The 230686-nt window shown below is 55.9% G+C and carries 197 protein-coding genes, 1 tRNA gene, 1 pseudogene and 1 riboswitch (2 of these 200 running past the window's edge); of the genes and pseudogenes, 88 read left to right on the top strand and 111 right to left on the bottom strand.

What is annotated here, in order from left to right; genetic code table 11:
• The 3 genes from IEX74_RS02390 to IEX74_RS02380 form a co-directional block, all read left to right on the top strand.
• A protein-coding gene (locus IEX74_RS02390; RefSeq protein ID WP_229755085.1) for a MutS-related protein crosses the window boundary here: on the top strand, positions 1 to 1705 show its 3' portion. 149 nt of this gene lie to the left of the window's left edge; 1705 of the gene's 1854 nt are visible here — the last part of the coding sequence; the start codon falls outside the window, past its left edge; its stop codon occupies positions 1703 to 1705.
• Between the two features lie 125 nt (positions 1706 to 1830).
• Positions 1831 to 2799 carry a bestrophin family protein gene (locus IEX74_RS02385; RefSeq protein WP_188810573.1) on the top strand — a complete coding sequence of 323 codons (969 nt, stop codon included), beginning with the start codon at positions 1831 to 1833 and terminating at the stop codon, positions 2797 to 2799.
• A gap of 370 nt (positions 2800 to 3169) precedes the next feature.
• On the top strand, positions 3170 to 5362 hold the full coding sequence (locus IEX74_RS02380; protein WP_188810571.1) for an FUSC family membrane protein: 2193 nt from the start codon (positions 3170 to 3172) through the stop codon (positions 5360 to 5362).
• Between the two features lie 12 nt (positions 5363 to 5374).
• On the opposite strand, the gene IEX74_RS02375 is transcribed toward IEX74_RS02380, so the two are convergent.
• The 10 genes from IEX74_RS02375 to IEX74_RS02330 all read right to left on the bottom strand — a co-directional run bounded on the left by IEX74_RS02375 (position 5375) and on the right by IEX74_RS02330 (position 14971).
• Positions 5375 to 6916 (bottom strand): carboxypeptidase-like regulatory domain-containing protein, encoded by a 1542-nt coding sequence (locus IEX74_RS02375; protein ID WP_188810569.1) that lies wholly within the window; start codon positions 6914 to 6916, stop codon positions 5375 to 5377.
• A 61-nt stretch (positions 6917 to 6977) separates the two neighbouring features.
• Positions 6978 to 7352 carry a curli-like amyloid fiber formation chaperone CsgH gene (csgH, locus tag IEX74_RS02370; RefSeq protein WP_188810567.1) on the bottom strand — a complete coding sequence of 125 codons (375 nt, stop codon included), beginning with the start codon at positions 7350 to 7352 and terminating at the stop codon, positions 6978 to 6980.
• A gap of 143 nt (positions 7353 to 7495) precedes the next feature.
• Positions 7496 to 8092: a hypothetical protein gene (locus tag IEX74_RS02365; protein WP_188810565.1), complete on the bottom strand. Its 597-nt coding sequence runs from the start codon at positions 8090 to 8092 to the stop codon at positions 7496 to 7498.
• 129 nt (positions 8093 to 8221) lie between these two features.
• The gene (locus IEX74_RS02360; RefSeq protein WP_188810563.1) at positions 8222 to 8863 is read right to left on the bottom strand and encodes a hypothetical protein; all 642 of its coding nucleotides are present in this window, start codon (positions 8861 to 8863) and stop codon (positions 8222 to 8224) included.
• A 253-nt stretch (positions 8864 to 9116) separates the two neighbouring features.
• Positions 9117 to 10505 (bottom strand): CsgG/HfaB family protein, encoded by a 1389-nt coding sequence (locus IEX74_RS02355; RefSeq protein WP_188810561.1) that lies wholly within the window; start codon positions 10503 to 10505, stop codon positions 9117 to 9119.
• Between the two features lie 81 nt (positions 10506 to 10586).
• Positions 10587 to 11021, bottom strand: coding sequence for a curli production assembly/transport component CsgF (locus IEX74_RS02350; protein WP_188810559.1), 435 nt, complete (start codon positions 11019 to 11021; stop codon positions 10587 to 10589).
• Between the two features lie 51 nt (positions 11022 to 11072).
• Positions 11073 to 11471, bottom strand: coding sequence for a CsgE family curli-type amyloid fiber assembly protein (locus IEX74_RS02345; protein ID WP_188810557.1), 399 nt, complete (start codon positions 11469 to 11471; stop codon positions 11073 to 11075).
• 416 nt (positions 11472 to 11887) lie between these two features.
• Positions 11888 to 12529: a response regulator gene (locus tag IEX74_RS02340; RefSeq protein ID WP_188810555.1), complete on the bottom strand. Its 642-nt coding sequence runs from the start codon at positions 12527 to 12529 to the stop codon at positions 11888 to 11890.
• A gap of 122 nt (positions 12530 to 12651) precedes the next feature.
• Positions 12652 to 14580 carry a sensor histidine kinase gene (locus IEX74_RS02335; RefSeq protein ID WP_188810546.1) on the bottom strand — a complete coding sequence of 643 codons (1929 nt, stop codon included), beginning with the start codon at positions 14578 to 14580 and terminating at the stop codon, positions 12652 to 12654.
• Positions 14581 to 14782: 202 nt separating this feature from the next.
• Positions 14783 to 14971 (bottom strand): hypothetical protein, encoded by a 189-nt coding sequence (locus IEX74_RS02330; RefSeq protein WP_188810544.1) that lies wholly within the window; start codon positions 14969 to 14971, stop codon positions 14783 to 14785.
• 138 nt (positions 14972 to 15109) lie between these two features.
• Between IEX74_RS02330 and IEX74_RS02325 the strand changes: the two genes are divergently transcribed.
• The 4 genes from IEX74_RS02325 to IEX74_RS02310 all read left to right on the top strand — a co-directional run bounded on the left by IEX74_RS02325 (position 15110) and on the right by IEX74_RS02310 (position 18378).
• Positions 15110 to 15355 (top strand): hypothetical protein, encoded by a 246-nt coding sequence (locus IEX74_RS02325; RefSeq protein WP_188810542.1) that lies wholly within the window; start codon positions 15110 to 15112, stop codon positions 15353 to 15355.
• Positions 15356 to 15399: 44 nt separating this feature from the next.
• Positions 15400 to 16125: a hypothetical protein gene (locus IEX74_RS02320; RefSeq protein WP_188810540.1), complete on the top strand. Its 726-nt coding sequence runs from the start codon at positions 15400 to 15402 to the stop codon at positions 16123 to 16125.
• Between the two features lie 54 nt (positions 16126 to 16179).
• Complete coding sequence (locus IEX74_RS02315; protein WP_188810538.1) at positions 16180 to 17259, top strand: SHOCT domain-containing protein; 1080 nt, start codon at positions 16180 to 16182, stop codon at positions 17257 to 17259.
• 66 nt (positions 17260 to 17325) lie between these two features.
• A complete protein-coding gene (locus tag IEX74_RS02310; protein ID WP_188810536.1) occupies positions 17326 to 18378 on the top strand; it encodes a DUF3089 domain-containing protein in 1053 nt (350 codons plus the stop codon).
• A 106-nt stretch (positions 18379 to 18484) separates the two neighbouring features.
• Here IEX74_RS02310 and IEX74_RS02305 read toward each other — a convergent pair whose 3' ends face one another.
• The 13 genes from IEX74_RS02305 to IEX74_RS02245 all read right to left on the bottom strand — a co-directional run bounded on the left by IEX74_RS02305 (position 18485) and on the right by IEX74_RS02245 (position 29502).
• Positions 18485 to 18850, bottom strand: coding sequence for a hypothetical protein (locus IEX74_RS02305; protein ID WP_188810534.1), 366 nt, complete (start codon positions 18848 to 18850; stop codon positions 18485 to 18487).
• Positions 18851 to 18902: 52 nt separating this feature from the next.
• The gene (locus IEX74_RS02300) at positions 18903 to 19325 is read right to left on the bottom strand and encodes a hypothetical protein (protein ID WP_188810532.1); all 423 of its coding nucleotides are present in this window, start codon (positions 19323 to 19325) and stop codon (positions 18903 to 18905) included.
• Positions 19326 to 19646: 321 nt separating this feature from the next.
• Positions 19647 to 20330 (bottom strand): carboxypeptidase-like regulatory domain-containing protein, encoded by a 684-nt coding sequence (locus IEX74_RS02295; RefSeq protein ID WP_188810531.1) that lies wholly within the window; start codon positions 20328 to 20330, stop codon positions 19647 to 19649.
• Between the two features lie 500 nt (positions 20331 to 20830).
• A complete protein-coding gene (gene tsf / locus IEX74_RS02290) occupies positions 20831 to 21664 on the bottom strand; it encodes a translation elongation factor Ts (RefSeq protein ID WP_188810529.1) in 834 nt (277 codons plus the stop codon).
• A 191-nt stretch (positions 21665 to 21855) separates the two neighbouring features.
• Complete coding sequence (gene rpsB, locus IEX74_RS02285; RefSeq protein ID WP_188810527.1) at positions 21856 to 22623, bottom strand: 30S ribosomal protein S2; 768 nt, start codon at positions 22621 to 22623, stop codon at positions 21856 to 21858.
• Between the two features lie 21 nt (positions 22624 to 22644).
• Positions 22645 to 23031: a 30S ribosomal protein S9 gene (gene rpsI / locus IEX74_RS02280; protein WP_188810525.1), complete on the bottom strand. Its 387-nt coding sequence runs from the start codon at positions 23029 to 23031 to the stop codon at positions 22645 to 22647.
• Positions 23032 to 23068: 37 nt separating this feature from the next.
• Positions 23069 to 23521 (bottom strand): 50S ribosomal protein L13, encoded by a 453-nt coding sequence (rplM, locus tag IEX74_RS02275; protein ID WP_188810523.1) that lies wholly within the window; start codon positions 23519 to 23521, stop codon positions 23069 to 23071.
• 144 nt (positions 23522 to 23665) lie between these two features.
• Positions 23666 to 24379: an RluA family pseudouridine synthase gene (locus tag IEX74_RS02270; RefSeq protein WP_188810521.1), complete on the bottom strand. Its 714-nt coding sequence runs from the start codon at positions 24377 to 24379 to the stop codon at positions 23666 to 23668.
• A 58-nt stretch (positions 24380 to 24437) separates the two neighbouring features.
• The gene (locus tag IEX74_RS02265; protein ID WP_188810518.1) at positions 24438 to 25502 is read right to left on the bottom strand and encodes a sensor histidine kinase; all 1065 of its coding nucleotides are present in this window, start codon (positions 25500 to 25502) and stop codon (positions 24438 to 24440) included.
• A 144-nt stretch (positions 25503 to 25646) separates the two neighbouring features.
• Positions 25647 to 26423, bottom strand: a complete 777-nt coding sequence (locus IEX74_RS02260) for a response regulator transcription factor (RefSeq protein WP_188810516.1) — start codon at positions 26421 to 26423, stop codon at positions 25647 to 25649.
• Positions 26424 to 26487: 64 nt separating this feature from the next.
• Entirely contained in the window at positions 26488 to 27315 is an 828-nt protein-coding gene (locus IEX74_RS02255; protein WP_188810514.1) for a DUF3108 domain-containing protein, read from the bottom strand.
• A 222-nt stretch (positions 27316 to 27537) separates the two neighbouring features.
• A complete protein-coding gene (recA, locus tag IEX74_RS02250) occupies positions 27538 to 28620 on the bottom strand; it encodes a recombinase RecA (protein ID WP_188810512.1) in 1083 nt (360 codons plus the stop codon).
• Positions 28621 to 28881: 261 nt separating this feature from the next.
• Positions 28882 to 29502, bottom strand: a complete 621-nt coding sequence (locus IEX74_RS02245; RefSeq protein ID WP_188810510.1) for a GNAT family N-acetyltransferase — start codon at positions 29500 to 29502, stop codon at positions 28882 to 28884.
• 201 nt (positions 29503 to 29703) lie between these two features.
• Between IEX74_RS02245 and IEX74_RS02240 the strand changes: the two genes are divergently transcribed.
• Positions 29704 to 30597: an SDR family NAD(P)-dependent oxidoreductase gene (locus tag IEX74_RS02240; RefSeq protein WP_308421105.1), complete on the top strand. Its 894-nt coding sequence runs from the start codon at positions 29704 to 29706 to the stop codon at positions 30595 to 30597.
• 79 nt (positions 30598 to 30676) lie between these two features.
• Here IEX74_RS02240 and IEX74_RS02235 read toward each other — a convergent pair whose 3' ends face one another.
• The 8 genes from IEX74_RS02235 to guaB form a co-directional block, all read right to left on the bottom strand.
• Positions 30677 to 31126 carry a hypothetical protein gene (locus IEX74_RS02235; protein WP_188810508.1) on the bottom strand — a complete coding sequence of 150 codons (450 nt, stop codon included), beginning with the start codon at positions 31124 to 31126 and terminating at the stop codon, positions 30677 to 30679.
• A 110-nt stretch (positions 31127 to 31236) separates the two neighbouring features.
• Positions 31237 to 32202 (bottom strand): AAA family ATPase, encoded by a 966-nt coding sequence (locus tag IEX74_RS02230; protein ID WP_188810506.1) that lies wholly within the window; start codon positions 32200 to 32202, stop codon positions 31237 to 31239.
• Between the two features lie 110 nt (positions 32203 to 32312).
• Positions 32313 to 33704, bottom strand: coding sequence for a peptidylprolyl isomerase (locus IEX74_RS02225; RefSeq protein WP_188810503.1), 1392 nt, complete (start codon positions 33702 to 33704; stop codon positions 32313 to 32315).
• Positions 33705 to 33981: 277 nt separating this feature from the next.
• Entirely contained in the window at positions 33982 to 36261 is a 2280-nt protein-coding gene (locus IEX74_RS02220; RefSeq protein WP_188810502.1) for a peptidylprolyl isomerase, read from the bottom strand.
• A 240-nt stretch (positions 36262 to 36501) separates the two neighbouring features.
• A complete protein-coding gene (locus tag IEX74_RS02215; RefSeq protein WP_229755084.1) occupies positions 36502 to 36867 on the bottom strand; it encodes an ATP-binding protein in 366 nt (121 codons plus the stop codon).
• Positions 36868 to 36938: 71 nt separating this feature from the next.
• Positions 36939 to 37268 (bottom strand): STAS domain-containing protein, encoded by a 330-nt coding sequence (locus IEX74_RS02210; protein ID WP_188810498.1) that lies wholly within the window; start codon positions 37266 to 37268, stop codon positions 36939 to 36941.
• A 14-nt stretch (positions 37269 to 37282) separates the two neighbouring features.
• Positions 37283 to 39379, bottom strand: coding sequence for a PP2C family protein-serine/threonine phosphatase (locus tag IEX74_RS02205; protein ID WP_188810496.1), 2097 nt, complete (start codon positions 39377 to 39379; stop codon positions 37283 to 37285).
• Between the two features lie 376 nt (positions 39380 to 39755).
• Entirely contained in the window at positions 39756 to 41228 is a 1473-nt protein-coding gene (gene guaB / locus IEX74_RS02200; protein WP_188810494.1) for an IMP dehydrogenase, read from the bottom strand.
• Positions 41229 to 41606: 378 nt separating this feature from the next.
• Between guaB and IEX74_RS02195 the strand changes: the two genes are divergently transcribed.
• On the top strand, positions 41607 to 42455 hold the full coding sequence (locus IEX74_RS02195) for an oxidoreductase (RefSeq protein ID WP_188810493.1): 849 nt from the start codon (positions 41607 to 41609) through the stop codon (positions 42453 to 42455).
• A gap of 210 nt (positions 42456 to 42665) precedes the next feature.
• Positions 42666 to 43556: an FRG domain-containing protein gene (locus IEX74_RS02190; RefSeq protein ID WP_229755083.1), complete on the top strand. Its 891-nt coding sequence runs from the start codon at positions 42666 to 42668 to the stop codon at positions 43554 to 43556.
• 99 nt (positions 43557 to 43655) lie between these two features.
• On the opposite strand, the gene IEX74_RS02185 is transcribed toward IEX74_RS02190, so the two are convergent.
• Together IEX74_RS02185 and hrpB are read right to left on the bottom strand one after the other, a co-directional pair.
• The gene (locus IEX74_RS02185) at positions 43656 to 44405 is read right to left on the bottom strand and encodes a DUF2490 domain-containing protein (RefSeq protein WP_188810491.1); all 750 of its coding nucleotides are present in this window, start codon (positions 44403 to 44405) and stop codon (positions 43656 to 43658) included.
• Positions 44406 to 44498: 93 nt separating this feature from the next.
• Positions 44499 to 47033, bottom strand: coding sequence for an ATP-dependent helicase HrpB (gene hrpB, locus IEX74_RS02180; protein ID WP_188810489.1), 2535 nt, complete (start codon positions 47031 to 47033; stop codon positions 44499 to 44501).
• A gap of 230 nt (positions 47034 to 47263) precedes the next feature.
• On the opposite strand from hrpB, the gene IEX74_RS02175 reads away from it, so the two are divergent.
• On the top strand, positions 47264 to 47704 hold the full coding sequence (locus IEX74_RS02175; RefSeq protein ID WP_188810487.1) for a MarR family winged helix-turn-helix transcriptional regulator: 441 nt from the start codon (positions 47264 to 47266) through the stop codon (positions 47702 to 47704).
• 33 nt (positions 47705 to 47737) lie between these two features.
• Positions 47738 to 49015 (top strand): MFS transporter, encoded by a 1278-nt coding sequence (locus IEX74_RS02170; RefSeq protein ID WP_188810485.1) that lies wholly within the window; start codon positions 47738 to 47740, stop codon positions 49013 to 49015.
• Here IEX74_RS02170 and IEX74_RS02165 read toward each other — a convergent pair.
• Complete coding sequence (locus tag IEX74_RS02165; protein ID WP_188810483.1) at positions 49012 to 49335, bottom strand: rhodanese-like domain-containing protein; 324 nt, start codon at positions 49333 to 49335, stop codon at positions 49012 to 49014. The genes IEX74_RS02170 and IEX74_RS02165 overlap by 4 nt on opposite strands.
• A 100-nt stretch (positions 49336 to 49435) precedes the next feature.
• On the opposite strand from IEX74_RS02165, the gene pnuC reads away from it, so the two are divergent.
• The 4 genes from pnuC to IEX74_RS02145 all read left to right on the top strand — a co-directional run bounded on the left by pnuC (position 49436) and on the right by IEX74_RS02145 (position 51996).
• Positions 49436 to 50071, top strand: a complete 636-nt coding sequence (gene pnuC / locus IEX74_RS02160) for a nicotinamide riboside transporter PnuC (RefSeq protein ID WP_188810481.1) — start codon at positions 49436 to 49438, stop codon at positions 50069 to 50071.
• A gap of 1 nt (position 50072) precedes the next feature.
• Positions 50073 to 50591, top strand: a complete 519-nt coding sequence (locus IEX74_RS02155) for an AAA family ATPase (RefSeq protein WP_188810479.1) — start codon at positions 50073 to 50075, stop codon at positions 50589 to 50591.
• Positions 50592 to 50693: 102 nt separating this feature from the next.
• Positions 50694 to 51569: an aldose 1-epimerase family protein gene (locus tag IEX74_RS02150; RefSeq protein ID WP_188810477.1), complete on the top strand. Its 876-nt coding sequence runs from the start codon at positions 50694 to 50696 to the stop codon at positions 51567 to 51569.
• A 7-nt stretch (positions 51570 to 51576) separates the two neighbouring features.
• Positions 51577 to 51996, top strand: a complete 420-nt coding sequence (locus IEX74_RS02145) for a GNAT family N-acetyltransferase (RefSeq protein ID WP_188810475.1) — start codon at positions 51577 to 51579, stop codon at positions 51994 to 51996.
• A gap of 104 nt (positions 51997 to 52100) precedes the next feature.
• Here the strand turns inward: IEX74_RS02145 and IEX74_RS02140 are convergent, their stop codons facing one another.
• Complete coding sequence (locus IEX74_RS02140) at positions 52101 to 52343, bottom strand: hypothetical protein (RefSeq protein ID WP_188810473.1); 243 nt, start codon at positions 52341 to 52343, stop codon at positions 52101 to 52103.
• A 205-nt stretch (positions 52344 to 52548) separates the two neighbouring features.
• Positions 52549 to 52663: riboswitch (TPP riboswitch) on the top strand.
• A 57-nt stretch (positions 52664 to 52720) separates the two neighbouring features.
• Between IEX74_RS02140 and IEX74_RS02135 the strand changes: the two genes are divergently transcribed.
• From IEX74_RS02135 to IEX74_RS02110, 6 genes are all read left to right on the top strand, one after another.
• Positions 52721 to 55207 carry a TonB-dependent receptor gene (locus IEX74_RS02135; RefSeq protein ID WP_188810471.1) on the top strand — a complete coding sequence of 829 codons (2487 nt, stop codon included), beginning with the start codon at positions 52721 to 52723 and terminating at the stop codon, positions 55205 to 55207.
• A 197-nt stretch (positions 55208 to 55404) separates the two neighbouring features.
• The gene (locus IEX74_RS02130; RefSeq protein WP_229755082.1) at positions 55405 to 56640 is read left to right on the top strand and encodes an acyl-CoA dehydrogenase family protein; all 1236 of its coding nucleotides are present in this window, start codon (positions 55405 to 55407) and stop codon (positions 56638 to 56640) included.
• 65 nt (positions 56641 to 56705) lie between these two features.
• Positions 56706 to 57401 (top strand): hypothetical protein, encoded by a 696-nt coding sequence (locus tag IEX74_RS02125; RefSeq protein ID WP_188810469.1) that lies wholly within the window; start codon positions 56706 to 56708, stop codon positions 57399 to 57401.
• Between the two features lie 63 nt (positions 57402 to 57464).
• Positions 57465 to 57809: an HIRAN domain-containing protein gene (locus tag IEX74_RS02120; protein WP_188810467.1), complete on the top strand. Its 345-nt coding sequence runs from the start codon at positions 57465 to 57467 to the stop codon at positions 57807 to 57809.
• Between the two features lie 160 nt (positions 57810 to 57969).
• Positions 57970 to 58407, top strand: a complete 438-nt coding sequence (locus IEX74_RS02115; RefSeq protein WP_188810465.1) for a hypothetical protein — start codon at positions 57970 to 57972, stop codon at positions 58405 to 58407.
• 87 nt (positions 58408 to 58494) lie between these two features.
• Complete coding sequence (locus IEX74_RS02110; RefSeq protein WP_188810463.1) at positions 58495 to 58935, top strand: DUF2267 domain-containing protein; 441 nt, start codon at positions 58495 to 58497, stop codon at positions 58933 to 58935.
• Between the two features lie 127 nt (positions 58936 to 59062).
• Here IEX74_RS02110 and IEX74_RS02105 read toward each other — a convergent pair whose 3' ends face one another.
• Positions 59063 to 59524 carry a DUF4268 domain-containing protein gene (locus IEX74_RS02105; RefSeq protein WP_188810461.1) on the bottom strand — a complete coding sequence of 154 codons (462 nt, stop codon included), beginning with the start codon at positions 59522 to 59524 and terminating at the stop codon, positions 59063 to 59065.
• 5 nt (positions 59525 to 59529) lie between these two features.
• Positions 59530 to 60513: a hypothetical protein gene (locus IEX74_RS02100; RefSeq protein WP_188810459.1), complete on the bottom strand. Its 984-nt coding sequence runs from the start codon at positions 60511 to 60513 to the stop codon at positions 59530 to 59532.
• 272 nt (positions 60514 to 60785) lie between these two features.
• Here IEX74_RS02100 and ruvB point away from each other — a divergent pair, with 272 nt between their 5' ends.
• The 3 genes from ruvB to queG all read left to right on the top strand — a co-directional run bounded on the left by ruvB (position 60786) and on the right by queG (position 63849).
• On the top strand, positions 60786 to 61832 hold the full coding sequence (ruvB, locus tag IEX74_RS02095; RefSeq protein ID WP_188810457.1) for a Holliday junction branch migration DNA helicase RuvB: 1047 nt from the start codon (positions 60786 to 60788) through the stop codon (positions 61830 to 61832).
• A gap of 193 nt (positions 61833 to 62025) precedes the next feature.
• Positions 62026 to 62724, top strand: coding sequence for a M949_RS01915 family surface polysaccharide biosynthesis protein (locus tag IEX74_RS02090; protein WP_188810455.1), 699 nt, complete (start codon positions 62026 to 62028; stop codon positions 62722 to 62724).
• 189 nt (positions 62725 to 62913) lie between these two features.
• The gene (queG, locus tag IEX74_RS02085) at positions 62914 to 63849 is read left to right on the top strand and encodes a tRNA epoxyqueuosine(34) reductase QueG (RefSeq protein WP_188810454.1); all 936 of its coding nucleotides are present in this window, start codon (positions 62914 to 62916) and stop codon (positions 63847 to 63849) included.
• 159 nt (positions 63850 to 64008) lie between these two features.
• Here the strand turns inward: queG and IEX74_RS02080 are convergent, their stop codons facing one another.
• The 3 genes from IEX74_RS02080 to IEX74_RS02070 all read right to left on the bottom strand — a co-directional run bounded on the left by IEX74_RS02080 (position 64009) and on the right by IEX74_RS02070 (position 66123).
• Entirely contained in the window at positions 64009 to 64197 is a 189-nt protein-coding gene (locus tag IEX74_RS02080; protein WP_188810452.1) for a hypothetical protein, read from the bottom strand.
• Positions 64198 to 64412: 215 nt separating this feature from the next.
• Entirely contained in the window at positions 64413 to 65348 is a 936-nt protein-coding gene (locus tag IEX74_RS02075) for a ferritin-like domain-containing protein (protein WP_188810450.1), read from the bottom strand.
• Between the two features lie 37 nt (positions 65349 to 65385).
• Positions 65386 to 66123, bottom strand: a complete 738-nt coding sequence (locus tag IEX74_RS02070) for a ferritin-like domain-containing protein (RefSeq protein ID WP_188810448.1) — start codon at positions 66121 to 66123, stop codon at positions 65386 to 65388.
• Between the two features lie 507 nt (positions 66124 to 66630).
• Between IEX74_RS02070 and IEX74_RS02065 the strand changes: the two genes are divergently transcribed.
• Both IEX74_RS02065 and aroC read left to right on the top strand, forming a co-directional pair.
• A complete protein-coding gene (locus IEX74_RS02065) occupies positions 66631 to 68115 on the top strand; it encodes a BatD family protein (RefSeq protein ID WP_188810447.1) in 1485 nt (494 codons plus the stop codon).
• A 144-nt stretch (positions 68116 to 68259) separates the two neighbouring features.
• The gene (aroC, locus tag IEX74_RS02060; RefSeq protein ID WP_188810445.1) at positions 68260 to 69339 is read left to right on the top strand and encodes a chorismate synthase; all 1080 of its coding nucleotides are present in this window, start codon (positions 68260 to 68262) and stop codon (positions 69337 to 69339) included.
• Positions 69340 to 69492: 153 nt separating this feature from the next.
• Here the strand turns inward: aroC and IEX74_RS23470 are convergent.
• Both IEX74_RS23470 and IEX74_RS02050 read right to left on the bottom strand, forming a co-directional pair.
• Positions 69493 to 69828: pseudogene (locus tag IEX74_RS23470) on the bottom strand (HTTM domain-containing protein); the annotation flags it as partial.
• 12 nt (positions 69829 to 69840) lie between these two features.
• The gene (locus IEX74_RS02050; protein ID WP_188810442.1) at positions 69841 to 70842 is read right to left on the bottom strand and encodes an HTTM domain-containing protein; all 1002 of its coding nucleotides are present in this window, start codon (positions 70840 to 70842) and stop codon (positions 69841 to 69843) included.
• Between the two features lie 459 nt (positions 70843 to 71301).
• Here IEX74_RS02050 and IEX74_RS02045 point away from each other — a divergent pair, with 459 nt between their 5' ends.
• On the top strand, positions 71302 to 75645 hold the full coding sequence (locus IEX74_RS02045; RefSeq protein ID WP_188810440.1) for a PA14 domain-containing protein: 4344 nt from the start codon (positions 71302 to 71304) through the stop codon (positions 75643 to 75645).
• A 419-nt stretch (positions 75646 to 76064) separates the two neighbouring features.
• Entirely contained in the window at positions 76065 to 76691 is a 627-nt protein-coding gene (locus IEX74_RS02040; protein WP_188810438.1) for a NifU family protein, read from the top strand.
• Positions 76692 to 76836: 145 nt separating this feature from the next.
• Here IEX74_RS02040 and IEX74_RS02035 read toward each other — a convergent pair whose 3' ends face one another.
• The 10 genes from IEX74_RS02035 to IEX74_RS01990 form a co-directional block, all read right to left on the bottom strand.
• A complete protein-coding gene (locus IEX74_RS02035; protein WP_229755081.1) occupies positions 76837 to 77742 on the bottom strand; it encodes a DUF5777 family beta-barrel protein in 906 nt (301 codons plus the stop codon).
• Between the two features lie 12 nt (positions 77743 to 77754).
• Positions 77755 to 78318: a YceI family protein gene (locus IEX74_RS02030; protein ID WP_188810436.1), complete on the bottom strand. Its 564-nt coding sequence runs from the start codon at positions 78316 to 78318 to the stop codon at positions 77755 to 77757.
• Positions 78319 to 78335: 17 nt separating this feature from the next.
• Complete coding sequence (locus IEX74_RS02025) at positions 78336 to 78716, bottom strand: hypothetical protein (RefSeq protein ID WP_188810434.1); 381 nt, start codon at positions 78714 to 78716, stop codon at positions 78336 to 78338.
• A gap of 44 nt (positions 78717 to 78760) precedes the next feature.
• Entirely contained in the window at positions 78761 to 79621 is an 861-nt protein-coding gene (locus tag IEX74_RS02020) for a hypothetical protein (RefSeq protein ID WP_188810432.1), read from the bottom strand.
• 167 nt (positions 79622 to 79788) lie between these two features.
• Complete coding sequence (locus tag IEX74_RS02015) at positions 79789 to 81240, bottom strand: hypothetical protein (protein ID WP_188810430.1); 1452 nt, start codon at positions 81238 to 81240, stop codon at positions 79789 to 79791.
• Entirely contained in the window at positions 81215 to 81814 is a 600-nt protein-coding gene (locus tag IEX74_RS02010; protein WP_188810428.1) for an RNA polymerase sigma factor, read from the bottom strand. Before IEX74_RS02010 ends, IEX74_RS02015 begins: the two co-directional genes overlap by 26 nt.
• A 236-nt stretch (positions 81815 to 82050) precedes the next feature.
• Positions 82051 to 85047, bottom strand: a complete 2997-nt coding sequence (secDF, locus tag IEX74_RS02005; protein WP_188810427.1) for a protein translocase subunit SecDF — start codon at positions 85045 to 85047, stop codon at positions 82051 to 82053.
• A 174-nt stretch (positions 85048 to 85221) separates the two neighbouring features.
• A complete protein-coding gene (locus IEX74_RS02000; protein ID WP_188810424.1) occupies positions 85222 to 85563 on the bottom strand; it encodes a hypothetical protein in 342 nt (113 codons plus the stop codon).
• Between the two features lie 185 nt (positions 85564 to 85748).
• Entirely contained in the window at positions 85749 to 86387 is a 639-nt protein-coding gene (locus tag IEX74_RS01995; RefSeq protein WP_188810422.1) for a uridine kinase family protein, read from the bottom strand.
• Between the two features lie 139 nt (positions 86388 to 86526).
• Entirely contained in the window at positions 86527 to 87108 is a 582-nt protein-coding gene (locus IEX74_RS01990; RefSeq protein ID WP_188810420.1) for a non-canonical purine NTP diphosphatase, read from the bottom strand.
• 228 nt (positions 87109 to 87336) lie between these two features.
• Between IEX74_RS01990 and IEX74_RS01985 the strand changes: the two genes are divergently transcribed.
• The 6 genes from IEX74_RS01985 to IEX74_RS01960 all read left to right on the top strand — a co-directional run bounded on the left by IEX74_RS01985 (position 87337) and on the right by IEX74_RS01960 (position 93093).
• A complete protein-coding gene (locus tag IEX74_RS01985) occupies positions 87337 to 87582 on the top strand; it encodes a type B 50S ribosomal protein L31 (protein ID WP_188810418.1) in 246 nt (81 codons plus the stop codon).
• A gap of 170 nt (positions 87583 to 87752) precedes the next feature.
• On the top strand, positions 87753 to 88958 hold the full coding sequence (locus IEX74_RS01980) for a GlmU family protein (RefSeq protein WP_188810416.1): 1206 nt from the start codon (positions 87753 to 87755) through the stop codon (positions 88956 to 88958).
• A gap of 126 nt (positions 88959 to 89084) precedes the next feature.
• Positions 89085 to 90221, top strand: coding sequence for a DNA polymerase III subunit (locus IEX74_RS01975; protein WP_188810414.1), 1137 nt, complete (start codon positions 89085 to 89087; stop codon positions 90219 to 90221).
• Between the two features lie 222 nt (positions 90222 to 90443).
• Positions 90444 to 91382 (top strand): hydroxymethylbilane synthase, encoded by a 939-nt coding sequence (gene hemC / locus IEX74_RS01970; protein ID WP_188810412.1) that lies wholly within the window; start codon positions 90444 to 90446, stop codon positions 91380 to 91382.
• Between the two features lie 123 nt (positions 91383 to 91505).
• Complete coding sequence (locus IEX74_RS01965) at positions 91506 to 92156, top strand: peptidylprolyl isomerase (RefSeq protein WP_188810410.1); 651 nt, start codon at positions 91506 to 91508, stop codon at positions 92154 to 92156.
• A 31-nt stretch (positions 92157 to 92187) separates the two neighbouring features.
• Positions 92188 to 93093, top strand: a complete 906-nt coding sequence (locus IEX74_RS01960) for an SDR family oxidoreductase (RefSeq protein WP_188810407.1) — start codon at positions 92188 to 92190, stop codon at positions 93091 to 93093.
• Positions 93094 to 93250: 157 nt separating this feature from the next.
• Here IEX74_RS01960 and IEX74_RS01955 read toward each other — a convergent pair whose 3' ends face one another.
• The 5 genes from IEX74_RS01955 to IEX74_RS01935 form a co-directional block, all read right to left on the bottom strand.
• On the bottom strand, positions 93251 to 93481 hold the full coding sequence (locus IEX74_RS01955) for a hypothetical protein (RefSeq protein ID WP_188810405.1): 231 nt from the start codon (positions 93479 to 93481) through the stop codon (positions 93251 to 93253).
• A 326-nt stretch (positions 93482 to 93807) separates the two neighbouring features.
• On the bottom strand, positions 93808 to 94809 hold the full coding sequence (locus IEX74_RS01950) for an ABC transporter permease (RefSeq protein WP_188810403.1): 1002 nt from the start codon (positions 94807 to 94809) through the stop codon (positions 93808 to 93810).
• A complete protein-coding gene (locus tag IEX74_RS01945; RefSeq protein ID WP_188810401.1) occupies positions 94806 to 95870 on the bottom strand; it encodes an ABC transporter permease in 1065 nt (354 codons plus the stop codon). Before IEX74_RS01945 ends, IEX74_RS01950 begins: the two co-directional genes overlap by 4 nt.
• 14 nt (positions 95871 to 95884) lie before the next feature.
• On the bottom strand, positions 95885 to 97447 hold the full coding sequence (locus tag IEX74_RS01940; protein ID WP_188810399.1) for an ABC transporter substrate-binding protein: 1563 nt from the start codon (positions 97445 to 97447) through the stop codon (positions 95885 to 95887).
• Between the two features lie 243 nt (positions 97448 to 97690).
• Entirely contained in the window at positions 97691 to 97963 is a 273-nt protein-coding gene (locus IEX74_RS01935) for a hypothetical protein (RefSeq protein ID WP_188810397.1), read from the bottom strand.
• A 712-nt stretch (positions 97964 to 98675) separates the two neighbouring features.
• Between IEX74_RS01935 and IEX74_RS01930 the strand changes: the two genes are divergently transcribed.
• Positions 98676 to 99878: a hypothetical protein gene (locus tag IEX74_RS01930; RefSeq protein WP_188810395.1), complete on the top strand. Its 1203-nt coding sequence runs from the start codon at positions 98676 to 98678 to the stop codon at positions 99876 to 99878.
• Between the two features lie 87 nt (positions 99879 to 99965).
• Here IEX74_RS01930 and IEX74_RS01925 read toward each other — a convergent pair whose 3' ends face one another.
• The 6 genes from IEX74_RS01925 to IEX74_RS01900 all read right to left on the bottom strand — a co-directional run bounded on the left by IEX74_RS01925 (position 99966) and on the right by IEX74_RS01900 (position 110992).
• Positions 99966 to 100586 (bottom strand): PKD domain-containing protein, encoded by a 621-nt coding sequence (locus IEX74_RS01925; protein ID WP_188810393.1) that lies wholly within the window; start codon positions 100584 to 100586, stop codon positions 99966 to 99968.
• Positions 100587 to 100601: 15 nt separating this feature from the next.
• Complete coding sequence (locus tag IEX74_RS01920) at positions 100602 to 101327, bottom strand: LytR/AlgR family response regulator transcription factor (RefSeq protein WP_188810391.1); 726 nt, start codon at positions 101325 to 101327, stop codon at positions 100602 to 100604.
• A 35-nt stretch (positions 101328 to 101362) separates the two neighbouring features.
• Positions 101363 to 104944, bottom strand: a complete 3582-nt coding sequence (locus tag IEX74_RS01915; protein ID WP_229755113.1) for a hybrid sensor histidine kinase/response regulator — start codon at positions 104942 to 104944, stop codon at positions 101363 to 101365.
• A 21-nt stretch (positions 104945 to 104965) separates the two neighbouring features.
• The gene (locus tag IEX74_RS01910; RefSeq protein ID WP_188810388.1) at positions 104966 to 107008 is read right to left on the bottom strand and encodes an OmpA family protein; all 2043 of its coding nucleotides are present in this window, start codon (positions 107006 to 107008) and stop codon (positions 104966 to 104968) included.
• 103 nt (positions 107009 to 107111) lie between these two features.
• Positions 107112 to 108191: a tetratricopeptide repeat protein gene (locus tag IEX74_RS01905; RefSeq protein WP_188810386.1), complete on the bottom strand. Its 1080-nt coding sequence runs from the start codon at positions 108189 to 108191 to the stop codon at positions 107112 to 107114.
• 104 nt (positions 108192 to 108295) lie between these two features.
• Positions 108296 to 110992 carry a S8 family peptidase gene (locus IEX74_RS01900; RefSeq protein ID WP_188810384.1) on the bottom strand — a complete coding sequence of 899 codons (2697 nt, stop codon included), beginning with the start codon at positions 110990 to 110992 and terminating at the stop codon, positions 108296 to 108298.
• Positions 110993 to 111222: 230 nt separating this feature from the next.
• On the opposite strand from IEX74_RS01900, the gene IEX74_RS01895 reads away from it, so the two are divergent.
• The 3 genes from IEX74_RS01895 (at position 111223) to IEX74_RS01885 (ending at position 113467) form a co-directional block, all read left to right on the top strand.
• Entirely contained in the window at positions 111223 to 111645 is a 423-nt protein-coding gene (locus IEX74_RS01895) for a BrxA/BrxB family bacilliredoxin (protein ID WP_188810382.1), read from the top strand.
• Between the two features lie 308 nt (positions 111646 to 111953).
• Positions 111954 to 112463, top strand: coding sequence for a GNAT family N-acetyltransferase (locus IEX74_RS01890; RefSeq protein ID WP_188810380.1), 510 nt, complete (start codon positions 111954 to 111956; stop codon positions 112461 to 112463).
• 80 nt (positions 112464 to 112543) lie between these two features.
• A complete protein-coding gene (locus IEX74_RS01885) occupies positions 112544 to 113467 on the top strand; it encodes a glycosyltransferase family 2 protein (RefSeq protein WP_188810378.1) in 924 nt (307 codons plus the stop codon).
• Positions 113468 to 113535: 68 nt separating this feature from the next.
• Here IEX74_RS01885 and recQ read toward each other — a convergent pair whose 3' ends face one another.
• A complete protein-coding gene (gene recQ / locus IEX74_RS01880; RefSeq protein ID WP_188810376.1) occupies positions 113536 to 115734 on the bottom strand; it encodes a DNA helicase RecQ in 2199 nt (732 codons plus the stop codon).
• Positions 115735 to 115916: 182 nt separating this feature from the next.
• On the opposite strand from recQ, the gene IEX74_RS01875 reads away from it, so the two are divergent.
• From IEX74_RS01875 to IEX74_RS01860, 4 genes are all read left to right on the top strand, one after another.
• The gene (locus tag IEX74_RS01875; protein ID WP_188810374.1) at positions 115917 to 116894 is read left to right on the top strand and encodes a KpsF/GutQ family sugar-phosphate isomerase; all 978 of its coding nucleotides are present in this window, start codon (positions 115917 to 115919) and stop codon (positions 116892 to 116894) included.
• Between the two features lie 170 nt (positions 116895 to 117064).
• Complete coding sequence (locus tag IEX74_RS01870) at positions 117065 to 118159, top strand: mannose-1-phosphate guanylyltransferase (RefSeq protein WP_188810372.1); 1095 nt, start codon at positions 117065 to 117067, stop codon at positions 118157 to 118159.
• 665 nt (positions 118160 to 118824) lie between these two features.
• Positions 118825 to 119562 carry a class I SAM-dependent methyltransferase gene (locus IEX74_RS01865; RefSeq protein WP_188810370.1) on the top strand — a complete coding sequence of 246 codons (738 nt, stop codon included), beginning with the start codon at positions 118825 to 118827 and terminating at the stop codon, positions 119560 to 119562.
• A gap of 160 nt (positions 119563 to 119722) precedes the next feature.
• Positions 119723 to 121426, top strand: a complete 1704-nt coding sequence (locus IEX74_RS01860; protein WP_373285518.1) for a GH39 family glycosyl hydrolase — start codon at positions 119723 to 119725, stop codon at positions 121424 to 121426.
• A gap of 76 nt (positions 121427 to 121502) precedes the next feature.
• On the opposite strand, the gene kduI is transcribed toward IEX74_RS01860, so the two are convergent.
• Both kduI and kduD read right to left on the bottom strand, forming a co-directional pair.
• Entirely contained in the window at positions 121503 to 122333 is an 831-nt protein-coding gene (gene kduI / locus IEX74_RS01855; RefSeq protein ID WP_188810369.1) for a 5-dehydro-4-deoxy-D-glucuronate isomerase, read from the bottom strand.
• A gap of 112 nt (positions 122334 to 122445) precedes the next feature.
• Positions 122446 to 123216, bottom strand: a complete 771-nt coding sequence (gene kduD, locus IEX74_RS01850) for a 2-dehydro-3-deoxy-D-gluconate 5-dehydrogenase KduD (protein WP_188810367.1) — start codon at positions 123214 to 123216, stop codon at positions 122446 to 122448.
• A gap of 421 nt (positions 123217 to 123637) precedes the next feature.
• On the opposite strand from kduD, the gene IEX74_RS01845 reads away from it, so the two are divergent.
• Both IEX74_RS01845 and IEX74_RS01840 read left to right on the top strand, forming a co-directional pair.
• On the top strand, positions 123638 to 126760 hold the full coding sequence (locus IEX74_RS01845) for a SusC/RagA family TonB-linked outer membrane protein (RefSeq protein ID WP_188810365.1): 3123 nt from the start codon (positions 123638 to 123640) through the stop codon (positions 126758 to 126760).
• A 129-nt stretch (positions 126761 to 126889) separates the two neighbouring features.
• Positions 126890 to 128467: a RagB/SusD family nutrient uptake outer membrane protein gene (locus tag IEX74_RS01840; RefSeq protein ID WP_188810363.1), complete on the top strand. Its 1578-nt coding sequence runs from the start codon at positions 126890 to 126892 to the stop codon at positions 128465 to 128467.
• 74 nt (positions 128468 to 128541) lie between these two features.
• Here IEX74_RS01840 and IEX74_RS01835 read toward each other — a convergent pair whose 3' ends face one another.
• The 6 genes from IEX74_RS01835 to IEX74_RS01810 all read right to left on the bottom strand — a co-directional run bounded on the left by IEX74_RS01835 (position 128542) and on the right by IEX74_RS01810 (position 136067).
• Positions 128542 to 129075, bottom strand: a complete 534-nt coding sequence (locus tag IEX74_RS01835) for a GNAT family N-acetyltransferase (protein ID WP_188810361.1) — start codon at positions 129073 to 129075, stop codon at positions 128542 to 128544.
• Between the two features lie 80 nt (positions 129076 to 129155).
• The gene (rlmB, locus tag IEX74_RS01830) at positions 129156 to 130082 is read right to left on the bottom strand and encodes a 23S rRNA (guanosine(2251)-2'-O)-methyltransferase RlmB (protein ID WP_308421104.1); all 927 of its coding nucleotides are present in this window, start codon (positions 130080 to 130082) and stop codon (positions 129156 to 129158) included.
• Positions 130046 to 131236 carry a GWxTD domain-containing protein gene (locus IEX74_RS01825; RefSeq protein ID WP_188810359.1) on the bottom strand — a complete coding sequence of 397 codons (1191 nt, stop codon included), beginning with the start codon at positions 131234 to 131236 and terminating at the stop codon, positions 130046 to 130048. The genes rlmB and IEX74_RS01825 overlap by 37 nt, the downstream gene beginning before the upstream one ends.
• A 174-nt stretch (positions 131237 to 131410) precedes the next feature.
• On the bottom strand, positions 131411 to 134425 hold the full coding sequence (locus IEX74_RS01820) for a glycosyltransferase family 117 protein (RefSeq protein ID WP_188810357.1): 3015 nt from the start codon (positions 134423 to 134425) through the stop codon (positions 131411 to 131413).
• A gap of 156 nt (positions 134426 to 134581) precedes the next feature.
• Positions 134582 to 134977, bottom strand: a complete 396-nt coding sequence (locus tag IEX74_RS01815) for a T9SS type A sorting domain-containing protein (RefSeq protein ID WP_188810355.1) — start codon at positions 134975 to 134977, stop codon at positions 134582 to 134584.
• A 295-nt stretch (positions 134978 to 135272) separates the two neighbouring features.
• Positions 135273 to 136067: a biotin--[acetyl-CoA-carboxylase] ligase gene (locus IEX74_RS01810; protein WP_229755080.1), complete on the bottom strand. Its 795-nt coding sequence runs from the start codon at positions 136065 to 136067 to the stop codon at positions 135273 to 135275.
• A 15-nt stretch (positions 136068 to 136082) separates the two neighbouring features.
• On the opposite strand from IEX74_RS01810, the gene rsfS reads away from it, so the two are divergent.
• From rsfS to IEX74_RS01770, 8 genes are all read left to right on the top strand, one after another.
• Complete coding sequence (gene rsfS / locus IEX74_RS01805; RefSeq protein WP_188810353.1) at positions 136083 to 136469, top strand: ribosome silencing factor; 387 nt, start codon at positions 136083 to 136085, stop codon at positions 136467 to 136469.
• 74 nt (positions 136470 to 136543) lie between these two features.
• Positions 136544 to 138655 carry an ATP-dependent zinc metalloprotease FtsH gene (gene ftsH / locus IEX74_RS01800; RefSeq protein WP_188810351.1) on the top strand — a complete coding sequence of 704 codons (2112 nt, stop codon included), beginning with the start codon at positions 136544 to 136546 and terminating at the stop codon, positions 138653 to 138655.
• Between the two features lie 131 nt (positions 138656 to 138786).
• Complete coding sequence (locus IEX74_RS01795) at positions 138787 to 139440, top strand: LutC/YkgG family protein (protein WP_188810349.1); 654 nt, start codon at positions 138787 to 138789, stop codon at positions 139438 to 139440.
• Positions 139415 to 140200: a UDP-2,3-diacylglucosamine diphosphatase gene (locus tag IEX74_RS01790; protein WP_188810347.1), complete on the top strand. Its 786-nt coding sequence runs from the start codon at positions 139415 to 139417 to the stop codon at positions 140198 to 140200. Before IEX74_RS01795 ends, IEX74_RS01790 begins: the two co-directional genes overlap by 26 nt.
• Positions 140201 to 140347: 147 nt before the next feature.
• Positions 140348 to 141199, top strand: coding sequence for a hypothetical protein (locus IEX74_RS01785; protein WP_188810345.1), 852 nt, complete (start codon positions 140348 to 140350; stop codon positions 141197 to 141199).
• A gap of 170 nt (positions 141200 to 141369) precedes the next feature.
• Complete coding sequence (locus IEX74_RS01780) at positions 141370 to 142530, top strand: zinc-dependent alcohol dehydrogenase (protein ID WP_188810343.1); 1161 nt, start codon at positions 141370 to 141372, stop codon at positions 142528 to 142530.
• A 271-nt stretch (positions 142531 to 142801) separates the two neighbouring features.
• Positions 142802 to 144382: a PSP1 domain-containing protein gene (locus IEX74_RS01775; protein ID WP_188810341.1), complete on the top strand. Its 1581-nt coding sequence runs from the start codon at positions 142802 to 142804 to the stop codon at positions 144380 to 144382.
• An 8-nt stretch (positions 144383 to 144390) separates the two neighbouring features.
• A complete protein-coding gene (locus IEX74_RS01770) occupies positions 144391 to 144873 on the top strand; it encodes a gliding motility lipoprotein GldH (protein WP_188810339.1) in 483 nt (160 codons plus the stop codon).
• 115 nt (positions 144874 to 144988) lie between these two features.
• Here the strand turns inward: IEX74_RS01770 and IEX74_RS01765 are convergent, their stop codons facing one another.
• Together IEX74_RS01765 and IEX74_RS01760 are read right to left on the bottom strand one after the other, a co-directional pair.
• The gene (locus IEX74_RS01765) at positions 144989 to 145183 is read right to left on the bottom strand and encodes a cold-shock protein (protein ID WP_086592919.1); all 195 of its coding nucleotides are present in this window, start codon (positions 145181 to 145183) and stop codon (positions 144989 to 144991) included.
• Between the two features lie 288 nt (positions 145184 to 145471).
• Complete coding sequence (locus IEX74_RS01760) at positions 145472 to 145663, bottom strand: cold-shock protein (RefSeq protein WP_188810337.1); 192 nt, start codon at positions 145661 to 145663, stop codon at positions 145472 to 145474.
• A gap of 287 nt (positions 145664 to 145950) precedes the next feature.
• On the opposite strand from IEX74_RS01760, the gene IEX74_RS01755 reads away from it, so the two are divergent.
• Positions 145951 to 147240, top strand: a complete 1290-nt coding sequence (locus IEX74_RS01755) for a hypothetical protein (protein WP_188810335.1) — start codon at positions 145951 to 145953, stop codon at positions 147238 to 147240.
• 72 nt (positions 147241 to 147312) lie between these two features.
• On the opposite strand, the gene IEX74_RS01750 is transcribed toward IEX74_RS01755, so the two are convergent.
• From IEX74_RS01750 to IEX74_RS01735, 4 genes are all read right to left on the bottom strand, one after another.
• Positions 147313 to 148194, bottom strand: coding sequence for an SDR family oxidoreductase (locus tag IEX74_RS01750; protein ID WP_188810333.1), 882 nt, complete (start codon positions 148192 to 148194; stop codon positions 147313 to 147315).
• Positions 148195 to 148327: 133 nt separating this feature from the next.
• A complete protein-coding gene (locus tag IEX74_RS01745; RefSeq protein WP_188810331.1) occupies positions 148328 to 149224 on the bottom strand; it encodes a hypothetical protein in 897 nt (298 codons plus the stop codon).
• 267 nt (positions 149225 to 149491) lie between these two features.
• The gene (locus IEX74_RS01740) at positions 149492 to 150517 is read right to left on the bottom strand and encodes a ComEA family DNA-binding protein (protein WP_188810329.1); all 1026 of its coding nucleotides are present in this window, start codon (positions 150515 to 150517) and stop codon (positions 149492 to 149494) included.
• A 169-nt stretch (positions 150518 to 150686) separates the two neighbouring features.
• Positions 150687 to 151652 (bottom strand): hypothetical protein, encoded by a 966-nt coding sequence (locus tag IEX74_RS01735; protein ID WP_188810326.1) that lies wholly within the window; start codon positions 151650 to 151652, stop codon positions 150687 to 150689.
• Between the two features lie 125 nt (positions 151653 to 151777).
• Here IEX74_RS01735 and IEX74_RS01730 point away from each other — a divergent pair, with 125 nt between their 5' ends.
• Positions 151778 to 152371, top strand: coding sequence for a DinB family protein (locus tag IEX74_RS01730; protein WP_188810324.1), 594 nt, complete (start codon positions 151778 to 151780; stop codon positions 152369 to 152371).
• Positions 152372 to 152492: 121 nt separating this feature from the next.
• On the opposite strand, the gene IEX74_RS01725 is transcribed toward IEX74_RS01730, so the two are convergent.
• Positions 152493 to 153209 (bottom strand): porin family protein, encoded by a 717-nt coding sequence (locus IEX74_RS01725; RefSeq protein ID WP_188810322.1) that lies wholly within the window; start codon positions 153207 to 153209, stop codon positions 152493 to 152495.
• Between the two features lie 359 nt (positions 153210 to 153568).
• On the opposite strand from IEX74_RS01725, the gene IEX74_RS01720 reads away from it, so the two are divergent.
• Positions 153569 to 159811 (top strand): alpha-2-macroglobulin family protein, encoded by a 6243-nt coding sequence (locus tag IEX74_RS01720; protein WP_188810320.1) that lies wholly within the window; start codon positions 153569 to 153571, stop codon positions 159809 to 159811.
• 227 nt (positions 159812 to 160038) lie between these two features.
• Positions 160039 to 160497, top strand: a complete 459-nt coding sequence (locus IEX74_RS01715) for a hypothetical protein (RefSeq protein WP_188810318.1) — start codon at positions 160039 to 160041, stop codon at positions 160495 to 160497.
• A 96-nt stretch (positions 160498 to 160593) separates the two neighbouring features.
• On the opposite strand, the gene IEX74_RS01710 is transcribed toward IEX74_RS01715, so the two are convergent.
• The 5 genes from IEX74_RS01710 to IEX74_RS01690 form a co-directional block, all read right to left on the bottom strand.
• Positions 160594 to 160929: a 2Fe-2S iron-sulfur cluster-binding protein gene (locus IEX74_RS01710; protein ID WP_188810316.1), complete on the bottom strand. Its 336-nt coding sequence runs from the start codon at positions 160927 to 160929 to the stop codon at positions 160594 to 160596.
• 105 nt (positions 160930 to 161034) lie between these two features.
• Positions 161035 to 162051 (bottom strand): NAD(P)/FAD-dependent oxidoreductase, encoded by a 1017-nt coding sequence (locus IEX74_RS01705; RefSeq protein WP_188810314.1) that lies wholly within the window; start codon positions 162049 to 162051, stop codon positions 161035 to 161037.
• A gap of 218 nt (positions 162052 to 162269) precedes the next feature.
• Complete coding sequence (locus tag IEX74_RS01700; RefSeq protein ID WP_188810312.1) at positions 162270 to 163382, bottom strand: sensor histidine kinase; 1113 nt, start codon at positions 163380 to 163382, stop codon at positions 162270 to 162272.
• Between the two features lie 158 nt (positions 163383 to 163540).
• A tRNA-Arg gene (locus IEX74_RS01695) sits at positions 163541 to 163614 on the bottom strand.
• A gap of 108 nt (positions 163615 to 163722) precedes the next feature.
• The gene (locus IEX74_RS01690; RefSeq protein WP_188810310.1) at positions 163723 to 164448 is read right to left on the bottom strand and encodes a TVP38/TMEM64 family protein; all 726 of its coding nucleotides are present in this window, start codon (positions 164446 to 164448) and stop codon (positions 163723 to 163725) included.
• A 166-nt stretch (positions 164449 to 164614) separates the two neighbouring features.
• On the opposite strand from IEX74_RS01690, the gene IEX74_RS01685 reads away from it, so the two are divergent.
• From IEX74_RS01685 to IEX74_RS01675, 3 genes are all read left to right on the top strand, one after another.
• Positions 164615 to 165754 (top strand): cystathionine gamma-synthase, encoded by a 1140-nt coding sequence (locus tag IEX74_RS01685; RefSeq protein WP_188810308.1) that lies wholly within the window; start codon positions 164615 to 164617, stop codon positions 165752 to 165754.
• Between the two features lie 237 nt (positions 165755 to 165991).
• Positions 165992 to 167281: a putative hexosyltransferase gene (locus IEX74_RS01680; protein WP_188810306.1), complete on the top strand. Its 1290-nt coding sequence runs from the start codon at positions 165992 to 165994 to the stop codon at positions 167279 to 167281.
• 329 nt (positions 167282 to 167610) lie between these two features.
• On the top strand, positions 167611 to 168150 hold the full coding sequence (locus IEX74_RS01675) for a superoxide dismutase family protein (RefSeq protein WP_229755079.1): 540 nt from the start codon (positions 167611 to 167613) through the stop codon (positions 168148 to 168150).
• A gap of 131 nt (positions 168151 to 168281) precedes the next feature.
• On the opposite strand, the gene IEX74_RS01670 is transcribed toward IEX74_RS01675, so the two are convergent.
• Together IEX74_RS01670 and IEX74_RS01665 are read right to left on the bottom strand one after the other, a co-directional pair.
• On the bottom strand, positions 168282 to 169784 hold the full coding sequence (locus IEX74_RS01670; protein ID WP_229755078.1) for an Ig-like domain-containing protein: 1503 nt from the start codon (positions 169782 to 169784) through the stop codon (positions 168282 to 168284).
• Positions 169785 to 170029: 245 nt separating this feature from the next.
• Positions 170030 to 171055, bottom strand: a complete 1026-nt coding sequence (locus IEX74_RS01665) for an OmpA family protein (protein WP_229755077.1) — start codon at positions 171053 to 171055, stop codon at positions 170030 to 170032.
• 391 nt (positions 171056 to 171446) lie between these two features.
• Between IEX74_RS01665 and accD the strand changes: the two genes are divergently transcribed.
• From accD to IEX74_RS01625, 8 genes are all read left to right on the top strand, one after another.
• Positions 171447 to 172346, top strand: a complete 900-nt coding sequence (gene accD, locus IEX74_RS01660) for an acetyl-CoA carboxylase, carboxyltransferase subunit beta (RefSeq protein ID WP_188810300.1) — start codon at positions 171447 to 171449, stop codon at positions 172344 to 172346.
• 195 nt (positions 172347 to 172541) lie between these two features.
• Positions 172542 to 173294, top strand: coding sequence for a YiaD family glycine zipper/OmpA-like lipoprotein (locus IEX74_RS01655; RefSeq protein WP_229755076.1), 753 nt, complete (start codon positions 172542 to 172544; stop codon positions 173292 to 173294).
• A gap of 449 nt (positions 173295 to 173743) precedes the next feature.
• Positions 173744 to 174418, top strand: coding sequence for a YiaD family glycine zipper/OmpA-like lipoprotein (locus IEX74_RS01650; RefSeq protein ID WP_188811335.1), 675 nt, complete (start codon positions 173744 to 173746; stop codon positions 174416 to 174418).
• A 156-nt stretch (positions 174419 to 174574) separates the two neighbouring features.
• The gene (locus IEX74_RS01645) at positions 174575 to 175315 is read left to right on the top strand and encodes an endonuclease III domain-containing protein (protein ID WP_188810298.1); all 741 of its coding nucleotides are present in this window, start codon (positions 174575 to 174577) and stop codon (positions 175313 to 175315) included.
• Positions 175316 to 175426: 111 nt separating this feature from the next.
• Positions 175427 to 176410 carry a radical SAM protein gene (locus tag IEX74_RS01640; RefSeq protein WP_188810296.1) on the top strand — a complete coding sequence of 328 codons (984 nt, stop codon included), beginning with the start codon at positions 175427 to 175429 and terminating at the stop codon, positions 176408 to 176410.
• 108 nt (positions 176411 to 176518) lie between these two features.
• Positions 176519 to 177046 carry a gamma carbonic anhydrase family protein gene (locus IEX74_RS01635; RefSeq protein ID WP_188810294.1) on the top strand — a complete coding sequence of 176 codons (528 nt, stop codon included), beginning with the start codon at positions 176519 to 176521 and terminating at the stop codon, positions 177044 to 177046.
• 239 nt (positions 177047 to 177285) lie between these two features.
• Positions 177286 to 177903: a TM2 domain-containing protein gene (locus tag IEX74_RS23105; protein ID WP_229755074.1), complete on the top strand. Its 618-nt coding sequence runs from the start codon at positions 177286 to 177288 to the stop codon at positions 177901 to 177903.
• 13 nt (positions 177904 to 177916) lie between these two features.
• A complete protein-coding gene (locus IEX74_RS01625; RefSeq protein WP_188810292.1) occupies positions 177917 to 178210 on the top strand; it encodes a DUF2752 domain-containing protein in 294 nt (97 codons plus the stop codon).
• Between the two features lie 77 nt (positions 178211 to 178287).
• Here IEX74_RS01625 and IEX74_RS01620 read toward each other — a convergent pair whose 3' ends face one another.
• Positions 178288 to 179628 (bottom strand): hemolysin family protein, encoded by a 1341-nt coding sequence (locus IEX74_RS01620; RefSeq protein WP_188810291.1) that lies wholly within the window; start codon positions 179626 to 179628, stop codon positions 178288 to 178290.
• A gap of 259 nt (positions 179629 to 179887) precedes the next feature.
• On the opposite strand from IEX74_RS01620, the gene IEX74_RS01615 reads away from it, so the two are divergent.
• Positions 179888 to 182053 (top strand): protein-disulfide reductase DsbD family protein, encoded by a 2166-nt coding sequence (locus tag IEX74_RS01615; RefSeq protein WP_308421103.1) that lies wholly within the window; start codon positions 179888 to 179890, stop codon positions 182051 to 182053.
• Between the two features lie 517 nt (positions 182054 to 182570).
• The gene (locus IEX74_RS01610) at positions 182571 to 183035 is read left to right on the top strand and encodes an Lrp/AsnC ligand binding domain-containing protein (RefSeq protein ID WP_188810287.1); all 465 of its coding nucleotides are present in this window, start codon (positions 182571 to 182573) and stop codon (positions 183033 to 183035) included.
• Positions 183036 to 183120: 85 nt separating this feature from the next.
• Here IEX74_RS01610 and IEX74_RS01605 read toward each other — a convergent pair whose 3' ends face one another.
• From IEX74_RS01605 to dnaE, 6 genes are all read right to left on the bottom strand, one after another.
• A complete protein-coding gene (locus IEX74_RS01605; protein WP_188810285.1) occupies positions 183121 to 183423 on the bottom strand; it encodes a hypothetical protein in 303 nt (100 codons plus the stop codon).
• Between the two features lie 218 nt (positions 183424 to 183641).
• Positions 183642 to 183971 (bottom strand): thioredoxin, encoded by a 330-nt coding sequence (gene trxA, locus IEX74_RS01600; protein ID WP_188810283.1) that lies wholly within the window; start codon positions 183969 to 183971, stop codon positions 183642 to 183644.
• 195 nt (positions 183972 to 184166) lie between these two features.
• Complete coding sequence (locus tag IEX74_RS01595; protein WP_188810281.1) at positions 184167 to 184547, bottom strand: hypothetical protein; 381 nt, start codon at positions 184545 to 184547, stop codon at positions 184167 to 184169.
• Between the two features lie 59 nt (positions 184548 to 184606).
• On the bottom strand, positions 184607 to 185530 hold the full coding sequence (locus tag IEX74_RS01590; protein ID WP_188810272.1) for a TIGR01777 family oxidoreductase: 924 nt from the start codon (positions 185528 to 185530) through the stop codon (positions 184607 to 184609).
• A gap of 88 nt (positions 185531 to 185618) precedes the next feature.
• On the bottom strand, positions 185619 to 186137 hold the full coding sequence (locus tag IEX74_RS01585) for a GbsR/MarR family transcriptional regulator (RefSeq protein WP_188810270.1): 519 nt from the start codon (positions 186135 to 186137) through the stop codon (positions 185619 to 185621).
• 164 nt (positions 186138 to 186301) lie between these two features.
• Positions 186302 to 190018: a DNA polymerase III subunit alpha gene (gene dnaE, locus IEX74_RS01580; RefSeq protein WP_188810268.1), complete on the bottom strand. Its 3717-nt coding sequence runs from the start codon at positions 190016 to 190018 to the stop codon at positions 186302 to 186304.
• A 511-nt stretch (positions 190019 to 190529) separates the two neighbouring features.
• On the opposite strand from dnaE, the gene IEX74_RS01575 reads away from it, so the two are divergent.
• Positions 190530 to 191594 carry a fatty acid desaturase family protein gene (locus tag IEX74_RS01575; RefSeq protein ID WP_188810266.1) on the top strand — a complete coding sequence of 355 codons (1065 nt, stop codon included), beginning with the start codon at positions 190530 to 190532 and terminating at the stop codon, positions 191592 to 191594.
• An 83-nt stretch (positions 191595 to 191677) separates the two neighbouring features.
• Here the strand turns inward: IEX74_RS01575 and IEX74_RS01570 are convergent, their stop codons facing one another.
• From IEX74_RS01570 to IEX74_RS01540, 7 genes are all read right to left on the bottom strand, one after another.
• Positions 191678 to 194050 (bottom strand): LysM peptidoglycan-binding domain-containing protein, encoded by a 2373-nt coding sequence (locus tag IEX74_RS01570; protein ID WP_188810264.1) that lies wholly within the window; start codon positions 194048 to 194050, stop codon positions 191678 to 191680.
• A gap of 110 nt (positions 194051 to 194160) precedes the next feature.
• The gene (locus IEX74_RS01565; protein ID WP_188810262.1) at positions 194161 to 197118 is read right to left on the bottom strand and encodes a TonB-dependent receptor; all 2958 of its coding nucleotides are present in this window, start codon (positions 197116 to 197118) and stop codon (positions 194161 to 194163) included.
• A 281-nt stretch (positions 197119 to 197399) separates the two neighbouring features.
• Entirely contained in the window at positions 197400 to 198038 is a 639-nt protein-coding gene (locus IEX74_RS01560) for an O-methyltransferase (RefSeq protein ID WP_188810260.1), read from the bottom strand.
• A gap of 3 nt (positions 198039 to 198041) precedes the next feature.
• Complete coding sequence (locus IEX74_RS01555; RefSeq protein WP_188810258.1) at positions 198042 to 198815, bottom strand: DUF4184 family protein; 774 nt, start codon at positions 198813 to 198815, stop codon at positions 198042 to 198044.
• Between the two features lie 42 nt (positions 198816 to 198857).
• Positions 198858 to 199328 carry a YDG/SRA domain-containing protein gene (locus IEX74_RS01550; RefSeq protein ID WP_188810256.1) on the bottom strand — a complete coding sequence of 157 codons (471 nt, stop codon included), beginning with the start codon at positions 199326 to 199328 and terminating at the stop codon, positions 198858 to 198860.
• An 81-nt stretch (positions 199329 to 199409) separates the two neighbouring features.
• A complete protein-coding gene (locus IEX74_RS01545) occupies positions 199410 to 200648 on the bottom strand; it encodes a M16 family metallopeptidase (RefSeq protein WP_188810254.1) in 1239 nt (412 codons plus the stop codon).
• A 159-nt stretch (positions 200649 to 200807) separates the two neighbouring features.
• On the bottom strand, positions 200808 to 201923 hold the full coding sequence (locus IEX74_RS01540) for a glycosyltransferase family 9 protein (RefSeq protein ID WP_308421102.1): 1116 nt from the start codon (positions 201921 to 201923) through the stop codon (positions 200808 to 200810).
• A 126-nt stretch (positions 201924 to 202049) separates the two neighbouring features.
• Here IEX74_RS01540 and IEX74_RS01535 point away from each other — a divergent pair, with 126 nt between their 5' ends.
• Positions 202050 to 203342, top strand: coding sequence for an aminopeptidase P N-terminal domain-containing protein (locus IEX74_RS01535; RefSeq protein ID WP_188810252.1), 1293 nt, complete (start codon positions 202050 to 202052; stop codon positions 203340 to 203342).
• 347 nt (positions 203343 to 203689) lie between these two features.
• Complete coding sequence (locus IEX74_RS01530) at positions 203690 to 205153, top strand: OmpA family protein (protein WP_188810250.1); 1464 nt, start codon at positions 203690 to 203692, stop codon at positions 205151 to 205153.
• A gap of 456 nt (positions 205154 to 205609) precedes the next feature.
• Here the strand turns inward: IEX74_RS01530 and IEX74_RS01525 are convergent, their stop codons facing one another.
• The 5 genes from IEX74_RS01525 to IEX74_RS01505 all read right to left on the bottom strand — a co-directional run bounded on the left by IEX74_RS01525 (position 205610) and on the right by IEX74_RS01505 (position 209385).
• Positions 205610 to 206170 carry a DUF4252 domain-containing protein gene (locus tag IEX74_RS01525; RefSeq protein WP_188810248.1) on the bottom strand — a complete coding sequence of 187 codons (561 nt, stop codon included), beginning with the start codon at positions 206168 to 206170 and terminating at the stop codon, positions 205610 to 205612.
• 73 nt (positions 206171 to 206243) lie between these two features.
• The gene (locus tag IEX74_RS01520) at positions 206244 to 207821 is read right to left on the bottom strand and encodes a hypothetical protein (RefSeq protein ID WP_188810246.1); all 1578 of its coding nucleotides are present in this window, start codon (positions 207819 to 207821) and stop codon (positions 206244 to 206246) included.
• Positions 207822 to 208057: 236 nt separating this feature from the next.
• The gene (locus IEX74_RS01515; protein WP_188810244.1) at positions 208058 to 208465 is read right to left on the bottom strand and encodes an EVE domain-containing protein; all 408 of its coding nucleotides are present in this window, start codon (positions 208463 to 208465) and stop codon (positions 208058 to 208060) included.
• A gap of 49 nt (positions 208466 to 208514) precedes the next feature.
• Complete coding sequence (locus IEX74_RS01510; protein ID WP_188810242.1) at positions 208515 to 208886, bottom strand: hypothetical protein; 372 nt, start codon at positions 208884 to 208886, stop codon at positions 208515 to 208517.
• Between the two features lie 106 nt (positions 208887 to 208992).
• Positions 208993 to 209385, bottom strand: a complete 393-nt coding sequence (locus tag IEX74_RS01505) for a hypothetical protein (protein ID WP_188810240.1) — start codon at positions 209383 to 209385, stop codon at positions 208993 to 208995.
• Positions 209386 to 209589: 204 nt separating this feature from the next.
• Between IEX74_RS01505 and IEX74_RS01500 the strand changes: the two genes are divergently transcribed.
• From IEX74_RS01500 to IEX74_RS01480, 5 genes are all read left to right on the top strand, one after another.
• Positions 209590 to 211338 (top strand): DNA polymerase/3'-5' exonuclease PolX, encoded by a 1749-nt coding sequence (locus tag IEX74_RS01500; RefSeq protein WP_188810238.1) that lies wholly within the window; start codon positions 209590 to 209592, stop codon positions 211336 to 211338.
• A 132-nt stretch (positions 211339 to 211470) separates the two neighbouring features.
• Positions 211471 to 212541, top strand: a complete 1071-nt coding sequence (locus IEX74_RS01495) for a glycosyltransferase family 9 protein (RefSeq protein WP_188810236.1) — start codon at positions 211471 to 211473, stop codon at positions 212539 to 212541.
• 73 nt (positions 212542 to 212614) lie between these two features.
• Positions 212615 to 213064: an OsmC family protein gene (locus IEX74_RS01490; RefSeq protein WP_188810234.1), complete on the top strand. Its 450-nt coding sequence runs from the start codon at positions 212615 to 212617 to the stop codon at positions 213062 to 213064.
• Positions 213065 to 213145: 81 nt separating this feature from the next.
• A complete protein-coding gene (locus IEX74_RS01485) occupies positions 213146 to 213412 on the top strand; it encodes a UBP-type zinc finger domain-containing protein (RefSeq protein WP_188810232.1) in 267 nt (88 codons plus the stop codon).
• Positions 213413 to 213585: 173 nt separating this feature from the next.
• A complete protein-coding gene (locus IEX74_RS01480; RefSeq protein WP_188810230.1) occupies positions 213586 to 214239 on the top strand; it encodes a hypothetical protein in 654 nt (217 codons plus the stop codon).
• Between the two features lie 108 nt (positions 214240 to 214347).
• Here IEX74_RS01480 and serS read toward each other — a convergent pair whose 3' ends face one another.
• Positions 214348 to 215622 (bottom strand): serine--tRNA ligase, encoded by a 1275-nt coding sequence (serS, locus tag IEX74_RS01475; protein WP_188810227.1) that lies wholly within the window; start codon positions 215620 to 215622, stop codon positions 214348 to 214350.
• 392 nt (positions 215623 to 216014) lie between these two features.
• On the opposite strand from serS, the gene rho reads away from it, so the two are divergent.
• Together rho and IEX74_RS01465 are read left to right on the top strand one after the other, a co-directional pair.
• Positions 216015 to 218195 (top strand): transcription termination factor Rho, encoded by a 2181-nt coding sequence (gene rho, locus IEX74_RS01470; RefSeq protein WP_188810225.1) that lies wholly within the window; start codon positions 216015 to 216017, stop codon positions 218193 to 218195.
• A 233-nt stretch (positions 218196 to 218428) separates the two neighbouring features.
• Positions 218429 to 219094, top strand: a complete 666-nt coding sequence (locus IEX74_RS01465; protein WP_188810223.1) for a DsbA family protein — start codon at positions 218429 to 218431, stop codon at positions 219092 to 219094.
• Position 219095: 1 nt separating this feature from the next.
• On the opposite strand, the gene IEX74_RS01460 is transcribed toward IEX74_RS01465, so the two are convergent.
• The 4 genes from IEX74_RS01460 to IEX74_RS01445 all read right to left on the bottom strand — a co-directional run bounded on the left by IEX74_RS01460 (position 219096) and on the right by IEX74_RS01445 (position 222240).
• Positions 219096 to 219716: a hypothetical protein gene (locus IEX74_RS01460; RefSeq protein ID WP_188810221.1), complete on the bottom strand. Its 621-nt coding sequence runs from the start codon at positions 219714 to 219716 to the stop codon at positions 219096 to 219098.
• An 89-nt stretch (positions 219717 to 219805) separates the two neighbouring features.
• Positions 219806 to 220687 (bottom strand): UbiA family prenyltransferase, encoded by an 882-nt coding sequence (locus tag IEX74_RS01455; protein WP_188810220.1) that lies wholly within the window; start codon positions 220685 to 220687, stop codon positions 219806 to 219808.
• A 66-nt stretch (positions 220688 to 220753) separates the two neighbouring features.
• Positions 220754 to 221542, bottom strand: coding sequence for a class I SAM-dependent methyltransferase (locus IEX74_RS01450; RefSeq protein WP_188810218.1), 789 nt, complete (start codon positions 221540 to 221542; stop codon positions 220754 to 220756).
• 230 nt (positions 221543 to 221772) lie between these two features.
• On the bottom strand, positions 221773 to 222240 hold the full coding sequence (locus tag IEX74_RS01445; protein ID WP_188810216.1) for a hypothetical protein: 468 nt from the start codon (positions 222238 to 222240) through the stop codon (positions 221773 to 221775).
• A 312-nt stretch (positions 222241 to 222552) separates the two neighbouring features.
• Here IEX74_RS01445 and IEX74_RS01440 point away from each other — a divergent pair, with 312 nt between their 5' ends.
• The 8 genes from IEX74_RS01440 to IEX74_RS01405 all read left to right on the top strand — a co-directional run bounded on the left by IEX74_RS01440 (position 222553) and on the right by IEX74_RS01405 (position 230323).
• Entirely contained in the window at positions 222553 to 223200 is a 648-nt protein-coding gene (locus tag IEX74_RS01440; protein WP_188810214.1) for a hypothetical protein, read from the top strand.
• Positions 223197 to 223496: a winged helix-turn-helix domain-containing protein gene (locus IEX74_RS01435; RefSeq protein WP_188810212.1), complete on the top strand. Its 300-nt coding sequence runs from the start codon at positions 223197 to 223199 to the stop codon at positions 223494 to 223496. Before IEX74_RS01440 ends, IEX74_RS01435 begins: the two co-directional genes overlap by 4 nt.
• 182 nt (positions 223497 to 223678) lie before the next feature.
• The gene (locus IEX74_RS01430; protein ID WP_188810211.1) at positions 223679 to 225319 is read left to right on the top strand and encodes a DUF4153 domain-containing protein; all 1641 of its coding nucleotides are present in this window, start codon (positions 223679 to 223681) and stop codon (positions 225317 to 225319) included.
• Between the two features lie 8 nt (positions 225320 to 225327).
• Entirely contained in the window at positions 225328 to 226125 is a 798-nt protein-coding gene (locus IEX74_RS01425) for a ferritin-like domain-containing protein (protein ID WP_188810209.1), read from the top strand.
• A 30-nt stretch (positions 226126 to 226155) separates the two neighbouring features.
• Positions 226156 to 226569 carry a hypothetical protein gene (locus tag IEX74_RS01420; protein WP_188810207.1) on the top strand — a complete coding sequence of 138 codons (414 nt, stop codon included), beginning with the start codon at positions 226156 to 226158 and terminating at the stop codon, positions 226567 to 226569.
• Complete coding sequence (locus IEX74_RS01415; RefSeq protein ID WP_188810205.1) at positions 226569 to 226964, top strand: hypothetical protein; 396 nt, start codon at positions 226569 to 226571, stop codon at positions 226962 to 226964. The genes IEX74_RS01420 and IEX74_RS01415 overlap by 1 nt, the downstream gene beginning before the upstream one ends.
• A 476-nt stretch (positions 226965 to 227440) precedes the next feature.
• Positions 227441 to 227824: a ribosomal maturation YjgA family protein gene (locus IEX74_RS01410; RefSeq protein ID WP_188810203.1), complete on the top strand. Its 384-nt coding sequence runs from the start codon at positions 227441 to 227443 to the stop codon at positions 227822 to 227824.
• A gap of 129 nt (positions 227825 to 227953) precedes the next feature.
• Positions 227954 to 230323 (top strand): transglycosylase domain-containing protein, encoded by a 2370-nt coding sequence (locus tag IEX74_RS01405; protein ID WP_188810201.1) that lies wholly within the window; start codon positions 227954 to 227956, stop codon positions 230321 to 230323.
• 177 nt (positions 230324 to 230500) lie between these two features.
• Here the strand turns inward: IEX74_RS01405 and IEX74_RS01400 are convergent, their stop codons facing one another.
• Positions 230501 to 230686 carry the final stretch of a TIGR01777 family oxidoreductase gene (locus IEX74_RS01400; RefSeq protein ID WP_188810199.1) on the bottom strand. It continues 732 nt past the right edge of the window, so 186 of the gene's 918 nt are visible here — the last part of the coding sequence; its start codon lies beyond the right edge, outside the window; the stop codon is at positions 230501 to 230503.

Raw genomic sequence — 230686 nt, 5'->3', positions numbered from 1 at the left:
TTTTGGCGTGTATTACTTGTTTAGTCTGGGGCAAGTGCAGGGGGCGTTTGCGCTGCTGTTCGTGGCCTACCTGGTATTTCTGCTGCTGGTGCGCTGGCACGGCAGCGTGGGCTACCTGCGCGAGCACCACCGCCTGCTCGGCGAGTTGAACCACAACGAAACCGCCCGGCTGCAAGGCAAGCTAGGTTCCTTCGATGCGGGCCTGCGCTACCTCGATGCTGCGCATCCCTACGCCGCCGACCTAGATGTGTTCGGCGCGCACTCCTTGTTCCAATTGCTGAACCGCGCCACCTCCCGGCTGGGCCACGACTGGCTCGCGGGTTGGCTGCTGGCGCCTGCACCCGCTGCTACGGTGCGCGAGCGGCAAGCCGCCGTAGCCGAGCTAACTCCCGACCTAGGTTGGCAGCAGGAATGGCAAGCCCGCGCCCGCCACTTTCCGCGCCAGGATGCCGACCCACGCCAGTTCACGACGTGGCTGCGGCAGCCCGATTTCTTCGCCGATAAAGGCTGGCTGAAAGCCTTGCTGTTTGTGCTGCCGCCGCTGGCCGTCGCCACCGTGGTGCTGTGGCTGACCGGCAATGGCGCCGGCCCGCTGCTGATAGCCGTGGTGGTGCTTGGCAGCCTGAACGCACGTTTTCAAAAAGCCAGGGCCGACTACTTCCAGCACAGCATGGCTATGCGCGACGCTCTGCGCGCCTACCACGATCAGCTCGCTTTGTTTGAGGCGCGTACCTGGCAGTCGCCTATGCTGCTGCGCCTGCACCGCAGCTTGCACGCGGCCGAGAACGGTACGCCGGCTTCCCGGCTCATCGGGCAGCTGTCAAGCATTGTGGGGCTGTTTTCCATGCGCGAAAGTCCGGCCATTGCGGTGCTGGCCAACAACCTGCTGCTGTGGGACTTCTTCTGCATGTGGCGGCTCGAAGGCTGGAAGCGGCGCCTCGGCGGCCAACTCGATGCCATGCTGGAAACCGGGGCCGAGCTGGAAGCGCTGGTGAGCTTGGCAGGGTTTCAATTTGCGAATACTAGCTATGCCGTGCCCGAAATCAGCGCGGCCACGCTGGAGTTTACGGCTCAGGACCTAGGTCACCCGCTCATCTTTGCCGCCCAGCGCATCCGCAACGATTTTAGCACCGTGGGGGCGGGGCACACCGGCGTCGTGACGGGCTCCAACATGTCGGGTAAAAGCACGTTTCTGCGTTCGGTAGGCCTGAACATGGTGCTGGCGCTGGCGGGCGCCGCGGCCTGCGCCCGCCAGTTGCGCGTAAGTCCGGCACAAGTGTACACCGCCATGCGCACCCAGGATAACCTAGCCGAAAGCACGTCGTCGTTCTACGCCGAGCTGAAGCGCCTGCGCCTGCTGCTGGAGCTGTCGACCACGGGCGAGCCGGTGTTTTACCTGCTCGACGAAATCCTGAAAGGCACCAACTCCCGCGACCGGCACCGTGGCGCCCGCGCCTTAGTGCACCAGCTGCACCAACGCCCAGCCAGCGGCCTCGTCAGCACCCACGACCTGGAGCTAGCTAGCTTGGCCGACGAGCTGCCCGGCTCGGTGGTGAACTACAGCTTCAACAGTACCATCGAGGGCGACGAGATTCGGTTCGACTACCACCTCACGCCGGGCGTGTGCCGCAGCTTCAACGCTAGCAAGCTCATGCAGCTGATGGGCATTGCCATCGAGGACCACAGCGACGAGAATGAAGGCTGATCCGGAGAATAAGCGGCAAAAAGAGTAGTTTTAACATCTTAATGTCACGCTCTTACCTTGGTCCCGCTATTCACAACGGGCTGAGGCAGTAGCGCCGCCCTCAATAGTCGAGTTATCCCCTTGCTATGTACGTTCGTAATAATCTGCGCCTGCGCGTTATCTGGAAATTCGCATGGCGGAGTGTCATTCTATACACTGTTTACTCAACGGTAGTATGTTATTTGTACGGCCCTTTGCAGCTGCGTTCCCTGGATATTCCGTGGCAGCCCGTGGCTACCCTAGGTACGGCCGTTGCCTTTTACATTGGCTTCAAAAATAACGGGTCCTACGACCGTTTTTGGGAGGGCCGCAAGCTGTGGGGCGGTATCGTAAACTACAGCCGCTCGTGGGCCATTCAGGCCCTGGAATACGTGACCTCCGTGGTAGATGCGCCGGGCGTAAATGCCCCCGGTGCCTCCGCCGAGGAGCTGACGCACTGGCACCAGCGCCTCGTGTACCGGCAAGTGGCGTGGGTGAATGCCGTGTGCCTGCACCTGCGTCGGCAGCCGGAGCTGTGGGACACCGCCGTGGCGCCCTATCTCGACCATGACGAGTCGGAGCGGATGCGGCACTACCGCAATGCCCCGGCCCAGCTGTTGCGTCAGCAAGCCGCCGATATGCGGGTGCTGCGGGAAGAGCGCGGCCTGCTCAACGACTTCCAGCACGTCACGATGGTCGACACGCTACGTGAGCTGTATAACCTGCAAGGCGGCTGCGAGCGAATCAAGAACACGCCGTTCCCACGCCAGTACGCTTACTTCAGCTACCTGTTCGTCCAGATTTTCTCGTTTCTGTTGCCGTTGGGTCTGATCGGTGAGTTTGAGAAAATGGGCCCGAGTCACTTCTGGCTCACGGTACCGTTCTCGGTGCTGGTAGCCTGGGTGTTCAACACGATTGAAGCCGTCGGGCACTTCAGCGAAAATCCGTTTGAAAACGAGATGAACGACGTGCCCATGACCGCCATTTGCCGTTCCATTGAAATTGACTTGCGTGAAATGATGGGCGAAACGAAGCTGCCGCCACCGCTGAAGCCAGTGGATGATGTTCTTTATTAACACGTTATGGATTTCATGTAATCCATCATCCGGGCTCCGGATAACGTACCGATTATCCACTTCAAACCGCAAAACCTAGGTTATCTTGCCCATGGAAACGTAGCAAGCTTAGCTAGGTTGGTAGAAAAGCCGCTCCAGACAAGAGCGGCTTTTTTGTGAGCTACAGGCTGGGTTACTATTCCCACGACGAGCTATTAAGAACCAGTCGGCGCCCTCAGGTCAGGCCACGGCTGAACCAGAATAAGCAGATCAGCTTGTCAGCCTTCACGCTGTTTTCCGTATAGTACCCCATAAGCAAGCCCAGACATGAGGCTGGAACTGCGTCAGAACCTAGGTTTGGTGCGGCCCCACAACCCTGTCAACCGCTCCGATGAATTCGCAAACCCGTACGATTCAGTACTTTCTCTTCAGTCAGGATTTCTCTGATGGCGTGCGCATCACGCTGGCTGTGCTGCTGCCCGCGTTGTTGTTTGCGCAACTAGGCGAACTCGCTACCGGCGTCACGCTCTCGACCGGGGCGGTCTGCATTAGCATCATTGATACGCCGGGGCCCGTCGTGCACAAGCGCACGGGTATGCTGTACGGCAACCTGGTTGTTTTTCTAGTTGCTCTGCTCACGGGCTTTGCCCGCTTCAATGCCTGGACTCTAGGCCTAGAGGTGCTGGCACTCAGCTTCCTGATGACCATGCTCAACGTGTACGGCAACCGCGCAGCCTCGCTTGGGTCGGCGGCCTTGCTGGTCATGATTCTGACGATGGATCAGCCGCTCACGCCCGCCGAAGTGCTCGTGCACAGCGGCCTGGTTCTGGCGGGTGGCGTGTGGTATATGGCTCTGGGGCTGGTGCTGTTTCGGGTGTGGCCCTACCGACCGGCTCAACAGGCGCTGGGCGAGTGCATTCATGCCATTGCTAGGTACCTCAAGCTCAAAGCTGCCTTCTACCGCATCCGCACCGATCTGAATGAGGATTACCGTCAGCTTGTGGCGCAGCAAGTTACGGTAAGCGAAAAGCAGGACGCCGTGCGCGAGCTGCTGTTCAAAACGCGTCAGATCGTGAAGGAATCCAACGCGACGAGCCGGCGTTTGCTGCTCACCTTCGTGGATGTGATGGATTTGTATGAGCACATTACTGCCACCTACTACGACTACGCCGCCATCCGGACGCAGTTTGGCCACACCGGTATTCTGGAGGAAATAGCTAGCCTCATCGACCTGATAGCCGCCGAGCTGGACAACATCGGCTTTGCCATTCAGGCCAACCACTCGTTTCGGAGCCGCAGCAATTTCCCCGAACGTCTGGAACATCTGAAGGCCCGCATTGACGCGGTAGGGGAGCAGGAAAAAGGCACCAGCAACCTGGTGCTCAAGAAGCTCCTCATCAACCTGCGCAGCCTCACACAGCGTCTCGATGACGTGTTAAACTACTTCAATGCCAAGTCGGAGTCGGTGCCCACCCGCCACACCGAGCAGGAGTACATGCGTTTCGTGTCGCACCAGGACTACGACCTGAAAGTGTTGCGCGACAACCTAACCTTCAGCTCGTCGGTTTTCCGCCACTCCGTCCGGATGATGCTGGCCAGCGGGGTAGCATTTCTGGTAGCCAAGCTGCTGTTTGCCGGAAACCACAGCTACTGGATTGTGATGACGACGGTGTACATGCTCAAGCCGGCCTTTAGCTTTACAAAAGAACGTAATTATCAGCGCGTTATCGGTACACTGGGCGGTGGCTTTATTGCCGTTGTTTTGCTGCTGCTCACAGACAACAAAGATCTGCACTTCGCCTTTCTGCTGTTCTTTATGGTGCTGTCGTACAGCTTCCAGCGGCGCAATTACGTGGTGTACGTCACGTTTATGACGCCTTTCATTCTCATCCTGCTAAGCTTCCTGGGGCTGAGCTACCTGGATGTGGCCGAAGAGCGCATCAAAGACACGGTTATTGGTTGCGTCATTGCTTTCTTGGCGGGCTACCTGCTGTTCCCGAGCTGGGAGTTTGAGCAGCTCAACGATTACATGCGCGATGTGCTCAAGGCCAACCTGAGCTACTTGCAGAAGCTTGCCGAAGGTCTCGCTGGCAAGTCCATTAGCCTGACCGAGTACAAGCTCACGCGCAAAGACGTGATTGTGAGTTCGGCTAACCTAGCTTCCGCCTTCCAGCGGATGCTTTCGGAGCCAAAAAGTAAGCAGCGCAACAGCGAAGATGTGCACCAGTTTGTGGTGCTCAACCACATTTTGTCTTCCAATATTGCGACGCTCACCTCCACCTTGATGGCGAAAGAGCCCACCGAACAGCCCCACGAAGGCATCCGGGCCGTTCGCCGCTCGCTCTCGGTGCTGAATGCCAGCCTCAAAAAGTTGGACCCTGCAATGCCCGAACCTAGCCTCCTGGATGTTGCTGGCCCCGCCGAAGCTCCAGCCCGGCGCAAAGACCAGCTCACGGCCGACGATCGGCAACTAATCGAGCAACTGGACTTTATTCAGAAGGTAAGCAGTGATATTGGTCGGGTGACCGATGCAATGCTCCGGGTAGAGCCGGTGCCGCAGGAGCCGGTTGGTGCGCTGGCCTAGGTTCGGGCGGGCTTACTTCCAGTCGGGTAGCGTCGCGTTCTGAAACAGCCGGGTGCGGTTGCGACCATCCAGATCCATTACCCACACCTCGGGCGGGCTGAGGTTGTCGTTGGAGGTGTTCACGAAGATGATCTTGCTGCCATCGGGCGTGTAGTGCGGGTACAGATCATTGGTGCCTGCGGGCTTGGTGTTCGGCGTGCCCGGCACCGAATTGCCGGCCGAGACATCTATTGTCGAGCCATCGGCCCGCAGCATCAGCACGTGAGCGTTCAGTTGTCGGCCCGTGGCATCATTAAAACCAGCTAGGTCGCGGGTGTAGAGAATATCGCGCCCATCGATACTGAATGAAGGCGAATCGAGGCGGCCGGGCAGGTTGCCGAGTACAAGCGTTGGATTCGAGCCATCGGCGTTCATCAGGTAAACCTCGGAATCAAATGGGTCAGTGCCAATAGTTTGAACCAGAATCCGGTTGCCTTGCGCCGTCCAGTCGCACTCCCGGAAGTGGCGGCCGGTAGGGGCAGTGGCTAGCACCGCATGGCCCGTGCCGTCGCGGTTGACGCGGTACAACACGTTGTAGTGCGCATAGATCAGCTGCGAGCCGTCCGGCGACCAGCGGTAGCCCACGCCTGGGTTATTGTAGCCATCTACCGAGAACAAGGAGATGCGGCGCTTATCAGAACCATCCCGATTCATGGTGTAAAGCTGAAACTGACCTAGCTCGTTGGACGTGTACGCCACCCGGTCGCGGTTAGGACTGAGCTGGGGCGCCGTTTCTACAAAGGCAGAGTTGGTCAGGCGTACTATGTTATTGCCTTGATCATCAGAAGAATAAATGTCCGTGTTGCCGTTCACCGCTCGCACGTACAAAAAGCGATTATCGGGCAAAGCACGCGTCCGGAACGACCACAGGCTGCCGCGCACCGCCACGCCGGCCTTGTTGCGGACCGTGACTTGCCAGAAGTATGTGGTGTTGTAGAGCAGTCCCGAAGTCTGTACGGTCGTGTCGGCGGCATTGGTTAGCAGGGTTCGCCGCCCGGTCGATCCGCTTTCTACCAGTTCCACATCATAGCGCAGCGAATCGGAGCGGATTGAGTTGATCGGGTGCCACTTCAGCATCACGTTAATGGGCTGATCGGTAGCCTGGTCGGTGGGCTCAGGCTTAACGGGTGCTGAAGGCGCTACGGCCGAGGCGGCCATTTCGAGCAGCAACGACACCTGCACGGTTGTGTCTTCCACCACCGTTACATTAGTCTGAACTTGCTGGTAGTCCACTTTGCTGGCCGTAATGAGCAGCTTGCCAATGGGCGCGTCGGAGATGGTAAACTTGCCTTGCGCATCCGTGACGTATGAGCTGGTCGCCGGGTTGGTACTGATGGCAACATTAGACAGCGGCTTGTTCGTACGGGCGTCCAGCACGATGCCTGACAAGGAACCCACTTGGGCGGGCTCTACTGTCGTTTCTTCACAAGCAACGGCAAATAGCAGTGTGAACAATAGGCAGGTGGTCTTCAGCAGCGAAAAGCGCGCTAAGGTGCGGGGTAGAGCGAGAAGCATGGAAATCGGGTGGGTGAGGCTGAACGCGAGGAGCGGAATAAGAAAATAGAGTGTTAATAAGTTATCCTTCTGGTGATTGCAGTACTGAATCCTGGGCAAGCAGCCGGCCTTCCTGGCTGAGGATGCGCAGCCGGATGCGTAGGGCATCTTTCGGGGTCGCATTCAGCTGTTGGCGGGCCAATACAGCTTCCTGCCGGGGCGGCACATCGAACGCACCACCCTGCTGATTGTGAGAGCGGCCGCCCTGGCCCTGCCGATCCAGCAACAACTCGTAGCGGTAGTGGCCGGGCGTAGCGAGCAGGTTGCGGCAACGGCCCGTCACGGTCAGTATCGTGCCTTCGCGACCTAGGTCTAGGTGTGCCTCGCACGGCGCCGGTGCCTGCGCTAAAGTGGGCGCCAGAGAGAGCAAGCTAGCATAAAGAAGATTACAGTTCATAAAAGACAAACAGACGATCTAAATAATATAAGTGTTTTTAAATATAAAAGAATTTTTAAAATATTTCGCAGAATAATTTAAAAAAGAAACGGCCACTACTACAGTGGCCGTTTCTTTCATGGCTGGTATGGTCGAGGTGAAGGTTAGGGTGTTGTTACGCGGCCCTGCTCAACGCTCACCCGGATGCCTTGTCCGCGCATCTCAATGCTGTAACCTTGCGGCGATTGGCGCGTGGTTTCGAGCTGGGTAAGCACATTGTCGTTGCCGGTTTGCGTCACCTGGTACTGGCGGTCGTTGGCGCTGACGGTGCCCAGTACTTTGTTCCGCTCCCCATTCTGCATGACGTCGATGTCGTTGTTCGTGCCCGTAACGTTCAGCTCGGCTTGGTTGAAACTGCCATTCTGCGAAACAGAAGTGGTGTTGCCGGCTCCCGTCTGCGTAATGTCGGCTAAGTTGTACTGCCCCACCTGTAAGATAAACGCTTGGTTCTGGTTTCCGGCCGTGTAGTTCTGCGTTATGGTGGCGGCATTGCTTGTGCCCGATTGTGTCAGCTCGGCCAGGTTACGGGCATCGAGGCTGTTGAGCGGGGTGGCGGTAGATACCCGCTCAGGACCTAGGTCTTCAATCAGGCGCTGTTCGGCGGTGCTGGCCTCGCTGCGGCCGAGCACTTGTGCCTGCGCTACGCCCGCTTGCAGGCCAGCCCAGAGGAGTACACTGCCTGTCAGAAAAGCTAGGTTCATGGAGCCAGCGGAAAATGTTTGTGTCGAGCAAGTTACAACTTGGCGCTAGCTAAATCAAGCCGGACCCTGTGCTCCGGCGGGAAGCTAGGTCCGGCTTGATTTAGCTAGGCTAGGTGTAGCATTTACGACTTAGTTGTGGTCTTGGGTAACGAAAGCCGTGTTGCTGTTGCCCTGCTGGATGGTAGCGCTCCACTGGTTGCCAGTAGTACCCGAAGCCGACGACGTGCTGCCGCCCTGAAGGGTAACGGCCGTGTTGAGGTTGCCTTCCTGGAGTTGGATGGCGTAGTTAGAAGAGCTTCTTTGGTCGATGCCGGCGTGGTTGCCTTGGCCAGTGCCGAACTGACGTTGGATGGCGTAGTTGTTCGAGCCAACTTCCGTGATAGAGGCAATATTGTTGGAGCCTTCCTGAACCTGCGAAGTCACGTTGTCATTACCAGTCGTGCTGGTATAGGCAATGTTTCGTACGCCAACACCAGCGCCAACGCCTTTTTGCACCTGGAAGCCATCGTTGCCATTGCCATTCTGTAACAGGTCAGCGGTGTGAATGCTGCCAAGCTGGTTTACGTTGCCGTAGTTGTTGCTACCAACCTGCTGCACGTAGGAGTCGTTGTCAGAGCCGAGGCGGGTTGCCGGAATTGGTGCTAAAGAAGAACCGGGAACAGCAAAGCTAGGTGCACCGTTAGGGCCACCATTAGGAGTGAGGGCAGGAGCTTGGGCATGAGCAGCACCGGCTACAAATAGGAGGGCAGCAAGAATCTGAATGGTTTTCATACTGTAGGAGTGGGTTGTACAGCTATTCGCTTGTGTGGTGATTAATTGTTTTTAGCTATGATTTTTTTGTCTTTCCGGAAGAACGATTCAAATTTAAATAAAATAATTAATAAAAAAAGTTAGAATAGTTCATTATTTGAAAATTCATAGGGGCATCGTTATCTATTAAGGTCTTAATAAGTTTTTATAAAAAAAATACAAATAATTCTTGATTGCAAACGTTTAAGTAGCTGATCAAAGTAAGCTGGCATAACTATTTGGTACGCCGACCTAGGTACAGCACCACACCAAAGCGCCCGGCCCAATAGTAGTCGTTGTACTTGCCCTGGTTTATCTCATCCAGGCGGTCATTTAGGAAGGTATGATTGTCCGCACTTAGGTTAAGGCCCAGGGAAGAAGTCACGAGGTATTCGGCACCCACGCCGAACACTACGTGGGGTAGCAGGCCATTGCGGGAGGTGAACGTGGGGCGGTTGCGCGTGGTGATGCCCGCACCTGCCAACAGGTATGGTGTAAAACGCTCGTGCGGCAGCACCCGCATCTGTACGCCCGTTTCGAGATAGTTGAAATTCTGGTCGAAGTAACGCTCGGCGGCCAGGTTGCCACGACCTAGGTTCAGGAACGAGGTCCAGCGGCTCTGGCCCCACTGCCGTCGTAGCGTCAGCTCCACGTTTGGCCGCGTCAGGGTATGGGCTAGGTCGCCGGAGTAGCGCTGGGCAGCGCCCGTCAGGCCAATACCGATGAAGCCTGGTCGGTCCATCTTGCGGTTGCCAAGCACATCCAACTCAAGGTTTTCTTCCTTCTCCTTCTGGTAAGCCAGCATTGCCGGGCTGGTCAGCGCAGTGGGGTCGCGCGGAGCCCATAAGCCCGCCTGCATACCCTCGTAGATCAAGGCTTCCACAGATTTTTCGATGGCTTCTTTCACGGCCATCTCGCTGGGCTCGTTGTAGGTGAAGCCGGTTTCCGTTTCCAGCAGCCGCTTGAAGCTGACAAACCGGAATAAGCTGGCGTCTACCTGCTGCGAAAGAATGGTTTTAGACGTGTAAACCGTCTTCATAATGCGGCCCGTACTGGTGCTGATAGCCCGCAGATATACCGTAACGCGGTCTTGCCGGTACTGCCCCGAGGCCGAAGCTCCGAAGTAGCGGATGCCTGCTCCGCCGGTCAGCATATTGGCATCGTAGGAAATAATGCCGCCTTCCAGGATGATACCTGCAAACAGCAATGGGGGCAGCGCGGGCTGCTTCTGGCCGGTTTGCTCCGTGTATTCGGCGCGGGTTGAGCGGATAATTTTGCGCTCGTTGAGCAGATTACTCAGGTTTTCGCGCTCGATTGGCTCAAACCACTGCGATTCTTCCAGGGCCCGCAGCAAGATGCTGGTGGCGCCCTGCGTGACGGCGGTGGAAAAGCTGGAGCCGTTGAGCTGGGGCTTGTACTGGCCGGTCTGGTCGCGGAACTTGTACACGGCCACTACGGCTTTTTCTCTGGCGGGCGGCAAAGCGCGCAGCTCAGTGTTTCCTGCGACTTCGGCTCCTAAGCGGGCACGTTCGGTGTTAAGAGGTTGATGAAAATAAGGGGCACAGCTGCTCAAAAGCAGCAACAAAGCGGCGCCCAACAAGCGGCAGCCTGAACGGATAAACATGAGCCTGTAAGCAAAAGAATAATGATCCGCCCGGAATAATCGGGCTGTACGTACCTAGGTATAGTAGCGAGGGAAAGCAGCTTACGGCCCGTTGGGTACCGTAACGGTTGTCTGGTTGCCGGTAGAGACATCCGTGACCTGAATGGAGACCCCACTACTGCCCGGCGTCACCTGAATCCTGTAGTTGCCCACAGTGTAGTTGCCTTCCCGAATGGCGCCCGTGCCAAACTGCGCCGTGATGAAGCGGTTGGTAAGCTGCGCCAGAATCTGCTGATTCAAATTAGCAGCAAAGTTGCTCAGCGGATCCGCCGCGGCTGTGCTGGCCGAGCGCGTAGCGGGGTCCGGAATGGAGTTCTGGGCCTGGGCTGAACTCAATAGCCACGAATAATTGAAGGTGTTGCCGCCCCCAAATGAGGGATTCTTTGGCTCATAGATAAAGTCTTGGGCTTTTGCCTGCCGCAGACCTAGCGTCAGCAGCGTTAGCAGGAGTGCCCAGCGAAGTAAGGGTACTTTCATGCGGAAGGTGAAGAACGAATGGGTGGGAAAATAGAAAGGATAAGCGGAACGTCAGAATGTCTCTTTGCCGGGGTTATCCGGCCCTTGTTCGAGCTGCTGGCCTACATTTTTGGCATTGATCAGATACCCTAGGGCTACTTCGACCCCGTAAGCGGCAGCTTCTTCGATTATCTCGTAGCGTGGTTGCAGCGGTAACTCCAGCAGCTCGTTTTCATTAACCTCAAGCGAAACCAGCGAATTAATCCCGCGGCTTGGTTTCTCCCGAATCACAACGGTGAAGTCACCTAGGTCTTGGGGCGGCTCCCACTGAGCGTAGAAAACATCATAGAAATCATGGCCCATCTTCGTGATTGTCTGGTCGATAACCAGGCCTTCTATTTCGGTAGGACGAAAGCGACGTTGTTGGTTGGCTTGCACCGTGTCTTGGCCTTTCGCGGTACTCTGCAACAAAAGCTGTAGGGCTTCTTCTAGCTTTTTGGGTGGTAAAGGAGCCGGTTTTTCTGAGTTTTTTGTGGCTTCCTGAGCAGGCTTCTTAGGTTGCTGTTGCGCGTGTGCTTTCCCTATAGGCAGGCCTAAAACCAGTATGCCGCCTACGGCAAAACAGCACCAGCGTTTACCAAAAAGGTAAGTTGAATCACTAGACTGCTGCTTCTCTGAAGCAGGCGCAGCACTCCGTGCCGAGCGGTACAAACCGTTCGAAAATAGCCTAATGAAAGCTACCCACAAGTGCATGGATTAAAACATAGTAAGTCTTGCATAAATATAGTGGCTTAGCTAAATAATCCAAAACAATATAAATAAATTTCATAAACAATCCGGCAAGATCCTTTTTTGGCTTCCAGATGCCACAAAAGGAGCAACAGATGCTACAAGCCGTAGTCGATAGCAAACTGCACCAAAGCCGCTACGTTGCCTAGCTCTAGCTTGTGCATAATGTTGCGGCGGTGCGTGCTGATGGTAAATTCAGCCAGGCAAAGCCGCTCGGCAATTTCGCGGGTGGTAAGCCCCTGGCGGACAAGGCTGATTACCTGCCGCTCGCGGCCAGAGAGGCGGTGCAGCCGCAAAAGCGGATCGGTCTGAGCAGTTGAAGCTTGAGCCAGCACGGCGCGGGCGTGTTTTGGAAACACAGTTCCGCCGGCTCCTACCGCCCGAATAGCGGTCAGTAGCTGTTCCGCGTCGGCCGACTTAGGTACGAAGCCGCTGGCCCCGGCCGCTATCAGCCGATCTACCAGCTCCGGTGCCGCGGCATTGCTGAACACCAGCACGCGTAAAGCAGGCCACTGCTGGCGCAACTGAGGCAACAGCGTGAGTCCATCGACGCCGGGCAGGTGCAGGTCGAGCAGCAGCACATCTGCTGGCGGCAGTGCACCCGAGCCAAGCCAGGTGAGCAGCGCCTGACCATCGGCGAACTGCTCAACAACCGTCAGGTCAGGTTGTTCTGCCAGCAGCAGGGCTAGCCCCTGAGCCAGCATTCGGTGGTCATCCAGAATGAGTAAGCGAGAGGACATGCGGGTCAGGGAATGAAATAGTAAATTTGGCGAAGTAAAAGGTAGGGGCCGTGAAGCTGTAATAAGGTAGGCTATAATAAGTGCCTAAGCTCACTATTTCGTCTGCTTACTACGGGTTTCACTTAGCAAGGTAATCGCACGACGACGCTGGTGCCACTGTTGGAGCTGTCGATGTGCAGGTGGCCGCGCAGGTAGTCGGTACGCGCCCGCACGCCGCGCAGGCCAATACCGCTGCCCGACGGCGTAGAGGGCAGACCACGGCCATTATCTTCCACCATAATTTCCAACGCGTCAGAGTGGCGCAACAGCTGTACCAGCACCTCCGTGGCCCGTGCGTGGCGCAGTGCATTGTTGAGCAATTCGGCCGTGATGCGGTAAGCAGCCTGTTGCACAGGCGGCGGCAGCCGGTCGAGGCCTTCGTCGCAGTAGGTACGCACTATTGGGTTGCCATAGAGGTTGAACAGTTCGCTCAGCGTTGCTATCGACTCAGCGAGGCTATTATGACCCGGTTCAGTGGGTATGAGGGAGTGACTAAAAGTGCGCACCTCGTCGCGCAGATGGCGCAATAATAATTCTGCATGGTGCCCGGCCGCCGCCGCCGCTGGCGAACTGGCTAAGGCTTCGCGCATGGCCGGGCCTTGCCAAGCTAGGTGCAGGGCAGCGAGGTTAGGACCCAGGGCGTCGTGTAGCTCGCGGGCTAGCTGCTCGCGCTCTTCTTCCTGGGCCGCAATCAGGCGCGAACCCAGTGCGTTACGCTGATCGAGCTGACGGATACGCAGCTGGGCATTCTGACGCAAGGTGTGCCGGAAACGACCCGTGAGCAGAATATTCATGACTAGTAGCTCGAAGAACAAACCCCAGGCTAGCGCATTAGGCTGCAGCAGATGCAGGTTGGTAAGACCTAGGTGGTTGAGCCAGAACAGCAGAAAGCCAGTGAAAAAGAAAAAGTACGTCAGGCTGAAATAAGCGGCCAAGCGCCGCCGCCGGGTAAGCGCCACCGCCACCAAGGCCACCCAGCCATACACGAAAGTAGCCAGCAGCAGTACTTCGCGGGCCGCGTTGAGCGTCAGCAGGCCCGTGCCGCTCGTGCGGACTGCCGTAGGATAAAGCAACGAGTAAGCCCCAACAAACCCAATAGCCAATACCGCCAGCGCGGTGCCTAGTCGGTGCAGCCAAGGCCAACCTTTTCGCAGCCGCAGAAAAAGCTGCATAATGTGCAGACCACACGCCGAGGCCAGCAGCATAAAGTTGAACTGACCGATAGACCAGAGCAGCTTGTAAGGCCCTGCCGGCAGTAATAGGGCATCCAGGCCATCTTCCATCAGCAGGAAAATGGTGGTGCAAACTACGTACAGCACATACCAGATGTGAATTCGGTCGCGCAGGAAAGCAAACAGCACCAGGTTGAACAGGGCACTGCTCAGGTAAAAACCGATAAGCCAGATCCAGTGCTTATAGAAAACATAATTAACTTCCCAAGCCAGCAAATCCTCCGTGGTAGTCACGTCGGAAGGCATGTAGAGGGCGCCGGCATGGTGGTCAATCCGTAGGTAGAGCACAGCACGCTCACCGGCCGCCAATGTGAACGGCAGGCATAAGGCCCGCGCCGGGAAAACCCGTTCGGCAGCTGGCACGCGCGAGCTGGCGGCTGCTACCCGCGTAAAGGTTGTGTCGCGCCGCCGCTGCCAGTAGAGCGTGGCGCTATCGGTGTAGTTGTAAAGGCTCCAGAGAAAGCGCGCCGGGTGCGGAAGCGTATTGACTACTGCCAGCCGCAGCCACAGGCGCCGATGCACAAAACCTAGGTTGAGCGTCCGGTGCCAGGGCCCCGGCTGAAAGTGACCGACCTGCCACAGCGAATCGGCGTGGGCCGGAGTAGAAGGGGAGTCGAACGGCGCGGTACAATAGCGGTAGTTTTCGGACAGGTGCGCTCCGTTCGACTGCTGTAAGTACAGGGTATCAGCCAGAGCGGGCCTAAGCTGCTGAGCAGAACCATGTATGGAGCCGAGCAGACCGCCAATCAGAAGCCAGAAAGCGAATAAGCGAACAGGCACGGGTAGCGGATAGTAGAGATAAGATACATCTGACAGGTAGTATACAATATTATTGTCGTAATGTGGTATTCTCAGTGTTAGCACTGAGAATAATTTGCCATTGCCATTTGTTGACACAATACACAGGCAGCTGGTTGGGGTAACCAAAGCACAAGGCTACCTCAAAACGAAGTGGCCCTTTGCCATAATCGAAACCTAGGTTTTACTTGTCATCGGCTTTCTTCCGGCCCGCGCCGCTTTTCTTGCCGCCGCCATCCTGCTTGTTCACCGTGGCCCAGCCAATGCGCTCGGCTTCCTCCGGCGATTTACCGCGTTTTTCGTAGCCTTCTTCAATATGCTCGGCTTCGCGCTTTTGCTTGTCCGTGTAGGCTGATTTATCTCCTTGTGGCATGATACAAATAATTAAAGAGGTGAAACCTGGGAGAAACTGCTTGTGCCTTGCGTATACGCTGCTGCAAGCCGACCGTTAAGCCGAGCTTGCGGCTTGCTGCCTATCTTCGCCTTTTCATTGATAAAACCTTCTGCCGTTATGCGCCAGCTCGCCGATATTCCGCATCCTGAAGTCAAAATCACGCTTTTCTCCTGGAACGGAAAGTACCTCATCAAGCTCGAACGAGGCCCGTTTGAGCAAACCTACAAAGTGAGCGAGATGGACGTTACCAGCGAAGACGACGTGCGCGCCCTGCTCGACGAAGAGTTTGTGCAGGCCGTCGTGCAGCGCTTCAGCCAGATGCGCCACGATTTGCAGGCCGCCTTCGCCCGCCACGATTTGTAGACCTAGGTTGCGGCAACCCAGTCTTTTCTATCAAAATTCAACTCATGCGACTAGTACCTTTTATTCTGCTGCTGATTGCTTTCGTAGCCATAGCGCCTCGCGCCAACGCCCAGCTTTACGACGTGCGCGGCGGAACCGTCAATTTCGACCGCAAAGAGCGCGATGCCCTGAAGGTGCAGGTAGATGGCACCGCCGCCTGGACGCGTGACTTCTGGCAGAGCTGGTTGAAAGACACTTACAATATTAAGCTCAAGGGTGACGGAGTTTTTGGCGTCGGCAAAAAGGACGTGCTGGTAGCCAAGCAAACCCCGGCTTCCAGCGTATCCGGCAAGCTCATCGATCTGTATTCCATGGTAACGTCGCCGGCCGATACCATATCGGAGCTGTCTGTCTTTGCCGACCTAGGTTCCAATACCTGGATCAACCCCGACCGCACGCCTTCCGAGTACGCCGCCCTGCGTACTATCGTGCAGAGCTTCGGGGCAGCGGCGCGGCGCAAAGCCTACCAGGAGCAGCTTGCTGAGGCCGAAAAGCAGTTGCGTGAATCGGAAAAGGAGAAGGAAAAGCTGCAAAAGGAAATCACAACCTTGCAGGCCAACACTACCAGCAACCTAGCTAAGATTGAATCGTTGAAGCAGCAAAACGTGGCCAATACGCTCAAAGCCCGCGAAGATTCGGTGAAGGTGATTACCACTGGTCAGCAGATCGACTTGCGCAACAAGCAATTGCAGCGCCGCCGCGACCGACTAGAAGCCCTGAACCGTAAATAATTCACGCTCAACTACTGCTATCTCCGGCAACTGCTTTCCTGCGCCGTTACTTGTATGGAAAAAGACCCATCCCCTCTTGATACGCTGCGCCAACTAAAAGAGTGGCTGGACGCTGGCACCATCACGCCTGCCGAGTTTGATACTCTGAAGCGAAAGCTACTCTTTAATGACAGCCAAGCTGCGCCGGAACCTTCGGCTACGACGTCCTCTACCATTGCCGGTCCAGTTGAAGAACCACTGTTGCCGCCGGTAGTAGCTAGCCCTGTTTCTGCGTCTGAGCCTCCAACTTTTACTCACTCGACATCGCCCGTAGCGCCGCCCATTGAGCCGGAGCAGCCTAGGTTCTCTGGTTCGGGCGCGTATCCCAACTCCGCAGCTCTATCGCCGGATGAACCGATGGAGGAGCCCGCCCCGGCAACACCGCCCCGCAGCCCGTTAGCACTCATCCTGACGGTGGTTGGCGTGTTGGCGCTGCTTGGATTAGTGCTTTACCTAGCTTTCGGCGGTCGAGAGTCAGAGCGCCTGACCAGTACGTCGCGCACTGAAGCTGACAGTGTAGCCGTACAGCCCGAAGTAGGTCCGCAGGCCCAACAAATTGATTTGCCTCCTGCCGCCGCACCCGAAACGGTGCGGGTCGTACCTGCTGTGCCGCCGGTAGCCGCGCCTACTGTCGATTCAGCAGCTACTGTCACTACGCCCGCCGCAACACCCGCTGCCCCAACGGCGGCTGATGAGGCGGCCGCTCGGAGCCAAGTGCTGAATGCGCTGACTTCCTACTACGATGATTTAAAAGAAGCGCCCTTCGATGCGGCGCAACACTTTGCCCCAGCCGTCGAACGATTCTACACACTTCAAAATACGAACCCAGCCGCCATCAACGACGATCTGGCCAAAACGCACTTTCCGGAATTTTTGGAGGCGGAGACGCAAGTCGATCCGGCTAGCCTGCAAGTAGGGCCGGTAGCCAACGACGGTACGCGCGTTGTGACGTACCTGGAAAAAGGCAAGGCCTTCCGGCAGTCTCGGCAGCAGCACCAGCAAACTACCGCTCAGGTGCGCGTCCGTTTCGACAAGAATTACAAGATCGTGTACCTGCGCCAAGAGCGGCTGTTGGAAAACACCTTTACGGATTAGCCTTTTGAGCTAGCATCCGCTGTCTGCTAGCTCAATAATTTCACTGGTCATTCGCCGGCTTCTTTGATGTCGCTCTTTTTTGTGTTTCGCTCTAAGCTAGGTTTGTCACTCGTGCTGGCCGCTGGTGTTCTTTCTTCGTGTACGCAGGTTATTAAACCCAGCCGTGATTTTTCCAGTTACAAACCGTCGGATAGCCCCGACTACGCTGAACTAAACAACTGGGCTGCCTTGCCTACCCGCCGCGACTCCGCCGACGCCGTGCCGCACGGTACCGCTCTTCCAGACCAGCAGCGTACTGCCGCTGCCGATGTATTTTTTGTGCATCCTACTACTTTCTACGGGCGAGGCAATTGGAATGCTAGCTTGCGGGATGAGAACGTAAACCGGTTTACGGATCGTAGCACGTTGCGCAAGCAAGCCAGTGTGTTCAATGCCGCTGGTCGCATCTACGCTCCGCGCTACCGGCAGGCCACGTTGTTTTCGTTCTTCGATGTAAAAGGGGAGGATGGCAAGCAAGCTTTAAACCTAGCTTATAGCGACATCAAAGCCGCTTTTCAGTATTACCTAGATCATTACAACCAAGGTCGCCCCATCATTATCGCGAGCCACAGTCAAGGCACCGTACATGCTACGCGCTTGCTCCACGATTTCTTTGATAGCAATCCAGCGCTGCGCAAACAACTCGTTGCTGCCTATCTGATCGGCTTCAACGTTAAGGGTGATGAATATCAAACCATCAAGCCGTGCCTCGACTCAACTCAAACCGGCTGCTACGTAAGTTGGAATTCTGTAGAATGGGGCAAAGATTATCCGCCTTTCGAAGGCGGCATAGCCACTAATCCCCTTACCTGGCGAATTGATACAGTTGCTGCTCCCGCTAAGCTAAACCTAGGTGGTGTTCCACAATCATTCGACCGGATTGACTTGCATCTCGTCGATGCTAAAGTGCATAATGGCCTACTCTGGATTCATCCTCCAGCCTTAACCGGTTATCCTCGTTTCCTATTGCCTGGTCAGCCGCAGCTGCGTGCATCTTTCCACATCGCTGATTATGGATTGTTTTACCTGAATCTGCGCCGCAACGCCGTAATCCGGGTAGAAGCTTGGCAACAGCAATAACCCTAATCCAACACAATATAGCCTAGCTATCATTCCGACCAACGAAGAAAGCCCGGTAGCATAGTGCTACCGGGCTTTCTCGTAAATTACTTCAGAGCGAACCTGACTAGTTCAACACGTCAGCGTGGCCTTTCAGGATGTTACGAGCCATAGCCAAGTTGGTGTCTTTGGCGTTAACAGCCAGATAGATGAACTTGCCACCATCAGGAGAAAGCTTCAGCAGGTGCAGCTGATCAGTAAGCGTCAGCAGGATATCCTGAATCTTTTGGTTTAGCTTCAGAGCAGAAAGAGCTTTTAATTTAGCTTTTACTACCTCTGTGTTGTAAGCAGCAGCAGTTTCAACGTCGAAATCAGCCACGTTGGAGTGGAAAGCCAGCGGCATGCCGGTTTCAGTTTCAACTACTGCTACAGAAACTAGGGTGGGGAGTTCTTTCAGAATGCTCTGAATGGTTGAATTTGGAGTGGCACTCATTTGAATAAGTAAAAAATAAGATGTGAAAAATTAGAGAGGGAAATGTGTAAGTCTATGCTGTGAGGGTGCGCATAATTTCGCGCGCAATAGCCATATTCGTATCGCTGGTCTTAACCGCCAAGTAGCAGTAGCGACGCTTGTCGGCCATAAGGCGGATGATATGAAACTGGTCTTCGAGTACGATAGCTAAATCGTTGATTTCCTGATTGGTGAGCCAGGGAGTCGTAAGGGCTTTTTGGAACTCTTTTACAACTTTGGTACTGAGTGTGGTAAGCTTGTAAGGGTCAAAATTGACATGTGAAGTATAAGCAGCCAGCGTGCGTCCCGACTTTATTTCTACCACAGATAAAGCTATCAGTTCAGGTAATTCCTGCAGAAACTTATCCACGAGTGTAGCAAGTTGGGTTCGCTCAGTGCCAAATGCCTCTCCAGTGACCTTCTTAATGGTAGGTTTAGTTAGGAAAGGGATTTTCATCTAACAAAAAAAGAATAGAAGAGGATGTTTGTATATTATGATTTATCCAATACGGATTTGACCATATGCTTTAAAAACGCTTGGATAATTGGCTTATTCCAAAAACTAGACCAATATCATCTTAACACAAGCGTTGTGTTTGCCTTTTATAAAAAATAGATCTCTTAACGGCGGTAAGCACACAGAAGTAAGTGTGCTTTTTGGCCTTGGCTTACAGCTTTGTGCAAGTAAATGACAGGATTACGAGAGGATACAAAAAAATCTGGTCTGTCGAAGCCTTTGAAATAAAGAGCTTTTGACAGACCAGGATAAACCTAGCACTTAGAAGAAGAGCCAGTGTCTCTTCTTCGTATTCTTTTCTTTTTCGCGCGGTAAGAGAGTCATGTTCTCTACCCGGCTGCCTTGCACTTTCACTTCCTCATCTGCGTAGCCGCCATAACCATATTGGAGTGTAACGGGCTGGTTGGCTGGCAAGCGAAGGGTGTATTCTCCTTTAGCATTGGTGCTTACCCCATGGAAGCTTCCCTTCTGCATTACGGTTGCGCCAACCAACGGACGACCACTTTCGTCTAGGATGCGGCCACGAACGGTTGCAATTCGCAGCATACTATTGGCTGCTTCCGACTCCGCAACCGCAGAAGCAGAGAGCTCCGAGTTAGATGTAGACGCATTTGTCACGGAGCCATTGCTACCAGCAAACACAGCTCCACCAAGCATTGCAGCACTAACAATTAGGGTAGCGGCCCGCTGGCGGAAGCGCTGCGGCTCCGTATGAATCAAATCAAACTGACGTTGTACCCAGCCCACAGGTTTTACATCGTGACCTAGGTTCTTCATTTCATAAAAGCGACGCAGCGTTTCATCAGCACGCCGGCTGTTAGCCTTCATGTAAGCGTCTACCGCTTCTGTGTTTTTGCTAGACAGGTCACCGCGTAGGTAGGCGTCGCGGTAGGCTGGTAATAACTCCCCTGTTACGGAATGGAAGGGACTGGCATTCAGTTTCATAATGTATTGTGCAAATAATGGTGAGAAGAGGTTGGTTAAGTCCTGAAGACGCAAGCAATTTCTACATTATTTATATTAATATAAATATTTATATATTGATTATTAGAAAAATCAATATATCCTCTTATAGACCAATTCGCTTAAAATGTGGGTCAAACTAACTTTTCTCAAGATAAAAGGGGTTTATTAACAAAATCAGCGATGTGTTAAAAAGTGAATTTTCCTAAAAATGTACAATATTCCCAATAATAGAAAATTAGTAATGTTACGTATCTAAACAGATAAAGTTATATGGAACGGCAAGTATAAGCCATGTTAGCATACTTTAATATTATTTTAATCAGCTATCATGCTATTTGGTCCATGTAATGTATTAGGCTATTTCTCATATTGAGGATGTTAATTTATGTTAATAAATTATAAAAATAATTATAAAAAGTAAAGCCACTGGTCTTACCAGTGGCTTTACATAAGATCTAAGCTCAAGATTAGCGCAGAAGCTAAGCGCCAATAGCTACACGCTTGAAGTCTGTTACCGTCAAACCTTTTTGTTTGTTGTCGAGCAACTTAGCAATCGTTACAGAGTTGTCTTTCACAAACTCTTGGTTCAGCAGAGTATTGTCTTTGTAGAACTTGTTGAGCTTGCCTTGTGCGATTTTCTCCAGCATAGCTTCGGGCTTACCTTCAGCGCGGGCTTGCTCCTTACCAATTTCGATTTCGCGTTCTACGGTAGCAGAATCGACACCTTCCTTGTCAACGGCTACTGGCTTCATGGCTACGATTTGCATGGCTACATCGCGACCTACTTCAGTGATGTCGGCGCCACCTACGTTTTGCAGGCCTACCAACACACCTTTTTTGTTGTCGGAGTGGATATAGGAGGCTACTTTCTCAGCAGTGAGCGTAGCATAAGTTACGTCGATCTTCTCGCCAATTTTGCCCATCAAGTCGGTGATGTGCTCTTGTACAGTCAGGCCGTCAGCTTCTTTGGTTGCCAACAGATCTTCCTTAGTACTAGCGTTTGTACGTACGGCAGCATCGAGAACTTGCTGAGCAAGCTCACGGAAGTTCGCCACTTTAGCTACGGACTCTGTTTCGCAAGCCAAAGCTACCAGCTTACCAGCAGTACCGTCTTCGCTTACATTCACCAAAACCATACCTTCGGAGGTTTCGTTTTCGGCACGTTTGTCAGCAATTTTCTGACCTTGCTTGCGCAGAATATCGCGGGCGGCTTCGAAGTCACCGTTGGCTTCGGTCAGAGCTTTTTTGCAATCCATCATGCCCGCGCCAGTCATAGCGCGGAGCTTGTTCACGTCTTGGGCGGTAATAGCCATTCCTGTGAGTTTATGGGTGTAGGGGTGATAATTTCTTCTAGTACAGAAGGTGTAAAACCTTCCGTATTCTTCTCCATTGATTGTACCAGAGCCTAGGTGCCGGTCAATTTGACAGGGAAAGTGGGTAAAGAAAAAGGGAACATCGGAGCCGAGTGCTTCGCATGTTCCCCTCTTCTCAATTAAGAAGCAGCCTATTCGTCGGCGTTTTGCTTCTCTTGGATACCTTCGTCCTCCGACTGCTTACGGTCGGACTCTTCTTTGTCAACTTTGCGCTCTGAAAGGCCTTCTTCGATAGCCTTGCCAATTGCGTTCACAATCAGCGAGATTGACTTCGAGGCGTCATCGTTAGCGGGAATCGGGAAATCTACCAGCTCAGGGTTCGAGTTCGTATCGCAGATAGCAAATACCGGGATGTTCAGCTTTTGAGCTTCTTTCACGGCGATATGCTCGCGCTTAACGTCTACTACGAACAGGGCAGCGGGCAGGCGGCTTAGGTCGGCTACGCCACCTAGCACACGCTCCAGTTTCTCACGCTCACGCGACAGCATTAGGCGCTCACGCTTAGCCAAAGCTGCATAGGCCGTATTTTCCTTCACCATCTTGTCAATGGTGCTCATTTTCTTCAGCGACTTGCGAACTGTAGCAAAGTTGGTGAGCATACCACCCAACCAGCGGTCAGTTACGAACGGCATTTTAAGGCGCTTAGCCTCTTCCGTTACGATTTCCTGCGCCTGCTTCTTGGTAGCCACAAACATAACCTTGCGGCCGCTCTTAGCGATGTTGCGGATAGCGTTGGTAGCCTGATCCAGCGAAACAAGCGTTTTGTTCAGGTCAATGATATGGATGCCGTTCTTCTCCATGAAGATGTACGGCGCCATTTTCGGGTCCCACTTGCGCGTAAGGTGACCAAAGTGGGCACCAGCGTCGAGCAGGTCTTTATATGTGGTGGACTGAGCCATGATGTGATTTCCTCTGGAAGATTAGCGTTTCGAGAACTGGAACGAGCGGCGAGCTTTGCGACGGCCGAACTTCTTGCGTTCAACCATGCGGGGGTCGCGCGTCAGGAAGCCTTCTTTCTTCAGCGCCGGACGCGCATCGGCGTCTTCGCTGGTGAGGGCTTTAGAAATAGCCAGGCGGATTGCCTCAGCTTGAGCAGCAATACCACCGCCGCGCACGTTAACCTTCACGTCGTACTGCCCGAGTTTCTCAAGCGTTGCGAAAGGTTGGTTCACGATGTTTTCCAGGAGTTCATTGCCGAAATAGGCCTTCATTTCCCGGTTGTTGATAGTGATATTCCCTTGCCCGGCCTGCATGTAAATACGGGCCACCGAGGTTTTTCTTCTACCAGAGGTGTTGGAGATTTCCATTAGAATGAATTAGAGAAAAAGAGCAAGTCAGATTGACTTACAGGTTCTTGAATTCAACAGCTTTGGGCTGCTGGGCTTCGTGGGGGTGCTCGGCACCGGCGTACACGAACAAGTTACGGAACTGCTCACGGCCAAGGCGGTTGCCTTGCAGCATGCCTTTTACAGCGTGCTCAATTACGCTAGCCGAGTTCTTAGCCTTCTTGTCGCGTAGGTTTACGCGCTTCTGGCCGCCTGGGTAGCCCGAGTGCGTTACGTAAATCTTGTCGGTCAGTTTCTTGCCAGTCACGCGCAGTTTGTCGGCGTTAACTACAATAACTGAGTCGCCGCAATCAGAGTTAGGCGTGAATGAGGGCTTGTGTTTGCCGCGCAGGATATTGGCAATCTGGCTGGCCAAACGGCCGAGCGGTGCATCGCCAGCATCAATCACGACCCAGCCCTTATTGGCGTTGGCTTTGTTGACGGATTGCGTCTTGAAGCTCAGATGATCCATTGGGGAGTTGAGTAAGCGTTTGAAAATGAGGAAGGACCAAATATGGTCCGGGAAAAACGGACACAAAATTACTGACTTTCAGGGGAAAAGCAAGAGCGTGCTGATAATTGTGCCTGAAAGAGTTACTGAGTGCTTTGCTACAAACTATCGGTTTTGCTGAAGCACCTCTACCAAGACCCGGAAGTCTTTAGGGTAGGGCGCTTCTACAGTTACTTCTTCGCCATTGAGCCGGGCGAAAATCAACTTAGCTGCGTGCAAAGCAAAGCGCTTGATAAACGGCTGCTCGGCTTCACCTTCTTTTATATTAAAGCGCTTTTTTAACGACGACAGATAAAACTCTTCGCCACCATACAGGGTGTCATTCACGATGGGCGCTTGCAGGTACATCAGGTGCAGGCGAATTTGGTGCATACGGCCGGTGATGGGCACGCATTGTACCAGTGTATGCCGGGCAAACGTTTCCAGGGTCGTGAAATAGGTTTCGGCGGGCTTGCCTTTATAAGCTAACCTAGCTTTCCCTTTTGTGGTCGTTTCGATGCTACGATCAACGAGCTTATTATCAAATTGATGCACTCCCCAAGTTACGGCATGATAGAGCTTCTGCACCTGCCGGTTTTCGAACTGCATCGAAAGATGCCGGTAGGCTTCCGGATTTTTCGCCAACGCCAATGCACCTGAAGTCTCTTTATCCAAGCGGTGACAGGCTTGCATGTCCGGGTGGTACTCGCGGGCCAGGCGCAGGATGTTGGGCGCATTGCCGATACGCTCGTCGAGCGTGGCCAGGAACGGCGGCTTGTTGATGACGACGAAGTCGTCGTCTTCGAATAGAATAAGGTCTTGGAAATCGGGCTGCTTCATGATACCCAAAGGTACGGCAAGGAAGCGTAGACGATTGTACCTGCTGGCCCAAACGAACCTAGGTAGGCGCCATGGCCTCTGCTACGACGGCTTTCGGCTTGGGTAGCTTGAACTCCAGCGTTGTGCCTTCGCCTACTTCGCTGTGCACCCGGATTATGGATTTATGCGCCTCCACAATGTGCTTGCTAATGGCCAGACCTAGCCCTGAGCCGCCAGAGTCGCGCGAGCGACTTTTATCAATGCGGTAGAAACGCTCAAAAATGCGGTTTTGGTGCTGTTTAGGAATCCCTTCCCCGTCGTCGTGGACGCTAACGGATACTACTTTAGCCCGCTCGGTCAGCGTGACAATGACTTTCCCTTCTTCCCGGCCGTATTTGATGGCATTGTCAATCAGGTTAACCAGTACCTGCCGGATACGGTTGCGGTCGGCTAGCACCCACACCTCATTAAGCGGCTCCTCGCTACCAACCAGCTCCAGCGTAACACGGCGCTGAGCAGCTTTCAACTCAAGCTGTTCAAAGATTTCCTGAATAAGACCTGTCAAATCGAACGGTTGTTTGCGCAAGCGTACCACACCTTTTTCTAACTGCGCTATCGTAATTAAGTCCTGCACCAAGGTGTCGAGCGTATCAAGGCTGTTGGCGGCTTTTTGCAGAAACTTCTGGCGCAAAAACTCGTCGTCAACGTCGCCATCCAGCACTGTGTGTAGGAAGCCCTGGGCGGCAAAAATGGGCGTTTTGAGCTCGTGCGACACATCGGCCAGAAACTCGCGGCGGAGCACTTGCAGGCGCTTGAGCTCGTCAATCTCGCGCTGCTTGCGCTCCGCCATTTGCAGAATTTCGTCCCGCATCCGCTTCAATGGCTCGGGGCGGAACAGGAAGCGGTTGGAAAGCTTGCGAAATTCTTTGCGCTTGATGTGCTCCAATCCCGCGTAGATGTTGTTGATTTCCCGAAAGATGAGCGCTTCAAACGAGAGATAAATCAGCAGAAAGCACGCCGCTATCGTCACGCCGCCCGTCAGGAAGGCCTGTTGGAACGGCAGCGTCGGGCCGAGCCAGGCAAATGCAGTAAGCACCCCGGCCACGAGCAAGGAAAGCAAAATCGCAATGGCGCGGGACGACATTTGAAGTGTTGCGTGTTAAATGTTTAGTCTTGAATGATTTTGGAAGTTCTGAGCGGTAGCTTAGGTAGTGAAAACCTAGGTTGCTGGCCGGAACCCGACTGAAACCTGGCATTGCTGTTTTCCAATTCAGCCTTCAACCTTCCTCTAATCGGTGTTGAACTTGTAGCCGACGCCTTTGATGGTCTGGATGTGATGGTCGCCGACTTTCTCGCGCACTTTACGCACGTGCACGTCCACGGTGCGCGCGAGCACGAAGACATCATTGCCCCAGATATTTTGCAGAAGCTCCTCGCGGCCAAATACTTTGTGCGGCGAAGTAGCCAGAAAGGCGAGTAGCTCAAACTCTTTTTTGGGAAGCGTAATCTTGCGGCCATCCTGGAAGACGGCAAAGCCGGTGCGGTCAATCGTGAGGCCGTTGATTTCGATTGTATCCGAGAGAAGCTGCGGGTCTTTGTCGCGGCGCACGTGGGCGGCCAGGCGGCTCAGGAGCGCGCGTGGTTTGATGGGCTTGGCAATGAAGTCGTCGGCGCCAGCCTCAAAAGCGGCTACTTCCGAGAATTCTTCAGCGCGGGCAGTTAGAAAGATAATGTAGGTATCCTTGAACCTAGGTTGCTCCCGCAGCTGCTGGCAGGTAGCAATACCATCAAGGTGCGGCATCATCACATCAAGCAAGATAATGTCGGGGCTGAACTGCGGCGCTACATCCAAGGCTTTGCGACCATCGGGGGCACTGGCTACCTCGTAGCCTTCTTTGCGCAGGTTGTATTCCAGTAGCTCTACAATGTCCGGGTCGTCATCTACTACCAGAATTTTGTAGACGTTAGCGTTGGCGGCTGGTTGCACGGTACGGGGTTTTTGGTTGTAAAAGAAGATGCGCGAGGACAAAAATACCGCTTGCCGGGCGGTAGGGTGTGTTACCATATTGTGAAGCCGTCTGCGGTTGCGCCATAAAAAAAGCGACCCATCAGAGTCGCTTTTAGGAAAGTCAGTTTTGAGCCACCAGATTCAATCGGTTTTTCAAGCCTTGATATTTGTACATATCAACCTTTACAGACCCCACAAACATCTCGGCCTGAATGAGTACCGGAATCTTGTTGCGGTCGTCAGAGAGATAAAGGGAAATAGCGTTTTCGCCACGGAAGAGCTTGTTACTGGGCATTTTAGGGACCAGCCTAATGGTGCGGATGACGCCGGCTTTCGTTTCTACTGTTTCACGGCCGCGGTAAATAACGTCCATCGTAAAGACATCTTTATCGAAGAAGCCCTGCACCCGGATGACTTCGCCGGGGCGGCGCTGATCGTAGTTGAGCGTGCGCAGGTAGTACACGCCACTAACAAGATCCTGCACGTTGTTGGGCACTTTAAACGTCTCGTGTTTGGCCGGATCTACTTCCTTCTTTTTGGTTTCGACCATAGCTAGGTCACGGGCATGATCAAAATCCACCGTTTCCTTCTTGCGGTAATGGTTCTCTTCGATGTTGCGAAAGAACTTCTGCGGCAGGATGCTCGTGGTGTCGATGTAGGAGCGCCACGTATCGCGCACGCGCAGGAACAAGTCGAAAGAGCCGTTGGTGCGGCCCGTCACGGTAGCCCGGTAGCAGGGCCGGGCGTTTACGCGGTGAATGTCGTTGGAGACTTCAATGGTGGCCTCGGCCGCGTTGATGAGCCCATAGTGAACCTTGTAGCTGAGCACTTCGCCCCGCGTGAAGCTGGTATTCGGCACAACCCGAAGGCTATCTGCTAGCTGGAACGCCAGCAAGGCTGCCGAAACAAATAAGATAGCAGGGGAGACAAATAGCCAGCGACGCTTCATTAGGAGGCAAGATACGATGTGGCTGGTCTAGCTCAAAAGAGGTGCCAGCAAAGATACTAGTAACTCATTAAACCCCACTGTAGTAGCCCAAACCTAGGTGCTACCGAATAGAATGATGGCATACGTAAAACCTAGATTCGGGGACTTTACAACATCATGGTAATAAAACAAAAAAGCCTTCCCAGAGGTGGGAAGGCTTTTGTAAGCGGAAGATCGGCCGGATTATTCGTCGTCGTCCTCGTCGGTCGACTCGTCCGTTGGGATGGCAGCCAACGCAGCCGCAGGCTCGCCTTTTACCATCGCCCGGATCTTGGCTTCGATTTCGTCGGCTAGCTCATGGTTGTCGAGCAGGATCTGCTTAACACCTTCGCGGCCCTGGCCGAGCCGGTCGCCGTTGTAGCTAAACCACGAGCCTGACTTGGCAATGATGCCCATGTCAACACCTAGGTCCAGAATCTCACCGACTTTGGAAATGCCTTCGCCGTAGAGAATATCAAACTCGATAACCTTGAAGGGTGGCGCTACTTTGTTTTTCACCACCTTCACCTTGGTGCGGTTACCGGTCACGTTGTCTTTGTCTTCCTTGATCTGGCCAATGCGGCGAATGTCAAGGCGAACAGAAGCGTAGAATTTCAGAGCGTTACCACCGGTGGTAGTTTCCGGCGAGCCGAACATCACACCAATCTTCTCACGAAGCTGGTTGATGAAAATGCACAAGCAGTTAGTCTTGTTGATGGTACCGGTCAGCTTACGCAGGGCCTGGCTCATGAGGCGAGCGTGCAGACCCACTTTCGAGTCGCCCATGTCGCCTTCCAACTCGCCTTTCGGTACGAGCGCCGCTACCGAGTCAATAACGATGATATCGATAGCACCCGAAGAAATCAGCTGGTCGGCGATTTCGAGAGCTTGCTCACCGTTGTCGGGCTGGGCAATCAGTAGGTTTTCCGTGTCGATACCTAGCTTTTCAGCGTAGCTCTTATCAAATGCGTGCTCGGCGTCGATGAAAGCAGCCATGCCGCCTTTCTTCTGCGCTTCAGCAATGCAGTGCATGGTCAGCGTCGTCTTACCCGACGATTCCGGCCCGTAGATTTCAACGACACGGCCGCGTGGCAGACCGCCAATACCGAGGGCGATATCGAGGCCGAGCGAACCGGTGCTGATGGAGGGAATATCAGACACTTTGTTGTCGCTCAGTTTCATAACCGTGCCTTTGCCGTAGCTCTTATCCAGCTTGTCCAGGGTGAGCTGAAGCGCCTTCATTTTCTCGGCGTTGGGGTTGACGGCTTTGTCAGTGGTTGCAGCCATTAGAATGGAATTGAATATAAACTTAGAGATGGTGAAGGTAAGCTTTTGGAACCGTTTTTACAACCAGTTAGTCGTCCTTCTAACGACTGGTGGAAGCCCTTTCAGGGTTGGCTATTCGTAACACACCCGACCTATATTTTGTCCCCGTAATGCTAAAAATATTTGCTGATTCTTACTGCTGAAAACCTGATAGAAACGCGCTATAACCATTGGAATCAGCTATGTACTGTTGCTCAGAATCTTAGCTTTTTTCTTCTAACTTCAAGCAGACAGAAGATAATCTTTCTGGGCGAAATCGGGGGCGTCGGTGCGGGCATAGGCGAAGTGCCTAATCTCCGACTCGGGTTGGCGCAAAGGCCACAATCGGGGCCGGGTTGGCAGCGGCCGAAACCCAACGTGGTTGGCTACGGCATGGCTGCGGCGGTTGTCGGCGTGGCAGCGAATATCCAGACGACTGGCATTGATGGCAGCGCCAAACCCAAACTGAACCGCTGCGGCCAGGGCTTCCCGGGCGTAGCCGTGGCCTTGCGCCGTGGCGGCCAGGTAGTAGCCTAGCTCGGCCGTTGTGGGCTGGCTCCAGGTGGGCTTCAGGCTGATGTCACCTAGGTATTCGCCGGTAGCCGTGAGCCAGATGCCAAACACAAACAGGCGCCGCGCCTGCCAGTCCTGTTGAAAAAGCATGATGACCCGGCGCGCATCAGCGAGCGTGCGCACAGCAGCGACCCGCGCCGGAAAGGCTGGCTGCAAACGGGCGCGGTTCTCGTTGATTAGCTGAAAGAAAGCTCCGGCATCGGTCGCCTCGTAGGGGCGAATGGTAAGTCTGGTAGTCAGGACAGGAGCCCACGCGGGCGGCGCAATGTGCATTGGATCAACAACCTGCATAAATAGCGGAATAACACTATGAGCTACCCTGTACGCACAAACAGGACCAAATGGTTAAGAATCCTGGACCTAGCTTTTTGGCCACAATCTAGCAGTAACCCCCTGCGCCCATTGTCGTTAAGTTTTATGCTGCCAAGCCATAATGCTGATTAAGCAGAACCTAGGTAGCTGTAAATCAATACCCTAAAAAGCAGACTGAAGATGACGAATATAACAGGAAGACTCACGGGCAAAGTGGCCATCGTGACAGGTGGGGGTGCCGGTATCGGCGAAGCCATCAGTAAGAAATTTGCCAGAGAAGGTGCGGCCGTAGTAGTGGCCGGCTTTGTCGAAGACCCGGTGCGGCAGGTAGTCGAAGAAATTGTAGCTGCGGGTGGCCGCGCCGTGGCTTTCACCGGCGATATCTCAAACGAGCAGACGGCCCAAGCCTGCGTGCAAACGGCCGTGGATCAGTTTGGTAAGCTTGATGTGCTCGTTAATAATGCCGGCGTGTTCCCGGCCGTAGCTACGCTGGACAAGTACCCAACAGAAGCGTTTGAGTACATGATTAAGAACAACATCTACTCGAACTTCATGATGACGCGGGCGGCGCTGCCTTACTTGCAGAAGACCAAAGGCAACATCGTTTCGGCGGGGTCGGAAGCAGGGCACATGGGCGAACCGCAGAACACGCCCTACGGTGGCACGAAGGGCTTTGTCCATGCATTTCAGCGCGGCGTGGCCGTTGAGCAGGCCAAGTTCGGCGTCCGGTCGAATGTTGTCGGGCCGGGGCCGATCGATACGGCCTGGACGCACAAAGAGACGGGACCAATGGACTCGAAGATGGAGAAGCTGACGGTGCAGGGCGTACCCCTAGGTCGGCGCGGCACTACGGAAGAAGTCGCCAACGTATACGCCTTCCTCGCTTCCGACGAAGCCAGCTATGTAACCGGCGCTACTTATTACGTAGACGGCGGCGTGACCATCTCGAAAGGTCCGCACGGTGATGAGGTGCCCAGTGACCTAGCGAAAGAGCCGGAAGGTGTGCTGGCCGTGGAGCACGAAAAGGATGGGCATACTGAGATTCGCCCGCAGGATGCGGGCAAGATGGTGTAAGCTAGCTTTTAGCTCAGTTCGTAAAAAGAAAAAGCCTTCTCAACCGCGAGAGGGCTTTTTCTTTTTGTTGGAGGAGAAGCTAGATAGCCGACTTCCGCGACTGGCTTCTGGAATCTGGGAAAGAGTGCTGGGCCGGGCTGCCCAAGGCTTGTTGCGTGCGCATCACGTTCACCTGGCGAGCAGCTTCGTTAAAGAATTCCAGACGGCGGATGAGCATTTCCTTGGTGAGCACCCGCCCTTCCGGCGTACGCATGAACGACTTTTTGTCTTCTAGGATGCGGCGCATGATGGCTTCCGTTTCCGACTCGTGCTGCATGTACTGCTGATGAAACTCAGCCAGTCGATCCAAGCCTTGTGTGGCTAGGCGGAAATGGTCGCCGCCCTGATTCAGTACTTCACACAGCACGTAAACTTCCAGCGGCAACGAGGTTTGTAAAGCCGTCGTGCGCAGATCCAGCCCCGCCTGCAAAGCCTCTAGCAAGATTTCAACGTTGCGCTCGAACTGCTGATAGTAGCCAGGAACTTCCATTTTTTTAGTTAACAGTTACCAATTATCATTTACCAATTGTTCGGCAAGCTATCATTAAATATTCAACCAGAAGCGCCGAAACGCTCTGTTAAATGATCATTGATAGATGACTACAAAAGCTCTTTAATGATCTGCTCGACGCTGATACCTTCTGCTTCGGCTTTGAAGTTACGGACAAGACGGTGCCGTAGAATCGGCAGTGCTACGGCGCGCACATCTTCGATATCGGGCGAGTATTTGCCGTTGAGCAAGGCATTGCATTTCGCGCCCACGATGAGGTGCTGCGAAGCCCGCGGCCCGGCGCCCCATTCCAGAAGCTGGCTTACGCGAGCCGCGGCGCGCTCGGTATTCGGCCGGGTTTTGTGCACCAGGTTCACGGCGTACTCTACCACGTTGTCGGCTACCGGCACGCGGCGAACCAGACTTTGATAAGCCTGAATATCAGCCGCATGGAGTATTTTGCTCACGCTGGGCTTCTTGTCCGTCGTTGTGTTTTTCACAATTTGAAGCTCCGCCTCATAGCTAGGATAACCTAGCTCGATGTTGAACATGAAGCGGTCGAGCTGCGCTTCGGGCAGCGGGTAAGTGCCTTCCTGCTCAATCGGGTTCTGAGTGGCCAGCACGAAGAAGGGCCGATCCAGGGGGTAGCGCTTACCGGCCACCGTTACGGAGTATTCCTGCATGCTTTCTAGCAGCGCCGCCTGGGTTTTGGGTGGCGTGCGGTTGATTTCGTCGGCCAGTACGATGTTGGCAAACACGGGGCCGTGCACGAATTGGAAGCTACGGTCCTGGGTTAAGGTTTCCGAACCTACAATGTCGGACGGCATCAGGTCGGGGGTGAACTGAATGCGGTTGAACGACAGGTCGAGCGAGTCGGCGATGGTTTGAATCAGCAGCGTTTTGGCAAGGCCCGGTACACCTACCAGCAAGCAATGGCCTTGGGAGAAAACGGCCGTTAGCACCAGCCGCACGACTTCATCTTGTCCGATGATAACCTTACCGATTTCCTGACGCAGCGTCTGATAGGAGGCAGCCAGCGCGTCGGCGGCTTCTTTGTCGGAAGAGAATGTACGCATGTAGGAAAGGCTAGAAATAAAAAGCTAGGAGTTGGAAGCTAGAAGCTAGGAGAAAAGCAGCGTGAGCAACTCCTAGGTTTTAGCTTCTGACTCCTAGCTCGTAAAATTATTTAAAGAGTTGTGGGGGCTAGCAGCTTGCAATCGGCGTATTGCGGATCTGCTTCGAGGTAGACGCTGCCACGGTTTTTACTAAACCACTCATCCAGGGCCTTGTTTTTCTTTTCGTTCAGGGCTGCCTGCGAAATCTTCTGGTAGTCGTCCTTGAGGTTGGCCTGGTGCGGCGGCGTGTTCGACTTTAGCCAAAGTATGCGCATGGCATCCTTGCCATCGTCGGTACGGTAGGGCAGGGGAGGCGTGATGTGGCCTACCTTCATGGTATCGATGGTGAAGAAGATGGCCGGATCCAGCTTATCGAGCGGCAGGTAAGAGCTGCCGTCCTGGCGGTTAGCTAGCAGGCCACCACTAGCACTGGAAGTCTTATCGTCCGAGGCATCTTTGGCGGCTTTGGCAAATGTGATGCTGTCGGCCAAAATGCGGCGACGCAGCTTAGCCAGCTGATCGGCAGCGGCGTTGACGTCGTTGCCGCCGGTTTCCGGCTTCAGCAGAATATGACGCGTGCTGAACGAATCGCCCTTACGCTCGATTAGTTGAATCAGGTGAAAGCCAAACTGCGACTCAACGATAGGCGACATCTGGCCGGGTTCTAGGCGCAGAGCGGCTGCTTCGTATTCCGGCACCAATTCTTTGCGCTTGAAAAAACCTAGGTAGCCACCCTGCGCCCCTGAGCCGGGGTCCTGCGAGTATTGCTTGGCCAGCTCCTCAAAGCTCTCCCCAGCCTGAATGCGAGCCTTTATCTCGTTGAGCTTGGCAATGGTAGCTTGCTTAGCCGACTCGTTTACCTGAGCTAGCTTTACAATCTGACCTACTTCTACTTCGGTTGAGAAATAAGGCAGGCTGTCTTTCGGGATGCGGCTGAAGTACTGGCGCACCTCGCGCGGCGTAACAGTCACTTTGCCGGCAATGGTCTCCTGCATCTTCTGCTGCACGAGTTGCTCTTGCACCTGGGTGCGCAAGTCGTCTTTGAGTTGCTTGAGCGGCTTGTTGTAAAACTCTTCCAGCTTTTTCTCGGAGCCAATTTGCTGCACAAAATAAGCCATGCGGCGGTTCAGTTCGCTGTTTACCTGGTCGTCGGTCACCGTCACGGAGTCTGTTTCGGCCTTCGCCAGCATCAGCTTGCCCATCACAATGCTTTGCAGGAGGCGGCAGCGGATATCGGGGGGCAGCGGCTTGCCTTCAGCCCGAGCGACTTCCTGTGCATAACCGGCATCCAGATCCGATTGCAACACAATCTGGTTGTCGATTTTCACGATGATGGCATCCGCCAACTGACGGCCGACCGGGCGACCTACGCCTAGCTGTGCGAAGCTGGCAACAGCTGTGCCGGCCAGCAAAAAGACGCTCAGCAGCGCCCCGCGGACCGACGTACGAAAAAAATGAGTCATGGAATCAAACGTAATGTTCACCAAGGGCTAGCTTGCCTGTGAACCAGACCGCTTTAGAAACGCAAAAAGCGGCCGGTAAATTTCAACATAAATCCTTTCTCCGGCAAAAGCTGCACCTAGGTCACGCTTGCCGGCCGCAGCCAGAGGAGCCAAATGCGCCCTGATAGGTTGCACGCGGGCACTACCTAGGTTGCGTCGCTGGATGCCTTCAAGCGCCTCTGACAAGAAAACGCCCCGGCTAACTGGCCGGGGCGCTGTCAAATGAGTTGGGACGTACTTACTTCTTGGTTACCAGCTTATCTACTTCGGCTTGGTTTACCTGCACTGGGTATTTCTCGCGGAGCTGGGTTATCCATTGCTTTTCCAGGTAATTCTGGTAGTCGGATGTGGCTTGGCCGCGGGCTTCCGCAAGGGTTTTCGGGCCAGCGAGCAGTACTTTGTTGATTGTAACGAGGTAGTAGCGGCCGTCTTTCTGCACGTTGTAGGTGCCGGGGCCTTTGCCGGCCAGCTCGTCTACCACTTTGTTATCGCCCTTCTGGAAGTTGCGTTGCGTGATTTGCACCGCCAGCGAATTCTGCTCGTTCAGGCTAGCTTCCAGCATGGCCGAGTTGGTGCTGAACAGTGCCGTCTGTGCGCTGCCAGTGCCTTTGGGCGTGTAGAAGCTAGCTGTGGTAACACCTTTCTGCTTCAGGTAGTTAAGCACACTGGTGGCGCGGCGCTTGGCAAGTGCTGCCGTTTCGCCTTTACGCAGCTTCATAGCCGTCAGGCTGCTCGGGTTGAAGCGCATGGTGGTGTCGGTGGCAAGCTGCGTAGCGAGGCGCTCGAGCACGGCCTGGCTGGCAGGTTGCAGCTCCGTCGTGTTGCCTTTGAACTGCAAACCAGTCAACGGGTTGTCCTTCAGCGGATAGGCGCCTGCTTTTAGCTGTTGCTGTGCTTTGGTCAGCAGCTCGGGGCTAGCGGCGCTGATGACGCTACCCTGCACGCGGGGCTCCCACTGGTATTTGCTCTGGTTTTCAGTGAAGAACTTCTCCAGCCCGGTTGAATCCTCAATGGCTTTCGACCAAACTTTCTCGTCCATCAGCTGAAACAGCAGGATACCGTCGCGGTACTCCTTCACCAACATGCGGTAGTCCTCGTGCTTTGTTTCGAGGTTCTCCTTCTCGTAGTTGGTCAGGCTCTGATCCACGTACTGATCATAGAGGAGCTGCATGTCGTAGCGGGGCTCCGAGCCGGGGCGCGGCCGCTGATTCTGCTGCACATACGTCAGGAAATCCTTGGTCGTGTACGGCTTGCCTTTGATGGTAAACAGCGCCGCATTGGTCATTTTGTCCTTTTCGGCGGGCGTGTACTTGAAGTGCCCGCTCACCAGCGACGTGTCGGCTTTGCTGAACACGTAGTCTTTGCCGGCCTTATTTTCAGTGAACTGGTTCTCGGTGCGAATGCGCTTCAGGAAGGCCGTGCGGTTCAGCTCCGAGCGGGAGTCTTTCGCCACTTTGTTTTTCAGCGTCGGCTCCATAGCCTCGAAAGTCGGAATGGGCTGCTTCTCAATCAGCTTGATGATGTGCCAGCCGTAAGGCGTCTGCACGGGCGACGATAAGTCGCCGGGCTTCTGGAGCTTGAACGCGGCTTCCTCAAAGCTAGGTATCATGCGGCCCGTGCTGAAGGGTGGCAGCTCGCCACCATTCGCCGCGGAGCCAGCATCTTCCGAGAACTGCGTTACCAGCTTTTCCCAGTCTTCCTTGCGCTGGAGGCGGCTGTAAAGCTCGTCGATTTTCTTCTTGGCGGTCAGCGAATCAGCTTTGGGCTGACCCGGAGTGGCCCGAATCATCAGGTGGGCGACTTTAATTTCGCCCTGCGCCGGCCGCACGTCATTCACCTTGATCAGGTGGTAGCCGAAGCGCGTGCGCACCGGCTGCGATACCTGCCCTGCAGTTGTACGGTAAGCCGCCGACTCAAACGGGTACACCATCTGCATGGCCGTGAAGTAACCTAGCTTGCCGCCGTTTTCGCGGGCCGATGGGTCTTCCGAGGCTTCGCGCGCTACCTTGTTGAAGTCTTCGCCGCCGGTGATGCGCTGGCGCAGCGCCGTGGTTTTCTGGTAGGCAGCCAGCGTGTCTTTGGGGTCGGCATCGGGCGCCACACGAATGAGAATGTGCGACGCGCTGATTTCCTTGCTCATGCGGTCATACGCCTCGCGCACGAGCTGGTCGGTTACGCTTTTCTCGGTGAGGTAAGGCTGGGCCAGCTGTTGCTTGTAGCCGGCCAGTTCCTGCTTGAACGCCTGCGTGGTATCGAGGCCGCGCTGCTCGGCTTCGAGTACTTTCAGCTTAAAGTTGGTGTACAGATCCAGGTACTCGGCTACGCTCGGGCGCGTGCCAAATTCTGGCGACGTGCTGTTGTTCTTGCGGTATACGTACGCAAACTCCGACGCGGGAACCTCATGCGTACCTAGGGTTTCGAGTACAGGCTGTTTGGCGGTGGTAGTAGATTTCGTAGACTGGCAACCGGCCAGTAGCGCACCGGCAGCAAAGCCAGCGTACAGAATGCGTTTGTGCATACAGGGGATAAGAATCTGAAGAGCGACCGGTACTTAAAAAATAAGAAAAGGGCATGACCGGCTGACTGTTGCAATTTTACGGATTTTTTCCGGCTCTCCTAGGCCTTGCATGATTAGCGGAACAGATATAATCAAAGTAAGCCAAGCCAGCCAAAACAGCCCCAAATAGACAGGACCTGCCTCAAGAAGAAGCAGGTCCTGACAGTAAAGCTAGGTTTGTGGGTAAGGCGTGCCTAAGTGTTAGGTAAGTCGTTTGTAGAGCCGGCACACGTTGTGGTTGTTTGCCGTAGCAAACTCCACCCGATCCATAATGCGGTTGACGAGCGCCATGCCGACGCCCCCTTTTTTACCCAGCCGGATAAACTCGTGCAAGTCGGGCTCCCGGTAGGAGGATGGCTGGTAGGAGCTGCTGCTGCCGTCTTCTATCTCGATGGTAAATGTTTGGTCCTCAACGGATAGCTTGAGGTTGAGGAACTGGGAATCGTCTTCGCCGTTAGCGTGAATAATTAGGTTGGCTACTACTTCATCTACCGCTACCAACAGCTGGTTGAGCAGTACATCCGAAAGATGGTACGTTGCCAGAAATGCCGTAACGAAATCGCGCACTACCTTCAGGTTGTGGCGGTTACAGCTAATTCTGATAGCGTTTCTCATTCTCGTTCAGTACTCCTTCCTAATCAGATGGCAGTGGCTTCGGCGGCCGATGGCACAATGGTCATCAGCGCATCCAAACCTAGGATTTCGAACACGTTGTGCACCTTATCCTGCATGTTAAAAAATACCAGTTTCACGCCTGCATCCTGGAACCGTTGCAGGTGAGAAATAAAAACACCTAAACCAGCCGAAGAAATATAGTTCAGCCGCTGGCAGTCAATCAGAACTTTCTGATTGTTCAGGATTTCTGGCTTCGTCAGTTCCGTATCGAGCAACACGGAAGAGCTAGCATCCAGTTCACCGTCGAGAATGAGCGTAAGGATGCCGTCTGAGGCTTGTTGAGTCACTTTCATACCGGGGCTCTACGTTAGATGCTAGGTTCGGGTTGAGAGGTCCGGAACTTGATGACCAGTAGGGTTTGATCGTCGTGAATGGGCTGACCGCGGCTGAATTCGGCTAAGTCGGCGAGGATCTGAGCTTTAATCTCATTGGCGTTGAGATAATACGTGCGCTCCAGCATCTGTTTCAGCCGTTCCTCCCCGTATTCCGACTGGTCGGCGCCGCGCGCTTCCACGATGCCATCCGTGTAAATCACCATCACGTCGCCGGGGTTGTAGTCGTAAAACTGGTTCTTGATGTGCTTCTCGTAAGTGTCGTTGCGGATAATGCCCAGACCTAGGCCTGCCGTCCGAAAGTACGACACTTCCTCCTTGATCGAGTGATAATAAAGCGTATGACAGTGCCCGGCGCGGGCAAATACGAAGCCACCGTGTTCATAGTCAATGATGTACAGGGCGGCCGTAATGAACGACGACTTTTCCAGACAGTGAATCAGGGCCGTATTGGCCATTGCCATAAAGCGGCTGGGCACCGGAAACTTATCGCGCTCGGTGCGGGCCAGTGGATTTTCCTGCATTAGCGCGTGGAAAATGCCTTTCATCTGGGCCATGTGAAAAGCCGCCGTAACACCTTTCCCCGACACGTCGCCGATGAGAATGGCCAAGCGGCGGCCGGGCAGGTGCAGAAAGTCGTAGAAGTCGCCGCCTACCTCTTTGGCCGCCAGCGCGTGCGAACTGATTTCAAACCAGTTGTCAATCGGTAAGTTCTTCGGAATCAGGCTTTCCTGTACCGACGAGGCAATCTTTAGCTCTTCCTGCACGCGTTCATTCTGGATAGAGCGCGCCACCAGTTGCAGATTCTCAATGCTGAGTACCGTCTGGCTGGTGAAGGTTTGCAGGATGCTCATGTTCTCGCGGTCGAAGCCTTGGCGCTGCTTTTTGAGTAGGTAAAGCGTGCCGTAATTGCGCTTAGTTGCGCGCAATGGCATTACAATGAGCGCTTCGAATTCCAGGCCTAGGGCTCGGAAGCCGCTACTATTATTCAGGTCGTTGTTCAGGTATTCGATCTGACCTAGGTTGTAGTCGGCAAGCAGGTGTCGAATGGCCACAGAGCCTTGTTCGTCAATGTTATAGCGCTGCTGGCACCTAACTCCTTCTTCCTCTTCCACATCGAGCCAGGCTGCGTCGGCCTCCACGGTCTGCACGGCCGAGTCGAAGAGCATGGAATACACCTCTTCCTCCGTCTGGCCGCGTTGGATGAGTTGAGTAAGTCGCTGTAAGCTAAGAATTTCCTCGCGCTTTTGCTCGAAAACACCGGCCGTGGGCAGGTTAAACAGCGTGACCAGCAGTCCCATGATGGTGTAGAACGCGGCAAAGAAAACCGTAAGCAGTAGAAAAGCATGTTGCGGCTCCGGCGCTACCAACTTCGGATCTCGGTCGACGCGTAGGAAGTAGGCTACGAAGATGGTCATGCTCAGCAGGATAGCTCCTTGCAGCATTACCGCCTCCATCTTTTGCCGCCGGCTCAGGTAAGCCACCCATTTTTGGTTGCCACTCAAATACACGCCGAAAAACGCCAGCGCACCCAGCACCGGCAGTGCCACATATAAAGGCAACTGCCAGCTGATGAGCCGGAAAAGCAGCGTGGCACCTAGCAGAACCTCGAACCAGAGCCACTCGCGCCGCAGCCGTTCGGAGGCCCGGAACAAGACTAAAGACCGCCACGCATAGTTCGTGAACGCCAGAAAAACGACGAACAGACCTAGGTTAATCGTGTAAACGATGGCGAAAAACGTACGGTCGGCATTCGGGTGGTTGAACTGCACCAGCCGCTCCAGCAGGTGTAGGCCCACACAGATTGTAGCCAGCAAACCCGGCCCGAGCACCAGACGGCGCAGCAAACCAATAAAATCGGTGCCACGCAATAAGTCAGCCTGGGCACGCTGGAAGCCAAAGGTGGCAGCCACAAAAGCCGCTTGCGCCACTAGCGTTATCCAATCGGGTGGGGTACCAAACCGGCTAGCAGCAGCCGGATTAGCGTGCAGCAGCGTACTAGCGAGCAGCACGATCCAACTCAGCAGCATTAGCGGCAGAAGAGCCGTTTCTAGCTTCTGGCGAATTGTCATGAAGAAAGATAAAGTACAGTTTTTTGCTTGAAAATCCTAAGACAAAAAAGCACAATGGATCGGCAAGATAAGACTTCCTCGTTAAATCGGCTTTATGATGGCTATAACAAGGTTAGTAAACGACGGTTGCGAATAGCTATAGCTAAAAAGTACTTTAGAGAGAGTTATTTCTGCTAAATCAAGCCTTTACGCTGTTTCTGGATGGTATCGGAGTAGGGTATGAGGCTATTGCCAACACAACTAGTAGGTATTTATAACCTAGGATACGTGTTTATACGAGGCAGTCGAGCTAGGTTATGTAATATCAGAAAAATGCAGAATCCTGCCTGCGCAAGCGGCAGGCAGGATTCTGTTGGTAAACGCAACTGCTAGCTCCTTAGCGGCTGCTGTAGTTCGGGGCTTCGCGGGTAATCTGGACGTCGTGGGGGTGGCTTTCGCGCAGGCCGGCGTTGGTAATGCGTACCATGCGGGCTTGTTGGAGCACATCGATGGAAGCGGCGCCGCAGTAACCCATGCCGGCGCGTAGGCCGCCCGCCATTTGGTAGAGAATCTCGCTGACGGCGCCCTTAAACGGCACCCGCCCCACAATGCCTTCGGGCACGAGCTTCTTCACGTCTTCCTCCGCATCTTGGAAGTAACGGTCCTTCGAGCCGTCTTCCATGGCTTCTACCGAGCCCATGCCGCGGTAGGTCTTGTACTTACGGCCTTCGTAGATAATTACTTCGCCGGGCGCTTCTTCGGTACCGGCCAGCATCGAGCCGATCATGATGGAAGAAGCGCCACCTGCCAAGGCCTTCACGGCATCACCGGAGAATTTAATACCGCCGTCGGCAATGAATGGAACGCCGGTGCCTTCTAGGCCGCGAGCCGCTTCCAGCACAGCGGAAAGCTGCGGAACCCCAATGCCCGCGATGATGCGCGTGGTGCAGATGGAGCCAGGGCCCACGCCGACCTTCACGGCGTCGGCGCCGGCATCGGCCAGGGCGCGGGCACCTTCGGCGGTGGCTACGTTGCCGGCAATGACATCCAGGTTAGGAAAAGTTTGCTTGATGTTGCGCACAGCATCCAGCACGCCTTTCGAGTGGCCGTGCGCCGTATCAACGCTTACCACATCGACGCCGGCCTCGACCAGTGCCGCAATGCGGTCCAGTAGATCGTGGGTGACCCCGACAGCGGCGCCGACGCGTAGCCGGCCATACTGGTCTTTGCAGGCATTGGGCGAGCGGCGGCGCTTGCGGATGTCGCGGTAGGTAATCAGGCCGACGAGCCGGCCTTCGGTATCAACGACTGGCAGCTTCTCAACTTTGGAATCTTGCAGAATCTCCTCGGCAACAGCCAGTTCGGTGCCGGCTTCGGCCGTGACGAGCTTGTCTTTGGTCATCACCTCGGCTACCGGGCGCGTCATGTCTTTTTCGAAGCGCAGGTCGCGGTTGGTGAGAATGCCCTTCAGGCGCCGCTCAGTGTCAACAATCGGAATACCCCCGATCTTGTTGTCGCGCATGAGCTGCTTGGCATCACCTAGGGTGGCATGCTCTTCCAAGGTGAAGGGCTCCAGGATCATACCGCTTTCCGAGCGCTTCACGCGGCGGACCTGCTCGGCCTGCGCCCGGATGCTCATGTTCTTGTGAATAATGCCGATGCCACCTTCCTGGGCCATGGCAATTGCCAGCTCCCACTCCGTGACGGTGTCCATCGCTGCCGAGATAAAAGGCAGGTTCAGGCGGATGTTGCGGGTGAGCTGGGTGCTGGTGTCGGCGTCGCGGGGCAGTACCTCCGAATAAGCAGGTAGCAGCAGGACGTCGTCGTAGGTGAGAGCCTCAAAGGCAATTTTGGCGGGCTGGTCGGCCATAGCAACAAGAGTTTAGGTACTTCTTATTGCCGGACAAAGATACGGTGAAAAGTTGGGTTCTGTGTGATTAAGGTTTTGTAAAGGGAAAAGCTAGGTGTGCTAACCTAGGTTTGTCGGCTGACTAACAGGCCTACAGGGCCGAAAGAAAGCGAACGTCATTTCGACTAACGGGAGGAATCTCGCGTGCTGAGGTTGTGGTGCTAATTACCTGATGATTGGATTACCATTGCACGCGAGATTTCTCCCGCTGGTCGAAATGACCGCCTGGGTTCAGTGCTTCTAAAGCGCTCAACCGAAAACCTAGTTCGGGGCAAGGCAGTTGAAGCAGGGTAAGTGCGGCCCGTAGGCTGCCTTGCTTACCTAAATTTCATTTTCCTCATGGCAACAACTTCCAAAGTATGGTTTATAACCGGAGCCTCTACCGGCTTCGGAGAGGCGCTGGCGAGCTTCGTGCTCGATAAAGGCGACCAGGTCGTGGCTACGTTCCGCAAGCTGGAGCAGGCCGAAGTATTCTCCCAGAAAGCCGATGACCGGGCGCACGGCGTGGTGGCCGATGTGACCAACGAGCAGCAGGTAAAAGAAGCCATCCAGACGGCTATCAATGTGTTTGGCCGCATTGATGTGGTGGTGAATAACGCCGGCTACGGCTCGATGGGCAGCATCGAGGAAATCCCGGCCGAGGAAGTACAGCGGCAGTTTGACGTGAACGTATTTGGGCCGCTGCATGTGCTACGGGCCGTTTTGCCGCACCTGCGCCAGCAGAAAAGCGGCCATGTGCTGAACATTACTAGCATCGGCGGGCTGAAAACCTTCCCTGGCGTGGGCGTTTACAACGCCAGCAAGTTTGCCCTGGAAGCTATCGGAGAGAGCCTGGCGCAGCAGGTAGCGCCTCTGGGTATTAAGGTTACGAACATCGAGCCCAGCGGCTTCCGCACGGATTGGGCCGGCCGCTCGGCTACCTTCGCAGACACGGCTATTGAGGACTATCGCGCCACGGTGGGCGAAAACCTGAAAGGCATTCAGAGCTACAGCGGCAAGCAGCCCGGCGACCCAGTGCGTGCGGCGCAAGCCATGTACGATGTAGTAAACCAAGAAAATCCGCCGTTGCACCTGCCCTTGGGTAAAGCCGCCGTGAAAGGCGCCCGCGACAAATTTACGAACCTGCTGAAAGAGCTGGAAGGTGTGGCCGAAATCGGTAACGCGGCTGATTTTCCGGAGGGAGAATAGGCGCTTCGGCTGCTTACTTCAGTAGAAAAGAAGCTTAATTAAGAACGCCGCAGCTACCTAGCTGCGGCGTTCTTAGGTTTTGTAAACCCAAGTAGCAGCCTTGCTTGCTAACCTATAATTTTCTGAAGACCTAGCCTTTTCCTGACGGGAGGAAAGCTGCTTCAACTGTTCAAGAGGGCCGGAAAAGCACGCTGGTTACCTAGGTTCAGCTTGTCCGCGCAAACGCATTTGCCGTATTTGAGGGCGAGCCAACTTACCTTAGCCGTGTATTCGAGCATCAATGATCTTCACGTTCGTTCCTGGGAGGAGCTGCAACATGTGTTGTTTCGCGACACCTGGGACGGGCGCATCGGGCGCTACCGCTCGCCTTTCGTGTACCGGGGGCTGCGTTCGCACACCTACACGCTGAGTACAAGCCTGTCGCGGCTGGGGGGCGATTTCGACCGGCTGGAGCACCACTTGCTGCGTAACTTCCGCAAGTACGCCCGCGGCACCGCCGACTCCGAAACGTCGATCTGGAACTGGATGGCGCTGGCGCAGCACCACGGCCTGCCCACGCGCATGCTCGACTGGACGTATTCGCCCTACGTAGCGCTGCATTTTGCCACCGAAGACCTGAATGCCTACAACGAGGACGGCGTGATTTGGGCCATCAACTACGTGAAAGCGGCCGAAAGCCTACCGGCGCCCCTGCGTGAGGCCATTCGGCAGGAAGGCTCCAATGTGTTTACGCCGGAGCTGCTGGAGCCGGTTTGTCCCACCTTGCGCGACCTGGAGCAGATGCAGCAAGAGCCATTCGTGCTGTTTCTGGAACCACCTTCGCTGGATGAGCGCATCGTGCACCAATATGCGCTGTTTGCTCTCATGTCGACGGCACAGGCTAACCTGCACGACTGGCTGGAAGCCCATCCTACGCTGTACTTCCGCATCATCATTCCGGCTAGCCTGAAATGGGAAGTGCGCGATAAACTCGATCAGGCAAATATCACGGAGCGGGTACTGTTTCCGGGCCTAGGTGGGCTGAGCCGGTGGCTGCACCGCCACTACACTTCGGCGCGGGGCTACTCGGCTGCCACCGATTCGGAGCAAGGGCCAGGCTAGGTTGTAGCGCGAAGCTCCTGCTTCGCGCATCGTTGAACGACTCACACCTAGGTTCGTCACAACGCTTATCGTTCAGCGATACGCGAAGCGCAGGCTGCGCTACGGCTTGTTCTTGCGAAAATCCGGGTTCACCGTTAGGCTGGCTTGCAGGGTATGATTGTACTCAAATACCTGCCCATCGTCGTGCTGCACAATCTGGTAGAGGTAGCCTAGCTCCAGCGAAGTCGCTTTGGTGAACTGATAACCTAGAGCACCATAGAGGCGGTTTTGGTTGAAGATATTCTGCTTCACGTTGGGCCCGTAGCTGATAAACAGGTCGTTGTAGGCAGTGACATATAAGGTGTTAGGCTCATCGTTTTTGCCTTTGATGGGCAGCGTGAGCTGGATACGGTAGCGGCTGCGGTTGGAAATCTTGTACGTGTCGGAGCCGGCATCGCGCAGCCAGCGCTGCTCCTGCCGGAAGCGGTGCATGATACCTAGCTTGCCGTACGTTTCCTCGAGCTGAAGCTGCTGGTAAAAGCGTCGCTCCCACGAACGGCCGGGGTCGGGATAGTCGCCGTAGGGCAGCGAAAGCAAATACACGTAGCCGGCCGTCAGCATCAGCTTTTCGGACGCATGATAGTTAAGCCCAATGCGGTAGAAATACTGCTGCGGGTCGCGCAGACCGTTGGTACGGCGGTACTGAAACTCCGTGTGCAGGCTCCACCGCTCCGCGAAGCGCGCATCCCCGAAATACATCAGCCAGGCGTTGTTGTTTCGGTCACTAATGCGGCCGGTGGTGGCACTTTGCCCGCGCGCAGTCAGGCTTCCCCACGAGATTAGTGTCAGCAGGAGAAGGCGTTTAGCCAAAAAGGTAAAGAATGCACGCATGAGACAAGGCAGTGAACCTAGGTCTACGGCAAGCACGCTTAAATGGCAAAACCTAAGTTTGGTCAACCTAGGTTATTTCAGCCCGTTCTGCCGGCGGGTGCCGCGCATCGGCTCAGCTTCCAAGGGGTTGTCGGGCCAATAGTGTTTGGGGTAGCGGCCGCGCATATCCTTGCGGACCTCGAAGTAGCCGTTGGTCCAGAAGCTGCGCAAGTCCCGCGTCACCTGCACCGGCCGGTGGCCCGGCGAAAGCAGATGCAGCGTGAGCGGCACGCGCCCGCCTCCAACTACAGGCGTATCGAGCAGGCCAAAAACTTCCTGCAAGCGGACCGCTAGCACCGGCGCTGCCGGGTCGGAGTAGTCGAGGGTGATGCGCGAGCCGGTGGGCACCGCAAGCTGGGCAGGCGCCAAGCGGTCCAGCTCCTGCTGCTGGCCCCAGCCGCCCGGCAACCACGCAAGCAGCGCCTGGCGCAGATCAAGGCGGTTTACTTCCACTACTGATTTCAGCCCGCCCAGGTAAGGCCCGAGCCAATCTTCCAGTTGCGCCAGCAGTGCTTCATCCGACACATCCGGCCATTCCGCAGGAGCTAAGGCGTGCAGAAAAGCCAGTCGCTCCCGCACCTGCTGCGCCTCCGGGCTCCACGGCAACCGACCTAGGCCAGCGGCACGCAACCCATCCAAAAGCGCTGCTTCGATGGCCTCGGGCGCAGGATTCGCCAACGGCATTTCGGCAAGGTTGAGTGCACCCAAACGGCGGCGCTTTCGGGCTACCACGCGTCCGGCGGCAGCATCCCAGCTTACGTCCTCACTCACTTCGATGAGGTCGGCAAAGTGCTGGTCCAGCTCGGCGCGGTCGAGCGGGGCGGCCAGCACGGCGCGGGGCAACGCAGGTGGGCCATCGAGGTGAGCCACGGCAAAGAACACATCATCGCGCCCGAAATACTCGGCCGGCAAGCTGGCGCGCTGCCCCGTCACGAGGCGCACCCGTTCCGGCGACTCGCGTTGCGCGAGGCGGTCGGGATAGGCCAGCGCCGCCAGCAAGCCAGCGGCATCCGGTTCGAGCTGCGTTGTCCTGACATCGGCCCGGTGCCGGAGCACGGCCGCTGCCTCGCGCACCCGGTGCAAAGCACCCTGATCGGGCACCAGACCCGGTAGTGGCGAGCGGCCCGTCGCAACGGCTTCCAGGCGCAGGCGCAGATCGGGTGGCGTAGCGGCTCCGTCGGGCAGGCGCAGTAGGTCGCGCTCGGTGAGCAACGCCGCCAACGCGCAGGCCGTAGCGCCGTGGCCCGCCTCTTTCCCGCGAATGACCAAATGCCCCAGCCGCGGCACCAGACCCAGGCCCGCCAGTGTGCGGCCGTGTTCGGTGGGTTTGCCGGAAGGCAGCAAGGCACCTAGCCTCATCAATAAGTCGCGGGCCTGGGCCAAGGCAGCGGCCGGAGTCGCATCGAGCCAGCGCAAAGTACTGGCATCCTGCACACCCCAGAGGGCTAGCTCCAACGCCAGCCCGCTCAGGTCGGCGGTCAGGATTTCGGGGGGCAGGTGGGCCGGGCGGAGCGCGTGTTCGGCCTCGGTCCAGAGGCGGTAGCAGGTGCCGGGACCCAGGCGCCCGGCCCGGCCGCGGCGCTGGTCGGCGGCGGCCTGGCTCACGGGCACGGTTTCGAGCGAGGTGAGGCCGGTGTGCGGCTCGAAGTGAGGCACGCGGGCGTAGCCACCATCCACTACCACCTGCACGCCCTCAATGGTTAAGCTGGTTTCGGCAATGCTGGTGGCCAGCACCACTTTGCGCCGACCAGCTGGCGCGGGGCGCAGCGCGGCATCCTGCTGCTCGGCCGGCAGCTCGCCGTGCAGCACATGCACATCAACGTTATTGGGCAATGAACCTAGCTTTTCCGCCGTGCGGCGCTGGTCGGCCAGGCCAGGCAGAAACACGAGCACGTCGCCGGGGTGCTGGGCCAGGGCTTCGCGCACGATGGCCGGGGTAAGATGCGCGAGCCGCTCGTGAGGGCGGTTGCTGGTGGCGGCCAGTCGGGCTGGGGTCAGGTAGTGCGTTGCCACCGGATGTTGCAAGCCCGCACTGCGCACCACGGGCGCGCCGAGCCAGCTCCCCAGCCGCTCCGCTTCCAGCGTGGCACTCATAATAAGGAGGCGCAGATCGGGCCGCAGTACCGCCTGCGCATCCAGCGCCAAGGCCAAACCTAGGTCGGCTTGCAGACTGCGCTCGTGAAACTCATCGAAGAGCACGGCCGCTACGCCTTCCAGCGCCGGGTCGTCCTGCAACATGCGCGTCAGGATAACTTCCGTGGCGACTTCAATGCGGGTCTTGCTTGAAATCTTGCTTTCCAAGCGCACCCGGTAGCCTACCGTTTGGCCCACCGGCTCGCCCAGCAAACTCGCCATGCGCGCCGCTGCGGCCCGTGCCGCCAACCGCCGTGGCTCCAGCACGATGATGCGACCATTGGCGGGCATCCAGTCGGCTTCCAGCAGCGCCAAGGGCACTACGGTGGTTTTGCCCGCGCCAGGCGGCGCTTGTAGCACCGCGCAGTTGGTGGCACCTAGGGTCGTGAGTAACTCCGGGAGGGCAGCCCGGATGGGAAGGTCGGGGAGTAGCATTCGGTGGGGGAGACAGTCAGCAAAGAGCTGGTTCGCTTATTGTCGTAAGCTTAACAGTGCTCTGGAAATACATTATAGCAAAGTGAAGTTGATGTGCTTTGCCCTATGCTGCGCGAAGTTACAACCTAGGTCCGAAGCCTGCTTGCTTGAAAAACTGACGGTAGGAGTTGCAACCTAGCCCATTGTATAGGGTATATTTGTTAAGTGGCTTACGTAATTGAGCTTGTTAAATGGCTGAACAATCTGATGCGGCTCAGCTGGCAGTAGAGTTGCGCACCGTCGTATTTCGGTTGATTAAAAAGCTGCGCAGTCAATCCTCAGCCCACAGCAAGATTTCGCTTACTGAACGGTCGGTGCTCAAACTGCTCGATCAGCATCCGCAGCTATTGCCCACCGAGCTGGCCGCCCGAGAGAAGGTTACTACTCAGGCGATGTCGCAGATTCTCAGGCACCTGACCGAGTTAGGCTACATCACGCGGCAGGCGCTGGAGGCCGATAAGCGGAAAGTTGGCATTAGCTTATCGGCGGAAGGGCGGGCGTATCTTCAGGAGGTGCGGCATGAAGTGGATGAGTGGCTGGTGAAAGCGTTGCAGGAAACCTGCTCGACCGAGGAGCTGGCGAAGGTGCATCAGGTGCTACCGGCTCTGACGAAGCTGGTTGATGCCGAATAAGACGCGCTGGCCGTTCTTCTTTTAAAATCTCGTATGAATTCAGGTACTTTTCGCGCCTTCCACAGCCGCAATTACCGCTTATTTTTTGCCGGACAGTCGCTTTCCCTTCTGGGTACCTGGATGCAGAAAACGGCAGTCAGCTGGCTGGTGTATTCGCTGACGCATTCTAAGTTTATGCTGGGGGTGAGCGTGTTTGCTACACTGTTCCCGGCGGCCATTTTCTCCTTTTTGGGTGGCGGTGTGGCCGACCGCTACCACCGCTACCGCGTGCTGCTTCTGACGCAAGCTTTGTCGATGGGCCAAGCATTGTTGCTGACGCTGTTGGTTTTCTTTCGACCGGGTGCGGTGTGGGGCATCATTGGTCTGAGTGTGGTGCTGGGTATTATCAATGCCTTTGACGTGCCTGCGCGTCAGTCGCTTGTGCCCGCCTTGGTCGATGACAAGCAAGACCTGCCCAACGCAATAGCGCTGAATTCCTCGATGGTAACGCTGGCCCAGCTGCTAGGGCCGGCTCTGGCGGGCTTCGCCCTGGAAAAGCTAGGTGCCGTGGCTTGCTTTGGCCTGAATGCGCTGAGCTTCGTGGCCGTCATCGGCTCGCTGGTAGCGATGAAGCTGCCCGCTTACGAGGCCAGGCTGCGCACGAAAGGCATGCTGGAGGAATTGCAGGAAGGCCTGCGGTACGTGGCTGCGACACCTGCCGTGCGGCACATCATCGTCATGCTGATGCTCATCAGCTTGTTTGTGCTGCCTTTTACCACGCTGCTGCCGGTGTATGCCAAGGATGTTTTTCATGGCTCGGCCACCACGTTCGGCATGCTGGAAGGAGCCGTGGGGCTAGGTGCTTTCATCGGGGCGTTCTTCCTGGCTTCGCGTGGGCCAAGCGTAGATCTGAAGAAGCTGCTGATGATCAACACCTTTATTCTGGGGGTGGGGCTGATCTTGTTTTCGCACCTAGCTTGGTATGTGCTGGCGCTATTGGCGCTCGTCTTCGGGGCTTTCGGGATGGTAACGCAGCTTACCATCAGCAACACCCTGCTGCAAACTACGGTGCCGCTGGCGCTTCGCGGGCGGGTGCTCAGTCTCTACGTGCTGGCCTACGCGGGCCTGCTGCCGTTGGGTAGTTTGCTCATCAGCGCGGCCTCGCAGCATATCGGTGTGCAGAATACCGTGTTGGGTGCCGGCATTATGGCGATGCTGATTGGCCTGCTGCATATGCGGGCGCTGAATAAACAAAAGCTAGCTCAGTCAACGTCACCGGCGTCTACCAAAAAACTGCCCGAAGTAAGCTTGCCAGAGCAGGCGCCCGCCTAGTACACCGCTACCGTCGGGTCGACGCGTAAGCTCCAGGCGTGAATACCGCCGCGCAGGTTCAGCAAGTTGGTCAGGCCGTGACGATGTTGCAGATACGCCAGCGCCTGCATCGAGCGCACGCCGTGGTGGCAGATGAGCACGGCGGGTTGGTCGGGGTCGATTTCTTCGGCGCGCTGCGCTACCTCCCCGAGCGGTATGAGTTGGCTGCCTTCGATGCGGCAGTAGGCGTACTCCTCCGGCTCGCGCACGTCGATCAGCTGAATAGTTTCTCCCTGCTGGAGCCGGGCGTGAAGGGCTTCGGGCGTGAGTTCAGGAAGCATAAACTGGTGTTTGGAGAAAAAGGAAAAAGAAAGCTAGCTGCAAAAATAAACCATGCCGTCTTAGCTTTGATTTTCCCGGTACGCGCTTACGTCTTTTTCTGTGCTTCAGTCGCTTTATGATTTTTGGATTGCCGCAGCCGGCAGCACGCCGCTCGAGTGGGTGGCGGTGCTTACCGGCGTGGCGTGCGTGTGGCTGGCGGCCCGCGAATCGCTGTGGAATTTTCCGGTGGCCATTGTTAGCTGTGGACTCTACATCATTGTGTACCATGGCGCGCGGCTGTACTCCGACCGCAACTTGCAGGTAGTATTCATTCTGATGAGTTTGTACGGGTGGTACGAATGGCTGTACGGCGGTGCCCGCAACACGGAGCTAAAAGTATCGCGCACCCGTCCGGTGGAGTGGGTGCTGCTGCTGATAGGGGTGGTGCTGTTTACCCTAGGTTTTGGCTACTACCTCCAGCATTATACCGACGATTCGTTGCCGCACTGGGACAGCCTGACCACGGCCATTAGCCTGGCCGCGCAATACCTGATGATGCGCAAACGTCTGGAAAACTGGTGGCTCTGGATTCTGGTAGATGCGCTATACGTGCCTATTCTGTGGCACAAAGAGTTGTACCCGACTAGTGGCCTTTACGCCGTGTACTTGGTGCTGGCTACTTACGGCTACCTGGCCTGGCGCCGCGCCGAGGCGAAAGCCGCGTACGCAGCTAACGAATCGTTAACGACTTCCTAGCATGGTGCGCATCGCTATTACCGGCCCAGAATCTACGGGCAAATCAACGTTGAGCCGACAGCTGGCTGAGCACTACGGCACCACGTGGGCGCCCGAGTACGCCCGTGTGTACCTAGATGCGCACGGCCCAGATTATACCCTTACTGACTTAGAAGAAATTGCCCGTGGTCAGTTAGCGGCCGAAGAAGCCGCTGTAGCCACTGCTCAGCGCATCGTGTTCGTAGATACGGATTTACTGGTCATAAAAATATGGGCGGAACATGCCTTCGGCCACTGCCCCGCGTGGATTCTGCAAAAGCTAGCCCAGCAGCGCCACGACCTGACCTTGCTGCTCAACATCGACCTGCCCTGGGAGCCGGATCCTTTGCGCGAACACCCGCACATGCGCACGTATTTCTACCAGCTTTATCAGCAGGAGCTGCGAAACCTAGGTATTCCTTTTGCCGAAATCAGCGGGACAGGGGAGCAGCGGCTGGCGCGGGCGTGTGAACTGGTAGATAAGCTGCTCGAAAGTTTGTAGCGCGGACTCTATAGTCCGCGTATTGCGTAGTAGAACCTAGCTTTAAGCGTGCAACTGTAGCGCGGACTACAGAGTCCGCGTTACCTTCTTACTTTCACCTCTATGACCTACTCTCTCGAAAACGACCAGTGCCGCGTGAGCGTGCAGGCGCACGGCGCCGAGCTTAGCAGCTTTATCCGCAAAGACCTAGGTGACCTCGAATACATGTGGCAGGCCGACCCGGCCGTGTGGGCACGACACGCGCCGGTGTTGTTTCCTATCGTTGGGCGCTTGCCGCAGGATACGTACCAGCACAATGGCCAGACCTACAAACTATCACAGCACGGCTTCGCCCGCGATGGGGAGTTTACCCTCGCGCAGCAAACCGCCGATACGCTCACCTTCGAACTGCGCGCTGATGAGCAGAGCCGCACCGTATATCCATTCGATTTCGTGCTGCGCATCTCGTATCGGCTGCAAGACACGACACTCGCGGTACGTTGGGAGGTGCAGAACCCGGCCGGCGAAGAGCTGCTGTTCAGTATTGGGGCGCACCCTGCATTCCGGTGCCCGCTGCTGCCCGATGAGCAGTTTGAGGATTACTATTTTGCCTTCGATGCGCCGGAAACCCTGGAGCGGCACCTACTGGAAGGCGGTCTACTCAACGGCCAAACCGAGCCGCTGCTGACCGACACTGCCGAGCTGCCGCTCACGTATGAGCTGTTTGCCCAGGACGCGCTGGTGCTGAAGAAGTTTGATTTCTCGCAGGTCGCCCTGCGCAGCCACCGTTCGGAGCGCGCCGTAAACCTACGCTTTGATGGGTTCCCGTACCTAGGTCTCTGGACGAAAGGGCCGGGCGCGGCGTTCGTGTGCATCGAGCCGTGGCAGGGCATCGCTAGCTCCGTCGGCGACTCCGGCGAACTAGCCGACAAAGAAGGCATTCTGACTCTAGCTTCCGGCCAGACCTTCACGGCCGAGTACACGATAACGGTATCGTAAACAAATCATGCCCTTACCGATTATCATTCGCGTCATTCAGCCCGAAGACACGTACGCGCTGCGTCATTCGGTGCTGTGGCCGGACAAACCGCTGGAGTACGTCAAAATTGCAGAGGACAACGAAGGGCAGCACTTTGGGGCTTTTCACGAAGAACGCCTACTAGGTGTTATCTCGTTGTTTGTGCAAAAGGAAGCTGCCCGATTTCGCAAGTTCGCCGTCGACCCTAAGTATCAGCGGCAAGGCATCGGCTCGGAGCTGCTGACGCGGGTAATGCAGGAAGCCCGGCAGCGCGGGGCCACGACCATTGCCTGCGACGCGCGGCAGGAAGCCACGGGTTTGTACTACAAGTTCGGGATGAAGCCGGTAGGCTCAGTGTTTTACAAAGGCCCGATTGCCTACGTGCGGATGCAGAAAGCACTGCCATAAGCTAGGTACCCGAAAAGCCAAGGGCCCTTACCGCTACTGCTGCCGCCGGAAGGCGAGCAGCAGTAGCGGTAAGGGCCCTTTGATGTGGTTGCCTCGCGACTGTGCTACGACAGCAGCGGCGTGCTGGGGTGCGGTGTTTTGGGGCGTCGGTTGTAGTCGGGTTCCCAATCGTTAATGGGGCGACTGATGCCGGGCGGTAAGTCTAGGTCGGGCAGGCCGTCGTCGAGCGGTTCGCCGCCGTCATCGTCGTTGTCAGGCGAGGGCGGACGCTGGAAACGCCGGCGCGGTACCACCATAAAATAAGCCAGAATGGCAAGTACCACGAGCGTGTAGATTAAGCTGATCATGGCAGGTAAATAGTAGCAGGCGGAACGGTAGGAGTCTCGTGGGCGGCAAAAGGGTAACGGGAGAAGGATGGGAGTTGTTTTCTGTTTCAACCCAAAAAATCCGGCTCCAAATACCTATCCTAAGGTAGATGATTTTCAGACGAAAGTAAAGAGCAAGCCGCCTCAGTTTGGAACTAGCGCCGGTGGGGTCTAGCTTTGCAGGACAATACGAGTTTAGGGGTGCCTGCTGTTTTTGCGCGCAAAAACAACCAGGCTGAGATCATACCCATTGAACCTGATCCGGGTAATGCCGGCGAAGGGAACAAACGATCCGCGAACGTATCTGCCTGCTGCGCCGACCCCTGGCGCTGGGCTCGTTCCACTTTATCAAGTTCTTCTTGAAAAATTTATTGTTTTCGGGCGCGGCGCTGTTGGCGCTGCCGCTTTCGGCGTGGGCGCAAGGACTGGTGTCGGGCTCCGTCACGGATGCTCGCACGGGCGTTGCCCTGCCCGGCGCTACCATTCTGCTGGATGGCGCACCGGCCTCGGCCGCTGCTGATGTGAATGGCTCTTTTACAGTACCTAGCGTGCCCGCTGGCCCACACGAGTTGCGCATCACGTTTATCGGGTATCAAGGTTTAGTCCGGCGCATCGAAGGTCAACCTGCCGCTCAGCAGCTGACCCTAGGTTTGCAACCGAGTGGCGTGCTCACCGGCGAGGCGCTCGTAACAGCCTCCCGCGCCAACGAGCGCACGGCCACGGCCTACACCAACCTCAACCGTCAAGACCTAGCTCAGCGCAACTTCGGCCAGGATTTGCCTTATCTGCTCGACCAGACACCCTCTGTGGTGGTGAACTCCGACGCAGGTGCCGGCGTGGGCTACACCGATATTCGGATTCGGGGCACGAGCAACACAGGCATCAACATGACCATCAACGGGGTGCCGCTGAATGACCCCGAGTCGCACGGCTCCTTCCTGGTGAACCTGCCCGACCTAGCTTCGTCGGTGAACAGCCTGCAAGTGCAGCGCGGCGTGGGCACGAGCCAGAACGGGGGCGCGGCTTTCGGGGCCAGCATCAACATCTCAACCCTGGATGTGCGCCGCGAAGCCTACGCCGAAACCCAGAATACCTACGGCTCTTTCAACACCTGGCGCAACAACGTGTCGTTCGGCACGGGGCTGCTCGGTGGGCACTTCATGGTTGATGGGCGCTTGTCGCGAGTTGCTTCGGATGGCTACATGAACCGGGCTTCGTCGGATCTGAAATCGTATTATTTCTCGGCCGGTTATCAGGCCAAGAATACGCTGCTGAAGTTCATCACCTTCTCTGGCCGCGAAAAAACCTACCAGGCCTGGAACGGCGTGCCCGAACCTGCCATTACCGGTAATCGGGCGTTGTTGCAGAATTATATCGACAACGGCGAGCTGAGCGAGGCTGATGCGGCGCGGGTGCTGCAAGAAGGCCGCCGCTACAGCTACTACACCTACGATAACCAAACCGACAATTACCAGCAGAACCATTACCAGCTGCACCTTTCGCAAGGCCTAGGTCAGGACTGGAACCTAGGTGCCGCCTTGCACCTCACGCGCGGCTTCGGCTACTACGAAAACTACCGCGCTAACCGGCGCTTTTCGGACTACAACCTAGCTAATGTTATCATCGGCGGCGATACTATCACCCGCACCAATTTGGTTGACCGCAAGTGGCTTGATAACTACTTCTACGGCGGCACGTTCGCTCTGAACTACCAGCCCCGCGACAACGACAAGCTTCAGGCCACCATCGGCGGCGCCTGGAATCGGTTCGATAATGACCACTACGGCGAAGTGATCTGGGCGCAGTATGCTTCCAGTGGCGACATCCGCCACCGCTACTACTTCAACGATGCTACCAAAACCGACTACAACGCCTACACCCGCGCCACCTGGCAGGTGCTGCCTAAGCTAGGCGTGTACGGCGACGTGCAGGTGCGCCACATCACCTACAACATCGATGGTATTGAGGATGATCAGAACGACGTGACGACCCGCGCCCGCTACACGTTCTTCAACCCCAAAGCTGGCGCCACTTTCGCCCTGTCCGAAGGGCAGCAGCTCTACGCCAGCTTCGCCGTGGGCCAGCGCGAACCCATCCGCTCCGACTTCACCGACCGCCCCGCCGGCGACCAAACCGCCAAAGCCGAGCGCCTGAATGACTTCGAGGGCGGCTACCGCCTCAACATGCCCAATGCGAATTTGTTAGGTCAGCGTGCGGCGTTGCGCCTGGAAGCCAACTACTTCTACATGCACTACCGCAACCAGCTGGTAGCTACCGGCCAGCTGAACGACGTGGGCACCGCCTTGCGCACCAACGTGGCGCGTAGCTACCGCGCCGGCCTGGAACTAACCGGTTTTGCTTCCGCCAACGACAAAATCAGCCTGAGCAGCACCATCACAGTAAGCCGCAACCGCATCCTAGGTTATCGTGATGTAACGTATGACATCGACTATAATCCTGTGGTAGCTGAGGCGCGCACCTCTACCATTTCGTACTCGCCTTCGGTGATATCGGCGCATACGCTCGAAGGTCAGCCGCTGAAGGGTTTGCGGGTGGCACTGCTTTATAAAACGGTTAGTCGCCAGTACCTTGATAATTCCGCCAGCTACGAGCGCCGCATCAAGCCCTATCAGGTGATGGACTTTCGGGTGCGTTACTCGATTCATCCCACGTTCGTGAAGGAGATTGAGCTAGGTTTGCTGGTGAATAACGTGCTGAGCCGTAAATATGTAGCCAACGGCTACACCTACAGCTACCTAGGTGCCAGTGGCAGCCTCGACACGTTCAACTGGTATTTCCCCCAAGCCACCCGCAACGTGCTGGCTTCGGTAGGAGTGAAGTTCTAAGACGAGAAGCAACACAAACCAGTCTGTCATCCTGACGAAGGAAGGACCTACTGCCAGTTGAACGAGTTGTTATGATGGTCGTTCAACTGGCAGCAGGTCCTTCCTTCGTCAGGATGACAGACGTTTTTATTCCCGCCTGTTTCTACCTAGCTCTGGTAACTTCCTATCTTTGAAAACCACCCCTAATTGAATTCGCTATGTCTTCCCAAGCTGATATCCTTTCCACGAACGCCAAAGCGCACAGTGCGCAGCGCGGCTCGACCAACGCCGCCGGCTTCACCGATTATTTTGACCTCGATGGCCTGCTGACCGAGGAGCACAAGCTCATCCGCCAGAGCATGCGCGACTTCGTGAGAAAGGAGATTTCACCCAATATCGAGCAATGGGCACAAGAGGCGCATTTCCCCTCGGAAATCGTGCGGAAGTTTGGTGAAGTAGGCGCCTTCGGACCAACCATCCCGACGGAGTACGGCGGCGGTGGCCTCGACTATATTAGCTACGGCCTCATCATGCAGGAAATTGAGCGTGGCGACTCCGGCATGCGCTCTACGGCTTCGGTGCAAGGCTCCTTAGTGATGTTCCCAATCTACCAATACGGCTCGGAGGAACAACGCCGCAAGTTCCTGCCCAAGCTAGCTTCGGGCGAGTGGCTAGGTTGCTTCGGCCTCACCGAACCCGACCACGGCTCCAACCCCGGTGGCATGGTCACCAAACTAGAAGACAAAGGCGATTATTACTTGCTAAACGGCGCCAAGCTCTGGATTTCGAACTCACCCGAGTGCCAAGTGGCCGTGGTGTGGGCCAAGAATGAGGAAGGCCGGATCAAAGGGGTCATTGTGGAGCGCGGCATGGAGGGGTTCACCACGCCCGAAATCCATAACAAATGGAGCCTGCGCGCCAGCACTACCGGCGAGCTGGTCTTCGACAACGTGCGCATTCCCAAAGAGAACGTGCTGCCCAACGTGGAAGGGCTGCGCGGCCCGCTTTCCTGCTTGGATTCGGCCCGCTTCGGTATTGCCTGGGGTGCCATCGGGGCCGCCATCGACTGCTACGAATCGGCGCTGAAGTACTCGTTGCAGCGGGAGCAGTTCGGCAAGCCCATTGCCAGCTACCAGCTTCAGCAGCGTAAGCTAGCCGAAATGATTACCGAAATCACGAAGGCGCAACTCATGGCCTGGCGCCTAGGCACCTTGAAAAACGAAGGCAAAGCCACCACCGCCCAGATCAGCATGGCTAAGCGCAACTCGGTAGCTATGGCGCTAGAAGTAGCCCGCGAAGCCCGCCAGATTCACGGCGGCATGGGAATCACCGGCGAATACCCCATCATGCGCCACATGATGAACCTGGAATCGGTGATTACCTACGAGGGCACACACGATATTCACCTGCTGATTACGGGGGCGGATATTACGGGCATTCAGGCATTTAAGTAAGATTATCAAAGTAGTAAAAGAAGGCTGCTCCAAGTACATGGGGCAGCCTTTTTGATTTCTTGATTATGAGAGTTTATTCCCTCTGCTTGCTACTATTTCTGCTACATAATGCTAGCCGATGCCTAGGACAGCAAGTACCTGAGAAGCTGATTTATCAATTAGCAGAATCAGTTTTGGACGAAAACCGGCAAGAGGCAATAAGCTTCTTACAACAACAGACACAAGGGCGGATTTACCTGGGGAATAAAATTTACACACCTGAGGACACAGTAGCTGCAACTCAGCTCTTGTTGGATCACTGCTACCTAAGCAACAACATGTATCCAATGGTGGATTCTGTTAAGCGAGGCAGTAAATCAAACCATGCCTTATTGCTCAAGTACTTTTCGGCCACTGACCTAGCTTACATGCGCCGGCAACTGCCAAGCGTAGCAAAGTTTGAGTTTGAACAAACAAAACTTCACTTGCCAGAAGTAAAAGTACTGCCGTTTGATACACTTACTGCCTTCCGTGAGCGTGTGAGCAAGCAGTTAGGAATATTAGCAGATATCCTTACAGAATACCGAGTAGAAGATACATTGTTAAAGCGATATGGCAGCAGGAACCTATACGGTATGTTCTGTCCTCTGTTATCGAGAAATCACAAACGTGCTATCATCCGTGTCTTCTGGCCTGGAGGGCATGAAGAGTTGCGCGTTTACAGAAGAGAAGGCAACTCATGGCGCAAGGCGGCAGTGCTGTCACGTATCTACCACGACTAACCTGTTGATTGCTGTACCTATATTAGCCCATTCATTTCCTAACCACTCTTTCCACGCGTTGCTATGGCCGCTGCGTCTCCTGCTTCCTCTGCGCCCCTTGTTCTGCTCGAAAGCCTCATTGCGGGTACCTCGCACCGTGAGGGCCTGAAGCCCTACGAGCCAAATCTGCAAGTAGGCCAAGCTTTGACTTTAGTCCGTGAAGCCGATAGCACCTACGACGATTGGGCCGTGCGCGTGTACACCGCCGATGCCGACGCCATGTGGCTCGGCTACCTGCCCGAAGGCCGCAACGAAACCATTGCCCGCTTGCTCGATGCGGGGTATAAGCTAGGTGGCCGCCTCACCCACAAAGCTTGGGAAGATGAATGGCTGTATCTGGAGATGGAAGTGCTGTTGATGGCAGAGTAGGGGCGGGTAAAGCAGACGAACCTAGGTCTGTTAGGATAGTTGTTGGTAGCTGGCATATTGTTATTGCTCAGCTATATAACCCCAAAAAGCTGTACCTCTTCCGTTGCCCTGGCGTACGGGTTTGTCGTATACCCTAGCTCCACCAACCACCCTACGAGCTATGGCAACCAACGAGCAGCAACCCGACCACGAAAATGCCGAATCGCGCCGCCAGGAGCGCCGTGCGCAAGGCAATCAGGACTACCACGAAACACCCGAGTCGCGTATTCAGCCCGACCGCAACGACCCGCGCCCGCACCACGAGCGCACTCGCGAGGGCGACCCTACCCAGGACTTTAGCACCACCGGCGACGATGGTACTTCCGACGGCGTAGCTACCGTCGTGACGGGCTCCGGGGGCAATAACAACGGCCCTGGCGGCGCAGTAGGTGACAAAACCGACAGTCCCAGCGACGACGGTACCCTCGGTGGCGGCCAAAGCAAGCAGCCACACCTGCACACGCCAAGCGCCCAATCGTCGCACCAAGCCGAGAGTGGCCCACGTGGCGACCACGGCCAGAGCGGCCACAAAGGAAGCCGCAGCGGCAATCAGGAATAAAACCTAGGTTTTTAGTACCACCCGACTTGGTCGTTAGTCGATCAGGCCGGGTGTTTTCCTACTTGCTCCCCTTAAATCAGCTTCGCAATGTCACTCAACTTTGAAGACTATCAGCGCGATGCCAACAATTGGCTGAAAGTAGTAGCCCGGCACCTCGTGATGGAGCGGGAGCAGGCCGGCCGCATTTTTCGGGCGGTTTTGCACGCCCTGCGCGACCGGATTCCGGCAGAAGAAGCAGTGCACCTAGGTGCGCAGCTACCCATTATCTGGAAAGGAATCTACTTCGAAGGGTTCAAAATCCGGCCCGTTCCGATCAACATCCGGAACCGGCAGGAGTGGCTGGACTTTATCCGCACCTATGACAACCGCGCCAACGTGCTGGACTTTCCGTCGGATGAAGAAGCACAAAAGGCTTTTTCCAGCGTGATGCACGCCTTGCAGGAGTTGATGGATGAGGGGCAATACAATCACCTGCACCACATGCTCCACGACTCTATTAAAGAACTGATTGAGCCACAGAGAACGTAGTGGCCGCTTGGACCTCACCCCCGGCCCCTCTCCTCAGGAGAGGGGAGCCTGACATCAAGAGGCAATTCCAAAGTCGCTGTTCACAATGGCCCCCCTCTCCTGAGGAGAGGGGTCGGGGGTGAGGTTCTCACCGCAGCTCGTCAAACGCATACTGGGCATTGCTCCAGAATTCGTCTAGAGCCATAATCCGCGGCTTAAAAAAAGAAATCAGTTGCGGCCAGTCGTCGCGGCTGAAAAGGTTGACGGGTTTGAGGGCTTGGTAGATGCGCGCCAGCGGCTGGCCGTTGGCATCCAGCGCTTCCGGCTCCCATTGCCAGGTCTCGCCCAGGGTTTCGTGCAACAGGGTTCTCAACGCCAGAAACTGCTCAAAGAACAGCGCCCGAATGTCTGCATCCGGGTGCGTCAGCTCGATGCCGATGGTAGCGCGCCGCCCATCGGCCTGCATCCGAAAATAGACGTGCTTAAGCCCGGTTTTGTAGTTGATCCAGTTGGTCGGTATGCCTTCGGCGGAAGGCACCGGGGCCATATACTGGCCGAATGTCGTCCAGAAGGCTTGGCGGAGTTGCGAAACTTCGGCTTTGCTATACATATGATTCAGCTTAAAGTTCCGGCCAATTCCGCTACCTCCTGGCGGGCAATCTGCACCGACGGCTCCTGCCCGAATTCCTGCTCAACCCAGCGCGTGAAACCCACTACTAAGCCGGCTACTGCTTGTCGGCTGCTGCCGGTGGTCTGGTTCGGCGTCGTTGCGGTTGTCGGGAAGGCGGCTTCCATACCTAGGGTGCCCAGCACATCCGACACAAACGCCAGCGCGCAAACGTGCATGGCCTGGTAAAGCAATACCAGCTCCGGCAAGCTAAGCTCCAGACGATCAGTCTGATGAATAGCAGCAAGGCGCGCACTCATGGCTTCCGTGGCTGCCACAGACAACGCCGCAAGACGTGGCAGCGCTTGCAGAAAAGGATGACTGGATTTGGTGTGGCGAAGCTCCTGCACGAGGAGCAGAGCGAGCCGCAGCATCTGCAAGCGGCCTTCGTCAAAACCTAGGGTCACGACGGCGGGTAGCGCCGGCCGGAGCGTTTCGGCGTTTTGCTCAAACAGCGTCCGGAGCTGCTGCGCACGGCGGTGCAGGGGCGCCAGTGCGGCCGCGCCGCTAGGTCCGGCAAGGTGCTGCTCAAGCGCCTGTTGCAGTTGTGCGCTAAGCACCTCGCAATACTCCTGTAAGGTTCGGAGCTGCGCGGTATCTATCTGCATCTGCTGCTGTACGAACGCCAGCACGGGCGTTGCCAACGGACTTTCCAGACAAAGTCGCCCCACCACCACAAAATCGAAGAGGCGCAAGGGGCGCTCGGTGAGTACGTGCTGTAACCCAGGTGTCGAGTCGATGGCATTGAGGGTGGCTACCGCTGCTGCATCCAAGCCGGTAAGGGCTGTTACCTGCTGCGGCACCGGCCCCGCCGAATGGCTGAACAGATGCGTGCACGCCATACCAAGCAATGATAAGCACGGCGCCAGACGCGAATAAGCATCGGCGGGAAGCTGCTGGAGCGAAGCGCCCGGAGTATCTGCGAAAAACATGGGCGCAAAGGTCGGAAAACGAGCTGCAAAGAACGAAGCCGCCGGATAAATGTTGGGCGTATGTCATTCCGAGCAGCGCGAGGAATCTGAATTGATCAACCTAGGTCTTAACTCAGATTCCTTACTTGGCTCGGAATGATATACAAATTAGCTAAATAGATTAGTAAAATGCTTCTGCCTTGCACTCGCTCGTATATTTTTGCTAAAAAACAGGAGCTTTTTACTAGGCAAAAGCGTTACCTTTATCCAACGCCTTATTTGAATATAGACTCATGCGCGAACCTTTTCTGACTGGCGGCGACGACCATATGAATCCCTCCGACAAGGAGATTGACAAGGCGCTCCGCCCGCTAAGCTTTGATGATTTTGCGGGCCAGGCCAAGATCGTAGATAACCTGAAGGTGTTCGTAGCGGCGGCCAAGCAGCGCGGCGATGCCCTCGACCACGTCCTGCTGCACGGGCCTCCCGGTCTGGGCAAAACCACTCTGTCTCACATCATTGCCAACGAGCTAGGTGCCGGTATCAAGATGACCAGCGGTCCGGTGCTGGATAAGCCCTCGGACCTGGCCGGTCTGCTGACCAACCTCGATCCGCACGACGTGCTGTTCATCGACGAGATTCACCGCCTGAACCCGGTGGTGGAAGAGTACCTGTACTCGGCCATGGAGGACTACCGCATCGACATCATGCTCGATTCGGGCCCAAATGCGCGCTCGGTGCAGATCAACCTGAGCCCCTTCACGCTGATTGGCGCTACCACGCGCTCCGGCTTGCTGACTTCGCCGCTGCGGGCACGCTTCGGCATCAATGCCCGCCTGGAGTACTACGATTCCAAACTGCTCACCGACATCGTACTGCGCTCGTCCGAAATCCTAGGTACGCCCATTTATGAGGATGCTGCCTTCGAAATTGCGCGCCGCTCGCGCGGTACGCCGCGTATTGCCAACAACCTGCTGCGCCGTACCCGCGACTTCGCCCAGATTCGCGGCACCGGCACCATTACCGTCGAAATTGCGCAGTTTGCCCTCAATGCCCTCGACGTCGACCACCACGGCCTCGACGACATGGACAAGCGCATCCTGAGCACCATCATCGACAAGTTCAAAGGTGGTCCGGTGGGCATCAGCACCATTGCCACGGCCTGCGGCGAAGAAGCCGAAACCATCGAGGAAGTGTACGAGCCGTTCCTGATTCAGGAAGGCTACATCAAGCGCACTTCCCGCGGCCGCGAAGCTACGGAAGCCGCTTACCTGCACCTAGGTAAGCAGATGCCGCAACACCTGCGCGGCAATACAGCTACTGGGGAGTTGTTTAGTTAATAATTTATTTTTGGTCGTTTTTGCAAGCGGCGGAAAGCAGTATTTTGAGCTGCTTTCCGCCGCTTTTGTTTATTTGGTAGCATAACGCTACTCGGTTGTAAAGAGACAAAATTGGGTTAAGCGTGTCAAGCATATTACTTTGGGAAAGATGGTCCTACTCCGTGGCATTTCTTTATTTAACATTCTTTTTAAAGTGAAAAACATATTTACTTTATTTCTTGCTCTCTTTTATCTAACAACTACTGCTCAAAAGTTGGGAATTTCTCCCCAGGTTCTTACTTCCAGGCAAATAGCTAGCTTGTTGCCCGAAGTTGTTCGTAAGACACTGAATATAACCTTCCCAATTTTTAGAGTTTACAAGTACGTTGATAATGACGGACATCATTATTGCATATTGACCGAAAGCAAAGATGAAATAGCCACGGACAAAGACACGCTAAATCATAAGATTAGAGCTGTAAGCCTTAAGGCTGATAATAGCTCATTTGTTAAAAATTGGGAGATTAATGATAATATTATTAAAAATGAGAATGATGAAACGTCTATCTGGTTTTGGACAAAATACACCGATTTTAAGGACTACGACGGTGATGGTTTAGTTGACCCAATCATTGTTTATGGAACTTCTGCTTTGAACGGTTACGACGATGGACGAATAAAAATTTTGATTTATCACAAAGGGCGAAAGGTGGCCATCAGACACCAGAATGGAGTGCTGGACTTGGCAAGAGAAACACAGGTTGACAAAGCATTTTATGATTTGCCAATTTCTTTGCAAACGTCAGTCAAACAAAAAATGGAGTTGATGAGGAAAAATGGTCAGGCCATTTTTCCTGCGGGCTGGCAAGTGGCTATGAAGAACAAGAAGACCAGCTTCAACGAACGACAGTGAGAGCCCAAGCTGGAGATGCTCAGCACAAAACTAGTATCGGAAGAAGCTAACGGGCTCGCTAAGTCCCCGGCAATAGCACCTAGGTAGTAGCAACCGACAATTTCACGTCTGTTCTGGAACGCTCCGCCGCTTCCGGGGCGTTCCGGCTTTTTAGACGTACTTCGTATGCGTCTAGTGAATACAATTACAATGCTCCCCACCGCTCACTATACTGTCTTTATTAAGCGCCGCGCCGCGGAGCTAGGTTTTATGTACTGCGGCATCTCGAAGGCGGAGTTTTTGGAGGAGGAAGCGCCGCGGCTGGAAAGCTGGCTCAACCAGAACATGCACGGCAAGATGGCCTACATGGCCAACCACTTCGACAAGCGCCTCGACCCAAGACTACTTGTCGACGGCGCTAAATCCGTTATTTCGCTGCTGCTCAACTACTACCCGCCTGAGGAAGACCAGCAGCCAGACGACACGCTGAAAATCAGTAAGTACGCCTACGGCAAGGATTATCACTTTGTCATCAAAGACAAGCTGAAGACGCTGCTGGCCGATATGCAGGCCGAAATCGGCGAAGTCGGGGGGCGGGTATTCGTTGATTCGGCGCCGGTGATGGATAAGGTGTGGGCTAAGAAAAGCGGCCTAGGTTGGGTGGGCAAAAACTCCAACCTGATCCGGCCGGGCACGGGCAGCTTCTTCTTCATCGCCGAGCTGATCGTGGACGTGGAGCTGGACTACGACGGCCCCATCAAGGACTACTGCGGCACCTGCACCAAGTGCATGGACGCCTGCCCCACCGATGCCATTTCGGCGCCGTACGTGGTAGATGGCAGCAAGTGCATCAGCTACTTCACCATCGAACTGAAAGACCAGATTCCGACGGAGGTAGACGGCAAGCTAGGTAACTGGGTTTTCGGCTGCGACATCTGCCAGGATGTGTGCCCCTGGAACCGCTTCGCCAAGGCGCATAATGAGCCACAGTTTCAGCCGCACCCGGCGCTGAAAAACCTAGGTCGGAGGGACTGGCAGGAAATTACGCACGAGCTGTTTTCGGAGCTGTTTCGGCAGTCGGCGGTGAAGCGCACGGGCTATGCGGGCCTCACGCGCAACATTCGCTTTGTAGCAGGAACGGAGTAAGTTTGTCATGCCGAGCAGCACGGGAATCTGAGCTTATACCTAGGTTGTTACTCAGATTCCTCGCGCTGCTCGGAATGACAGGGATGTAAACAAGAAGCGGCTGCAACAGATGTTGCGGCCGCTTCTTGTTAAGTAAATAGTTAAGATAAAAGCTAGGTCTTAAGCCAGCTGGGCAAACACCCGGTTGAGGATGCGCCGGTAGCTTTTGGCAAACTGCTCATAGCACCAGGCTTTAAACTGGTGCAGCTCGTCGGGAACGAGCTGGCGCAAAGCTTTGCGTAACTCCTTCTCAAACAACATTTTATCAAAGCTCACTTTTACGAGGATGGTCTTCGCATATTCCAACATCTCAGCAATTTGTTTTCAGGTGGGTGGGTAGATTCGGGGTGGAACGACTAGTATACGTAAGTTCTGAAAAAAAGAAGATAAGTATCAATTGAGGAGCTTAAATATTTTAAGGTTCGACTGTTGCTAATTAATTGATAAGGAAACGGATACAAGTAACACAAATAAGAAAGGCGGCCCAATAGGCCGCCTTTCTTATTGCTAACAAAGATGTTTGCTTAAGCAAACAGGCTTTGTCCAAGCGTAGTGTTCGAGCGGAACATACGTCCAATGGCTTTTACCGTATCAGCATCCAGCGGCTCATCGAAGGCTTCGGTAGCGGCGGCAGTGGTAATCGTCTGGTTCATTGGCGGCGTGGTGTTCGTTTGCACGTTTACACCAGCTTGCATGATGTTGCTCTCAGCCGGGAAGTCGGTAGCTGGGTTGCCGGCATTGTATACCGGTGCTGTAACAGCTGGTACCGGACCACCATTTTCGTTGCCGGATATCCAGCTTTTGGGCTTGCTTTGATCCGTCGTGCTGCCAGCAGCAGTCAGGCCACCGCGCCGCACCATACGAACGTGCGACGAATGACGAGCTTCCACCGAGTGAATATTCAGGGCTGCCTGTAGGATGTCCTTGTTGCTCATCAGTTTCGGAGCGCCGCCTTTGTAGGCTCGCATGCCCGTGTCGACGAACGACTGCGCAGTAGCGTAGAAGTTAGCTGTACTAGCAAAAGGGTTCGGCAGCTTACCACCAGCGGTATAATCAAAAGCAGCAGCAGGAACGTCGTTGCCGCCGTTGAAGGCCTGAGTGCCTAGCACCTGCTTCAGCGCCGCAATGTGCCCGATTTCATCATCGCGAATGATAGCAATTGCTGCCGCGTCACTACCTAGGTTAAGGCTAGTTGTTGCTAAAGCTGTCTGATAGAAGTTGCGCTCCAGATACTCCAGCTGCAAAGCTAGGTTTAGGGTAGCAACGATATCAGCGTTCAAGCCGCTGGTTTGGCCGTAAGCCTTCTGGAACATTGCGCTGAGCAAGCCCGGCAGCGTAGCCGCTGTTACTTTCTTGCCTAGGCCTGACATATGCTTGAACACGCGGCGGCGGGTATCAAACCGCTCGTAAACCTCAGGGTCTACTTTTTCGATATCGGAGATTATTTTAAACAGATCCATGTGGAGAAGCGAAATAAGTTTTGAGGATTACGACCGACTACTTGAAGCTATTAGCACTCAGCTTCGAGCCAGGGGCTAGGTAAAGGTTAGCAGATTCGAGCACCTGCGCCGGCGTCTTCGATTTTTCCTGGCGAGCAGTCGCGCTGGTCAGGCTGAAGTCGACTACATCATCGCCCACGAAGGTGTTGAGCGAAATCAAGTCGCGGATGAGCGCCGCGTGGCGTGCTTCTACCGATACAATCTTGCCAGCCAATACCAGGTTCTTTGGATCTTCGATGTAGCGGCCGGCGCCATTATAGGCAGCCACACCTAGGTCCTCAAACGCCTTGGCGTAGTTGAGCACGCTGGCGCGGTCCCCAAAGTTGATAGCTGAGAAATCCGGGGTAAGCCCCTGAATAGCGTTGTTTCCCAAGGCTGTTTTGAAGAAATCAGCGTGGATTTTCTCGTGCAACGCTATATCCAAGAAAATTTGCTTTTCGGCAGCGTTGGTGTTGGCACTCGTGTAGTAGCCTCCTGTCAGTACCTGGGTGTAGAACGCCGCTTCGAGCTGCTCCAGGGCGTAGGCATAATTCAGGATACCGGTGTCGCCGGAGCCTACATCGATCAGGTTCGGGTCGTTGCTGTTGTTGTCGTCATCGTCGCAGCCGGCCAGCAGCAGGGCGGTGGCGCCGGCGGTAGCACCGGCGTACATGAAGAAAGAACGGCGCTTGATGGGTACAAAAAGTGGTTTCGCAACCTCCGCTTCCTCCCTAGTGGGTTGGGTGATTTTGGACATGAGTAACGTTTTTGAGTGGCTAATAATGAGGGACAAAGTAAATGGCTGGTTAACAGGCCTTCAGCTGCTGGTACACCCAAAGAAGGGTCAGGTTAGGATCGTGTGAGTTGCTTACGACAGCTCGTGTACAATGTTGGTATTGCCTGAGCTTCCAAAAAGAGTGCAACTGTTTAGGTTAAAATCATAAATGTAGCCCTGTCAGCTACATACGGGGCAAAAATGCCGAAAACCAACTTGAAAGCTGGACCTCAGCACAAGCACCTAGGCTAAAATCATGTACGTTAACCCATTTGCTCAGCCACCGGAAAGTGGTTGGCAGGTAGAAATGAACTGCCCACAATTAGGTTACGGAGTATAGAAAGCCACGGATTGCGATGGCTGTAAAAAACTTGTTTTATATAACTTTTATACTATTTCAATACTTGGTTTAGTTTCCGTCGGCTAAAAGCTGACCCGATGTTGTCAGAGGCCTTTTTTGCTAGCTTTGGCCTTGTCAATTTTTTCGTCATGCCGCAGCTGTCGCGCTTTCTTTTTCTGCTTGGGCTAATGTGGGCGCTGATGCAGGCTTCGCTGGCAGTAGCGCAACCGACAGCTGCTACTGCGGAGGCCGACATTGTGCTTGGCCCCACGGCGTTTGCCCTGAGTGAGTACTACACCATCAGCTTTCGGTTGCGCGGGGCACCGCTGGAACGCTACTCGGCTTTTCCGGACCTGGAGGGTTTTAAAAAAAGCGGTAAATCGAGCACCACTACCACGCGCATCGTCAACGGCCGCACCTCCGTCGAGCTGACTATCACGCAGCGCTACGCCGCCTACGCTGAGGGCGAATACGTGGTGAAACCGTTCAGCATGACCATCAACGGCCTGACAGTGCGCTCGGCGGGCGCTACCCTGAAAGTTGGTCCGCAGGTAGCGGCGCCGCAGCCAAGTGCCGGCGCGCTACAGGGCGTGGGCTCGCTGGATCAGCTCTTCGGCAAACCTAGGCCGCAGGACTACGTGGAGCCGAAAGACAACGCGTTTTTGCTGCTATTGCCCGACAAAACTTCCGTATTTGTGGGCGAAGGTGTGCACGTAGGCTTGTATTTCTACCTGACTGCCGCCGACCAAGGCCTGTTGAACTTCTACAACTTCGCTACGCAATTGCCGGTCATTCTGCGGCAGCTGCGCCAGCGCACGGCCTGGGAAGAACCATTTGATGAACAGGAGATTGTGCCGGAAAATGTGACGATGGGCGGCAAGGCTTACCTGCGCTACCGCCTATATGAAGCTGAATATTACCCGCTAAATACAGAGCCGCTGACGTTTCCGGAAGTGTCGTTGCAGATGGTGAAGTACCGGCTGGCCAAAAATCCGGCAGAAGGCTTGGACAACCGCATGGAGGGCTACAAAACCTACCACACCAACGTGCGCACCATTGCGGTGCGGCCGTTGCCGCCGCACCCGTTGCGCGACCAGGTACCCGTGGGTGACTACCGCTTGCGCGAGTCCATTGACCGCACGGCTTTCCGCACGGGGCAGGCATTTACCTACACTTTTTCGGTGGAAGGCGAAGGCAACCTGGCGGCTGTGAGCGGACCTGGCTTGGCTGCTCGACCTAGCCTTGAGCTTTATGGCCCCGATGTGCAGCAGGAGCTAACCCGCCAGGGCGGCCGCGTGGGCGGGCGCAAGAGCTTCCGCTACCAGCTGGTGGCCCAGCGCCCCGGCACGCTGCCGCTCGACAGCCTTTTTACCTTAGTCGTGTTTAACCCAACGACGGTCCGCTACGATACCCTGCGTGCCGAGATAGTGCCCGACGTGCGCGGGCCGGTCCGCACCGCGTCTACTTTCAGCCTGCGCCCCGATGACCCGTTCTATACCGAAGCTCTAGCCTCGGCCGATGCCACTTTGCAACCGATTGATGAGTACCACGATGTGCGCCGCTACGCCAACCTAGTTCTAATCGTATTGCTGGTCGTAGCGCTGGTTGGCTGGTGGTGGCAGCCGAAACAATGAGCAATTAGTAATGAGCAATGAACAGTGAGTGACGGACGCTTTAACCTAGGTCGAAGGAGGGCGGCGCTGTCGCGGATGCTTTTACCTTTGCTTACCAGTGCAATTGCTCACTGCTCATTGTTCATTGCTCATTTTCTATAAAGAATGTCTAGTTCTTTCGGTACACTGTTGCGCATCACCACCTTTGGCGAGTCTCACGGGGTAGGTATTGGGGTTATTGTGGATGGTTGCCCGGCCGGTTTGCCGCTGACGGTCAGCGAGATTCAGGCGGCGCTCGACCGGCGGCGGCCCGGCCAGTCGGATCTGACGACGCCCCGCAAGGAAGCCGATCAGGTGGAGGTGCTATCGGGGGTGTTCCGCGACGAAACTACGGGCACGCCGATCAGCCTGCTCATTCGCAATCAGGACCAGGCCAGCCACGATTACTCCCACATCGAGCACGCGTACCGGCCTTCGCACGCCGATTACACCTACGACGTGAAGTACGGTCGCCGCGACTACCGCGGTGGCGGGCGCAGCTCGGCCCGGGAAACAGCGGCGCGCGTGGCGGCAGGCGTCGTGGCGGGCAAGCTGCTGGCCCACTACGGCATCCGGACGCAGAGCTACGTTTCGCAGGTGGGCGCCATTGCCGTGCCGGTGGGCTACGAGCAGCTCGACCTAGGTTTGATCGACAGCAACCCCGTGCGCTGCCCGCACCCTGAAACTGCCGAGCGCATGGCTGAGCTCATTCGCCAGACCCGCGACCGGCACGATACCGTAGGCGGCCTCGTGACAGGTGTGGTGCAGGGCGTGCCGGCGGGCCTGGGCGAGCCGGTGTTCGACAAGCTCCACGCCGAGCTAGGGAAAGCCATGCTGAGCATCAATGCCGTGAAAGGCTTCGAGTACGGCTCAGGTTTTGCGGGCACGCTGCTGTTTGGCTCCGAGCACAACGACACGTTTTATACCGACGAAAACGGCGCCGTACGCACGCGCACCAACCATTCGGGCGGTATTCAGGGCGGCATCAGCAACGGCCAGGATATTTACTTCCGGGTGGCGTTCAAACCGGTAGCAACCATTCTACAGCCGCAAGCCACCATCAACGACCAAGGCGAGGAAATCAGCCTCGCGGGCCGCGGCCGCCACGACCCCTGCGTGCTGCCCCGCGCCGTGCCCATCGTGGATGCCATGACCAACCTGGTGGTAGCTGACATGCTGCTGCGGGCCCGTGCTAACAAAGTATAGCGTTTCGTCAGAACGTCATTCCGAGCCCAGCGAGGAATCTCGCGTGCTGTCATTGTAATGGCGAATCCTGATGATTGAAGTTGCCATGGCACGCGAGATGTCTCCTGCTGGTCGACATGACGTTCAAGCTCAGCACGCGAGATTCCTCTTTTGCTACTCCGCCGCTATCCAGCTATAATGGCCTAGGATCCGGGGCTGCGCGGCTAGGTTTACGTCTGGGCGAACTAAAGGCTTCGGCGGCCGATGATTCAACTGCACCCACGAATCGGCGTACACGGCCACGGGCGTGATGCCGCGCCGGGCGTATTCAGCGGCCAGAAAATGGGCAAACTGGAGAATGGCATCTGGTTGGGCGAGAAGCTTGCGGCATTGGCGCGGCGTGAGATAAGTGCTTGGGTGCACGATGCCTACGCGCCCATCCGGGCAGCGCACCCGGTAGCTCAAGCCTCCCGATTTGGTGCGCAACATCATGTGCCACGCGAAATGATGCCCTTCCTCCGTTCAATGCACGCTGCCAGGGTAAAGAAAGTGGCGCAGCGGCACCAGCAATTGAATTAACGCATAAGCGGCCAGTCCCGCGGCCAGCGCCCCGGTGCGCGCCAAGTTGCGAAGACCTAGGTTTAGTTGAGGGTTTTCTGCCGCGGGTACGTGCCGCGCAAACCATTGTCGTACGCGCCCAATGGCAACGTGCCGGGGCCAGGATGGCGGAAAGAAAACAGCGGCCGTCATCATCAGCGAAAACCACGGAAACGTACCTAGGCCAAAGATGATGACGTTGGAAAGGTGAAAAACCAAGGCTGCTCCGAATGCCCACGGCCGCGTGCGACGCCACAGCAGCGCCGGCACCACCAGCAAGTCGAAAGCCAGGCCGGCGTAGCTCATCAGAGGCGGGAGCCAAGGCTGTGCCAACAGCGGCCCCACGACGGGGCGGGTGCTTTTGGCTTGTAGCCACAGCACGAGCGGCGAATTCGTGAGCCAGTCGGTATTTAGCTTGGCCAGGCCGGCGTAAGCATACACCACGCCGAGCTGAAAGAGCAGAACCAGTCGCGTCCAGGCGGGCACGGTAGCCGCGTAGCCAACCCGGCCGGCTCGTACATCAGCGGAGGCCGCCCGATGCGCGGGCATAAAAAACAGCCACCCTGCCACCAGGCAATAAAGGTAGAAGTGGTTGATGTAGCGCGTTTGCTCGACCAGAAACAGCCACGTATACCCGAGCCACAACGCCGCGGCGCTCAGTCGGTAGCGCCAGCCCGCTGCTACACCTAGCCCCCCGAGTATCGCCAGGATATGCAGCGCGTACATGCCCGCGGGTGGTGGCACGGGTAGCCATTGCGTGAACAAATAGGAAAAGTGAAACTGCGGTTCCGTGTATTCGCGGCTGTAACCTAGGGCAAGGCTGCCCGCCTCTTCCAGCGCCAGCAGCCACCCGGCCCCAATCCGAAAGAAGACGAGCCAGGCAATATCAATCGGGCGAAACAGCGAAGTGGTGAGGCGGCGTAGCACGGAAGCAAAATACTTGTAGTGCTTTTAGCGCAAAATACAGGACCTAGGTTAGCGCCGGGCTTGGACGTTTTGCTCCTGCTTTTACGCAGTGCCAAATGCTGAATAAGGTGCAACAGCTACAGGATACTTCTTCGTGCCCACGGCGCTTTAAAGTACTTGGACATCAATTGGATACGATTAATCTTAAACTCGACATAAGATTAGTTATATTTTTTATGTATACCTTTATATTGAAGCAATTTGTGTGCAATGTGAATCCGACGCCATGTATCGTCTTTCTAGTCCCTGATGCTGTCGTGATTTTTTAGCTGCTTTTTATTCCCACACATTCTTGGACTCCTCTACATCCCGCTTAATGCAGGTCGGGTGGCGGGATGCACTTGCTTTTAGAAACGAGTAGAAGCTCATCTGAAAATTGATTTCGAATAGCACACCATTCCTCAACTCTCTCCTTAGTTCATGAAGCACAAACTTTTACTTATTCTGATTTTTCTGGCGTTAACGGGTGGGCAGCTGCTGCTGGCTCAAGCGCCGCCTAGTGGCTTTTCCTCCGTGACCATCTCAGAAGGCTGGAATGAAGCAGTTGGCCTTGCGTTCAATCAAAGCGGCAGCCACATGTTTGTTTGGGAAAGGCCCGGCAAAGTTTGGGTCGCAGGCAACGGACAGCGCCAACTGCTGCTCGACATCAGCGAGGAAGTAGGAGCTTGGCGGGATTTTGGGCTGCTCGGTTTTGCCTTGCACCCACAGTTCGAGACGAATGGCTATTTCTACGTGCTGTACACGGTCGACCGGCATCATCTGCTGAACTATGGCACCAGCAGCTATAATCCGCAGTACGACGAGTACTACAACGCGACCATCAACCGCGTAACGCGCTATACGGCAATAAGAAACGAAAGTAGCTACACGGTTAACCCAGCCAGCCGCAAAGTCTTGCTCGGTGCCACAAAGGAAACGGGTATTCCAGTGTTGCACATGAGCCACGGACCCGGTAGCCTGGTATTTGGTACCGACGGAAGTCTGTTTGTTTCTTGCGGCGATGGCGCCAGTTATGAAAGCGCCGATGTGGGTAGCGCTTCCGAATCGTACTTTACTCAGGCACTGGCCGATGGCATTATTCCGCCCGAGCAGAACGTAGGAGCGCTGCGTGCGCAGCAATTAGAAAGCTACAACGGGAAAGTTCTGCGCATCGATCCGGAAACCGGGAATGGTATTGTCAATAACCCCTTTTACCGACCTAGCTTTCCAGGTGCTGCGCAGTCTAAAGTATGGGCGTTGGGGTTGCGAAATCCCTTCCGAATAGCGCTCAAACCCGGCTCGGGAAGTGCCACCGACCCAGGTGTGCTCTACATCGGCGATGTGGGTTTTGATACGTGGGAAGAGGTTAACATCGCCGTGCGGCCAGGGATGAACTTTGGCTGGCCGCTGTTTGAGGGCCTGACCAAGCAGGAGCTTTACTGGCCGAAGAAAACAGGCAACCCGTATACGCCGACCGGAATAGCAGGCTGCGCTCAGTCGTACTTCTACTTTCAGGACTTGATTCAGCAGGAAACTCCTACGGGCTCGGCGACCTTCTCCAATCCGTGTGCAACGAATCAGGCTGTTCCGGCGGGCATCACCACCTTTGTGCACAGCCGCCCCAGCATCGATTGGCGGCACCTGCCTATGGGCCCTGCCCGAACCGGTACGTTCACCGGAGGGATAGCCAGTGAAATTAATATAGGCGCGCCAGGCTCGCCGGTTGCCGGAGCGCAGTTTGGCGGCAGCTCCGGAATGGTAGGAGGCTTTTACACTCATTCCAGCTTCCCGGCCGAGTACCGGAACACCTGCTTTTTTGGGGATTATGCCAGTGGCTGGATTCGCAGTCTGAGCACTGATGCCAGCAATAAGCCCGTAGCAGTGCGCAATTTCATCAATGATGGTGCGGTGGTAGTAGCTATGGCAACCCACCCAACCGACGGCGGACTTTACTACGTTAATTTCTGGCCGTCCGAGATCAGGAAGGTGGTGTACAATGCCCCCGTGAACACTGCGCCGGTGGCAATAGCCACCGCCGATAAAACCTATGGTAATGGTCCGCTGACGGTGCAGTTTACCGGTAATAGTTCGCGCGACCCGGATGGGGAGACGCTAATGTACCTGTGGAATTTTGGGGATGGTACTACCAGTTCATTAGCCAACCCGGCGCACACGTTTCCAGGCGGTTCTCCCACCAACTATACCGTTACGCTGATGGTGAAGGACAATGCCAGTAGCGCACAGACTTCGTTGGTTATTTCGGCTAACAACACGCCTCCGCGCGTTACAATTACCAGTCTAAGCGACGGTGCGAAATATCCGTTGACAAGCACAACTAATTATCCGTTGCGGGCTGCTGTAGCCGATCAAGAGCAAAGCAGTGGTCAGCTTTCCTACCAGTGGCAAACCAGCCTGCACCACGACGACCATGTGCATCCGGACCCGGTCATTACATCGCCGGAAGCCACGACGACCATTTCCCCATTAGGCTGTGGCACCGAAGTATACTACTACCAGGTTCGGCTCACCGTGACGGACGACCTAGGTCTGGCCACCACCCAGGACGTAAAGCTTTACCCCGATTGCAGTTCAACGAACCTGCGCACCCCGGAAAACCCGGTTAATACCGTAGCGGGTTTGGATTACAAGTACTACGAAGGCTTCTGGGAGGCTGTACCTGGCTTCGGTACGCTCACACCGCTGAAGACCGGCACCACCACGACTTTCGAGCTGACACCGCAGCAGCGGGACTACGGATTTTCTTTCCAGTTCACGGGCTACATCACGGTGCCTGCTGATGGGCAGTACACCTTCTCCACCAACTCCGACGACGGCTCCCTGCTCTACATTGGCTCGACGTTGGTGGTGAATAACGACGGCTCGCACGACAGCCAGGAACGCAACGGCACCATCGGCCTGAAAGCCGGCACGCACGCCTTCATGGTCGCATACCTGCAAGGCTACGGCAGCCAGAACCTACAAGTCAGCTACGCGGGACCTAGCTTTAGCAAGACCAGCATTCCCGCTACTGCCTTGCGGCGTGTGGCGAGTACTACGCCGCTCAGCAATCTGCGTACGCCGGAGAACCCTACTGGCACGGTAGCTGGGCTCGACTATAAGTACTATGAGGGTTCGTGGAACACCTTACCCAATTTCGCGGCACTCACACCTACGAAAAGTGGGACGGTAGCAACCCCAAGTCTGACCGTAGCGGAGCGGGAAAATGCCTACGCCCTACAGTACACGGGCTATATAACAGTGCCCGCTGACGGGCAATACACTTTCTATACGAACTCCGACGATGGCTCGCGCCTGTACATTGGCTCAACCTTAGTAGTTGATAATGACGGACTGCACGGCGACCAAGAGCTGAATGGCACTGTTGGCCTACAAGCCGGTACACACGCCTTTACGGTTACCTTCTTCGAAAATGACGGTGGACAAACCTTGCAGGTGAGCTACGCCGGACCAGGCGTCGGTAAGCAGATTGTGCCGGCTTCGGCTTATAAGCGTGCCGCAGGTGCTACACCGCCCAGCAATCTGCGTACGCCGGAAAACCCTACTGGCACGGTAGCCGGCCTCGACTATAAGTATTACGAAGGGTACTGGAATGCTTTGCCTAATTTCAGTGCGCTTACACCCGCGAAATCGGGCACGATTGCAATACCTGGCTTGGTAGCGGCGGAGCGGGAAAATGCCTACGCCTTGCAGTACACGGGCTACATTACGGTGCCCGCTGACGGGCAATACACCTTCTACACCAACTCCGATGATGGCTCGCGCCTGTACATCGGCTCCACGCTAGTAGTCGATAATGATGGACTGCACGGCAGCCGAGAATTAAACGGTACCATTGGCCTACAAGCTGGCACACATGCCTTTACGGTTGCCTTCTTCGAAAATGATGGCGGACAGATTTTGGAGGTGAGCTACGCCGGACCAAGCGTCGGTAAGCAGATTGTGCCGGCTTCGGCTTATAAGCGTGCCGCAGGTGCTACACCGCCCAGCAATCTGCGTACGCCTGAGAATCCGGCTAATACCGTAGCCGGCCTCGATTATAAGTACTATGAAGGTTTCTGGGATGTGCTGCCCAGCTTCACTAGTCTGGCTCCACTGAAAAGTAATTCTACTGCGCTCATGGACCTAGGTGCGCGCCAGCGGGATTATGGTTACGCTTTTCAATATACCGGCTACGTGAGCGTGCCGACAGATGGACAGTACACGTTCTTTACCAGCTCCGATGATGGCTCACAGCTCTACATCGGCTCGACGCTGGTGGTCGACAACAATGGCTCGCACGACACCCGAGAAGCCAGCGGCGCCATTGGTCTACAAGCGGGCACGCACGCCTTCACCGTTACGTATTTCCAGAATGGAGGTGGGCAAAATCTTGCTGTTCATTATCAGGGACCTAGCTTGGTCAAACAGGCTATTCCTGCTTCAGCGTTGCGCCGTGTAGTAAACGGAGCAGCCAGGGCCTCTGCTGCTGTTGCGCTGCCAGCTTCGATTTCCGAACGGAAAACGCACTCGATGTTAGAAGTTTATCCGAATCCGCTGACGGAACGCGGGACGATTCACTTCCGCGCGCAGAAGGATGGTCCGGCGCAGGTGTACTTGTACAATGAGTTAGGCGCGCTTATCTCAACTATCTACCAGGAAAACGTAGTGAGTGGGCAGGAATATTATTTGCCGCTCTCCACCGAACATCTTTCCACTGGCGTGTACCTCTGCCGCCTGATCAGCAATGGCAGAGCCGAAAACATGCGCATCACCATTGTCCGGTAAGTGCGTCGAGTAATGTGCCGGCACTAAAACGGTGGCTGAGCCGGGCTTAGTCATCGTTCTAGTGTTGTATGCGTAAGAATCCGAGTATTTGCTTTCAGTACGGATCTTATTGTCATCACTGAAATACACTCCTCTAAAAACGGCAAACCCCTCCTTAGCAACTGCCAAAGAGGGGAGAAATAGGTGTGTAGAGCGTTGCTACAATGTTACATAAAATCTCTGAAAAGCACTAAATAAAACATATAAAATTTTTAATATATGGCAAGCACAAGGCGCTGTAAAACCTAGGTCCTACACCAAAAAATCGTGGAGTTGCGTAGCTTTGCAACTTCTTGTCCGCTGCGATGTTTAGGTACTAACGCGGCGCTCCAGTAACGTTGATTCTCGCGTTTAACTTTGTCTTTTTACGTCTGCTGACTATGGCCGAACATACCATTTCTCCCGCCGCACCGGTGTCTATCTACGCCGAGGCTAGCCCGAACCCCGAATCCATGAAATTCGTGCTCAACACCACGCTGCTCAGCGACGGTGTGAGCGTAGATTATCCGAACGTGGAGGCTGCCGCCAACTCGCCTCTGGCTCAGGAGCTGTTCAACTTCGACTACGTGGGCCGCGTGTTTATCGCCGCCAACTTCGTCACCATCACCAAAACCACCGACTTGCAGTGGACGCACCTCATCCCGGAGCTGCGCACCTTCCTGAAGTCGTACGTGGAAGCCGGTGGGCCGATCTTTACCGTTGACCCAGCCGCCGAGCAGAAAGCCGCGCAGGAAGCTGCTGCCGGCAATAGCTCGGAGCAGGACCAGCAAACCAGCCAGAAAATCATCGACCTGCTCGATAACTACGTGCGCCCCGCCGTGGAGCAGGACGGTGGCAACATCACCTTCCGCAGCTACCAGGACGGCATCGTGACGGTGAACCTGCAAGGCTCGTGCTCGGGCTGCCCCTCGGCTACCGTGACCTTGAAATCGGGCATTGAAAACCTGCTCAAGCGCATGGTGCCGGAAGTGAAAGAAGTTATTGCCGAAGGCGTAACCGCTTATTAGCAGTTTGCCATTTCGAGTGAAGCCAGGGATGACATAAAACCTAGGTTTTCTCAAATCCAAAAAGGCCTGACTGAAACAGTCAGGCTTTTTTAATGGACAAACGGAGAAGACACATGTCCTGAAGCAAGCAAAAGCTAGGTACTACTCATTCCTTGCTCCTGAGGGTGAAGACGCGTGAGATGTTGAAGCCGAAGTAGATGTCGCCTTTGGTCCAGCGGCCAGTAGTTTGGGGGATGAAGAACTTCTCGATCATGCCCTGGCTGTTGGTGAAGTGCAGCTGAAAGACGTGGCCGCCTGTCTCGATGTCGAAGCCCAGAGCCAACGAGTTGCGGAACTCGTCGGCGGTGTTGCCAGGCAGCAGGTAGTAGTATTCGGCGGTGAGCGCCACGCGCTTGGTCAGCTTCTGGCGACCGGCAATACCGAGGGCATACACATCATTTTGCTGGGCCCGCGTATTCACGAAGTTACGGTGCACAAGCGTGGGCATGAGCTGCAACGACAGCGCCGGGCTGAACTTGCGGGCAATCAGGGCCTGGTAGGTGTAGGTCAGGCGCGAATGGTCCGGCCGGTCTTCACCCGTGAACTTCAAGCTGGTAAGCGCCGAGCTGGCAAATAGCGTAACGGAAACCGGTACGGCCCGCGGGCCGGTACTTTGGCGCAGAGCCCGGTATTTCAGGAAACCATCATAGGTTTTTTCCAGCGAGCTGCGGCCCACACCAACGGTCAGTCGGTCGTTGAGGCCGTATTCCAGACCTAGCCGGATGGTGGCCTGGTCGAGCCCGAAGAAGTTGTAGGCACCACTGTTGAGCGTACCGAAGCGGTGCGAAATCAGGAACACCATCGTGCCTGCGCCCGGCGTTTCCACCGATTGACCGTTGATCACGCGGGTGCCTTTGAAGGTGGCCTGCACGTATTCGGCGCGGGCGCTGTCGGTAGCCTGTTGTTCCAGGGTTTTCAGCAGGTCATCTTGGGCTCTGGCTTCCGTCTGTGCGAGGAGCAGGGCCATGGTCAGGAGTCCACTTCCTGCCAAACTGGTAAAGCGTCGTGTCATGGGCGTAAAAAGCTAGGGTTGAGCAACGGTAATGACCGGCTTGCATAGCAGCGACACGCTCACTTCCACTGTTTTGGCGATATTCTCACGCACCAGCGCCGGAATCTCAATGTTGTAGTCGGCGGGCGCTACCACAAACTTCGACTTCGCTATGAGCTGGTTATCTTTCAATTCTAAAGTGCCCGGCACCCGGATGTGGCGCTTCACTCCGTGGATGGTCAGGTCGCCTTCCACCTGCACCGGCTGCGGACCTGCCTTACGCACTACATCAGGTTGAAAGCTCACGACTTTGCCGGCAAACGTAGCCCGCGGAAACTTGTCGGATTCCACGTAGTTTTCGTTGAAGTGCTCCTGCATCAGGCTGCGCTTGAACTGAAAACTTTTCATCGGCACCGTGAAAGCCATCTGCCCGCTGGTCATGTCGAATACGGCACCTACCTGATTGCTATTGGCGGCAATGTCTTCCAGCGGTGTACTTGAAAAGAACGTAACTACGCCCGACGGGGTCGTGTATTTGCTCTGTGCGCTGGCTAGATTCCAGCTCAGCAACGACAAGGCGACGAGAAAATACTTCATGATCAGAGGAGACTAGATTAGTTGTTGGGAGCTCCGGCGTCAATCCACTTTTGAATGCGGGCGATTTCACAATCGCCTAGCTTTGCACCATTTAAGGGCATAGGCTTGTAGCCCGTGGCGTGCGTGATGGCGCCCATCAGGCGGCCACTGTCGGCGTGGCGCTTCACCTGGGTGTAATCGACCAGGTTCACGTTGGCGGCTGGCGCGCTGGCGTTATGGCAGCCGCGGCAGTTTGCCAGGATGGGGGAAATAGTCGCCGTGTAGGTCACGCTGCTCACGTCGCAGGTGGGCGTGGGTTCCGGGTCGGGGTCCGGGGCATGGTCTTCTGCGTTGTCGTAGGTGCAGTTGCTGAGCCAGCCCAGGCTCAGCAACAACACAAGAGAAAATCGGAGGCGCATAGAATTAAAGAGATTGGTGAATAGAAAAGCTAGGTTGCAAGCCGTTAAGGATTAGCCACATACCACGGATCTTGGCCGGTTTTCACGCCCTGTCCTTCCACCTTGCCGCGCGTCGTGCCGTCGGGCGTGTAGTAGTAGATGGGTAAGCCTTTGTAGGTGGTATGCTGGCGGCTCGTGCCACTGGGGCCATCGATGCGGGTAATAGCGCCGAAGTCGGAGGACTTGAGCGAGGAAGGTAGCACGAGCTTGTCGGTGTAGAACACCGGCCAAGCCGCGATACAGCCACCCGTACAGTTGGTGGGCAACGTGTTGGGCAAGCGAGTATCGCGGTCGAAGATGTAAAGCGTACGCGCCTGTGGGTCAACCAGAAAGTTCTGCGTAGTCGTTTGATTCGTGCTCTTGTCCAGCACCGAAGCCGTGGCAACCATCACGGTATAGTCGGGCTTCACTACAAACCACGTTTTGTTGGCAACCTGGTCACCCAGGGTTTCGCCGGGCTTTTCGCGCACGTTCTGGCCGGCGCTGTTGGCGGGCGCGTAGTAGTAGAGCGGCCAGCTGCGGTAAGTGGTTTGCAGGCTGCCATCGGTGCGGGTGATGGTGGCAAAATCCGCAGCATTCAGGCCATCACCCAGCGTCAGATCGGCCGAGTAAAAGACGGGCCACACGGCGGCGCAGCCGCCGGTGCAGGCGCTGGTGCCGGCCACATCGCGGGTAAAATAATAAAGCGTATTGCCTTGGCCGTCGGTGAGGATATTGCCGAAGGCGGCAGTGTTGGTCAGCTTAACGGAAAACAGTTCTTCGGGCTCCTGCGGATTGTCATCATCGCAGGCAACAGTGAGCAATAGCAGGGCGCTGAGCACAAAAGCTAGGTGCCGGGTAATAACGGCATAGAAAGGTTTGAGCATGGTTCGTGGAGGGGTAAGATGCTGGTAGTGAAATAGATCAGGCATTCGGAAGCCGTGCAGGGTAGCACACGCCGGGTCCGGCGGGCGCAAAAGGCGTCCGAAGAAAGGCAGCCTCGTCGCGAGCGAGACCAGCAACAGCAGGAGGGGAGAAGCCTAGGTGTGGCAGGCTAGGGCGCTACGGCCCGGTGGGTCGGCAGAAAGCCGTATTTGAGCGAGAATAGAAGGCCCGCGCTGCTCAGGCGCACTTTGCCAGCTCCGATGTTGCCCAAAGGCAGCTTCAAGAACGGCTCAGCCTGCAACGACCAACGGTTGCTCAGCTGGCGTTCGGCGCCGGCGGCTAGGTTTACCATGCCGAATGCGTAGTTGGAACCGTTTTCCACGCACGCGGCAGCGGTGTTGGTCTGCCCGTTGAGTTGGTAATCGTAATTGTAACGCTCATTGCGCATGAGCAGCGAGTTCATACCAGCACTGACAAAGAAGGTGTAAGTCGGGCGATTGATAAAGTCGTAACGCAGATCAATGGGTAATTCCGTAACACGGCAGTTGCCGTTTACTTCATAATTGCCTGGGTACCAGCCCCAATTAGGCTGCGGGGTGTAGTCGCTGCTGGCGGCGCCGTAGCGCTTCACGCTCCGGATCAGGCTGGCGCGCACCCGTAGCCGGTTCGTCAGCCGGTATTCCAGACTCAGACCTAGGTCGCCGCCAATGCGGGCCGTGTGAAAGTCACGAACGGCGCTAAGAGAAGGTGCGCCTATGGCGCTGATCAGCAACCGGTAAGCGGGTTGAGCATGCTCCTTCTTTCTAGTAGAGTCGGTGGCTGCTTCGGGCGTATTTGCTTTTTGCGTGGTCGTATCCTGCGCCAGCGTAGTAGGCTGAGCAGTAGGTACATCAGACGGAGTTACTGCTTTTGGTGTTGTGGGCTCCGCAACGGCTGCCGCGGTTTCCATCGTTGGCACCTCAGCCACCGAGCTAGGTTCTTCTCCGGCACCCAGGCTGGCTTTCTCTTTTTTCGCAGTTGGGGCTAGGTAGGCTTCATGTTTGGAAGTCCGGGGCGTTTTGGCTACTGCTGCGCGGTGTAGTTTGGGCGCGAGTAGCAAAGCGGATGTAGAATGGCTTGCCGGAAATGCAGGTTGATTCGTGGTTGAGCGCAGAGTTGAAGCTGCTGAAGAAGTCGTTGAAGTAGCTGTAGTCGGCTCAGTTGAGGATTGTTGAGGTTTAGAAAGCCTTGCCGTTGCGCTTGCAGTAGCAGCGGCTGAAGATGACTTGGCAGCAGACCTAGGTGCCGTGCCGACTGTTACGGTCGAATGCTTTTCTACTGACCCTGACTGCAGTTTTTCAGAGGTAACAACTATTGCCTGCTTCCGCTCATGCCCCGCTGCTTCAGCATCTGACCGATGACGCCAGCTAATCTGCCACACAATTAAAGCTAGGCCGACCAGCACAAGCTCAATGGCAAACAGCTTGGCTATTTTCCGGCGCAGCAACCGGTGTAGCGTGTCCTCGTTCAGCTTGTCTTCCATGCGCGCCCAGGCTCCCAGATGGACCTCATCCGGATATGTCTCGGCGCCGCGCCGAAACAGCGCATCTAGCTCCTCATCCGACATTTCCGGCGTACGCATGGTGTTTAGTTTTTTTTAACAGGTCTTTCAGGTAAACCCTGGCTTTGAATAAGTTGGATTTAGAAGTTCCCACCGAAATCCGGAGCTGCTCGGCAATTTCTTCGTGCGTGAAGCCATCCAGCGCGTAGAGGTTGAACACGGCCCGGTAGGCGGGCGGCAGCAGGTAAATCAGCCGCAGCAGCTCCTCAAATGACAGCTCGTCCAGCGGCGACGTGCCCGCATCGGGGTACGACACGGCCACGTCGTCGAGGCTTTGCTGAAACGCGTGTTTCTCCGCCGCCCGGAAGTGGTCGATGGCTGTGTGCACCATGATGCGCTTCAGCCACCCGCGAAACGAGCCTTCCACGTCCTGGTGCTGCGTGTCGTCGAAGCGGTTCAGGTCCCGGAAAATTTTCAGAAAGCCGTCGTTTACGGTTTCCATCACCTGCTCCCGGTCGCGTACGTAGCGCAGGCAAATACTCAACGCGTAGCCATAGTACAGCGCATATAGCTGCCGCTGACTTTCCCGTTGCGCACGACGGCACCCCGCTAGCAGGGCAAGGCATCTTTCGCGAGTGTGGTCGAGTTGAGACACGGGCTTCGGAGGTTACATCTGACAACTCGGAAGGCTTTGAAAAAGGGTTGCCTGTAGCGAAGAAAAAAGTAGCTAATTTTTCGGAAGAATGTAAGAACGCGCCACGGCGCGTTCGTCGCCTGCATACTTACTGGCTGCTACCTAGCCTACCTAGGTGGCGCGTTCCTACCGCAAACGGCACAAAAAAGCCCGCCTGGCTACTAGGCGGGCTTTTTTGGAATTGAAAAACCTAGGTCTTACTTCACTGCCGTCGACAGCTTGGGCGCTTCGGCGTCGGTGATAGTAGTGCTAGCTGTCGTGCCCCGCTCACGCGCTTCCTTGCGACCGTAGGTGTCGAGGATGATCGGCGTAGCGATGAACAGCGACGAATACGTGCCGAAGATGATACCGATGAGCATCGAGAACGAGAACGAACGCAACGTTTCACCACCGAAGATGTAGAGTACGAGCACGACCAGGAACACGGTCGTGAACGTAATCATGGTGCGGGAGAACGTGCTGTTCAGCGCCGGGTTCACCACCTGCGCAAACGTCAGGTTGGGGTTTTCGCGCAGATACTCACGAATACGGTCGTAGATAACCACCGTGTCGTTCATCGACAGACCGATAACCGTCAGCACAGCGGCCACGAATACCTGGTCCATTTCGTAGTTCAAACCAAACAGACGGGCAATCGGGAAGGCCGCAATTACCAGCAGCGCATCGTGGAACAGCGCAATAACCGCCGCCATCGAGTACTGCCACTTTTCGAAGCGGAACAATACGTACACGAAGATGCCAAGCAGTGTGAGAGCCAGGCTCAACACGGAAGTCTTCTTGATGTCGTCGGCGATGGTAGCGCCTACTTTCGAGGTGCTGCGGATCTGCGGGTTGTCGGCGCCGTACTGCTTCAGGCCGGTTAGCAGGGCTTGCTCAACTTGCTTGTCAGCCGTTACGCTTTCATCCTCAGCCAGGTAGCCGGTTGTGATGCGCAGGCGGTTCGGCGCACCGAAGGTTTTTACCTCTGTGCCAGCACCTTTGAAGTCATCAGCCAACGACTCGCGTACGTCAGACGCAACTTCAGCTTTGTTGAAATCGACTACGTAGCTGCGGCCGCCGCGGAAGTCGACACCTAGGTTCGGGCCACCTTGCACGGCCATCAGCACGAAGCCGAGCACGATAACGGCTGCCGAGAAGACGTAAGCAATCTTGCGCTTGCCTACGATATCGAAGTTCAGGTTCTGGAACAGACCGCGCGAAAGCGGCGTGCTGAACGAGATGCTCGTGGTTTCCTTGCCCTTCGTGAGCCACTCAATGATGAGGCGCGACACGTACACGGCCGACAGGAATGAGGTCAGAACGCCAATACCTAGGGTGATGGCGAAGCTCTGCACCGGACCCGTACCGAAGAAGCCCAGGATAATGGCGATAAGCATCGTCGTCACGTTTGAGTCGAAGATGGCGGTGAAGGCGCGGGCATAACCCTTGTTGATGGCGTCTTTCACACCTAGGCCGTGGTTCAACTCTTCCCGGATACGCTCGAAGATCAACACGTTAGCATCCACCGACATGCCGATGGTGAGCACCATACCGGCAATGCCCGGCAGCGTGAGAGCCGTGCCAAACTGCGCCAGCACACCCAGAATCAGGAACATGTTGAACAACAGCGCCACGTCGGCCACCAGACCAGCTTTGCCATAATACAAAGCCATGAAGATCATGATGATAACCAGACCAGCCAACGAAGAATACAACCCCTGGTTGATGGCTTCCTGGCCCAGCGACGGACCAACTACGGCTTCTTCCACAATGCGGGTAGGAGCGGGTAGCTTACCGGCTTTCAGTACGTTAGCCAGGTCTTGCGCTTCTTCAATAGAGAAGCTACCCGAGATGCTGGAGTTGCCGCCGGCAATTTCCGACTGCACGTTAGGAGCTGAATACACGTTGTCATCAAGCACAATGGCGATTTGACGGCCAATGTTGGCGCCGGTCAGCTTCTGCCACTTATGGGCACCGCTCGGGTTCATCTGCATCGAAACCTCCGGGCGACCACCTTGGTCGTAGTCCTGGCGGGCGTCACTCACTACTTCGCCACCCATGGGGGCAGCACCTTCGCGGCTCTTGCGAATCGCATAAAGCTCCAGATATTCCTGGCCTTCCATCACCTTAGGCTTCACGTCCCACAGGAACGTCAGGTTCGGAGGCAACACGGCGCGGGCTTCCTGGCTGGCCATCAGAGCATTCACGCGGGCGGTGTCGCGCACGTTGGCACCTAGGGTGCCGGGCATCGTGAACAGGCGAGCCAAAGGGCTGCCTTGCTTGTTAGCAGCGGCGGTTGCTTTGGCAGCCGAGTCTTTCGGTGCTTTCTTCGAAAGCTGGCTAGCCAGCGAAGTTGAGTCGCCCGTTGCAGCCGTAGCGTTGGTAGTGTCGGTTGCTGTCGTAGCAGCAGTAGTGCCGGTTGTCTTTTCAGAAGCTTCTTTGGCAGTCAGCGCTTGGTCGAGCTGGGCCAGGAAGGGGCCGAACTCGTCTTGGCGCCATACTTCCCAGAACTCCAGTTTAGCCTGGCCTTGGAGCAGCTTGCGCACGCGGTCAGGGTTGTCGACACCGGGCAGCTCGATCTGGATGCGGCCGGTGCCTTTCACGCGCTGAATGTTGGGCTGATTTACCCCGAACTTGTCGACGCGGGTGCGCAGAATGTTGAAGGAGCGGTCGATAGCTTCTTCCACTTCCTTATCGATAGCACCAATTACTTTCGCGTTCGTTGAGTTGATGTCGATGCCCCGGCTCTTGTTGGTTGTGTTAGCGAAGATGCGCGCTAGCTTGCCGTCAGGCGATACGCTGCTGTAAGCCTGGGCAAACAGCGCCGTGAAAGGCGTCGAAGGGTTCGACTTCTGAAGGTCTTGCGCTTTCGTCAGAGCCGTGTTAAATGCCGGGTCTTTCGAGTTGCCCGACATAGCGCGCACGATTTCCACCGGCGAAACTTCCAGCGTTACGTGCATACCGCCTTTCAGGTCAAGACCTAGGCCTAGCTCACTCTGCCGTACGTCGCGGTAGGTATAGGAGCCGAACACGGGCGCCCGCCATACCGAATCGAGGTAGTGCTGACGCAGGCGCTCGTCGAGCTTGCCGTTGCGCGTGCCATACACCACGGCCTTTTGCTGCACCCCGCGCGAGACGAAGGTGAAGGTGAGGAAGTAAATGCACAACACCGACACAATGAGGGTGAGGGCAATAATAAGTCCTTTATTACGCATTAGTTAGTAAGGTTTTTTGATGTGCTAAGGGGGTTAAGATGCTGATGTGCCGGGATAATGATTTATTGATGGGCTAGGTTCCTTAGGGTAGCCTAATTTGGCAGCGCCATAAAGGCGGGAGCAGCTGATTCACGAAAATCAGCGCCCGCGCACATCAAAAAATCAGCAAATCAACTAGGGCGCGTGCGGCGAAAGAGCCGCCAGCAGCAGGCGGGCACGGAATAAATCCGGAACGGCGCTGGGCCGGGGGCGCGGCGCCGTATACTGATTGGCCAGCCGACGCCACAGCAGCGGCTCGGCCTCCGGGAGCCACGCATCAACGGCGGGCACCAGCCACGGACCTAGGGTAGCCGTGGCTTCAAAACTTACTTTTTGCTTGACAACGGTGGCCCGCGGCGTTTCGCCAACGCGCGTCGTTTTGCCGGCTGGTGCCCGCAGCGTGGCAACAGCCTGATGGTTCAGCGACAGCACAAACAGCAACGTGGCTGTGAGCAGCGCAAAACGCAAGCGGGGCAAAACGGGAATACTAAATAGCCGCATCAGAGAAGCAATGGCTACAAATATAACCAGTTGCGTCGGGCGGGAAAACAAATTTCTTGTGCTTCGGTTAGTCGACGCTTCTCTTTAACCTAGGTATGGTCCAAAAAGAAGGGCCGCTCAACCAGGAGCGGCCCTTCTTTTTGGCGGTTGAACCTGGCTTTCTAGCCAGCGGCTTGCCTGCCGGCCGTCACTTTGCTTTGCAGGAAGGAAACCAATACTTCCAGCCCCCGCTCAAAGTGATGATTGTTGGGGATGATGATGTCGGCGTCGTGCTTGAAGGGCTTGATGTACTTCTCGTACGTCGGGGCTACGTGGTTGGTGTAGCGGTAAAGCACATCTTCCAGGTCGTAGCCGCGCTCATCCCGGTCGCGCACGATGCGGCGCTGGAGTTTCACATGCTCCCGCGCATCGATATACACCTTGAGGTCGAGCAGCTTAGCGACTTCCTCAAAATAGAAGACGAAGATGCCTTCCACCACTACAATAGGCGCGGGGAAAAACACGAGGTCTTTCGGCTGCACGTTGGGGTTATTAAAGGTGTACTCCTTGCGGCGCACCTCTTGGCCCTGGCTGATGCGCAGCACATCGGCCGCGTAGCTGGCCGAGTCGATGGAAGAAGGCAGGTCGAAGTTAGTGACGCCATTTACGTCGACTTGCTGCGTCTCGCGGGGGTGATAGTAGTTGTCCTGCGAAATCAGACAGATTTCCTCGGGTGGAAAAGAAGCCAGCAAGCGGCGCAGAAACGTGGTCTTGCCGGAGGCGCTGCCGCCCGTGATACCGACGATGAAAGGATGTTGCATGGAGTAAGAATGCAGCCCGTACCGGCGGGGCCAACCGTGCAAATTTAGTAATTACCCCCTAGAGAATAGTAGTACTGCAAGAGTTTGCGGCCGCACAATCATTCAGCATGGTGAAATCGTTGTTTAATTGCGGCGCTACCTAGGCTAGCTTTTGCAGAAAACTTAGCAGCTGCTCCACGGCTCGCGCCCGGTGGCTCATCGTGTTTTTCTGCTCCAGCGTCATTTCGGCAAACGTCTGCGCGTGGCCTTCCGGCCGGAACACGGGGTCGTAGCCGAAGCCTTCGTCGCCGTGCACTTCCTCGGTGATGCTGCCCAGGATGGCGCCGTCGAACTCGTGGTACTGATTATCACCTAGAATCAGGGCAATGACGGTGCGGAACTGCGCCCTGCGGTCGGTAGCGCCTTGTAGCTCCTGTAGCAGCTTCGCAACGTTGTCGGCGGCGCTGCGTTGGGGGCCGGCGTAGCGCGCCGAATACACGCCCGGCGCCCCATCGAGCGCCGCTACTTCCAGGCCCGTATCATCGGCGAAGCAAGGCACGCCGTAGTGCTGCCACACATATTCAGCTTTCTGGCGGGCGTTGCCGGCCAAAGTCTCCTGCGTTTCGGGCAGCTCCTCGTGGCAGCCGATTTCCTGTAGGCTAACCAGCTCGACGGAAGCGGGCAGCAACGGCCGCACTTCGGCGAGCTTGTGCTCGTTATTGGTGGCAAAACAAAGGCGCATGGATTGTTGAACTGTTAAATGGTTGATTGCTGGTCGCTTGACCGAGTGCGCGAATGTACGAGTCGAAAAAATTCGGGGCTTGCTCTGCGCAACCTAGGTCTGTTCCGGAGCAGACCTAGGTTGCGGAGAAAAGGCGGAACTCAATTTTTAGATTTCGTATATAACGTGTACTTTTGCAGTCCCTTCCGCAAAATCGGCAGGCACCGAAGGTATAAACGGCATTTGACCATGAGAAAAGACATCCATCCCCAGTACCGCGAAGTCGTGTTTCAGGACACGTCGAGCGACTTCAAATTTATCACTCGCTCGACGATGACCTCTAACGAGACCATCACGATGGAGGACGGCAAGACGTATCCTGTTATCAAATTGGAAGTTAGCAGCGCGTCGCACCCCTTCTATACCGGCAAAAACGTGTTCATCGACACCGCTGGCCGCGTGGAGAAATTCCGCAACCGCTACCAGAAGAAGTAGTTTTTTGGTGTTGGGCGCTGCGTCGTTGGTGCTTAGCCTTCCCAATACAGCTAGCTTATAGAACTCCCGCCGGCCCGCCGACGGGAGTTTTTTATTTGCCAATTTTGTGGTTGTTCCATTACCTGGCTTTATCCGCTAACAGCTACTAGCTGCCAGCTAACAGCTTTTCCATGCACGTTCTACTATTCGATGACCCCGCTATTCGGCCGCATCTGTTGCCTTTCACCTTCACGCGGCCAGTAGCGGCGTTGCGTTGCGGCATCCTGACCATTGCCGAAAAATGGCAGCATCGCCTCGGTTCGGAAGTTGGTTACCTCACCGAAAACTACCTGCAAGCAAAATTCCCGACCGGCCCAATTGATGGACCGGCGCTGGTGATCAATGGCGCTATTTGCCCCGACGACTTGCTGGCGCGCCAAGTGCAGGCGCTGCAACCCGGCGAGGTGCTCATGGACGACAACTTTCTGGTGGCGGCCCACCTGACCGATGCCACCGCCGTAGCCGAACTGATCCAGAATGGCTTCACGGCTACCAAACAAGTAGCCGAGCCGGTGCTGGCTATTCGGCAGGTGTGGCAGCTGTTCCTGCACAACGGCGCCGAGATTCGCCGCGATTTTGAGTTGCTGCGGCGCGGTCGGGAGTCGCAGCCGGTGAACGATGTGCATACCATCGTGTACGCGCCGGAGAACATTTTTATTGAAGAAGGCGTCAAGATTCGGGCGGCGATTCTGAATGCGGAAGACGGCCCGATCTACCTAGGTAAGAACAGCCAGGTGCACGAAGGCGCTATTCTGAAAGGCCCGCTGGCGCTGGGAGAGGGCGCGCATATCAACGCCGGAGCCAGGATGCGCGGCGACAATACCGTGGGGCCGTATTGCAAAGTCGGTGGCGAAGTAGCCAATACAATCTTCTTTGCTTTTTCTAACAAAGGCCACGACGGCTACCTCGGCAACTCCGTCATCGGGGAGTGGTGCAACCTAGGTGCCGATACGAATTCTTCGAACCTGAAGAACAACTACGCGCCCGTCAAAATCTGGAGCCACACGGCCAAACGCTTCGTGAGCACCGGCCTGCAATTCTGTGGCCTGCTCATGGGCGACCATAGCAAGTGCGGCATCAATACAATGTTCAACACGGGTACCGTTGTAGGCGTGGCCGCGAATATCTTTGGAGCTGGCTTCCCCCGCACGTTTGTGCCGTCGTTCAGCTGGGGTGGCGCTTCGGGCTTCGAAACCTTCAAGCTCCCGAAAGTAGCCGAAGTAGCCGAGCGCGTGATGGCGCGGCGGCACCTAGCTTATGATGCTACGGAGCAAGCTATTATGGCCCACATCTTCGAGGAAACGAAGGACGAGCGAGTTTGGGAGAAAAGTTTGTAAAACACGGGTGTCATGCTGAGCCTGCGGAAGCATCTCGCGTGCAATGGTAATCAAATTACTTTGGCAACATCAGCACGCGAGATGCTTCGACAGGCTCAGCATGACGTTCTTTTTGGTACTTGATTCATGCGATTTTCTGAAATACCCGGTCAAGCCAGCGTCAAAAAACTACTCGTTCAATCGGTGCAGCGGCAGCATGTGGCGCACGCGCAGCTATTTCGCGGGGCAGAAGGCTCAGCGGCGCTAGCGCTGGCGTTGGCCTATGCTACCTTTCTGAACTGCGAGAACCGCGGCCCTGAAGCTGACGATTCTTGCGGGCAATGCCCTAGCTGTCAGAAAATTGACAAACTCATTCACCCCGACCTGAACTTCATTCTGCCCGTTACCACGACTAAGCAGGTGCCCAAGGATGCCGTGAGCAGCAAATTCGCAGCCGATTGGCGCAGCTTCGTGCTCGAAAATCCTTATCAAGGCCTAAATGATTGGATGCAGCACATCGGCGCCGACAACAAGCAAGGCAGCATCTCGAAAGAAGAAAGCCTGCAATTGCTGCGTTTAGTTTCGCTGAAGGCGTTTGAAGGGCAGTTCAAAATTGTCATTATCTGGCTGCCCGAGCTGATGCACCCGGCCGCCGCCAATGCCGTGCTGAAGCTGCTGGAAGAGCCGCCGGCTGCTACCGTGTTTCTGCTGGTCAGCTACGCGCCCGAGCAATTGCTGCCTACCATCGTGAGCCGCGTGCAGCCGGTAGTAGTGCGCGCCTTCGCCGAAACGGAAATAGCCGACTACCTGCGCGACCACTACAAAGTGCCCGAAGTGAAAGCACGTCAGCTGGCGCAAGTCGCCGATGGCAACCTAGGTGCCGCCCTGACCGCCCGCGAAGCTGCCGCCGATAACGACTATTTTACCTTATTCGCCGAGTGGATGCGCCATTGCTACGGCTACAAAGTGGATAAGCTGCTCGCCCAAAGCGACGAGTTTCAAAAGCTAGGTCGCGAAAATCAGAAGGAGTTTCTGCAATATGCCTTGGGCTTGCTGCGCAAAGTGCTGCTGTTCGGCATCGATCCGCAGTTTGTGCCGCACTTGCCCGCCGCTGAGCAGCAGTTCATCACGGGCTTTAGCCGCTTCGTGACGCTGCGCAACGCCGACCCGCTGACCCGCGAAATCAACGACGCACACTACCACATCGAGCGAAATGCCAACCCGCGCATGACCTTCGTGGATACATCATTGCGCGTAGCTGGCTACCTGAAAATGGCCTCCTGAGTGTTTAAACGCAGGAAATACAGTTTGCTAATTTGGTATAGCTACTGGTAAATAAGCTATAGCCAAAGCCATCGAGCAGGTACTTGTACCTTTGTGACGACGCAAGAAACGAAGCTTTCCTACTTGTTGTATCAGGGAAGCAACTGCTTGTTGCGGCGAGCGAACAGGCCGCACCACCGGCGTGCGGTCGCGCGCTGTTAATTGGTAAATGATAATTGTTAAATGAAAAAGATTCGCATTGGCACCCGCGGCAGTCGGTTGGCACTATGGCAGGCAAACCACGTAGCGGCTTGTCTGGAGCGCGAGCAGTTTGCCACCGAAATCGTCATCATCACCACGACCGGCGATGTGGTGCTCGACCGCTCTCTGGCGAAGATTGGGGCCAAGGGCGTCTTCACGATTGAGCTGGAAGAAAGCCTGCGCTCTGGCCACATTGATATTGCCGTACACAGCGCCAAAGACGTGCAAAGTTCTATTCCTGAGGACCTAGAACTGCTGGCCTTCATGGAGCGGGAAATTGTGAACGATGTAGTGGTGAGCTATAATCCTGATTTCTCGCTGGATACGCCGGGTATCGTGCTCGGTACCAGCAGCACCCGGCGCCGGGCTTTGCTGCGGCGCTACTACCCGGCCGCTACCGCCGCCGAAGCCCGTGGCAACCTCCAAACGCGCCTGCGCAAGCTAGAAGAAGGTCAGTACGATGCGCTGGTGCTGGCCTACGCCGGCGTACACCGCATGGAGTACGACCCGCTCATCCGGCACATGCTACCCGAGACGCAGTTTGTGCCGGCTGCTGGTCAGGGGAGCGTGGCCATTGAATGCGCCCGCAATCTAGAGCCAGCCTTAAAAGCTAGCCTTCAGCGCATTCTCGACCACCCAGCCACGCACGTTTGCATTCAGGCTGAGCGAGCCTTCTTGCGCACGATGGAAGGCGGCTGTAGCATTCCATCCTTTGCGTTAGCCACTTACGCCGAAGACGGCAAGCTTCAGCTTCACGGTGGGTTGATCAGCCTGGATGGAGAGGAGTACATTGAGGAGCTGCAAACCATCACGGACCTAGGTCAGGTAGAAGCACTTGGCGTGAACGTGGCGGAGACGGTGCTACGACGCGGCGGCCGCCAGATTCTCGACGAAATCCGCAGCCATCGGGCGGAAGCGTAAGCCTACCTAGGTCGCAAAAGCAAAGGACCCGCGGTACCGTCGTGGGTCCTTTGCTTTTGCGGCTCACCAAATCCGATGAACCCGCTTAATTTCGTGCCTTCTGTTATTCAACTTACCTTACCTATGAAGTCTGTATTTCGCATTTCGCTGCTACTCTGGGCTGTTTTGTGCTTGCTGGCGCCAGCCGCACAAGCCGCCAAAGTCAAAGGCCCGAAGAAAACCAAAAAGGATGAAGTCGTTACGATCAGCACGTCATTGGGCGACGTCCGGCTGATACTATTTGACCAAACGCCGAAGCACAAGGAAAACTTCCTGAAGCTGGCTAAGAGCGGTTTCTACAACGGCACGACCTTCCATCGCATCATTCAGGATTTCATGATTCAGGGCGGCGACCCGAACTCGAAAGATGCCGACCCCGGCAACGACGGTATGGGCCCGGCCAGTGAGCAGATGATTCCGGCTGAAATCCGCCCGGAGCTGCATCATAAGTACGGCGCCCTTGCCGCCGCCCGGCAGGGCGATTTTGTGAATCCCACCCGTGCCAGCAGCGCGTCGCAGTTTTATATCGTTCAGAACCATAATGGTGTGCCCCACCTTGATGGCGCCTACACGGTGTTTGGTCAGGTTATCAGCGGGGTAGATGTGGTAGATAAAATTGCGGCTCAGCCCAAAAATATGATGGACCGGCCGCAAACCGACATCAAAATGACTGTGAAGGTAGAGAAGCTGAAAAAGAAAAAAATCACCGCGCTCTACGGCTATAAGTACCAGTAAGCTAGGTTTTCAGCTGCCAACTTCTACCAGGATGCGCATTTTACTAACCGGCTCCAACGGATTGCTGGGCCAGAAACTAGTGGCTCTGCTTCGCAATCAGCCTGATGTCACGCTGATTGCCACCTCGCGCGGCCCCAACAAGCTGGCCAACATCTATCCGGATCTGTACTTTGTGCCGCTCGATGTCACAGACCGCGCTCAGGTGCAGCGAGTTATTGCTGCTGAAAGGCCAACGCACCTGCTGCACACGGCGGCCATGACCAACGTGGATGAGTGCGAGTTGAATCAGGAGCAGTGCTGGCAACAGAACGTAACGGCCATTGAGCACCTGGTCGAAGCCTGCACTGAGCACCAGGTGCATCTCATTCATGTGAGCACCGACTTCATTTTCAGCGGCGAAGAAGGACCTCTAACGGAAGAGGCTGAACCCGGCCCGGTTAATTTCTACGGCAAGAGCAAGCTGGCAGCCGAGCACGTGGTGCAAGCCAGCCTAGGTGCCTGGGCCATCCTCCGAACGGTGCTGGTGTACGGCACGGCCCACGACTACGGCCGCACCAATATCGTGCTGTGGGTGCGCGATTCATTGCGGGCCGGCAAAGCCATCAGCGTAGTCGACGACCAACTGCGCACGCCCACGCTGGCCGAAGACCTAGCTCAGGGCTGTTGGCTGGCAGCCCGGCGCAATGCCACGGGCATTTACCACATCAGCGGCAACGAGCTGTTCACGCCGTACCAAATGGCGCTACAGGTTGCCGATTACTTTCAACTCGATAAGTCGCTCATTACCAAGGTTGATGCAAGCAGCTTTTCGCAGCCTGCCAAGCGGCCGCTCCGCACTGGCTTCATTATCGAGAAGGCGCAGCGCGACCTAGGTTTTCAGCCTCACTCGTTTGTGCAGGGTATCGCGCTCCTGCAGCAACAGAACGCGGCGGAGTGAGCAGCTGCCACATCAGCGCCACTTTGTGACAGCCTGTAAACGCAAAAAACCCGGAGGCAATGCCTGCGGGTTTTTTACACACCTATTTGCAACAACCTTTAGGGCTTTCGCGACTACTGCGAGTGAGAGCAGTAATACGCGCCCTTATTTTATATTTTCATACCTTTTCGACTTCAGCAACTAGCGGTAGTACTCCGACGAGCAACCCACCTACCAGTACCGCTGAACCGTTGCGCAGTGCAGCTTCACCTATCGAATAAGATACCATTTCACCATCAATCGTCTGGTAATCAGCAGGCATCATGGTTGCGGTATGCAGCGCTGCCATTTCAAGCAGCAAGTAGCTTAAAGCAAAACCGGGATGACGTTTGAGAAGAAGACGATCCATACTTTGAATAACAGGCGAGCGATTAAGAATAACGTTGTGTCTTTCTGCTGTGGTGCCGTCTGTTATTTACATTACAATATTACTAGCTTCAGGAAGGGTTGTAAAGGAAATATAACCGAGGATTGTGACTTGTTTTATGCTCCTCAACTTTGGCATTGAGCCAAGAGCCACAGGCGAAGGAGTTAGCTATGAATAATGGATATGTTACTGGTTATCAGGTATAAGAAAAGTATGTAGCTCCGCCTGAAGCTAGGTTTTAAGTAGGATACTTTAACTTGATATGAGGCGTTTGTGCCCTTATTTGTGACATGGGTAATATTCGTTATTTAAACAGTAGTAGGGCGAGTGCCGGCTAATTGACGAAGGGCTAGCATCGTGCCTAGCAACAGCAGCCCCGGTTCTGCAATCAGCCACCACGCCGCAGGCTCCAGCCGAACGGTAGCCATGAGGCGGCCCCAACTAGCCGTTTCGGCTGGCAGACCAATGCCAAGGAAGGAAAGTGTGGTTTCCAGGCCGATAAGCGCGGCAATACTTAGTGGGAAAGCCGTGCGTACGCCCCGACTAGCATTGGGCAGCGCATGACGCAGTAGTACAGAGAAGTCAGACAAACCAGCGGCGCGGGCGGCTTCTATGTAGGGCAAATGCTTAACCCGCTGAAGATCAGCCCGGATCAGGCGTGCCGGGCCCGTCCAATACGTAAAGCTTAGCACAAGCAGTAGGTTAAAGACGGAAGCTTCCTGCACCGCCGCCATAACGAGCACCAGAACCAGCCTAGGTATAGATTCCAGCAAGGCAACGGCACTCATCACGAGCCGATCGGCTGGAAATGCTGCCAAGTGCCGCAGTAACCTGAGCCGCGGAGTAGCTAGCACTATCACTAATGTGAAGCCACTGAGGAGCAGAAAGGCGGTTGTTGACCAAAAACCCGCAAAACTCAAGAATGCCGCCAGCAGAGCGCTGCCCGATGCGAGCCAATAACCTAGGGCTACACGAAGGTTTGTGTCGCCCCAGAAACCGGCGAAGCTACCTAGCATCAATCCAAGTCCGGTTGAGAATAGCGCTGCGGGCACACTAACCAGCAGGGCAGTGCGCGCACCAAAGATCAGGTTAGCTAATAAGTCGCGCCCAAAGGGGTCGGTGCCAAGCCAGTGGTGCGGATATGCCGCGGCGGTTTGTAAGGGAGGCTCGGCTACGTGAGCTAGGTCTGTGGTGGCAGGAGCGTAGGGGAGAGGCAGCCACGCCGCCAATAGCGCAAGCAGGAGCACAAAGCTCAGCCACGCCGACGCTAGCAAGCGGCGCCGATTGGTAGTGCGGAGCGGCGTATTCATGAACTGGAGCGGATGCGCGGATCGATCCGCAGGTACAGGCTATCGGCGATGCTGTGGGAGAGCAGGCGAACCAGCGTAATAAGCAGAACCCCAGCTTGCAACACCGGATAATCACGGGTCGCGGCGGCATCAGCCAGGAGCCGGCCCATGCCGGGCAAGGCAAAGATTACTTCTACAATGACTGCTCCGGCAACCAGCGCCGGCAGCAAATCTGTGAACAACGTGACCACCGGCAACAAGGCATTACGTAGGGCGTGGTGCCGTACTACCTGCCAAAAAGCCAGGCCTTTCGCTTTGGCGGTTATAACGTAAGCAGTTTGTAGCTCCTGCTGAAGAGATGCATCAAGCTGCGCAATTAAGCCTGGCAGGGTAATGAGTACCAAGCTTAATATAGGTAAAACTAAGTGGTAAAGATAAATGCCAACTGCTTCGGGCCAGGAATCTGCCAGTTCGTAGCTTCCAAATCCGTATGCTGGAAAGAGGGCCAGCGCATCTGGGTTGGCTAGCGAATAAAGTAGCACCAGTGCCACAACAAACAGGGGCAACGTATCAAGGCTGTACAAAGCCGTGAGCAAAAAAGTACGCCCGCGTGGGTGTTGCGTCATCCACAAGGCTAGCCACAGCGAAAGGCCAACAGCAAGAGCGGCGGCCAGCAGCGTAAGTGGCAACGTGCAGCGGAGTGCCTCGGCGAGTACCTGAGCGACAGGGCTGTTATCACGGTAAGAACGACCTAGCTCGCCGCGCAGCAAATCTCGCCACCATCGGTGATATTGATTCTGCAAACCGTTCCAGTGCCACTGAGGGCCAACGCTGGTCGAAGCACGCTGAATAGAGAAATAAAAAATAGGCTCATCGAGACCTAGGCGGTGGCGCACCGCTTGCTCAGCAGCCTGGCGCTCGGCAGGTGTAATCGTTCGGCTACCAACATCCAACTGCTCACCCAAGACTTGGGCGAGCAGTTGATCCGTGGGCAACGTACGGCTCAAAATAAAAACAACGGAAACAATACCCCAGGCAGTTGGAATCAGCCGCAGCAGACGAATAAGCAGAAAGCGCAGCATTGCTAGCCTAGGCTCTAATTAGCCGATTGGGTTATAATAGTTTTTACTTCGTATCCGGGGTTGAGACCGGAAGGCTGCAAGTTGGCAATCTGATTGGACGCAATTAATCGATACGGAAGAAAAAAAAGCGGCACCAATGGGCTTTCCTGTTGTAACAGTATCTGAAACTTTCGTAGAAGCCGGATTTTGCGCTTTGGGTTTTCTTCCAAGGCTATGGCCTCGATAAGCTTATCACTGGTTGGCGTTCCGAAACCAGTATAGTTGCTGGTGCCGACACTTGCCGAGTGTAAAATGGGTGCAAAGTTGAATATAAACGGATTGCCCATTAAGGTCCGGATATAAAGCTCGAACTCACCACTTTTCAGCTTTCCTGTGAGCACCGAGGCTTCTGTTGGGCGCAGGCGCACAGGTACGCCCAACAAGGTAGCAGCCGTCTGAAACTGAGCAGCAACCTGCTCATAAAGCGGATCACCAGCGCGGTAACTTACCGTTAAAGAGAGCGGCTGCGTTTGCCCACTAACCATGCGCCGCAACCAGCGGCCATCGGCTTGGCGCAGCCAACCTGCTTTTTGCAAAAGCAGGGTAGCAGCTGTCAGATCATAGGAAAGCAGCGGCAGACTGTCGTTATAAGCAGCCCTATTGTGAGGACTTATTAAACCTACTGTCCGTTGAGCAACGCCTTGTTGAGTGGCTTTTATCAACCCAGGTATGTCTACCAGATGACTTAGTGCCCGCCGCGTCAGCTTATCCTGTAGCAACGGATGACGCGTATTGAAACCTAGGGTCACCATTTCATACGAGTCGAACGTATGGAATTGCAAGCGCCGCGCCGCTTCAGAGCGGCTCAGGCGGTAGAAATCTTTGGCGGGTACTAAGGGATAAATATCAATCTCGCCCCGCCGCAAGGCTAAGAGCGAGGTGCCGACATCCGGAATTACCTGATACTCAATAGTAGTCGGACGTGCCAGTAGGTGTGCTGGCACCGGTCGCAACTGATCGGCCCACCAACTCCGTTTGCGCTTAAACGTGAGCTGTTGTCCACTGTGCCATTTTTGCAGCTGGTAAGGACCGCAGCCCGGCAGCCGTTCCGGATGGTGCGGCAAGTCGGCTGCCAAATAGCGACGAACAAAGGCCGTAATCACCGGATTAGCGGCAAACGTATTGTCGTTTTTTTGCAGGGTGCGCAGCGAGAAAGAACGCAACGTTCTTTGAGGGTCTAACGCATATTCGGGTAAAATAGGGTAGTCACCGGATGCTTTCAAAAACTCGGGTGCCCGACCGCGGCATACAAGTGTAAAGTGCCGATTATCATTTTTATCGAATAGGACGTCTTCAATAAAGTCGAAGCGTGCTCTTACAGCCTCGTTAGGTAAGCCCGGGCAATTCATGACCTTCAGGGTGAAGGCCACATCATGAGCTGATACAGGTTCTCCATTATCCCACCTAGCTTTCTTGCGCAGCCGGTACGTTATCAGCGTGAGAGAATCAGTGCGCTGAATGGTAGGGATGGCTTCGGCAAGCCACGGAGCTGGTGTGCCAGTGATGTTGTCGGATGCCAGTAAGTACGTATGCAGCAAGTTAAGGCTTTCAGTTGCATACGGATTAGAAGGCGCTAAAGGGTCTAGGTTTCCTGGGTCCTGTGCCCAGCGGATGCGTACGGTAGCAGAAGGAGTTCGTGGGCTCGAACAGGTTGTCAGCCCAACGATAGCCAACAGAGTGAGTCCAGCAGATAGTATTCGCGTCATTGCCTGGCAGCCACGCGAAATGGCGGCTGCCAGGCAAGTTAGGCAATATTTAGATAGACTAAGCTAGCATTTGGCCTAGTGGCCGTCGCCCCAGCCGCTAGCACCGCCGCCTGTCAAGTGGCCGTCGCCCCAGCCGCTGGCGCCACCACCAGTTTGATCAACCAAGTGGCCATCGCCCCAGCCGCTGGCACCACCACCCGTGTCGCTGCTGATGTGGCCGTCGCCCCAGCCGCTGGCGCCACCGCCTGTCTCAACTGAAGATTGCTGAGCAGCAGGGAATACATCGGAGGCGGGGTTGCCGGTGAGGGTAGCAAATTGGAAAAGGGCGAGGGCGATGAGCTCGAACATGATGTTTTTATGTTATAAGGGTTGTGTGTGTCTCAAGCGTTTGAATGACACAAATTTGGCCTATAACTCTGCCCGTGTAAAGGAAGGTTTGTTCTATACTATGACTTGTATAATGCAAACATTTTATTAAACTTTATTACGATTCTAAGATTTATAAATCCTTGTTTAAGTGAGCCAGAATGATTTCTGAATCCATAATAGTATGATTTTTATCTATAATTGTGACATTATCATTTATAACACTGTATAATTAATCACGATACAAAGTAGTGGTACTAGAAAGTCAATAAAAAGGAACAAATTTGATTTTTTGTGACATAGACTCAGCACACACTTAGTTGATGAATACACGTTCTCAAGCTGCTGAAAAGCCTTTCTTGATATGGATGAACTAGCCAACTTAGCTCGTATTGTGACTGATCGTCGCCTGAAAGCGACACCTCTGCTAGACTTTGGAAATAAGAATGCTTCTAATAAGGAAGTGGAGTTGGTGAGAGCCTTAGAAAAGGCACCTGATAGCACGCAGCTACAGCTAACCAAAGTGTTGTATGGCTCGGTAAGCAGCGCTAATCAAGCAGCGTTGCGTAAGCTAAAGTCTAGGGTACAGCAAAAACTGCTACATCATCTGTATTTCCTGGATCAGACTGATCCTCGCCACCTAGTATCACGTCAGTATGAATTGCAATGCGCTGAGCTGGTACACCAAGTGAGTGTGCTGCAGGGAGAAGGCGAGTACAAAATGGCCGAGCGGCTCCTGCGCAAGTGTCTGCGGCTTGCCACTGACGGGGAGTTTACTCAGTACTGTGTAATTGCAGCCCGGCTGCTACGCAACCTGTACGCGCAACAGCGCCAGCCTGCCCGCTACAAAACCGCGCTTACGCAGCTTAATCATTACCAGAAGCTTCTTGCTTTAGAAGAGGAGGCCAGCGACTTGTACTGGGCAACTAAGATGACGCAGGTACAAACCGTGCGAGCAACTCGCAGCCTGCTGAACAAGCTGCCGGAGTACCTTCAGCGGCTGCAAGCGCTCCATAAGCAAGCCAAAAGCTATGCAACCTTTCATTACCTCTATACAACGCAGTTGATGTACGAGGGCATGATTGGCAATTATGAAGGAATTATCCGCCTGACGATGGACACGGCGCGCCTAGCCAGCAAAGGCAAGATCAACAAGAAGCGCTTTGACAAGCGTTTCAATCACTTTATGACCGTCTACGCGCACCTGCGTAGCCGGCAGGCGCAGGAGGGTTTGAAGCTGGCGGAAGAATACTTCAAGGAGTTTCATCCGTCGTCCGGCAACTGGTTTTATTTTCTGGAACATTACCTATTACTCGCCATTCATGCCAAAAACTACACGCGTGCGCAGGAGCTACTAAAGCTAGCCCGGCAAAACCCCTACTACCGCAAGCAGCGTGTGGCCGCGCAACAGCGTTGGGAGCTGTTTGAGACGTACCTGCACTTCGTGCAGCCGGAGCAGTCACCGCTGCGCAAGCTGCACTTCTCGCAGTTTGTGCTGACGGTGCCGGATTACAGCCGCGACAAACGCGGGCACAATGTCGCCATTCTGATTCTACAGTTTCTGTATTACCTGCGCAGCCACGATGCGGAGGGCTTGCTCACGCGTATGGAAGGACTGCGCAAATACCAGCAGCGCCACCTGCGCGAGGCCGAAACACTGCGCAGTCAACTTTTCCTGCGTCTGCTGATGCTCACCATCAAAGAGAACTTTGACGTGCAGGCCTGCGAGAAGAAAGGGCAAGCGTTGCTCAATCGCCTGCGCGAAACGCCACCGCCCGGTGAAGCATTTGCCGAAATTGAAATCATTCCCTACGAAGAATTGTGGGCGCTTACCCTGGAGATTCTGCGTGTGAATGCGAAAGAGCTAGCAGCCTCAGAACTGATGGCGTATCGGTAGAAGTTTGAAAGCTAGGTTGCTGGCTCTCATGTCGTTCGGCGTGACCTCGAAATCGGCAACCTAGCTTTTGCAGCAACCTAGGTTAGCCTAGGGCTGGATGACCACTACCGGCCGGCTAACGCAATGACTTTCCGGGCACGGATCGGGGCCGTTGCCGCGCAAGCTCATGCGAATGGCGTACTGGCCCGGCCGCCGGAAGGCGTGCTGCACCCGGCGCCCATTGGTTACGTAGCCGTCGCGGAAATCCCAGATTACCAGCAAGTTCTGACAGAGCGGCAGCTGCGAATCGACGGCGTCGCAGGTGATGACCTGGCCGACGCGCACGGTATCGGGGGCCGAGAAGTTGAGCACGGTTTCCTGGGTGAAGTCAACTGGCAGCATCTTTTCGGCGGGCCGCACTTCGCCCGTTTTATCGTCGACTACATCGAGCTGCACGGTGTAGCGCTTGCGCTCCTTATAGCAGTGCGACACGACAGGCCCGGTAAGCGTGGTGCCGTCGCCCATGTTCCAGCGGTAGGTGAGAGGACCGCTGAGCGGATCGACGGAGCGCGAGGCATCCAGCTCAACGCACAAGTCGACCACATGCGGCAACGGACAGGCAACACTCACGGTATCACCGGCTTGTTGGGAGTGCGCGCCCACAGCCAATAGCAGGCAGCAAACAAGCAGCAACAGTCGAAAGCGGACAAGCAGCGTTTGGGAATGCACGGAAAAGCTAGGTTCCTAAAACTTATTGAGACGTTGCAGAACGTCGCGCATGTACGTCTGGCCGATGGGAATGTGCTTGTTCTCAATCACAATCATGTTGTCTTCAATGGATTGTACAGCGCGAATATTAACAATAAACGAGCGATGCGCGCGTACAAACAGCGAAGCCGGAAACTTCTCCTCTACGGCCTTCATAGTGCTGTATACGATTAACTTGCTCTGCCCTAATACAATATGTACATAGTCGCCAAGCGCTTCTACGTAGCGTACTTCGTTGAAAGCGACCTTAACAAGCTTCGTATCCACTTTAACGAAGGTATAATCAGCGTCGGGCGCGTGAGCCGGGGCTTCGGCTTCGGTGCGCTGCCCGGCTACTTCCAGGGCTTTCTGCGCCGCTTTCAGGAAACGGGCGTAGCTGATGGGCTTCACCAAGTAGTCGACCACATCATACTCGAAGGCCTCTACCGCGTATTCCTTGCTGCTGGTGATAAGCACAACGAGCGGCGGATTATGCAAGGTTTTGAGCAAGTCCAAACCCGACATCAGCGGCATCTCTACATCGAGGAATAGTAAATCGACGGCTTGATGCCGCAACACTTCCGCCGCTTTCACGGCGCTGTCGCAACTACCGGCAGCCTGTAGAAAAGTGGTGTTGGCGATGCAGTGGTTAACAATTTTGATGGAAAGCGGATCGTCATCAACGACCAGGCAGCTCAGGGATGGGGTAGCGGTAGTGGGCATATAGTTTTAAGATAAAATTGATAGATGAGCGAAGGCTACTCGGAATTATGATGCCAAACTTGCTCGGTCAGGCGGGTTTCGAGCTGAGGATGAATCCCGGCCCACTGCATCGTAAGGCCCGCAACCACCTCCTGAAAATCTATTTTGGGCTCAGCCTGACGGGCTTGCTGCTCCAGCATTTCCAGTTGAGCCTGCATAGCAGAGGCGCCAAAATACGCTACCTGACCCTTTAGTTTATGCGCCGAGCGCGCCAGCGTATCCCAGTCGGAATGAGCGGCAGCGGCGGTAAGCTCGTCGAGCAGTGAAGGCGCCTGTTGCAGAATGGTGCTGATAAGCTGCGCGATGAAATTGGGGCTGCCGCCCGCCAGCTCTTCCAGCAACGTCCAGTCCAAGGTCAGCTCGGAAGGCAGACCTAGGTTGGTGGGCGTTTGAAGAGAAGCGGGCTCTGGTGCAAGGGAATCGGGTTCGTACGTGCGACCGGTAAAGTAAGCCAGCCGGGCGTAGAGCAGTGCCGGATCGAATGGCTTTGCCAGGGTATCGTTCATGCCGGCCTCGAGGGCCAGAGCGCGGTCTTCAGGCAGCGCGGAAGCGGTGAGGCCGATGATGGGCAGCGCTTGCGCATCGGGAAAATGCGTGCGCAGCTGGCGGCTGGCTTCGTAGCCGTCCATCTCGGGCATTTGCACGTCCATGAGCACCACATCGAACGGGGCCAATTGTGCTGTCTGCACGGCCAGGCGGCCATTCTCTGCAATCGTGACCTGCACGTTCCAGGCTTCCAGAGTTTTGCGGGCAACCAGCTGATTCAGTGTATTATCCTCGGCCACCAACACCCGCAAGGCCGGCTCAAACGGCCGCAGATTGACGGCACCTTCCGGGCGAACCTGGGCGGCGTCGGCAACAGCGTAGGGAATTGCAAAGTGAAACACGGAACCTAGCCCTTCGGTGCTTTCCACCCAGAGCCGGCCGCCGTGCAGCTGCACGATGTTGCGGGCGATGCTCAGCCCTAGGCCCGTGCCGCCAAACTGCCGGGTGGTGCTGGTGTTGGCCTGGGAAAAGTCTTCGAAAATGGCCTCCAGCTTGTCGGCGGCAATACCGATGCCCGTATCGGTGACGGCAAAATGCACCAGCACGCTGTCGGGCGTGGCGGCTGGTTGTGCTATAACGGTAAGGGCAACGCCGCCGTGCGTGGTGAACTTGACGGCATTACCAACCAGATTAACCAGCACCTGATTGAGCCGCACCGAGTCGCCGAACACGGCTGCGGGCACCTCGGGGGCCACTTGCAGCTGGAAAGCTAGGTTTTTGGAGGCCGTAGCAAACTCGAACATGCGCGCCACGCGGCCCAGCAGCTCCGGCAAATTGAAGGGCGCGTTTTCCAGCGTAAGCTTGCCCGCTTCAATCTTGGAGCTGTCGAGAATGTCGTTGATAATAACCAACAGGTTCTGGGACGACGACTGAATAGCAGTGAGATATTCGTTCTGCTCGGTCGTGGGGGCGGTGTTGCGGAGCAGGTGCGTCAGACCGATGACGGCGTTCATGGGCGTGCGAATCTCGTGGCTCATGTTGGCCAGGAACTGCGCTTTGGCTTTCCTGGACGCCTCCGCCGCGTCGCGCGCTACTACCAGCTCTTCGTTGATCGTTTCGATGCGCTCTTTCTGGCGCCGCAACTGGGCTGTCCGCTTCCGTACCGTTGTTTCGAGCCGTAGCTTTTGGCGGCGCAAGGTTGCCTCGCGGGCTCGCACCAGGCCATAAGCGCCGAGCAGCAGCGCGGCCACTCCGGAAGCAACAAACCAAGGCATTCGCCAAAACGGCGTAGCAATAGAGAACGTCACCGGCGTAGGAGCCGACCACGAGCTGGTTTCGCTGCTGCGCGCCCGCACTTCAAAGGTGTAGTCGCCGGCATCGAGCCCGGGAAATTGCGCTTCGTCGACGGTGCTGGGCCGGCTCCATGCGTCGGCGAGTCCGCGTAGGCGGTACTGATAATGCAGCGTGCCGGCGTGCCGCAAGCTCACGCCCCGGAATAAAAATGCCACCCGGTGCAGCCCGGCCGCAAGCTGACCTAGGTGGTTGGGGATGCGCGTGGCCCCATCTACTTCCGCCAGCAGAAGCGCCACCGGCGCTAAGTGCGGCTCCAACGTCCAGAAATTATGACCTAGGTTCAGGCGCAACAAGCCGGTGCGGGTGCCAAGCCAGATGTGCTGCGGGTCTTTGGCAATGAGTGGCAAACAGTCGTGCACCCACGGGTTGGTGGGGCTGGCTACAGACCAAGAGTGGCGCGAGCTTGGGTCGAAAACCGTTAGGCTGTTGCGGTGAACGATGAGCAATTGCGTGGCTCTCCGCTTGCGACTAACGGAGTGCGCCAATTGGAACGGCGCCAGCGCGTAGCAGTAGTCGGAAGGCAGACCATTGGCAGTGGTATACCGCTGAAAATGACCTTTTTCGTAGCAAAACAAACCGTCGCCTTCCGTCCCGATCCAGATGCGGCCAGCAGTATCAGTCGCCAACGCCGTGGCATCAAGACCGCCCGGCGCGAGACGATGGTACTTGAACTGACCGTTCTTCCAAACGGCCAAACCAGTGCCGTGCGTAGCAATCCAAAGCTGACCATTGGCTTCAGCGAGCAAAGCTTTTATACTGTTATGCAGCAGCCCGTTAGCCGTTGTGAAGTGCTGGGTCGGTTGCTTCGATTGACTTGGCAGCCGGTAGATTCCGTCGCTGCCTGTGCCCACCCAGAGAGTGCCATCAGCTTCCAGCGCCAAGGCCGTTACCTGCAAATCAGCGGGCAGTCGTTGCTCGACTTGAGCTTGCTGGTCAGCGGCAGCGCGCCAAACTCCCCGCCCGGCTGTGCCAAGCCAGTAAAAGCTAGGCTGCTTGGCCGCGGCGGGTTGCTCCACGAACGCCGTAATGGCTGCCGGAACCGAACCTAGGTTTAGGTTGACGAATGGCTGTGCAACATTGCCGTTAGCCGTTAGCACCCGAAGCGTACCTTGGTCGGTACCCGCTAGCGCAAGATTATTATCGCTGCCGAGTGCCGTAATTCCTGTGGCTAGCGGCAGCGCGCTGGGGTAAAAAGTTAAATGCAGATCGGCGTGGTGCCACAAGCCTTGCCCCGCCGTACCTAGCCAAATGTTCCCTTCCCGGTCGGGCAGCAGGCAGCTGACGATGGTGCCCGGTGGCAGTTCCGGCCGATACTGACCTAGGTAAGCCGTAATTTTCTGATTATCAACAGCCGGCAAGCCGCGCATAGGCTTCAGAACGCTAGCTTTCTGCGGGTTGCGTATCGGCTCAAACTGCTGGCTGTTCCAGTGCGAAACGCCGCCCTGGTAATGCCCGACCCATAGCTGGCCCGTGCGCGGATCTTCCCGCAGGCTCGTGACGAAATCTTCGGCCAGCCCGTCTTTCGTGGTAAAAGTGACGAACTCGGTGCCATCGTAGCGCACGAGGCCTTCGCCGGTACCAATCCAGAGGTAGCCGGTGCGGTCTTGCAGGAGTGCGTAGATGAACGGCTGCGGCAGCCCTTCGGTGGCGCCAAACTGCTTCAGGTAGTGCTGCTGCCCTTGCGCCCGGAAACCCAGGCCAGCGAGCAGCAGCAACACAGTCAGCAGATAGCGCACCATACTGAGCACGAGCGTAAAAGGTTATTTACCAGTTACTTTAAACTCGGTGCGGCGGTTGAGCTGACGACCCGCTTTGGTCAGGTTGGTCGACACGGGCTGCGTATCGCCATAGCCAGCCGAGGTTAATCTAGCTTTGTCGACGCCTTTAGCAACCAGATAATCGACCACGGCCTTGGCACGGCGCTGGCTCAGGTCTTTGTTGTACTCGGCTTTACCCACGTTATCGGTGTGGCCCGAGATTTCCAGACGCAGCGTTGGCATCTCCGTGAACAACGCTTGCAAACGCTCCAGTTCGTTGGTGCTTTCCTTCCGGAGTGTCGCCTTCCCGGTGTCGAAGAAGATGTTGTTGAGCACCACCTTCACGCCCACGTCAAGCTTTTTCAGGGCAATATCTTTCACTACTTCCGAGTAGGCTGCTCCAGCCGGCAGGTCAAAGTTCTCGGAGTGAAACAGATAGCCATCCTGCCGCACAACAATGCCGTAGTTCACGCCCGACGGCAACGACACCAGGTAGCGCCCCGACTGCACGTTGGCCCGGAACGAGGCAATGACTTCGTTGCGCGTGTTGTCAATCACATCAATCGTAGCTTCCAGAGGCTGCTTGGTCGCTTCATCCGTCACGACGCCTTTCATGATGGTAACCTGCGCCGTCGCAATCGGGACAGGTGGGGCCAGCGAAGTTTCCTTAACCGGCTGAGCCCGAGATGCCAGCAGCTGATCTTCCTGCGACAAAAACGGCGGCTTCTCCGGCCCCAGGAAGGTGATAAGGTAAATGTCCTTGGAACCTAGCCCATCTTCCCGCACGGAAGAATAATAGCCGTGCCGACCCGAAGCCGAAATCACGAAAAATACGTCGTCGTCGGGCGTGTTGATGGGCCAGCCTAGGTTCTCGGGCGTGCTCCACTTACCATTCTCAAACATCGATTTGAAGATGTCGTAGCCGCCCATCGAGTTGTGACCTTCCGAGGAGAAGTACATCGTTTTGCCATCGGGGTGCAGAAAAACGCCTTCTTCGCCGTAGGGTGTATTGATAACCGGACCTAGGTTCTGGGCCGGGCCACGGCCTTCTATCTCAATCTTATAGATGTCGCGCGAGCCTTGGCCGCCTTCCTTGTCGCTCACAAAAAACAGGCTGCGGCCATCGGGCGTGTAGGCCGCCGACGATTCGTGGTATTTGGTATTAATGCGCGAACCCAGCTTTTGCGGCTTGCGCCACTCCGTGCCGCGCAGGTTGGCTTCTTGTAGGTCGCCGCCGTTATCCTCCACATATACCAGCATCCGCTGGCCGTCGGGCGAGAGGCCCACGGTGGCGTCATGGCCGTCAGTATTCACGGGCTGACCTAGGTTGTGGGCGGCGCTCCACTTGTCTTTGGCACCAGTGCGGGTGCTGGCGAACACATCTTCAAAGTAGCCGCCGGTTTCCGGGTCTTTCTGCTCGCCCGTCGAGTTGTCGCGACGCGAAGTGAACAAAATCACCGACTCATCAGCCGAAATAACGGGGCTGTAGTCGGCATATGGCGAGTTGATGCTGGGGCCGGCGTTGTCGATAAACACGCGGCTCGGGTGCTCGGCTAGCTTCTGACCGTTCTCGCACTCCGTTATTTTCTTGCGAATATCAATAAGCGAAACCGGCGGATTTTTGCCGGTTGTGGCTAATTGAGCGGCTTTGTACTCGGCAATGGCTTCGGCCCATTTCGCGTTCAGATGCAACCCCCGACCGAGCAGATAGTGAATGCGCGGGTCCACGTCTGGGTTCAGCTTGTAGGCTTTTTGCAGGTACGGCAGTGCCTGCGGCTTCGCCCCGGAGTGCAGGTAAGAATCGCCGATTTTAAGGTTGAGTTCGGCATTATCGGCGTTAAACTTCTGCGCCGCCAAGTAGTGCGGCAACGCCTGCTCGTAGCGGACCGGGTCGCTGTTATACCATTGGTCGCCTTCTTTCAGCTCGCGCAAAGCAGCTTTCAGGCCGTCTTTGTCGTTGCCGAAGCGGTCTTTGCTGAATTCTACACTTTGGGCGCGAGCTGCAAAGGATAATAATAAGAAGCTAAATAGCAGAGGCTTATACATATGCTGGTGGTATGGGGCTGGGCCGGCAGACGATTTATTTCCCGCAGAGGTTCGCGGAGGTTGCGCTGAGGGCCGCAGAGGTTGTTCTAACTCACTAATTTGCCTATTCGCCCCCGCAGCCGGAGTTGGCGGCGTAGGTGGTGCCGACTTCCAAACCTAGGTCGGCGGCTTTGTGCCAATCCTGGCAGGCACCGTCGGCGTCGCGGAGCATTTCGCGGGCGTGGCCCCGGTTCAGGTGCGCCTCCGCATATTGCGGATTCAGCGTTAGGGCTTTCGTGGCGTCGTCTGCGGCTTTTTGGTATTCCTTGAGTTTGAGGTAAGCGGCGGCGCGGTTGTTCAGCGCAAAAGCGTAGGAGGCATTCAGCTCAATGGCCTTCGTGAAATCGGCTGCGGCACCTTGGTAGTCAGCTAACTCATAGCGGGTTCCGCCGCGGTTGGTGTAAGCCGTAGCGTTGTCTGATTTCTTGCTGATGTAGCTGTTATAATCACCCAGGGCGCCTTTCAGGTCGCCGGCGCGGCGGCGGGTCGCGGCCCGGTTCAGCAAAGCGGGCAGCAACTCGGGCTGAAGGTTCAGGGCTTTGGTGTAGTCCTGAATGGCCGCCTGAAAATTGCCTTGCTGGCGCTCGGCGCTGGCGCGGTCGTGGTAGGCGTAGGCGTAGTTAGCATCCGCTTTTATCGCCTGATCGAAGTCGGCTTGAGCGGCTTTGTAGTCAGCTTTTTCGAAGCGAAGAGCGCCGCGGTAGTACCAGGCTGGCGCGTAATCGGCCCGCACTTCGGCGGCTTTGGTGTAGTCCTGCTCGGCTTCGTCGCGCTGACCTAGGGCCTCGCGTGCCTGACCCCGGCCGAAGTAGGCCGTGTGGCTGGCCGGCTCGAGGCGGATGGCCTGATCGTAGTCCTGCACGGCCGGCACGTAGCTTTTCAACTCGTAGCGTGTGGTGGCGCGGTTGTAATACGCCTTCACGAAGTCGGGCTTAGCGGCCAAGGCTTTGTCAAAATCCTGGAGAGCAGCCTGGTAGCTCTTGCTATTATACTTGGCCACACCGCTGTTGTAGTACTTTTCCGCCAGTTGGGCTGGCGGCAGGGTGCTGGCACGTACGGTGTCTACCTGCGCCTGCACGGCGAAGCTACCTAGTAGGAGCGCAGGAAGAACAAATTGTACTTTAGAAGATAAAAATGTTTTCATAGCCAACCAATAGAAGCAAAATGGATTCCGAAATATAAAAGAACGGGGCTGAGTACCGAAATACCCAGCCCCTATTAGCCGAAAGATCAAAGTTAAACCGCGTATTATTCAACCAGAATACGTCGGGCGGCGCCGTTGCCGCTAGCAGGTTGATAGATAAGCGTATACAAGCCCGGTGTCAGGGGCGCCGATGCTGTATGCGGTAGCACCTTGCCAGACGAAGGCACCTCCCGTCGCCACACCGTGCGCCCCAGCGCATCTACCAGCGTCAGCGTGGCGCTACCGTCCTGCGCCGGCAAAGCCAGATTGAGCGAAGTGCCACGACTGACCGGAGTCGGCCAAGCCTGTAGCCCAGCCGCATCGGTATTAGAAGCCAGACCCAGCACCACCGATAGGGCCAGGTCGTCGAAGGCAATGCCGCCTTGCTGCGCAGCGACGGTGGCCTCCGGGCGGCCGCTGCCATATTGCTGAAACTTCAGGCGCACGTCGGAACCTAGGGTCAGGCCACGGGCACGGGCAAACTGGCTAAGGTTGATGGCGAAGCTGCGGTAGGCGGTGGTAGAATTGGGGCCGGTCAGGTCGGCGAGGCGGTACCAGGTAGTGCCACCATCCACGCTCAGGGCCACACCGTCACCGTTGCGGGAGCCGGTGAACTCCAGGGGCAGCACGTCATCGGTTTCGTTGTTAAATTCCTTTTCTCGGAAAATCAGCAGCACGTCGCCGGTAACACCGCTGGCGTCGGTGTAGAAAATGGCTTCGCTGGGGCTGGAAAATTGCTGGTCGAAATACCGGTCTGTGGCGGCGCTCAGCACAAGGTGCGCTCGGCCCATGGCTGGCCCTTCATCCATGCGGATCTGCACGCGACCAGCCAGATCGTTGTTGGTGGTCCAGTATTGATTCAGCGCGCCGCCTTCAAAATTCTGAATCGTGGGGACGGGCGTGCTGACGGTCGTGCCGTAAAGCGCCGCATACGCATCGAGCAAGCCCGCCCCCGAGCTGGCGTCAAAACCAGGCGGACCTAGGTCGCGGGCAGTGCGGGCGAAGCGCTCATATACTTGCGTGCCGGTGAGGTCGGGTTCGGCCTGGCGCAGCAAAGCCGCCGCCGCCGCCGCGTGGGGCGCCGCCGCCGAAGTGCCGAAGAAGTTCGGAAATCCGTCACCCTCCAAGTCGTTGCCAGGTGAGCCGAAAAAGGTGTTGTTCACGCCATCGACGGCGGTGAGATTGGGCTTGGCGCGGACTTCGGGCGCACTAAGCGGTGTGCCATTCGGGGCAAACAAAATAGTAGGCGAGCCTTGCGAGGAATACGGCTGAATGGTGCGCTGATTATAGTAGCCAACCGCAGCAACGGCCTGCGCCTGCGCGGCGGCGGCGTGCCCGATGACGGTGCCGCTATTGGTGAGCCACTCGGTGGCTGTGCCGGTGCCGGCATTGATGTATTTCAGCCGGGTGGGGTTGGCCGTGCCCCGAAAGCGGACGATGGTGAGCGAGAAGGTAGTGGTATGCGTGCGGGCTGTATCGTTGGTGAAAGCCAGAAACTCGGAGGGCGTTTGCAGCCCGATGTTGTTGTCGTTGGCCAGGGCTACCGTGTCGCCGCGGGAGGAGATGAGGTACGCATCCAGATCGGTTTTCACCCCGGCCACGGTGTAGAATGGATCGGACCACTGCAAGGCCAGTAGCACGTTGCCGCCCTGCGGAATGGAAAACTCCTGCGTTAGATCGGTGCCGGTCGTGCTGAAGTTGAGCTGGACACTGCCCTGGTTACCAATAGCTACAAAGCTAGGTGCGGCGTTTTCGTAGCTCTGGCTGCCGTAGTTGCCGGCCGATGAGAAGTAGGCCACGCCGCGCTCGGTGACTACTTCATCGATAGCCTGCGCTACCACACCATCCTGAAAAAAAGGCTCTTCGTAGTAGCGGATGTCATCGGTAAGGACCTTGCAGTTGCCTAGGCCCGGATTAGCCAATCGGTGAATCTGAGCTGCAAAATTGCCTTCGCCTAGAAAGACGCTGCTGAATACTTGCTGCGCGCCGGGGGCTAGGTCGTAAATCAGCTGGCACATGGCCCGGCCTTCGTCGGTGACGCCGGGCGTGCTGGAGGTTAGGTCCTGCAACAACTGCACGCTGGCCGGCAGGTCGCCGGAAGCTACATCGACGGCGGCACCGCCCAGCGCATTAAACGAGTCGCTCATCACCCCGATGCGGACGCCCTGACCATTGTAGTGGCCTGGCTGGGTTGCCCGCACGCGCTCCGTTTGTAGCACCAGGTCGGCTTCGCTGGTGACGCGGCCGGCATTGGTGAAAGGCCGGTAGGAGGCGCGCACGCCCAATAAGCCCTGCTCCGCCAGCGTGGCTACACCGTTTTGGCCCCGACCTAGCTCGGCAATCGGTAGGAAGCCTTCGGTGAAGTGCAGCGCGGGCCACGAGGATTGCTCTTTAAAGCCGTGCGCCTGCAAGGCTGGCAGCAGGCTTTTAATGTCTTTCCCAGTAATGCGCACCAGCACGGACGACGCGTCAGTATTCAGTAGGAGTTGCGGATACGTGGCACGAAGCTGTGGCGTAGCCGTGCGAGCCCTCGAGGTGGCGCTCCAGCTGGCGTAGAGCCGTTGTAAGTCGCCGGCTATTCGCGAGTTGTGGTCGGTGCGCAGGCTAGGTTCGGCGGAGGCAGGTGCAGACGGAAGCTGGTGAGAAATGGTGGGGCGAAAGCCATTTAGCGAAGCAGCAGCAGTGGGCTGTGCCTCAGCTGCCAGCTGCGTGCTAGCCCAGAAAAGCAAGCTCAGCAGCTTCGTGTTGGCGGAGGGTGGCATGAAAAAGTCAAAGAATAAAGAAAGTAGCCGTTGTTGAGCTTGCTACTCTCTTTGATAAGGTAAGGTTCAGGCATAAAGATATACGAGAGATTTCTGAAAAATAGTACTCGTTTTATAATATTTTATCCGTTGAATACTGCTGGAACCGAATACCTAGGTCGCCGGTTTAGTAAAGTGAATGCCGTATCTTTGTGTACTGCACTTTCCTCACTTTAAAGTTTGCATCTCTTATGGCCACCTATCCTGAATATATGGTAGCGCCCATCCGGCAAGATTTGGTAGAAGCCGGTTTCGAGCAACTCATGACCCCCCAAGAAGTAGACAGCGTGCTGAACGAGCAAAATGGCACCGTGCTGGTAGCCGTGAACTCGGTGTGCGGCTGCGCGGCCGGCAAAGCCCGTCCGGCTATCAAGCTAGCTTTGGCCAGCTCCGATAAGAAGCCTGCCAAGCTGGTAACGGTGTTCGCCGGCATGGAAACCGAGGCTGTTGCCAAGGTGCGGGAGCACCTGCTGCCGTATCCGCCTTCGTCGCCCAGCATTGCGCTATTCAAAGATGGCGAGCTGGTGCACATGATCGAGCGCTACCACATCGAAGGCAATGACATGATGCGCATTGTCGATAATTTGCAAGGTGCGTTCGAGGAGTACTGCTAGGCATATTCCAATTTGGGGTAGTTTCCTGCCTGTGTTCCAAAAGAAAAAGCTCGCTCTCAAGGCGAGCTTTTTTCGTTGGTAGCTTTAGCTTGCACATTATGAGTAGAGCCGCCACTGTCCAGCATCTCGCCTGGGACAGTAAATTCCTGAGCTTTCAAGTAGGACGCCTGAGTGCTGATCTGCTATCAGTGAGGCAATTCCAGCAGCAGCTCAAGCTTGCCCAAGCAACTGGCTACCGGCTGTTATATTGGTCCGTTAGCCCTCATGACTCCGAGTCAATAGCCAGTGCGCAGGCAGTGGGTGCTTTTTTGGCTGACCACAAAATCCGGCTGGTGCAATCAGTAGCGGCTGGCGCAACGCACTTGCCTGATCGTATTTATCCGGCCACGGCAGCCACGGACCACTTGCAGGCACTGGCTATCCAGGCCAGTGAATACTCGCGCTTTCGTGTTGATCCTGGCTTTGAAGCGGATGTTGCCGACCGGCTTTATGCGGAGTGGCTGCGTCAAGCCTTTACACAGGATCTGACGCACGAAGTGCTGGTTTACCAAGCTCACGATGATCTGCCAGCGACCGGCGTGCTGATCCTGCGCAACACGGAGGAGCGGACTGAAATAGCCATTATAGCGGTCGACAAAGGATGCCGCGGCCGCGGGCTCGGTAGCCTGCTCATCGAAGCTGCCCGGTGTCGGGCTAGGGCGCGCAACCAAGCTAGCTTGCAGGTCGTGACGCAGGCTGGCAATCCGGCCCGGCGGCTCTACGAACGAGAAGGCTTTCGATTAGAACACGAAGAATATTTGTATCATCTCTGGCTCTAGCTTGGGTATAGTAAGAGGAAAAGCCAGACGAAGCTGCTGAACCTCTCCGGTTTAGTTTGGCAGCAAACACGCAAAGCAGTATGCCTGAGTATTCAGTAGTAATTCCGGTTTACCACGGACAAGACACGTTGCGTCCGCTGTGCGAGCAAATCCATCAGTTTTTCACGGCTACTAATCGCACATTCGAAATCATCTTTGTTTACGATTGTGGGCCTGATCATTCGTGGGAAGTCATCAAAGCACTGCAAGCAGAGCTAGGTTCTGGGCTTATTAAAGCAATTCATCTGTCGCGCAATTTTGGGCAGCACAATGCCCTGCTCTGCGGCTTTGAGGAGGCGCAAGGCCGCTTCATTATCACGATGGACGAAGACTTACAGCACCGACCCGCCGACGTTGAGCACTTAATCCGGCGCCAGCAGGAAGGCGATTTTGATATCGTTTACGGAAAGCTAGGAGAATTGCAGCATTCCCTGTTTCGCAATGTCACCTCCCGGATGATGCGGCTGTTGCTGCGAGTTGGTATCCCGGATTTGCACCCTGATTATTCGGCCTTTCGGCTGATCAAAATGGAAATTGCGCACTATTGTCTGGACATGCGCAATTCCTACACGTTTCTGGACGGCTATCTTACCTGGATAACGATGCACGTTGCCAGCACGCCTGTTACGCACCAGAAACGAGCTGCCGGACAAAGCGCTTACACGGTTGGCAAACTGGTCGCTTACTCGATCAACATCTTTGCTACGTTCTCCAACCTGCCCATTCGGCTGCTCTCGCTCATGTCGATTCTGGTGTTTTTGCTAACCACCTCGTACTCAGCTTATGTGCTGATTCGTAAACTGGTTTATGATGACTTCCTGCTAGGCTTCCCGTCGCTTATTATTTCCATCGGGTTTGGGGTTGGCCTGATACTGCTAGGTATCGGAATTCTGGGCGAGTACATTCACCGTATCAACTTGAAAACCACACGCCGCCCTAATTTCATAAAGCGCCGCCTGGACTAGCAGAACAATAAAACGAGGAAGGCTAGGTGATTGTCACCTAGCCTTCCTCGTTTTAGCGCTTATGGGCTTTAATTAGCCACTTCGCTCAGAAACTTGATGCGCATCAGGCGGATATCTTCCTCCGTGTAATCGTCGGAGCCTAGCTCTTTCAGGGCCACTGCAATGCTGTCGGTAGAGGCTTGCATGAAGTAGTCGTAAAGTTCCTCCTGCCGCTCCTCGTCCAGCACGCCGTCGATGTAGTAATCGAGGTTGAGCTTGGTGCCGGAGTAGCAGATGTGCTCAATTTCCTCGATCAGCTCGCGCATGTCGATGCCCTTGGAAGAAGCAATTTCCTCCAAGTCCATCTTCTTGTCGATCTGCTGAATGATGTAAATCTTGATCTTCGACTTATTAACGGCAGATTTTACCACCACGTCGGCAGCCGTCACAATGTCGTTTTCCTCCACGTATTTCTGAATCAGAGCGAGAAACGGCGCACCGAACTTCTGCGCTTTGCCCTGACCCACGCCCCCGATGTGCGACAGGTCGTCCATCTTCGTGGGGAAGGTGGTGGCCATTTCCTTCAGCGACGGGTCCTGGAACAAGACATACGGAGGCAGGCTTTTCTGCTGGGCAATCTTCTTGCGCAGCGCTTTCAGCATGTCGAACAGCGTTTCGTCGTGGCCGGCGGCTTGCTGCACTTCTTCCTGCTCCTGCTCCTGCTGCACTTCTTCGTCGAAGTTGTGGTCTTTGGTGAGCTTGATGGAGTGCGGCGCTTCAATAAAATCTAGCCCTTTTTGGGTGATCTTCACCACGCCAAAGTTCTCAATATCTTTCTCCAGGAAGCCATTGAGCAACGCTTGGCGCAAAAGCGAATGCCAGAACTGCGCGTCGTGCTCTTTACCCTGGCCATAAACGGGTAGGCTGTTATGTCCGTAGCTTTCGACGTGGGCGTTGTTCATGCCCATTAGCACCGTACCGATGTGGTCGAGGCCGAAGCGCTCTTCGGTTTGCACCACCGCTTTCAAAGCTAGCAATACCTCATCCTTGCCCTCAAACCGCTCTTTCGGGTGGCGGCAGTTGTCGCAGAAGCCGCAGTCTTTCTCGAAGATTTCGCCGAAGTAATGCAGCAGCTGCTTGCGGCGACACACGGCCGAATCGGCGTAGTTGGCCATTTCCTGCAACAGCAGCTTGCCGTTGTCGCGCTCGGTTACGGGCTTGTCCTTGTTGAACTTCTCCAGCTTCACAATATCGTCGTAGCTGTAGAACATCAGGCAGTTGCCCTCTAGTCCATCACGCCCGCCGCGGCCAGTTTCCTGGTAGTAGCCCTCGATGCTCTTGGGCGTATCGTAGTGCACCACGAAGCGCACGTCGGGCTTGTCGATACCCATGCCGAAAGCGATGGTCGCCACAATTACGTCGGCTTCCTCGTTCAGGAACGCATCCTGGTTGGCCATGCGCACATGTGGATCGAGGCCGGCGTGGTAGGGGAGGGCCTTCACATCATTGACACGCAGCAGCTCCGCAATTTCTTCTACCTTCTTGCGGCTCAGGCAGTACACAATGCCCGCCTTGCCTTTGTGCTGCTTCACGTACTGAATCAGCTGCTTCTTGGTGTTGTGCTTGGGGCGAACTTCGTAGTAGAGGTTGGTGCGATTGAAGGAGGTTTTAAAGACCGAAGCATCGTCCATTTGCAGGTTTTTCTGGATGTCCAGCTGCACTTTGGGCGTGGCGGTGGCGGTGAGGGCAATAATGGGCACGCTGGGCCCGATGTTATCAATGATACCGCGGATCTTGCGGTACTCGGGGCGGAAATCGTGGCCCCACTCCGAAATGCAGTGCGCTTCGTCGATAGCAACGAACGAAACCGTGGCTTTTTGGAGAAAGTCGATGGTTTCGTCTTTGGTCAAGGATTCGGGCGCGACGTAGAGCAGCTTTATCTCGCCGCTAATCACGTCTTTTTTCACTTTGTTTATCTCCGATTTCGACAGCGTCGAGTTCAGAAACTGCGCGTTTACCCCAAAGGCGTTGAGCTGGTCAACCTGGTTTTTCATCAGGGCAATCAGCGGCGAAATCACGATGGCCGTGCCGGGTAGCACAAGCGCCGGCAGCTGGTAGCACAGCGACTTGCCCGCGCCGGTTGGCATGATAACGAAGGTGTTGTTGCCTTCAATAACGTTCTGAATCACGGCTTCCTGGGTACCCCGGAACTGGCCGTACCCAAAAACTTCCTTTAACTTGCCTTTCAGATCGGCCGTCGGAATCACGGCGTTTTTTACGGCTGGCATAGACATCCTCGCTTACTCAATTGGGGTTGTAGAAGAGAGTCGCAACCAATGTTGGTTGAACTCTCAATCTAGGAATTTTACGGTAGTGAATACTGGGCAGCGAGTAAAAAGACTTGGGCTTGCTTTGAAACCTAGACCTCCATTCAAGCTCCTTTTATCCGCTACTCAATACCAAATTTAGATTGAAACCGCAGAACGATATCAACTCCGTTGCAAAAAAAGTGCTTCTGCAAGAAGCTGAAGCAATTCAAGGTGTAGCCGCTGCCATTTCGGAAACCCAAGATTTTGCACAATGTGTAGAGACAATTCTCTCTTTAAGAGGGCGTGTGGTCGTAACGGGCGTTGGGAAGAGTGCGCACATTGCAGCCAAAATAGTGGCAACGCTGAACTCTACCGGCACACCCGCGCTGTTTATGCACGCCGCTGACGCCATCCACGGCGACCTAGGTATGATTCAGCCGGAAGACTTTGTGGTGGCCATCAGCAAGAGCGGCGACACGCCCGAAATAAAAGTACTGGTGCCGCTGCTTCGCCGCAAAGGTGTGCTGCTGGCGGCGCTGGTGTGCAATGCCAGCTCCTACCTGGCTACTCAGGCCGACTACGTGCTGCACGCACCCGTGGAGCGCGAAGCCTGTCCGCACAACCTGGCCCCGACAACCAGCACGACGGCGGCCCTAGCTTTGGGCGACGCATTGGCGGTGTGCCTGCTGGAAGCCCGCCAGTTTAGCAGCGCCGACTTTGCGCGCCTGCACCCCGGCGGCACGCTCGGCAAGAAGCTCTACTTGAAAGTGGGCGACCTAAGCCGCCAGAATGAGAAACCTAAGGTGACGCTGGAGGCACCGCTCAAAGAAATCATCCTCGAAATCTCGGGTAAGCGCCTGGGGGCAACAGCGGTGCTTGACCCCGACGACGATACGTTGCTGGGCATCATCACCGACGGTGACCTGCGACGGATGCTCACTAATTTTGCTCGCCTCGATGATGTTCGCGCCCGCGACATTATGACCCCAAGACCCGTCACGGTGGACCTGGATGATTTTGCCGTGGAAGCCCTCACGCGTATGCAACAGCGCAATATCACGCAGCTTATCGTGACGGAGCAGGGTAGCTTCAGCGGGTTCATCCACCTGCACGATTTGCTGCGCGAAGGATTGGTATAGACTTGAGAGAGAAAAAGCTGCCTTATCTTCGCCGCTGGTGCAACTCGCTATTGTCTTAACACAATAAGATAATATCGTATAAGCTGCATTATGAATGGGAAATATAGCATATTTGCTTTCTTTAAGCCTCAAGGGCTTTGCATGACTCTTAGTTGCTGACTTTTTTGACTATGGAACAGAACACCTATCTCGTGGTAATGGCGGGCGGCATTGGAAGCCGCTTCTGGCCTTTCAGCCGCACCAATCACCCCAAGCAGTTTCACGACGTAATGGGCGTGGGGCGCTCGATGCTGCAACTCACTGTCGACCGCTTCAAGGGCATTTGTCCGCCGGAAAACGTGTTTGTCGTGACCAACCGCGACTATACGGAGCTGGTACACCAGCACTTACCGGAGCTGCCGCTGGATCAGATCCTGGGCGAGCCGATCGGGCGCAACACGGCGCCGTGCATTGCCTATGCCAGCTACCGCATCGCGCAGCGCGACCCGAAAGCCGTTATCGTGGTGACGCCCGCCGACCATGCCGTGATGCGGGAGGAAGAGTTCCGCACCAACATCAGCAAAGCCGTGGATGCCGCCCGCAGCCACGAAGTGCTGATCACGCTCGGCATCAAGCCCGCCCGCCCCGATACTGGCTACGGCTACATTCAGTACCTGGATCAGGAAGACAACAAAGCCGAGATGCCCGGCGGCCTGAAGAAAGTGAAAACCTTCACGGAAAAGCCGAATCTGGAACTGGCGAAGATGTTCATGGAAAGCGGCGACTTCCTCTGGAACTCGGGCCTGTTTGTGTGGCGCGCCGACGTGATTGTGCAGGCCTTCCACAATTACCTGAGCGACATTGCCGAAGTATTCGATGATGGCCTGTCGCAACTCGGCACGCCGCAGGAGGAAGAGTTCATCACGCAGGCTTACACACGTTGCCGCAACATCAGCATCGACTACGGCATCATGGAAAAGGCTGACAACGTGTACGTACTGCCCGCCGACTTCGGCTGGAGCGACCTAGGTACCTGGGATTCGCTGCACCGCATCGGCCGCCCCGACGAGTGCAACAATGTGGTCGACGGTGACGTGATTCTCTACGACACCTGCGAGTGCGTGATCAAAACGCCGTCGGAGCGCCTGGTAGTGGTGCAAGGGCTGGATGGCTACATCGTGGCCGAGTACGACAACGTGCTGCTCATCTGCAAGCGCACCGAAGAGCAGCGCGTGAAAGAGTTCGTGGCCGACGTGAAAGCCAAGAAGGGTAGCGGTTACAACTAACAGCTGCCTGGAAACAGCTCCGCAGCGATAAGCTTATCGCAAAGAACAGTCCCCAAGATGCCTCTTCGCTAGGAGGTATTTTGGGGACTGTTCTTTTGGATGTGCTCTTGCCGTTTGGAGTACTTTGAAGCAACGTACGCTGCTTAGCCAAGGTTATTATTAGCAATAATTATCTACTATTAATGTGATTTTAACACCTATGTACTTACTATACTGTATACTTGCTAATAATACGACCTGTTAAAGCCCAACGCTTTAGTCCCATCGAGCTAGTCTTCTTAGGCGGTAAGTGTCTGGGCCTAGGGCTTCGTTAATGCCTGAGCGGCAGTTGCAGAGCTAGCTTTGAGTGGCGCAATAAAGTTCAGAGACGCGAACTGCCGTGCGTGTTTGGCCAGACGAGCCATTCCATAGCTTACTAGCATAACCAGACCATCACCTACTGAGCATCTTATGCAAATTATCCTGCAGATGCTTCATTCCCACACCTATACGTTGGCGCTTACAATAATCGGCCGCAACGCTGCCGGTTAGCGAAGCTAGGCTGCACGACCTGACTCTTGGATTTCAGGGCGTGAGAAGAGGGAGTTCACAACAGACTTGTATTTGAGGTAAATGCCTCTAGCGCAAGTGCTTGTTTGAAGGTAACGACATAACGGCGGAGTGGTATGGATTTCAAGGACAGATTGTACAACGTCTACGTTAGTAGTGAACAGGGCGGCGGGAAGGTGCTGGACCAGCTACAGAACGGCACGAGCTTGTTTTCTGGCAATGCTCCCTACATAACCCAATTAATCAAGCGACACATTCCGGCGGATCGAAGCGTCCGGATTATGGACCTAGGTTGCGGACACGGAGCGCACCTCTATTTTCTGAAGCAATGCGGCTATCAGAACTTGGTTGGGGTCGATACGTCGGCCGAGCAAGTGGAGCTGGCGCATCGGTTGGGCGTCGAGGAGGTGCAACTCGGTAATATTGAGGATTTCCTGTCCGACGATAAGGAGTCGGCGGATGTCGTGTTGCTGATTGACATTCTGGAACACCTGCCGCTAACGTTTGTTTTTGAGTTGCTTGACAGCATCTTCGTCAAGCTCAACAAAGGCGGACGCCTGATTATTCACGTTCCAAATGCCGAAGGCCTCTACGGCATGCGCATACGCTACGGTGACTTAACCCACGAACAAGCATTTACGCCCACCTCGATGCGCCAATTGCTGAAAACCGTGGGGTTCTCCACAGTTGCGTACTCAGAGGATAAACCTGTTGTTCACGGCGTTACGTCCCTGATCCGCCGCCTGCTCTGGGGCGTGCTGACGGCGCCGCACCGCTTGCTGCTGATGGCCGAAACCGGTCATACGGAGTTTGTGCTGTCGCAGAACATGCTGGTGGTGGCGCAGAAAGCGTAACAGATAGCACGCATACCTAGGTCGGTTCACGGAGGTATCGAAGGAGTTCTGCCTGAAGCCAGCTGCTTGCCGGAACCTGATAATCAGCTAGCTTTAAGCGCCTGCTGTTCCGCTCAGCGCCCGCACTTCCACCCACTTATCAGGCAGGCATAACCTAGGTATGCTATTTAAAACAGCTAGCTCATTGCGGCAGCCGGTTTGGCTGCTGCTACTAATGCTGCTTGTCTGCGAAGCAGGACGCGCCCAAAAGGCGCCAACTCCTGAGCCCGTGCGCATCGACGTGAACCTGCAACAGGAGCTAGGTCCGATGAAGCCGATCTGGGCGTGGTTTGGCTACGACGAGCCGAACTACACCTATATGAAGGACGGCCGCAAGCTCCTCACCGAGCTGAGCCAGCTTAGTCCGGTGCCGGTGTACGTGCGGGCGCACAACCTGCTGACGTCCGGCGACGGCACCGCAGCCATGAAATGGGGCTCCACGAACGTGTACACCGAAGATGCGCAAGGCCGGCCGCACTACAGCTGGGCCATTGTCGACAGCATTTTCGACACGTACATCAAGCGTGGTATGAAGCCGTTGGCGCAGCTAGGTTTTATGCCTGAGGCTATGTCGACGCACCCGGAGCCGTACCGCCATTATTGGCAGCCGGGGCAGCCGTACCAGAACATTGTGACCGGCTGGGCTTACCCGCCCAAAGATTACCAGAAGTGGGGCGAGCTAGCCTACCAATGGGTGCGCCACTGCGTGCAGCGCTACGGGCAAAAGGAGGTGGAAAGCTGGTACTGGGAGGTTTGGAATGAGCCGGACGGCTTCTACTGGAAAGGCACGCAAGCCGACTTCTTCAAGCTCTACGACTACGCCGCCGATGGCGTGAAGCGTGCCCTGCCTACCGCCCGCATCGGCGGCCCCAACGTGACGGGTGGCGCGCAGAAGTACCTGGATGCGTTTCTCAAGCATTGCCTGGAGGAAACCAACTACGCGACCGGTAAAGTAGGTTCACCGCTGGATGCTATCCTGTTCCATGCCAAAGGCGCCCCGAAACTTGTGAACGGCATGGTGGTGATGGATGTGCGCCAGCAGCTGCGCAACATCGACGGGCACCTGAAAATTGTCGCCAAGTACCCGCAGCTGAAGAACTTACCCATCATCCTCGGCGAATCGGACCCGGAAGGGTGCGCGGCCTGCGGCATGCAGACTAACCCGGAAAACGCGTACCGCAACGGCACCATGTATTCGAGCTACACGGCGGCCTCGCTGGCCCGCGAGTATGCCTTAATGGATGCCTACCAAGCCAACCTCATCGGGGCTACAAACTGGTCATTCGAGTTTGAGAACCAGCCGTGGTTTGCGGGCTATCGGGACCTAGCTACCAATGGCGTCGATAAGCCGGTGCTGAACGTGTTTCGCATGCTAGGTATGATGAAGGGCCAACGCGTAGCCGTGCAAAGCCCGCGCATGTACCCGCTCCAAACCGTGCTCGACTCGAGCGTGCGCGCCCGCCCCGACATCGGCGCGCTAGCCGCCAAAGAGCAGCGCACGGCTACTGTATTGGTCTGGAATTATCATGATGCTAATCAGGCTGGCCCCACTGAGCCCGTGCAGGTGCGCTTGCAGGATGTGCCCGCCAGCGCCGTTACGGTAACACATTACCGAATTGATAATGAGCGCAGCAACTCGTACGAAGCCTGGAAAAAGATGGGCTCACCAGCGCAGCCAACCGCCGCGCAGATAACAGCACTGGAAAAAGCCGGGCAGCTACAAATGCTAGGTAAGCCAGCAAAATTTCATGTGAAAAACGGTACGCTTGCTCTCGACCTAGGTTTGCCGCGGCAAGGCGTGTCGTTGCTGAAAGTTGATTGGTAGGAAAAAATGTAGCGCGAACCGAAGGCTTGGCTAACGCCTTCCTTCGGTTCGCGCTACCTACTTCGACGCTAAAAACCTAGCTCAGGTCGTAGATGCCAACGGGGTCCATGTCAGTGTACTCCAGGTTTTCGCCGGCCATACCCCAGATGAAGGCGTAGTTGCTGGTGCCACAACCCGTATGAATCGACCAGGGCGGTGAAAGAATTGCCTGCTCGTTGCTGATCCACAGCGGACGGGTTTCCTGCGGCTCACCCATCATGTGCAGCACGCGCTGGTTTTCGGGCAAGTTGAAGTAGAGGTACGCCTCCATGCGCCGGTCGTGGACGTGGCTGGGCATGGTGTTCCACACACTGCCGGGCTTGAGCTGGGTGAGGCCCATCACGAGCTGGCAGCTCGGAATGCCTTCGTTATAGATGTACTTGTAGATGGTGCGCTGGTTGGCCGTTTCCATCGCGCCCATTTCCACCGGGGTTGCTTCGGCTTGGGTGCGGCGCGTGGTCGGGTATTCCTTATGAGCGGGGGCCGACAAGATGTAGTACTTGGCCGGATTCGCAGCATCGACGCTGCTGAACTGCACCTCGCGCGAGCCTCGGCCCACGTACAGGCAATCCTGGGTACCTAGGTCGTAGGTCTGCCCATCGACTACAATCTGGCCGGGGCCACCGATGTTGAGCGCCCCTAGCTCCCGGCGTTCCAGGAAGAAGTTCGCCTTAAGATTTTCAGGGCAAGGAAGCGTCAGCGACTCCGAGAGGGGCGAAGCGCCACCCACAATCATGCGGTCGTAGTGCGTGTACACCAGGTTGATGTCGCCGGGCACAAAAACGGTTTCAACCAGAAAGTGGCTGCGCAGCTCCGTCGTATTCATAGCCGCCGTTTCGCGCGGGCTACAGGCATAGTATTGAATCATGGAAGTGTTGAATGTTGAGTGTTGAATGTTGAATGTCAGGTGTTGAATAAGGAGAGTGGATTACGCATTGCGTCTACAATTCAACACTCAACATTCAACACTTAACATTTTCTTACCGTCCCATCCAGCCGCCGTCGACGGTCAGGATGGTGCCGTGTACGTAGTCGCCAGCCTTGGAGGCGAGGAAAACCGTTGGGCCTTTGAAATCGTCGGGGGTGCCCCAGCGGCCGGCCGGGATGCGACCTAGGATGCTTTGACTGCGGTCGGGGTCGTTGCGCAGGGCCTCGGTGTTGTCGGTGGCAATGTAGCCGGGCGCAATAGCATTCACGTTCACGCCTTTGCCGCCCCATTCGTTTGCCAGCGCCTTCACCAAGCTACCGATAGCACCTTTGCTGGCCGCGTAGCCCGGCACGTTGATGCCGCCTTGAAACGTGAGCAGCGAAGCCGTGAAGATGATCTTGCCCGAGCCCTGCGCCAGCATCTGCCCGCCAATAGCGCGGGCCAGGCGGAAAGGCGCATCCAGGTTGATGGTGAGCACCTCATCCCAGTATTCGTCGGAGTGCTCGGCGGCGGGGGCGCGGCGGATGGTGCCGGCGTTGTTGATGAGAATGTCGATGCGGGGGAAATCCTGCTGTACCCGCTGAATAAAGCTGTCGACTTGGTCGCGCTGGCTGAAGTCGGCCTGGTAGGCGGTGAAGTTGCGGCCCAGGGCGCGTACGGCCTGTTCGGTTTCGCTGCCGCTCAGAGCCAGCGAAGCCGACACGCCGATGATGTCGGCGCCGGCTGCCGCCAACCCTAGGGCCATGCCTTGCCCGATGCCTTTGTTGCAGCCCGTTACCAGCGCGATTTTGCCGGTCAGGTCGAAAAGGGATGATGTATCCATGAGGTCCGTTTTGGTTAGTGGGCGTTAAGGTAAGAAGCCGGGGCTTTCCATGCCTCCTGCTCCTGCCTTTTCCTCGTCAGCTAACTGGCGCCCCCGGCAAAGGGCTTGACTGCGCCGGCGGGGGTGGCGGGTGGGCCGCAACGGCGGTTTATACAACGGGTTGAGACCTAGGTTGCTAAAATCGGACAGCTGCCTAATTTATCCCCCATTTTGACTAAAAGCACCCCGTCCTGCTCCGGAAAGGAGGTGTACTTTTCGACTATTCAATTGAAGTCTGGCTGTGGCGCTGCCTGCTGGCGAGCCGCCGGGGCGAGGGCAGTAGCCTCACGCATGTGCTAGGTTTTCAGGCGGATAATTCGTGCTTGTCTTCTCCATCTCCCACCTGTTCCGGCATCGGCCGGGATGCTAATTCTTTTCATCTATGAGAGTAAAAACATTACTCTTATGCGGGGCACTTGTGCCTCTACAAGCCTCGCTTTCTGCTGCTGCTTATGCGAAGAACGCGGAGGGCAACAACAAGGCAGTCGCCAATTCAGCGCTGCCCGCCAACACGGAGCTAGCTGCCGAAGGACCGGTAACCGGCACGGTGCTCGACGAAAAGGGCAATGGGATGCCGGGCGCCACGGTGGTGCTGAAAGGCACCACCCTAGGTACTACCACCGACGTAAACGGCCGCTTCACCCTCAACATTCCGGCGGGTGCCACCACGCCTACGTTGGTCATTTCCTCCATCGGCTACGTGAAGCAGGAAATTCCGGTTGGCACCCAGACTACTTTTTCTATCAAGCTAGCCCAGAACACGCAGGACCTGAACGAGGTAGTGGTGGTGGGCTACGGCACCCAGAAACGCTCCGACGTGACGGGCTCCGTGGCTTCGGTGCCGCAGGACCGCTTGGAGCGTATTCCGGTTTCGAACGTGGCGCAGGCGCTGCAAGGTGCGGTAGCAGGTGTCAACATCACTGCTTCGTCGAGCGTGCCGGGCAGTCAGCCTAACATCCAGATCCGGGGTGTGCGCTCCATCACTGCCGGCACCAACCCGTACCTGGTAGTAGATGGGGTGCCGTTTCCGGGCAACCTGAACGACATCAACCCCAACGACATTGCCTCTATCGAGATTCTGAAGGATGCTTCTTCGACGGCCATCTATGGCACGCGGGGCTCCAACGGGGTAATCCTGGTGACGACCAAGCGCGGCAAAACCGGTAAGCCCCAGATTCGCTACAACGGCTACGCCGGACCCGAGTACATGGTCAACAAGCTGCACCCGCTCAATGGGCCAGCCTTCTCGGAGAAGTGGCAGGAGTTTACCCGCCAGCGCGGCATCAACCTCTCGCCCGTACCAAACACCGGTGAGCTGGAAAACTACAATGCCGGTCGCACCACCGACTGGATGGATCTGGTTAAGCAGCAAGGCTTTATTCAGGACCACAACGCCTCTATTTCGGGTGGTACCGAAAACGTGAAATTCTTCGTATCGGGCGACTATTTCAAGCAGAAAGGCATTATCAAAGGCTACCAGTTTCAGCGGATTAGCCTGCGCTCGAACATTGACGCCACGCTCACGGACTGGCTGCGCGTAGGCACCTCGGCTTTCTACTCGACTTCCAACGACAACGGCGGCCGCGCCGACCTGAGCCTGGCCCAGGTGCTGAGCCCCTACGGCACGCCTTACAACCCCGACGGCACCTACACGATTTATCCGCAGCCGCCGGAACAGCTGGTGAAGAATGCCTTGCTAGGTTTGACCACGCAGCGCGAGGACCGCGTAAATCAGCTCACCGGCACCGGCTACGCTGAGGTGGAGCCTACCTTTATAGAAGGGCTGAAATACCGCCTGAACGCCACGTACTCGTACCGACCCGGGCGCTTCGCCAACTACAACGGTCGGGCCTTCGGCGACCTGCGCGGCACGGCCCAACTCATCAACGATGAGCGCCAGAACTACACAGTGGAGAACCTGCTGTTTTACAACCGGACGTTCGGCAAGCACCACTTCGATCTGACGGCCCTTTACAGCGCCCAGGAAAACCGCTACTTCACGACCAGCCAAACGGCCACCGGCTTCATCAACGACCGGATTGGCTTTAACAGCATTGGCTCGGGTGCGAACACGCCCACCATCAGCTCGTATAGTGAGCGCCGCACACTGGTGTCGCAGATGGGACGCCTCAACTACAACTACGACAGCCGCTACCTGTTCACGGTGACGGCCCGGCGCGACGGCTCGTCGGTGTTCGGTGCTGAGGCCGACAAGTACGCCATCTTCCCTTCCGTAGCCCTAGGATGGAACATCGGCAACGAGGCTTTCCTGAAAGACCAAAGCACGGTGAACGTGCTGAAGCTGCGCTTTTCGTATGGCACTACAGGAAATGAAGGCATCAATCCGTATGGCACCATCACGGGCAACGGGCTGCTGCAATATGCCTACGGCGGGGTACCCACCACGGGCGTACAGCCCAACCGGATCGGAAACCCACTTCTGAAGTGGGAGCAAACGACCAGCGCCAACTATGCGGTGGATTTTGGCTTTCTGAAAAACCGCATCACCGGTACCGTTGAGTACTACGACGCCAAAACCGAGGATCTGCTGCTGAACCGTCAGATTCCGATTATCTCGGGCTACGGCACCATTCTGGACAACGTAGGCTCGGTGCGCAACCGCGGTCTGGAAGTGAGCCTGACCACGGCTAACGTGCAGAACTCCAACTTCACCTGGGAAACGACCCTGAACGCCTCGGGCAACCGCAACAAGCTGCTGAGCCTAGGGTACACCAGCGCCGATGACATCGGCAACAACCTCTTCATTGGTCGGCCGCTCAACGGCGTGTACACTTACGTAAAAACCGGCGTGTGGCAGCAGGGAGAAGACCCCAGCGGCCAGGACCCCACCGCCAAGCCCGGCGACCTGAAGTTTGCGGACCTCAACGGCGACAAGCAGATCACAACTCTCGACCGCCGGTACCTAGGTACGAACCTTCCCAAATGGCAGGGCGGCATCACCAACACCTTTACCTACAAAGGGTTGAGTTTGCGGGTGTTCATCCAGACGGTGCAGGGCGTGCTGAAGAACAACAACAACCTGAACTTTCTGGATCTAGGTGGGCGCCTCAACACCTCGCGGGAAGTTGGCTACTGGACACCCGAAAACAAGAGCCAAGACCGTCCCGGCTTGAGCTACATCAACCCCCGTCAGTACGGTTTTCCGAGCAACGGTAGCTTCACGCGCCTTAAAGACCTAACGCTGAACTATACCTTCCCGGCCGCCCTGATCGATAAGCTCAAGCTAGGTGCACTGTCGGTGTACGTGAGCGGGCGCAACCTCTACACCTGGACCAAGTGGGTTGGCTGGGACCCCGAGCAGACCTACACCCTCGGCAACGGCACCGGCAACATCGACAACCCCATCAGCCTGCTCAGCTCATCCACGAATTTCAGTCCCAATACGAACGTCAATAATGGCACGCCGGGTGCGACGCAGGGCTCCAACCCCAACTTCCCCACCGTGCGCACGTTCGTCTTCGGCCTCAACCTAGGTCTGCGTTAAAATTTTCAGCTGTTAGCTGATGGCTGTTAGCTGCTAGCCTTTCCACCTTATCGAAAAAGCTAACAGCTAACAGCCATCAGCTAAGCAATAATAGCTGGCAGCTCATTTTAAAAAATCCCACTTCGACATATGAAACGCTTTGCGCTAGCCTTTACAGCCCTGCTGGTCACGGCTCAGTTTATCAGCTCTTGTAAGAAAGATTACCTCGACGAAAACCCCGCCTCGCTCTACACGCCCCAAACGGTGCTTGTGGACTCGCTGGGCTTCGAATCGGCTATGGCCGGCCTGCAATCGGTGGTGCGCGAGCAGTACACCCGCTCCGATGAGCAGGGCCTGCTCGGCATGATGCAGGAAGGCACCGACGTAGCCATTCCTGGTCAGGTGCAGGGGGCTGAGATTCCCTACTACAACTACACCTTGCTCAACCCGCAAGACCGGGCCGCAGAAGTGATGTGGAGTTGGGCTTACCGGACCATCAACAACTGCAACCAGATTATTCAGGGCGCAGCCAATGCGCCGGCCACGTTGCGGCAGGGCTACAAAAACCGCATCAGCGCGGAAGCTAGGTTCTTCCGCGCCTACGCTTACAATTTCCTGGCAACCCTCTGGGGCGACGTGCCGCTGGTAGAAGCACCCGTGACCTCGCCGCGCACTGACTTCACGCGCACACCAGTTGCGGACGTCAATGCATTTATCATCAACGACTTGACAACGGCTATTCCAAGTATGTTCACTGCGAGCCAAGCTGCGTCGGGGCGGATTACGCGGGGTGCAGCCCAGCACCTGCTCGGTGAAGTGTACCTGCGCACTGGCCAGAACGCGCAGGCCGAGCAAGTGCTGCAAGCCCTGATCAACAGCAATCAGTACAAGCTCATCATGGCCCGCTATGGGGTGCGAGCCAGCCAGCCCGGCGACTACTTCTCCGACATGTTTATTGTTGGCAACCAGCGTCGCAACCAAGGCAACACGGAAGTCATCTGGGGTATTGAGCAGCAGTTGCTCGTACCCGGTGCCACCACCAGCGCGCAGCAGCGCCGCATGTGGGTGCCCGCTTACTACAACATCAAAGGGATGGCCTTGGCTGATTCGCTCGGAGGCCGTGGCCTAGGTCGCCTGCGCCTCAGCAACTGGGTCGACTACCGGCTGTACTCAAATCCAGATATGCGCAACTCGAAGTATAACCTCAAGCGGCGCTTCTACTACAACGACGCCACGATGCCCGCCACCTACGGCAAGCGCGTGACGGGCCTGACGGGCTCGGATACTATCTACAATATTACGCCCTACACCACCAAGTGGAACCAGTTTGACCCCGCCGACACCTTCGGCTTCGGTACTATTAAAGATCTGACTATGATGCGTTTAGGTGAAACGTATCTGCTGCTGGCCGAGGCGCAGTTCAAGCAAGGCAAACTGGCCGAAGCAGCCGCTAGCATCAACATGCTGCGCACCCGCGCTCAGGCTCCGCAGGTGACGGCCAGCCAGATAAACCTGAACTTTATCCTCGATGAGCGCGCCCGCGAGCTGATTGGCGAGGAGCAGCGCCGCATTACGCTGATGCGCACCGGCACACTCGTAGAACGCACGCTCCGCCTGAACGGCGCTTCCGTAACGGGCCTGACGCAGAAACACTTGCTTTTGCCCATTCCGCAGACGTCTATCGACCTGAACACCAACGGTACGTTGGCTCAGAACCCAGGCTATTAAGACTTGCAGCGTTCCAACGAAAAGCCCCGATACCTGCCAAGTGTCGGGGCTTTTTGCGTGTAAGCAGGTTGCTACTAGGCGGTGAGCGAAAGCGACTTCTCCATCACCACAAACAGGAGTTTCTGATTCGGAATGCCGAACTTAGTGGAGGTTGGGAACGGCTCGGTAGCACCAGTTAGGCGGTAGCTGCGCCGCTCATACCAAGCAATCAGCTCGTGCCGCACCGAAATGACCGTCATCGTCACTGTCTGGCAGTGCTGCTGCTGAGCGTAGGCTTCTCCCGCTTGCAGTAGCTGTTTGCCGATGCCTTGCGCCTGCAAGCCCGGCTTTACGGAGAGCATACCTAGGTACAGCGTCTCCGCCTTCTTCTCCAGGTACACGCACCCAAGCAATTGTTCTTCGGCATCGGTGCATTTGAGAATGGTGACGGTCGGCGTTTGCAGCATCTCGTGCAAAGAGTCAGCGTCCGTCCGAATGCCTTCCAGCAAATCAGCTTCAGTAGTCCAGCCTTTGCGGGATTCATCGCCGCGGTAGGCGCTGTTTACGAGTGCCACCAAGGCCGGAACGTCAGCCGGGGTAGCAGGAGTAAATTGAAGAGAATCAAGCATGAGCGTAAATGAAGCAGCTAGGTTTTGCCGAAGCGAAACCTAGCTGCTCAAAGTATAATAAGTAATTGTCTGGTGTAAGCTTACTGGCCGGCTGCGGCTCGCAGACGCTGGCGCTGCACTTCAAACAGCATAATACCGCTGGCAACCGACACGTTGAGCGAACTAATCTGCCCCACCATCGGAATGCGGATTTTGTGATCGGCCAGCTTTAGGTATTCCGGCGAAATACCATCTTCTTCGCTGCCCATGAGCACCGCTACCGGGCCGGTAAGGTCAACGTTGCCAGCCTCAAGGCTAGATTCTGCTTTCTCGGTGCACGCCACCACCTGCACCCCCGACTGTTGCAGGAAAGCAATGGTTTCTTTCAGATTAGGCTCCCGGCACACCGGAATCAGGTTCAGGGCGCCGGCCGAGGTCTTGAGAGCGTCGCCGTTGATCTGGGCCGCGCCACGACTCGGCACCACAATGGCGTTAACACCTAGGCACTCCGCATTTCGGGCAATAGAGCCGAAATTGCGCACGTCAGTGATGCGGTCGAGCAGAAGCAGAAGCGGCGTTTTACCTTCCTCGTACAAGCCGGCCAGAATGCTATCAAGCGGCTGATAGTCGATAGGCGACACGAAGGCTACTGCGCCCTGGTGGTTTTTGCGGGTAAGGTCGTTCAGCTTTTCCAGCGGCACCAAGGCCACTGGAATATTAGCAGCTTTAGCCAACTCGCTTATCTCCTGCGTAATGCTGTTTTTGGTGCTGCGCAGCAGGTAGATTTTCTCCAGCGTGCGGTTTGCATTCAGCGCCTCCAAGATGGGGCGCAGGCCAAACAGCATCTCAATGCTGCGGTCGGCGGCGGGCTTGTGCGGGTAGCGCGGCTTGTCGCCGCGGGGCGCACGGTCGCCTTCCGCGCCCCGTTCGGCGCGGTCGTTTGGCCGGTTCACCGGGCGGTTCTCGGAATCGTAAAAGCGGCGGCGCTCATTCAGCGGGCCGTCGGGGCGGTCAGTCCTTTTCTCCATTGCTCGACGGCGGCATACCAGAGTCGTTCGTACTCGGGGCGGCGCACCAATTCATAGTGTTCGGGTGCAAAGGTACTCGGTTTCGGGTGGAACGTGTACGTGCCTTCGCCCGTGGTGCCCGGCCGATACAGCCAGCGCTCCTCTGTAGCCGTCCGATACACCGTTTCCGGTGGGCCATACACAATATAAAGCATGCCGCGGTCAGTCATCCAACCAGCTTTGTAGCTTGAAAACAAGCGGTTAGCCGCCGCCACCCGTTCATAATAGGTGCGAATCAGCTGGCGAGCTATTACTTGCTGATTGGCGGCTACGCCAAGCCAAAACTGGTCAACTGCCCGCTTAGGGTCGGGCGAGTTGTACAGCTTCTGGCGCTCCGCCGTCGAGGTAAGGTAAATAAGCGGCTGAATAAGCTCAACGGCTACCGTTAGCTCCGGAAAGCTATTGCGCTCCGCCAGCAGGCCAACAGGCCGGGTGCTGCCATTCACCCGAAGCGAGTACAACCCCGGACCAGCCAGCTTGATGCGGCGTCCTGCTTGAATGGTGGAAGAGTCCTGGAGGGTCATCGTCCGGGGCGGAGGCGGCAGCGTTGCCGGATTGGTCATCGGCGGCAACGCTGCCATGAAGTTCGGCTCGTACTGCTTTATCGTAAGCGGCTGTTGAGCGCCATAGCTGCTCACTTGAAAAACCTCACCGACACGTACATAGCGCCGCAGAAGCGGGTCGCCGACAGAGTCAGTCAACATAAAGGTGCGATTGAGTCGCTCCGGCGTGATTTCCAGCCACACACCTGCACCGCTGTCCTCATTATTGGTTGTGCCGCTGTACACGTTCACCAGCTGCCCGGCAGCGAGGGAGGCAACCGGCAGCGAGAAGTCGACCAGCGTAGCCGAACCTAGGTGCCGGGTGCGCCGGGACAGGTGCCGCACGCTGTCCTGCCAAACCGGGCGCCGACTTTCGTAATCGGGCCAAGCGGCCACTTGCAGCGGCTGACCGGAGCGGGGCGCTTGCGCATCAGCGAAGCGGAGAAAAACGTGCAGACTGTCGTTCTCGCGGCGGGTATCAACCTGCACCTGGCGCTCGGTGCGATACTGATCCGAAAAGTCGCGGCGCGGACCAGCCGGTACTGCGCTCAGCAGACTTAACAAGCTGAGCACAAGTAAGAAAGGAGACGCTAAGGCAAGAAGAATCGGTTTTTTCATTTCAGCAATTACTATCGCACTGGCAAGCCTACTCTTCACAACGTTTCGCCGCAAGTTTGCTTACGTATTACAACGAAAAAAGCCGATTCCCGAAAGGAACCGGCTTTTCTTCTCTAAACCTAGGTCGGTTTACTGCTGCGGATAATATTGGTTGAGCAGCGACACGGCTTTAGAAGCGCGTTGCTGGTCGCCAATTTGCTCGGCAGCCCGGTACACATTGCTCAAGCTGATCAGGTGCGTCTGAATCTCGCGGTCGAACAGGGCGCTGTTGTGCGTTGAGTAATACGCTAATGCCTGTTGCGCACGGTTCGTTACGGTGTCCATAATCTCGTTGGCGCGCTGCTTTTCGCCTACTTCTACCAGCGGCACAATGGCCTGCGGCGTGTAGAAGTCATATGGAATCGACTTGTCCGGCATTACTTCAAACGACTTATTCAGCACTTCCTTGGCCTTCGCTTTGTCGCCGGCCGCCAGGTACGCTTCAGCCAGCTGGTTGAACTTGTCGCGGTAGTTGGCCGGGAAGCGCAGGCTGTTTTCGTCGTAGAAAATATTCGGATCGTTGAGGTTGCGATACGCAAAGACCTGCATCATGTTCTTGTACATGACGTCTTTAGCCACGTAGCCCTCGCGGTCAGCTTTGGGGTCGTAGCTTGGGTCGCGCGCCGGTAGGATGCGGTTTGCCATGCCCTCCAACTGGAAGTACGGCTGAAGGTTCATGAAATCCGAGTTGTCGACGGTTGTCGAGAAGTACACGGGGCGCTTCCAGTTATTCGTAGCCAGAATGTCCAGAATCACCAGGTTCTTCTTCTCAATGGCACCCTTACCTAGGTCCCACTCCATGCGCGGCACGAGCTGCTTGCGGCGCTCGGCCGGGATGATACCTAGCTTTTCAACAGCGGCAGTGTCAACGTCCAGGAAGAACTTGCGCGCCGGGAACGACAGCATCGTGCTGCCGCTCTGCGTACCTACTTGCAGCAACGGGCTGTTTTGCTCTACCAGCTGGATGAACTCTTTGAGGTTTAGCTCCTTAACTCCCGGATTCTCTACGTAGGGCAGGTAGTCATTCGTGCCCTGCGAGTAGTCCTTGTTTTCCATCGAAATGGGCAGCGGCTCCGATTTGTAAGCCCGGCGCTTCATTTGATCGATGTACCAGTCGGTGTTCAGGTAGCTCAATACGGCCACACGCACGTCCGTTCGGATGCCTTCTACCTCCTGCGCGTACCAGAGCGGGAAGGTGTCGTTGTCGCCGTTGGTAAACAGAATAGCGTTCGGAGCACAGGAGTTCAGCAGGTTCTTCGCCGAGTCTACTGAAGCATAACGGTCGGAGCGGTTGTGGTCGTCCCAGCCCTGCGCTACCATCAGACCGGGAGCCAACAAACCTAGCAGCAATGCTACCGCACCACGTGCCGTATCGGCTTTCAGCACCGTCCGGAGCAGCTCGGCAATACCTAGCACGCCAAGACCAATCCAGATGGCAAAAGCGTAAGTAGAGCCCGCGAAGGTGTAATCCCGCTCGCGCGGCTCAATCGGCGGCTGGTTCAGGTAAAGCACAATGGCCAGACCCGTGAACACAAACAGCAGCCCCACGATGAAAGCGGTGCGGCCGTCGCGGCGTACGTGAAAGAACAGACCCACTAAACCTAGGATCAGCGGAATTGCGAAGAAGTTGTTGTGCGCCTTGCTTTCCGCAACGCGCTCCGGCAAGCCTTGCTTCGACGAAGTAGGCCATACCACGCCAGCCTGCTGTACGTCACTTTCCCGACCCACGTAGTTCCAGAGGAAGTAGCGCATGTACATGTGCCCCATCTGGTAGCGGAACAGGAAGCTCAGGTTCTGGCCCATGGTCGGCTTGGCATACGCTGGGCGGCCGGTTTCGGGGTCGGTATATTGCTGGATGTCAATCCACTTCTTGTAGTTGTAGATGTGTTCCGGCTGCGAGCTGTACAGGCGCGGCAACAGCATTTTGTCTTCGTCGCGGTAAATGGTTTCGAGGCGCTTTTCGGCTACCACGTACTTGTCGCCTTTGCGCACGTAGCGGGGCGCGCCTTCTTCCTGGCTAACCGGCTCGGCATTGAACTGCGGACCGTAGAGCAGGGGCCGGTCGCCGTACTGCTCGCGCTTCAGGTAGCTCACAAACGACAACACATCCTCCGGATCGTTCTCGTTGATGGTGGGGTGGTAGCTGCTGCGAATCGGAACGATAAGGTAGGTCGAGTAGCCGATCAGAATGAACACGAAGCTCAGCATGGCGGTGTTCACCAGACGGTTACGCGTGCGGAACGAGTAGCGGAAACCTAGCCAGATCAGCGCGACAAAAACGATCAGGAAGAATATCAGGCCCGAATCGAAAGGCAGACCTAGGGTATTCACGAAGAACACTTCCACCGCGCCCGCCAGCGAAGGCAAGCCCGGAATGATGCCGACCAGAATAGCTCCCACGATAATCATACTGACTACCAGCGTGATGATGCCCCCCATTGTAGTAGGGTTAGCCGTGCGACGGTAGTAGTAGATAAAGCCAAGTGCCGGCAGTGCCAGCAGGTTCAGCAAGTGAACCCCGATGCTCAGACCGACCACATACGCGATCAGTATCAGCCACTTATCAGAATCGGCTTCGTGGGCGCGGTTTTCCCACTTCAGCATAATCCAGACAACCGCCGCCGTAAACAGTGACGACATAGCGTACACTTCACCTTCTACGGCATTGAACCAGAACGAATCGGAGAAGGCAAAAGCCAAGGCACCCACTACGCCTGAACCTAGGATCAGGAGTGTTTGGCCGCTGGTTGGTACTAGCTGCTCGTCGTTCGGGACATTGCTGCCAAGCACCAGCTTCTTTGCCAGTATGGTAATAGTCCAGAATAGGAAGAGCACTGTAAAGGAGCTGCTTAGCGCCGACAAGGCATTGATCAGCACCGCTACTTTCGTGACGTCGCCGAAGGAAAACAGCGACATAATGCGACCTAGCAGCAGGAAGGTGGGTGCTCCCGGTGGGTGCGGCACCAGCAGCTTGTAGGAGCAGGCGATAAACTCGCCGCAGTCCCAAAAACTAGCAGTAGGCTCTAGGGTAAGCAGGTAAGTGAGAGTGGCAATTGCAAATACCAGCCAGCCCACTAAATTATTCAGGCTTTGATAACGACGCATACTTACTAAATCAGAGAAGAGCCAAAAGTAGGCAATAAATCCGGCCGTGCCACATGCGGTTTTCAGCTACTAAAGTCAGCTTGCCAGCACGAAGCACAAAAAAAGCAGCCGAAGAATCGGCTGCTTTCGCTCGGAAAACGATGACAAGGTAATCAATTAATTCTGTAATACGAGACGTTTCGTACTTACAATTTTATCGTTTATGAGTAAGCTGTAGAAGTACATGCCGCCCGGCAAGTCCGACAGGTTCATGGCCATCGAGTTGGTGTTATCCTCGGGGCGCAACGATGTGGTGCGTACTTCGCGGCCAATAATATTGCTCAGGCGCAGTTTGTAATCCTGACCTAGGCCAATGCGTTGGTTCAGCGAAACCGTCACGATACCCTTAGCCGGGTTCGGATAAATACTTAAAACGGGGTTAGCAGTAGTAGCGCGGACTTCCTGAGCTGAGTGGGCCAAGAGGCTAGCTTTGGGCGTGACGCTGGCGGCCAAAACCGTCAGGCGCGCAGCTATGAAAGCCACAATCAGTACATAACGCGTAAAAATTTTCATGGTGCAAAGGTGGGGTAAGAAAAAGAGCAATCCGGCAAATATCGGGTTTCTTCAGTAAAAGGAGCCACGAGATTTACTCGTACGACGATCAGATTGACAAGCACCGTGCCTCGTGAGAGAAACCTAGCAACTTGTCAGGGTACTGATGTTTATTTAGAGGAAAAGGTTGCAAGAAGGTTTAATTGCCTGAACGGCAGATGAACAATTTTGTCATTCGGCATACTAAATCAGCCTACGATGCGTCAAAGATTGCCTGTCCTTCTTTTACCAAAGCGTATTTTTCTACGTTCTGCACCTAATCGTAGACGAACTTGACTTCTTGCAGGCCGAAGTGGAATAATCTTCCATCAATTTCAAGTATTAAGCGGCCGGCTTCGTCTATAGCAGTAATGCGGCCCTGCACTCTTTTGCCGGCTACCTCATAGGGGTGCCATTCCTGGTAGCGGTACAGAGCGCGCAGGTAGTCAGCGCGCAGGTTGGTGAGCTGTCCGGCGCGCAGTTGCAGGTAGCGGCGCTCCAGGCATTCGAGCAATCGGGCGGCTAACGGCGGCAGCATATAATGGCGGCCGGTAAGCCTTCCGAAAGACGTGGCGGTGGCAATGCCAAAATTTTGTTGATTGATATTTAACCCAATTCCGACGATACTAGATTGAATTTTAGCGCCGCTTACCGTGTTTTCAATGAGTATTCCACCTAGCTTCTGGTCGCTAAAGAACAGGTCGTTGGGCCATTTCAGGCGCAGCACCGGATCGGGGCCGAGCAAACTACCAGCCCAGTCGTGCACGGCTAGCGCCACGGCTTGGCTGAGTTGAAATTGATCGTTGGCAGCCAGGAAACCAGGAAACCAGACTACCGAAAGTGTCAGGTTTTCGCCCGGCATTGCCTCCCATTGGTTGCCACGTTGGCCGCGACCGGCGGTCTGTTTGTCGGTAATTACGGTGCAACCTTCGGTGGCGCTGTTTTTGACGATTAAGCGCTGGGCTTCCGTGTTTGTGGATTCACATTCAGGCAACCAGAGTAGTTGCTGGCCCGTGAACAGGGTATTGGGGGATAGTGCCTCCACCTGATTTTCGTACTTTGTGACGTTCAAACCTAATAGTATCCTATGAAAAGTACCCTCGTCCGGCAGGATTCGGACAGATTGGCAGATGTAGTAGTGCGCGGTATGCAAGAAAAAAAAGCTGCCGATATCGTGGTACTCAATCTCAAAGAACTAAAGAATGCCGTAGCCGACTATTTTGTTATCTGCTCGGCTTCATCTGATACCCAACTCGACGCTATTGCTCGCTCCGTAGAAGAAGAGGTAGAAAAGCTGACGGGCCAAAACCCGTGGCAAACTGAAGGGCGTACCAACCGTGAGTGGGTATTGCTCGATTATGTAGACGTGGTGGTGCATGTGTTCCTCCGCGACCGGCGGCAGTTCTACGCTCTGGAGGAGCTGTGGGGCGATGCCGAGATTTCTCACATCGAAGAAGAGGCTGAAGCGCGCTAAAACAAGCGTAGCGGCCCCGAACAAATCCTTCAAGCGGTGTGTTCCGCTTATGTTTTGCTCTGAAATCCCAATTCATGCCTGATACGACCCCCAAAAAGAAAAAACCCATGCTACCCGCGCCCACGCCGCGGCCGAGTATGCAGATGTGGGTGCTGGCCGGGTTAGTGGTGTTCATCTTCGGGATGTTCTACTTCAACCGGAGCACCTCGACCATCGAGACCACGCAGCAGCGCTTCGAGCAGATGCTGCTGGCCGGCGATGTGCGCGACGTGACCCTCGTAAACGACCGAATGGTAGAGGTAACGCTCAAACCAGAAGCCGTTAAGAATGCCAAGTATAATCCGGAGCTAGCTCGTCGTGGTCCGCTTGCCATGGAGCAGGGACCACAGTACAGCTTCCGTGTGGTAGATGGTAAGACCTTTAAGGAAGACCTTGATAAAGTGCAGGCTGACCTGCCGCGTGAACAGCGCGTAGGCCTCGACGTGAAAGACCGCCAAGGCTATGGCGACTTGATTACAAGCTGGGGCTTCATCCTACTGTTGTTCGTGGGCTTCTGGTTCCTGATGCGTCGCATGAGCGGTGCAGGCGGACCCGGTGGTCAGATCTTCAACATCGGTAAATCGCGCGCTGCTTTGTTTGAAGGTGGCGACAAGGTAAAGATTACGTTCAAAGATGTAGCTGGCCTGGAAGAAGCGAAGGAAGAAGTACAAGAGATTGTCGAGTTCCTGAAGAATCCTTCCAAGTTCACCATCCTAGGTGGTAAAATCCCGAAAGGTGCGCTGCTGGTAGGTCCTCCCGGTACCGGTAAAACCTTGCTTGCGAAAGCCGTAGCTGGTGAAGCTGACGTACCATTCTTCTCGCTGTCGGGTTCCGACTTCGTAGAGATGTTCGTTGGTGTGGGTGCTGCCCGCGTGCGTGACTTGTTCAAGCAAGCTAAAGCCAAAGCGCCTTGTATCATCTTCATCGACGAGATTGACGCCATTGGTCGGAGCCGTTCACGCGGCAACGTGCCCGGTGGCAACGACGAGCGCGAAAACACGCTGAACTCGCTGCTGGTAGAAATGGACGGCTTCGGTACGGACTCCGGGGTTATCATCCTGGCTGCTACCAACCGACCTGATACGCTTGACTCGGCGCTGCTGCGTCCCGGTCGTTTCGACCGTCAGATCAGTATCGACAAACCAGACATCAATGGTCGCACGCAGATCTTCAACGTGCACTTGAAGCCGCTGACCCTAGGTCCTGATGTAGAAGCCAAGAAGCTAGCTGCTCAGACGCCTGGTTTTGCGGGTGCTGAAATTGCCAACGTCTGCAACGAAGCCGCTCTGATTGCCGCACGCCGCGACAAGAAGATGGTGACAATGCAGGACTTCACCGACGCCGTTGACCGAGTAATCGGTGGTTTGGAGAAGCGCAATAAGATCATTTCTCCCGATGAGAAGCGCATTGTAGCGTATCACGAAGCTGGCCACGCTATTGCGGGTTGGTTCCTGGAACACGCTGATCCGTTGGTGAAAGTGAGCATTGTACCGCGTGGCGTGGCTGCCCTAGGTTATGCACAGTATCTGCCCCGCGAGCAGTTCCTATACAACACCGAGCAGCTCACCGATGAGATGTGCATGGCCTTAGGTGGTCGCGCCGCTGAAGAGTTGGTGTTCGGTAAGATCTCCACAGGTGCTCTGAGCGACTTGGAGCGCATCACGAAGATGGCCTACAGCATCGTGACCATGTATGGTATGAACTCGAAGCTAGGTAACATCTCCTTCTACGACTCGAAAGGGCAGAACGAATATGGCTTCACTAAGCCGTATTCGGAAGCTACTTCGCAGATGATCGACGAAGAGGTGCGCACCATCATCGAGAATGCCTACAACCGCACCAAGGAGCTGCTGACCGAGCGTCGACACGAGCTGGAGGTGATTGCCAAGGAGCTGCTGGACAAGGAAGTACTGCTGCAAGACGACCTAGAGCGTCTGGTGGGCAAACGTCCTTACGACAGCCAGACCACTTACCAGGCACACATGGCCGGCACCGATCGTAGCGAAACCCTCAGCGAGCGGAAGCAGGAGCATCCTATTCCTTTAAGTGATGATCTGCCTGACATGAACCTGCCGGGTGTAGACGACAAGCCGAATTCCAACGGTCATTCGGATGTGCCTTCGGGCAGCGCCGTAACGCCGGTTTAAGTACGTATTGTGATGTAAGTCACCGAAGAGCTAGCCCCAAAGGCTAGCTCTTTTGTTTTGTGGCTACTCAGTGCCCGTCGAGTCCGTATCTTTGACGGCTGGTATCATCCTTATGACCTGCCAGACTTCTAATGGCTGAAAGTTCACGCGACAGTATTCTACGCCGCATCCGCGAGTCGTTGGAGAAGCCGGCCCCACAACCGGCTGCCCCCGACTTTACGGCTCCGTTGCACCCGGCACCAGCTGACGACCTAGCGGTGATGTTCGCGCAGAGCTTCGTGCGGACTGGTGGTGTTTTCTACTACTGCGAGTCAGAAGATCATTTCTTCGACCAGCTTTTTACCTATAAAAAGGAGAAAAGCTTGGAGAACCTGTTTGTGTGGGAACCTGAGCTGAAAAAGCTGCTCCACAAGGCCGGACTCGTGTTTGTGGGCGACGAAAAAGATTTCATTAAAAAAGCTGATGCTAGCTTAACGACGTGCGAAGCACTGGTGGCCCGCACGGGTAGCGTGCTGGTGAGTGGTGCTTCTGCCAGCGGCCGCCGCCTGAGCATCTACCCCGACCAGCACCTGGTGCTGGCGCGCATGTCGCAGATTGTGCCTGATATTGGAGAAGGATTGCAAGCCGTGAAGGATAATCACGCCGGCAAGCTGCCCTCTATGATTTCGCTTACAACCGGGCCAAGCCGCACGGCTGATATTGAAAAAACGTTGGTGCTCGGTGCGCATGGCCCGCGCAGCATCGTGCTGTTTTTATTGGATGACGCGCCCGCCGCAACTACCTGACCTCGCGCTGCCGGCCGGCCGCCGCGTGTATTTTGCCTCCGACTTCCACCTCGGAACCCCCGACGCTGCCAGCTCCGCCGCCCGCGAACGGCGCATCGTGCGCTGGCTCGATCAGTGTGCCGCCGACGCCGCCGCTATTTATCTGGTAGGCGACATTTTCGACTTCTGGTTTGAATACCGCCATGCCATTCCGCGCGGCTTTATCCGGCTGCAAGGCAAGCTAGCCGAGCTAACCGATAGCGGCATTCCCGTGACGTTCTTCACCGGCAACCACGATATGTGGATGTTCGACTACTTCACGCAGGAGCTGAATATTCCCATTCTGCGCCACCCGGTGAGCCAACGCATTGGCAATCATGTTTTTCACATGGGCCACGGTGATGGGCTAGGTCCGAAGGATTATACGTATAAGTTTCTGAAGCAGGTCTTTGCGAGTCCGGTGGCGCAGTGGCTGTTTGCGCGCCTACACCCAAACCTAGGTATCGGTATTGCCAATAATTGGAGCCGTCGCAGTCGCATTCAGAACACGGCCAAGGACGAGAAATACTTCGGAGAGGAGGAGTGGCTACTGGTGTATTGCCGGGAACTGGAGCGCCTGCATCACCATGATTACTATGTTTTTGGACACCGCCACTTGCCGCTGGATGTAGAAGTTGCGCCCGGCAGCCGCTACATCAACCTAGGTGAGTGGGTGAACTACCGTTCGTACGCCAGCTACGACGGCGAGCAGCTAGCGCTGATGCATTTTGAGCAGGATTAAGTAGTAAGTGCTTAGTAGTAGGCTCTATGATTTAACAGAAACTGAGAAATGAGTAGGAGAGAGACTAATAAGAAAGTTTGGATCAAAAGACTTGTTCTAGTCTCACTACTCACTACGCACTACTCACTTCTAACAGCCCAAACCACAGTGCCATCGGCGGCTTCGGTGGCGCCGGCTTCTAAGATTGCTCCGATCAGTTCGGCGCCTACAGCAACACCTAACCCAGCCCAGCCGGTAGCTGACGTGAATGGCTGGAAGCTGGTGCGTACTATCAAGCTAGCTAGGCCCGGTGCAGCATCTCTGGACCGACGCGGCAATTTCTACGTGGCCGATGAGCAGGATAACATCCATCAGTACGGCCCCGACGGTCAGACGCTGAACACGTATTCGCCGCCGCAACCCGGTCATACTGCTCAGATTGAGGCCTGGAATAGCGCCAAAATTCTGCTTTTTTACGACGACCGGCAGGAGATTGTACTGCTCGACCGCTTCCTGATCTCCATTGCCAAGGTGCGGCTCACCGACTTCGTGGACGGCAGCATTCGGGTAGCAACTCTGGCTCCCGACGACCGCCTTTGGTTGTTCAACGAAAGTGACCTGACCCTGCGACAGTTCGACCCCGGGCCACAGCGGCTCACGCTCAGCACGCCACTCGATTTGATTATTGGGCGCTCTAAACCCGATTTTCGCTTCCTGCGGCAATACCAGAACAACCTTTACCTGGTAGACCGCACGAGCGGGATCTTCGTGTTCGACAACCTAGGTAACTACCGCAAGAAGCTTCCTTTCACCGGCCTGAATAACGTGGGCTTTAAAGAAGATGAGCTATATTATTTAGTTGGTAATCAGCTACATTTCTTTCATCTCTATGCTTTCAATGAGCGAGATGTACCGCTGCCTGCTGCTGCTGTGGAGGTGAGGCAGGTACTATTAGGCGAGCAGTACGCCTACGTTATCACGCCGGCGGGGGTGTTGGTCTACCAACTGACGAAAAGCTAGCCTGGGGAAGCAGAAAGTAAGCTGCCAGCAAAAGAAGATTATGGCTATACGCCCTTATTGAGCTTGGTGTCAGTAACCCACTTAATAGTCGAGCCGTTATTGAAAGCTTAAATGGCAGACTGGCTGGCCCTTGCCGATTCAACTTCTTCCACACCCAAACCTAGATTTCTATGAAAGCACTCGTGATTCACGGGATGAAAGACGTTCGCGTCGATACCGTAGACGATCCTAAAATCGAGGAGTCGCGCGACGCCATCATTCGCGTTACCAGCACGGCCATTTGCGGCTCCGATCTGCACATCTACAACGGCGGCATTCCGCAGCCCCGGCCGATGGTGCTCGGGCACGAATTCATGGGAATTGTGGAAGAAGTAGGCAAGGGCGTGGGCAACCTCAAGCGCGGCGACCGGGTAGTGGTGCCTTTTCCGGTGGCGTGTGGTACGTGCTTTTTCTGTAACCACGATTTGCCCGGACACTGCGAAAACTCCAACCCCGACCATTACGGCCCGGAAGGAGGCTTGCTGACGGAAAAAGGCGGCGCTCTTTTCGGCTACACTGATCTTTACGGCGGCTACAACGGCGGCCAGGCCGAGTACGTGCGCGTGCCCTACGCCGATTATGGCCCGCGCATCATTCCCGATTCGCTCACCGATGAGCAGGCGCTGTTCCTGACCGATATTTTCCCCACCGGCTACTCCGGCATCGACTGGGGAGAGGTGAAAGGCGGTGAGGTGGTGGCCATCTTCGGCGCGGGCCCGGTGGGCATTATGGCCGCAAAGTCGGCGTGGCTGCGCGGTGCTGCCCGCGTGGTTGTCGTCGACCCGCTGCAATACCGACTTGATAAAGCGAAAGCCACGGCCAACTGTGAAGTTATTCTGTGGGAAAATCAGAAGGACGCAATTGAGCAGATTCGCGCCATGAGCGGCGGCCGTGGCGCCGACGTAGTAGTGGAAGCCGTTGGCTTTGAGCCAGTTCGCGACTTGTTCGACCGGGTTAAGTCAGTCGTGAATCTAGAGAAAGGCTCGCCTAAAGTGCTCGAAGCCTGCATGAGCGCCGTGCGGCGCGGGGGTATCGTGTCGGTGCTAGGGGTGTATCCTACCACCTACGACAACTTCCCCATCGGGCAGTTCTTCGATAAAGGCATCAAAATCGTAGGTGGCCAAGCGCCCGCGCACAAGCACATCGATAAGCTGCTGGAGTATGTTATTCAAGGCAAAGTGAAGCTCGATGACATTATCACGCACCGGCTGCCGCTTTCCGAAGCCGCGCATGGCTACGATATTTTCCGCAACAAGAAAGACAACTGTGTGAAGGTAGTGCTGAAACCCTAGGTTAACTAACCTACTGAAGGTCAGGATGACAGTATAGCATGTATCATAGATTCTCCGAAAAGCTCGCCATTTGGCGGGCTTTTTTTGTTATTGCTGATTCTAGGTCGGCAAGGAACATTCAAGACCTAGGTTACCTTAAGGGGCAGTGGATAACCGGTAGCTTACAACCAGAATCTGGCAACAGATGACTGACAAATAAGAAGCGGTATCTTTGTAAACAACCGATTTCGTGCGGCTCTTTGTCCGCCTTACCTATAGATCTTTCCAAGCCGTGGCTTGCACTTCTTGTTCCTCCGGGGGCGGCTGCTCTTCCTCTGCGAAGGGCTGTGGCTCCAAAGGTGGCTGTAGCTCTGGTGGCTGCACCCGCCTCAATGTATTCGACTGGCTTCAGGACGTCGACCTGCCCAGCGATTTTAAAGAGTTCGACCTCGTCGAAATCCGCTTCAAAGGTGGTCGGAAAGACTTTTTCCGCAACAGCAGCCGGCTGCCGCTCGTCACCGGCGATGCGGTAGTGATAGAAGCCGCCGGCAACGGCTGGCACCTAGGTCACGTGTCGCTGAAGGGTGAGCTGGTACGCTTGCAGATGCGCAAGAAAAAGGTGCCAATCGACTCCAAGGAAATCCGTTCGATTCTGCGCGTCGCTACCGATCAAGATGTGGAGCGCTGGAATGCCGTGCGCGACCTCGAAACCGGCACCATGTTCCGGGCTCGCTCGGTGGTGGAAGAGCTGAAGCTGAAAATGAAGCTCTCCGACGTGGAGTACCAGGCCGACCGGACCCGCGCCACGTTCTTCTACTCGGCCGAAGACCGCGTAGACTTCCGCGACCTGATCCGGCGCCTCGCCGACGAGTTTCGGGTGCGCGTAGAGATGCGTCAGATTTCGCTCCGCCATGAAGCTGGTCGCCTCGGTGGTATCGGCTCCTGCGGCCGCGAGCTGTGCTGCTCCACCTGGCTCACCGACTTCAAGAGCGTAAGCACCACCGCAGCGCGCTACCAGAACCTGAGCCTGAATCCGGCAAAACTCTCTGGTCAGTGCGGCCGCCTGAAGTGCTGCCTGAACTATGAGCTGGATACCTACCTCGATGCGCTCAAGGACATTCCGCAGGTGCAACGCCCTTTGCAGACGGAAAAAGGAGAGGCTTTCCTGCAAAAAACCGACATCTTCAAGAAGCGGATGTGGTTTGCTTTCCGGGGCGACAACAACTGGGTGATGATCCCGACGGAGCGCGTGCGCGAGATTCAGGACATGAATAAGCGCGGCGAGAAGCCCGAAAACTTGTTGGCGCCGGTGAAAGAAGAGGAGCGCGCTCCGGAAGTATCGGCGCACGTGGAAGGCAACCTCGACCGCCTCGACGACAAGATCAAGGCAGGCAAGCGCAGCAAGCGCAAAAAGAAGAAAATCAGCGCTGAGCAGGGCCAGCCGGTAGCAGCTGCACCCGCGCCTAAGCCTGGTCAGCCGCAAAAGGAAAAGACGCCTACTCTGGAACCTAGCCCTGAACCTGTGTCAAGTGCTACAGGAGGGGCTGAAGCGCAGGCCGAGCCTCGCCGGCCGCGTGGTTCGGCGGCGCGCCCACTTAACCGGCGCAACAACCGCAACCGCTCAGACAAGGACAATAAAGACCAGAACAAGCCCGAAGGAAGCGGCGAAGGTCGGCGGGCTGACGCACCGCGGCCACCACGCCCCGGTAATGAGGCACGTCCGCCCCGTTCTGCGGGCAACGCAGGCGGTGACGCGCCGCGCACGGGCAACGAAGGCAGCGAGCGGAATGGCCGCCCACCGCGCCGCGGTCCGCGCCCACCCAGGCCCGGCGGTGCGGGTTTGGGCGGTGCACCTTCCACTCCAGCTTCCTGATTTTTGCAATGCGTAAACTGATTTACTCGTGGCTAGCGTTGAGCTTAGTGCTCACGCTGGCTTCCTGCGACCCCAACCAGGTAGTTGAGAAGAACACCGACCTCGACTACAACCACTGGGCCGTGCGGGTGAAGCCCACATTCGAGTTTGAAATAGCCGACACCACGCAGCGCTACGATATCTACATTAATATCCGCAATACGCTCTCGTACGGCTATTACAATCTTTATGTGAAGCACACGCTCACCGGGCCCGACAATAAGGTTGTTTCGCAGCTGCTGCATCAAATGCTGCTCATGGATCCGCAAACCGGCGAACCTTGGGGCAGCGGCACCGGCGATATTTTCGACCACCAGTTTCTGGCGCTGCCTAATCAGCATTTCCGCCAGCCCGGTATGTATAAGATTGTGCTGGAGCAGTACATGCGCCAAGATCAGCTGCCCGATATTATGTCGGTCGGGGTACGTGTAGCGAAAGTGGCTAAGAAGTAACTCAGCCGGGACCTAGGTTCCAGCTGAGTTGGCAGAACATAAAAAAAGCCGTCCGGAAGCTAGCTTCCGGACGGCTTTTTTGTACCTATTGCCCCAATAAGGGCAGGTGCTACGACTAGCTGATAAGACGTACTTTAACGGCATTCAGGCCTTTCTTGCCCTGCTGCACATCATACTCTACTTTATCGTTGTCGCGTACGGGTTGCATCAGGTTAGAGGCGTGAACGAAAACATCCTCACCACCGTCATCTGGCTTAATAAAACCGAAACCCTTGGTTTCATTGAAAAATTTTACGGTACCGGTACTCATATTGTGCTAGGAAATGAAATGAATTGTGGTGAAAGAATGCGCTAAAGGTAAAAATTATTTCGAGTTATCATCTACTGCGCAAGAAAACCAGCCAACTCTTTTTCCTAAATAGCTTGAGCTAACAGGAAGGCATAACTGAACTGTAACTCAGCTATATGATGCTTGCCACCTTGTTAGCGCTTTAGCCAGCGGTAGGCTAGGTAGTGGGCGGAACAACAAAATCCCGCTCGGGCCGAACCCGAAGCGGGATGCGCAAATAGATAGTGCTAGGCTGGGAGGGTAGAAGGCTTAGATGCGCTCAACCTTGACGGCGTTCAAGCCTTTTTTGCCTTCGATAACTTCAAAGGATACCCGGTCATTCTCGCGAATTTCGTGGATGAGGCCGGTCTGATGCACGAAAATATCCTGGTTGTTGTCGTCCTGAACGATAAAACCAAAGCCCTTCGATTCGTTGAAGAACTTCACTTTGCCTGTTTTCATAAAGAGCAGGTGATTTGGAATTGTGAAAAGAAAAAGAATAGAGTAAAGGAAACAGTAATGAACCCAGACGTAGCCACAGGCGGCAGTCCGGGGCGAAAATAAGCGTACCAATCAGGAACTACAACAACCTAGGTAGGCAGAATAGCGGGAAAGTGACAAATAGCGGCAACAAAGCGCCGTCACCTGGCCGCGTAGCAGAACCATTGCAGATTCCGGAGTGGGGCATCAACTCTGCTGAAGGGCACGCGTATAGTTCAGATCAAGAAGTACTTGTTTTCCACCCATCTATGTACTCTTCCATGAAAGACGATAAGCAGAACCCCGATACTAATGCCTCGCAGGTGACAGATGGCGCTTCGGCTGATTCTATCAGTATGCGCGCCAAGATGGGGCCCGACGCCACTAACACCTTGGCCAATAACCCAACGCAACGGGAAACCCCCGCCATGAGCGGCGCCCCGCGCCCGGATCAGGCAGCCACTTCCAGCGAATCGTTGGCCGACTCGGAAACGAGCGTCGGTCAAGGCAGCATTGGCGGCGAGGGTGGTCAGCAGGAGAACAAGGAAGTTGTTCCCGGCAGTGTGCAGCCCGGCGCGGGCGAGTCGCAGGAGCAGCAGGAGCGCAAGCAGCACCCGGATTCGGAGCCTGGCAACCGCTACGGCGGCAACTTTGGCAACAGCGTGCAAGGCATTTACCAGGACCACGACCGCGAAGAAAACCAGCTGAGCGGCGCTAGTCGGGGCGAGTTTGGGACGCATGCTCATGGCAACACCCACGGCGGCTACGGTAATCAGTTTCGCGACACGAATACACAGGGACAGTACGACCTCAGCGACGGACCGCAGGCAAACTCTTACCGCAGCTACAGCGGGCGGGACGATACCTTCCGCCCGGAGCAGCGCCAGCCAGGCTACGCTGCTTACGGACAAGACAACCTACCCTACGAACAGCTGCAACCTGGCTCCCAAGCCGATGGCGAGGGCAGTACGTACCTCAATGATAACGGATCCGGCTACGGGCGCGGCCAGGGCTACAGCGCCGATTACGGCACTTCGTCGCTGACCGACAGCAACATGGGCACCAACTTCAACGCCAACCCAACGGGACCCAGGCAGCGGAACCAGAGCGAAGATCAGAACTCGTCGCGGGGCGGCTACGACAACCAGGACTACACCCAGGGTGGCAACGGCCAACGTAAAAACCGCGACGAGCAGGAGCAAAGCTATGATCAGGCGGAAAACTCCGATACTAACAGCCGCGGCACCTACCAGCAGCCGTCGGCCCGCGACCGGCAAGAGGATAAGATGAACCGGAGCGGCTCGGGCGACGGCAAGGGCGACTACAGCGGCAAGAGCACCGATGGCTTCGGCTCACAGGGCGGCTCCTACGACGACGAGTACGCTTCTTCGGACCCCAACAACACGCAGGGAGCACCCGTGCGCGGCGACTACGACAACGCCGACAAAGCCCAGAACTATGGCGCCGACAAGCGCCCCGAATATCGCTCCGACGACAAAGCTGACTACGGCTCAATGCCGCGCCGCGACAAAGGCCGCGACACGGCTAACAACGACTAAAACCTAGGTTGAGGTAAAGAAAAAAGGCTTCTCATGTTGATGAGAAGCCTTTTTTGTGCTAGCAGCTTTTGCCTAAGAAGCAGGCTGAAAGTGCTGGCGGTAATCGTGCGCAAACTGTGCAATGGTGTGCGGCGGCCGGCCCGTAAGCTGTTCGACCGTATTCGTAATGGCTGCCGCGCGGTTATCTTTGTCGGCGCGGTATAGCTCCAGCATCACCTCGGCCATGACAGGTGGCGCTTGGCTCAAAGCCTGCCGGGCCTCTGCTTCTGAGATGTCGGCATACATGATGGGGCGTCCCACGGCCTGGCCTATTGCATCGGCTACTTGCTGCACAGTAAGCGCTGCGGGGCCGGTCAGCGTATAGGTTTTGCCTTGGTGCTGACCTAGGTCGCTGGTGAGAATGGTAGCGGCGACGGCGGCAATGTCGCGCACGTCGATGTAGCTGACGCGACCCTCACCCAGGGGGAGTTTGATCTGGTTTTCGTGGCAGATAGAGTCGACATTGCGGTTGGCGAAGTTCTGCATGAAGTTGCACGGGCGCAACAGCACGTAGTTCAGGCCACTGTGCACCAGGTGCTCTTCGACCGCCTGATGCCACCGCCCCAGCTGAATGCTAGGTTGCGCATCGGCCTCCGCCACGGAAAGTTTCACGAGCTGCTGCACACCGGCCTGTTTCGCCGCCTCAATGAGCTGCTTGCCGATAGCCACTTGATTTTCGGTGGCGGGCGTAATCATGAATACCCTATTAACGCCCGTGAGCGCCACGTGCAGCGTGTCGGGGCGGTTGTAGTCGATTTCTACGAGCTGAATATCAGGGTATATATGCCGGAGCCGGTCGCCTTTGATAATAGAATGCACCCCGGCGCGCACCGTGGCGCCGCGGTTAACCAGGTCGAGCACTACTTCGGTGCCTACGGTGCCGGTGGCACCCGTAACGAGAATGGTATGAGACATCAGAGGAGGTAGTGAGTTGTAATTGGTGAGAGTAGTAGCGTACGGCTGGCTTGCGCAAGCCGTTTAATTTCCACTCAAGCGGGCAGCTTGCTAACCTAGGTTTGGTTCCGGCTTTGCCCACTATTTCATCAGCTCACTGTTTCACCTCACCTCCCGGCTTTTGGGCCCGGAAGATCTTGCCCTTCTCGTTGCTGAAAACAAAATCGTGGTTGTTGACGAAAACCAGGGCTTCGGCCTGGCCGCTGCTCGGAATAGGCAGGCAGCTTTTGAGGCCATCGAAGAGCTTGCGGCCTGGCTGCCGCTCAATCAGGTAGATGTGGCCGTAGCCGAGCAGCGCCACCGTATGCCCATCGGGGCTAATATCAGCGCCTGTAATCCAGGTATTTATCTGGATGCTGTCGACCAGGATGGCGGTGTGGCGGCCGGGCCGGGCGGGTAACACGTATTCTTTCACCCAATGACCCTCGCCGCGGTTTTTGGTGAACAGATACAGGCTGTCCTGACGGTAGAAAAAGGCCTCGCAGTCGAAGTTGCGGGCTACTTTCTTCGGCGGAAACGTGCGCTGATCGGGGTAGCGAAAGTGGATCGTGTCGATAGTTGGCTTTTGCGGCAACCCGCTGAGCCGGTAAATAACCAGGTTCTGGCGCTTGTTCTGGTTGTTGCCAAAGTCGCCGATGTAGAGGCGGCCCTCGTCGTCCTGGGCTAGGTCTTCCCAGTCGATATTGACCAGGGGAGCTAGGTTCAGAGTTTGCAGCAAATCGCCCTGGGGCGTCACTTTGTAGAGCCGGGCCGTGTTGCCGCCGTCGGCGTGGGTCCAGAGGTCGCCTTCCGGGTTGGCCAGCTCAAAGCCGGAGCTTTCCACCACGTCGTGCTTCTGCATTCGCCCGACCTGCTGCACCGTGTAGTCTTTGCGCACCTTCTCGAAGTTGCCGCGGCCCTGATCTTTGGCGCAGCCGCAGAACACGGATTGAACAAAAACAGCAATCGGGAACAGCTTATCGCGCAGCAAAAACAGTACAGGAGGAACCATAGTGAATATCCGGCTGGCTCCGCGCAAAGCACAAGCTGTTACCTGGCCCGCCGTGTCCGTGCATACGCAAGGTTGAGGTAGAAGGACGATTTGGAGAAGAGAATTATAATCTAATGTGTTGAGAAGAAGAGGTATAAGATAAAAACTTGTGTCATCCTGACGAAAGAAGGCCCTAATGCCACTTGAACAAAGCTCACGCAAGTCGTCTAATTGCCATTAGGTCCTGCCTTCGTTAGGGTGACCTTGATCTACAAGGTGTTATCAGGCTCAAAAGCGCAGATACGGCCGCAGCTTCTCGAACGTAGCGTCGTCCAAGATGCGGATCTGGCGCAGGTCGTCGGCTTGCTTGAAGGGGCCGTGCTGCTGCCGGAAAGCTACCACCACGCGGGCCAGACGCTTGCCCAAGTACGGATGATTCTGGAGCTCATCGAACGATGCATTGTTGACATCCACGGGCGCAGGCGCAAAGCTAGGTTTCACGAAGGTATACTTGCGCAGGCTGTCTACTAGGTCGGGCGCGTCGCGGAGGCTGTAGATTTCGGCCATCTGCTCGGCGCGCACAAAGCCGCCCAGTCGCGCCCGGTACGCCACGATGCGGGCCGAAATGCCGCGCCCGATGCCCCGAATCTGCATCAGCTGCGTCGTGTCGGCGGCGTTCAGGTCGAAGGCCGCCAGGTGCGTGGGCTTGCGGGCAAACTTGCTGGCCGGGAAGCCAAGGCGGTCGGCAAACTTCGAGGCAAAGCGGTTGCTGGCGGCGTAGTCGCGGGCAGCGCGGGGTGGCAGCTGGTCGGGCAGCAGGATGTAAGGCGCCAGGCGTGCGTACACCGAATCGGGCAACCCATAGGTGCGCCGAATCTGCTCTTTGGCCTTAAAGCCGCCGATAACATCGCGAAAATGCACGATGCGCTCGGCTACGAAGTGCGGCAAGCCCCGCGCTTCCCAGTCGAGCGGCGTGAGCGTATTTGGGTCGAAAGGAGCCAGCGCAACCTGCGCCACTGGGACCCGCGCCGCATAGCGCCGGCGCGGGTAGCGCGAGAAGGTGCGCGGCTGGCGTTGGGCGGCCAGCTCAGCGGCTAGCTTATCAAGCTGGCGTTGATCAGCCGCCGGATCATACTGCGGCAAAGCCGGGCGCAGCAACGCCGGCAAAAACAGCCACAGCAGCAGCAAAAGCACCAGCACCACAAACCCCGACGTTTCGCGGCGCGAAAACCCAAAGTAGCGGCGAATAGCCGTTTGCGCTTTGATAAAAAAGCTGGGAGGAGGTGTGGAAGACCTGGCTTGTTTAACCTTCATAAAGCACGTTAATAGCAGCTTAGCGTATCAAAGTGCTCCGAAAATCAATTATCATTCCGATGTAGCGCGAAGCCTGCGCTTCGCGTATCGTTGAACGACTGGTACCTAGGTTTAGCTAACGATTTCGTTCAACGATACGCGAAGCGGGAGCTTCGCGCTACAGCGCTGGTTACCGCCTGATCTTCACATCTACATCGTAGCGGTACTTGGGCGGGCCGCCCAGCGGAATGGCAAAAAAGGGCAGGGCCGTATCGTACTGGTCCGTGACGTAGAAAACCAGGTCGTTGCTCGCTCTCGACAGCGAGTTAATCTGCATGTCGAGCGAGAGGCCGTGCTCTTTCTCGCTGATCGGGTGGGTGCTGCTGGTCCACTCATTGTCGCCACTAACGGTGGCCGCGTGTCCGTTCTTCGCCACGCTGAAGATCTTGATGGTGGCGTCTTTATCCAGATCGAAGTTGCTTTGCTTAATGCTCACCACCCGGTCGTTGACAAACGGATACAAGTGCGTGCGCGTTTTGCCCTGCGAAAGGCGGAAGGAGTACTCGTAGGTGAAAGCGTTGCCACCTTCCACCGGCACATTCTGGCTCGGGCTGGTACTCAGGAAATAGCGGTACAGGTTGCCGTCGTCGCCACCCAGGCCTTGCGCCACGAGCTTGAACACGTAGCCATCGAACTCCGGCACAAACTCACCTTCCAGCGGGTTGAGCGGCCCGAAGGTGTACCACGCGTTGTCGTACCTAGGTTCGGCGCCAAAGCTTTGCTGCTTAAGCAGCGTGCCCTCGCGGAAGTTGCCGCTAGGCTCCGGCTTGCGTGCATCGACGCCCGAGTGGGCGCCGGTACCGCCGTAGAGGCTGAAGCGGGTTGTGGTATTCCAGCCATATTTCCGCTCGTCGTGCTGGCCGCCGCAGTCGGGGTCGAACACGCGGATGTACACGGGCTGGCGGTTGGCTTTCGGCACCAGAAAGAAGAAGGTCTGCGCAAAGTCATCGTCGCCCCAGCTCTTTTCGGCTTTGTTGCCGAACGTTACCAGAAAGGCAATGTTCTCGCCGGGATTGGGCACGGCCTGGGCTTGGGCAAAACAGGAAAAAATAACGCCGGTCAGCAGCAGGCACAACCGAATAAAAGGACGAAACATAGAGCCAAGATACCGAGATTAGGACAAAATCCGGGTAGGAAGCGGCCATAGCGTTGCCGTTCATGTCTGTGGCACGTATCATTACAGCATATTCCTCTCCCTATTCGCTTCCGCTCGCTTCTGCCATGAGTCCCACCGCTATTCGTACCACCGACTTTCTGGACCGCCTGAAGGCTGATCTGCAAACGCTGCGCTCGATCACCGCCAGCGAGTTCCGGCCGCTCACCGACGAGCAGCTGAACCGGCGACCTAGCCCTGGCAAGTGGAGCGTGGGCCAGTGTCTGGAGCATCTCAATATTGTGGGCGGACACTATCTGCCCAGCATTGCGCTTCGTCTGCGCCGGGCCAAAGACCGAGGTTCACGCCCCGCCGAGATGGTGAAATTTGGCCCTATTGGCCGCCGGTTAGTTGAATCGATGCGGCCCGATGACGCCGCCAGGCCGCAGAAGGCGCCGCAGAAATTTGCTCCCAGCGGCAGCCGCCTGCCCCGCACCGTGGTAGAAGTTTTCAGCCGGCAGCTAGATGAGCTGCTGAACCTGGTTGAGCAGGCGCGCGAGGTGAATGCCAACAACGTGCGCATTCCCAACGTCATTATTCCGCTGGTGTTCCTGCGCTTGCCCGATCAGCTGGAGCTGTTGGTGGTACACATGCAGCGGCACGTTGTGCAGGCCGAACGCGTGCTGACGAGCACCGTCCGGCCAGAAAGCGCGCGCGAATAGCTAAGGATACTATAACATCTTGTTAGAATATTGAACACAAGCACAATACAAAGCTGTCCTGATTAAAAAAGCCCCGGTTAGCGTTTGCTAACCGGGGCTTTTAAGTGGTAAGCTATTTCGTTTAGAAAAAATAGCCAAACGTGAGTTGGACAACACGGTTACGAACTTTGTCTTCGGAACCATTACCAGCCGAATTATCTGGAGTTAAGTTGCTCAATCCTAGGCCGTAACTAAGCTGGATCTGCGTACCGTCTACCTTGTAGCCGATACCTAGGTTTGCTCCTGCATCAAGACCCCGGACATAATACTTGTTGCTGCTACCTTCTTTGCTGGCAAATTTCACATCGTCTTTGTAGGAGTCGGTGCCGGTTTGTGCGCTGTACGTGTAGGTGGATTTCCCTTTCACGGTTCCACTTAGGCCAAACGCTACGTAAGGGCCAGCAAACACCTGAAAGCCACCTTTCGCCCCGTTGGTGCTGTACACCAGGCTGACCGGAATTTCGGCATACCGGAGACGCAGGGTTTCTTCATTTTTGTAGCTGCTGGTCAGAGAAGAGCCGCCGCTTTCCAGCTTATCTCCTTTCATTGTGAACAGAATAGCTGGCTGCAAAGCTAGGTTGCCAAACTGCGCGTTAACTGCAAGCCCGATCTGTGGGCCAAATACTAGCTTGGAATCCGGCTTCTTTATGCCGGCTTTTTTTGTTGCCTCGCTTAGCTCATAAGAAATTTTGGATACGTTCAGGCCCACACGCGGTCCAAACGAAACCTGGGCGCTGACCGCACCCGCACTCAGCAATAAACCAGCAATTAATAATCCTTTTGATAGATAGTTGTCCATGAAAATGGCTTTGAGAAGAGAAATACTATTGCAAAAGTAAGTCGTAAGATTAATATATTAAATTCTTAATATTAATGACGGCTACCTGAGCTAAGCGAGTGTGGGGGAGAAGGATAAGAATTGAAGTAATTTCTTAGTTAGGGTATGGAATAACCCTAGGTCCGGCATCTATTCTGTAGGCCGGTGGTCGAAGCGGGTAGTCAGTAGGAACGCGCCACGGCGCGTTCTCGTCCGGGTGACGTGCCCACAATAGGTGCTAGCGGCGCAAACGACGAACGCGCCGTGGCGCGTTCCTACTGCCCCAACGCTTCGACCGCCACCTTCTATAGAACTTGCCCCACTACTGTTTAGCTACCCTTATGCGTCCGTTTGCTCTGCTCTGTCTGTTTTTGCTGATGTTGTTTAATGCTGGCTCTTCTGCTCCTACGCCGCCTACCGGCCCAAACCCCAAGAAGTGGAAGCAGATTGATGCGCTGCTCGCGAAAGATCAAACGGCTTCCGCCGGCAAGCTGGTAGAGGAAATTTACCAGGCCGCCCGCCAGCGGCAGGACGCGCCCGAGTACCTGCGGACCCTGCTCTACAAGCTGCGGCTGCTGGAAGCCAAAGAGGAAAACGCCGACGAAAAGTCGATAGCACTGGTAGAGAGTGATTTGGGCGCTGCCAAATTTCCTGCCCGACCCATTCTGCACAGTCTGCTGGCTCAGCTCTACGCCAACTACTACCAGCAACACCGCTATCAGCTCTACGACCGCACCCGTGTTGCGGCCTTCGGTTCCGTCGACCTAGGTACCTGGGATGCGGCCCGCCTCGGCAGCGCTATTGTGCGGCACTATCAGGCATCCGTTGCCGATGAGCCACATCGCCAGCAGAAGCTGTTGCTCAAGGACCTAGGTTATGCCGTGCGCGGCGGCGACACGGAAGGGCGGGCTCTGCGCCCCACCCTCTACGACGTGCTGACCCACCGCGCCATTGATGGCCTCGGCAACGATGAATACTACACCACGCGCCCGGCTGCGCAGTTTCGTCTGACAGATCGGGCGTTGTTGGGTCCGGCGCAGGCGTTTGCGCGTCTGCCGCTGCAAGCGCCGCCTGCCGATTCACTCAACGGGCATTTTCACGCGTTGGGGTTGTTGCAGCAGCTCACCGCGTTTCGCCTGGCGGCGGCCGACAACCTGGCGGCCCTGGCTGATGTCGATCTGAAGCGGCTGGCTTTTGTGCAGCAGCACGCCGAGTTTGCCGACAAAGATTCTCTTTACCGGGCGGCGCTGCTTCGCGAAGCAGAACATTACAAAGTGCTGCCAATCAGCACGCAATTTTTAGCTGCCGCCGCTCGAACGTTGGAAGAAAGCCAGCCGGCCAAGGCGCGCGACCTAGCTTTGCAGGCCGAAAAGCGGTTCCCGAAATCACGCGGAGCGCAGGCGGCAACGGCCTTACGGCAGCGCATCGAAGCCGTAGAGCTGAGCTTCACGACGGAAGAAGTGGTGCTGCCGAATCAGCCGTGGCTGCTGAAGCTGGACGTGCGCAACGCCACGCGGCTGTATGCCAAGGCGTACCGCATCAGCACGGCGCAGGCGTTGCAGAGCTTGCAGCGCGGCGACGATGGCACGGAAGCGTGGCTGAAAAACTACGCCCGCATCCTAGGTGCCGCGCCGGCCGTCGCCTGGACCCTGAGCGTGCCCGGCCGGCAAGATTACAAAAGCCACTCGGTGCAGCAAGCCGGGCCGGCGCTGCCGCTAGGGCGTTACCTGATTATCGTCAGCACTGCCGATGACAACCCAACGAAGGCGAGTAAGGGCGTGACGACGGCGTTCGAGCAGCTAGCCGTGAGTGAATTAAGCCAGGTGCGGCGGCAAAGCCCAGAAGCGCAGGGCGGCGCGGAACTACTGGTGCTGCACCGCCGACAGGGAACTCCGGTTGCTTCCGCGCAGGTCACGCCTATTCTCAACAAGTTCAGCAAAGAAAAAAATCAGTGGGGAACAGTGCTCGGGGATACGCGGCAGACCAATGCGGAAGGACGCGTGTCGTTGCCCGCGGATGTTGCTGACAGGCAGCTTGAGGTTCGCAGCCAGACGCGCGGTGTCGTGCTGCACCACGGCAACGACAGCCTGATCGTACAGGATTACCTAGGTTACTACGGGCAGAGAGCCGAACCGCAGCCCGCCGAAACCCGCACCTTCCTCTTCACCGACCGCGCCATCTACCGCCCCGGCCAGACGGTGTATTTCAAAGGTATTGTCGTCGAAAAAACGGCCAACCAAACCCGACTCCTGACCAACACGGAAGAAACGATTGAGCTGCACGACGTGAACGGCGAGACGGTGCACGAGGCTAGCTTCCGCACCAATGAATTTGGCTCTTTCCACGGTTCGTTCGTGCTGCCCACGGGCTTGCTGAATGGCGAGATGCAGCTACAAGCGCAGGAGGCCGATGAAGGCAGCGTAAGCTTCGCTGTGGAAGACTACAAGCGCCCTACGTTCCAGGTGGTAGTTGAGCCGGTAAAAGGTACGCCGCAGCTAGGCAAAGAAGTAGCCGTGCGCGGGCAAGCCACGGCGTATGCTGGTCAGCCCATCGACGGGGCGACGGTGCAATACCGCGTGGTGCGCCGCACGGTGTGGCCGCTCTTCCGGCCTAACCTAGGTGGGCGCTACAGGCCCGAACTTTACCCAAGTCAGGCGGAAGTGGAAATCGGCAACGGCACCACCCAGACAGCGGCTGATGGCAGCTTCAGCGTCACTTTCGTTGCCCAGGCCGATACCGTAGCTGCTCGTGGAAAAGGCGGCCGGCCGGGCTACATCTTTGAAATAACCGCCGACGTGACCGACGCAGCCGGCGAAACCCGCACGGGCCAGCAAAGTCTTAGCCTCGGAGCCAGCACGCTCAGCCTGCGCCTGATTATGCCCGAGCTGCTGAATCAGGAGCGTGTGCCGGCGCTTAGCTTGCTGAGTACGAATGCCGCAGGGCAGTTCGCGCCTGCCCGTGGGCAACTACGGCTTTATCGCCTCACGCCGCCTGCCCAAAGCTGGCGCCCGCGCCTCTGGGAACGGCCTGAGCGCGAAAACCTAGGTCGGGAAGAGTTCAAGCAGAAATTCCCACGGGACGCCTACGCCGACGAAGACGACGAAAGCAAATGGGCGCGCACGCTGGTGCTGACCGAGGAGTTTGATACCGAAAAAAGCCCGCTGCTTACTGCCCTAGTGGCACAGCTTCGGCAGCAAACGCCCGGCCGCTACCTGCTGGAAGCAACTGCTTCTGAGGCAGGACAGCCGGTTAAAACGGAGCAAAGCGTCACCCTCTACACGCCTACTGCTACCACGCTGCCCGTGCCTACGCCTGATTGGTTTGTGAGCTTACAGGACAGCGTGCCGGCCGGACAACCCGTTCGCTTTCTGGTAGGTAGCAGTGAGGCCAACGCACGGGTGCTGGTAGAAGTTGAGGCGCAAGGCCAGTCGTTGCAACGCGAGTGGCTGACGCTAACGGCGGGCGAGCAGCGCCTGCTCACGGTGCCTGCGCCCGGCAAGCTAGGTGAAACGCAGCTCTACATTCACACCACGCAGGTGCGCGATAATCGCCTCTACACCCACACGGCCACGGTGCAGGTAGCTAGCCCGGCCGAGCCGCTGGCCGTCAGCATTGCTACCTTCCGCGACAAGCTCCAGCCCGGCCAAAAAGAAACCTGGCGCGTCACGATTCACAACATCAACGGCAAACCCGCTGAAGCAGAGCTGCTAGCTGCGCTGTATGACCAGTCGTTGGATTACTTCCGGCCGCATCAGTTTGAAGGGTTGCGTTTCCCGACCGCATACGAGTCACCTAGGCTAGGTTGGGAGGGGAGTTTTAGGGTTGCGAATTCACGGTGGTTGGTGAAAGAGGAAACGCCTGCTTCGGGTGCAGAGCTAGCCTATCCTTATTTGAATAAGTGGGGCTTAACGCGGCTAGCTGACGCGGCTGAGAGGTCGAATACGGCAGAATCACAGATTAAAAATGCGCTGCAAGGCAAAGTTGCTGGTGTGCAGATCAGAGGGGCGCGTAGCAGTAATGTCAACATTCGCATCCGGGGAAATTCCTCAATGGCGGCACCCGCGCCAATGGCCGAGCAGCTCAACGAAGTAGTAGTAGTGGGCTATGGTACTCAGAAGCGCAGCGATTTAACTAGCAGTATATCAACCGTAAGCGTACGTCAAGCGCCCGACCTCTCCGCCGTTCAGGCCCGCCAGAACTTCCAGGAAACCGCTTTCTGGCGACCCGACCTACGCACCAACGCCAAAGGCGAAATCGTGCTGGAGTTTCAGATACCCGAAGCCGTGACGCGCTGGCAGCTGCTCGCCCTGGCCCACGACAAACAGTTGCGCAGCGGCCTGCTCCGCCGCACGCTCGTGACGCAAAAGGAGCTGCAAGTAACGCCCAACGGGCCGCGCTTCTTCCGCGAAGGCGACCAGCTCCGCTTCGCCGCTAAAGTGAGCAACCTCACGGCGCAGCCCATGCGCGGCACCGCCCAGCTGTTCCTCTTCGACGCCCGCACCCAGCAGCCCATTGATAGTAAGCTGTTGAAAGGCAAGGCACAGCAGCAGTTTGACATAGGTGCCAACCGAAGCAGCGCGCTGAGCTGGGACCTAGCTGTTCCCGAAACTGCCGACGGCCAAGTGCCCCTGGAGGCCATTACCTACCGCGTAGTCGCCCAAACCGAACCGGCCAAAAACCAAAAACGAAAAGCGAAAAACGAAAAACGAGTTTTCAGCGACGGCGAGGAAAACACCCTGCCCGTATTGCCCAACCGCCTGCTCGTGACGGAGGCGCTGCCGTTGTCCGTCGTTGGGCCGGGCACGCGGGCTTTCGAGCTGAAAAAGCTGACCAGCACCACGTCGCCCACGCGCCGCAACTACTCACTCACACTGGAAATGAGTCAGAACCCGGCGTGGTATGCCGTGCAGGCGCTGCCGTACCTGATGGAGTACCCGTACGAGTGCTCCGAGCAGCTGTTCAGTCGGCTGTATGCTAATTTGCTGGCGGCGAAGATTATACAGAGCAATCCGCGCATCAAGCCGATTCTGGCCGAGTGGAAGCGCGCTGCCCAAAGCGGTAATAAGCAAGCCTTGGCTTCCAAGCTCGAACAAAACCAGGAGCTGAAAAATCTTTTGCTTCAGGAAACGCCGTGGGTGCGCGACGCGCAAACCGATACCGAGCGGATGCGCCGGCTGGGCGAGCTGTTCGACGAGTCGCGCCTGCAAGCCGAAACCGCCAAAGCGCTTACCAAGCTAGCCCAAATGCAGCAACCCGACGGCGCTTTTCCGTGGTTCGAGAAGATGCCCGCCGACCGCTACATCACGCAGTTGATTGTGGCGGGTTTTGGCAAGCTGCAAAAGCTAGGTGCCTTCGATGCCACACAGAACGAGCAAGCCAAAGCTATCCTGCAAAACGCTCTGCGCTACCTCGATACGCAGCTTCAGCAGGATTACGCGCAGTTGCGCCGTCAAAAGGCTGTCGACCTGAAGGCAAATCATCTTTCCGATCTACAGATTCAGGCCTTGTACGCTCGCAGCTTCTGGCCGCAGCAACCCGTCGCGAAGGACGCACAGGCAGCCCTAAGTTATTATCAGGAGCAAGGCGCTGGCTTCTGGCAAAGCCAGACGCGCTACATGCAAGCGCAGCTTGCTCTGGCACTGCACCGGCAAAAGAAGCAGTCGGCGGCAGAAATCATAACCGCACTCCGCGAGAATGCCCTGCACAGCCCTGACCTAGGTATGTACTGGAAAGAAGTGCGCGGCGGCTACTATTGGCGCGAGGCCCCCACCGAAACCCAGGCCACGCTCATCGAAGCCTTCGACGAAATTGCCAACGACCAGCAAGCGACCGACGAAATGAAGCTGTGGCTGCTCCGCCAGAAGCAAACGCAAAACTGGCCCAGCACCCGCGCCACCGCCGATGCCTGCTACGCTCTGCTCCTGCGCGGCTCCGACTGGCTGCAACCTAGCTCGCCGGTGACGGTGCAGATAGGAGGGAAGCCGGTGCAGCATGGCGCGCTCGAAGCAGGTACGGGCTACTTCAAAACCACTTTCCCGGCTGCCGAAATCAAGCCAACGCAAGGGCAGGTGAGCGTAACGAAGCCCGATGCTGGTCTGACCTGGGGCGCTTTATATTGGCAGTATTTCGAGCAGTTGGATAAAATAATGCCTGCCGCTACGCTCCTGAGTCTGGAGCGGCAACTCCTGCGGGAGCAGCGCACCGCAGGTGGCCCGGTGCTGGAAAAGATAACGCCAGCTACGCCCCTGCGCATCGGCGACGTGCTGGTGGTGCGCCTCGTGCTGCGCTCCGACCGCGACCTGGAATACGTGCACCTCAAAGACCAGCGCGCCGCCGGCTTGGAGCTGATCGGGCAGCTCAGCGGCTACCGCTACCAGGGTGGGCTAGGTTACTACGAAAGTCCCCGCGACGCCGCTACTAACTTCTTCATCAGCTACTTCCCCAAGGGCGTCCACACTTTTGAGTACCGGCTACGGGCGGTTCAGGGCGGCGACTTTTCCAGTGGCCTCTCGCAGCTGCAATGCCTGTATGCCCCGGAGTTTACGGCGCATTCGGCTGGCACCCGCCTATCGATTGCGCCGTAACGCATGTAGCGCAGAAATCCGTTCCGCGACGAGCAGCGCGAGTTCTGACGTCTGCTAACGTTAGCACGCGCGCGCTACTCGCCACACGTGAAAACCTAGGCCATAATTTTGTACAATCTGAAAACGGCCCTGATATGCCTTGGCAGGCTTTTGGCAACCCGTAGATAATGCGCGAGTTGACTAGGCCGCCTGTGCGGCTTACCTTTGTCGATTCATAGTATGATGGAATGATGCAGAAACGTAAGATCTATGTACTGGCTGGCCTGCTGCTTTGCAGCGCGTCGGCTTTTGCTCAAAGCGAGAAGAAAACAGCTGTCGACCACAAAAGCCACGCAGCGTTGCCCGTTGGCCCCGCGTTGCCCGGTGAAGAGAGGCTTTCAGCGCAGGAGCGTGCCGAGCGTGACTTTCTGATGCCCACGCGCCGCAAGAAAGCCGCAGCGGCCACTGCAAAAGTGGAAGAAGCCCAGCAGGCCGCCCTGGAAGTAACGGCCCGCAATTTGGAAGCTACCGAGGCAACAGAGCCTGAAGAAGCCGCCGTGCCTGCCGCCAAAACGGCCACGCGCACCTATCACCGGCGCAGCAGCTCCCACCGCACCACCTCGACGAAGCACAAAACCACGAGCAAGTCGCACTCGACTAAGTCGAAGCACGTCACGAAGAAACCTGGCACCAGGCGTCGTCGCTAAGTGACCTAGGTGCCATTAAGCCAATAAAAAAGGAGAGCCGCTGGGGCTCTCCTTTTTTATTGGCTTGCGGGAAAAAGCTAGGTTTCTAAGCAGAACCTAGGCCATCTGCGGCATGAGGCGCACTACCAGGCCATCGAGGCGGGGCGTAATGCGAATCTGGCAGGAAAGGCGGCTGCCTTCGCTCAGAATGGGCAGGCTTTCGAGCATATACATCTCGTCGTCGCTGGGCTCGTCGAGGGCGGGACCGGCCAGCACCTCGACGTGGCAGGTGCCGCACAGCGCCATGCCGCCGCACGTCGCCTGAATGTCGTAGCCGCTGGCTTTCAGCGCTTCCATCAGGCTCAGGCCCATGTCCGTTGGGGCAATTATTTCGCGGCGCTGACCGGGAGCTTCCTCCACATATACGCGTACATCCAGGTTATCTGCACTCATTGTAAAGCTTTTGGCTTTAGCTGCCAGCTTTTGGCTGTTAGCTGTTAACTTTTTCTAAAAATCCTAGGGCAAAGCTAACAGCTAACCGCCAAAAGCCAGCAGCTTTTACATAGTCGGTACGCCGTTGACGGTGGTGTACTTGAGCACGTACTTCTTATCGGGGAAGATGTATTTGTAGGCGCCCTGGCACATGAGCGCAGCCTCGTGGAAGCCACACAGAATCAGCTTGAGCTTGCCCGGATACGTGTTGATATCACCAATGGCGTAAACACCCGGAATTGAGGTGGAATAATCCACGGTGTTCACTTTCACCGCGTTATCCTCAATCTCCAAGCCCCAGTCACCAATCGGACCTAGCTTGGGCGTGAGTCCGAAAAGCGGCACAAACGCATCAACCGGCACTTGCTCCGGCGTGCCGTCGTTGCCGGTGATGGTCACGTACTTTAGCGCATCATCGCCGTGCACATGCGTCACGTTCGACGACAACACCAGGCGGGCGCGACCTTCATCGTGCAGCGCTTTTACTTTCTCGGCCGAATCAGCGGCGCCGCGGAAGGTAGTACCACGGTGCACCAAAGTCACTTCCTTGGCTACATTCGCCAGGAAAATGGTCCAGTCGAGCGCGGAGTCGCCGCCGCCGGCAATCACCAGGCGCTTATCGCGGAAGTGCTCTGGGTCGCGCACCATGTAGTGCACGCCTTTGCCGCCTTCAAAGGTTTCCAGGTTCTCAATGGCGGGTTTGCGCGGCTCAAACGAACCTAGGCCCCCGGCAATGGCAATTGCTTTACACGAAATCTCGGTGCCGTCGGTAGTCACCAGCCGGAAAGAGCCGTCGTCGAGCTTGGTGAACTGCTCGACCCGCTCGCCCAGCGTGAAGGTGGGGTGGAAGGGCTCGATCTGGCGCATCAGGTTCTGCACCAGGTCGCCGGCCAGCACTTCGGGGTAGCCCGGAATGTCGTAAATGGGTTTCTTCGGATAGATTTCCGACAACTGCCCGCCCACCTGCGGCAGGGCATCGACTACGTGGCAACGCAATTTCAACAAGCCGGCTTCGAACACGGCAAACAGCCCGACCGGGCCCGCCCCGATAATGCAGATATCGGTGGAAATAGTATTGGTCATGAATTAAAACAGCAAGTACGAATGAACGGCTAACGCCCAGTTGCTTAACAAATAAAGCCCCGGAATCGTTGGCTGGCTTCTTCAAAAGTATGCCACCCGCGGCCCAAATTGGCAGCAAGACAGCGAGTACCTAGGTGCCGGACTACGGCGCCGCAAAGATAGAAGCCACGGCCACGTAATTCATACTAAGTCTAAAGTACTAACCAGCTAAAACAAGCTTATCGCTCGCTGGCCGGTAACTCGTGCGGCTCCCGGATGGGTAAGCGAATGAAAAAAGTAGTTCCTTGGTTTTCGGTACTCGCAAACCAGATCCTGCCGTCGTGTAGCTCGACAAGGAGCTTGATAATTGACATACCTAGGCCCGTTGTTTTCTCGTCACGCAGGCCAGGCCGGCGCGCCTTGGTGAACTTATCGAAGAGGACCGAATGAAACTTCTCGGGGATGCCAATGCCATCGTCGGAGACGGTAATCAGGACGTGATGGGGCTGTGGCTCGACAGAAACTGTGATGTGGCCCCCATCGTAGGTGAATTTGATAGCATTACTGAGCAGGTTGTTCATCACCTGCTGAAACTTGTTGTCGTCGAGCAGCAGGTACAAGGGCTCGTCCGGGGCGCGAAACTCAAAGTGCTTATCTATGTTTTGCTCGGAACTTTGGTATTCATTCAGGAGCCAGCGCAGCCGTTTAATCAAGTCAATGCGTTCCAGCTTCAGCTCGACGTTAGACGACTCCATAAACTCCTGATTCACAAAGTCACGAATTAGGTCGACGCTTTCCTGGCAGGTCTTCTGCATGAGACCTAGCAGATGCTTCAGCTCGGGATTATTGTAAGTACTGGCTTGTTGATCGACGTGAGCCGCCAGCTGCTGAACCAGCAGCAGCGGGCCGGCCAGGTCGTGCGAGAGAATTTCCAGCGTGGCGTTCTTCTTGGCGTTGAACTTGTCAGCATTGTCCATGTAGGCTTTTAGCCGCGTTATATCCTGCACGTAGCCGCTCAGGAACTCCTCCCCGTCAGCAGTCCGCACCCGACCTAGGGTAAGGCTCAGCCACTGACGATGCCCATCGGGGTAGCGCAGGCGCAGCTCTATTTCTTCCGCCAGCTGCTCAGGACCTAGCTGCTGCACGCACCCGGCCACATATTCCCGGTCGTCAGGGTGCAAGTAGCTGAGCAGCTGTGCCAGCTCGTCGGGAGCCTGCTCCAGCGAGCTGCCGAATACCCGTTGGTAGGCAGGGCTCACGTGCACGAGTCGGCGCGTAGCTAGGTGGTAGGAAAAGTATACTACCTGGCTTTGCGCGCCCAGCGGTTTAAAAAGGGTTAGATAATCCAGCATCAGCTCGGAAATAGGGGCGTTTTGGTGTACTAGAGGGGCGCTTGCCAAGTTGCTGAGTGGGAGAGCACTTGTTCTGCCGAAAAAGTAAACAGAAAATTAATTGGCAGAAATGATAAAAACGAAAAACGCCTTCAGCGCAATGCTGAAGGCGTTTTCTGTGGTCACGTAGGGAGTCGAACCCCAAACCTCCTGGTTCGTAGCCAGGTGCTCTATCCAGTTGAGCTACGTGACCGTTTTTCGTTTTGGTGGTGCAAAGATAGGCTGTAACTTTTCAGTCAAACAAGCTTTTCTACACTTTAAACCTGAAAAAAGATAGAAAAAACACGCAAGCAGCTGATTTTCAAGCAGAGTTTTTTGTCTGATTTCCGGCACCGTTGCTCAAAGCACGCTTCAAAGCACGGTTGAAGATGTAGTACAGTCCAAAAATTGAGATGATGACAAGCCCTAAAAGCAGCAGCTTGCCGGTGGGGCCGGCGTTCGGGTCGCGCACCAGCGCCAGCACATCGTGGGCTTTGGTGCCCAGCCAGTAGAAAAACAAGCTGCGCGGCAGCATCCCGACAACCGAAGCCAGCAGAAACCGGCGCCGATCTACGCGCAACACGGCCAGCACAAACGTCATCAGGGCGAAGGGCGTGACGGGCGAGATGCGCGTGAGGAAAATCAATTGCCAACTGTCGGTTTTCAGCTCGTTCATCACGGCCTCCACTTTGGGGAAGTGATGCAGGAAGCTCGTCATCTTGCCGTGGTCGAGGGACGACGCGACCTGATAACCCGTCAGGGCTGCCAGTGCATACGCCACCAGCATTCCTGGCGCACCCAGCCAGCCAAAGTAGAAGCCCGTAATCAGCACCGCTACGGTGGTGGGCATCAGGGCAAACGTCATCAGGAACGCCAACCCCACGAAGTAGAGCACGCTCTGACCTAAGTTCAGGCTCTGGAGCAGCGTGGGCGAGCGGTACAGCACGTAGCTCACCAGCGAAACGCCCAGCAGCGGCATGCCCGATAAAAACAGCATGGACAGCAGGGTGGAGGCGTTTTTTCGGAATAGCTCTTTGATGAAATTCATGGGCAACAGCAGCGGCCAGGCAGCCACAAAGGAAATACGACGAGAATCAGCACCCGTAAAGGTTGAACGTAATCAACCCTGGGCTGTTCGAATAAGACGCAAGCTAGTGAGCACACTTCTTTAACTTGCGCCCTAGCTCCTACGTCCCATCAGCTCACCCTTCCACATGAAGTTCGGAACCAAAACCATCCACGCCGGGGTGCACCCAGACCCCGCCACCGGGGCCATTATGACCCCGATCTACCAGACCTCTACCTACGTGCAACGCTCGCCCGGCGACCACAAAGGCTACGAATATTCCCGTACTCACAATCCTACCCGTACCCAGCTTCAGAACTCGGTGGCTGCCTTGGAAAATGGTAAGCACGGCCTGGCTTTCGCCTCCGGTATGGCCGCTACTGATTGCATTATCAAGCTGCTCCAGCCCGGCGACGAGGTTATTTCGACCAACGATCTGTACGGCGGCAGCTACCGCATCTTCACGAAAGTATTTGAACCCCTAGGTATTAAGTTTCATTTCGTGCCCATGCACGACATGACGGCCGTGCGCGAAAAGGTCACGGAGCGTACCAAATTGATTTGGGTCGAAACGCCCACCAACCCGCTGCTCAACGTGATTGATATTGAAGCAGCGGCGGCCGTGGCCAAGGAAGCCGGGGCGCTGCTGGTCGTCGACAATACGTTCTCCACGCCTTACCTGCAAACCCCGCTCGACCTAGGTGCCGACATCGTGGTGCACTCGCTCACGAAGTACATGGGTGGCCACTCCGACGCCGTGATGGGCGCGCTTGTGGTGCAGGATGATGAGTTGGCCCAGCGCCTGGCGTTCCTTCAGAATGCCTCAGGCGGCACGCCCGGCCCGCAGGATTGCTTCCTGATTTTGCGCGGCATCAAAACCCTGCATTTGCGGATGCAGCGGCACTGCGAAAACGGCCGCGCCGTGGCCGAGTACCTGCGCCAGCACCCGAAAGTAGCAAAAGTGTACTGGCCCGGCTTCGCCGACCACCCCAACCACGAAATAGCGGCCCGCCAGATGCGCGATTTCGGCGGCATGATCTCCTTTGTGCTGCAAGGCGACCGGAAGGAAGATGCCGTGGCCGTGCTTGAAAAGTTTCAGCTGTTTGCCCTGGCCGAGAGCCTGGGTGGGGTCGAGAGCCTGTGCGGCCACCCCGCTACCATGACCCACGCCAGCATCCCGCCCGAAGAGCGGCGCAAAGCCGGCCTCTCCGATTCGCTGATCCGCCTGAGCGTCGGAATTGAGGATGTGGAGGATCTGATTGAGGATTTAAGGCAGGCGATTGGATAATAAATCGCGCTTAACTACTATACAGTAAGAGCGTATCTGGAATTTATCATGATTGATGGTAAATTCCAGATACGCTCTTACTGTATAGTAGTGAGGCTATAGAAAAACATAATCAAAGTTCAAACTCAAGGCTTGTTGTAGGATGGGTAGGTTGTTGTTAGAGCTGCTATATATTCTTGTGCATTTTTGAGTTATAAGGATGTTATTATAATAAGTTAATATTAACTTAATATTTGTATGAAACTGAAAATAAAGTATTTATTAGTATATGCTTTATTATTTATTGTTGTGATGTTGTTTGTGCCTAAAAGTGGGTATGAGCCTGATATTTACCTTTGGACCGACTGGGCAATAGGTATATTTAATTACGGGTTAAGCAATGTTTATCATCGAGTAAGCTCTAATGATTATACGCCGCTTTATCACTATGTTTTATTTGTATATGGGAAAGTAGCAGGCAGTATAGATAATATTTATCATCACCGGCATTGGTTGAAAGCTGTCGCGCTACTATTCGATTTTATAGGAGCCATTTTAGCAGCTTCGTTAGCTGGAGTAAATTATCATCAGCGCTTTCTATTGTCTTTGTTGCTGCTCTTTAATTTAGGTTACTTATATAATACGTTAGCCTGGGGGCAGATAGACTCTATTTTTACATGCTTAACGTTTGTTGCCATGCTGCTCGCTATACGCCAGCAACTTGTAGGAAGTCTGTGCTTCTATGTTCTGGCGTGCAACGCTAAGCCACAGGCTATTATATTTCTGCCTGCGTTACTAATGCTTTGGGTGCCACAATGGATTGATTCTAGGAGGACATTCGTCTTGTCACTAGCGGTGGCTGCTTTCTTGCAGGTGCTTCTGGTAGCGCCTTTCGTGTGGGGCGGCGATCAGAATGACCTAGGGCGTATTCTGAAAGTTGTTTTTGGTGCAGTAGATAGGTATCCGAAGATTTCTATGAATGCTTTTAATATGTGGTTTTTACTGCTTCCACATCAGGAACTAAGTGCTATGTCTGATAATGATATCTTCTTCGTTCTTACGTATAAGCAGTGGGGCTTATTATTATTTATAGCTGCTTCTATTATTGTATTGTTTCCGCTGTTTATTGCTATGCTTACGAGTATATTGACGAAACGGTTCCCGATAAAGGGGCAAGTGCCTTTAGTGTTATTGAGTTTTGGCTTGATTCCGGTGGTGTTTAGCTACTTTAATACACAAATGCATGAACGCTATTGGCACGCATCTATTCTCTTCTTGGGTGCTTATACGTTTGTTGCACGCGATTATGTTCTTCTTGTCTTAACGTCATTTGCTTATTTTCTCAACATGGAAGTAATTTTGCGCTTTCTAAGCCTAAAAAGCTACGGGTTTATATTATTTCAACCAAGGTTTGGTGCGGTTCTGTTTAGTGTTGTAATTCTGCTAGGAGCATGGAAGATATACCAGCGTTCTAATCTGAAGAAGCAGTGGATACTTATTCGAGAGTACCATAAGTCTCCGGAATACAATGGGCTTTCGGACGCCTAACTATTCAGGTTAGATATAACTATAGTCAAGCAGCTAAACCTAGGTTGGCGGTGTGAAGTACCGGCTATCTAGCCAGTCGAACCAGTGGGGGCGAACCAATTCTGATAGGGTTGGAGTTGGGCATACTGCGCCTAAACCAAGCGCTTTATTTGGCAAAGGCGTTAAGCGAAGATTAGGACCTTCGCACCACATAGTCGAAAGATTCCCGATTGAGGTTGTGGTTTTGGATAAATGTTCTGACATTCAGCGCACTATCTAACCACAGAACAGCTAGCAGCTGCTTGCCGACTGTTCCACATCCGCTATTCTTTCACCCCAATCCCACAATGATGAAACATTTACTATTCACAGGGGCGCTGCTAGCCTTAGGTGCCTTGTCCGGCTGCGACGATGACAGCACCGGTGACATTATCCGCCTAGCCCACGCCAACCTGGAAGCTAAGAGCGGGAGTAGTCTGCTCGGCACCGTCAGCTTTAGTCAGCTAAACGGGCGCGGCGTCCGGGTGTATGTAGTCGTGAGTGGGGCAACGCCTGGCCAGCACGCCGTTCACCTGCACCAGAATGGCGACTGCTCTGGCCCGACGGCCATGAACGTAGGCACACACTGGAATCCAACCAACGAGCCACACGGTCGGCGGGACACCCCGCCTTTTCACCGTGGCGATATCGGCAACATGAGCGTAGACGCGAACGGCAACGGTGTGCTGGCACTCACGGCCGAAGACTGGAACATCGGCGGCAATGATCCTAGCCGTGACATCCTGAACAAAGCCGTTATCGTGCACGCTGGCGCGGATGATTACGTAACCCAGCCTTCCGGCAACTCGGGGGTGCATATCGGGTGCGGCGTTGTGATGGATGACCAGTAGCTGTATAATACTTTGGTAAACAAAAGTGCCATCCGTTGCCTGACGGATGGCGCTTTTGTTTTCTGATATTCCCTTTACTCGCTTTGTACCTAGCTTTTTACACGAAAGCCCTGCTCTGGTAAGCCGCTGACTTATTGGCGTATCAGGCGCTGCAATTGCTGGCCATTAGCGGTGCGCGCGATGTATAAACCCGGCCGGATAGTAGCTGCCGGCCGCCAGATAACGGTGCCATCAGCACGGCTCGTGAGTTGGTCAACTGTGCGACCTAGCTCATCGACAATAAGAATAGCCTGTGCTTTGTGCGTCGTAAGCTGAAACCGAACTTGCTCGTGGAAAGGAACAGGAAAAGCAGGCTGCGCTAAAGGCTCACGACTACGAGTAGCCAAAACTTTATCGGTAACCAGAAAAGTGATGGTGCGCACTTCGCTCCCGTTGACAGGGCAGCTATTATCCCTAACGGTAACTGTAAAGGAATACCGGCCGAGTGGAAGTTGCGCCGGTACCTGCCAGCTGAGCTGCGCTTGATTATTGATGAGCGTTTGAAAGCCAGCCCCCGGAATAATAGCAGCAACATCACTGCTCAATTTCAACGTTTGACCAGCGTCTGGATCAGTTGCTGTGAGGGTCAAGGAAACCAGTTGTCCTGGATTTACAGGAATAACGTTGCCGGGCGACTGCGAGGCTGACGCATTAGCTAGCTTAACTTCTGTGATGGTGGGGTTGTGGTTCCCTTCTCCATTGAGCGTATAATACGCAATATCACGTGTAATACTTCCAATCTGCTGCCAACTGCCACCTTGCTTACGGTATTCATCGACCCGTATAGCAACAACTTGGTAACCTAGGGTGATAGGCTGAGTGAGTAGCTCACCAGTTGCGGCATTCAGTTGAAAAAAGGGAACAGCCGTGCCGCTAACGGCTTGGTAGGATAGAAAGGGAAAAGCAGGAGTAAACTGGACCGGACCATAAGGCACTCGCGCTCCAGTAGCTGGATCGACAAATTCGCCACCTGTAGAGCCGCTATAGGCAATAGGTGTGCTGCACTCGCCTTCTCCTTGTAAACTCGCCAAAGGCTGTACGGAGCGATATACTAGTGAGTCGCCATCTTGGTCGAAGGCGCTAAAGCTATTGCGGTGCAGCGCATTCATGCTAACGTAGGGCAGCGTGAAAGACGAAAACTTTGGAGAAAAATCCACTAAGCCGCTAGAGTTATCCAGCAGGGCTTCTACATGAATATCTTTTTGATACGCCTCAATGAGGTTGAAAACATTGAAACTACGGTTTTCAGCGTAAATGCTGAGCGTCCAACGGGCCGGCGGTAGCGTCACAATTCCTTCAAAGACACCCATTTCGTACGCTGAACTGCTGGAGCAGGCGAGCGTACTACGTCGCCGCTGCGTCAAAGAAAGCTCAGCGGTAAAACTTCCGAGAGCTGTTTTCAAGCAACTATTCTTGCCACAAATCAGGGTAAGCGAAGGTCCAAATGTGACTGTCATTGGACTTACATCCTGATAAAGCCGGGCAATGATACGATACTGATTAGTAGAGCCGCCTACAGGTTCAAAAGCTAGCTCACCTCCAATGATATGGCTAGCATAAGTCACTGTTGCACCAGCCCAGAAGGAAGCAAACAACAGAATACGCAATAAGGATAAACGCATAGTTCGGGAAGTTTAAGGGGTTAAGATACAGAGGTACTACGAAGTGAATCACCAGCATATCTCTAATGTAATAGTTTACTCTTTTATCGAAATAGTCTACTTCAAAATGGGAATACATCAACAAGAAAGTAGTCACCTATAGATGAACAAAAAGCGCCAGTGAGAAACCTGACCTAGGTTGTCTCACTGGCGCTTTTTCGGTAAAAGAGGCTGTCGGCTTACTTAGTAGTCGAAGTAGATGATGTAGTATTCGTATCCAGAATCTTGAACAACTCGTCAAGCTTGGGCGTCAGAATGATTTCGGTGCGACGATTCAAGGCCTTGTTGCTAGGGGAATCGTTGATGGCTACCGGCACGTACTGCGAGCGGCCCGACGCCGTGACGCGGTTTGGCGCCACACCGCCTTCCGTGAGCAAGCGGGCAATTTCGGTGGCACGCAGCACGCTCAGATCCCAGTTGTCCTTCATGCCACCAACTGCGCCTTTAAACGGCACATTGTCGGTATGGCCTTCCACTACTACGTTCACATCTTTCTGCTCTTGCAGCACGGAAGCTAGCTTTTTTAGCGCGTCTACGCCTTTGGGGTCGACTTTGGTGGAGCCGCTCCTGAACAGCAGCTGCTCGGAAAGCGACACGTACACTTTGCCGTCCTTCATTTTTACCTGCAAATCGCTGTCCTTAAAGCTAAGCAACGCATTGCTCACTTTGGCTTTCAGGTCGTTCACGGCTTTATCCTTGTCGGCTAGGGCTTGCTGGAGTTCAGCGAGCTTGGCTTCGCGAGTTTTTAGGTCGGCGTTGAGTTTGTCGACGTCGGCTTTACTCTTGTTCAGGGAAGTGGCTAGCTCACCTAGCTCTGCTTCGCGGCGGGCTAGGTCTTTGGCCACTTTGTTGTAGTCAGCCGATTTGTCGGCCATCGCCCGGTCACTGTTTTTGAGCAGCTTATCGTAGCTGTCCGTCAGTTGCGTGTAGAGCGTGCGGGTGCGGCGTAGCGCGTTACCATTTTGCGTGGAGTCGTCGGCGAGGCGGCGGTTGTCGAGGCGCAACTGGGCCAACTCATCGGAGGCCTTCTTTAGCTCGGTTACGGCCTGCCGGTACTGGCGCTCAGCCGTAGCTTTTTCCTGCTCGATGGCCGCTTGACGGGCGCGCAGGTCATCATATTTCTTCGACGCAACACAGCCAGGTAGTAAAGTGGCCGCCGCTAGGGCGGTGCTGAACAGGAATAGGATAGGTGTTTTTTTTACCACGAAGAATACGTTAAAAAGAGAAGAGAACGAACCTAGGCTTGTTTCGGGCGCAAGTCTGCTCGGCAAGGTAGGGCCCGACGGCCGCAAGTTGCAACTCTGCCCGGCTGCGAACCGTTTTTCAGACTATATTTGCCTTGTTCTTCCGGCCTTGTCTCTAAAATTTCCACCGAATGGTATCCATCCGCAACCCCGAAGCACTTCTGTGCTTCTGCCAGAGCGCCGGACCATTATCGTATCCTCCTGCTTCACCTAACTAATTAGCTTCACACCACAAGTAGCTAGCTTCCGGTATCAGGTTTTAGCCTGCTCGGCAAGCAGCGGTTGCGGTATGATTAACTTCCTTTAAAGCTTGTAGCTAACGGCTTATAGCTTAATAGCTTCCTGAAAACATATGTCTTGGTTTAAGCGCGTAGAGAAAGGCATCGTCACACCGACGGAGCAGAAGAAAGAAACGCCGGACGGGCTGTGGTACAAATGCCCTGAGTGCAAAACGGTGGCTACCATGGCCGAGCATAAGCGGCTATTGTACACCTGCGCCAAGTGCAACCACCACGACCGGATCGACTCGGCGGAATACTTTGAGATTCTGTTCGATAACAACCAGTTTGTGGAACTGGACGCCGACATGACCTCGGCCGACCCACTACATTTCGTCGATACTAAAGCGTATCCGCAGCGCGTGTCTGCTACGCAAAAGCAGACGGGGCTGAAAGATGCCGTGCGCACCGCGCACGGGCAGCTCGATGGGCTTGATCTGGTGGTGGCCTGCATGGATTTCCGGTTCATTGGCGGCTCGATGGGCTCGGTGGTGGGCGAGAAGATTGCCCGCGCCATCGACTACGCCCGCCAACATCGCACGCCCTTCCTGATGATCAGCAAATCGGGCGGTGCGCGCATGATGGAGGCCGGCTACTCGCTCATGCAGATGGCGAAAACCTCGGCCAAGCTAGCACTGCTTTCCGAAGCTGGCATCCCGTACATCTCTATGCTCACCGACCCTACGACGGGTGGCGTAACCGCTTCGTTTGCCATGCTCGGCGACTTCAACATTGCCGAGCCCGGCGCCCTGATCGGCTTTGCCGGTCCGCGGGTTATCAAGGAAACCATCGGTAAAGATTTGCCGAAGGATTTCCAAAGCGCTGAGTTTGTTCTGGAACACGGTTTCCTCGATTTCATCGTAGACCGTAAGCAGCTCAAGCAGCAGCTCGCGGATCTGATTACCATGCTTCGCCCGGCCGAAGTAGCAGTGCCTGCTGCGCCAACCCGCGTGAAATCGGGAGCCCGCTCCTAGCATACGGTTGACCTAGGTTTATCCTGGTTTCCAAGCAGCCCGTCCGCAACGGGAGCTGCCTGGAAACCAGGATTTTTCTTTTTTGAGCATCAGCGAGCTGCTTAACCTAGCTAAACATTTTTTGTTCGAATGCAGTAAGCACCTTCAAAAGAGCTTTTTTGCCTGCTCTCTCCCAAGTACACAAAGTTCCCATTTATGAAATCTCCCAAATCGCTTCTCTCTTTATTCATGGCCCTGACCCTGCTGCTGGGGTCATGTGCTTCTTCCAAGCAAGCCGGCCAGTCGGATGGATATTCCACGACTGGATCCGCTAACGGCACTGGTCCGCGTAAAACGGGCATGAGCAAAACCGCCAAGGGCGGTCTGTTCGGGGCTGGTGGCGGCGCGGTGGCCGGCGCCGTGATTGGTGGGCTGCTCGGCGGTAAAAGCGGTACGGCCGCCGGTGCCATTATCGGAGCTAGCGTGGGCGGCGCCGGTGGTGCCCTCATCGGTCGTCGGATGGACAAGCAAGCTGAAGAGCTTCAACGCGATATGCAGAATGCGAAAGTGGAGCGCGTCGGTGAAGGCATCAAGATTACCTTCGATGCGGGCATTCTGTTCGATGTGAACAAAGCAGATCTGCGGCCCGCTTCTATGACGGAAATTGAGAAAATGGCCACCGTCCTGACTAAATACCCCGATACCAACGTGCTCGTCGAAGGCCACACCGACAACACGGGTTCTGATGCCATCAACCAACCCCTTTCGGAGCGCCGCGCGCAAGCCGTTGCCGACTATACGCGCGCCAAAGGAGTAGATGCCTCGCGCATTACCACCAAAGGCTACGGCTCGTCGCAGCCTCTCGCCGACAACTCAACCGAAGCTGGCCGGCAAGCAAACCGCCGCGTTGAAATTGCCATCTACGCTAACGAGAAGATGAAGAAAGCCGCTGAAGCCGGACGCTTGTAAGCTTCTGAACCAGACCTAGGTAGTAACAAAAGGCGGTGCGATAAGCACCGCCTTTCTATTGTTGGTAGCAGTCCCCAAGCTTGTAGCAGCCAGGGAGCTGCCTGCCTTGTACCAGCGCAAAGCTAGGTGCTGCCAAGCCCAAGGGGCAGCACAAAAACCGTGGTTTTACAGAAAACGGCCTTATTTTGCCGCCGTGTTTAGCAATACAAGAAGGTAGTAGTAAGAGAACTAGCCGGCAAAAAGAGCTTTTTGGGAGGATTATTTATCCTTTTCAAATAATTTCTTCACAATGCTCAACGTTTTGGCAAGGAGGTTGCAAAACAAGTATTAAAAGCCGGCTATTTTTGACCCTACGACTGACCGGACTTTTACTCATCATTATCCCCCTTTACCACCAAAACAAAACTCAGAACATGACAACTCTCCGTTCGTATTTCGCATTTATGCTGATGATGCTGGTGCTTGGTACCAGCTTCGCGCAAGCGCAGGACACCACCACGAAAACCAAGAAGCCCTGGAGCAAAACTGCTAAAGGCGGTCTGCTGGGTGCTGGCGGTGGTGCCGTAGTGGGTGGCGTGCTAGGCCGCGTGATTGGCGGCAAGAACAGCACCGCCGGTGGTGCTATCATCGGAGCTGCCGTGGGTGGCGGTGCTGGTGCCCTCATTGGCCGCCGCATGGACAAGCAGGCTGCTGAGCTGAAGAAGGACATGGAAGGCGCGAAAGTGGAGCGCGTGGGCGAAGGCATCAAGATTACCTTCAACTCGGGTATCCTGTTCGCCAAGAACTCGGCTACGCTAACCAGCGCCGCCGCCGAAAACATCAACACGCTGGCTGCTACGCTGAAGAAGTATGGCGACACCAACGTGCTGATTGAAGGCCACACCGACAACACCGGTACCGATGCCATCAACGATCCGCTCTCGAAGCGTCGTGCGCAGGCTGTTGCTAACGCCATTACGGCCCAAGGCATCGATTCTTCGCGCCTGACCACGCAAGGCTATGGCTCGAAGGAGCCTGTTGCCGACAACTCGACGGAGGCTGGTCGCACTGCCAACCGCCGCGTGGAAGTTGCTATCTACGCCAACGAAAAGCTGAAGAAGGCCGCTGAGAAAGGCACCATCTAAACAATGAGCAATTGACAGTAAGCAATGAACAATGAGTCGTTGCTTGTCAACTCAAACTGAAAAGCCCCGTTACCTAAACAGTAGCGGGGCTTTTTTATGTCCTTTCCCCCTGAGCAAACCCGCTGCTCATTGCTCATTATTAATTGCCCATTGAGAATGACGCCCGAACAAAAAACCTGGCAAAACCACCTCATTCTGCACGAATTCTACGGTCCGCTGCCGCTGGCGCCGCGCCGCACGCCCATGCGGGAGCTGATCTCTACGTTGCTTTCGCACCGGACCACCCACGTAGCGGAAGAGCTGGCGTATAGCCGCATGTTGGAAGAATTTGGGGATTGGGAGGGCGTGTTGGCGGCACCCGTGGCAGCCTTGGCGCACGCCATCCGTACCACGCGTTGGCCAGATACACAGGCACCTAGGATCCAGGAGATCCTGCGCCGCATTAAGGCCGAGCGGGGCGAGTTTAACCTGGATTTTTTGGCTGAGTGGCCCGTAGAGCAAGGCTTGCAGTGGCTGACAGACATGCCCGGCATTGGGCTGAAAACGGCTTCTCTGGTGCTGCTCTTCAACTTTCAGAAGCCCGTGCTGCCGGTTGATACGCACGTGCACCGCGTGGCGCAGCGCGTGGGCATGATCGGGCCGAAAGTGTCAGTGGAAAAAGCGCATCAGCTGCTGCTAGGTCAGTTGCCGAAAGATCCGGTGGTGCTGCTCAACTTCCACAAGCACAACTACTGGCACGGGCAGCACATCTGCTTTTTTACCAAGCCAGATTGCGCCCGCTGCCCGCTGAAAGGCTTCTGCAACTATTACGAGGAGCACTATGGCCCGGCCACGGCCGAAGCGCTGGCCGCCACCCCGAAGCACTGGAACGCGGCGTGGGGTGAGCTGCAACACTAATCGTTTTTTGTTTTTGGTTGTTCGTTTTTTGGTGCTTGCTTTAAGCTGGCAACTTCTCTGAGCGCGGCTACCTCCGCGAAAAACGAGCAGTCAAAAATAAAAACCCAGCGCATGCGCCTTGTTCGTCATCCGGTTCTCTGCAATTATTACGTCACGTACCGGTGCAATGCCCGCTGCTCGTTTTGCGACATCTGGGAGAAACCGTCGCCTTACATTCAGCTCTCCGATGTGGAGCAGAACCTGCGCGACCTGAAAAAGCTAGGGGTGAGCGTCGTCGACTTCACCGGCGGCGAGCCGCTGCTACACCGCCAGATCCACGAGTTTGTAGGCTTGGCGCACGACCTAGGTTTTATTACGACGCTCACCACCAACTGCTTACTTTACCCCAAATACGCGGAGCGGCTGCATGGCAAAGTGGATATGCTGCACTTTTCGCTGGACGCTTCCGAGAAAGAAGTGCACGACAAAGGCCGCGGCGTGGCCTGCTTCGATTTCGTCCTGGAAAGCATTCGGGTGGCTAAAGAGCTAGGTGAGCGGCCGGATATTCTCTTCACCGTTTTCCGCGAGAACCTGGCCGATCTGGAAGCCGTGTACCGCGATATTGCTCAGCCTAATGGCCTGATGCTCATTCTTAATCCGGCTTTTGAGTACAACAGCGTGGCTACCGGCGAGCAGCTCACCGCCGCCGAGCTAGATTATCTTTCAGCCTTCGGCAAACGCCGCGGCGTGTACCTCAACGAAGCTTTCATTCAGCTGCGGCGCGACGGGGGCAACCACGTAGCCGCGCCGGTGTGCCGGGCGGCCAGTACCACGCTGGTTATTTCGCCCAGCAACGAGCTGGTGTTGCCCTGCTACCACCTGGGCGAGCAGAAGTTTCCGGTAACGGGCCAGCTATTTGAGCTTTATAACTCCGCTGAAGTGCAGCGCCTAGCCGCGCTCGAAGGCCGCTTGCCGCAGTGCGAAGGCTGCACCATCAACTGTTACATGCAACCTAGCTTCGCCGTCGAAACCAGCAAGTATTTCTGGCAAGCTTTGCCGAGTACCCTGAAATACAACCTGCACAAAGGCACCTGGAAGCGGATGGTGAGGTGGTGAACTGGTGAGATGGTGGAATGGTGAATTAGTGAGATGGTGAACTAGTGAGTTATCCTTCTATTACTTTGGAGAGCATCTCACCATCTCACCACCTCACCATCTCACCTCATGCCTGCTCTCATTCTCCCCGTTCACGGCATCGCGCCCCAGATTGGGCCTAATTGCTTCGTCGCCGACAACGCAACCATCGTGGGCGACGTGACCCTAGGTGCCGACTGCACCGTGTGGTTCAATGCCGTTATCCGCGGCGACGTGAACAGCATCCGCATCGGCGAGCAAACCAACATTCAGGATGGAGCCGTGCTGCACTGCACGTATCAGCGGGCTGCTACCAACCTAGGTGCGCGCGTGAGCATTGGGCACCGGGCAATCGTGCACGGCTGCACCATTGAGGATGAGGTGCTTATCGGAATGGGCGCCATCGTAATGGACCACGCGGTGGTGGGCCGGGGCTGCATTATTGCGGCCGGAGCGGTGGTGTTGGAGAATACGCAGTGCGAGGCCGGTTACCTCTACGCCGGGGTGCCGGCCCGCAAGATTAAGCCCGTTACGGAGGAGCAGCGCGCTAATCTGCTGCGCACCGCCGACAACTATGTGCTGTATGCCAGCTGGTTCCGCGACGCTCCGGCGGGGTAGAAGAACCTAGGTGCAAAGTGGTTTTCCGGGGCTGAAGTGCCGCTGTCTCACATTATCGTGTGATTGACAGCTGGGAGGGTGTAGCTATACCTTTGCTCGCACAGTTACCCCATCAAACGTACTGGTAATCAGTTGAAAAGCTAGGCTTGATGTCGAGGTGACAGTCGTGTCCAAGAAGGACTGAAACTCCCCTTAGATCTTCATTTTATCTCACTTCTCAACCCCCAACAACCACTTTTATGAACAAAGTATATGCCCACCTATTAGCCGCTTTAGTAGGTGTCGCTTCGCTCTCGGCCTGTAGCAAAGCCAATTTCGCATTCAAGCCTGCTTCGTCGCCTTATCATGGCAGCACCCGGCATGTTGTGGCAACTGCTACGCCCGATCAAACGCCAGCCGCTACCTTGGATGATGCTATGCTGACCGCCTCGACGGAAGCTGCGCCTGCTCCGACTGCAATTTCTGCGTATGCCGCTGCCAAAGCATTGGCCGCACCAGCCAAGACGAAAACAGCCGCTCCGGTGGCAAAATCGGCTAGTATCGAAGAAAAAGCTGGCTTCTCGGCAGCTGCTTCCACCAAAGCTGAGCGTAAAGCTGTGAAGCAGATGGTAAAGCAGGCGCTGAAGAAAGCACCTCAGCCTGCGGAAGCGGAAGGCAAAAGCCAGGTAATAGCATTGATCCTCGCTATCCTGGTCGGAGGCCTCGGCATTCACCGCTTCTACCTAGGGTATACCGGCATCGGCGTAGCGCAGCTTCTCACGCTTGGCGGTTGCGGGGTCTGGGCCCTGATTGACCTAATTCGCATCATTACCGGCGACTTGAAACCCAGAGGTGGTGAGTACGCAAAGAAACTTTAATAGAGGACGGCCATTGATTGTAGTAGTAGGCTCTGTCCTGCTCTGGCTGACGCTGCTGGTGCTGCCGGCATCGTTCTTCGACCAAGGCCAATCCATTTGCCTGAGTCAGCTGCTGCTGCACCGCGCATGTCCCGGCTGCGGCATCACCCGAGCCTGTATGCACGCGCTGCATCTTGACTGGGCACAGGCCTGGCACTACAACCGCTTAGTCGTGGTGGTGCTGCCCTTGCTGGCGTGGCTGTGGGCGCAGGAAGTATGGATGCAAATGCGCTACCTAGGTTGGGTAGCCGCTAAGGCTCACGAGTAATTGCTCAAACAAAAAACGCCCCGGTTTACCGTGGCGTTTTTTGTTTAGAAAAGGCAAGATTCCTGAGTATGAGAACCCTAACTACCTGTTACCAGGCCCGATAGATCATCATCGTCGCTGTTAGTAGCCGGGCGCGTTATGCGGAGCTGCACCAAGTCCACCACACGCTTGGAGCGTTTCAGAATCCGGAACTCGTAGTTGTCGAGTACGGCCACGTCGCCTACTTCCGGAATGTTGCCGTAGATCAGGTTGAGCAAGCCACCTACCGTTTCGTAGTCGTCGCCTTCGGGCAGCGGGTAGGGGAGATATTCGTTGGCGTCGGAAATAGGCGTGGAGGCATTAACACGGTACTCCGCTTCCGACACTTTCTCGACCACGGGCACTTCGTTGTCGTACTCGTCCTGAATTTCACCGACCAGCTCCTCGATAATATCCTCTATGGTAACGATGCCGGAAACGCCGCCAAACTCATCGCTAACGATAGCAATGTGCATGTGCTTGCGCTGAAACTGGCGCAGCAGGCGGTTGATCTTTTTGGTTTCGGGCACGAAGTAAGCCGGCCGCATGATCTTGGATAGCTCCACCGACTCGTTGCGCCGGATGAGCTGAAGCAAGTCCTTCACGTAGAGAATCCCGACGATGTTATCAATCGATTCCTCGTACACCGGAATGCGCGAGTAGCCTTCGCTGTACACCGTTTCCAACACCGTATCCTGCGGCGACTTCACATCGATGGCGGCAATTTTAGTGCGGGGCACCATAATCTGCTTCACCATGCGGTCGTTGAACTCGAAGACGTTCTCGATCAGCTCGTGCTCCGATTCCTGAATCTCACCACTCTGTTTGCTCTGATCAAGCAGTAGCCTGATTTCTTCGGCCGAGTGCACGTCGCCAGTATGTGTTACCTGGCCGCCAAAAAAGCCTGCTACTAAGTTGGAAAGCTTATTCAGGAGCCAGATGAAGGGGTAGGTGATGATATAGAAGCCGCGCAAGGGGGCTGCTATAATCAAGCTGGTTTTTTCCGGCTGCTGAATAGCCAATACCTTCGGCGCCTGCTCCCCAATCACGATGTGCAACGTGGTAATCAGCGAAAACGACGTGCCCAGGGCAATCCGGTGCACGGTTTCGGGTGATAGGGAGACGTTCAGCTTATGAATGATAGCCAGCACAATCTCTGCCACCACGCTTTCGCCGATCCAGCCCAGGGCTAGCGAAGCTAGGGTGATACCAAGCTGAGTAGCTGAAAGATAGGCATCTAGGTTGTGGAGCAAGGAGAGTGTCAGCTTGGCGAGGCGGTTGCCTTCCTGCGCTTTCACTTCCATCTGAGAGACACGCAGCTTAACCAGCGCAAACTCTGCCGCTACAAAAAATCCGTTCAGCAAAACAAGCAGAACGGTGAATAGTATGTTTAATCCCATAAGTTCGGTTGCGTAGGCTTAGCCGGCCTAGCACCCATTTTACCACAAAAGTACGAGATTCCGCTCAAGCGGTTCGGGGTGGCGATGTATACAACCACTTGACCGTGTTGCTGGTTCACGGTATCGTGCCTACTTGTGGCAGAAAGTGTGACACTTAGTGCCGTACTTTGTTTGTTGCTACTCAGGATTGCTGCTTTTCCCCTGCTCTATGTCTGTCTTTCGAAAAATAAATGTAATAACCTGGCTACTAGTCTGGTGTGTGTCTGTGGCTGCCTCGGCGCAAATACTCACGCCTACGAAGCTCTCCGCTGCCGTCAGCAAGCCGGCGGCGCAGGTGGGCGAGGAGATTGAGCTGATTGTGAATGCTCGCATCGATGATAAGTGGCACCTCTATGCCACCGACTTCGACCCGGACCTAGGTCCGACGGTATTTGCTTTCACCTTTCCGAAAAGCACAGCCTACGAAGTAGTAGGCAAGCCTAAGTCGGTGGGCGCTACGAAGCACTTCGATAAGGTTTTCAATGGCGATGTGACGTACTTCGAGAAAACCGGCCAGATTCGTCAGCGCATTCGGGTGCTACAGCCGGGGCCGCTTACCATTCAGGCCAGCGTAGAGTACCAGAGCTGCACCGATGTGGATGGTCGCTGCATTCCGGGCGACGAGAAGCTGAGCTTTGGCCCCATTGAGGTGACTGGTAAAGCCGCCGCTCCGGCCAAAACCAGTAAGCCGACGAGCGCCGTAAACCTAGGTTCGGATAGCGCTGCGGTGGCAAGCACTGCCCCGGAGGCTACACCGGCAGCGGCCCCCACAGCACTCACGCAGGCCGATTCGACTGCTTCTACTACGGCTGCTTCAGATGCTACAACGCATGGTGCGGGTGCAGAAGGTTCGGCTACCGCCAGTGCTGCTACAGTTGCACCAGCCGTGGCAAGTGCTACGGCGGCCACAGCAGCTGATGGCGGTAGTTTGTGGAGCTTCGGCGTGCTTGCCTTTCTATCGGGTCTGGCGGCGCTTATCACGCCCTGCGTGTTCCCGATGGTGCCGATGACGGTTTCCTTCTTTACCGGCGGGGCCGATAGCCGCAGTCGTGGAATCCTAAAAGCGCTGGTTTATGGCCTGTCTATCATTCTGATTTACACTATTATCGGTGTAGTGGTAGCGCGTCTTTTAGGGGAAGACGGTCCTAACTTCATGGCCACGCACTGGCTGCCGAACCTGATTTTCTTTGTGGTGTTCGTCGTCTTTGGTCTTTCCTTTTTGGGCTTATTTGAAATCACCCTGCCCCACGCTATTGTGAATAAAGCGGACGCACAAGCCGACAAAGGCGGCTGGCTGGGGGTGTTTTTCATGGCTTTCACGCTGGTGTTGGTGTCGTTCTCGTGCACGGGGCCGATTGTAGCAACGGTGCTAGGTCTGGCAGCCCGTGGCCAGACGATCATGCCCGTAGTGGGCATGTTTGGCTTTTCACTGGCGTTTGCGTTGCCGTTTACGCTGTTCGCGATTTTTCCTTCATGGCTTAAAAGTCTGCCGCGCTCTGGTGGCTGGCTTAACACGGTAAAGGTGGTGCTAGGATTCATTGAGCTGATGCTGGCGCTCAAGTTCTTGAGCATGGCCGACCTAGCTTATCACTGGAATCTGCTCAACCGTGACGTGTACCTGGTGCTCTGGATTGTTCTTTCAGCATTACTTGGCTTATACCTGCTCGGTAAGTTCAAACTCTCCCACGACAGCGATTTGCCGCACGTAAGTGTTGGTCGGCTGCTGATGGCGGTGCTGGCATTCAGCTTTATGGTGTACCTGGTGCCCGGCTTGTTTGGGGCGCCGCTTCCGCTGCTCGCCGGCTACCTACCGCCCCAGAGCAGCCGCGACTTCACTTTGGCTGGCAGCGAAGCAATGCCAGTAGCCGCCGCCAACACGTTGTGCGAAGCGCCGCGCCATGCCGAATACCTGGAACTGCCGCACGGTCTGCAAGGCTACTTCGATTTGGAGCAGGCAAAACGGTGCGCGCGGCAGCAGCACAAGCCGATCTTTATCGACTTCACGGGCCACGCCTGCGTGAACTGCCGCAAGATGGAAGCAACCGTGTGGAGCGACCCGCAAGTGCTCAAGCGCTTGCGCGACGACTACGTGGTGGTGGCCCTCTACGTCGATGACAAAACCGAGCTGCCGAAGAATGAATGGTATACCTCGAAGCGCGATAACCAGGAGAAAACAACCCTAGGTAAGCAAAACGCTGATTTGCAGGTAGTGCGCTACGGTGTGAACGCCCAGCCCTACTATGTGCTTCTCGACCCCGATAACGCCAGCAGCCAACCGCTAATAACGCCGGTGGCGTATGAGCCCAACATAGCGGAGTTCGTGAAGTTTCTGGATGCCGGACTAGCGCGCTATCATCAGCAGACAACGCCGGTGGCCAGCCGTTAAGAAAAAAGCTAGCTTTGGAGCTAGCTTTTTTCTTAACGGCTCCTTCATTCCGTTTACCGCTGCATAGAAAACGAAAAAGGACGCCGCAGAGCAGACTGCGGCGTCCTTTTTTACGTAGAGTAAGCCGGATAAATTTTGGCCTAGAGTACAAATAAAAAGGCTGCACCCACCCAGATGCAGCCTCTTAAATAAGAACGCACCCACCCAGATACGTTCCGTTTTTTCCCCTCACACATTGTCCACCCAAAAAGCTGTAGAAGAAGGGTTCGAACCTCCACGGTGTAGTTAGCCGGCCGCCGGACCAGTTTCTCCCAAATCACCACCCCCGAGAGAGGAGGGCATGTCTGCCAATTTCATCATTCTACATTTTGAATCGTCCGCCGTTCGCGTTTGATTATGACAAATGTAGAGGAAGAATCTTTATTATAAAAACGTTGCTAGCTTTTAACTGAAAATTTACAGTATTTTTAATAAAAAGCTTTTATTTTTGCAACGTACTCAAACACCCCACCCAAATATGTCGAGGAATTACGAACTTGATGACACTGACCGGAAGATTCTGGCGCTACTGCTGGAGGATGCCAAAATGCCCTACACCGAGATTGCCCGCAAGGTGCATGTATCCGGCGGCACGGTGCACGTCCGGATGGCCCGGATGGAAGAGCTAGGTATCGTGCAAGGTGCCACGCTACGCGTTGATTATCAGAAGCTAGGCTACGGAATGACGGCCTTTCTGGGCATTTATCTGCTGAAAAGCTCTCTTTATAATAGTGTGGCCGAGCAGCTGCGGAAGATCCCGGAAGTAGTAAGTATTTACTACACTACGGGCAATTATGGCATGTTCACCCGCATCGTGTGCCGCGACACCCAGCACCTGCGCGACGTGCTTCACGACCAGGTACAGCACATCGAGGGCATCGAGCGCACCGAAACGCTGATCTCCTTGGAGGAAACCCTGAACCGCCCCGTACAACTTCGTTAAGCACCTAGGTTTAAACAGAAAGAGCGCTCCAAATAGGAGCGCTCTTTCTGTTTAAACCTAGGTGCAGGCTTGCCAGTGCAGTCGCCTACCGGTTGGTTTTTGTGCTGGTGGTCGTCTTGGTGGTTTTGCTGGTGGCGCTTTGCTGGGTAGCGCCGGTGGCAGGCGCCGCCTGATGATGGGTCGTGGTGGCCTTCACGCTCGAACCGCTGCCGGAAGTACTGGTGGTTTTGGTTGTGGTGGTAGTAGCCGCAGCCGGCTTAACGGTCGTTTTAGACGTCTTGGTGGCCGTTGTGCTTTTGGTCGCCTGCTGCGTGGTGGTAGGAGTCTGGGCCATGGCAGCAGCGCTGAACAAGCTCAACAAACAGGTAAGCTGGAGGGGACGGAACATGGTAGTAGGGATAAGGTGAGAAAGTAAGAATAATAACGAACGGTCGGGCTTAAAAGTTGAGCTGCTGGACGCGCCAAGTGGGAAGACAAGCACAAGAACGACCGTGGCCACAATGGCCACAGCAAGTAAAGGCCTAACCTAGGTTATCGGCATAAACACGAAAAAGCCCCGCTCCTCATCTGAGGAGCGGGGCTTTTCTATTAAGTAGCCTAGGTGAACTAAGCGGTTACTTGCGCATCTAGCTTTTGGGCCAGTACGTGCTTCGGAACGGCACCTACTTGCTTGTCAACGATTTGGCCGTTCTTGAACACCAGCAGCGTCGGGATGCTGCGGATGCCGAACTTGGCTGACGTCTGTGGGTTAGAGTCTACGTCGACTTTGCCGATAACGGCTTTGCCTTCATATTCACCGGCCAACTCTTCCACTACGGGGCCTACCATGCGGCACGGGCCGCACCACTCGGCCCAGAAGTCCACGAGTACAGGCTTATCGGAGTTGATAATTTGGTCGAAGTTAGCATCGGTAATTTCGATGGCTTTGTGTCCCATGATAGTAGGGGTTTGATGTTGTAAAGGATGTGCTGTTTACGGTCAACCAGGCCGCAAGGTAGCAGTTGGGAGTTCAACAAGCAGCCTGCGGGAAAGTTCAAAGTTAATCTTCTTCCTTTAGCTTGACAGCAAAGCATAGCTGCTCCTAAATAACGGTCGTGCTCAGCAAAAAGCTAGGTTAATAGCTGCAACTCGTTATTTATCAACTACAAAGTCGTAGGTGCGGGCTTCGTCGCGGGCCTTGCTGCGGAGCTTATAGAAAACGTAAAGGTTGAAAAAGTGCATCGCGCCCAGGATCAGGATGATGGTGCCGATTTTGATGCTGAGCGTTTCGACGGTTTGTTGGTAGCTGTGTACCTCGTCGGTGCTGCGCAGCGTGAGGGTGGCATAGCCCACGTTAATCAGGTAGAAACCGGTGAGTAAAAGCTTGTTCACAGAATCGGCCAGCGGCTCATTGCCATGAAAAATATCGACCAAAAACGTGCGGCCATTCGTGAAAAGCGTGCGCGCTACCCACACCGTAAGCAGCACCGTGACGGGCAGATAAACTCCGTACACCAGCAGATAGTAGTTCATGATCTTGAAGAAGTTAGAAGTGAAAAAAAGGAGTGTGTAAAAGTGAAATCAGAGAGAAGCTAGGTAAGTTGAGGTAGCAAATCGGTGAAGGCTAGGTCACAGCTTGGATAGCGGAACGTGAAGCCATTTTCCAGCAGCCGCTGCGGCGCCACCTTGCGGCTTTTCAGAATCAGCTCGGTTTCGGTGCGCAATAAAAAAGCACCGATTTCCAGGAGCCACTTTGGTTGCGGCAACTGCCACCTAGGTTGGTAGTGTCGGCAGAGCTGCGCGTTAAATTCCCGGTTCCGAATAGGCTGTGGTGCGCAAAGGTTGAAGGCGCCTTCCAGGTCAGGGCGGGCAACCAGCAGCTCCACAGCGCGGCAGAAATCGTCGACGTGCAGCCAGCTCATCCATTGCTGCCCGTTGCCGTGGGGTGTGGCCAGGCCCCGGCGCGCCAGTCGCGCCATGACAGGCAGGGCGCCGCCATCGGCACCTAGCACAATAGCCGTGCGCAAGGCCACCCGACGGGTACGCGGCGTGGCGGCTACCCAAAACTCCGCTTCCCATTGTTGCGCCACGCGCTCCGAAAAGCCGCGGCCAATGACCCCATCGGCTTCCGTATTGGCGGGCTGCTCATCTGGCGTATCAGCGTATATGGTGGCGGTAGACGCATTAAGCCACACCACCGGCGGATTCTGGCAACGCGCAATGGCTTCCCCCAACACCTTTGTACTATCGACCCGGCTGCGAATAATAGCGTACTGATTCACAATGTTATAGCGACAATTCACGGAGCGACCGGCCAGGTTGAGCACCACTGCCGCGCCTTCCAAGGCTGCCGTCCACGAACCTAGGTTATGGCCATCCCAGTGCAGCATGCCGATTCGGTAGCCACGTTTGCGGCTCAGGATAATTACCCGGTAGCCGAGTTGGGTAAAGTAGCGGGCGAGGTGTTTCCCAAGAAACCCGTTGCCGCCTGCGATGATCATCTTAGGCTGTTCCATGGTGGAAGCAATTTGAATGAGGTTTACTTTATTATTCTAAACTTTCAATAAAATTTGAAATACAAGAGTAAAAAAATAAGCCTAGTACCTAGCCTGGGCGCATCAGCTTCATGAAGGTGCTCAAAAACCAATTTTCATCGGCTTTGATGAGGGTAGAGGCGGCGCTATTAGCGAAGTTGGCAAAGCTCTGAACGCTGGCTATCATCTTCGTAAAAGCCTCTGTTTCTTCCGGCGTGGAGGTAGGGGAGGGCTCTACCTGACTGATTTCGCCGAGCACGCGCATGATGGGTTCTAGCTCCCGCTTGCGACGTTCCTGCAAAATGAGCGTAGCTACCCGGTGAATATCTTTCTCGGCGGAGAAGAATTCGCGCCGCTCGCCGGGCCGCAGCTCTTTGCGCACGATGCCCCAGTCCATAAGCGCACGCACGTTCATGTTCACGTTGCCCCGTGAAATCTGGAGCTGCTCCATGATGTCCTCGGTGCTCAGCGCATTAGGCGACACAAGCAATAAGGCGTGTACCTGCGCCATCGTCCGGCTCACGCCCCAGGCCGAACCTAGGGTACCCCAGCCTTCAATGAATTTGCTTTTGGCTTCGTCGAGTTGCATGGCTCAAATGTAAGATTGAGTTCTGAACTTTCAATAATAATTGAAAGAATATTTGTAGGAACGCGCCACGGCGCGTTCGTCGTTGCTGACACCTGGACAACTACATAGCATATCCAGGTAACCCAGACGACGAATGCGCCGTGGCGCGTTCCTACGGGATAATACTAAATCAGCTGGCAAGCCTCAATCTCCATCTCCTTCATCTTTCGGATAAACGCTTTCGGCTCAATACGGTAGCGGCGCGAGTACGTGTCTACTGTCAGGTGCTCGTGGGGCTCAGCAAACTTGATTTCCAGCTTCTTAGAACCACTAGACTCCTCCACGGCGGCCATGAAGCGGTCCATAAACGGCTCCGTTACAGTGCGGAGGTCAAGCTGCACGCGCACGCCGTTAGCTAGCTTTTCGGCGACGTTGAACAGCGGCTCCATGGTCAGAATCTTAAACTCGAACTGGTCGGAGTCGCGGAAACGCTGGGCGTACTTGCCCCGGATGTACATGGGCGGCACCTGCTCCTTATCGTAGTTGCGGGGATTGATGATAGAGCTAAAGCGCGAGTAATCGTCGCGGAACAAAGCTAGGTTCAAGCTCGATTCGTAATCTTCCACGCTGAACGACACGAATGGTTGGCCGGTCTTGGTGGTTTTGAACATCACGTTCGAAATCAAGCCAGCTACCGTTACCTCGCGGTTCTTGTAGCTCTCTACTTTGTCCAGTCCACAGGTGCAGTATGAGTCGATTTCGAGCTTGAAATCGTCGAGGGGGTGGCCTGAGAGGTAGAAGCCTACGACTTCCTTTTCGCGGCGGAGCTGCTCGGTGGCGGGCCAGGGCTCCATGTCAGCCACTTTGGGTAGGGGCATGGCTACGGCACCGAAAGCGCCGCCACCAAACAAGCTCTGCTGCGCGGAATCTTGGTCGGCTTGGTACTGCTGGCCCATGCGTACCGCCTTGTCGATGAGGTTCTGGTCGCCGCCGGGGGCCTCCACGAACTGGCGGCGGTGGTACCGCTCGAACGAATCGAAGGCGCCCGACAAGGCTAGGCTTTCAAACGTCTTCTTGTTGACGGCCCGCAGGTTTACGCGCTTCGAGAAGTCGAAAATATCGGTGAAAGGACCTTTTTTGCTGCGCTCGGCTACGATGTTCTCAATGGCGGCTTCACCGGCGCCCTTCACCGCGGCCATGCCGAAACGGATCTGGCCTTTTTCGTTTACGTTGAACTTGAGGATCGATTCGTTCACGTCGGGACCTAGCACGGGTACCCCTTGGCGGCGGGCTTCTTCGATGAAGAACGTCACCTTCTTGATGTCCGACATGTTGTTGGTCAACACGGCGGCCATGTACTCGGCGGGGTAGTTGGCCTTGAGGTAGCCAGTCTGGTAAGCTACCACCGAGTAAGCGGCGGAGTGGGAGCGGTTGAAGCCGTAGGCCGCAAACTTCTCCATCACGTCGAACACCTCGTTCGCCTTCTTCTCCTTGATGCCGTGCAGCTCGGCCGCGCCCTTGCAGAACTTTTCGCGCTCCAAGGCCATCTTTTTCATGTCCTTCTTACCCATGGCGCGGCGCAGCAAGTCGGCGCCGCCGAGGGAGTAACCGGCCAAGATCTGGGCGGCCTGCATGATCTGCTCCTGGTACACCATGATGCCCTGGGAGTAGTTCAGGATGGGCTCCAGCAGTTCGTGCGGGTACTCGACCACCTCCCGGCCGTGCTTGCGGTTGATGAAGTTCGGAATGAACTGCATGGGGCCGGGCCGGTACAGGGCGTTCATCGCAATCAGGTCCTCGATGTTGGTGGGTTTGAGGTCCTTGAGGTACATGCGCATGCCCTCGGATTCGAACTGGAACGTGCCGATGGTGTCGCCGCGCTGGTACAGTTCGTAGGTCTTGGGGTCGTCGAGCGGAATGTCGTCGATGTTGATGTCAACGCCGTGGTTCTTCTTGATCAGCTCCAAGGCGTCCACGATGATCGTGAGCGTTTTGAGCCCCAGGAAGTCCATCTTGAGCATCCCGGCCGATTCAATGACCTTGCCGTCGAACTGCGTGACGAGTAGGTCCGAGTCCTTGGAGGTCGAAACCGGGATGTACTTGGTAATGTCGTCGGGCGCGATGATGACGCCGGCGGCGTGGATACCGGTGTTGCGCACCGAGCCTTCTAGCTTCTCCGCTAGGCGCAGAATTTGGCCGCGCAGGTTGTCGGGCGCATCGTCGCGCCGGATCATATCGAGCTCCTGGTTTTCCGCGAAAGCGCCGGCTAGGGTCGTGCCGGGCTTTTCGGGTACCATCTTGGCCAGCTCGTTGGTCACGGGCAGCGGCAGTTCCATAGCCCGCGCCACGTCCTTGATGCTGGACTTGGCGGCCATGGTACCGAAGGTGATGATCTGAGCCACCTGCGTTTTGCCGTACTTATCGACCACGTAGTCAATCACGCGCTGGCGGTTCACGTCGTCAAAGTCGATGTCAATATCAGGCATTGACACACGCTCCGGGTTCAGGAAACGCTCGAACAGCAACGAGTACTTAATGGGGTCGATGTTGGTGATACCCACGCAATACGCCACTGCCGAACCCGCCGCCGAGCCGCGGCCCGGCCCCACGGCCACGCCCATGTCGCGGCCCTTGTTAATAAAGTCCTGCACGATGAGGAAGTAGCCCGCGAAGCCCATCGTCTGAACAATGCGCAGCTCGTATTCTAGCCGTTCCTCGATTTCGGGCGTGCGCTCGGAGTAACGCGGCGGCTTGGTCATCGTCACGATACCTTTCCCGGCACTCGGTCCAAAAGCCCCCACGAACGTTAGCTCCCGCAGGAATTCATCGGCGTTGGCAAAGCCGGCGGGTAACGGGAAATTGGGCAATAAGATGTCGCGGGCCAGCTTGGGCGGCGAGATCTTATCCACAATCTCGTTCGTGTTATCCACACTTTCCGGAACATCCTGGAAAAGGGTGTTCATCTCCTCCTGGCTCTTGAAGTAGAACTGGTCGTTAGGAAAGCCAAAGCGAGACCTAGGTCTGGGCATCTGGGCTTCCTCATCGATGCGCATGAGCTGGCGGCGCACCTGGTCGTCGGACGAAGCTAGGGGGCGCAGGTTATCAAGATGATCATACAGCACCTTTTTCTCCGACGACATCAAGCGGAAGTACTTGGTCTGGAAGTCGCCGACCGGAATGCTGTGCTCTTCCCCCGTATTCACACACAAGAGCAAGTCGTGGGGTGCGAAGTCGTCCTGGTTGACGTAGTGGGAGTCGTTGGTGCAAATGACCTTGACGTTGTACTTCTTGGCCCACTTCAGCAGCACCTGGTTCAGGTCTTCCTGGCTTTTGCCGGTGTTGTCGATGTTCTCGATGCCATGGCGCTGGATTTCGATGTAGTAGTCGTCGCCAAATACATCGAGCCACCACTTCAGTTGCTTCTCGGCTTCTTCCTCCGTTTTCCACAGTAACGCCTGCGGAATTTCGGCACCAATGCAGCACGACGTTGCGATCAGGCCTTCGTGGTACTGAAGCAATAACTCCTTGTCGATACGCGGGTACTTCGAGTATACACCCTCAATGAAGCTCATCGAGCAGAGCTTAGCTAGGTTGTGGTAGCCTGCCTGGTCTTTCGCTAGCAGCAGTTGATGATGGCGCACGTCCCGCTCGCCTTTCTCCCGGCTGAACTGCTTCTTGTGCCGGTCTTCTACCAGGTAAAACTCGCAGCCCACGATGGGCTTCACGTTGTACTTGTTTGCCTCGGCCACGAAGTTGAAGGCGCCGAACATGTTGCCGTGGTCGGTAAGGGCAACGGCGGGCATGCCGTCAGCCTGCGCTTTCTTCATCAGCGCGCCAATGCTAGCTTGGCCGTCGAGGAGGGAATACTGGGTGTGGCAATGAAGGTGGGAGAAAACAGGCATAGCAAGCAAAGTTGGGGCAGAAGGCACCTAGGGTTCAGTAAAGTTACCGCCGTTGAGTGGGAATGGAAAGTTGCCGGACCAGATGTTTCTGTGTATCAAGAACAAAAAAGAATGGCTTTTCGAGCCGTCCTGTCTGATACTTCCGTGAGCTTACGAATCAAAGGATAATGATACCGCATTAAATACGGTCGCGCTTTGAACGATAAAGACGGGCTACCCGTTGAAGATACAAGCTCTTCTTAGACAAGCAGCTTAAGCGTATAGCTTTCAGGCTAAGTGGTCGATAGTTGTCAGTTCAACTGTTTGCACAACTGTTTACCTTCCTGCATCCGTCCCTTGCTAGGGTTTCGGTCCGTCAACCTGCCTGAGTGTTTGCTCGGGTCTGTATCTAAGCGGTAAAAGGCACTAGTACGCACCCAAAGTGCTATCAACCATCAGTGTACTAGTTACCTACAGCCTTCAATAGGCTTTTTCCTCCTTACCGGCCAAGGTACCGCGTCGGACCCCCTACATGAAACATCTGCTGCCTTTAACCGATCCGGGGACCCGGACCGGATCCTCCGTTTCTTGGCTCGACCAACGATTGCTCAGCTTGTGCCAGGATGCGCGCGACCTGCCATTTCTCCACCTTATCCTGCGCATCTCCGTCACGCTGATTCCGCTAGCGGTGCTCATCTTCGTGCCAGGCATTGAGGGCTGGCTCTGGGGTAGTATTGTAGCCATCTACCTAGGTTTGAGTAACTTTTATTTCAAAGGCCCATTCGGGCTGATGCTGCATTGCACCTGCCACCGCATTCTGTTCAAGAAGAAATACGGCTTTCTGAACAAGTACATTCCGTGGGTGATTGGGCCGCTATTTGGGCAAACGCCGGAGTCCTACTTCACCCACCACCTAGGTATGCACCATCCGGAGAACAACTTGCCAGATGATGAAAGCTCCACCATGTTTTACCAGCGCGACTCCTGGCTAAGCTTCCTGCATTACCTAGGTGATTTTTTCGTGCTGGGTATTCCACGCTTGTTCCTGTACTTCGTGCGCACCAAGAAGAAGAAACTACTAGTGCGCTCGGTGCGGGGCGAGCTGCTGTATATCGCGCTGTGTGTTGTATTGCTGTTCGTGAATTGGCAGGCTACGCTGGTGGTCTTTGTGCTGCCCGTTATTATTTCGCGCATCGTGATGATGCTGGGCAATTGGAGCCAGCATGCGTTCATTGCGGCCGAAAGCCCCGATAACTGCTACACCAACAGTATCACCTGCATCAACACGCCCTACAACCATAAGTGCTGGAACGATGGCTACCACATCAGCCACCACCTGAAGCCGGCCATGCACTGGACCGAGCACCCCAGGTCGTTTCAGCAGAACATCGACCACTACGCAGCCAATGATGCCATTGTCTTCGATGGCATCCATTTTCTGCATGTGTTTGTCTATCTGATGACGAGGCGTTATGATCTGTTAGCCAGAAATTTTGTGAACCTAGGTAACAGATACGGCAGTGATGCAGATGTTATTACGCTGCTGAAGTCGCGCACCCAGCGCATCGAGCGTGGCGCTTTTACCTACGCGTCGTAGAACACAGTTCTATATAAAAGCAAAAAGGCGGACGACTATTAAGTCGTCCGCCTTTTTGCTTTTAGCGCAGGAAATAACCTAGGTTATTTCGCGGGCTGAATGGTCAGAACCTCGCCGGGTCTCACATTGAAATCGGGCTTGTTATTCCATTCCATAATCTGCTTGATCGTGACCTTGTACTTGCGGGAAATGCCATACATCGACTCGCCCGGCGCCACGGTATGCTGAATGGAAGTAGCAGCCGGAGCCGCAACGACCGCAGGAGCCGCGGCAGAAGTAGCCGGTGATGCTGGTGCCGGACGCGAGCTAGGTGCCGATGCCGGAGGAACGGCCGGTTTTGGCGCCGCTGTGGCTGGTGGCGCTGTTGCGGCTGGTGTTGTTGTTGGGACGCTGGGCGGAGTCAGGCGCAACGTCTGACCTAGCTGCAGGGAGGGGTTTGGTGGCAAGTCATTCCAGGCAATAAGGTCGGCAGGGCGCAGGCCATACCGGCGGGCAATGGCGTAGAGCCCTTCGCTTTTCTGCACGATGTACAGGCCATTAGCAGGCATCGCCTCAATGGCAGTCGGTACCGACGCTACGGTTGCTGTCGGGCTATCAGAAGTCGGAGTTGCTTTCGGTTGAGATGCTGGCTTAGTAGCAGCTGCGCTTGCTGCGGGCGCGGGGTCACGCAGCACGACGGTCGCCGGCTCTTTGGGAGCTGATGCGGTAGGAGCTGGCTTTGGTGTGGGGGCTTTGCTAGAAGCGGTGGCTGATGCCGCAGGGCTAGGTTCTTCGGTGGGCGCAGGGGCGGAAGAAGCTGGCATAGCTGGCCGACCGGCGTAAACCGTCCGGGGTGCAGGAGCAGGGGCAGGAGAGGAACTAGGCGCAGAAGCAGGCTCTGCCGTGTCGGCCGAAGCAGAATCGGAGGCAGTGGAGGCAGCTGGAAGCTCGTTGAGGTTCTCCATTGTCAGATCTCCGGACGTCATCGTGGTGCTGTCTTCTTCGGCGGCGTCTTCTTCCAGACGATTGTGCGCGGCGACACTGCCCGCGTAAGGCTCTGACTCGGTGTCTTTCGCTTTGCGCGGGCCAGGTGCTGGCGCAGGAGCAGCCGAAGACGGGTTAGCAGAAGCTGGCGCAGGAGCAGCCGACCTAGGTGTAGGCTTAGCAGCCGGCTGAGCAACCGGCCGCTCGAAAGCCGCTTGCGCAACCGTGTTTTCGCTCTGCGCATACTCGACCGGCACTTCACGCGGACGAGTATGTTGGAGCCACAGTACCCGGCCTGGGCGCAGCTCCTCGTTGCGGGCCATGCGGTTCTTGTTCAGAATGGCCTTCACGCGTATTCCATACTTCTGCGACACGGTAGCCACGCTTTCACCGGGCTGGGCGGCATGGTAGGCAACAGCGGCCTTGTCGCGCTTCTTCTGCACGAAGTAGGGCTGCCCAACCACGATGTTATCAAAGGCCATCAGGTCGTTGAACTGCATGAACTTGCGCATTTTCAGGCCCCCGCGCTTCGCCAGACTTTCTTTCGTGTCGCCGGGCAGGGCAACCAGGGCTCGCAAGCCATTAATACGCACGAAATCAGCGTTTTCGGGGTCCGTTTCGGGTGGGGAAAGCAGCTGACCCTTCGTGCCGACTTTCTGCTGGGCGGCCATTGCCGTGAGCTGAATCGGATCGATGACGGGCACCAGAATGGTGTAGGCGCGGTCGAGGGGCACGGTGGCGCCGTCCATGAGCCAGCGGTTGTGCCTGGCCAGGGCAGCTGGCTCCGTTTGCAGGCCGGCCGCAATAGCCGAGAGCTGCTGCCCCCCAATGGCAGGAAACTCCTGAAGCTGCATCGGGGGCCTTGGGTTTTGTCCAACGGCCGGCTCGAAAGCTATTTTGTGCGCCAGGAAGGTGAGAATGTACGCGTGTGTGTTCTGCGTAATCTCCATCTCCGTCGCATTATAGTCGGTCGGAAGCGTGTAGGGCTTAGTGCCGGTCAGACCTAGGTTATAGGTGAGCAGCGTGTTCAACCAGTTGTGCAGCACGCCGTTGTTGCGCAGCAGGTACTTGGCCGCCCCGTGCGATGATACCACAATGTGCTTGCGCTCATCCACCACATCATTCACCTGCACGCCCAGCTCCGTCGCCGATTCGCGCTTGAATTGCCAGTAGCCCACGGCATCGTGGATGGATTGCGCATCGCCCTGCAAACCGCTTTCCTGCAACGACAAAAAGTGGAAATCCAGCGGAATACCTTCCTCCTGAAACACCCGGTCGATAAGCGGGAAATGGGCATCGGCCAGGTCGACGCGAGCCTGGAAGGAAGGCTGGTGGCGGCGTAGCGCGTCCACTTTTTCCTGCACGGCGCGGCGCCCGCCATCCGTGAGGCGCAGGTGCAGGCCAGCAAATTCAATGGTATTGGGTACCGTGACGCTTTGCGCAGCCACCAGGAGTGGCAGCAGGCAGAGCAGCAAAAGCACAATTCGTTTCATGGGCAGGAACAGCTAAGCAGGAACCGCACTTACTACTATTGCGAGCCCCTTAGCCTACAAAGTAGGAGAAAAATCCTGGGAGGCTCGCAGTAAAAAGTGCTATTCTCTGATTAGTTGCCCCCAGGAGGGCGCCCAAAACCGCCGCCCGGCGCACCGCCACCCGAGCCACCCGGACTCATGCCGCCGCCTTCGCTACCGCGCCGCCAGTTGCCGCGGTTCGGGTTATCCGAGTTCCGCTCCCGATCCTGGCCCCGGTTTTCCTGCGGCACGTTGCCTTTGCGCAGGTTGAAGGTGAACATGGCCATGAAGTACTGTTGCAGGTTGTTGGTGCGCACCGTCTCGTTGTAGGCCGTCGAGATGTTGTTCTGCAAGCTCCGGTTTTGCTTCAGCAAGTCGAAGGCGTACACTTTAATCTCGCCCCGCTGATTCGGGAACACCTTCTTGCCGATGCTGGCATTCCAGAGGAAATACTGCTGGCTGGGTGCCGAAGCAATGCCCTGGTTGTAGGTGTGCGTGATGTCAGATTGAATCGAGATGCCTGGCCCTACAATCCAGCTCAGGCGCGCCGAGCTGTTCTGGGTGTAGTAGTTGGTGTTCAGGCGTGTATTCACCGTGTTACGAGCGTAGGTCACGTTACCGTTCGAGGAAACCGTGAAGTCTAGGTTCGGGCTGATGTTGCTGCTGATCGTGACACCTAGGTTGGCGTTAGGCGAGCGGGAGTAGTTGACCAGCTCGTTGTTGATACCCGGCGTGCGCGAGTAGCCCAAGCTGCCGTTTATGTTCAGGTTCGATTTGATAATGGCAATCGGCATACCGTACACCGCAAACGTGCGCAGCGTGTACTGTTGACCTAGGTTCACGGGTCGCGTGAGCTGCCCACCCAGTGGCAGCTGCACCACGCCGCCGTTGATGTTGATGGTCGTATCGCGTAGTGCCACGAAGGTGCTGTTGGTAATGTAGTTATCGGTGAAGGTGGCGAATGCGCCCACGAAGAAGGACGTTGATTTCTCCGGCTTCGAGGTCGAATAGCGCAACGTCATCACGTGCTGGTACTGCTGAATCAAGTTGGGGTTGCCGGTCGTGAGCTGGAGCGGGTTAGAGTTGTTCACGACCTCCTGCAACTGACTGATGCCAGGTGCCGACGTGCGGCCGTTGTAGTTGAAGCGCAAATTCCGCTGCTGCGAGAAGTTGTAGCGCAGCATGGCGTTGGGCAGGAAGTTGTAGAACGTGCGGTTCAGGGTGCCTTCCTGCGGGAAATGCTGCTTGTTCTCTAGATCCGCTTTTTGGCCCGTCACACCTAGCATCACCTGGTAGTCTTTGTTCTGGCGGCGGTAGCTGGCACCTAGGCCCTGGGTCAGGTAGTTGCTCTTGAAGACGTTGCTCAGGCCCGTATTCAGATTGTCGTAGTCGCCCGTCAATTCCGAAAAATCGTAGGTTTTCTTGTCCGAGTCGTTTGGCGCGTAGGAGGCGTTGTAGTTGAATTGCAGCAAATCCTGCTTGCTCAGCGGCTCGGTGTACGAAATGCCCGAGTTGAGCTGCCAGCCGGTTTGGTCGAGGCGCGAAAGCTGATCCAGGGTTGTTTCCAGCGTCGTGTCGCGGCTGGTGCCCGTCACCGTCGACAGCGAGCGGGAGAAGGAGTACAGGTTGTTGTCGGAGTTGCGCGTGTTGTAGTTCGCATTCAGATCAACGGAAATCGTGCGGCCGGGCTTGCCAAAGCGGTGACGGTAAAGCAGTTGGTTCGAAGAAGAAACGCTCGATGCCTTGGATCCATAGGTGCTGGTCACGTTGCCGCGCTCCGCGTCGCCTACCCGCGTTATGCCGTCTACCTTGCTGCTGCTGCTGTTCTGCTGCACCGTGAAGGAGGGCACGAACAGCAGAGAATTTACCGAGTCAATCTTGTGCTCCAAGCGCAGGTTGAAGCGGTGGTTGGTGTTGCGGCTATCGGCCAGCGAAGTTTGCTGGAAGGTTTGCTGCTCGCTGGCCGGCACTTCGCCGTTGGAACCGCGCGTTGCATAAATCCGGTCGGTGAGGCGGTTGGTGGTGTTGTTGCTCTGATTGAAGAAATAGCTAGCCGTTACCTGCGTCTTTTTGCCCCACAGATCGGAGTAGTTGAGGCCGATAGCGTTGGTGCGGGAGATGCCACCACCATTGCCGCCACCGCCACCTGCGCCCCGCGAGTTGCCTGTAACACCCAGCAGGTCAGCGGTGCCGAAGCTTTGCTGGTTGATGTTGTTCGACTGGCCGACAATAGAAATGCGCCGGTCGCCGCTGAAGGTGTTGTAGTTACCGCTCACCTGGTAGCGCTCGGCAAACGACGAGCCTGCGCCTGTCTGCTGACCGCCGCCGGCTCCCGCCACGAAGCGCCCGAATTGTCCTTTGCGGTACTGCTTTTTCGTAACGATGTTGATGGTTTTCTGGGTGTTGCCATCATTAAAGCCGGAAAAGCGTGCCTGGTCGCTCTGGCGGTCAAACACCTGGATGTTGTCGATGATTTCAGCCGGAATGTTCTTCAGCACGGCGTCGGGGTCGTTGCCAAAAAACTCCTTGCCATCGACCAATACCCGTTGCACGTCTTCGCCCTGGGCCTGCACTTTGCCACCTTGCGTGGTGATGCCCGGCATTTTCGTGACGAGGTCCTGCGCGTTGGCGTCGGGGTTGGTTTTGAAGGCGTTAGCGTTGTACTGCGCCGTATCGCCCTTCTGCACGGCGGCCGGCGTTTTGCCGATTACCTCCACGCCTTTCAGCGTGACGCCGGCTTGCAAAGCTAGGTTGCCCAACGCAACCGATTGTGTAGTAAGCACTACCGGCCGGCTGAGTGTTTGATAACCCAGGAAGGACACAGAAAGATTATAGCGACCAGCCGCCAGCCCGGTAAAGCTAAAGTTGCCACTCGGATCGGCAGCGACGCCGCGCTTCACGGAGTCGGGCAGATGCACCAGCAGCACGTTGGCGCCAATCAGCGGCGATTGATCTTTGGCGTCGAGGGCCCGGCCGGTAATGGATAGCGTTTGGGCAATAGCCGCAGTACTAAGCCAATATAACAGAAATAGGGTAAGTAACTTTCTCATACAATGCATCGCAGGATCATTCCTTCTGACCCCTAGACGCGGGTTATGAGACAAGGTTTAATTAGTTCCCGGAAGAAAATAAAAATTGTTTGTCGGCCGGGAATTCTGTCACCTTGCTGAATGAGTATCTACCTAGGTGTCATTTCGACCAACGGGAGAAATCTCGCGTGCTGAGGTTACAGTGGTAATCTCCTGTCGATTGAAGTTACCACTGCAAGCGAGATTTCTCCCGTTGGTCGAAATGACGTTCGCTTTTCTGCTTGTCCCGATAGGATGCGTTCTTACCGCTTACGAACTACCAGGATTCCGTCGCGCACCGGCAGCAGCACATTTTCCACGCGCTCATCCTGTTGCACCTTATCGTTGAAGGCACGTACGGCGTGCGCATCTTTGTCGGCGGGCTTTACGGGGTAGGAGGCCAGCGCCTTGCCGCTCCACAACACATTGTCAATCAGGATGAAGCCGCCGGGCCGCACCTGCGGCAACACCAGCTCGTAGTAGGCGTCGTTGTTGATCTTATCGGCGTCGATAAAAACCAGGTCCCAGGTTTCCTGAAAGCTAGGTATGATGCTGAGCGCCTGACCGATGTGCAGGTGAACATGCGCACCTAGGTCTGCTTCGGCCAGGTAGCGCCGGATGCGGCTTTCCAGCTCCGGGTTTTGCTCTACGGTGTGCAGCTCGCCATCAGGAGCCAAACCTTCGGCCAGACACAGCGCCGAGTAGCCCGTGAACGTGCCTAGCTCCAGAATGCGCTGCGGGCGGATCATATGGCTGATCATGCTCAGCAGCCGGCCTTGCAAATGGCCCGAAAGCATCCGCGGGGCGAGTACCTGCACGTGCGTTTCGCGGTTGAGGCGGCGCAGTACGTCCGATTCAGGAGAGGTGTGGGCTTCGGCGTAGAGGTTGATTTCGTCGTCCATGAGCTAGGTGCGGGCGGGCTCCCCGGCGGAGCGCGTCGTGCGAATGTAGGGCCACAAGGGGCAAGTGATAAGCAGCGCCGCCATCATAGCGCTGAGGCCAGCAACGACACAGATACCGAGAAACGCAGATTTGATCAGCTGCGGATACGCTTCGTGAGCGGCATAAAGGAAAGCCAGCCAGAACACCGCTGTCAGCACCGACCACATGATCCAGAATTTGCGCTGTGCGCTCACGGGTACTTCCGGGAGGCTTCGGGTGGTCGGCAGATTCCAGACGTACCAGGCAATTGCAGCCAAGCCGATTATCGATGAGCCATTCTGGAACCACGCCCGCAACGTGATGTGCGCCACCTGATAGCTCAGGATTTGCAGCTCGGGCTCGAAGCGGCCGCGTTGGTGCGTGAAGGTGTCCCACACTAAGTGCGAAGCGCAGCCCACCAGAATACCGAGCAGCAAGCGCGGGCTCCAAAGGTTGCGGAGCGGCCACGATTGATTCGCCAGCCACTCCAGCCGCAGCCGAATAAACGCAGGCAGACTGAGAATCAACGGTTTCTTGACGATGCCGTGGAACAACCCGATGATCAACAGGCTCAGCGGCAGATCGAGCCATAGCGCACCGACAAGCGTGTGGCCGGCGCCGCCGCCCGGCCGCAGCCGGAAAAAGTACTCCAGATCGGGCGCCATGCTACCCACGATGAGCCCGGACGCCGAGAGCCACCGACGCGTGCGGCGGAGCAGGGGCAGAATAATGGCTGGATGAGCGGGCGTGAAAGGCATAGGTAATTTGTCTGAACCACGGATTCCTGCAGATCTGTCGGATTACGCGGATCTTGTGGACGGTGTTTGTTCCGGTAAACGGCTTGGCTTCAAGCGGAATAGCCAAATTCCGTAGCCCGCTATGCCTTGAGTGTACTCGTAAGCGGTTACCTGAAACAAGCCTTCGTAACGGAAAACCGTGCTGCCTTCGTGTGCTACTTTGCGCAGCACGCGGATAGGCCTGCCGGTTGCGTGGCTTTTTACCAAAGCTAGGTTGCGATCGGTGAGAAGCTGATCGGTGACCTGTTTGCCCGTCCGTGGGTCACGGCCTCCGTGGCCGGCGTAGCGGATTTCTTCATCCGTAAACACGTCGTCCTCATACGCATCAGCCACCACAATCGAGTCAACGCCTTCGTGCTGGGTGCCGCTGATGCCCGCTCGCGTCGGCCGGTGCAGCCCCGCCGCCGACAGCGCCAGCCGGTTCGCAAATATGTCGCCCGGCTGGTAAGAGCCAACATGCCCGAATTGACGCACTGAGCGGTGAGGTGGTGAAATGGTGAGTTAGTGAAGTAGTTGATAAAGAATATGTTGTCAGCTCAGTATTTCTCCATCTCACTACTCACCATTCGGCACGTACTGGAGCACACTCAAATTATCCTCGCGCAACACGTCATTCGCTAGCTCTGCTAGCTCACTTGCCGTAATCTTCCGGATGCGGTCGAAGATTTCATTCAGCGGCTCGACGCGGCCGATGTCCAGCGTGCTCTTGGCGAGCAGCTGCATGAGGCCGCCGTTGCTTTCTTCGGCCATAGCGAGCTGGCCCATCAGCTGTTCCTTCGCCGTGTGCAGCTGCGTGGAACCTAGGGTCTTTTCGCGCAGTTGTTTTAGCTCTTTCTGTACCAAAGCCACTGTGCGGTTTACTTGCTTTTTCTCCGTGCCGAAGTAAATGCCAAACAGCCCCGTATCGGTGTAAGGCGAGTACGTGGCGTCGATGGTGTACACCAGGCCGTACTTCTCCCGGATACCTAGGTTGAGGCGCGAGTTCATGCCAGGGCCGCCCAGGATGTTAGTCAGCATGAAAAACGGAATGCGGCGCGGATCTTCGATGGCGTAGGCTGGGCCGCCGATGAGGCAGTGCGCCTGCGTAATGGGCTTGCGCTCCAGCTGCTCCACGCGCTGATAGTTCGTGAACGGCGTGCGCGGCCGCTCGCCCAGCCGCGCCGGCAGCGGCGCCAGATACTTGTCGGCCATGCGCTTCACATCCTTAAAAGCTAGGTTGCTGACGGAGCTGAAGATAAGCCGGTCGGTGCGGATTTGCTCGCTGAGGAAATCCCGAAAGTCCTTTTGCTGGAAGCCCGACACGCTCTGACGCGTACCTAAGATGTTATGGCCTAACGCGTGCTTCCCGAAAATCACTTCATCGAAGTCGTCGATGATGGCGTCGTCGGGCGCATCCAGGTACATCGACATCTCTTCCAGAATCACGCCGCGTTCCTTCTCGATTTCACGCTCAGGAAACACAGAGTGGAACGTCAGATCAGTGAGCAGCTCGAAAGCGCGCTCGAAGTGTGTGCTCAGTAGCGAGGCGTAAAAGCAGATTTTCTCTTTCGTAGTGTAAGCATTCAGCTCGCCGCCTACCGTTTCGAGGCGGTTCAGGATGTGGAACGAACGGCGCTTCTCGGTGCCTTTGAAGGCCATGTGCTCCCAGAAGTGCGCCAGACCTAGCTGGTGCTCGTTTTCGTCGCGGGAGCCAATGTCGAGCAGAAAGCCGCAATGAGCAATTTTGGTGTGTAAAACTTGTTTGTGCAGAACCCGAATGCCATTCGGCAACTCGTATAGATCGTAATCAGACATAGCAGAGAGGTGGAGCGTGGGCGGCGATGTTCGAAAATAAACGCCCTTCAAATGAATAACCAGCGAATGGTGAAATGGTGAGATGGTGGAATGGTGAGACTGTGAGGAGGTGAGCCGGATATCTTCATTATATAACTAACGCACCATTTCACCAACTCACTATTTCACCTCTTCACTTTCAGCTAACACCGTTAAGAGCTGCGTAGTGCGAATGCCGCGGGCGCAATGAAAATGGCCGAGCGGACATTGGCGGTAGCCATGCAAGCCGCATGGCCGGCAGGCCAGGGGCTCCAGCAGTTCCACAACCCAGGAGCGCGGGCTGAGCGGCCCGAACCCGAAAGCGGGCACCGTGGAGCAATAAATGGCGCAGGTCGGCGCATCGACGGCCGAACACAAGTGCATGGGCGCCGAGTCGTTGACGTAGTTCAGCACCGCGCCGCGCATCAGGGCCGCTGAGGCGAGCAGCGAAAGTTTGCCGGCCAGGTTGTGCATCTTGGGCCGGCTGCTCGCCAGCAGAATTTCCTCGCAAGCGGCCACGTCGGGCGGTCCACCGATCAGATACACAGTATAGTGCGGCGGCAGCGCCTGAAGCAAAGCTAGCCATTGCTCCTTCGGAAACTGCTTGGTAAACCACACCGATGTAGGCGCCATCACGATGTACGGCTTCGCATCGGTGTAATGGGCGGCAGCAGCTTCATCGGTGGCAGTAGGGTAGAGGCGAGGGCGCGTGAGCGGCGTCTCTGCATCAGCACCTAGCAGCGCTAAGTTACGCTGTACCTCGTGCACACCTTCCTCGATAACGTGCGGCACCTTGCGCGTAAAAGCAAAGGAAAGCGGATTTTTATTAAAGCCAACCCGCTCGCGGGCACCGGAAAGCGCCGTCAGAAAACCTGTGGAGGCAAAGCGCTGGAGTGTGATAACCTGGTCATAGTGCGCGGCACGAATGTGAAGGAGTAGCCGCCACAAACCTAGGTACTTGTCCTTCTTCTTATCCCAGATCAGCACCTCCCGCACATGCGGATGGTCTTTCACCAAACCCTCATTGCCCTTGCGCACCAGGAAATCAATGGGCGTATTGGGGTGCTCCGCGTGCAGGCGTTCCAGCAGCGCCGTGGCCAGAATCACGTCGCCGATGAAAGCAGTTTGGATCAGCAGGATAGCACGTTCGACGGGTTGAGGCATTGGCGGAAATAAAGCGGCAAAGATACCTAGGTGTAGGCTGCTGACGCAACTTGCTACTGTCATTCCGAGCAGCGCGAGGAATCTGAGTTGCATGTTCTAGTGGTAAACTCAGATTCCTCGCGCTGCTCGGAATGACAGCACACCACACAGTCTGGCGCATTGTTCTAACTTGCGCAAGCCGCGCTCCGGCGCGTTTTCTTTACCCAAAGCTTACCTCTCATGCGTTACGGCCCCATCGATCCGCAGCTTTTTATTCAGAATCGGCGCAATTTCACGCAGCACCTGCCAGCCGCGTCGCTCGCTATTTTTCAATCTAACGACGTGATGCCCACCAACGCCGACGGCACGATGGCATTCCGGCAAAACAACGACCTGTTCTACCTCTCCGGCGTCGATCAGGAAGAAAGCATCCTCGTCATCTTCCCCGATGCCAAGCTGCCGCAGCACCGCGAAATCCTGTTTTTGCGCGAAACCAGCGAACATATCCTCATCTGGGAAGGCTATAAGCTGACCAAAGACGAAGCGCGGGCGCAGTCGGGCATCCCAACGATCATGTGGATCGACTCCTTCAAGCAGGTGCTGCCCGCCCTCATGAACGAGGCCGAAAACGTTTATTTGAATTCCAACGAGCACATTCGGGCCGTGGTAGAAGTAGAAACGCGTGATGCCCGTTTCGTGAAATGGATGAAGGAGCACTACCCGCTGCATCAGTACCGCCGCGTGGCGCCCCTCATGCACCAGCTGCGCGCCATCAAGAGCGACGAGGAAATCCGGCTGATGCGCCAGGCGGCCAACATTACCGAAAAGGCGTTCCGCCGCTTGCTGGGCTTTGTGAAGCCGGGCGTGTGGGAATACGAGATTGAAGCGGAGATTCTGCACGAGTTTGTGCGCAACGCCAGCCGCGGACCCGCTTACGGCAGCATCATCGCTTCGGGCGCCAGCGCCTGCATTCTGCATTACGTGAGCAACGACCGCCAGTGCCAGGATGGCGACGTGCTGCTGCTTGACTTTGGTGCCGAATACGCCAACTACGCCGCCGACCTTTCGCGCTCCTTGCCCGTGAACGGCACCTTCACCAAGCGCCAGCGCGACGTGTACGAGGCCGTGCTGCGCGTGATGAAGTTTGCCACTTCGCAGCTCGTAGCCGGCAACAACATCGAGGAATATCACGCCGCCGTGGGCCGCACGATGGAGCAGGAGTTGATTAAGCTGGATCTGCTCAATGAGTCGGATGTGAAAAACCAGAACCCGGCCGCGCCACTGTACAAAAAGTACTTCATGCACGGCACCTCGCACTACCTAGGTCTCGATGTGCACGACGTGGGTGACAAGTACCGCACCTTCGAGCCGGGCATGGTGTACACCTGCGAGCCGGGCATCTACATCCGCGAGGAAGACCTAGGTATTCGCTTGGAAAATGACATATTAATCACAAAAAGCGGCAACGAAGATCTGATGCGCACCATTCCGCTGGAGGTAGAAGATATAGAGCGTCTTATGCGGAAAAGCTAGGCCGGTAACAGGTCCTAAATAGCTTAAATAGCAGCCTCAAAAGCCCTTCTGATTACGCAGAAGGGCTTTTTTTTGTGCTTTTCTAAAATATATTTGCCTCGAAATAAGAAATGAAGCAGTCCTATATAGTAGGGCTCTCACGGCTTCATAGAAGCTGATAATCAGTGTCTAGTAGTACCTAGCCAAGATAAACTAGTAGGGAATAAATACCTACTGAATTGGTTCCATTTTTTGCCTGAACAACAACTTTATTTTAAAGACGAAGTATAGGCAGCTAGTTCCCTTACGCATTCACCTAATCAATGCAACAACACCGGACATCTTTGTTCACCCTCAAACACCCTGCTATGAGAAACGTTCTAGCAAAATCCGCTGCCTTGGGTCTGGCGCTGTTGGCGGCTGCCCCGGACGGGCAAGCCCAAACGGCAGACAGAAAATTCGCCATCGGCTTAAACGCAAATGCCTTCCAGTACAAAGGCAACCTAGGTTCCGACTTCTGGGACGCTAGCCGCGCTAAATGGGGCCCTGGCATCTCGTTTAGTATGTACCTGACGCCTGGTTTGGACATCAGCCTGAACGGTAACTATGGCGAACTCAAGAAGACTGGTGACTTCGGCACCAACTTCGCCACCAACATTGTGAATGCCAATGTAGGCCTGAAGCTGAAACTGAACAACGGCTGGGCACTGAAAGAAGATGCTGTTATACAGCCTTATCTGTTGGTTGCACCCGGCCTGTTGTATACGAGCCGCGAAGGTGTTTATAACATCAACGGTCAGAGCATTGACCTAGCTCGTGATAAGAACTACTTCAGCGTGCTGGCTGCCGCTGGTATTAACTTCCGCTTGAGCGAAGCAGTTGGTTTGTTCATCCAAACTGGCCAAACTGTTGGATACAAAGCTGACTTCGACGGCAACCCTAACCGCGACAGCGACGGTTTTGATGACCGCTTCCTGCAACACACAGCTGGCCTGACGGTAGCCCTCGGCAAAGCCAAGGATACGGACGGCGACGGTGTGCCTGATCGCAAAGACAAATGCCCCGACACGCCCGCTGGCGTAGCAGTAGACCCGAACGGTTGCCCGCTTGACGGCGACGGCGACGGTGTACCGGATTACCAGGATAAATGCCCCACCGAAAAAGGCTTGGCTACGCTGGAAGGCTGCCCTGACCGCGACGGTGACGGTGTACGGGACGGCGATGATGCCTGCCCAGATCAAGCTGGTCTGCCCGCTCTGCGTGGCTGCCCCGACTCGGACGGCGACGGTGTAACCGATGCTAACGATAAGTGCCCCGGCACACCTGCTGGCACTCAAGTAGACGCTACAGGTTGCCCATTGGTAACGGACGCTGACGGCGACGGTGTACCGGATAACCTCGATAAGTGCCCTGGCACGCCTGCTGGTTCGACTGTAGACTCGACTGGCTGCCGCGTAATTGATCCGGCTCTGATGAACAAAGTGAAGCCGGTACAGTTCGAAACGAACAGCACCGTACTGCGCAAGTCGTCGTACCCAACCCTCGACAACGTCATCACGATCCTGAACCAATATCCTGAGTACAGTGTCCGCATCTCGGGCCACGCTGATAGCCGCGGCACGGATGAGTATAACCAAGGCTTGTCGGAACGTCGCGCTGCTTCGGCTAAGCGTTACTTCACCAACAAGAAGATGGATCCGAACCGTGTAACGACGGAAGGCTTCGGCGAATCGCAACCAGCTGCTCCGAACACTTCGAAAGCAGGTCAGGCCAAGAACCGCCGCGTAGAATTCAAATTCGAGTTCTATATCCCGAGCGCACCTCAGCCGTAATTGCTGAGTAGCGAAAGCTCACCGACCCAAAAGCGGCGGACCACCTAGGTCCGCCGCTTTTTTGTTGGCTATAGGACGAGATAAGAAGCACCAAACCTAGGTATGATGGTGCGGCTATTAACCCAAGTTGTGGAACACACGAAGTGGTGGGGTAAACTACGGAGCCTCAGCGGGGGCGACACATCGGTAAAAAGAGCTGGTGAAAACGCCCCAGCCCCAGCGGGGCAACACCCAAGCCAGGTGTCGCTCCGCTGGGGCTAGGTTCTACTATGCCGTTTGTTTCTACCGATATAGTGCCCCATTGGGGCTGGTCGTCTGCTCCGCAAACTGCGTTAGCCAATGTGCGCGCCTGCTGATTTCTAAACGTTGTTCACACTCAATAACCAACCTAGCTTTTAACCAAAAAGCCCTGCCATCATTGGCAGGGCTTTTTGGTTAAAAGCTAGGTTGCAGAAATTACTTTGTAATCTGACTTACGGCGCTGGGCAGGAACTTAACGAACTGGTTAAGCTGCTCCTTGGTGAAATCACCTGCTACTGACACCAGCATAAAGGAATCGGGGGCGCCTTGCACGTTGCCGGTCGCAACCAGCTCCTGCACCCGGTCGCCTTGCTGGCGGGTGGAGTAGCGGAGCTGGCCGGCGCTGTTGTCGTTTGTCGTGACGGCCAGCGGCGTGTAGCGCTCATTGGAGAGCAGCCCGTCTACTTCCTTCAGTAAGCCCTCCGAAACCAGCTTCTCCGACTTAACGGAAGTAGGCGTGAAGGTGAGAATCTTGACGCTGCGCACCGCCGTGAGAGCCTGCGAGATGTCGTTGTCGCCACCTAGCTTGCCGAGCCGACCCAGTAGCAGGCGCGTAGTCAGCCCCGCCGACCAGTCGGTGGTGCGAAAGCCGGGGCGGTTCTGGTATTTGTTGAAGAAGGCGGCAACCGTTTTGGCTGGCCGACCGGGGCCACCCGTGCGGCAACTGGCTGCCAGCAGCCCCAGAACAATAAAAAGCGAGAAAAGGCGAAGTTTCATAAGCGTGCAGAAAGCGTAAAAAATACAGTTTGCTTCCTGTACGCAAGCGGCCGGCCGCTGTTTGGCCCTAGCCTTACTCAAAGGCAATCGTATTCAGAAAAAACACGTCGCGGCCCGGCCCATGGGGGGCGCGCACATGCTGGTAGCCGTAGGCCAGAAATCGGCTGCCATACCAGGTAAGCAGGCCTTCCTGGTTCGTATCAATAAGTTTTTCCTTCGAGTCAGGCTGCGGTGAAGTGGCAATTGGTACCACCAAGTCGTTGGGCGAGGCATTGGAGCGGTCAATGACCTTATAATGCAGCTCCTCTTCTTTCAGATACGCCATCACGAAACGCTTGCCGTCGGCGAGCGGGCGCAGGCGCACCGTTTCCACCAAGTTAGCTTGCCGTACTTCCTTTAGCACAAACGCATTGTCCCACAGTAACATACCATTGCGGTCGAAGCCGCACACAATGGCCTGAGAAGCCATGTACCCGTTAGCGGAGTTGTTCTGCGTGTTGAGGTTGGGGTAATAGCTAGGTACGTAGCCGTTCGAATAATAGGGGCTGAAGCTGCGAGCGTAGTAGCTGCCGTAGTTGCTAATGTTTTGTGAAGTAGGAAAATACACTTCCCCCACCAGCACGTAGCCATCCTCGAAAGGCTCCAGGTCGTGCATGAGCAGGTGGTAATGGTGGCGCATCTGCCGCGCCGATTCTTTCAGGCGCTGCCCCCGCTCGCGCACACGGGCGGCGCGGGCGGGCTGCATAAAGTCGAGGAAATGCTTCAGGTTCAGAAAGTCGTAGAAGCGCAACGACTTGCGCACGCCGGTAGGCGTAGTGCCCGCCGAAAGATCGGCGGCAAAAATGCCTTGCGAGTAGCGCGAATCGCGCAGGGTGTAGGTGCCGGTGAGCAGGTTGGCGGCGCTGTCGCCGGGGCTGATCTGGGCCGTGATGAGGCCCCGCTCGCTTTCGGCCTGCACAAACTCCGACTTCAGCAGCTTGCCGTCGGCAGATAGCTGCTTCACTTGCAGACGTGTCTTCTGGCCGTTCGACTGGCTCATCACAAACTTCGCCCGTTTCGTGACGGAGTCGGCCAGAAAAGTGAATTGCGTAGGTAGCGTTTCGTACACGGCCGGCAAAAACTGATGCGTACCAGCCCGTAGGTTCAGCAGCATCACCGTCAGGTGGTTTTCCACCATTGTTGTTACGAACAAATTACCGCCCAGTGCTTTGGCCTCGTAAATCGTGCGGCTGATTTTCGTCTCAAATGCTCCGGAGTGCAGTATTCCGTCGTGCGCATCGAGGCTGACTACCCACAAGTGGTCGGGCGTGTATTCCGACTGAAACAGAGCGTACACCATCGAGCCTTCCGCGCAGAGCTGTAGGAAATCATACTCGGGCGCTACCTCCAGCGGCAGCGACCAGACCGGCCGTAGCTGCCGGTCGAACTTCTGAAAGCTAATCTGGCGGCGCATGGTGCCGTTTTTCTCATCGTTCACCAGCAAGACCACGCTGCTGTCTTCGGCCAGGGTCTGCACGTACACGTCGCTGGCGTAGGCTTGCAGAGGCAGTTCCAGGCGGTTGGGCTGGGTGGGAGTGAGAGCTTGAGCGAGACTCCAGGTGGGCCAGCCAGCCAGCAGGAGCATAAAAAATCGGAGTAGTGGGTGTTTCATAGCGGCAGGAGCAAAGACCGCCTTTCCGGGGCGTTTATACAGTTAAGATACGATGCAGCGGCCGCAAAGTCACGTTCATTTTTGCAATAAATGCGTCTTTCATGGGCCTTACTCGGCTTGCTGGCAACATCTGAGTGGTGCCGTAGCGTTCAGGCTCAAGGCTAGGTTTTTACCAAAAAAAGAAGGCCGAAACAGCTAGCTGCTCCGGCCCTTATGGCGACCTAGGTATAAATAAGCTAGCTGCCCAGCTCCAGCACCACATCGAACTCGGCCGGCTGCAACGGCATCACCGACAGGCGCGACTGCCGCAACAGCCCGATCTGGCTCAGGCGAGCATCCTGCTTGATCTGGGCAAGCGTGACCGGCCGCACCAGTGCCTGCTGCGGGGCTAGCTCTACGGCCACCCAGCCGCTGCCCGCCTCGGCTGTAGAGTCAGGGGCAGCGGCGCGGCTTACTAGCGCCACGCCAACCACGGTTTTGTCGGTGACGCTGTGATAGAAAAGCACTAGGTCGCCGGGCTGCATTTGCTGCAAATAGTTGCGTGCCTGAAAGTTGCGGACGCCGGTCCACTCGGTGCGGCCTTCGGCGGTGAAGTCCGCCCAGGAATATTTAACGGGTTCTGATTTGACAAGCCAGTAGTTCATGCGGCGCAAGCTACTGCCGAATGCCCCAGCGCCGCAACCTAGCTAGCAGCTAGTAAAGGCGGAAAATGTAGCGTGCCTGCACCATATTGTTTTGTACGGGCTTGGTAACGAGGATGAATTCTGGAATTCCTGTATCGTTCGGTTTAAGACGAAAACCCTGGTTGTCTTCGCTGGTCCAGGTGCCTGAAATATCAAGGGCTCCATCAGCAAGACCAGACGTGTACCATACGAAGGTACCGTCGCTTTCGAGACGGAACCCATCGCGGCCCCAGCCCGAAGATGTGAAGGTGCCTCTAGGTTTGTACGTGTAGTTTCCCTCTGCATCAGGCTGCGTAGAGGCGCGGTCCCAGTCGATTCCGAACAAAGAAGTTTCGAGAGTAGGATCTTGGTCTTTCTTGCAGCTGCCAGCCAGGAAAAACAAGAGGAGAAATGAGAATAAGTAAGCGAAACGCATTGCACCGTTCGATTATAGGTAAAACAGAATTGTTGCTACCAGGAGCCTAGCGGTATACAAATAGTTGCAAGTGCTACTGCACCCGCCGCACTTTTAGTACTTCCTTCTCCAGCGAAACAATTTCCAGCGTATAATCCGGGTCGCGCTTGTCGTCGAGGGAAATGCGGATGATGCGGCCGCTTTCGGGTTTCCAGCTGCCTTTGCGGCCTTCCAACCCGTCAGTGGGGGCAATGTCGTACTGCGTAAACAGGCCGTTGTGGTCGAAGCTGAAGCCGGTGCGGCCGCGCGACGGCGGGAAGCTGTAAGTGTTGGGCCGGTACACCCACACGTCGCCCTGGTCTTCTTCCTGGGCGTGCAGCCAGGTGCGCTCCAACTGTTGGAACTGAGATGAAGTGCGAGCGTCGGGCCGGCAGGTCGCGGCCAGCAGTAGCACGCTCAGACAAGCTAGAAGAGTGAACAGGCGCATAAGGCTAGGGGAGGAGATACTAGGAAAAAGGAGGTTCACAAAACAGCCACGACTTACGTACAGCTTCCTAATAATACGTCATACGGGCCAATTTAGTCGCGCAGGCGGGTTAGCACTTGGTCGCTTCCCACGTACTGTATTGTACCTTTACTGTCACCACCTGGCGCCTGGGTCACATTCCGGGCGCCGCAGAGCTTGTTGATTTTGGATAACCGCGCCCTGATCCGCGCCTTCCGCCTGGCGGCTTCGCTGCTGGAGCTACACGACGAAAACCCGTTTAAAATCCGGGCGTACGAAGGCACTGCCGCCGCCCTCGAGCGGCTCGAATTTCCCGTTGCCGAAGTAGAGCGCACCGGCCTGCCCGACCGAACCGGTCTGAGCAAAACCGCTGCTGCTCGCGTCGCCGAGCTGCTCGATACCGGCTCGTTCGACGAGCTGACGCGCCTGCTCAGCATCACTCCGCCCGGTGTGGTCGAGATGCTGAATATCAAAGGCATTGGCCCCAAAAAGATCCGGGCCTTGTGGCGCGACCTAGGTATCGAAAGCCCCGACGCCCTCCGCGAAGCTGCCGAGCAGGACCGCGTAAGCAAGCTCAAAGGCTTCGGTAAAAAGACCCAGGACGCCATTCTGCAAGCTTTGGAGTTTAACCTGGAAAGCCGAGGTAAGCTGCTGTATCCGCAGGCCGAAGAGCTGGGTAACGACCTGGCGGCCCGCTTGCAGGAGGCGCTGTTCACCGATCAGGTAGCGGTAGCAGGTGAAGTGCGCCGACGGTTGGAAGTAGTGGAAACCGTAAGCCTCGTGGCCGCCACAGCGCAGCCGTGGAAAGCGCAGGAACTGTTCAATAGCTTGGAGGGCCTCACGGCCGATCCGGCGCGCTCGGGGCCGTTTGCCTGGCGCGGCACGGCCACGACATCGGGCGTGAAAGTGGAGGTGCATCTCGTCAAAAAGGAAGACTACATCAACCAGCTTTTCCTGCTCACCGGCAACGAAGCCCACCTGACCGAACCAATTCCCGGCGTGTCGCCAGGCCAACCTAGCTCCTTGCGCCAGGTCGTGAAGCGGGAGAAGTTTTACCAGGAAACGGCCATCTACCAGAAAGCCGGCCTGCAATACGTCGAGCCGGAGTTGCGCGAAGGCCTCGGCGAAATTGCGCTGGCAAAAGAGAATAAAATTCCTAAGCTGCTAGAAGACAGTGATCTGCGCGGCTCCCTGCACAATCACAGTACCTACTCCGACGGCTCGCACACATTGCGCCAGATGGCCGAGTTTCTGCGCGATAATGGCTACGAATACCTAGGTATCTGCGACCACTCGCAGGCGGCGCACTACGCCAACGGGCTTTATCCGGAGCGCGTGCAGCAGCAGCAGCGCGAAATCGACCAGCTTAACCAGGAGCTGGCGCCGTTTCGCATCTTCAAAGGCATCGAAAGCGACATCCTCGGCGACGGCGCCCTCGACTATACGCCCGACGTGCTAGCCTCCTTCGATTTCATTGTGGCCTCGGTGCACAGCAACCTGAAAATGGACGAGCAGCGCGCCACCAACCGCCTGCTGCGCGCCATCGAAAACCCGTACACCACCATGCTAGGTCACCCGACGGGCCGCTTGCTGCTGCGCCGCGAAGGCTACCCAATCAACTACAAAGCCGTCATCGACGCCTGCGCCCGCCACAACGTGATTATCGAAATCAACGCCAACCCGTGGCGCCTCGACCTGGATTGGCGCTGGGTGCGCTACGCCCTGGATCAGGGCGTGAAGCTCAGCATCAACCCCGATGCGCACCACACCAACGGCTATGCCGATATGCGCTACGGCGTGATGATGGGTCGCAAGGGTGGCTTAACCAAAGAAATGACTTTCAACGCGTTATCGGCAGAAGAAATGGCCACGTACTTCGCGGAGCGCAAAGCGAATATTAAGCCGGCGGAGGTATTCAAAACGACGCTGTTCTAGAAACCTAGGTGTCATTCCGAACCAAGCGAGGAATCTGAGTTAATTATCTAAGCCCGTAAACTCAGATTCCTCGCTTCGTTCGGAATGACAGACGGGCGGTTGCTGTTGCCGGGCTACATCCTACCAATTCTCATGAAAATCCTTGTTCTGCGCTTTTCTTCCATCGGTGATATTGTGCTCACGACGCCGGTGCTCCGGGGACTGAAGCAGCAGGTGCCCGGTGCGCAGGTACATTTCTGCACGAAGCCGGCTTACCGTAGCATCATCGAGCCCAATCCGTACGTCGACAAAGCCCATTACCTCACCGGCACCCTCGGCGAGCTGATTAAGGAGCTAAAGGCCGAGCGGTTTGACTACGTTGTAGATCTGCACAACAATCTGCGCACCAGCCTGATAAAGCTGCGCCTGGGCGTGCACGCTTCCAGCTTCGACAAGCTGAACCTGCAAAAGTGGCTGCTGGTGCGCTTCAAAATTAATACGCTGCCGCACGTCCACATCGTCGATCGGTACCTGGCTGCCGCTGCGCCCCTGGGTGTGAGCAACGATGGCAAGGGGCTCGACTATTTCATTCCGGCGCGGGATGAAGTGGATCTGGAGGTATTGCCGGCCGAGTTTCAGCGGGGCTACGTTGCGTTTGCTATTGGTGCTCAGCACGCTACCAAGCGCCTGCCCGTGGAGCGCATCATTGAGCTGTGCGCCTTGCTGAAGCGCCCTGTCGTGCTGCTCGGCGGCCCCGAAGATGAAAGCACTGGTCACGTTATTGAGTTGCACTTTGAGCACCAGCGGCAGCAAGCCAGCGCCGACAACCTAGCTTTGCGCAGCGTGCCCGATAGTCCGTATTACTTTCCCCGGAACGCGGGTGGTATTCCGCCGCAAACGCTCATCTACAACACCTGCGGCCATTTCTCACTAAATCAATCCGCCTCCTTGGTGCGGCAGTCGCAGTTTGTCGTCAGCCACGATACGGGTCTGATGCACATTGCGGCAGCGTTCAAAAAGGAGATTTTCAGCGTGTGGGGCAACACGGTGCCGGCCTTCGGCATGTATCCGTACCGCACCGAATTCCGCATTCTGGAGCGAGAAGGGCTCAGCTGCCGGCCGTGTTCCAAGATCGGTTATGAAAAGTGCCCGCTCGGCCATTTTAAGTGCATGCGCGAAATTCCGTTTAACCTAGACCTGCCGCCTACGCGCGACGGACGCTAGCTAAGCACAAGAATATCAGGGTAGATGCGTAGCTTGGGACTGAACAATCCCCATCTTGCTAGCTTCTACGCTTATGGAACCTTCGCCTCTTATTCCTGCGGCCGTCCTGATAAAAGTTGGGCCGGAAGCGCTACTGGCCGAAGTGCAGGCCGGGCGTCACACGTTTTTCCTGGATGAACCCGTTGCCGTTGGCGGTCAGGATCTAGGTCCTACACCCTACGATATGTTGCTCGCGGCCCTGGGTTCCTGCACGGCCATCACGCTGCGCCTCTATGCCACCCAGAAAAAGTGGCCGTTGGAAGGCGTCGAAGTGCGTCTCAGCCACCAACGTGTGCACCGCCTAGACTGTGACCAGTGCGAGTCGGCGGGCGAGATGCTGGAAGAAGTAACCAAAGAATTACGCTTGCTTGGGCCGCTCACGCCGGAGCAGCGCCAGCGCCTGCATAGTGTTTCCGAGAAGTGCCCGGTGCAGAAAACGCTCACCAGCGGGGCTATGCGCATCATCACGATCTTGGCCGAGTAGAAGGCGAACGTGGTTTTATTTAAATTCATCAAACCTAGCTTTTGCAGCTAGTGTATTCTGGCAAAGTAATTCAACTACGTCATGTCTCTCTGCACGCACCTTCAAGCTATTGGAACAGTTATCCTGACCCCATCCGAGCACGTTTGTCCGGAGTGCATTGCTGTAGGTGATAGATGGGTGCATCTGCGCGTGTGCCAGACGTGCGGCCACGTCGGTTGCTGCGACTCGTCCAAAAACAAGCACGCCACCAAACACTTTCATGCGACTCAGCACCCCGTTGTCACCTCAGCCGAGCCGGGCGAGCAATGGGCCTGGTGCTACGTGGATGAGCAGATGGCTGAGTATTAATACAACCTAGCTTGTAGAATACGGCGATAGTACGATAAAACCCTTAGTAGCAGCTTGTCGAGGGATAAAGGCACTAAAATTTTTAGTGGTTCTTATAACATATGTATTTATGAATATTATTCATAAATTGTTGCCAATTCGGCCAACAAAACCTTATCTGTTTCTCATCTTCTATGCGTTTTTCTACTCTTACCTCACTAGCCTCCGCGCTGGTTGTTTTACTGTTAACCTCTTGCGGACCTAGCATTTACCTGGCTCAGGACTTCCGCTCTTATGCACCTAAACACAAGAAAGTAGCCATCCTGCCCGCTGCCGTCACGATGCAGCTGCGCCCGAATCAGGCCAAGAATACCACCGCCGAGCAGCAAGCCACTATGGAGCAGCAAAGCGGAACCAACTTTCAGGAGAAGATTTATTCCTGGCTGTTGCGCCGTAGCCAGCAGCGTGGCTATACTGTCGAGTTTCAGGATGTAACCCAAACCAACGCTCTGCTTCGTGAAAATCATATTGCCTACGCGGAGCTGCGGAGCCACACGGCCCAGGAGCTAGCCAAGATGCTCGGTGTTGACGCTGTGCTGACCACCAGCGTGCGGACCACCAAGCCCATGAGCGACGGTGCCGCCGTAGCCATCGGCCTGATTGCCGGGGCTTGGGGCGCTACAAACCAAGCCAACATCACGGTGAACATCAACGAATCGGATGCCGGCAAGCTCCTGTGGAAGTACGATTACGTAGCTGCCGGCTCCGTTTTCAGCTCTACCGAAAACATCGTGGATGCGCTGATGCGCAACGCTTCCAAGAAATTTCCTTACACTCCCAAGTCGTAATTTTTCCTTCTTACACGTTGCCGCCGAATGAAAAGGGCCGCTTTGCCATACTGGCAAAGCGGCCCTTTTCGTTAAGTAACAGCGGAAAAACCTAGGTTGGCGCAAGAGCTACCCAATTTTCTCAAACCCGCAGTAGCTGTGCAGCACCTGCGGAAGCCGGATGCCGTCTTCCGTCTGGTTGTTTTCTAGCAAGGCGGCTACGATGCGCGGCAAAGCCAGAGCCGAGCCGTTGAGCGTGTGCAGCAGCTGCGTTTTGCCACCTTCCGCCCGGTAGCGCAGCTTGAGGCGGTTAGCCTGGTACGTTTCGAAGTTGCTGGCCGAGCTAACTTCCAGCCAGCGGCCTTGGGCGGCGCTCCACACTTCCAGGTCGTAGGTGAGAGCCGACGTGAAGCTCATGTCGCCGCCGCAGAGGCGCAGCACGCGGTAGGGCAGCTCCAGCTTTTGTAGCAGGCCTTCGATGTGCGCCCGCATTTCTTCCAGAATGCCGTAGCTCTGCTCGGGCAAGGCAATCTGCACGATTTCCACTTTATCGAACTGGTGCAGGCGGTTGAGGCCGCGCACATCGGCGCCCCAGCTACCCGCCTCGCGGCGGAAGCACGGCGTGTAGCCGGCATTGCGGATGGGTAACTTTTCCGTCGCGATAATCTCATCGCGGTAGAGGTTGGTGATGGGCACCTCCGCCGTCGGAATCAGGTAAAGGTTGTCCTGGGCGTCATGGTACATCTGGCCATCTTTGTCGGGCAGCTGGCCCGTGCCATAGCCCGACGCTTCGTTCACCAGAATCGGCGGTTGCACTTCCTCGTAACCCGCGTTGCGCGCTTCGTCCAGAAAGAAGTTGATCAGCGCCCGCTGCAACCTGGCTCCTTGCCCTTTATACACTGGAAAACCAGCTCCCGTAATTTTATTGCCCAACTCAAAGTCGATGATATCGTACTTCTTAATCAACTCCCAATGAGGCAAGGCATGAGGCGGCAGCTCGGGCTTCGGGCCGTGCTCAGCCACTACCTCGTTGTCGGCGGGGGTGCGGCCGGCGGGCACGCTGCTGTGCGGCAGGTTGGGCAGCTTCACCAAAGCTAGTTGGAGCGAGGTTTCAACCTGGGTTAGCTCTTCAGCGGCGGTTTTGGTTTGCTGCTTCAGCGTGGCGGTGCGGGCTTTCAGCGTTTCAGCGCCGGCTTTGTCGCCGCTTTTCATCAGTCCTCCGATCTGGCGGGCCAGCTCGTTGGCTTCGGCCTGCGCCTGGTCGTGTTCCGTCTGAAGTTGACGGCGGCGCTGGTCGAGGTCGAGAATAGCCGCTACTTCCGTCTCGGCGTTGGGGTAGTGCTTTTTGGCCAAACCAGCCAGCACGAGGTCAGTTTGTTCTTTTAATACAGAAACTTGCAGCATAGAGCAGAAAACGCGTAGTGTAATGGGAACAAAAGTAGATAGAAGTAGCGTAAGCAACCTATACGGAGCCTGGTACGTGCCCGGCAACCTAGGTTTTGTTAGCTTCCTGGTTAACAACCCGTATAACCTATAAAATTCGTGTATCCAATTTGGCGGTTCGCGCGTATTCTGTTAACATTGCGTTAGCAAGCCGGCCGCTGATGCCGGGCCCGCAGTTAGTATTTCTCGCGTACGGCCCGTTTTTTTCCAGCGCCTCCCCTTATATCACCCCGGGTTTCGAGCTACTCTCAATGTCGCGCGCCGTTCTGCGGCTACTCTCCTTCTTCAGGTTTGATCTATAGTGCTCCATTGCCGGTTCTGTGCCCTGTCCGTTTTTTCCTCCTGTTTAGTTTATGTACAATATTGAAGAGTTGAAGGATCGACTGCTATCCGAACTGAAAGAGATAGCAGAAGAGCTGAATGTTGGCAACTTCAAGAAACTCAGCAAGCAAGATCTGATTTACAAGATCCTGGATCAACAGGCGGTTACGCCCACTGATAAGCTTCCTAAAAAAATAAAACCAGCCGACGATAAACCCGCCGAGCAGCCCTTCTCGGATGTTGCGGTAGCTTCGCCGCCCGCTCCGGCTGCGGAGGAAACCACGGCAGCGCCCGTCCGCCGCGAGCCGGCGCCGCGCCGCGCGCCGCGCGCACCACAGCCAGCGGCTGTTGCGCCTGCGGTTGCGGCCGCCGTTAGCGAAGCAGTAGCTCCTGAACCTAGCCCTGCACCTGAGCCGGTAGCGGCAACGGAAGCGGCTCCCGAGGATTTAACGGGACCTAGCCGACCCATCCGAATATACCAGCGCCCCGAGCGCCGCACGCGCAATGGTGCGGCCGTCAACGGGCGCTCGGCGGAGAACGGTGCTACACTTATTAATGCTGAGACGCAGCCGGAGCTTTTCGCACCAGCTTCGGTGGCGAACCCGGCGCCAGCAGCGGTAGAAACGTCGGAATCTCCTGTTGTAGAAGCTCCTGGAACGGAGACGGCTGTTATCGAAGCCCCTGTAGCCGAGCCGGCTGTAGTACCTGCTGCACCGCGTGAACCTCGTCCTGACCAACCCACTGCCTTTGTGCGGGAAGGCCGCGAGAACCGCGAGTTTCAGCGTGAGCCGCGGGAAAACCGCGACGGTCGTGAGCAGCGCAACGACGCGCCACGGGAGCCCCGCGAATACCGCAACGATGCACCCCGTGAGCCACGCGACCGGGAAAACCGCGACCCGCGGGCTTTGCGCACCGATGCACCGCGTGAACCCCGCGAACCACGGGAGCAGCGCGACGGCCTAGGTAATCGTGACCAGCAGCAACGCCGCGAGGACCGGTTTGCCGCCCGCGACCAACAGCGGCAGCAGCGCCAGGGCGAACCCCGCGAGCCGCGGCAGCCTGACGCACAGCAGCAACGCGCGCCGCGCAATGATTTCGACATCACGATCAACAGCGAAGGCACCCTGGAGATGATGCCCGACGGCGGCTACGGTTTTCTCCGCTCGCCGTTCTACAACTACCTAGCTTCGCCCGACGACATTTACGTGGCTCCGCAGCAGGTGAAGCAATTTGCCCTGAAGGCTGGCGACACGGTGAAATGCACCATTCGTCCGCCCCGCGAAGGCGAGAAGTATTTTGCTTTGGTGAATGTGGAAGGTATCAATGGCCGCACGGTGGAAGAAGCCCGCGACCGGATTCCGTTCAACAACCTGACCCCGCTCTTTGCGCAAGAGCGCCTAAAGCTTACGACGAAATCCAGCCTGCTGAGCACTCGTATTCTGGATTTGTTTGCGCCGATCGGCAAAGGTCAGCGTGGTCTGATTGTGGCGCAGCCGAAAACGGGCAAAACGGTGCTGTTGCAGGAAGTAGCGAATGCTATTTCCGAAAACCACCCCGAAGTCTACCTCATGATCCTGCTCATCGATGAGCGCCCAGAAGAGGTAACGGACATGGCCCGCTCGGTGAAAGCCGAAGTGCTCAGCTCGACCTTCGACGAAACCGCTGACCGCCACGTGAAAATCGCGACCATTGCCTTGGAAAAAGCCAAGCGCTTGGTAGAATGCGGCCATGATGTGGTGATTCTGCTGGATTCGATTACCCGTCTGGCGCGTGCCTACAACACAGTGCAACCTGCTTCGGGTAAAATCCTGTCGGGTGGTGTGGATGCCAACGCGCTGCATAAGCCTAAGCGCTTCTTCGGTGCGGCCCGCAACGTGGAAAACGGCGGTTCGCTCACCATCATTGCCACGGCTCTAATTGAAACGGGTTCGAAGATGGACGAGGTAATCTTTGAGGAATTCAAAGGTACCGGCAACATGGAATTGCAGCTCGACCGCAAGCTTGCCAACAAGCGCGTGTTTCCGGCCATCGACATTCCGGCTTCCGGTACCCGCCGCGAAGACCTACTCATGGGTAAGGACGAGCTCAGCCGCATTTGGGTGCTGCGCAAGTTCATGTCGGACATGACCGCCATCGAGGCCATGGAATTCCTGAAAGACCGCATCAAGGGCACGAAGAGCAACGAAGAGTTCCTGGTGTCGATGAACGGCTAGGTTTTGTTAATCAGTTAATTGCAAAAGCGCCAGTCCGGTTTGGGCTGGCGCTTTTGTTTGTAAAGCTCCTCCGCAGGACGCTCCGGGGCGTCCTGACGGGCTTGCTACGCAGCTTCATTATTACCTGTAGCCGCGTAAGCTAGGTACGATACTACTTCTCTGAGGCTTGTCGGCTGCCTTCCCCGCCGACCAAGGATGTTCTAACATTTGTCTGTTTAGCTGGTTTTTTGCTTATGGAACCCGAAATTGATCTGCCCGAATTACTGTACATCTACGACCCGCTATGTAGCTGGTGCTACGGCATGACGCCGATTGTGCAGCGCATTCAAACGGAGTTTGCCGGGCGTATAAACGTATCGGTACTTAACGGCGGCATGATGCAAGGAGAGAAAGTGGGGCCTATTGGCCCAAATTGGCCAGTGATAGAAGCTAGCTTAGCTGCTATTGAGCGGGTGACGGGCGCGCACTTCGGAGAGGCATTCCGAAAGCTAGGGGAGGAGGGAAGCTACGTGCAAAACTCGGAGCTGCCGTGCCGCGCCCTAGCTGTTTTTCGCCAGTTGGATGTTGCGCAAAACCGGGCTGTCAGCTTCGCGCACGATATTCAGCGCGCTTTGTTTGAAGATGGCAAAGACCTAAACGACCCGGCGACTTACAATGATTTGGTGATGCCGTATGGTCTCGAAGCCGCGGCTTTTCAGCAGCTGCTGGCTACTGCGCAGAAAGCCGTACGGCAGGAGTTTGCCGCCGTGGCGCAAATTGGCGTAAAGGGTTTTCCCACTTCCATCTTGCGCGTGGGTGGCCAGGGCTACTTGCTGGCGCAAGGTTTTCAGCGCTACGAAGTGTTTGCCTCAGGGCTGGAGCTAGCCTTGTTGCAGGCCAGCGAAGAGTCGGCAAAATAGCTTAGCCGCCGGTGCTACCTAGCTTCACGACTTGCTTTTTGAGCGGTGCCCATGCAATGCGTCGGCGCTCCTCTTTTCCAACTAGGTAGTGGAAGCTCACAGCATCGGGGCGGCGGCGTAGATCGTCCCAGGTGGCGCGGTCTACCTGGCCGGGCTGGTACGTTTCGGACGCATTGAAGGCGGGTTGGTGAAAGTTCTGATCCTTGAAAAACTCGTCTATACGGCGGCGCACATAAGCCTCGCGCTCGGCCTGCGAAGCGGTGGAGCCTTGCATCTCATTCACCATAGCCGCTTCCAGATCGGGAGCAGTGAGTACCTCGCGGAAGATGACCTGGCCGGTGGTGTCGGTAATTGTGAAGGTTGCTTCGCCGCTGAGCAGATTCGGGCCGCGCAAGGTGAGCGTAAATAAATCGGGCGTGGAAGGGGAGGAAAACAGGTGCCGTTGACGGACAACCTTCAGCGTGTCGGATTGGGCGTCGACTTTAGCCGCGCGAGTTGTATCCATGGGCTCGGCGGCCGTGGCTGTGTCCGTGGGCATGGTGGTTGTGTGAGACGCCTGCCCCGCTTCCTTGGTAGAGCAGGCAGCCAGCAGTAGCAAAACGATGGGCGAGATAAAGCGCATGGAATGACACGTTTAGTAAGCCTGTTGTTGAGCTGAAATACCTAGGTCTGTACAAACGAAGGCTGCAAATTCAGGTTGCGCATTTGCCGCTACAGCCGTTGCCACACCAGCATAGCCACGAAGGCGGCGCTCAGGCACAGCGACGAAATCTGATTCATGCGCATCGTGTGCTCGAAATCGGCGGCGGCCGGATTGCGCCACACCTGCCAGGCCCAGTTGCTAAACACGGCCACGACAGGGCCGGTAGCTACCAGAAAGATGACCAGATTGCGCAGTTCCTGGCGCTGCCAATAGGTGAAACCCAGCAGCATCGCCCCGAACAATAAGCCAATGGCGGCAAATACAAACGTGCCGCGAATACCTAGGACCAAACTGATGGTTCGGTCGCCACGTTGCCGGTCTTCGGTGTGCTGGTACACTTGCGTGAGTGGATAAGAGCCGCACAAAAACAGCGTGCTTACGAGCGCCAGGAGCAGATTGCTGGGTTCTAAAAGCTGCACAAAGCTAGCCCCGGCACCTACTTGCGTCATCAAAAAGGTGAAAGCGCCCTGAAACACGACAACCACGACGGTGCTGAGTAGCGGGTACTTTTTCAGGCGGATGCCTTCGTAGCTATACGCTTTCGAGACAACCAGGTACACAGCTACTAAACCTGTAAAAAGCGGCCCTAAGAAGCAGGACCCAAGCAGCGCCAGCACATCAAACAGCCAAACCAAATGCAGCAGCTCAACGGATACTTTGGGCGGCTGCTTCAGGCCACCGATGCTGCCTTCGTCGCGGTCGTAGTAGGAGTTGTAGCCATTAGAAGCCGGATAAGCCAGCAAGTGCAGCACGACGAATACCCCAAAAGCGCGCATGCCGTCCAGCGGTGCGGGCAGCGCACTAAGCCCGAACCAGAACACGGGCATCAGGTAAACCGAGAAGGGAATGCGCAGCAGCGGCAGCGCATGGCGGTAGGCAGCAAGGGACATGCACCAAAGGTAGAACTTGCGCGTGTTCCGTTGCCGCTGGTTCTGACTTACGCTAAGTCAAGTAAGTTACCTAGGCCAACCTAGCAAGTAAGTTACCTGTGAGCCAGACCAATGTTTCACTTTGCCCACCTGCCACTCAAAGCTAGCTTTTGGGTCGGCGCGGCGGGCGAGGGCCAGGAGCTGATCGGGTGGGTACATGCGTAGGATGGACACGGTACCGTCCCAGATCGTGCAAAGCGGAATCAGCGGAACCAGGTACGTGAAGAACAGCCGGCTTAGCCGAAAAGGCTGCATGAAAAGCGTTGCGAGCAGCTGTAGCACGGGCAAGATGGTCCAAGCCAGCAGGATTTCGTGCCAGTGCTTGCCCGCGCCTTCAAAGATGCCAATACCAGCGCGTTGGCGCACAGCATCCGCCAGGATAGCTTCTGCGGCGGACGGCGCAAAATGATGATAAGCCGAGAAAATAGTGCGAAAGCCAGTAAGATGCGCCGGCACAGCTAGCGCATCAACCGGCGCTGTTTCGTAGCCAATTCCCCCCTGCGACTGCCGCGCCAAAAGCTGCCACGCAGCCGGCTGCGGGTACAAATCCGTAAGCGTGACGTGGGTTTGCTCCATACCCGGCAGCTGACGCAGCGCACGGGCCACACCTTCGGTGCCGCCGCCCGCCCCGGCACCTAGCTCTACGATCTGGTGCTGCCCGGTTGCCTGCAATGCCTTTCTCAGTAGCGGCACGATGGGCCGGTAGATGCCCAGGTGGCTGATCATGAAGCGCAAATAGTCCATCATGCCGGCGCGCACGACACTTGGGAACCACGGCAAGTCTTCGAATTCGAAGAGTTGAAGACGAATTTTCACGCTGGAAAGTACGGGAGAATCGTCCGCTGGGTCTAGGTTGCCGCGCTATTTCTTAAGAACCTAGCTTTATAAAACCGTCATTTCGACCAACGGGAGAAATCTCGCGTGCAATGGTAAACCTTAACGATTGGAGTTAGCATTGCACGCGAGATTCCTCGCTAGGCTCGGAATGACGTTCCAGCCATGCACGCGAGATTTCTCCCGTTGGTCGAAATGACGTGCTGCGTTCGTTAGTACTTAGGCCAGTTGCTTCTGTCCAGCTTGAACAAGTCGACGTTTGGTGGGCCGACCGGCAACGGCAGCACGGTGCGGTACATGTACGTAATAGCAATAAAGGCTGAGAGCAGGTAAGGGAAAGTCATTTCCATCACCCCATCCAGCGTGCCCAAAGGCAATAGGTACAGCAGCAGCAGGTTAGCTATGAAATAGAACGTAACGCTGCCCAGCAGCATTGCCAAAAACTGCGTTCTGCGGCATTCCACGCAGTTAATCAGCGCGAAGAAGGGCACCCACAAGGGGATTAGAAAGAGGGAAAGCAGAGCGGCCAGCATTCCTCCGATCAAAGCAATAGCGACGTCAGTGGGGTGGTCGAGGCCAAAGAGAAGAGCCAGGAAAAAAGTGCCACCTAGGTTGCTAACTAACCAGATAATAAGGGTTTGCACTAAAGTTGCGCGGGTGGCTGCGGAACGGTTTGCCATAGGTATAAGGCGGAATTAAGTGGAATACAAGACACATCGTTGCAGGTAGGTAGGATATAGTAATTCGGGAATAGTGACTGAGCTGGCCCTGTTTGCCGGAAAGCTAGCTCCGGGGAATATACGTAGATAAGGATGTGAACAGTTTTGAAGTTTTCCAATGAATAATAGGGCAGTAGTAAGAGGTTTCAGAGGGTGAAATCAGTAGCCAAACTCAAATGCACTTTAGCCGGATGCTCTCAAAAGAAAATTGCAGGATAGTTGGAAAACTAACGAATCTTCTATAGCTTTGCATTACAAAGTGCTTTTAGATATATGAAGCCAGCTACTGATCCGCTTGCTCAGCTCACTGAGATTCGCGCCATTATGGAGCGCTCATCGCGTTTTATATCGCTCAGCGGTCTATCCGGGGTAGGGGCAGGCGTGGTGGCACTGACCGGAGCGGGTGTCGGGCACCTGTACCTGCGCGAGCACTACGGCGAGCAGGGCTTCTACCGTCTGCTGAACAGCGACCAAGGGCAGCGGCTGGTGGCGCTGCCGTTTCTACTCGGCTTGGCAACGGCCATTATTCTGCTGGCACTGGCAGTAGCCTTCTACTTCACCCAGCGTCGCGCGCGCCAAGATGGCGCCGTGCTGTGGAGCAGCCTAGGTCGGCGGCTGGCCCTGAGCCTGGCTATTCCGCTGGTGGCGGGCGGGTTGTTCTGCTTGCAGCTCTACCTGAAATCGGCGCTGGGCATGGTGGTGCCGGGGATGTTGGTGTTCTACGGGCTGGCTTTGCTCAACGCCAGCAAGTACACCCTGGATGAAATCCGGCTGCTGGGCCTCACCGAAATAGGGCTAGGTTTGGTGGCAATGTTGCTGCCTGGGCTGGGGTTGGCGTTCTTTGCGCTGGGTTTTGGCCTTTGCCACATCGGTTACGGCCTGCTCATGTACAACCGCTACGAACGCAGCACTCCATCGTGAAGCACCTCATTCATACGCTCAATAAAGCCTTCGACCACCGCGTGCGGTTGGGCGTAATGGCGGTGCTGATGGCTAACGACTCAGTGAGCTTCAATGACTTAAAAGACGCCCTCGACCTGACCGACGGTAACCTGGCCAGCCACGTTGCGGCGCTTGAAAAGGCCGGCTATGTGTCGGTTAGCAAGCAATTCGTAGGTAAAAAGCCAAACACGACCTACACCGCCAGCGCGGAAGGCAAACAAGCTTTCCAGGAGCATTTGAACGCGCTTGAAAAACTGCTGAAAGGAGGCAATTGATATTTTTTTGCTCTTAAGCTTTGAAATACAAAGTACTTTATAACTGTCATTCCGAGCATTCTGCGCATCAAGCAGAGACGAGGAACCCGAGTGAGCTACCTAGGTCTGTAAATCCAGATTCCTCGCTTAGCTCGGAATGACAGCTAGGTTTCAATGATCCAAATCATCTCTTCATAATCTCTATGCGTTTTCCTCTCACTTCTTTGCAAAAGCTACTGCTACCCCTTGGCGCGGTACTGTTCGATTTTCTGTTCTGGCAACAGCAAGCCGGCCTCAACTTGCTGCTGTACACAATGTTTGTGGTCGGGGCGGTGCTGGCTGGCTTGCCGCGCCATGCGCCGGTCTGGCGCTCCGGCTATTTCAAAGCGGCCTTATCAGGAACGCTGCTCAGCGGGGCGCTGGTGGCGCTGTACGGCTCCTTTGTGGCGAAGCTGGCCTGTGTGGTGTCGCTGGCGATGGTGCTGGGCTACGTCAATCAGCCCGACCTGAAGCTGGTGGCCTACGCGCTGCTCACGGCTTTGGGCAACCTAGGTCGGGCCGTGCCGGCGCTGCTGAAACAGTGGGAGCCGCCGCAGCATACCAGCGTGCGGTTGAAGCGCGTGTGGTTTTATAGCCGCCTGCTGCTGGTACCGGTGGGGCTGCTGGTGCTGTTTCATGTGCTGTTCAGCGTAGCCAATCCGCGCTACGATGCGCTGGCAGCTCGCTTCTTTACCGTGCTGGGCGAGTGGCTGGCGCAAGTGTTCGAGCAAATTTCAGTGCCGCACCTGCTGTTCTTCCTGCTTGGCTTGGCGCTTACGGCCAGCGCGCTCATTATCGTGCCCATTCATTTCTTCGCCGACCACGAGTCGCGCTTCGGGGAGTTTGTGCGGCGGCAGCGCGACCGAGTGGCGTCCTTCGCCGTGCGCCGTCCTGATTTCAGCGCCAAGCCTTTCCACCTGCTCGATCTGCGCAAAGAATACCTGGCCGCCCTGGCCGTGTTCGGGCTCGTGAACGTGCTATTGCTGGTCGAAAACCTGGTTGATATTACCTGGATCTGGTTTGGCTTCGTGCCCGAGAAAGGCTTCAACCTGACGCAGTTTGTGCACGAAGGCACCTATGTGCTCATCCTGAGCATCCTGGTAGCCATGGGCATTGTGCTATGGTTTTTTCGGCGCAACCTCAATTTCTACGCGCCGGGTTTGCGCTGGCTGCGACTTGGTGCTACGGTGTGGGTGGTGCAGAATGCGGTGCTGGCGGTGTCGGTGGGGCTGCGCAACTACTACTACATTCTGCACATGGGCCTGGCTTACAAGCGCATCGGCGTGTACGGGTTTCTGCTGTTGACCTTGTTTGGGCTAGGTACCATTCTGCTCAAGATCTGGCAGCGCCGCTCGGCTTACTCGCTGGTGCGCCTCAATGCGCTGGCCGCCTATGGGGTGCTCCTGCTGCTGGCGGGCGGCAACTGGGAAAACTGGATTACGCGCTACAACCTTCAGTCGCGCTTCGATACGCTGGACCTAGGTTTCCTGCTGAACATGCCCGGCCGCATGTTGCCCGAGCTAATGGAAAAGCAAGCCGTGCTGACGCAGATTCCGCACCTGCTCCAAGACACGCCGAGCGGAACGGTGGATTTCATCAGCGCTCAAAATGCCCAGCGTCTGCTCGACCAACGAGTAGCCACCTGGCTGCATGAATATGAAACCGAGCGCAGCTGGAAAAGCTGGACCTACGCCGACGCGCAGGCCTACGAAACGCTGCACCGCCGCGACCTAACTTCCAAGTCGCGCACCTATATCCGCACCGCTCGCGCCCAATTGGGCCTGCCAACTTCCATTGCTAAGTAACCACCACCATGACTTTCCAAAACTGGGCTGCGTACTTCCGCGCCAACCAACACCACCTCGATAACCTGAGTTGGGACGATACTTACCAGCTCACCGAACGGGAGAAACGCGCTGTGCGCCGCTCCGTTCAGCACTTTCAAAAGGGCGAAAGCTCCGCGGGAAGTCACTTTCGCCAGCAGGCCCAGCAGCTAGGTGATGCGGACTACGCCCAAACGCTCGATCTGTTTCTGCAAGAAGAACACGACCACGCCGCCGTGCTCGGCAGTTACCTGGACCAGGAAGAGATGCCCCGCCTGAAGTCGCATGGACTCGACCGAATTTTTCAGTGGCTTCGGCGCCAGATCAGCCTGGAAAACACCGTGCGTGTGATTCTCACCGCCGAGCTGATTGCCGCCGTGTACTACCGCGCCTTGTTCCAGGCTACCTACTCGGGCTTGCTCCAGCAGATATGCCTCCGCATTCTGGCCGATGAGGAGATGCACATCAACTTTCAGTGCTTCACGCTGCACCACCTGAGTCAGCACCGGAGTCGCTTTACCAATTGGTTCGTCCGCAAAGCCTACGGCGTGCTGCTCCTGGGCACCATCCTGGCCGTGTGGCTGAGCTACTTCCGCACGCTACGCGCTGGCGGCTACGGCTTCTTCACGTTCAGCAGCGCCGTGTGGAGCAAGTGGGTGTGGGCCGAAACGATGCAAAAGCATGTCGAGCGCATCACCATTCGTGGGCAGGAGCCCATCGTGTTAGCCAACCGACCTAAGGTAAGCTGGGATTCCAGCCAACGTGTGCAGCCGCGCTGGGCGCATTAAAAGTGACATACCGATACTCACTCACACATCATGGAAAATACTTCAACCATCGAACTAGCGCCACTAGAAACTACTTCGCTTGGGCGTAAACTGGCTGTAGCTCAGCAGATCAAAGACACACTCACCATTCTTGGGATGAACATATTGCTCATTTTCGGAATTATGTTCGGCGTTGCCATACCAGGTTTGGTATTGTACTTCTTGCGCTGGCGATTAACACGGGGTAAGAGTAGTAGAACCGGAGCACTCCTGCTATGGGGCATTGGAGTGTTACACGAAGTATTATGCGCGTTTTTGTTTGCGTCTGCTGATCTACAATCTGAATTGCACGACTGGGCCACCTACTTAGCCTGGGGCTACATCCTAGGAGTGATAATCAACCTATTCGGGTTAGCGGAGACGTTGACTAATCAGGCTACGCCTACAGATTCTGCGCTTCAGTAATGAGTCTCTGGCCTACTCTAAAATCGTCTTCCCCTGGCCTATGCCTAGGTGTGCTAATCGGTAACATCGCCCTGCTTTGGGTGTGGGCACAAATTCCCGCTTGGTACCGCTCGGGCAGCACCGATGCCAGCGCCTACGTGGCGTTGCACTCTGTGTGGCTAGGTGCCGCAGCCATTAGCACTGTGCTGCTGCTCACGAATGCGGCCGTGCTGCGCTGGGCGACGCTGCCGCTGGCTTTACCGCACCTGGAACACGCTGGCCCGATAGATAACACGCAGTTCTGGAAGCACAATCTGGTATTCTGGCTGTGCGTGGTGTTTCACCTATCCTGTCTGGCATTTGCCGCCTGGCTCGCCGTGACGACTGTCGTTAGAGGTTGGCAGTGGCCTTTCTAACATTGAAGCTATGAAGCCAATGATAAGCCAAGAACGCCAAAGCATTGCAGCTCAGTTGCTCGATTTCCTGCTGCTAGCGCTACGCCTGACGCCCAAGTTGCTGTGGTGGCTGCTGGCAACGCTCGTGTTTGCGCTCCTGAACTTAGCTCTGAAGGATGAAGTCTGGCCCAATACAGCGCGAGCTAAAGATTTCTTTGTAGTGGTTGCGGTTAGTTGCTTTGTGCTGCTGCCGTGGTTGTTATCCGTTCTGGCCTGGCGTGTTGCTAATAGTATCAATTGCTCACCCTGGGACACACTAGTGCGCGCATTTGCTGTAATAGGGTTCTTGGGTGCTACTTGCCTCTCCTTGATCGTACTAATCCTGGTTCTCAATGCTTAATACCAGTCTCCGACCAAGAAGCCGCAGCTTATCTTGGCGCAATGCTAGGTTCGCTCGAGGCAGCCGAACGTACTATACGTTTTTCATCCTAGGTACAATGCTCCTAGGCCTAGCCTCTCGGAAGCTCGGGGCTTATTTGCCCGACTTTCTGCGCGAGTATGCTGGCGATACTTTATGGGCGCTACTTGTTTTTTGGCTTATCGGGTTTCTATTCACCCGAAAACCTAGCCAGTGGGTTGCCAATATGGCCCTGGGCTTTTCGTTTAGCATCGAAGTAAGCCAACTCTATCACACTATTTGGTTGGATCAACTGAGGGATACAACGCTGGGCAGCTTGATGCTAGGCCATGGCTTCTTGTGGAGCGACCTAGCCTGCTATGCCTGTGGGATAGGCCTAGGCTATGCGCTGGAAAAGCTACTGAACGTAAGCAGGGCGGCAAATCAGCAGGAGTTTGTGGAAATAAAGGAAACTGTTAGCTAGGTCTTTACAGTTTAAGCAGGTACTATTTTGCAAGCCTAGCTTCAGGGAAGGCTCAGCCCGCGCCTAACTGATATATTTGCCGCTCTGTTATCGGAGTTTCGGCTCTGGCTGGCTCCCAACACGCTCTGCATGTCCGCTCCCACTACTCCTAAGACAAACGAAACTCCCAAACGGCGCTGGCCTAATCGAATTTCGCGGGCTTTTTGGGCCGCGTTTGTAGTTGGGCTGGGCGTGTTCCTGCTCTATCCGATTCTGGTCAGCACCAACTTCCTGTTCCTGTTCGGCAAGTCGCCGAGCCTGGAAGATCTGGAGAATCCGAAAGTGGAGCAGCCCTCGCAGCTGTACACGTCCGATAACGTACTGATCGGTACTTATTTTCGCGAGAACCGCTCGCCGGTGCCCTACAATCAGATTTCGCCGCTGCTCATCAAAGCGCTCATCGCTACTGAAGATGCCCGCTTCTATAAGCACTCCGGCATCGATCCGCAGGCTATTGTGGGCTCCATCTACGCCGTGCTGCACGGCGACAAGCGCGGGGGCAGTACCATCACGCAGCAGCTCGCCAAGAACCTTTACAAAACGCGTCGGGGCGAAACGCGTGGGGCCCTAGGTCACATTCCGGTGGTCAGCACGCTCATCAGCAAGACGAAGGAATGGCTGACGGCGGTGGAGCTGGAGCGGCGCTATACTAAGGAGGAAATTCTGCGGATGTACCTCAATACCGTGGAATACGGCTCCGAAGCCTTTGGCATTAAGGTGGCCGCCAAAACGTTCTTCAACACCTCACCCGACAGCCTCAAGCCCGAAGAAGCGGCCATGCTCGTGGGCGTGCTCAACAACCCGACAGCCTACAACCCGCGCTTCCACCCAGAAAGCGCTCTGAAGCGCCGCAACGTGGTGTTGGAACGCATGGGGCAAGCTAGGTTCCTGAAAGCCAGCGCGGTCGATTCGTTGCAAAAGATGCCGATTGCTCTGGACTACAAAGTAGTGCGACACATCGACGGCCCCGATACCTACTTCCGCGGAGCCATTGGCCAGTTCGTAAATGACTGGTGCGAGCAGAACGGCTACGACATGTACCGCGACGGCCTGAAAATCTACACTACCATCGATTCGCGGATGCAGCAGCACGCCGAGGAGGCCTTGCAGAAGCGTATGAAAAACCTGCAACAGCAGTTCGACCGCTTCTGGCGCAGCCGTGGCGGCAACCCGTGGGTCGACGACGATGGCCACGAGATTTCTAATTTCATTGAAACTCAGATTCAGCGCACTGAGCTCTACAAAGAGCTAGCCGATCGCTACAAAGGTCAGCCGGCTCGCCTCGATTCGGTGCTGCACGCCAAGCGCCCAATGAAGGTGTTCACCTGGAAAGGCGACGGTGATACCACGCTGGTGATGTCGCCGCTCGATTCGCTGGCTTATTACAAGCATTTCCTGCACGCCGGCATGATGACCATGGACCCCTTCACCGGTCAGGTGAAAGCGTGGGTGGGCGGCATCAACTTCCGTTTCTTCAAGTACGACCACGTAAAGCAGGGCAAGCGCCAGCCGGGCTCTACCTTCAAGCCCTTCGTGTACCTCACCGCCCTCGACAACGGCTTCTCGCCTTGCGACCGGATCCGGGATGAGCGCGTGACCATCAAGTACGTGGAGAACGGCAAGCCGATGGAATGGAAGCCAAACAATGTAACGCGCTCCTACACCGGCACCAACATGACCCTGCGCCACGCCATGGCTAGGTCGGTGAACTCCGTAACGGCGCAGCTCACCGAGAGAGTAGGTTGGGACAACGTCGCCCGGTATGCGCACAAAGTAGGAATTCAGAGCCGATTGCTTGATGTACCGAGCATTGGCCTAGGTTCGGCCGGCGACGTGAGTGTGTACGAAATGGTGGATGCCTACAGCACCTTCGTAAACGGCGGTTTCCGAAGCGAGCCACAGTTTATCACGCGCATTGAAGACCGCAACGGCAATGTTATCAAGCAATTCGATCCGAAGCAGAAGCGCGCTATTTCGGCCGAAACAGCGTGGCTGATGCTCTACATGCTGCGCGGCGGTATGGACGAGCCGGGCGGTACGTCGCAGGCCTTGTGGGAGTATGACCTCTGGAAGAACAACAACCAGATCGGCGGCAAAACCGGCACCACTTCCAACTACTCCGATGGTTGGTACATGGGCGTCAGCAAAGACTTGGTAACGGGCGTGTGGGTCGGCGGTGAGGACCGCAGCATTCACTTCACCAATTCCCAGCAGGGGGAAGGTGGCCGCATGGCATTGCCCATCTACGGCGCTTACATGGAGAAGCTCTACCAGGATAAGGACCTAGATATCACCATGGGACCTTTCCCGAAGCCCTCGGTGAAGATTACCAAGAAGTATAACTGCGTATCGCCCGCCGAACCGCGTCGGCGTAGCAGTGCCCCTGTGGATTCTATCGTAGCCGACGACCTGCTGGAGCGAATCAACAGCGGCGCTATTGCGGTGCCGGATAGCTTGTAAGCCGTGTTAGCCCCAGCGGGGCGACATATAGGTAGTAAAAACGTTTTTGCAACATAACTAAGCCCCAGCGGGGCGGCACCTAGGTTAGGTGTCGCCCCGCTGGGGCTTAGTTATGTTAGATAAGCTAGGTTCAGCCGATATGCCGTCCCAGTGGAATAGCCGCAGCAACTTGCTGTTCTACTCTTCCTCCCGATAAAACGACTCCAGCGCCGGGCGCAGCTGCGAATACTCGAACTTGAAGCCCTGCCGCAGCACCTTCTCGGCGCTTACGCGCTGGCTGTAAAGCACGATTTCGCTCATCTCACCCATCATCAGCTTCAGACCGAAAGCCGGCACTTTGGGCAACACCAGCGGGCGATGCAT

It is taken from the genome of Hymenobacter cavernae, assembly GCF_014641455.1.
GTDB lineage: Bacteria > Bacteroidota > Bacteroidia > Cytophagales > Hymenobacteraceae > Hymenobacter > Hymenobacter cavernae.
The sequence above is the reverse complement of the archived record's forward strand: the minus strand, read 5'-3'. Positions and strand labels throughout refer to the sequence as shown.

Excerpts from the sequence above, each read along its gene's own strand:
- IEX74_RS01840 (WP_188810363.1), top strand. The coding sequence starts at position 126,890 with ATGAAACGCTTTGCGCTAGCCTTTACAGCCCTGCTGGTCACGGCTCAG.
- IEX74_RS02295 (WP_188810531.1), bottom strand. The coding sequence starts at position 20,330 with ATGAAACTGAATGCCAGTCCCTTCCATTCCGTAACAGGGGAGTTATTA.
- IEX74_RS01560 (WP_188810260.1), bottom strand. The coding sequence starts at position 198,038 with ATGGACGACGAAATCAACCTCTACGCCGAAGCCCACACCTCTCCTGAA.
- IEX74_RS01605 (WP_188810285.1), bottom strand. The coding sequence starts at position 183,423 with ATGTTCCGTCCCCTCCAGCTTACCTGTTTGTTGAGCTTGTTCAGCGCT.
- IEX74_RS01815 (WP_188810355.1), bottom strand. The coding sequence starts at position 134,977 with ATGAAAATTTTTACGCGTTATGTACTGATTGTGGCTTTCATAGCTGCG.
- IEX74_RS01705 (WP_188810314.1), bottom strand. The coding sequence starts at position 162,051 with ATGACCAATACTATTTCCACCGATATCTGCATTATCGGGGCGGGCCCG.
- hrpB (WP_188810489.1), bottom strand. The coding sequence starts at position 47,033 with ATGCTACTCCCCGACCTTCCCATCCGGGCTGCCCTCCCGGAGTTACTC.
- hemC (WP_188810412.1), top strand. The coding sequence starts at position 90,444 with ATGAAAAAGATTCGCATTGGCACCCGCGGCAGTCGGTTGGCACTATGG.
- trxA (WP_188810283.1), bottom strand. The coding sequence starts at position 183,971 with ATGGGACACAAAGCCATCGAAATTACCGATGCTAACTTCGACCAAATT.
- IEX74_RS02065 (WP_188810447.1), top strand. The coding sequence starts at position 66,631 with ATGCCGCAGCTGTCGCGCTTTCTTTTTCTGCTTGGGCTAATGTGGGCG.
- IEX74_RS01650 (WP_188811335.1), top strand. The coding sequence starts at position 173,744 with ATGATGCTGGTGCTTGGTACCAGCTTCGCGCAAGCGCAGGACACCACC.
- rsfS (WP_188810353.1), top strand. The coding sequence starts at position 136,083 with ATGAAAAGTACCCTCGTCCGGCAGGATTCGGACAGATTGGCAGATGTA.
- IEX74_RS01610 (WP_188810287.1), top strand. The coding sequence starts at position 182,571 with ATGTCGAGGAATTACGAACTTGATGACACTGACCGGAAGATTCTGGCG.
- IEX74_RS02255 (WP_188810514.1), bottom strand. The coding sequence starts at position 27,315 with ATGAAGCGTCGCTGGCTATTTGTCTCCCCTGCTATCTTATTTGTTTCG.
- IEX74_RS01960 (WP_188810407.1), top strand. The coding sequence starts at position 92,188 with ATGCGCATTTTACTAACCGGCTCCAACGGATTGCTGGGCCAGAAACTA.
- IEX74_RS01715 (WP_188810318.1), top strand. The coding sequence starts at position 160,039 with ATGATGCAGAAACGTAAGATCTATGTACTGGCTGGCCTGCTGCTTTGC.
- csgH (WP_188810567.1), bottom strand. The coding sequence starts at position 7,352 with ATGAACTGTAATCTTCTTTATGCTAGCTTGCTCTCTCTGGCGCCCACT.
- IEX74_RS02165 (WP_188810483.1), bottom strand. The coding sequence starts at position 49,335 with ATGCTTCCTGAACTCACGCCCGAAGCCCTTCACGCCCGGCTCCAGCAG.
- IEX74_RS01995 (WP_188810422.1), bottom strand. The coding sequence starts at position 86,387 with ATGCAACATCCTTTCATCGTCGGTATCACGGGCGGCAGCGCCTCCGGC.
- IEX74_RS02220 (WP_188810502.1), bottom strand. The coding sequence starts at position 36,261 with ATGCACAAACGCATTCTGTACGCTGGCTTTGCTGCCGGTGCGCTACTG.
- IEX74_RS02025 (WP_188810434.1), bottom strand. The coding sequence starts at position 78,716 with ATGCGCCTCCGATTTTCTCTTGTGTTGTTGCTGAGCCTGGGCTGGCTC.
- IEX74_RS02310 (WP_188810536.1), top strand. The coding sequence starts at position 17,326 with ATGTCGCTCTTTTTTGTGTTTCGCTCTAAGCTAGGTTTGTCACTCGTG.
- IEX74_RS01795 (WP_188810349.1), top strand. The coding sequence starts at position 138,787 with ATGGCTGAAAGTTCACGCGACAGTATTCTACGCCGCATCCGCGAGTCG.
- IEX74_RS01700 (WP_188810312.1), bottom strand. The coding sequence starts at position 163,382 with ATGCTGGATTATCTAACCCTTTTTAAACCGCTGGGCGCGCAAAGCCAG.
- IEX74_RS01780 (WP_188810343.1), top strand. The coding sequence starts at position 141,370 with ATGAAAGCACTCGTGATTCACGGGATGAAAGACGTTCGCGTCGATACC.
- IEX74_RS01760 (WP_188810337.1), bottom strand. The coding sequence starts at position 145,663 with ATGAAAACAGGCAAAGTGAAGTTCTTCAACGAATCGAAGGGCTTTGGT.
- IEX74_RS01865 (WP_188810370.1), top strand. The coding sequence starts at position 118,825 with ATGGATTTCAAGGACAGATTGTACAACGTCTACGTTAGTAGTGAACAG.
- dnaE (WP_188810268.1), bottom strand. The coding sequence starts at position 190,018 with ATGCCTGTTTTCTCCCACCTTCATTGCCACACCCAGTATTCCCTCCTC.
- IEX74_RS02210 (WP_188810498.1), bottom strand. The coding sequence starts at position 37,268 with ATGAAAGTGACTCAACAAGCCTCAGACGGCATCCTTACGCTCATTCTC.
- IEX74_RS01870 (WP_188810372.1), top strand. The coding sequence starts at position 117,065 with ATGGAACAGAACACCTATCTCGTGGTAATGGCGGGCGGCATTGGAAGC.
- IEX74_RS01790 (WP_188810347.1), top strand. The coding sequence starts at position 139,415 with ATGACGCGCCCGCCGCAACTACCTGACCTCGCGCTGCCGGCCGGCCGC.
- IEX74_RS02355 (WP_188810561.1), bottom strand. The coding sequence starts at position 10,505 with ATGTTTATCCGTTCAGGCTGCCGCTTGTTGGGCGCCGCTTTGTTGCTG.
- IEX74_RS01725 (WP_188810322.1), bottom strand. The coding sequence starts at position 153,209 with ATGGACAACTATCTATCAAAAGGATTATTAATTGCTGGTTTATTGCTG.
- secDF (WP_188810427.1), bottom strand. The coding sequence starts at position 85,047 with ATGCGTAATAAAGGACTTATTATTGCCCTCACCCTCATTGTGTCGGTG.
- IEX74_RS01585 (WP_188810270.1), bottom strand. The coding sequence starts at position 186,137 with ATGCAACTCGACGAAGCCAAAAGCAAATTCATTGAAGGCTGGGGTACC.
- IEX74_RS02100 (WP_188810459.1), bottom strand. The coding sequence starts at position 60,513 with ATGTTTTTCGCAGATACTCCGGGCGCTTCGCTCCAGCAGCTTCCCGCC.
- IEX74_RS01740 (WP_188810329.1), bottom strand. The coding sequence starts at position 150,517 with ATGAAGGTTAAACAAGCCAGGTCTTCCACACCTCCTCCCAGCTTTTTT.
- aroC (WP_188810445.1), top strand. The coding sequence starts at position 68,260 with ATGTCTAGTTCTTTCGGTACACTGTTGCGCATCACCACCTTTGGCGAG.
- IEX74_RS02170 (WP_188810485.1), top strand. The coding sequence starts at position 47,738 with ATGAATTCAGGTACTTTTCGCGCCTTCCACAGCCGCAATTACCGCTTA.
- IEX74_RS02035 (WP_229755081.1), bottom strand. The coding sequence starts at position 77,742 with ATGACACGACGCTTTACCAGTTTGGCAGGAAGTGGACTCCTGACCATG.
- rlmB (WP_308421104.1), bottom strand. The coding sequence starts at position 130,082 with ATGGAGAAAAGGACTGACCGCCCCGACGGCCCGCTGAATGAGCGCCGC.
- IEX74_RS01480 (WP_188810230.1), top strand. The coding sequence starts at position 213,586 with ATGCGTTTTTCTACTCTTACCTCACTAGCCTCCGCGCTGGTTGTTTTA.
- IEX74_RS02325 (WP_188810542.1), top strand. The coding sequence starts at position 15,110 with ATGCGCCAGCTCGCCGATATTCCGCATCCTGAAGTCAAAATCACGCTT.
- accD (WP_188810300.1), top strand. The coding sequence starts at position 171,447 with ATGTCTTGGTTTAAGCGCGTAGAGAAAGGCATCGTCACACCGACGGAG.
- IEX74_RS01885 (WP_188810378.1), top strand. The coding sequence starts at position 112,544 with ATGCCTGAGTATTCAGTAGTAATTCCGGTTTACCACGGACAAGACACG.
- IEX74_RS01820 (WP_188810357.1), bottom strand. The coding sequence starts at position 134,425 with ATGCGTCGTTATCAAAGCCTGAATAATTTAGTGGGCTGGCTGGTATTT.
- IEX74_RS01635 (WP_188810294.1), top strand. The coding sequence starts at position 176,519 with ATGCCTGCTCTCATTCTCCCCGTTCACGGCATCGCGCCCCAGATTGGG.
- IEX74_RS02230 (WP_188810506.1), bottom strand. The coding sequence starts at position 32,202 with ATGCGTACATTCTCTTCCGACAAAGAAGCCGCCGACGCGCTGGCTGCC.
- ftsH (WP_188810351.1), top strand. The coding sequence starts at position 136,544 with ATGCCTGATACGACCCCCAAAAAGAAAAAACCCATGCTACCCGCGCCC.
- recQ (WP_188810376.1), bottom strand. The coding sequence starts at position 115,734 with ATGCCAGCCGTAAAAAACGCCGTGATTCCGACGGCCGATCTGAAAGGC.
- IEX74_RS01955 (WP_188810405.1), bottom strand. The coding sequence starts at position 93,481 with ATGGATCGTCTTCTTCTCAAACGTCATCCCGGTTTTGCTTTAAGCTAC.
- IEX74_RS02175 (WP_188810487.1), top strand. The coding sequence starts at position 47,264 with ATGGCTGAACAATCTGATGCGGCTCAGCTGGCAGTAGAGTTGCGCACC.
- IEX74_RS02350 (WP_188810559.1), bottom strand. The coding sequence starts at position 11,021 with ATGAAAGTACCCTTACTTCGCTGGGCACTCCTGCTAACGCTGCTGACG.
- IEX74_RS02045 (WP_188810440.1), top strand. The coding sequence starts at position 71,302 with ATGAAGCACAAACTTTTACTTATTCTGATTTTTCTGGCGTTAACGGGT.
- IEX74_RS01410 (WP_188810203.1), top strand. The coding sequence starts at position 227,441 with ATGCTCCTAGGCCTAGCCTCTCGGAAGCTCGGGGCTTATTTGCCCGAC.
- IEX74_RS01505 (WP_188810240.1), bottom strand. The coding sequence starts at position 209,385 with ATGCGCCTGTTCACTCTTCTAGCTTGTCTGAGCGTGCTACTGCTGGCC.
- IEX74_RS02260 (WP_188810516.1), bottom strand. The coding sequence starts at position 26,423 with ATGGTAACACACCCTACCGCCCGGCAAGCGGTATTTTTGTCCTCGCGC.
- IEX74_RS01420 (WP_188810207.1), top strand. The coding sequence starts at position 226,156 with ATGGAAAATACTTCAACCATCGAACTAGCGCCACTAGAAACTACTTCG.
- IEX74_RS01950 (WP_188810403.1), bottom strand. The coding sequence starts at position 94,809 with ATGAATACGCCGCTCCGCACTACCAATCGGCGCCGCTTGCTAGCGTCG.
- kduD (WP_188810367.1), bottom strand. The coding sequence starts at position 123,216 with ATGGATACATCATCCCTTTTCGACCTGACCGGCAAAATCGCGCTGGTA.
- IEX74_RS02195 (WP_188810493.1), top strand. The coding sequence starts at position 41,607 with ATGGCAACAACTTCCAAAGTATGGTTTATAACCGGAGCCTCTACCGGC.
- tsf (WP_188810529.1), bottom strand. The coding sequence starts at position 21,664 with ATGGCTATTACCGCCCAAGACGTGAACAAGCTCCGCGCTATGACTGGC.
- IEX74_RS01675 (WP_229755079.1), top strand. The coding sequence starts at position 167,611 with ATGAAACATTTACTATTCACAGGGGCGCTGCTAGCCTTAGGTGCCTTG.
- IEX74_RS01430 (WP_188810211.1), top strand. The coding sequence starts at position 223,679 with ATGCGTTTTCCTCTCACTTCTTTGCAAAAGCTACTGCTACCCCTTGGC.
- IEX74_RS01965 (WP_188810410.1), top strand. The coding sequence starts at position 91,506 with ATGAAGTCTGTATTTCGCATTTCGCTGCTACTCTGGGCTGTTTTGTGC.
- ruvB (WP_188810457.1), top strand. The coding sequence starts at position 60,786 with ATGCGCGAACCTTTTCTGACTGGCGGCGACGACCATATGAATCCCTCC.
- IEX74_RS01835 (WP_188810361.1), bottom strand. The coding sequence starts at position 129,075 with ATGCTTGATTCTCTTCAATTTACTCCTGCTACCCCGGCTGACGTTCCG.
- IEX74_RS02030 (WP_188810436.1), bottom strand. The coding sequence starts at position 78,318 with ATGAAGTATTTTCTCGTCGCCTTGTCGTTGCTGAGCTGGAATCTAGCC.
- queG (WP_188810454.1), top strand. The coding sequence starts at position 62,914 with ATGCTCCCCACCGCTCACTATACTGTCTTTATTAAGCGCCGCGCCGCG.
- guaB (WP_188810494.1), bottom strand. The coding sequence starts at position 41,228 with ATGGCCGACCAGCCCGCCAAAATTGCCTTTGAGGCTCTCACCTACGAC.
- IEX74_RS02240 (WP_308421105.1), top strand. The coding sequence starts at position 29,704 with ATGACGAATATAACAGGAAGACTCACGGGCAAAGTGGCCATCGTGACA.
- IEX74_RS01485 (WP_188810232.1), top strand. The coding sequence starts at position 213,146 with ATGTCTCTCTGCACGCACCTTCAAGCTATTGGAACAGTTATCCTGACC.
- IEX74_RS02070 (WP_188810448.1), bottom strand. The coding sequence starts at position 66,123 with ATGTCCAAAATCACCCAACCCACTAGGGAGGAAGCGGAGGTTGCGAAA.
- IEX74_RS01975 (WP_188810414.1), top strand. The coding sequence starts at position 89,085 with ATGCGATTTTCTGAAATACCCGGTCAAGCCAGCGTCAAAAAACTACTC.
- IEX74_RS01985 (WP_188810418.1), top strand. The coding sequence starts at position 87,337 with ATGAGAAAAGACATCCATCCCCAGTACCGCGAAGTCGTGTTTCAGGAC.
- IEX74_RS02365 (WP_188810565.1), bottom strand. The coding sequence starts at position 8,092 with ATGAACCTAGCTTTTCTGACAGGCAGTGTACTCCTCTGGGCTGGCCTG.
- IEX74_RS01690 (WP_188810310.1), bottom strand. The coding sequence starts at position 164,448 with ATGAATTTCATCAAAGAGCTATTCCGAAAAAACGCCTCCACCCTGCTG.
- IEX74_RS02340 (WP_188810555.1), bottom strand. The coding sequence starts at position 12,529 with ATGTCCTCTCGCTTACTCATTCTGGATGACCACCGAATGCTGGCTCAG.
- IEX74_RS02245 (WP_188810510.1), bottom strand. The coding sequence starts at position 29,502 with ATGCAGGTTGTTGATCCAATGCACATTGCGCCGCCCGCGTGGGCTCCT.
- IEX74_RS01495 (WP_188810236.1), top strand. The coding sequence starts at position 211,471 with ATGAAAATCCTTGTTCTGCGCTTTTCTTCCATCGGTGATATTGTGCTC.
- kduI (WP_188810369.1), bottom strand. The coding sequence starts at position 122,333 with ATGATTCAATACTATGCCTGTAGCCCGCGCGAAACGGCGGCTATGAAT.
- IEX74_RS01425 (WP_188810209.1), top strand. The coding sequence starts at position 225,328 with ATGACTTTCCAAAACTGGGCTGCGTACTTCCGCGCCAACCAACACCAC.
- recA (WP_188810512.1), bottom strand. The coding sequence starts at position 28,620 with ATGGCTGCAACCACTGACAAAGCCGTCAACCCCAACGCCGAGAAAATG.
- IEX74_RS01440 (WP_188810214.1), top strand. The coding sequence starts at position 222,553 with ATGAAGCCAGCTACTGATCCGCTTGCTCAGCTCACTGAGATTCGCGCC.
- IEX74_RS01720 (WP_188810320.1), top strand. The coding sequence starts at position 153,569 with ATGCGTCCGTTTGCTCTGCTCTGTCTGTTTTTGCTGATGTTGTTTAAT.
- IEX74_RS01555 (WP_188810258.1), bottom strand. The coding sequence starts at position 198,815 with ATGCCTTTCACGCCCGCTCATCCAGCCATTATTCTGCCCCTGCTCCGC.
- IEX74_RS01920 (WP_188810391.1), bottom strand. The coding sequence starts at position 101,327 with ATGCCCACTACCGCTACCCCATCCCTGAGCTGCCTGGTCGTTGATGAC.
- IEX74_RS01710 (WP_188810316.1), bottom strand. The coding sequence starts at position 160,929 with ATGAGTGCAGATAACCTGGATGTACGCGTATATGTGGAGGAAGCTCCC.
- IEX74_RS02380 (WP_188810571.1), top strand. The coding sequence starts at position 3,170 with ATGAATTCGCAAACCCGTACGATTCAGTACTTTCTCTTCAGTCAGGAT.
- IEX74_RS01455 (WP_188810220.1), bottom strand. The coding sequence starts at position 220,687 with ATGTCCCTTGCTGCCTACCGCCATGCGCTGCCGCTGCTGCGCATTCCC.
- IEX74_RS01490 (WP_188810234.1), top strand. The coding sequence starts at position 212,615 with ATGGAACCTTCGCCTCTTATTCCTGCGGCCGTCCTGATAAAAGTTGGG.
- IEX74_RS01520 (WP_188810246.1), bottom strand. The coding sequence starts at position 207,821 with ATGAAACACCCACTACTCCGATTTTTTATGCTCCTGCTGGCTGGCTGG.
- IEX74_RS01680 (WP_188810306.1), top strand. The coding sequence starts at position 165,992 with ATGAAACTGAAAATAAAGTATTTATTAGTATATGCTTTATTATTTATT.
- IEX74_RS02360 (WP_188810563.1), bottom strand. The coding sequence starts at position 8,863 with ATGAAAACCATTCAGATTCTTGCTGCCCTCCTATTTGTAGCCGGTGCT.
- rplM (WP_188810523.1), bottom strand. The coding sequence starts at position 23,521 with ATGGATCATCTGAGCTTCAAGACGCAATCCGTCAACAAAGCCAACGCC.
- IEX74_RS02020 (WP_188810432.1), bottom strand. The coding sequence starts at position 79,621 with ATGCTCAAACCTTTCTATGCCGTTATTACCCGGCACCTAGCTTTTGTG.
- IEX74_RS01730 (WP_188810324.1), top strand. The coding sequence starts at position 151,778 with ATGAGTCCCACCGCTATTCGTACCACCGACTTTCTGGACCGCCTGAAG.
- IEX74_RS01910 (WP_188810388.1), bottom strand. The coding sequence starts at position 107,008 with ATGTATAAGCCTCTGCTATTTAGCTTCTTATTATTATCCTTTGCAGCT.
- IEX74_RS02080 (WP_188810452.1), bottom strand. The coding sequence starts at position 64,197 with ATGTTGGAATATGCGAAGACCATCCTCGTAAAAGTGAGCTTTGATAAA.
- IEX74_RS02075 (WP_188810450.1), bottom strand. The coding sequence starts at position 65,348 with ATGGATCTGTTTAAAATAATCTCCGATATCGAAAAAGTAGACCCTGAG.
- IEX74_RS02150 (WP_188810477.1), top strand. The coding sequence starts at position 50,694 with ATGACCTACTCTCTCGAAAACGACCAGTGCCGCGTGAGCGTGCAGGCG.
- IEX74_RS01465 (WP_188810223.1), top strand. The coding sequence starts at position 218,429 with ATGGAACCCGAAATTGATCTGCCCGAATTACTGTACATCTACGACCCG.
- IEX74_RS01535 (WP_188810252.1), top strand. The coding sequence starts at position 202,050 with ATGCGTTACGGCCCCATCGATCCGCAGCTTTTTATTCAGAATCGGCGC.
- IEX74_RS01735 (WP_188810326.1), bottom strand. The coding sequence starts at position 151,652 with ATGTTTCGTCCTTTTATTCGGTTGTGCCTGCTGCTGACCGGCGTTATT.
- IEX74_RS01860 (WP_373285518.1), top strand. The coding sequence starts at position 119,723 with ATGCTATTTAAAACAGCTAGCTCATTGCGGCAGCCGGTTTGGCTGCTG.
- IEX74_RS02145 (WP_188810475.1), top strand. The coding sequence starts at position 51,577 with ATGCCCTTACCGATTATCATTCGCGTCATTCAGCCCGAAGACACGTAC.
- IEX74_RS02155 (WP_188810479.1), top strand. The coding sequence starts at position 50,073 with ATGGTGCGCATCGCTATTACCGGCCCAGAATCTACGGGCAAATCAACG.
- IEX74_RS01565 (WP_188810262.1), bottom strand. The coding sequence starts at position 197,118 with ATGAGAAAGTTACTTACCCTATTTCTGTTATATTGGCTTAGTACTGCG.
- IEX74_RS01640 (WP_188810296.1), top strand. The coding sequence starts at position 175,427 with ATGCGCCTTGTTCGTCATCCGGTTCTCTGCAATTATTACGTCACGTAC.
- IEX74_RS02305 (WP_188810534.1), bottom strand. The coding sequence starts at position 18,850 with ATGAGTGCCACTCCAAATTCAACCATTCAGAGCATTCTGAAAGAACTC.
- IEX74_RS02015 (WP_188810430.1), bottom strand. The coding sequence starts at position 81,240 with ATGCGTACGCCGGAAATGTCGGATGAGGAGCTAGATGCGCTGTTTCGG.
- IEX74_RS23105 (WP_229755074.1), top strand. The coding sequence starts at position 177,286 with ATGAACAAAGTATATGCCCACCTATTAGCCGCTTTAGTAGGTGTCGCT.
- IEX74_RS02120 (WP_188810467.1), top strand. The coding sequence starts at position 57,465 with ATGGCCGCTGCGTCTCCTGCTTCCTCTGCGCCCCTTGTTCTGCTCGAA.
- IEX74_RS01445 (WP_188810216.1), bottom strand. The coding sequence starts at position 222,240 with ATGGCAAACCGTTCCGCAGCCACCCGCGCAACTTTAGTGCAAACCCTT.
- IEX74_RS01755 (WP_188810335.1), top strand. The coding sequence starts at position 145,951 with ATGTACTCTTCCATGAAAGACGATAAGCAGAACCCCGATACTAATGCC.
- IEX74_RS01770 (WP_188810339.1), top strand. The coding sequence starts at position 144,391 with ATGCGTAAACTGATTTACTCGTGGCTAGCGTTGAGCTTAGTGCTCACG.
- rpsB (WP_188810527.1), bottom strand. The coding sequence starts at position 22,623 with ATGGCTCAGTCCACCACATATAAAGACCTGCTCGACGCTGGTGCCCAC.
- IEX74_RS02110 (WP_188810463.1), top strand. The coding sequence starts at position 58,495 with ATGTCACTCAACTTTGAAGACTATCAGCGCGATGCCAACAATTGGCTG.
- IEX74_RS01935 (WP_188810397.1), bottom strand. The coding sequence starts at position 97,963 with ATGTTCGAGCTCATCGCCCTCGCCCTTTTCCAATTTGCTACCCTCACC.
- IEX74_RS01575 (WP_188810266.1), top strand. The coding sequence starts at position 190,530 with ATGAAACATCTGCTGCCTTTAACCGATCCGGGGACCCGGACCGGATCC.
- IEX74_RS02385 (WP_188810573.1), top strand. The coding sequence starts at position 1,831 with ATGTACGTTCGTAATAATCTGCGCCTGCGCGTTATCTGGAAATTCGCA.
- IEX74_RS01765 (WP_086592919.1), bottom strand. The coding sequence starts at position 145,183 with ATGAGTACCGGTACCGTAAAATTTTTCAATGAAACCAAGGGTTTCGGT.
- IEX74_RS01915 (WP_229755113.1), bottom strand. The coding sequence starts at position 104,944 with ATGGTGCGCTATCTGCTGACTGTGTTGCTGCTGCTCGCTGGCCTGGGT.
- IEX74_RS01460 (WP_188810221.1), bottom strand. The coding sequence starts at position 219,716 with ATGCGCTTTATCTCGCCCATCGTTTTGCTACTGCTGGCTGCCTGCTCT.
- IEX74_RS02115 (WP_188810465.1), top strand. The coding sequence starts at position 57,970 with ATGGCAACCAACGAGCAGCAACCCGACCACGAAAATGCCGAATCGCGC.
- IEX74_RS02125 (WP_188810469.1), top strand. The coding sequence starts at position 56,706 with ATGAGAGTTTATTCCCTCTGCTTGCTACTATTTCTGCTACATAATGCT.
- IEX74_RS02375 (WP_188810569.1), bottom strand. The coding sequence starts at position 6,916 with ATGCTTCTCGCTCTACCCCGCACCTTAGCGCGCTTTTCGCTGCTGAAG.
- IEX74_RS01990 (WP_188810420.1), bottom strand. The coding sequence starts at position 87,108 with ATGCGCCTTTGTTTTGCCACCAATAACGAGCACAAGCTCGCCGAAGTG.
- IEX74_RS01655 (WP_229755076.1), top strand. The coding sequence starts at position 172,542 with ATGAAATCTCCCAAATCGCTTCTCTCTTTATTCATGGCCCTGACCCTG.
- IEX74_RS02320 (WP_188810540.1), top strand. The coding sequence starts at position 15,400 with ATGCGACTAGTACCTTTTATTCTGCTGCTGATTGCTTTCGTAGCCATA.
- IEX74_RS01405 (WP_188810201.1), top strand. The coding sequence starts at position 227,954 with ATGTCCGCTCCCACTACTCCTAAGACAAACGAAACTCCCAAACGGCGC.
- IEX74_RS02265 (WP_188810518.1), bottom strand. The coding sequence starts at position 25,502 with ATGTCGTCCCGCGCCATTGCGATTTTGCTTTCCTTGCTCGTGGCCGGG.
- IEX74_RS02330 (WP_188810544.1), bottom strand. The coding sequence starts at position 14,971 with ATGCCACAAGGAGATAAATCAGCCTACACGGACAAGCAAAAGCGCGAA.
- IEX74_RS01595 (WP_188810281.1), bottom strand. The coding sequence starts at position 184,547 with ATGAACTACTATCTGCTGGTGTACGGAGTTTATCTGCCCGTCACGGTG.
- rho (WP_188810225.1), top strand. The coding sequence starts at position 216,015 with ATGTACAATATTGAAGAGTTGAAGGATCGACTGCTATCCGAACTGAAA.
- serS (WP_188810227.1), bottom strand. The coding sequence starts at position 215,622 with ATGCTGCAAGTTTCTGTATTAAAAGAACAAACTGACCTCGTGCTGGCT.
- IEX74_RS02225 (WP_188810503.1), bottom strand. The coding sequence starts at position 33,704 with ATGACTCATTTTTTTCGTACGTCGGTCCGCGGGGCGCTGCTGAGCGTC.
- IEX74_RS01545 (WP_188810254.1), bottom strand. The coding sequence starts at position 200,648 with ATGTCTGATTACGATCTATACGAGTTGCCGAATGGCATTCGGGTTCTG.
- IEX74_RS01525 (WP_188810248.1), bottom strand. The coding sequence starts at position 206,170 with ATGAAACTTCGCCTTTTCTCGCTTTTTATTGTTCTGGGGCTGCTGGCA.
- IEX74_RS01515 (WP_188810244.1), bottom strand. The coding sequence starts at position 208,465 with ATGAACTACTGGCTTGTCAAATCAGAACCCGTTAAATATTCCTGGGCG.
- IEX74_RS02130 (WP_229755082.1), top strand. The coding sequence starts at position 55,405 with ATGTCTTCCCAAGCTGATATCCTTTCCACGAACGCCAAAGCGCACAGT.
- IEX74_RS01895 (WP_188810382.1), top strand. The coding sequence starts at position 111,223 with ATGGCCACCTATCCTGAATATATGGTAGCGCCCATCCGGCAAGATTTG.
- IEX74_RS01845 (WP_188810365.1), top strand. The coding sequence starts at position 123,638 with ATGAGAGTAAAAACATTACTCTTATGCGGGGCACTTGTGCCTCTACAA.
- IEX74_RS02315 (WP_188810538.1), top strand. The coding sequence starts at position 16,180 with ATGGAAAAAGACCCATCCCCTCTTGATACGCTGCGCCAACTAAAAGAG.
- IEX74_RS02205 (WP_188810496.1), bottom strand. The coding sequence starts at position 39,379 with ATGACAATTCGCCAGAAGCTAGAAACGGCTCTTCTGCCGCTAATGCTG.
- IEX74_RS01415 (WP_188810205.1), top strand. The coding sequence starts at position 226,569 with ATGAGTCTCTGGCCTACTCTAAAATCGTCTTCCCCTGGCCTATGCCTA.
- rpsI (WP_188810525.1), bottom strand. The coding sequence starts at position 23,031 with ATGGAAATCTCCAACACCTCTGGTAGAAGAAAAACCTCGGTGGCCCGT.
- IEX74_RS01620 (WP_188810291.1), bottom strand. The coding sequence starts at position 179,628 with ATGGGATTAAACATACTATTCACCGTTCTGCTTGTTTTGCTGAACGGA.
- IEX74_RS01750 (WP_188810333.1), bottom strand. The coding sequence starts at position 148,194 with ATGTCTCATACCATTCTCGTTACGGGTGCCACCGGCACCGTAGGCACC.
- IEX74_RS02300 (WP_188810532.1), bottom strand. The coding sequence starts at position 19,325 with ATGAAAATCCCTTTCCTAACTAAACCTACCATTAAGAAGGTCACTGGA.
- IEX74_RS02140 (WP_188810473.1), bottom strand. The coding sequence starts at position 52,343 with ATGATCAGCTTAATCTACACGCTCGTGGTACTTGCCATTCTGGCTTAT.
- IEX74_RS01590 (WP_188810272.1), bottom strand. The coding sequence starts at position 185,530 with ATGGAACAGCCTAAGATGATCATCGCAGGCGGCAACGGGTTTCTTGGG.
- IEX74_RS01900 (WP_188810384.1), bottom strand. The coding sequence starts at position 110,992 with ATGCCACCCTCCGCCAACACGAAGCTGCTGAGCTTGCTTTTCTGGGCT.
- IEX74_RS02105 (WP_188810461.1), bottom strand. The coding sequence starts at position 59,524 with ATGTATAGCAAAGCCGAAGTTTCGCAACTCCGCCAAGCCTTCTGGACG.
- IEX74_RS01540 (WP_308421102.1), bottom strand. The coding sequence starts at position 201,923 with ATGCAACTCAGATTCCTCGCGCTGCTCGGAATGACAGTAGCAAGTTGC.
- IEX74_RS01685 (WP_188810308.1), top strand. The coding sequence starts at position 164,615 with ATGAAGTTCGGAACCAAAACCATCCACGCCGGGGTGCACCCAGACCCC.
- IEX74_RS01905 (WP_188810386.1), bottom strand. The coding sequence starts at position 108,191 with ATGAAAACATTTTTATCTTCTAAAGTACAATTTGTTCTTCCTGCGCTC.
- IEX74_RS01945 (WP_188810401.1), bottom strand. The coding sequence starts at position 95,870 with ATGCTGCGCTTTCTGCTTATTCGTCTGCTGCGGCTGATTCCAACTGCC.
- IEX74_RS01645 (WP_188810298.1), top strand. The coding sequence starts at position 174,575 with ATGACGCCCGAACAAAAAACCTGGCAAAACCACCTCATTCTGCACGAA.
- IEX74_RS02270 (WP_188810521.1), bottom strand. The coding sequence starts at position 24,379 with ATGAAGCAGCCCGATTTCCAAGACCTTATTCTATTCGAAGACGACGAC.
- IEX74_RS01570 (WP_188810264.1), bottom strand. The coding sequence starts at position 194,050 with ATGAAACGAATTGTGCTTTTGCTGCTCTGCCTGCTGCCACTCCTGGTG.
- IEX74_RS01530 (WP_188810250.1), top strand. The coding sequence starts at position 203,690 with ATGAGAAACGTTCTAGCAAAATCCGCTGCCTTGGGTCTGGCGCTGTTG.
- IEX74_RS02235 (WP_188810508.1), bottom strand. The coding sequence starts at position 31,126 with ATGGAAGTTCCTGGCTACTATCAGCAGTTCGAGCGCAACGTTGAAATC.
- IEX74_RS01980 (WP_188810416.1), top strand. The coding sequence starts at position 87,753 with ATGCACGTTCTACTATTCGATGACCCCGCTATTCGGCCGCATCTGTTG.
- IEX74_RS01745 (WP_188810331.1), bottom strand. The coding sequence starts at position 149,224 with ATGGTTCCTCCTGTACTGTTTTTGCTGCGCGATAAGCTGTTCCCGATT.
- IEX74_RS02040 (WP_188810438.1), top strand. The coding sequence starts at position 76,065 with ATGGCCGAACATACCATTTCTCCCGCCGCACCGGTGTCTATCTACGCC.